The sequence below is a fragment of the Nitrosospira sp. NRS527 genome (assembly GCF_018406445.1).
GTDB lineage: Bacteria > Pseudomonadota > Gammaproteobacteria > Burkholderiales > Nitrosomonadaceae > Nitrosospira > Nitrosospira briensis.
On the sequence record NZ_AP024515.1, the window covers coordinates 3,055,760 to 3,276,625 of the forward strand.

Sequence of the window (220,866 nt, forward strand, 5' to 3'; positions counted from 1 at the left end):
GCTTGTCCCACGCATCCCTCAGCCCTTTGGGCGGATCAGGTTCCTTGAGATACGCCAGAAGTTTACCGACTTCCCGTAATGCCTCGACCGAATCCTGCCCCATGCCCATCGCTACGCGCCTTGGCGTACCGAACAGGTTACCCAGCACAGGAATGGTATGTCCCTTGGGCTTTTCAAACAGGATGGCGGGACCGCCGGCTTTCAATGCCCGGTCGCAGATTTCGGTCATTTCCAGATACGGATCGATTTCGACCGTTACGCGCTTCAGTTCCCCCTGCTTCTCCAATTGGGCGATGAAATCGCGCAGGTCCTTGTATTTCATACGGATGAGGCCTCATTTATCAGGTAATCAAACGCGATACCAACGAAAATCGCCGCGCCGACCCAGTTGTTGTGCAAAAAGGCTTTGAAGCAGCGGGCGCGGTCGCGATCGTGAATCAGGCGGTACTGGTAAAACACCAATCCCAGCGCGACGATGAGACTCGCGTAATAAATAACGCCGAGTTTCTGGATCAGTCCCACGACGATCATGGTACTCAGAAACAGGATATGGCATAGCATCACGCCCACTACGTCGAAACGGCCGAAAGTAATGGCGGACGTCCTGATCCCGATCTTGAGATCGTCAACTTTATCCACAATGGCATATTCGGTATCATAAGCGATCACCCAAAGCAGGTTCGCCACCATCAATAGCCAGGCAATATAGGGCACTTCTCCGGTCTGCGCGGCAAAAGCCATCGGAATTCCAAAACTGAAAGCGATACCGAGATAGGCTTGCGGCATCGCGAAGAAACGTTTGGTGAATGGATAGCTCGCGGCCAGAAATAGCGCCAGCACCGATAGCGCAAGCGTAAGGCGGTTCAGCGGCAGTATCAGCAAAAACGCACACAGACTTAATCCCGCTGCCAGCAGCAACGCTTCTTTGGAACTCAACTTGCCGGTCGCCAATGGCCGATTTTTGGTGCGCTCCACATGCGAATCGAAATTGCGGTCTGCATAGTCGTTGACGACGCAACCGGCGGAACGCATCAGTACGGTACCCAGTATAAATATCGCCAGGATATGCGTGCTGGGCATGCCGCCGGCGGCAAGCCATAAACCCCATAATGTCGGCCACAACAGCAGCAGGATACCGATGGGCTTGTCCAGGCGCATCAGTTTTTCATAATAGCCGAGACGTTGCGTGAGCGTCACTATGCCAACTCCAGAATGGAAGGAAGAAATACTTCGGTGACGAGTATGGATTGCCCTTGCAAACTGAACAGGGAGCGCCGCGCCCAAAGACCAGGCGGTTTTGCCTGTAAATGCCGGCAAGCACGGATGAAAAGTGGATGCGTTGAATTCAGCTTTTTGAAGCGAAGCGGTGTACGTTCGACCGCTGGATTGGTAAACAATACGGTACCCAGTGACCTGCTGCCCAAGCCACTCAACCCACGCCATGCGCCCCTCAGATCTTCCCTCGCCACTACCGAATGGGCAAATACCACCGGTGTATCACCACAATACAAGTACACCTCCCGTACCAATGCCAACTCGTTTCGACGCAGATTCATCATGGCAAGTTCATCGACGCACACCCCGGCCAGGCGCTGGAATACCGGCTTGACACGGAAATTGCCGCAACAATGCTGCTGGATGAGCTGAGTGAGTGAACCACGGTTCAGCAGCCACCCTCGGGCTTGGGGTGATATGGAAGACGGGGCAGGATGCCAGGCCGATAACTGGGCAGCGTTCATCGCAGCGAAACCAAAAAAGGGTGAATTATGCCGCATATTCCAGCGCGGCTGAATCCTATCCTCCCCACGGCGGACTGCTCGAGCATCAGTCGGGCTCTTTCCTATCAAGACCAGAACTCTCCAGGCTCATGTGTCGATAAAGGAGTATACAAGCGGTATGGAATGTATGAAATTGACATGAGTTTGAAAAAAGTGTCGATTGGGCTGAATTTATATTCTGGAAGGCTATAATTTCTTAACAGCAGTAGAGTTCAGGATGCGAATGCGCGCGTACCAAGGATACGCGAATAAGGAACTTATTCCCGTCGCCGGCATTATGCGTCGGGGAAATATCAAATCGCACCATCGTTTTGATTTTCGAGCAAAGTCATGCGCTACGCCGGATAATTCAAGCCGCCTTATTCTCTGCACAGTTCGTTCTATGGGGAGGCGAAGCAACACGATAGACGAGCAATTTGCTCGTGTTTCGAAAGGAGCAGCCATGATCGAAAAAGACGGACGATCGCTTTATGCCGTAAACCGCGAAGCGTTCCTCTTTCCTGCCTCCTTTGCGCAGCAAAGGCTGTGGTTTTTCGAGCAATTGCATCCGGGCAGTGCGGTTTATCACTTGAGCACCGTGCTGCCATTCGAGGGTCCGCTGGACCGGCAGGCGCTGGAAGACAGCCTGGCCGACCTGCTCGACCGCCACGAGGCGCTGCGCACCACCTTCGCCGCGGTGGACGGCGTGCCGGTACAGCTCATTGCCCCCAGCTTGCGCATCGACCTGCCGCTGGTGGATGTCAGCCAGCCTCCGGCTGACTGCCTGGCACGCGCCCGCGCCCATCACGCCGCAGCACTTGCCGCTCCTTTCGATCTTGTCCGCGGCCCGCTGCTGCGCGCCAGCCTGGTACGCCTCGAGAGCGACTATCACTGGCTGGTGCTGGTGCTGCATCATATCGTCGCCGACGGCTGGTCGCTGGAGATCCTGCACCGCGATCTGCGCGCGCTCTATGCCGGCAGGGTGAAAGGCGGACAGCCGGCAGTGCCGGCACTGCCGATCCAATATGCCGACTTCGCCTGCTGGCAGCGGCGCATTCTACAGGGCGAGCGGCTGGATGGACTGTTCGCCTATTGGCAGAGGCAGTTGGAAGATGCCCCCGCGCAGCTTGCCCTGCCTGCCGACCGGCCACGTCCGGCGCAGTCGAGCTATCGCGGCGGGCGCTGCGGTGTATGCCTCAACGCATCTCTTACGGCGCGCTTGCGTACACTGGGACAAAACCGGGGCGCCACCTTGTTCATGACGCTCCTGGCCGCCTTTGGCGTGCTCTTGTCGCGCTACAGCGGACAGTCCGATCTGGTGATCGGCACGCCCATCGCCAATCGCACCCGCAGCGAACTGGAAGGACTGATCGGATTCTTTGTCAATACGCTCGCCTTGCGCCTCGATCTGTCGGGCGATCCGTCATTTACCGCGCTGCTCGAGCGCGTGCGCACGGTGGCAACCGAGGCGTACGCACATCAGGATCTGCCCTTCGAGATGCTGGTGGCCAGGCTCGCCCCGGCACGACATCTGAGCCAGGCGCCGCTCTTCCAGGTGATGTTCGCACTACAAAACGTGCTTTCTCAGGGGCAGGAAGGAGAAGATGAGGAGGCGTTCGTATCCGCCGGCCAGGATCGGGACGAGTCGGGCACGGCCAAGTTCGACCTGCTGCTTTCCCTGGTCGACGACGGGCGCCAAGTAACCGGATATTTTGAATATAGCGCCGATCTTTTCGATGCACAAACTATCGGCCGAATGGCCAGGCATTTCGAGGTTTTACTGGCGGGCGCCGCCGCTGATCCGGAACGGCACTTTAGCGACCTATCCCTTCTCACCGAAGCCGAGCGGGAACAGCTTTTGGTCGAATGGAATGATACGCGTACCGAGTACCCTCGGGATGCGTGCATTCACGAGCTATTCGAAGAGCAGGCAAAAAAGCGTCCGAATGCGATTGCTCTTGTACTGGGGGAGCGCCATCTGACATATGGCGACCTCAATACGCGCGCCAACCAGCTCGCGCACCGCCTGCGCCGTCTCGGCGTCGTTCCGGAGATGGCGGTTGGGGTCTGCCTTGAGCGTTCTTTTGATCTGATCGCCGCCCTGCTCGGTATTCTCAAGGCGGGCGGAGCCTACCTGCCGCTCGACCCCGCCAGCCCTCGCACCAGGTTATCGGTCATGATGAATGATGCGAGAACAACGGTGGTGCTGACCCGCAGCCGGCTTCTCGATGTACTCCCCGGATTGCACGAGGAAGCCATGCGGTTGGTTTGCATCGATGATGAATGCGAGGAAATCGCGCGCGAATCTGCGGGTAATCCCATAAGCGGGGTGGTGGCCGACAATCTCGCCTACGTCTGTTATACGTCGGGCTCTACCGGTATACCCAAGGGTGTTGCGGTCACTCAACGTGCCGTCGTGCGGCTCGTAAAGAATACCGATTACGCTACATTTGCTTCCGATGACGTATTTCTTCAATTTGCGCCGATTGCGTTCGACGCTTCAACCTTTGAAATCTGGGGCTGCCTGCTTAACGGCGCGCGGTTGATAATCATGCCTGCGGCCGCGCCCTCGCTCGAAGCGCTTGCAGACGTGATCCAGCGCCACCGGGTTAGCACGCTCTGGCTGACATCAGGACTTTTTCACCAGATGGTCGATACCCATTGCAAATGTCTGAATAGAGTGCGCCAGCTCATCACCGGCGGCGATGTATTGTCGCCAAACCATGTCGGCAGGATACGCGAGCAACACCCACAGTGCGTGTTGATCAATGCGTATGGCCCTACTGAAAACACTACATTCACTACGTGCTATCCGGTGCCCCCGGCAGGGAAGATCCACAGCCCCATCCCCATAGGCCGGCCGATTGCCAACACCGAAATCTATGTGCTGGACGACCGGCTTCAACCGGTACCCATCGGCGTGCCGGGCGAGCTCTATATCGGCGGCGAAGGCCTGGCCCGCGGCTATCTCCACCAACCGGCTCTCACCGCCGAGCGGTTCATCTCCCATCCGTTCCGTTCAGGTGCGCGCCTATACCGGACCGGAGACTGGGTGCGCTATCTTCCCGATGCAAACCTGGAGTTTCTCGGACGGCGCGATCAGCAGGTCAAGGTGCGCGGATTCCGCGTCGAACTGGGTGAAGTGGAAGCAGCGCTGCGCGGATACCCGGACGTTCGCGAGGCGGTGGCGACGATGCGTGAAGATACGCCCGGCGACAAGCGCCTGGTCGCTTATGTGGTGACGGATAAGCCACCCCCTGTGAGCGAATGGCGGCATTTTTTGCAAGCGCGGTTGCCCGACTATATGGTGCCTTCGGCATTTGTCGCGTTGGCGGCCTTGCCGCTGACCGCCAATGGCAAGGTCGACCGCTCGGCCCTGCCCATCCCTGCGGTAGCAAGAGAAACCGCGGCGGTGGCGCCGCGCACTGAAGACGAGCGCCGGCTGGCGGATATATTTGCCGAGGTGCTCCACCTTCCCCAGGTCGGTATCCACGATAATTTCTTCGAATTGGGGGGCCATTCGCTGCTCGCCACGCAGGCGGTCTCGCGTATCCGCGACGTTATGCATGCAGTGGTCCCACTGCATGTTTTTTTCGAAGCACCTGCCGTGGCCGAGCTTGCACTGCGACTAGGACCCCGTTCGGCGTCGCAACCAATCCCGCACCGCAATGGAAATGGCCCTTATCCCCTCTCCTTTGCCCAGCAGCGCCTGTGGTTTCTTGATCAGCTTTCTCCGCACAGTGCGGTATACAACCTTTGCACCACTCTCTCCTTTTACGAACCGCTGGATGCGGCAATCCTTCAAAAAAGCCTGGCTGAAATCGTACGACGGCATGAAATCCTGCGCACGACTTTCGACGCCATTGACGGGCAAGGTGTCCAGATCGTCGCACCGCCTTCAGTGCCCGCGCTGACAATCATTGATTTACGCCATTCACTAGGGAACGAGGCACGCAAGACAGCCGACGAGGCTTCCAACGAAGCTTCCAGCAAGTCAGCTGATGAGATAGCGAATGAAATAATCAGGACGGATGCCGAAACGCCGTTTGATCTCACGCGCGGACCGCTTCTTCGGACGACGCTGCTACGCATCAACGACTCGGACCAAATCCTGGTGATGACCATGCACCATATCGTTGCCGACGGATGGTCCATCTGCATACTCAAGCGGGAACTGCAAGCCCTTCTCGCAGCCTACGCGGATGGCCGGCCTTCGCCATTGCCGGAATTGCCGATCCAGTATGCCGACTTCGCCTGCTGGCAACGGAGTATCCTGCAAGGGGACCCGTTGAATGGGCTGTTCGCCTACTGGCAGAAGCATCTGGAGGATGCACCGAGGCAGCTTGTCCTGCCTTCCGACCGGCCGCGCCCGGCAGTACAGACTTTCCGCGGCGCTTCCCTGTCGGCATCCTTGCCCGCCGGGTTGACGGCAGGATTGCGAGCCCTTTCGCAACGGGAGGGCGCCACCTTGTTCATGACGCTCCTGGCTGCTTTCGGCGTGCTGCTGTCGCGCTACAGCGGACAGTCCGATCTGGTGATCGGCACGCCCATTGCCAATCGCACTCGCAGCGAACTGGAAGGGCTGATCGGATTCTTCGTCAATACGCTCGCCTTGCGCCTTGACCTGTCGGGCGATCCGTCATTTACCGCGTTGCTCGAGCGCGTGCGCACGGTGGCAACCGAGGCGTACGCACATCAGAATCTGCCCTTCGAGATGCTGGTGGCCAGGCTTGCCCCGGCACGACATCTGAACCAGGCGCCGCTGTTCCAGGTGATGTTCGCGCTGGAAAATCTTCCCCAGGAAACGGTGCCGTCCACCTCGAATATCGCTGCCGGCAGTATCGTCGAAGCACGCGGCGCGGCGAAGTTCGATCTTACCCTCGCCATTACCGAGTTCGATGATGGAATGACGGCCACTTTCGAATACGCGACAGATCTTTTTGACTCGATAACTATTCGGCGAATGCTCGGTCATTTCCTGGTACTGCTCGAAGGCGTCGTTGCCAAGGCGGAAGGACACCTATCCGAACTGCCCCTGCTTTCCTCAACCGAACGGCAACAGCTTCTGGTCGAATGGAATGCCACCGCTGTCGCGTTCCCGCGCGATGGCTGCATCCACACATTATTCGAGGTCCAGGCGGCGCGGACGCCAGACGCGGTAGCCCTTGAAGCGAGCAATGAACGACTCACCTATGCACAACTGAACCAGCAAGCCGACCGTCTCGCCGCGCACTTGCGTGGTGCCGATGCACAAGATGTGCAAGGGATCGATGCGGACACGCCAATAGGTCTGCTGACCGATCGCGGCATTAGGATGGCCGTTGGCGCTCTTGGCATCCTCAAGGCCGGGGCCGCGTATGTTCCCATCGATTCCACATTTCCCGAGGAGCGGATCGCTTTCATTCTTGCCGATACCGCCGCGCCCGCGGTGGTAACCCGGGAAGCATTCGGGGAGCGTCTTGCCGGCTACAACGGGCACATCATCACCATAGATTCCACCATTGATTCCGCCATCGGTCCCGGCAACCTCGGGAGGAAGAAGGGTGAAGGGGAAAATAAAGCGCTCGCATTGCGCGCAAATGTCGGGCCGGAGAATCTTGCATATATCGTCTACACTTCGGGATCTACCGGCACGCCGAAAGGCGTCATGGTGCCACACCGGGCGTTGGTCAACCATGCTGCCGCAGTCTCGGCGTCCTATATGCTTTGCGCAACCGATCGCGTGCTGCAGCTCGCCTCTCCCGCGTTCGATGTGGCGGCGGAGGAGATTTTCCCTGCCTGGCTGTGCGGAGCCACCGTTGTCGTATGGCCCGAGATTGGCCCTCCGGTGTTTTCGGACCTGCTGGACTTCGTTGAAAGCCGCCACCTCAGCGTTTTAAACCTGCCGGCCACCTACTGGCACGGATGGGTGGAAGAACTTGCGAACCTGCGAATGCCCGCAAGCCTGAGGCTCGTGATAGTCGGCAGCGAACCGATGATTCCGGCACGATTGGCCAAATGGCGACGGCAGACGGACGGAAGAGTCGCCCTGATCAATGCCTATGGCCCCTCCGAGACCACGATCACGGCCACGCTCTGCAAACTTTCTCCACTTGGAATCCCCATACTCCCGATGGTCCCCGCAAGCCGTACCATCTCCGGCGCAGACCGCCTGCCTCCTGCCAATCCGACCTTTGACACTTCCGCCCTCCCGGTCCCCATAGGCCGGCCGATTGCCAACACCGAAATCTATGTGCTGGACGACCGGCTTCAACCGGTACCCATCGGCGTGCCGGGCGAGCTCTATATCGGCGGCGAAGGCCTGGCCCGCGGCTATCTCCACCAACCGGCTCTCACCGCCGAGCGGTTCATCTCCCATCCGTTCCGTTCAGGTGCGCGCCTATACCGGACCGGAGACTGGGTGCGCTATCTTCCCGATGCAAACCTGGAGTTTCTCGGACGGCGCGATCAGCAGGTCAAGGTGCGCGGATTCCGCGTCGAACTGGGTGAAGTGGAAGCAGCGCTGCGCGGATACCCGGACGTTCGCGAGGCGGTGGCGACGATGCGTGAAGATACGCCCGGCGACAAGCGCCTGGTCGCTTATGTGGTGACGGATAAGCCACCCCCTGTGAGCGAATGGCGGCATTTTTTGCAAGCGCGGTTGCCCGACTATATGGTGCCTTCGGCATTTGTCGCGTTGGCGGCCTTGCCGTTGACTGCCAATGGCAAGATCGATCGCTCGGCCTTGCCCATACCTGTGATGGTCAGGGAAGCTACGGCGGTGGCGCCGCGCACCGAAGACGAGCGCCGACTGGCGGATATATTTGCGGAAGTGCTCCACCTTCCCCAGGTCGGTATCCACGATAATTTCTTCGAACTGGGGGGTGACTCGATCCTGGCAATCCAGATCGTTGCCCGGGCGCGCGCTCAAGGGCGGCGCTTCACCCCCCGTCAGCTTTTCGAGCAGCCGACCATTGCCGGATTGCTGACGATCACGGACGCCACCACAATCGCGGCTGAGCAGGGAACGGTAACTGGAACTGCGCCGCTTACGCCGATCCAGCACTGGTTTTTCGAGCAGAATCTGGTTGATCCGCAGCATTACAACCAGGCAGTACTGTTGCCGGTCTCGTCTGGCATCGACGATGACCGCTGGGTGAGCGTTTTCAACCAGCTCTTGAGCCATCACGACGCACTGCGGCTGCGCTTTTTCCGCACTGATGAAAGGTGGCTGCAGACACTCGCGAATCCGGATGGGGTGGCGCCATTTGCCCGCGTTGATCTATCCGGGGTTGAACCATCGCAACAGGCAGCCGAGGTAGCAAGATGGGCAGCGCAGGCACAGGCGAGCCTCGATCTTGCCCGCGGCCCGCTGCTACGCACCGTGCTGTTCGACTTCGGTTGCCGGGAAAATGCAAAATTACTGATCGTGATCCACCATCTGGTTATTGATGGCGTTTCCTGGCGCATCCTGCTGGAAGATCTCAATACCATTTGTGCCCAACTGGACGCACCAGGCCTGCCGGCCCACCTGCCGCCGAAAACTACCGCCTTCACATCCTGGGCGGAAAAACTGGCAGCCTATGCAAATTCGGCAAATCCGGCAAACTCGGCGATTCTGCGGGAAGAGGTGCAGTACTGGCTTGCTGCATTGCCGTCACAGGCACCGCCTCTGCCGACCGATTTGCCTGCACTTCCAGACGCCAACACCGCCGGATCGAGCCGCACGGTAGTGATGTCTCTCAGCACAGAAGAAACCACATACCTGCTGAGGGATATAGCACGGACTCATCAAGCGCGCATCGATGAAACGCTATTGACCGCCATGGCGCTTGCCTTCGCACGGTGGACAGGAATCGGCATGTTGCTGGTCGATCTGGAAGGCCACGGCAGGGAAGCGCTTTTTGACGACGTCGATTTGTCGAGGACAGTGGGCTGGTTTACAACGCTCTTTCCGGTAGCGCTTGACGTCAGCGATTACACCGATCCCGTCACGCCTGATTTAGCGCTGCGGCATGTCAAGGAACGGCTGCGTGCAATTCCCCGTCGTGGCATCGGTTATGGCCTCCTGCGGTATATAAGCAGGGGAGAAACCGGCGAATTGCTGCGGGCGCGTCCGCAGCCACAGATAAGCTTCAATTACCTCGGACAATTCGAGTATTCCGCCGACCCGGCTACCGGCGAGACAGACCTGCGCGGACCGGCTTTCAGCGAGCATAGCAGGCGACATTATCTTATCGATGTCAATGGAGGTGTCTTCGCGGGTCAGTTGCATTTATCCTGGATCTACAGTGAGGCAATCCACCGCCGCGCTACCATCGAATCACTGGCGTCGACGTTCATCGACGAGCTGCGCAAACTCATCAGGCATTGCCTGTCCTTCAGGCCAGAAGGACTGACGCCAGTGGATTTTTCCCTGATCAATATGGGTCAGACGCAGCTCGACGGACTCTTGCGCGACAACCCGGATCTCGAGGACATCTATCCCCTATCGCCGATGCAGGAGGGAATGCTGTTCCATACGCTTCTCGATCCGGATTCGGGCGTCTATGTCGAACAGCTCCATCACTCCTTTGCCAGCAGTGTGGATATCGAAGCATTCGAGGAAAGCTGGCGGCGCGTAGTGGCGCGCCATCCCGCGCTGCGGACGACATTTCACTGGCGGGGCCTCGACGCACCCGTGCAAGTCGTTCATCGCGAAGCGCGGCTGGACTGTACCCATCATGATTGGCGTGGATTACCGGAAATGGATAGTGAAACGGGTCGTCGCCTCGACGATTATCTCGACGCCGACAGGCAGCGAGGTTTCGATCTTTCGAAAGCGCCGCCGATGCGAATCGCGCTGATCCGCACCGGTGACGATCAGTTCGAGTTTATCTGGAGCCATCACCATGCTCTCCTCGACGGATGGAGCGTGCCGATCCTCTTCTCGGAGATTGGAAATTTTTATGAGGCTATCCGGCGCAACGTCCGATACGAACCGCCTCCACCGCGCCCTTACCGGGAGTATATCGCCTGGTTGCAGGAGCAGGACCGGGATGCCGCCCGCGCTTACTGGAAGCGAGTACTCCATGGCTTTATAGCCGCCACGCCGCTAACCGTAGACCGCCCCCGCAAAGGCGCCGAGGGGCATGCTGAAGGGCACATCCTGCTGTCAGCTGAATCGACCGCTGCACTTGAATCCTTCGCGCGAACGAACCGAGTGACGCTCAACACCCTGGTTCAGGCCGCCTGGGCGCTTCTCCTGAGCCGCTACAGCAGAGAGACCGATATTGTTTTCGGCATCATCGCCGCAGGCCGGCCTGAAGCGCTTCCTGGGGTCGAATCGATGCTGGGGCTTTTCATCAATGCATTGCCGCTGCGCGTCTCCCTCGCGGAAACGGATACCCTGACTGGCTGGTTACAGAAGCTGCAGGGCCGCCAGCTCGAAGACAGGGAATATGGGTATAGTTCGCTTGCTGAAATCCAGCACTTGAGCGAGGTCCCCGCAGGATTGCCCCTTTTTGAAAGCCTCCTGGTTTTTCAAAATTATCCTCAGCGGGAGTTGCCAACTGAGGAAAAGAGAAGCCATGCCCCCAGCTCGACCCGGGCCGTCGAGCGCACCAGCTATCCGTTGACGGCTATCGCTGCGCCCGGCGAAGAACTCCTGCTCAGGCTTCTGTATGACCGGGCGCGTTTCGACGACGCCACAGTCATGCGCATGCTCGATCATTGGCGCACGCTGCTGGAAGCGATGATCGCGCATCCGGCGGAGCCACACGTGAAGCTGGCTGACCTTTCGTTGCTCACGGCTGCGGAGCGCCAGCAACTTGCCGACTGGAACCACAATCAGACTGAATATCCTCGCGGCCACTGCATTCACGAACTTTTTCGGGAACAAGTGACGCGTACGCCCGATGCGATCGCTGTCGTATGTGGCGACACCCGGCTCACCTATCATGAGATCAATGATCGTGCCGATCTGCTTGCCTGCCATCTGAGCCGACTCGGCGTCGGTCCCGATACGCCGGTGGCGCTCTGCGTCGAACGCTCGCCGGAAATGGTGATCGGCATCCTTGGCATCCTTATTGCCGGTGGCGCCTGCCAGCCGCTCGATCCGGCATATCCGGATGAGCGGCTGGCATTCATGCTGCAAGACAGCGGCGCACTGCTCCTGCTCACGCGGCGCGGGCTGCTTGAGCGGCTGCCGGCCCGACGTGCCTTGTGCATCGAGGAACCTCTGGCACCGCTATCGAACAACGAACTGGACACTTCGCTGGATCTTCGTAAGCTGCCGACCTCGCAGAACCTCGCCTACGTCATCTATACTTCGGGGTCGACCGGCAAGCCAAAAGGCGTGGCGATGCCGCATCGCACGCTGGTCAACCTGATCAGCTGGCAGTATCGGGAACTGGGCCCCGGCGGTACGACGCTGCAATTTTCGCCATTGAGCTTCGATGTCTCGTTCCAGGAGATTTTCTCGACCCTTTGCGCAGGCACGATGCTGGTCCTGGTACCGGAAACGTTGCGGCAGGACCCGGCGGGATTATGGCGGTTCATCAGCCTACAGAAAATCCAGCGACTATATCTTCCCTTCGTTGCGCTACAGCAATTGGCGGAAGCCGCCTCGGGCATGCAGTCGTTTCCGGCGACCTTACGGGAAGTCATCACCGCTGGCGAGCAGTTGCAGGTCACCCCACAAATCCGCGCCCTGTTCAGAAATATTCCCGGCTGCCGGCTGCACAACCATTACGGCCCATCGGAAACTCATGTGGTTACCGCCTTTACCCTTCCGGATTTACCCGATGACTGGCCGCTTCTGCCCCCTATCGGCCGCCCGATCGCCAATACATTCATCCATCTGCTTGACCCCGGTCTACGCCCGGTGCCTATCGGCGTTCCCGGTGAGATGTATATCGGCGGGGATAACCTGGCGCGCGGCTATCTCAACCGCCCCGAACTCACTGCGGAAAAATTCGTCACCGGCTCAAGCTATCCAGAAGCGCGACTTTATAGAACAGGCGATCTTGCGCGCTATCTTCCCGATGGCAATATCGAGTTTCTCGGCCGCCTCGACAATCAGGTGAAAATCCGGGGTTTTCGGGTTGAGCCAGGGGAGGTAGAGGCGGTGCTCGCTGCGCATGCAGCCGTGCGCGAGGCCGCTGTCGTGGCACGGGAAGACGATCCCGGTGACCGCCGGCTGGTCGCCTACGTAGTGGCCCGAACGGAAACGCGGCCAGCAATCGGGGAGCTTCGCCGGTTTCTACAGGAACGTCTACCAGAGTACCTGGTGCCGGCAGCATTCATTTCTCTCGAGAGGTTGCCCACTACGCCGAGCGGCAAGATCGACCGGCGAGCGCTGCCCGCACCGGACCGTTCCCGCCCGGACCTCGAGCATGCGCCCACGATACCGCGCACGGAGGGAGAAGCGCGAGTTGCACGAATCTGGGCAGAGGTTCTCGGGATCGATACTGTCGGGATCGAGGATAATTTCTTTGAGCTGGGCGGTCACTCACTGCTGGCGACACGCGTGATCTCTCGAATCCGTGACGCCTTCGGAATTGAAGTGCCGTTGCGCAGCCTGTTCGAATCGCCCACAGTTGCCGGTCTTGCGCGAAAAATAAGCGAGGCGAGCCAAGAAGCAAGCCATGGGACAATCGGCACCGCCGAGCCTCCTATCCCCGCGGGGCCGAGGATGAACCCCTGTCCACTGTCCTTTGCGCAGCAAAGGCTGTGGTTTTTCGAGCAATTGCATCCGGGCAGTGCGGTTTATCACTTGAGCACCGTGCTGCCATTCGAGGGTCCGCTGGACCGGCAGGCGCTGGAAGACAGCCTGGCCGACCTGCTCGACCGCCACGAGGCGCTGCGCACCACCTTCGCCGCGGTGGACGGCGTGCCGGTACAGCTCATTGCCCCCAGCTTGCGCATCGACCTGCCGCTGGTGGATGTCAGCCAGCCTCCGGCTGACTGCCTGGCACGCGCCCGCGCCCATCACGCCGCAGCACTTGCCGCTCCTTTCGATCTTGTCCGCGGCCCGCTGCTGCGCGCCAGCCTGGTACGCCTCGAGAGCGACTATCACTGGCTGGTGCTGGTGCTGCATCATATCGTCGCCGACGGCTGGTCGCTGGAGATCCTGCACCGCGATCTGCGCGCGCTCTATGCCGGCAGGGTGAAAGGCGGACAGCCGGCAGTGCCGGCACTGCCGATCCAATATGCCGACTTCGCCTGCTGGCAGCGGCGCATTCTACAGGGCGAGCGGCTGGATGGACTGTTCGCCTATTGGCAGAGGCAGTTGGAAGATGCCCCCGCGCAGCTTGCCCTGCCTGCCGACCGGCCACGTCCGGCGCAGTCGAGCTATCGCGGCGGGCGCTGCGGTGTATGCCTCAACGCATCTCTTACGGCGCGCTTGCGTACACTGGGACAAAACCGGGGCGCCACCTTGTTCATGACGCTCCTGGCCGCCTTTGGCGTGCTCTTGTCGCGCTACAGCGGACAGTCCGATCTGGTGATCGGCACGCCCATCGCCAATCGCACCCGCAGCGAACTGGAAGGACTGATCGGATTCTTTGTCAATACGCTCGCCTTGCGCCTCGATCTGTCGGGCGATCCGTCATTTACCGCGCTGCTCGAGCGCGTGCGCACGGTGGCAACCGAGGCGTACGCGCATCAGGATCTGCCCTTCGAGATGCTGGTGGCCAGGCTCGCCCCGGCACGACATCTGAGCCAGGCACCGCTCTTCCAGGTGATGTTCAATCTGCTCAATATCGATGGGCGCATGCCTGACGAACCTGACGACAAGGCGGAATTGCCTGATGCCGAACTCGATGCCGACGCTGATTTCAACGCCGATGAGGAATCGGCAAAATTCGACCTCACCCTCTATGCCATCGAATACGACCGGAACATCCGGCTCCACGCGATATATGCACGCGATCTTTTTGAGCACGGCACCGTGAGATACATACTCGACCACTTCACCAATCTTCTGGAAGCGATCGCTGCCGACCCTGACGTACCGCTCGCGCAATTGCGCCTCACTCGTCAGATACCTTCAGGAAAAAACATCGTCACGCCCAAGAATCGATCTATAGCGTTCTCCGGGCAAGCGATCGAGCAATCGATAGGAAGCCGTTTCCGCGAGCAGGCAACGCGTTATCCTGATAACACCGCTGTCAAGACTAAAAATGAGCAGTGGACTTATACACAACTGGAAGCGCTTTCCAATCGGGTCGCCAACGCCATCCTCGCCCTGCGCGGAGATGGCGAGGAACGGGTCGCCCTTCTTTTCCGCCATGGCGCATCCATGATCGCGGCGATGCTTGGGGTGCTGAAGGCAGGCAAGACGTATGTCCCGCTCGAACCCGCTCATCCTCTGCCCCGGATTAACAGGCTCATAGCCGATTCCATGGCAGCCGCCGTCCTGACCGATATCGAAGATTTTTCCACGGAACAGGCACAGGTGATTCGATTTGCCGAGAACGAGCGCTTCGATGCGGATCCGCCGCCAGCCATCTCGCCGGATGCCATCGCCTATATTCTCTACACCTCAGGATCCACAGGAGAACCAAAAGGTGTCGTGCAGACTCACCGCAATGTCCTGGCCCAAGTCCGGAACTACAGTAACAATCTGCATTTGTGCGCCGATGACCGGCTGACCTTTGTCTCTTCATACGGCGTTGACGCTGCTGTTCAGGATATCTTCGGTGCCCTGCTCAACGGCGCTGCGGTTTACCCTGTTTCTGTGCGGGAGCATGGCATCGAGGCACTCGTCGATTGCCTCGTAGAGCAGGAGATTACGGTTTTTCATTCCGCCCCGACTATATTTCGCCATCTTGTCAATGCGCTGACGGGAATGGAGCATCTGGAGAAAATCCGCCTCGTCATTCTTGGCGGTGAAGCCGTGTACCGCCGCGATGTGGATTCTTTCCGTGCGCACTTCACTCCGGATTGCCTGCTGGTCAATGGCTACGGCCTCACGGAATCGACGATGGTGCTGCAATGCTTCATCGACAGTAAAACGATGGCTGTGCGCGACGCCGTGCCCGTCGGTTACCCGGTTGATGACATCGAGGTTCTGCTGCTGAATGATGACGGACAGCCTGCAGATGTCTACTGTCCAGGGGAAATTGTGCTGCGCGGTCTCTTCATCGCCATGGGTTATTGGCGGCAGGGTAGTATTGCAGCGTTTCCATCGGAGGACGGAGGACGGCGAATTTACTGCACTGGCGATCTCGGGCGCCGGCTTCCGGATGGCGGCATCGAGTTCATCGGGCGGCGGGATTTTCAGGTAAAAATTCGGGGTTATCGCATCGAACCGGGCGAGATCGAAAATCACCTCCTCCAATTCCCTGGTGTAAAACAAGCGGTGGTTATCGCGCAGGAATATGCTGGCGAATGGCGGCTGGTTGCCTATGTCTCGACGGGCTCGGCGGATTCAGGGCAACCACCCGCCAACGACGACTTGCGCCGGCATCTCGCCCAGCGGGTGCCGGATTACATGGTGCCGTCGGTGTTCGTTATACTTGAAGAGCTGCCCACAACACCCAGCGGCAAGATCAATCGGCTGGCGCTGCCGGTGCCGGAAATAAGGAACGAAGGCTTTGTTTTGCCTCACGCGCCTGCTGAGACAAAGCTTGTGGCGATTTGGGAGCAGATACTTGGAATCGGACACATCGGTATTCGGGACAATTTCTTCACCCTGGGAGGGCACTCCCTCCTGGCAACCCAGGTAATGTCGCGGTTACGCGACGAGTTCGGTGTAGAAGTTCCGCTGCAACAGATTTTTGAGACCCCCACTATCGCCGATCTGGCGTCAGTGGTGATGACAGCGCAGGCGGAGAATACACCTTTGCCAAAAATCGAGCCACTGCCGCGCTGGCGTCATCGGGCAAAAGTTTCCGCACTCGGGGAGCCCGTATTTTCCAAAGAACTGAAGGCGCTGCTGGACCGCTTTGTCGCCAATGACATGATTCTGAATCCGGCAACTGACCGCTCATTTATTAACTAAATACTATAACTGAAAAGGATTTTTCGTACCCCGTAAGCTTCACCTTTCTGGTGAGCTCGCTCCACGCCGTCCAACTGACGGATCTAGGATGATGATGCATTTTGAGGAGAAAGCACAATGAACGAGATACAGCAAATAGAAAACCCGGAGATAAAGCTCATAGAAGGGGATGGGGATGAAGTCACTCTCCTCATCGAAGACGGTCAGGCGATGCAAGGGTGGGAAACGGCGTTGATGTGGGAATCCGCGGACATTCTCTGCAAATATGGCTCGCAGTTCCTGGAGGTGGGCCTGGGACTGGGCATCTCGGCACTGCGCATCGCGAGCAACCCAGCCACCCTTCATCACACCGTAATCGAAAAATTTCCCCAGGTGATAGAACTCTTCCGCGAGCGAAATCCATCGCCGCCGCCGGCGCTGGAGATCGTTCACGCGGATTTTTTTGAATATATCCAGGAGATCGAACCGGAGAGCCTCGACGGCATTTTTTTCGATCCCTACCTTGTCCCCGTGACGTTATGGGACGATGAGGGGCTATGGGCGGAAGTCATGCCGGCGGTTACGCGCGCCCTGCGGCGAGGCGGCGTTTTCATCCCCTGCTTCTCCACACGACCGGTACTACGTTGGCAGTTCGTCCATCACTTCGATCGCATCGTCGTCGAGCGACGATCCTATGCATCATACGCGACCACCGATTATGTCAAGAACGACACCGGAGACGCCTATATTCAGTGCTTCGTGCGGACTCGTTGAAGTTCGCGATAGCCTGACGCAGGGCTTTCTCTTACACCAGGGATATCCGCCGCAACAATGTGCCGGAGCCGTATTCACGCAACTCGACTATTTTACAATCACGGTTAGCGGCGAGACAGCCCAGCACGTTCCGACCGGGCTCAAAAATCACCAGCCTCCATAAGCCTGGGGCAGCAGCATCACCGGAGTCGAAGAGAATTCTTGGTTCCACTCCCTCTTTTCCCATTGCGAAGCTAATTTCGAAGCTGTTCAAAGGCTTTGAAAACCCTCGGCCAAGCGCCTTTATGTAAGCCTCCTTGCAGACCCATAGTGTGAAGAACGCGCTATTCCACGCCTGAGAATCCGTTGCCGATAGCCAGCCTTGTTCGCCGGCAGAAAAATATGAAGCAATTGATGCAAGCCCAGCGGAATCGCGGATGACTTCAACGTCTACCCCGACCTCGGTTCCATGCGTGATCGCGTGGAAAATACAGTCGCCGGAATGCGTTACGTTGAACTGAACAGAACTGGCCGGATGTTGGAGAAACGGCTTACCGTAGCGGTTCTGCTTAAATCGGATGAGAGCAGGATCGGAATCCGTGTATCGCGCCAATAGGCAACGCAGGGAAGCACGACCCAGAACGAACCGGACCCGATCGTGATCGAAATGGAACCGATTTGCCTGGTGTCGCTCTTCCTCGTCGAGAATGGATAGATAATGATCGAACGGAATCTTCGTGTCCGCGATGGACATATACCAGAGGTGAACTGTCCCTGCAGGCAATTCAGTGGGTAGCCACTCAAGGGATCGTTCGGGGGTTGATGCTGAACTTACAGAATTCATCTCCTGGCCGGTAACGCGCGATACTGGAGCAGGTTCATCGAATGGCAACCTCCGTTTGAGACAGACTCGAAACGATCAATGCTTTCTCGACAGCAACATCAACAGCATCGGTACGCCCAGCAATGCCGTCAGCACGCCCACGGGCAATTGCTGCGGTGCCCACAACGTACGAGCCAGGGTATCGGCCAATGTGAGAAAACTGCCTCCGGAGAGCACCGACAAGGGCAGCAGCCAGCGAAAATCGTTAATGCCCAGCAAGCGCACGGCGTGCGGCACGATCAGGCCGACAAATCCGATGGCGCCCGCCAGCATCAGCGCGGATACGGTCGCCAATGAAGCGCAAAAGTAGATGCCGATCTGCAGTGGCAGTACCGCCACGCCAAGCGTTTTCGCCTTCATCTGGCCGAGGCTCAGAACGTTGAGGCTGCCGGAAAAAAGCATGCTCAAAGCCGTTACGATGATAAGCATCGCCCATGCGGGCGTCAGCTCTTCAGCGCGCGAAATATCGCCCATCAGCCAGAATAGCATGCCTTTTATATCGCGGGCGGGCGCCAGCGTCAGGATCAAGGTAGTCAGCGCCGTACAGCCAGCGGACAGTACCACGCCCGTCAGGAGCAACCGGTAAAGATTCCAGTCGCCGGCACGAAAGCTCAAGCCGAACACAATGGCAATTGCCGTCAGTGCGCCAGCCAACGACGTCAGATTGGTCAAGACGAGCCCCCATCCCAGCAGCATCGCAAGGAGCGCACCGACTGCCGCCCCGCCCGATACGCCCAGAATATAAGGGTCAGCCAGGGGATTACGCAGCAGAACCTGCAATAGCGCACCCGCCAAGGCCAGCAGGCCGCCACAGGCAAATGCGGCTGCCACGCGCGGCAAGCGCAACTGCCAGATGATCTGGTGCGTGATGCTATCGGTCGGCCACAACAGGATATCGATAATGCCGAGGATTGGGATATCCACGCTGCCGAACAGTAGTCCGGTAAACAGACTGCCAAGACCCAGCAGAAAGAAGAAAATCAGCAGCAATAAAGGATGTTTGGCGGAACTCACTCGGGCGCTCAGGCCAGTTTGCGAAGGATCAGCACGCCAGACCCCGAGCCAATAACAAAATCAACAAGAAAGCTTTGTCGTGTTTTCTGCTTTTGCTACTACCATCGCGGCCCGGGCCTAGCGTTCCTGAATCATTATCCAGGTTATCGCAGGCTGATGATGGGCCACCCTTTTTTTTCCGCATGAGCCTTGAGGGTTGCGTCGGGATCCACCGCGACCGGGTGGGTAACCTTGTTGAGTAGCGGAAGGTCGTTCAACGAATCGCTGTAGAACCAGCTTTCCAGAAACGATAGCCATGTCAGGTTATGCTCATCCAGCCAGTTTTCCAGTCGCGTTATCTTGCCTTCCCTGAAACAGGGCAGGCCCGAAACCCGGCCCGTGTATTCACCATCCCGCTGCTCCGCCTCGGTAGCGATCAGATTGCTTATTCCCAGTTCCCGTGCGATCGGCTCGGTTACAAATCGATTGGTAGCGGTGATGATGATGCATAGATCCCTGCCGAGCATATGCTGGTTAATCAACTCGCGCGCGTCCGGTGTTATCAATGGCAGAATTCTTTCCTTCATGAATTCGCTGTGCCAGGCATCAAGCTGGCTTCGGGGATGACGCGACAACGGCTTCAACTGAAAATCCAAAAACTCATGTATATCCAGCGTTCCGGATTTATATTGCTCGTAGAATTCGACATTCTGGGCTTCGTACACTTCACGGTCGAGCACGCGCTGCTCGATCAGGAATTGCGCCCACTGGAAATCGCTATCCCCGGCCAGAAGCGTATTGTCGAGGTCAAACAGCGCCAGATTCATGATGCTGCCCGCAATAATTCACGCACCAGCGGAACGGTGACCTTACGCTGACTAGCCAGCGAATAGCTGTCCAACGCATCAAGCGTAGCCATCAAAGACGGCAAGTCGCGGCGTTGGTGCCGGAGCAGGTAGTCGCATACCTCCTGCGATAAATCAAGCCCGCGGCGGGTTGCATGACTTTTCATGGCTTTTATTTTTTCCTCGTCGGTCAATTCATGAACTTGATACACCAAACCCCATCCCAGGCGCGTAACAAGGTCTTCGCGCAATTTCAATTGTGCCGGGGCGACCGTGCCACTCACCAGAAGTAACGCGTGAGCCTCGTCACGAATATGATTATAGAGATTAAACAAGCCGATTTGCGCCTTGGCGTTGAGCCGGTCCACGTCGTCTACGGTTACGCAATCGGCTTCGCTGCCTGCGGCGAAACTGGTGTTTGCGTCACACGCGAAATATGCTGTATTCATTTTATGGTGCATATGTATCCCCGCTATCGCCTGCAGCAAATGACTTTTGCCGCACCCGGCGCCACCCCACAAATAAATAAAACGCTCGCGCTCCGATCCGGCAAGTATATTATCCAGGGTCTGCAATAGCTCGGTATTGCGCCCCGGCACGAAATTAACCAGCGTGGGCGGCGGCGATGGGGCGATATCCAGCAGCAGTTGCTTCATTTACGGGGTATAAAGTTGTTGGGTTGTTGCCCATGAGTTGTCGATCGTGTATTGACGATGGCTGACCATGACATGTCGAAGTCATACACGAAGCAGCGACTCTCGTGGCCATTTACGGTAAAATTGCCGTTTTTGAAAATGGCACTCTATCTGCAATAAGGCGAGAACTCAACTTGACTTCATCCAAATCCGAGCATCCGAACCCTGACTCCATCCATTTGTCCTACCGCGACGCGGGCGTGGACATCAACGCGGGTGACCGCCTGGTGGAGAACATCAAGCCCTATGCCAAGTGTACCATGCGTCCGGAAGTACTCGCCGGCATAGGCGGCTTCGGAGCATTGTTCGAGATTTCGAAAAAATATCGTAATCCGGTGCTGGTAGCGGGCACCGATGGCGTGGGCACCAAATTGAAGCTTGCATTCCAGTCCGGCCAGCACGACAGTATCGGTATCGACCTGGTGGCAATGAGCGTCAACGACATCCTGGTGCAAGGCGCGGAACCGCTGTTCTTCCTGGACTATTTCGCGTGCGGGAAATTGGACGTGGAAACGGCCACCCGCGTTGTGAAAGGCATTGCAAAGGGCTGCGAACAGGCGGGATGCGCCTTGATCGGCGGCGAGACCGCCGAAATGCCGGGCATGTACCCGGAGGGGGAATACGATCTTGCCGGCTTTGCGGTAGGCGCCGTCGAGAAAGACCGGATTATCACCGGCTTGACCATTCGGGAAGGCGACGCGGTATTGGGACTTGCTTCCAGCGGCGCACATTCCAACGGCTATTCGCTGATCCGCAAGATCATCGAGAAAAATAATACGGATTTGTCAGCGGATTTCCACGGTAAAGCGTTAATTGATGTCATCATGGCGCCGACGCGCATTTATGTGAAACCGTTGCTCGAACTGATGAAGCATCTGCCGGTCAAAGGCATGGCACATATTACGGGCGGCGGCTTGACGGAAAATATCCCGCGTGTCCTGCCGGAAGGCGTCACAGCGATATTGAAACGCGATGCATGGGATATGCCTCCCCTTTTTCACTGGCTTCGGCAGCAAGGCAATGTGAACGAACAGGAAATGCAGCGTGTGTTCAACTGCGGCATTGGCATGGCGCTGGTAGTGGCGCCGGAACTTGCCGATACTGCAATGCGGCTTTTGCGGTCCGCTGGCGAGACCGTGTGGCATATAGGCATGATTCGGCAGCGCCATGCGGATGAAGCGCAAACAATCTTCGAGTAATCGGCAGTGCATGTAAATAATAAGCCGAGTCCCGCTACAGAAATAATGAAATCTCTCGTGATCCTCATCTCCGGTCGCGGCAGCAACATGCAAGCGCTGATCGAAGCAAAGCTCCCCGTCAGGATCGCTGCAGTCATCAGCAACAAGCCTGATGCACCAGGACTTGAGATTGCAAAAATGCATGGTTATGAAACCAGGGTGCTGGATCAACGGTCCTATTCCGAACGACGGGCGTTTGACGCCGCGCTGGCCGATGCAATCGATGCTTATGAGCCCGACCTGATTGTGCTCGCGGGCTTCATGCGGATTCTGGGAGATGATTTTGTCGACCGTTATCGGGGGAAGCTAATGAACGTTCATCCCTCATTGCTGCCCGCTTTTCCAGGCCTCCATAGTCACAGGCAGGCGTTGCAGGAAGGTGTAAAGATACATGGCTGTACGGTACATTTCGTTACCTCCCAGATGGATCGCGGCCCAATAATCGTCCAGGCCGCAGTCCAGATATTACCGGACGATACCGAGGAAACTCTCGCGGCACGGGTACTGCAACAGGAACACCGCATTTACCCCGCAGCCGTGCGGTGGTTTATGGAAGACCGGCTGAAGCTCTCCGATAATCATGTTGAAGTGAGCAACGCCGGAATCGACAACTCAGTTTTATACTCACCGGAATTATACAAATGAAATATTTATCCATTGCGTTGCTGTGGGGCTTAAGTTTTTCGGTTTTCTCCGCTGGTGCCGCTGATGTCCCCGCCCGGGTCGATATCAGCTATTCGATAACATCCGGCGCGCTCGAAGGCGAAGTGAACGATACGTTGAAAATCAGGCAGGAAAGTGGTAAACGTAGCTATGAGATCAATAGCGAATCCCGTGCCATAGGACTACTGGCGCTGACACAACCCGAAAGCGTGGTGCGTGACAGCCAGGGAACCATTACAGCACAAGGGGCATTGCGCCCCGGACGTTTTTCGGATCAGCATGGCAAAAAGATACCCAAGGTAGCTATTTTCGACTGGGACAAGAAGCTGTTGACGCTTCAACATAAGCGCGGAGAAGAGCAAAAGGCCTTGCCTGCCGACGTTCAGGACAAGCTGAGCCTGCCCTACAGCTTCATGTTCGCATCTGCCTCTGCTGTCTCAGGCAAGGTGATCGACCTCCATGAAACCGATGGCAAGCACCTCGAATTGGTCCACTATACAGTTGGAAAAGAAATGCTGGACACGCCCATGGGTAAACTCGAAACCATCGTGCTGACAAAGCGGCTGGAAGGTGAAGGCCAGCGCGACAAGAAAATCTGGCTTGCTGTTGACCATCACATGTTGCCGGTGCGCATCGTTGCAGCTGAGAAAATGGGCATTGTTACGGATCAGATGGTTACCAACATAAGCTACACGGACAAAATGGCCGGCAGTTTTAAACAGGGACGCCTGCGCTGATTGAAAAACGGCCGGTAATCGATATCAGCTGATACGGTCCTGCCAGCTTGTTGTTTTTACGAGCGCGCCCATGCGGGCCGCGCATCCCTCGCCCCTGCTTTCCCCAATAATCGACAATAGATGCGTCTCACTCCTGCTCATCTGGACATGGCTACCGCTGCATTACGTGCCGTGCTTCCACTGGAACATCCTGCAGATTCGATACTGCGGCATTTTTTCCGAGAGAACCCGACACTTGGAGTAAATGATCGCGCATTTGTCGCGGAAACCGTATTCGGCATTTTACGCCACCGGTTTTTTATCGAGAGCGCGGTTGATATTGCCACTCCCCGTTCGTTGCTGCTTGCTTATCTGGCCAGATTCCAGGGTTTGAATATGCGCGAGCTGATATCGCTCGTTAGCGAAACGGAAGCAAAGTCGCTCGCGGGAATCAAGTCGGTATCGCTGGAAGCGCAGCCACTTGACGTCCAGGCTGAGTTCCCGGTCTGGTTGGTGGAAAAGCTGCGCACTTTCATGAGCGACAGCGAGATACTCGATCTGGGACGGTCGCTGCAACAAGCGGCGCCGCTCGATCTACGTGTCAATACGCTGCTGGCGAATCGCGACGAAGTTCTTGCAGTACTGGGCAAAGACGGCATTGAAGGCAGCGCGACCCCTTATTCGCCCATCGGTATCCGCCTTGCGGGGAAGCCCGCTATCAATCGCCACGAACTATTCGTCACCGGCAAGGTGGAGATCCAGGACGAAGGCAGCCAGTTGCTGGGCTATCTGCTCGGACCGAAGCGCCGCGACATGGTGGTCGATTTCTGTGCGGGTGCTGGAGGAAAATCGCTGATGCTAGGCGCCCTGATGCGTTCGCAAGGGCGCATCTATGCGTTGGATAATTCTGAAAAGCGGCTGAACAACCTTAAACCGCGCCTCAAGCGTTCCGGCTTGTCCAATCTGTACCCCCAGCTCATCACTAATGAAAATGATATCAAGGTGAAACGCCTGACGGGAAAAATCGACCGCGTACTGGTGGATGCCCCATGCAGCGGCCTCGGGACGTTGCGGCGTAATCCGGATTTGAAGTGGCGACAATCCCCGCAAAGCATAGAAGAACTCAAGCGCAAGCAGACAGCCATTCTGGCGTCCGCCGCCAATCTGCTCAAGCCCGGCGGCAGGCTGGTCTATGCTACCTGCAGTTTCCTGCCGGAGGAGAACCAGGAAATCGTCGATCACTTTTTAAACAGCCACCCCCGCTTCATACAGTTGAATTGCGCCGAGCTATTGATACAGCAAAAAATCCCCCTGGACACCGGCGCATTCCTGCAACTGTCGCCCGGCCTGCACAGTACGGATGGTTTTTTTGCCGCTGCGCTGGAATTGGCGAAGAGTGAAGCATGATATCGCTACGCCGCTGCGCCACTCTTTCCGTCGCCGGCTATCTGGCGATTCTATTTGCGGCACCTCATGCAGCAGGGTTCGAACCCACTTCCAGTCGTGACCATAAACCTCCGCTTGTTCTTCCCGCCTCTGGCACGGTACAAGCGGCGTTTACGCCAGGAGATGATGCTGGCAAGCTTATCGCCGACACTATCGATAGTGCACACCATCAGGTGCTGGTGCAGACGTTCAGCTTTACCCACCGCAAAATCGCCGACGCGTTAATTGCAGCGAAGCGTCGCGGCGTGGACGTCAAGGTAATTGCCGATAAGGACCAAACCCATCGTATCCCCACCAGCCTGATTTCAAAGATCGCAGCTGAGGGCGTGCCGGTTTTCACGGACTCCGATCACACCAGCGCACATAACAAAGTCATGGTGATCGACGCGGGCAGTCCTGACGCAACCCTGATTACCGGCAGCTTCAATTTTACCCACGCGGCGCAGTACAGGAATGCGGAGAATGTGCTGGTGATACGCGGCAACGCGGCTCTCACTGATCTTTATCTCCAAAACTGGCATCGTCACTACAAGCACTCTCAGTCCTACCGGTAGAACCCGCTACCGCCCTGCCTCATGCAATCCAATAACGGGTTTCAGAATTTGTTACGCGATCTGATCACCGGCGCACAGGAAGTCAGCGTCCTGTGGCAGATTGCCGTGCTGACTGCAGGTCTGGGGCTCTCCTGGTGGTTGCGGCGGCAGGCGATGATCCGTATCGCTCCACAGGTAAGCGGCCGCACGCTGAATATCAGCGCGCGCAGCATGGGCCGCCTCCTGTTCCCTCTCTTCGCGCTTGTCCTGGTCGTTTTCGGCAGGTGGGCGTTGAGTCATTGGTATTTGACTCATCTACTCAACATCGTCGTCCCGTTGTTATTTGCGCTCGCGCTGATTCGCGCAGCCGTCTATATGCTGCGCAGGGTTTTTTCGGGTCAGGAATGGCTCCACCCGTGGGAGCGATTTATCGGCTGGACGGTGTGGATTGGACTGGCGCTGTATGTAACGGGTCTTCTGCCGGAGATCCTGATATTTCTCGATGATATTTCGTTCCACATCGGCAAACAGCGCCTTTCGGTATTGCTGATCGTACAAGGCATCCTCGCGTTCACAGTCAGCATGCTGGTAGCGCTCTGGCTCGCCAGTTCGCTTGAGGCACGCATCATGGATGCCAAAGCGCTGGATATCAATCAACGCGTGATTCTGTCGAAAATCAGCCGCACGGTACTGATACTTGTGGGCGTGCTGATCGCGCTGCCATTGGTCGGCGTAGATATCACCATTTTATCCGTGTTCGGGGGCGCGCTTGGCGTCGGGCTCGGATTGGGTTTACAGAAAATCGCCAGCAATTACATAAGCGGTTTCATCATTCTTCTGGATCATTCACTGCATATTGGCGATATCGTTACAGTGGACGGCCGCAAGGGTGAAGTCACCTCACTCACGACCCGGTATGTGGTACTCAAGAGCGACGATGGTACCGAAGCCCTTATTCCCAATGATACTTTCATTACTTCAACGGTTATTAGTCAGAATTTTTCGGACCACCGATTACGGCTGATCCTGCCATTCCAGATCAGTTACACCAGCTCCGTTGAGGTCGCGATGGACATCATGCTGGACGCCGCTAAAAAGCGGCAACAAATATTGGACAATCCGGAGCCGGCTGTATTTTTGAAGGACTTCGCCGCCGGCGGGATCAATCTGGAGCTGTTCGTGTGGGTAGAAGATCCCGAGGGTGGGGCGCTTCGGCTACGATCCGGCCTCAACATTGAAATCTGGTCTGAATTCCAAAAACACGGCATCGAGATTCCGGTCCCGCCACAGCAGCCTCTTCTCCTGAAAGAGCGATGAGGATGAACGTAGAGTGCCCTTTGGTAACAGCCAACTCAAGAGCATGTATGCCGCCCGGTTATAAATATAGTATTTGACAACCTGAAAGACCTTCCGTAAATTCAACACGTTTTAGTGGAAAAGGCCTTATTTTTCCTAGAACGTTTTCCTGTCGTTTTAGCTGGAAATTCGATGTTTCTATTTGGGTTTGGATGATAGTCAACTTCTTTATGGAGAGAGTATTATGAAACGATATAGTCGGATTGCAGTAGCAGCTTCTCTATTTTTACTTCCTGTTTCTGTTTTTGCGGCTGGCTATGGCGCAGCGGGTTGTGGACTAGGGTCGGAGCTCATGGGATCAAAACCAGGTGCGTCGCAGGTTTTCGCTTCAACAACCAATTCAACATTCGGAAATCAAACTTTCGGAATAACGTCCGGCACTTCAAATTGCGGTGATCATGGCCTGGTAAACATGAGTAAGGAGCGTGAAGTATTTGCACAGGAGAATTACACCAGCCTGATCAAGGAAATGGCGCAAGGTAAAGGTGAAAATCTGTATACCCTGGCCAGCTTGTATCAATGTCCCGCAGCAAGTCATCAAGAATTTGGCACGATGGTTCAGGAGAAATTCGACAATTTAGTAGCGAGTGATCAAGCAAACTCAACTGAATTACTGAGCCAGCTTGAAAATCAAATAACTCGCCATCCTACACTTGCAAAATCGTGTGATATCAAGCTATCCGCGTTGAACTAAAAAAATCAGAAACGGATACAGGTGAAAACCTGTGTCCGTTTCTATATTGTTATCACTCCAATGATTCCTTCGTGCAGCCTGTTTGCCTGGCAGCCTGTCGGACTTAAAGGAAATCGGCTGTAAAAGCGTCTGGCTGGTTCACATTTCGCCGCTTTTTCAGCCAATAGAATAACTATTGGTCTTCAAAATCCGCAAAATCTGCCCTCACCCAGTCACTTTTTCGCTGCGATTCTTCAAGTCCGACAGGCTGCTGGTAGCCGGAATATTTTTCTGGTTTTGCTTTCTTCCTGTAACGGCTCATTCCGAACAAAAAGTCACTGCTGATTATCTGGCTGAATTACAACACCAAGCCAAACAAAAAAAGCTTGCCGATGAACGTGTCTGGCACCTGCTTTTAAAGTACGACAAGAAACTTTTTCTCGGCATGACCAGTGAAGCCGATGGAATGGATTTTTTCAACTCTCCACAAGGAAAAACCGATCCGGAGTCAGAGTTATTAGCAACCCTCTCAAGCTTCTTTGTTCCAGCAGCCGAGATTGCGAAGGGCAAAGAGCATCCGCAGTGTAACTTTCCCGCCCGCTTCAAATGGTTGAATCAGCAACTGACATTAGACCTCAATCGCCTGGAAATACAAGCATGCGATCGACTCGACCGCTGGATGAAGACTTTGGATCCAGTCGGGGCGACGTTGGTGTTCGCGTCTTATTTCATGGACAATCCCGCCTCCATGTTTGGACATACCCTGCTACGCATTGATAGCCGGAGAACAGGCAGCGGTAATAACTTGATGAACTACGGTGCAAACTATGCCGCGGTTCCCGACACGGACAATGCGTTTCTATACGCGTTCAAAGGTTTGATAGGTGCGTTCCCAGGCCGCTTCGCGATTTTCCCTTATTACACGAAGGTGCAGGAATACAATAATCTGGAAAGCCGCGATCTTTGGGAGTATGAGCTCCAATTTACCGAAGATCAGCTGAACACGATGCTTCTGCACCTATGGGAATTAGGTGGAACATATTTTGATTATTTTTATTTTCAGGAAAACTGCTCATACCATGTGCTTTCCCTGCTGGAGGTTGCCAATCCTGATCTTCGATTAAAAGATCCGTTTTCTTTCAGTGTGATCCCGACCGATACGGTAAAAACTCTGATGGCGCAGGACGAACTGGTAAAACAGGTGGTATATCGACCCTCAGTGCTCAGTCAGATGAATCATAAGAGACTCAAGATGGTCGATGATGAGAAGCGGATATTGCAACGTATGGTCAAAGGAGAAATATTACCGGAAAGTGCTGCCTTCAAAGGCCTTTCCGCTCCATCGCAAGCACTTGTACTAAACGCTTATATGGACTACTTGCAGTATCAAAGCATGCAGGAAAAGAGTACCGGAGAAATAAAAATTCCGCGTTCCGTTTTGCTGGCGAGAAGCCGCCTGCCAGCTACTAATGATGGGCCTATAGATACTATCACACGCTTATCGAGCCGCCCAGACCAGGGTCACGGTACGGATCGCTTTAGATTGGGAATCGGGCACAATAAGTGGGAGCCTTTCCTGGAATTCGCTTATCGTCCGGTTTATCACGATTTGATGGCCAAGGATGTGGGGTACGATAAAAACTCGGAAATTATTTTTATGGACTTCAAGCTTCGGTATTACCTGGAGTCCGACCGGGTGAGACTGGATCAGGCAAAAATTCTTTCCATTACGGCGCTTAATCCCTACGATGCCTTATTTGCCAAACCTTCCTGGCGTGTAGACCTGGGGGTCGAGACGCTAAGAGACCGCAACTGTAACTACTGCAATTCCATCCAGGGCACATATGGGAGGGGTTTTTCCTATCGACCGGATTTTTTTTCACCCTTGCTGCTATATTCCTTTGCCGATCTGAAAACAGAGTTTTCCGAACATTTGAAACAAAATTTCCGTTTGGGTGGCGATGTGGAAATAGGTACGTATTACGACGTAACCGAAAATTGGAGGATCAAACTTGCAGGCAGTTATCAAATTTTTGTCCTTGGTGAAAGCAAACGTTTTTTCACTGCTCATTTCATTACCCGCTATGCACTCTCCCAGGATCTTGATATAAGGTTCGAATTGAATCGCTATGATCATAATAATGAAGGAATTTTTTCGGCCAATTATTTCTTCTAGCAGCCTGTGGGACTTTAAGAATCGCAGCGAAAAATTAGCCGGGAAACATGAACCGGACAGATCATTTGCTACAGACCAGGCCGTTTATTTACCCTCTACATCGGAGCCGCACCTCCTTGATATAGAAACAGATTTTAGATAACATAATGCGATATCAATGACTTGTTGATAAAGGAAGCTTGGAGCCACTGTAAAAAAGGCTTACCCAGTTACTTTCGCTCCAGCTGCTGCTGACGTACCAAAACAAGTTATTCCAGGACTTATTCTGTTTATTACACATTAGAACTCATGAAGACAACTACGCTAATCTTATTCTTTGCACTATTTTCCACGCAAGTTTTTGCGCAGAAGGAGGCTCAGGAATTCCCTTGGTCCAAGGCTGCAAAAATTATTTCAGCGGATGAGGCAAAAAGCCGCGACGGGAAAAAGGGGCAGCAACCCCAAGCCGATAGTAAAAAGACCGAGAAGAAAATGGATGCTGAAAATAAAAAGAGTGACCGGAATTACTCAGCCACGTCTGGAATCGCGGACGATGGAAAGTAGTTATTGCTGGTCACACTTTAAGCGCTGAAGACGGGCTAATGAAGGGAGTGAGGGACTTCAGGCAGGTTATGACTTGGTAAATTAAGAAATCCAGAGGCTCTCATGGGTGCTTTGATCTTCTATGTCGCGGTGTACTTCATTGGCTACTACGCTGCACACTTGCTTAACCGGATGGTTGGGCGGATCTTGATTCAGAACCGCCGCCTGGCGGGTCTTGTTTTGGTCCTCATGATCAGCCTGCTTCACGGCTACAAGATAATAAGCACATCACCCTCTCATGATCACGGCGAAGGTGCAGGTTTCGCGCTGGGCTTTTACGTTATCCTGCCCGTCGCGATCATCGCGATTGCCGTGTTATATCTCACATGGCAGGAAAAGCAGGATAATGACATTCTTTGACTGTGTCTAAATCTTGTATTAGGCGATAAGAGCCGGCCATTCATTCTTTCAAGCGCCGTTTCTCGCTGACATCAGGCAGGTGTCGCCAATAACGCGGCCTATGCCACCTTTTTCTGTATCAACTCGATCTTGTAACCGTCCGGATCTTCCACGAATGCAATCACCGTGGCGCCATGCTTCATCGGCCCGGCCTCACGTGTAATGTTACCGCCACGCTTTCTCACTTCTTCGCAAGCGTCATAAGCGTTATCCACTTCTATGGCGATATGGCCATAGCCAGTACCCAGATCGTATTTTTTCACATCCCAGTTATGGGTCAGCTCCAATACGGCGCCACCCGCCTCATCCTGATAGCCGACAAATGCCAGGGTAAATTTTCCCTCGGGATAATCCTTCCGGCGCAGCATCTTCATTCCCAGCACATCGGTGTAAAAAGCGATGGATTTTTCCAGGTCGCCCACACGCAGCATGGTATGAAGAATACGCATTTAAATTTCCACCATCTCAAAATCCTCTTTGCGCGCAGCGCATTCCGGACAGGTCCAATTCATCGGGACGTCTTCCCACCGAGTTCCCGGAGGAATGCCTTCTTGCGGCGAGCCCTCGGCTTCGTCGTATACGTATCCGCAAATGAGACACATGTAACAGCGGTAAACCCGAGTTTCGGTAGTAGGCATGATGAGTAAGAGTAATTTGAGTTAAAATGTCATTTTACGGTATTAGCCCATGTCTCAGCCACCCCCCATCGTACTTTCTTTCGCTGCCAGCGACTCTACCGGGGGCGCAGGTATCCAGGCCGACATCCTCACTCTTGCCAGCATGGGCTGTCATGCGCTGTCGGTGATCACGGCCATTACCGTGCAGGACACGGCCGGCGTGGACGATGTGATGGCACTGGATCCGGAATGGGTGGCGGATCAGGCACGCGCGGTGCTGGAAGACATGCCCGTTCATGTTTTCAAGATCGGGTTGCTCGGCAGTGTTGAAATTATCACGGCTATCGCCGAAGTGGTTTCCGATTATCCCAACATTCCGCTCGTGCTGGATCCTGTGCTTGCTTCCGGGCGCGGCGACGAACTCACCAGCGACGAAATGGTCGCTGCAATGCGCGAATTGCTGCTTCCCCAGGCGACCATCATTACGCCCAACAGCTTCGAAGCACGGCGACTCGCCCAGGATGACGATGACGACAGCGAAATGCCGCATTTGAGTCAGTGCGCTGCCCGCCTTTTACATATGGGTTGCGAATATGTGCTCATCACCGGCACCCATGAAAACACATCGCAGGTGATCAATAATTTATACGGGAGCGGTGGCGTCGTTCGTACCGATTCCTGGGATCGGCTACCAGGTTCATATCACGGTTCGGGCTGTACGCTTGCCTCGGCTATCGCCGCCTCTCTTGCCAATGGCTTGCCCCTCGCCGAGGGTGTATATGAAGCGCAAGAATATACCTGGCAATCGCTTAAGGCCGGGTTCCGCCCCGGAATGGGACAGTATTTGCCGGACAGATTATTCTGGGCCCGGGACGATACCGACGCCGAAGAGGGAAGCAAGATTAAATGACACGGCCCGAGATTCTCGGCTTATACGCAATTACACCGGAAGCCACCGATACTGCCAGCCTCCTGGCAATGACGCAGCAGGCGCTGGCAGGGGGAGCGCGGTTGATCCAATACCGCAGCAAAACGGACGATGTTGCGTTGCGCCTTGAACAGGCACAATCACTTGCCCGTCTTTGCGCTGAATTCGACGTACCTTTCATCATCAACGATTATCCTGATCTTGCTCTGGAAGTGGACGCCGACGGCGTGCATTTAGGAAAAGGGGATGCGCCCATCACCGAGGCGCGGCGCAAGCTGGGACCCGGCAAGATCATCGGGATTTCGTGTTACGAACGGCTGGAGTATGCTGTCGAGGCCGAGCGGCAAGGTGCCGATTATGTCGCATTCGGCGCTTTTTTTGCTTCCATCACCAAACCGGACGCTGTATCTGCGCCCGCAGACCTGTTGCGTCATGCAAAGCAAAAGCTACGGATTCCAATTGTCGCTATCGGGGGTATTATTCCGGAGAATGCCGGGGAACTGATACGCCAGGGCGCGGACGCGGTGGCTGTCAGCAACGCCCTGTTTAACGCCCGGCACATTCGATCCGCCGCTGAGAGGTTTTCTCTGTTATTCAAGCCAGACCAGCATTTCATTTCTCCTAATCACGGGTTAGCCAACAATGTCACGTAATCAGCAATTATTCGAACGTTCTCAGGAATATATTCCCGGCGGCGTTAATTCACCGGTCCGCGCCTTCAAGTCCGTAGGCGGTACGCCTGTATTTTTTCAGCGGGGACAAGGCGCCTGTGTTTGGGATGCGGACAATAAAACCTATATCGATTATGTCGGCTCCTGGGGCCCGCTGATTCTTGGCCATGCTCATCCCGAAGTGGTTGAAGCAGTACAGGCGGCGGCAGAAAAAGGACTGACCTTCGGTGCGCCCACCGAGGCGGAACTGGTAATAGCGGAACTGCTGTGCAAACTTGTCTCGTCAATTGAGCAGGTTCGCCTGGTGAGCTCGGGTACCGAAGCCACCATGAGCGCCATTCGCCTGGCGCGAGGCTATACCGGTAGAAGCCGCATCATCAAATTCGAGGGTTGTTATCATGGCCATGAGGATGCCTTGCTGGTAAAAGCCGGTTCAGGCGCCCTGACTTTCGGCCATCCAAGTTCCGCCGGGGTTCCGGCAGCAACCACTGCCAGCACCCTGGTGCTGGATTACAACGATCTCGCCGGTGTGGAACAGGCGTTCAGCCAGTTCGGTGAAGAAATTGCCGCAGTCATTGTTGAACCCGTGGCAGGCAATATGAATCTGGTAGCGCCAAAGCCCGGCTTCCTGCCGGGTTTGCGTGAGCTATGCACGCGGCACGGCAGCTTACTGATATTTGACGAGGTAATGACGGGCTTTCGCGTTGGGCTGAAATGCGCTCAAGGGCTTTACGGCATAACACCCGACTTGACCACACTCGGCAAAGTGATCGGCGGCGGCATGCCAATGGCGGCATTTGGCGGCAGGCGAGACATCATGCAGTGCCTGGCGCCAGTGGGGGCCGTGTATCAGGCAGGCACGCTTTCCGGTAATCCGGTTGCGGTGGCTGCCGGTCTCGCCACGCTGAAGCTGGTGCAAACACCGGACTTCTACGAAAAACTTGCCGCCAGCACCCTGCAACTGACCGAAGGTCTTACCGCAGCCGCGAAAAAACATGGTATTGCCTTTTGCGCGCAGACGGTGGGCGGCATGTTCGGCCTCTATTTCCGCGAAAACCTGCCGACGAGTTATGCTGAAGTGATGAGCTGCGACAGGGAAGCCTTTAACCGCTTTTTCCATGCCATGCTCAAGGAAGGCATTTACTTCGCACCCTCGGCATTCGAAGCCGGATTTGTTTCGGCATCGCACGGTGCCGCCGAAATCAGTAAAACCCTGGAGGCGGCCGATCGGGTATTCGGTACGACGAAAACAACGAAATAAAAAAACCGACCTGGTTCTCAGGTCGGTTTAGTATCGGTGCAGCTTCAGGCTCAGGCTTGCTTATTTTAGCGCAAGCCTGAAATAAACTCGGCCACTGCCTCCATTTCCTTCTCGCTCATGCGTGACGCGATCATATGCATCTCGTTGTTGACGTCTTTGGTGCGCTGATCAGTCCGAAATGCACGTAACTGGGTCAGGGTATATTCAGAATGCTGCCCGGAAAGGCGCGGATAGACCGGTGGAATGCCGACTCCATTGGGAGAATGGCAGCTGGCACAGGCAGGCACGCCAGAATCGAGATTACCGCCGCGATATATTTTTTCACCCCTTTCCGCCAGCGATTTATCCTGAGCCGCGCCGGGTTTTGGAGTCTGCTGGGCATAATAAGCGCCGAGATTCTTCATATCCTCTGCGGAGAGCGGCGCTACCATCGCGCCCATGATCGGGCTTTGCCGGGCTGCAGGTTTGCCATCCTCCGATTTGAAATTATTCAGTTGCTTGGTGATATACTCAGCATGCTGACCGGCCAGGCTTGGATTTGCGGGAATGATGCTATTGCCGTCGGCGCTGTGGCAAGCCGCGCAAACTTGAGTTGCTATTTGCTGACCCTTGGTTGCGTCTCCCTTGCTGTTACCGGTTTCCGCTGGAGTTGTTTCTGCGAAAATTTGACTGGATAGCGACAATGCAACACATGCCACAATCTTGGAAATTAGCTTCATGCCTTGCATTCCTGGAACTCCGAAAAGATGATGCTCTTGGGATTGAGGTTAACGCCGCATTTTAACAAGGCAGAGGCTGAATAACAATAATAAGTCATCAACAAATGAGAACATTATTTTTTCTACTGTTGTTTGTCAATCTGGCCTTTGCGACTTACGTTCAACTGGAGCCGGCTGGCGGAAGCGCCGCCCCGCCGGCATGGGAGCTTCAACCGGAAAAAATCAAGCTTTTGCAGGCGCTTCCCGCACCCGCAACCTGTCTGGAATGGGGAACGTTCGTTGAGGCAGATCTGGAACGGCTTGAGGCAGCGATTGCCAGCCATGAACTGGACGGCAAGGTAACTCGGCAAGAGTTGGGTACAGCCCCCGTCTATTGGGTGCATATTCCTCCGCTCAGAAGCAAACGCCACGCTGAACGAAAAATGGGCGAGCTCAGGAGATTGGGGGTCACCCATTTCACGCGCGTTGACGATACCAGTAAATGGAATAATGCCATCTCCATGGATTTTTTTGAAAACATAGGAGACGCCCAGACTTTTCTGGCAGCGCTCAGGAAAAAAGGCGTAAGGTCTGCAATTATCGGCGCGCGCAACTTGAAGCAAGTCAAATACGTCGCCCGCTCGCCAGAGGAAAACATGAGCGCAAAGATGATGCAGTTGAAGGAGGAATTTCCCGGCAGCGAGCTCAAGACTGCGAAGTGCGCGAATGCCTGAGGCACGACTTGACGATCTCATGAGGAACAATGATTTAACGCAACGTAAGAGTTGTTGTTCTTTGCAATTTTATCGCACGTAATAAACATCATATAAAGAAGACCGGGGACAAAACCTTAGCCAGATTTTCTTGCCTATAGAAAGCTGCGGGTGTTTGACGTCCTCATGCAAGCCTTCAGTTTTTGACCCTATTTTCTCGATCAATCAGGAATTTATTATGACGGTGTTTCTCAAATCCCAGCAGGAAATAGCAAAAATGCGGGTAGCGGGCATACTGGCCTCGGAGGTGCTGGATTACATCACGCCGTTTGTTAAACCCGGGGTCACCACTGATGAGCTGGATACGCTGTGCCACAATTACATGGTCGATGTGCAGCATACCATTCCTGCTCCGCTCAATTATGCTCCGCCGGGATATTCACCCTATCCTAAATCCATCTGCACCTCGGTCAATCATCAGGTTTGCCACGGCGTTCCAGGTCAAAAAATACTGAAATCGGGCGATATCGTAAATATTGACGTGACGGTCATCAAGGATGATTACCACGGCGATACCAGCCGCATGTACTACGTCGGCGAACCCGGTATCCAGGCCAGGCGGCTATGCGAAATCACGTATGAGGCCATGTGGCGAGGCATCGAGGAAATCAAACCGGAAAAACATCTGGGGGACGTCGGCCATGCCATCCAGCAGTTTGCCGAAAATCATGGATACAGCGTGGTGAGGGAATTCTGCGGCCACGGCATCGGCGCAAAATTCCATGAAGACCCGCAGGTGCTCCATTATGGCCGCGCCGGTACCGGGCTGAAACTTAAAGCCGGGATGATTTTTACGGTCGAGCCCATGATTAATGCGGGAAAAGCACCTATCCGCGCGCTGGCCGATGGGTGGACCATCGTTACCAAGGATCACAGCCTGTCAGCGCAATGGGAACACACCGTGCTGGTGACTGAAACCGGATATGAAGTGCTGACAGTGTCCGCCGGTGCGCCGCCGAAGCCGATATTCCGTTCCTGACTTATCATGATGCGCCTCGATAAAAGGCTCATGCCGTTGTCGAGTCCTTTTAACGCTGAGGCTGCCAAAGAGGCGCTGCTTCAGGGGCGTGAGCTGTTACACCAGCGCTATTGCAAGGATAAGAATGGCGCAGTGTTGCTGCGGGGCCACAGCCAGTTGGTGGATAAAATTTTGCAGCACGTCTGGCGCGAAATGGCGATGCCCGGTTCCATCGTGTTACTGGCCGTGGGCGGTTATGGCCGGCGCCAACTTTTTCCTCATTCCGACGTTGATCTCCTGGTGCTGGTTTCCGCAGAAGGAAGCGATGCCAACGTAATGGACGCCGATATCAAGGCGCGACTGGAATGCTGGGTAAGATTGCTGTGGGATATCGGGCTGGACGTCGGCCATAGCATCCGCACCCTGGCGGAGTGTACTGAAGAGGCCGCCAAAGACATCTCGGTGCAAACCAGTCTGCTGGAGGCTCGGCAGCTTGCTGGCTATCGTCAACCGTTCACTGAATTTTCACTGGCGATGCGGGCGATGCTCGAGCCGCGCTCGTTTTGCACCGCCAAGCAGCTTGAGCAACAGCAGCGCCACGGCCGATATCAGGACGCCATATACAATCTCGAGCCCAATATCAAGGAAAGTCCCGGCGGACTTCGGGATTTGCACAATATTCTGTGGGTTAGCCGTGCTGCGGGATTGGGAAACTCATGGAAGGATCTTGCCCGGGGAGGATTCATTACTCGCCGGGAAGCTCGCCTCGTGCAACATAATCAAACCATCCTTCAGGACCTTCGTATCCGGCTGCACTATCTCGCCGGAAGGCGTGAAGACCGCCTGTTATTCGATTACCAGAACCCTCTCGCCGATGCACTCGATATAAGCGGCAAACCGCCGCGCCGTGCAGGCGAAATGCTGATGCAGCGGTACTATCGTGCCGCCAGAACGGTAACGCAGATTAACACTATCCTGTTGCTCACCTTGCGCGCAGAGATTTTCCCCGATACGGATGCGCTTCCGGTCGTCATCAACGAGCGGTTTCAGAAGCGCGGTGAATTGCTGGAAATACGCGACGAGGACGTTTTCCAAAAAAACCCGCGGGCGATTCTTGAAAGCGTTTTGCTATTGCAAATGAATCCCGACGTGAAAGCGCGTAGCGCAGCAACACTACGCGCAATGTGGCGGGCTGCGCCATTGATCAATGCCGGTTTCCGGCGCGATCCGCGCAATCGTGCGCTATTCATGGAAATCCTGCGCCAACCGCGTGGGCTGACGCGTGAATTGCGCCTCATGAACCGCTACGGCATCCTGGGACGTTATATCCCGGCATTCGGGCGCATTGTCGGCCAGATGCAACACGACCTGTTTCACGTCTATACAGTGGATGAACATATCCTCATGGTCGTGAGAAACCTGCGCCGATTCAACGCACCGGAGTTCTCCTACGAATACCCGCTTTGCAGCCGACTCATCGGTGAATTCGAACGGCCTGAGGTGCTTTATCTCGCCGGGCTGTTCCACGATATTGCCAAAGGACGCCAGGGAAATCACTCGATGCTTGGCAAAACCGACGCCAGACGTTTCTGCCAGCAACATGAAATGTTGAAGGAAGACGTGGAAATGGTTGAGTGGCTTGTCGAAAATCATCTGGTCATGTCGATGACCGCGCAAAAAAAAGATATATCCGATATGGATGTGATCGCAGACTTTGCCAGGCGCATCGGGAACGAACGTCGCCTCGCCGCGCTCTATCTGCTCACCGTTGCGGATATTCGAGGCACCAGTCCGAAAGTATGGAATACCTGGAAAAGCAAGCTGCTGGAAGATCTGTTCAGGGCAACGCGGCGTCATCTGTGCGGTGAGCCCGCCCACGCGGAAGGCACGCTGAGAAATCGCAGGAACAAGGTGCTGGAATTGCTGCAGCGCGATAATATTTCCGCCCACGTGTATGAGCAGTTGTATTCGGCACTCGGCCCAACCTATCTGCTGCTGCATGATCCGCAGGAAATCGCCTGGCATGCGCTTCATCTGGGCCACCAGATGAAGCCGCCGATACCCGTGGTGAAGGCGCGTGTCGCCCCAACCGGGACGGGCATCGAGGTACTGGTCTATGCGGCGGATCAGAAGGATTTATTCGCGCGCATTTGCAATTTCTTCGATCACATCGATTTCAATATAGTCCAGGCAAAAATTCATACTACGCGCCACGGCTATGCCCTCGATAGCTTTCTTGTGCTCGACCCCTTCAACGTAGCGCAACACCACTGTGATGCACTCAGCTTCATAGAGCATGAATTGATACAGCAATTGGATCCGGTCGTTCCTCTGGAGGCACCGTTGCAGGGACGCCTGAGCCGCCATCTCAAGCATTTTCCGATTACGCCGGAAGTGGATATCGAGCCGGACGAAAAGGGTATGTATCATGTCCTGTCGATCGTTGCCGGCGACCAACCGGGGCTGCTGTCCCGTATCGCGCAGGTGCTGGTGCGTTTTGGCATAAATGTGCACAGCGCCAGGATAAATACCATGGGCGAGCGTGCCGAAGACACGTTTCTGGTTACGGGAAATATATTGAACGAATCGAGGATGCTGATCCAACTGGAAACCGAGCTGATAAAGACGCTGCAGATTTCGTGTGAAACAGTTGAAGCTGCTGAAGAATCATAGATTTTTGACTGTTCTACCTCCACTTGGAGAGGATGCAACGGCTCAATCCTCGTCCCGCCCCAAATACCCTGCTTCACGCTGATGACGGATCGCAAGAATCAGGACAGCATCCTGATCTTCCTCCAAGCTATAGAGGGCCACATAACCGGTACTTCCGCGAGATATGACCAACTCACGCAATTCATACTCTACGGACCGGCCGATAAATGGGTGGCGGATTAATAAACTTATAGCTTCCTCAATCAGTTCTAGCGTCTCTGCTGCCGACAAAGGATCGCTATCAATCAAAAAGTCGGTAAGTCTTTCGAGATCGGCAAGCGCTCCTTCCGAATAGCTCAGCTTTGCCAGGATTTGGCTTTTGGCCTTGCAGGATTATTGCCAGCAATGCGCGCCTTAAGATAGGAATGAACCTCACGGGCATCAAAGCCCTTGCCGGTCCTTAACATTTTTTCCCGTGCTGCTTGAGCCTCGCTTACGAAACTGGCACGCCATTCAGCTGCCGTCGCTGCTCTCTCTATCGCCTGGACCATGAATGCATGTGGCGACATCCCTTTTTTTTCAGCTGCAGCAACAGCACGTTGCTTGAGTTCATCTGAAAGCTTTAGTGATGTGGTGGTCATTGTGCCTTGCACCTTTCGGACTATCGGTGGCACCAGAGTAACACCACAGCGCCGTAAGGCGCAAGTCCGGGCGATCAAAGCTGCTATCAACGACGCCGGGAAAAAGTAAGTCATTTAATCGTAACCCCCAATACCCATTCCGTAAGTCACGTGTACTTAAGTCCAATAGGCTGAACTATAAGAGCCTGTAAAATATAGAGAGTCTTTGAAAGAGGAACGCCATCCTTCTGTTCATTGCTTCGAGAGCAGGAAGGTGTCCCGGAATTCTCATCAGGAAATACGAAGCGATGGCATAAAAAAGCCTTTTAATTTCCGCTGCAGGTAATACCAAGACATCAAGGACATACATGAAGCCCGACGTGGGAATCAATATTACTCCAGAGCCACGGATTTACCTGACTACCAACAATAGTTCAGGTATTTGGAAGCTGTCCTGTAGCGTGTTCTTGTGATAGACATAACCGCAAAAAATCTGAAGTCGATCTTGCACTCCAAGCGTGCCAACATTTACTACCTGGAGCACTGCCGGGTACTCGTCAATGGTGGACGGGTCGAGTATGTGACCGATGAAGGAAAGCGTTCCCTTTACTGGAACATACCGATTGCCAATACAACCACCATTCTCTTGGGCACAGGCACATCAGTTACCCAGGCTGCGATGCGTGAATTGGCCAAAGCTGGGGTACTGGTAGGATTTTGCGGGGGCGGTGGAACGCCATTGTTCAGTGCGAACGAAATTGATATCGAGGTGGCCTGGTTTTCCCCCCAGAGCGAGTACCGTCCCACAGAGTATTTACAGTATTGGGTCCGGTTCTGGTTTGACGATGCCTTACGCCTCGCTGCAGCCAGAGAGTTCCAGCAAATCCGCCTGGAGCGAATCAGTCAGAGCTGGTTCAAATTGAGCCGGTTAAAGAACAACCCGTTCCCGGTCGATATACGCTTGCTGGAAAATCCCAACGAATGGACCGCCGTGGTTCACTGCCGCATAGGCAGCTCAGAAAAATTTGCTACGTCCGCCCTTGTCAATTGGAGCGAATCCCTGGATCAATATATTGCCTGGTGAATTCACTTTCCAACCGCACATGCATAGGGCGGCTCTGCCACAATCAGCATCAGTTTTCCTTTCTTATCCATTTGCTTGATTTCGTACTCGCGTTTGCTTGCTGCCGAGCGCGTATCGCATTGTTCCTGGTACACAAGCATCACCGGACGCCGCGGGCGGGTGTATTTGGCGGCAAGCACATCATTCGTATTATGCTCAACCACTCGTCGCACCACATCCATGGCAATACCGGTATATAAGCTGCCGTCTGAACAGCGCACCATGTATACGTTCCATTTATCCATTAATTAGATTACATCATTTTGGGTCATGTTTCCGCCCCTTGAGATCGGGGAGATTTAACCGTATCCGTGGAACGAGCGCTACGGTACCTCTGCCCTCATGGCTGAAGATGAGAATCTCCGCAACTGACTCCGGAAAACGAGAACGCCTTGAAGAAGACAGCGATATTCAACAACAGCGAGTGGGTAGTAAAAAAGCTGCGGACGTCGATCCCGGAAGACCCATTCGAAGTCCTCATCGATAATAAATCGATGGGGATGACAAAGCTCCTGGCCTTTGCGAAGCGCGTACCAAATACAAACCGTTTCCCTCAGATCCTTGTTATCTACTCTTCCGGTTATCTGCGGCTTAAGGCCGGGGCTGATCCAGCGCCGCCGCTGCCGTTCGGCCAGAGCCTTATCCTCGGCCCGGCAATCTCCGGCACATCGTCTTCGTATCCAACGAGGACTTTATTCTTCCATCCCCAGTTACAGCGCGTCGCCATTGACACATCCCAGCTCAATCAGGATGGTATGGGCAGGATGCTGATCCGGATTACGAGCTCCCATTCAAATCTTTCCCCCAGCAGAGTCACGACTAATCAAATCATGAATCTTGCCTGGACGCTGACCCTGGAAGAGCCGTGTGCCCTGTCGACCACACTCCATGTGGCGGGAACGTTTGAATTCACAGAGGATGTGACCCCGGACCCCGTGCAGACAGAAAAGCTCGAGTCGATGCGGCTCCTCCAGATTTCCACCATGTTTATTGATCATGTCCGGCATGATGTTAACGCGCTTCGCTTTAAGACGGGGGGCGATATCGTGACGTTATCCTACGATCCTTCCTTGGCAAATCTGCTGCTGCCTGTTACTCCCAGCTCACTGAATTCAGCGATGCCGATGTTCGACTCTATCCATACAGATGATGTTGGGCGGCCCAATGGGAGGACACCAAGCTACAGAATCAGGATAAGCTCAACTACAGGCCCGACGACCGGCCCCATTATGGTTCGAGCATTTTTCAGCAGCAGCCAGAACCTGCACCATGACAACCTTGGATTATGGGCCTTTCAGCAAGCCCCGGCGTCTATAAAGAAGGGAGCAACCGGAAACATCAATTACACCGCTATCGCGAGTATAAATCCTCATTCCCTGTGAGAAGTTTGCGAGCCGCCAGAGTTAGAAGTGGTCCCAAGAATTCGAACCAGGGCGCGCTCAAAAACCACGTGCGACATTTTTGGGAGAAAATGCTGTATGGGAAAAATCTATCAGCAGTTGAGTATTGAAGAGCGAATGATGATCCAAACGCAACTGGAGAAGGGAATCAAACCGGCGGCGATTGCCTTGGGGTTGAATCGTTCAGCATCCGATTCCCATCCTGTAACCGGCACGGTATGATCCAGTTTCCCGAAATTCCCCACTTTATGGATTTACGATGAACCCGATCCAGTCTCCCGCGAGTGTAAAACGAGGCCTTCCCTACTGGGGGGTCGTCTGCTGTGCCCTGTTTGTCGCCGCGTCTCAGGTTTTCTTGAAAATGGGGGTGGACGACACGCAAACTTTTCATAGCGGGCTAAGCTGGCAGGAGATTCAGGGACTTGTGTCAGGGTGGATCCTCGCGGGAATTCTCTGTTACATCATCAGCTTTGTCTTCTGGTTAAAGGTACTCAAGGTCCTTCCCCTCAACATCGCTTTCAATCTGATTAATATCGAGCACATCTTCGTCCCCCTGGCCAGCTATCTTTTTCTAGGCGAAATGATCAGTCCGATGCGCGCTGCCGGAATAGCCGTAGTGCTCCTTGGGGTCTTGGTGATTGCGGAATCCTATTGCCGGGTCGAGGAGCGCGCATGAGCGGCTGGTTTCCGGTTCTCATCATTGTTTCCCAGGCTTTCATGGTAGGGGGACAGATTTTTCTCAAGCATGCAATGAATGGCACGGCAGGCGAATCGGAAGCCGCCAAGTGGAAGCAGGCTGTTCCATTCGCCTGCGGCATCGGCCTGCTGACGCTCTGGTTTTTCCTGTGGCTGGAGTTGCTGTCGCAGGTCGAGCTGAGTTATCTCTACCCGTTCGATGCCCTGAGTCCGCTTTTCATGGCGTTTGGGGCCAGCCTGGCGCTCAAGGAAAAGATGACGCCCCGACTGTGGTGCGGAGTCCTCCTGATTGTGGGGGGACTTATGATCGTGAGCACCAGCCAGTAACCAGCCCCAGCTTCAGCACAGCTTCAGAATCGCCCCTTGATTGTTCCGGACAGCCCCTGAAATTGGATTGGGAGGCAGATGAAGGGAATTTGCTGGTGCCCGAAAACGATTTGATCTTGAGGTTTTGCTTGATCCATTTAAAAAACAACTCCACTTGCCAGCGCTGCTTATAAATGGCAGCAATGGTTTTCGCGGACAGCTTGAAGTGGTTGGTGATAAAGATATATTCCCCGTTGTGTTTGCGCATCCTGGTAGACCACTTGGCGCACGTTGGGCAGATCCTTCCGGCGCGAGCGGTGCGAATTGAAGCGAATGACTGCATCACTGATGACGCCCGAATGAACAGGAACGGCACGCCGTTCAATAATTTCATAAGTGGCGTTGCCCCGTTGGCGGGTCACGTAAAAGACTCCCTGCTCGGTCAGTAACTTGTACCAGGAATAATCATTGTAGCCACGATCACATACCACAATACTGCCTTTGGGCAAGGCAAGCAGTTTGGCGCACTCGCTATCCGCCTTCCTGCTCTCCGTTACTGTGGCAAATGCGGGCAGATTGCCTCTTAAATCCAGTCCAATCTGTAACTTCATGGCGCCTTTTCCCAACGCGTAATGCGACCAGGGAAAAAGCTTGAGTGATAGATCAATGAGAGAAGCATCCAGCGCATAAAGCGGATTCTTGAAGCGAAAGCCGTGCTTGGGTGCCCGCTTGAGGCAGCGCTCATACAGGCGGTAGAACAGCGCTTCGTAACAACTGGCGGGCTGCTGACCCTACCCCAATAAACAGTACCGATTAAAAGTAGAATTTCCGGCATGATTTTAACCTTGATGAAAGGAGTCATGACGTGAAGAGAAGCAAGTATACGGAGCAGCAGATCGCGTTTGCCCTGAAGCAGGCAGAGCTTGGCACGCCGGTTGAAGAAGTCTGCAGGAAGATGGGCATCAGTGATGCGACGTTTTATAACTGGAAGAAGAAGTACGGTGGGCTGGGGCCGTCCGAGCTGAGACGGCTGAAGCAACTGGAAGAAGAAAATACCAAGCTCAAGCGGCTGGTCGCGGACTTGAGCCTGGACAAGGCCATGTTGCAGGATGTGTTGTCAAAAAAGCTCTGAAGCCTTCCTGCAAGCGCATCCTGATTGATGAATTGCGCAACCGTTACCGCGCCAGCTTGAGGCAGACCTGCGCATTGCTCAAGCTGTCGCGCACGGTGTACGTCTACAAGTCTCGCGCCCGTGATTCATCATTGCTGCTCATGCGCATCAAGGAAATTGCCGCCGCCCGCGTGCACTACGGTTACCGGCGCGTGCATGTCCTGTTACAGCGGGAAGGCTTTAGGGATAATCACAAGCGTGTTTACCGACTCTACCGGGAGGAAGGGCTGTCATTACGGCTCAAGCGTCCGAAACGTAACAAATCTGCGCGGCTGCGCCAGCCCAAGCACCACGTTACTGCCATTAATCAGATCTGGAGCATGGATTTCGTCGCAGATGCGTTGTTCGATGGCAGGCGGCTGCGAGCACTGACTGTAGTGGATAACTATACGAGAGAGAGTCTGGCCATCGAGGTAGGCCAGAGCCTGAAAGGAGAAGATGTCGTGAACACGCTCAACCGCATTGCAACGAGGCGGGGGTTGCCCAACATTATCAAAGTCGACAATGGCAGCGAATTCATTTCCAAGGTCATGGATAAGTGGGCCTATGAGCGCGGCATCGAACTCGACTTCAGCCGTCCCGGCAAGCCGACCGACAATGCCAAGGTGGAAAGCTTCAACGGACGATTGCGGCAGGAGTGCCTCAATGCGCATTGGTTCTTGTCTTTAGAAGACGCCAAGCGCAAGATTGACGAGTGGCGGCAGTACTATAATGAGACGCGCCCCCACTCTGCATTACAGTGGGCAACACCCGCTGAATTCGCCCGCCAGGCAAAGGAAAATGCCTTGCCCGGCAGGCCTACTGAGTCGGAAATTTCCACTTTAGACCGGTACTGATTTCGGGGTCAGGTCACTGCTGGTTATTCAGGCGTGCCAGATTGGAACGGGAAATGGGCGCACTGCCCAAGTGGTAGCTGTGCTGGCGTTGTGCTTGCAGGTTGGTTTCAATATCACGCAAGCTCTGCCGCCCGCTCAACTGTGCAAATGCCATGGCAACAAACTGTGCCCAGCGGCTGGTCTTGCGCAACCTCTGGCCTTGATGATGCAAAGAAGCGATCGCTTCAAATTCATGTCTGCCAACGATTTTAAGCAGTTGCGAGAAAACCGTATTACAATGCGCCATGGCCTGGATCCCTTTGTCTTTCAAAGAGTTGTCGAAACTCTCATTGTAAATCAACAAAGGGATATTCAGGCCTTTTTAGTAATTTTGTGGGACAGCAGTGAGTCTGACCCCAACGAAGTTCTCTTATTTTTAAGGGTTCTTTTGTTACTGTTACACAAGATCGGCGCCATATTTTTTATAGTCATAGGCACATATTAGTTTTCTAAAGTCTGTTGAAGCGCCTTGTTCATACTTACGCAGATACTGTTCAGCGTCCTCTAAAGAAACCTTGTCAGTCATAATTGACCACAGGATCGCATTCGCCTTGTTAGAACTACTGATGCCATCATCTTCAAGAATATGATCGATCATAGTGTGTTTTGTGCAGTTCGCTAAAGCTGCGCTATTAACTAGTGCCATGAGTTTAAATTTTTGTTGTGTCTTGAGTCTCTCAGCAGTTTCAAGATGAGGACAAATCGAACTAAATCCATAAATTGGAAAATACTGGGTTGATTGAATTTGATATTTGTCTATGAGCGCAAGCAATTGCGAATTTTCTTCATCAATTACTTTGAAGTAGTTAGTTATTGTTGCACGAGATGTTTGGTACTCATATTTAATAGTTTTGTGCGAGCCAATTGCTATGATTTTGTCGCTATTTTTTAGGTCATCAAGATTTTCAGTAATTTTCACCTCGATTTGACCACCGGTATAAAGTTCTTTGACAATACTTTGCACTTTTCTAATATCCATGGCGGATACAGGCAAGTTTAAGTTTGCAATTGATTGATAGATTGTTTTGTAATCATCAGTTTTTATTTTGTGAATTCCAATAGTCGAAAATCCATCAAGGTCTATATCATGGTCGGACGTTTCTTGACTTGCGGACCCAGGGTCATACTCTACTAACAAAAAATTATCTTTAATTTTTTTCGCTATTGGAGAGTTTGCCTCTACATAAGTGAATATTGTTTTTAAAATGCTTTTGATATTTTCATCACCAATATTGTAACCAAGGAAAATTATTGGATTATGAATAAACAAGGATAACAACTGAGCTCGAACCAATTCATATTTCTTATCAAAATTGTCGTAATCCTCTTCTGTGACGATAATTCTTACGGGATCAGAAATACAGCCATGGATTTTATAAACAGATCCATAAGGGTTGCTTAAGAGAATGTCATTCCCTATCAAAGGTTCAAAGTCTAAGACTGACTCGATAAACCGATCATAGTTAGTTGTTATTACAGATCCTACATTTTTACCAATTTTTTTAAATTCAGCTATTTCCTCCACCATATCATCTTGGCAAAGATTGTCTTGAAGCAGCAGAGAAATATAGATTTTCAAACGGCTAATGTTCTTGCCTTCTGCCATCCTAGAATAAAAAATATCATTTACAAGCTTGAATGGACCGTTACGATCCTCCTTCAAAATTTTCGTAAATTCAAGATCTAGTGCAGATGCAATTTTTTCATAACGGTATTTGTCGCCTACATGTGAAGCAGCTTTTAAATCAAGGTAATATTCAATGTTTCCTTTTAATTTCAATGCTATTTTTTGAAGAAGTGCATCCCAAGTGTAAGACTTTTTCAAATACCGAAGGCTAAGGCCTGTACCAACAAATAATATTGGATGATTTTTATAGTTGGATATGAATTCTGCGACTTTCATTATTTGGTTCTACTTAATCAGAATGGTTTCAACCCCTAATCATAAGCCTTTTGTCTAACCTGATATTCATTTGTAGGTAACAAATAATCTGTTTTGGGGCGACCAGCGGGGGGTGGATTCTAATTCCAACTGTACCGCTGCTTAAATCTTAAGCGGACATGAAGAGTAAGTCTGATAGTGTGAGAAGTGCGACCCACCCACACACCAGGAGAGACCCCTCATGCCCTACGTGCAGCTTACCTCAGAAGAACGTTACGTTATATACCATCTCAAGTTGTTCAAACTCAGCCTGCGAGAAATTGCACGCCGCCTGGGTCGGCATCACACCACCATCAGCCGTGAGATTCAACGCAATGGACCGTTATCTCAAGCTGGACATATTGGCATGAAGGCGCTCAGCAACAAGCGCTGCAACGTAGAAGGCAGCCACGTCATCATCGACGCCGCGCTTATACCCCGCTGGTGCACTATGTTGAGCAAAGTATGCGAGCAGAAAGATCACCGGATGTCATTGCCGCCCGGCTGAAGATGGAATATCCGGACGATATCAGGATGCGCGTTAGCATCGAGACGATCTATCGCTGGGTTTATCGCGATGCGCATCAAGGAGGGCCGCGGAATCTATGGGGTCGGATTCGATTGATGAGATTCGTTCCAATCGCCTGAACCATACGTACTTAAACTCCCGGAAGGAAATCAATATATTGCCTTTTATGGCGATTCAATAAAGTTTGACCTCGTCGAAACAGAGCCCCATTAAGTTCAGGTATTTCATATTTGTAATTTCCCGCTTTTAATATATAAATAATGAATAACTCCAGATAATAGTAGTCCTTTATGTTTCGATATCGAATCGGGGCTGGGCCTGAGCAAGAGGTGGTCAAGAGAGGTAGAGTCATTCGGTAAACCGGCTTTACAAGAATAACCAAAAACTTCCATGATAACAATCAGTTATACACTTTAACGAAAGCTGATTGGCATACTGGAGTGATGTCCACACATATGAAAAAGAGGGTTTATTTTTCCTGATACATATGGTCCTGCTTTTTCGGGGCATGAACATCAACGGAAGGAGTAGACAATGGGTTGGGCACCGAATTGGGTTGGCGTCAGCGGCGGTGTTGCGGCACCGTCGACTTCCATCACCTCGGTTGCGAGGTATCCGCAGCATCTCGATATCTTTTGCGTGGGCACCAACCACGGAATTTACAGCGCGTGGTGGGATATCTCCACGGGATGGTCGAACTGGTTCCAGGTTGCCGGCGGCATCGCGGCGCCGGGGACAACAGTCACCGTGGTCGCCCGCAATCCCGACCACCTCGATCTTTTCGTTGTGGGATCGGACCACAAGATCTACAGCATCTGGTGGGACGCGAACGGAGGGTGGGCCAATGGCTGGTTCCGTGTTTCCAACCTTACCGCGGCGCCGGGCACTTCTGTCGCGGCCATTGCACGCAACCCCAACCATCTGGATTTGTTCGTGGTGGGATCGGACCACAAAATCTGCAGCATCTGGTGGGACGCCAACGGCGGCTGGGCGGCGAACTGGTTCGTTGTCAGCGGCGGCGTCGCCGCAGCCGGAACGTCAATCACGGCGGTGACCCGCAACCCCAACCATATCGACCTTTTTGCAGTCGGGCCCAATCATGGCATCTTCAGCACCTGGTGGGACGCCAGCACCGGCTGGGTGAGCTGGTTCCAGGTCGCAGGCGGGTTCGCCGCCGCGAGCAGTTCGGTTGCGGCCGTGGCGCGTTATCCGACCCACCTGGACCTCTTCATCGTCGGCACAGACCATCGAATCTACAGCATCTGGTGGGACGCCAACGGTGGTTGGGCTCAGAACTGGTTTGTGGTGGCCAACGGCGCAGCCGCACCCGAGACGTCCATCAGCGTCGTGTCGCGCTATCCCGATCGCCTCGATGTCTTCGCCGTGGGCACGAACCACGGCGTCTTCAGCATCTGGTGGGACGCCAGCACCGGCTGGGGCTCATGGTTCCAGATCGCCGCAGGCGCCGTCGCACCGGAAACCCCGGTCAATGCGTTGAGCCCCTGGAACCGGCACGGTATGATTCGGGCTTTGCCGGTCGTCGCGCGGGGAGCCTCGATTAATGTATTGAGCCGCTATCCCGACATACTCGATGTCTTTGTCGTGGGAACCGATCAGCAAATCGACGAACAAAATGCACTTGTTGTGGGAATCGAGCACCACATCGATACGATCTGGTGGCTCGACGAAATGTACTTCTTCATGCAGCCCCAGCAGCAGTCGAACTGGTGCTGGGCGGCAACAGCGACCAGCGTTGCCCTGTTCTACCAGCCGGGGAGCGGCTGGCAGCAGTGCGGCGTGGCCAATGGCGAACTGGCACGCACCGACTGCTGCGGCGCAGGTGCATCCGGCCCCTGCAATGTCTACGGCTTTCTCGACCAGGCGCTCACGGTGGTGGGCCATTTCGACCACTGGGTGGGCGGCATCGCCACCACCGCGCAGATCGAGAACGAGGTAACCTTCGCCCGTCCGCTGGGCATCCGGGTGGCCTGGTCGGGCGGCGGTGCCCACTTCCTGGTCATCAAGGGGCAATATAGTGCGGGCGGTATCGACTATGTGTCGGTCGACGATCCGATCTATGGCCGCTCGGATGTCAATTACGCGACCCTGCAGACTGCCTATAAAGGGTCGGGAACGTGGACCCATACTTACTACACCAAATACTGAGGAGTTTACGATGGCCTTTATTGCTCCAAAACCTCCGCAACAGGCGCTGGATGCCATGCATTCCACTTTCCTGGATTTGAGCAGGAACCGCGCCTTCAGAACCCCCGCGTTGCGCAACGCTACCGGGCCGCTGCAGCTTACCGAGCCGCAGCAGGTATTCACGTTGGGCCTCTCCGACCTTGTGGCCGGAAAAGGCCTCGATGCGGCCAGACCGACCGGATGGCGCTATCTGGTGCAGGAGGGCGATAATGTCCTCGCCTCCGCCGAGACGGTTGCCGGACCCAGGGGAGAGCAGGTTTTCTCGGCTTTCAACGAAAGCCGCTTCGTCGACTCGAGCGCGAAGGCAATGCGCGCAGTGGGGGAGTCTCCGGAAGTGGCGCAGGGCGGCTTTGAACTGCGACTTCTCAATGTTCCCGGACTCTATGTTCAGGCTCTCTGGTTTCACGAAACGCAGGGAAAAGGCGATCTCCTGCAGCCGCTGGCACCTTCTCCGGTGGAAACGCCAGGAGATAGACCGGCTCCGGCTGCCGTGCTGCTCAAGGAGCTTGCCGCCAAGGCCCGCGTACCGATGGAGGCTGCCGACAGGACTGGCGGATAAGCCGCTGAGTCGGAGCGAGGATAGCTCGGTGCCGGCGTTGCCTCCGCCGCGACATTCCATCCAGTCTACCCAGGAGAACCTTGCCATGAACTCACCCCATTTCTACGAACGCCTCACCCGCGACAACGCCGTCCTGCTGCTGGTTGACCATCAGGTCGGCCTCTACACCGGCGTGCGCGACATCGACACACTGGAGCTCAAGCACAACGTTGTCGGCTTGGCCAAGGCGGCGCTAGTACTGAAGGTGCCGGTTATCGTCACCACGACAACCGAGAAGATGTGGGGGCCACTGATTCCCGAACTCGCCGAAGCGCTGCCGGGCGTGAAGCGCATCGAACGCACCACCGTCAATGCCTGGAACGAGCGCCGCGTCGTCGATGCGGTCAAGGCGACCGGCCGCAAGAATTTGATCGTCACGGGCATCTCGACCGACGTTTGCCTCGCCTTCCCGGCGATCTCGGCAATTGCCGACGGCTACAACAGTTATGCAGTGATCGATGCTTCCGGCGGCTTCACCAAGACCCAGGTCGCGATGGGCGTGATGCGCATGCAGCAGGCCGGCGTGATCCCCGTCGGCTACTCGAACGTTGCCGTCGAGATTTTGGCCGACAACGCCGCGCCGGAAGCCGATGCTGTTTACGCCGCGCTCGGCATGCCTTTCGCCAGCCTCGTGTATGGCCTGAAGCAGTCCTTCTCGCACAGCTGAGCCGGTGCTCGCCTCTGGAGTACGCACCTTGAATACGGCGTCGTGCTTGTGCACGGCGGATTTGTCGATGGCTCCGGCTGGCGGAAGGCGGCAGCATCCCCAGGAAACATGGCCATCCCCGGATATGACTTATGCATTATAATTATCGAGACTGGCACGTCCTGGGCTAAAATAGCCGCGATTTCCTTCTATTCGCAATACTTCTGGTCCTGGCGTTTCTGCAACTTTCGAGTGAAGTAGGTCGGGCTCCGCCCGACAATTGTAAAAACGATACCGGGCATAGCCCGGCCTACTTTTTCAAGTCTTCGTTTTACGATCAGCTCATGCTATGGCGCTTGCGGACTCGGCTTTTGGAGTTTCCAGACGGACGCGCAGCAGGCGCGCTGCTTCGACCATTCTTTCCAATGCCGTGGTAACTTCCGGCCAGTTTCGCGTCTTCAAGCCGCAGTCCGGGTTCACCCAAAGTTGTTCTGGATTGATCACCAGGCAGGCTTTTTCCAGCAGTTCCAGCATCTCGGCGGTTTGAGGAATCCGCGGTGAATGGATGTCGTAGACGCCGGGACCGATCTCATTGGGATACTTGAAATGGCCGAACCCATCGAGCAGCTCCATGCGTGAGCGGGAGGTTTCGATGGTAATCACGTCCGCATCCATGTCGGCAATGGCGGGCAGGATATCGTTGAACTCCGAATAGCACATATGGGTGTGTATCTGCGTATCGTCTCTTACACCCGAGCTGGCGACGCGGAATGCTTCCACTGCCCATTGAAAATATCCGTTCCAGTCGCGTTTTTTCAATGGCAACCCCTCACGAAAAGCGGGCTCGTCGATTTGAATGATACCTATGCCCCCCTGCTCCAGGTCGACAACTTCGTCCCGGATGGCGAGCGCGAGCTGGAGGGCCGTGAGCGAACGCGGTTGGTCGTCACGCACGAACGACCACATCAGCATCGTTATCGGGCCGGTCAACATGCCTTTGACGGGCTTTTCGGTCTGGCTCTGCGCGTATTGAATCCAGTCCAGCGTCATCGGCTCGGGTCGGTAGATATCGCCATATAGGACAGGTGGCTTCACGCAACGGGAACCGTAGCTTTGCACCCAGCCATTCTCGGTAAAAGCGTAGCCCCACAATTGCTCGCCGAAATACTCCACCATGTCGTTGCGCTCGGGCTCTCCATGCACGAGTACATCCAGTCCAATTTCCTCCTGTTTTTTTACCGCCAGCCGTATCTCATTACGCATCGCTTCCAGATACTGCAAATTGCCAAGTTCGCCTTTTTTAAACGCAGCACGAGCCTGGCGAATCTCCGTCGTCTGGGGAAACGAGCCAATGGTTGTAGTGGGTAGCGGAGGAAGCTGGAAACGTTGCCGTTGCAGCGCCTGCCGCACCGGGAATGGGCTCGCGCGCCCGATATCATCCCGCACCAGACGTTGAAGGCGCTCCTGCATTACCGGGCTATGTATGCGTGGCGATTCGGCACGCGCTTGTCTGGCCTTGGTAGAGGCATCCAATACATCGCGTATCGCGTTTTCCCCCTGATTCAGCCCTCGGCCGAGTATCGACACCTCGCTCAATTTCTGCGCGGAAAATGCCAGCCAGCTCTTGATTTCCTCATCCAATCGGGTTTCCAGCTCAAGATCCACCGGGCAATGCAGAAGGGAACAACTGGGTGCAACCCACAGCCTTTCACCCAAGACGGATTGTGCACGTGACAGAATCGAGAATGTCGGCGCAAGGTCCGCACGCCACACATTGCGGCCATCGATAATCCCCAGCGACAGTATCTTGTCGGCGGGGTAGCCCTCAAGAAAGGTATCGAGCTGACCCGGTGCACGGCACAAATCGATATGCAAGCCATCGACCGGCAGCTTTTTCAAGCGCGCAGCATGATTGTCCACGGCTTCAAAATACGTCGCCAGCAGTAGCTTGGGTAACTTCCGCGCGCTGCTTTCCGCTCCCTGCAAGGTGGCCAAGGTGACATAGGCCTGGTCCAGGCCACGCAGCCAATCGTCATCCAGATCGAGCGCCAGCAATGGCTCGTCGATTTGCACCCATTCCACGCCCAGGGAAGCAAGCTGGGCAAGAATGTCGCGATAAACCGGCAACAGATGAGGCAGCAGGTCCAGGCGATTGAATCCAGGCGTGATTTCCTTGCCAAGATACAGATAGGTTAGCGGCCCGATCAGCACCACTTTCGGTGAAATGCCGAGAGCCTTGGCTTCGGCCACTTCTCTGAAGAGTTGCGGCGAAGCGATACCGAATGTGGTCTGTGCATCGAATTCCGGGACAATGTAGTGATAGTTGGTATCGAACCACTTGGTCATCTCCATCGCCGGTTGATCCGCCGTACCTCGCGCCATTGCGAAATACAGGTCCAGGCCGATTTCGTTGCTGCCCGCGTTAAACCGGGCAGGTATCGCGCCAAGCAATGCCGTCATATTCAGCATTTGATCGTATAGTGCGAAATCACCGGCCGGGATGAGGTCGATGCCGGCTTCACGCTGCAGCAGCCAGTGCCGCTTCCTCATTTCGGCTGCCGTGGTTTTCAACTGTTCATCACTGATATCGCCGCGCCAGTAGGCTTCGAGTGCCTGCTTCAGCTCGCGCCGCGCGCCAATGCGCGGAAAACCCAGGTTATGTGTCAGTGCCATTGTTTATTCCCCCACGTAAGTTGCCGGTTGCAGTAAGGGATGATTGTGTGGCAGACTAAACTATGAATCAAATGAAATATAATTAAATATTAATGAATAATATTCATACCTATGTCACTTGTATCCATTCTTGAATTACGCCATCTTCGCACGCTCGCAGCGTTGCACGAGACGGGCAGCGTTTCACGCGCTGCCAAGCGCGTACACCTTACCCAATCTGCGTTGTCACATCAGATCAAGGCCTTGCAGACCCACTATGGACTGTCGATAGTACAGCGGCGTGGGCAAACCGTGGAACTCACCGATGCCGGCAAGCATCTGGTTTCACTTGCGGGAAAAGTATTGGAGGACATCCAGGCAACCGAACGGAGTCTCGCCACCATGTCGCAGCAGGCGACGGGCAGTTTGCGCATCGCGCTGGAATGCCATACCTGTTTCGATTGGTTGATGCCACTCATGGATGCCTTCCGCCAGCATTGGCCGGAGGTGGAGCTGGACCTGGTTTCCGGATTTCACAGCGATCCCGTCAAACTCCTGGAGGAAGGCGGCGCCGATGTGGTGATCGGATCCGAGCATAAGCGGCGGCGCGGCATTATTCATCATCCGCTATTCAGCTTCGAGATCCTGGCGGTACTGGCGCCGGAACACCCCTTACGGGCGAAACGGATATTGAACGCGGCGGACTTCGCCGACGAAACCCTTATTACCTATCCGGTACCGGAGGACCGTATCGACCTGATTCTCAACGTGCTGAAGCCCGCCGGCGTCCAGCCGCAGCGGCGTACCGCGGAACTGACCGTGGCTATCCTGCAACTGGTAGCCAGCCGGCGCGGTGTCGCAGCATTGCCCAGTTGGGGAATCAAGAACTACGTCGATCATGATTATGTTATCGCCCGCCGTATTGGCGCGCACGGATTATGGAGCGACCTATATGCATCCACGCTTACAGAAACCGCTTCCCGCCCCTATTTGCGGGATTTTCTGGTAACCGCGAAGAATACCTGTTTCGCTACGCTGGATGGAATTGTGCCGGTGGATTGAATACCGACCGGCGAAAGCAAGCAACAGTTATGAAACCCACTGGTGAGCAAACGTGCAGCAAACGATGTTGTCTGCTCACCAGCGCAGGAGTTAATGCAAAGTAACGGCAGTCCTGTCTTCGCAGGCCAGGTCCGAGCAGTAATTCTCATACACGCCATCGAGAAAACCCCAGAGCGCGTCACACGCCCGGATAGTTGCCGCCACTACCTCAGCCTGTTTCTCCGCCGTATCGGCAAAGCGTTCAATCAATGTCCATTCTGCTTGTGAGTGATATACGTCGGCTTCCTGGTGTACCGAAAAGAATTCATAACTGTCCGGGTCATCCATTCCGTAGAACTTGATCAGCCCGTCAATTTTTACGGCAGCGATTGACGGCACTTGGGATTCAAAAGCATGCATTGCGGCGAGGCCTGCATAAAACGGCTGGTTCAGGCAGATGTCGCGGAATGTCGATACCAGCCTGGCCGTGTCCGGCAAAGCTGCCGCACGAGCCAGATCCTTGTCGCTCGAACCCAGGGCCAGCGCAAAATTCTTCCATAAGGCGGGATGATTTTTTTCTCCGTGCTCTTCGCTGATCAGGTTTTTCAGTACTTCCTGGCGAACACTGATGTCGCCGCTATTTGCTTCACTGTGAAAATGCGGTGTATTGAAATGTACCGCGCTCAGATACGTCGGCTCGGCCAGTACGTTATGAAAATATTGTTCCGCGTACCCGCGCAATTGCTCCTTGGAGAGCTTGCCTTCCGTCCAGGCCACATAAAAAGGATGCTTGAGCAGGTGCTTGGCGTTAATGATGGAATCTATCTTTTGCTTGAGAGATACGGTGGTCGTCATGATTTTCCTCTTGAAAGGGGGTGGGTAATTAGTAGCCTATCATCACTCAGATAATACTGTTAAGTCAAATTTTAACGATTGGTTAGCGGACAATGTCAATTAGTTGCAAAAACTATCGGCACACGCCCTCCCGCACTACGTCAAGCAACACCAGAGGGCATTCGTAGAGACCTTATTTGGCAGCTAAGCTGTTAAAATCGGATTGATACAAACGAAAGGTGCCGCAGTGGACGGCGGAGATCGTTTGCGCCGCGCCGGGATAATGACGGCACTAACGCGCGCAGCAGCGCGGGGGCGTACTTTACCGCAACCCCAAGGGATGGGTAGGCACTGAAATGCCCCGACGCCGGCTTTGCGAGAGATTGATCAGACTCATGCCCGAGAAATCGCCCGGGTGCGTTACCGTCCCTGGTCCGTTGCGGTTTCCATCCCACCCATGTTACTGCCTGCGGCTTCCGCGCCTGCATGAGAATTGTTCACGGGTTTTATAGCTACCGGAGCTCTATTTTTTAGAAACTGTTATGGATGAGCAATCGAGTCTGTTCGCCTTATTCATCAGCAGTTTCCTTGCTGCCACTTTGCTCCCCGGCGGTTCGGAAGCGGTTTTGTTTGGCGTTTTAACTGGCTATCCCGAGCTATATTGGTCTGCCTTGAGCGTCGCCTCGCTGGGCAACACTTTGGGCGGCATGAGTTCCTACGCGATCGGGCTATTTTTACCCGATGAAAAAACACTCCTGAAAAATGCCGGCGGGAGTATGCGTGCCCTACAGTGGGTACGTACTCATGGCAGCCCGGTATTACTGCTGGCTTGGGTGCCGATAATTGGCGATCTGCTGTGTGTCGCCGCAGGTTGGCTTCGAGTTAACTGGATATTGGCCATGCTGTTCATGGCGGCCGGAAAGTTCGCGCGTTACTGGGCAATCGCGGCAGCGATTACCCCATGATCCGGTTACTCGCCCCATTGCGCAAGTCACTATACGAATACCCAACAAAAAGCCGGCTATCGTTTATCGCCGGCTCATTGTTCATTGAATCAAACCCTCCAATTTAATTCAATCTTTTTTACCCTGAAGCAACTTCTGCAATTCGCCGCTCTGATACATTTCGCCAACGATATCGGAACCGCCCACGAATTCGCCGTTTATGTAGAGTTGAGGAATGGTCGGCCAGTTTGAGTATTCCTTGATACCCTGCCTTATTTGGGGTTCGGCAAGCACATCCACGGCAAAAATATTATTGATGCCGCAGGTATGAAGAATCTTGACAGCGTGAGCGGAAAAACCGCATTGAGGGGCATCGGGCGTACCCTTCATATAGAGCACAACGGGGTGAGTGGTGACTTGCTGCTTGATGACTTCTTGTGTATTCATATCGACTCCTTCTTTTCCTTAAAAAAACAAACCGTAAATTAGCTTAGGGGAAACCCGGGTCCTTTACAAGCGATTTGATTCGTCCGGTCAATATTCCCCGCTTTCATATCAGCAGCATGCCACGTTATGCAATATCAAGGGCTCCGCCACTGACTCGCATAATGCCCGCGAGATCGGGGCGGGAAAACACCCTTTTGAAACCCGCTTCGCTCAATAATCGCCTGCACGCTTCCGCCTGATCATAGCCATGTTCCAGCAATAGCGCTCCATCTTCGACCAGGTGAGTGGGAGCGGCGGCGATGATCGAGCGGATGCAATCAAGAGCTTCGCCTTCCGCCGCAAGCGCCATGCGTGGTTCAAAGCGCAGATCGCCCCGAGTGAGATGTGGGTCACCATCTGCAATATAAGGGGGATTCGACACAATGAGGTTGAATATTTCACCATTAAAGCCATCGAACCAGTCGGCTTCAATGAAGCGCACATTCTTGACACCAAGCTCGCAGGCATTTGTTTTGGCGACAGTCAGGGCATTCGCGGAGAAATCCACCGCGGAGATGTCCGTCAGGGGGCGGTGTTTTGCTATGGCTAGCGCGATAGCGCCGCTGCCGGTTCCAAGATCAAGAATTTTCCAGGGAAGGTCCGGCGGAATTAGCGCCAGCGCCATATCCACCAGTAATTCCGTTTCAGGGCGAGGAATAAGAACTGCCGGGGTGACCGTAAACCCCAGGCTGTAAAACTCTCGTTTGCCTGTGAGATACGCAACAGGTTCGCCTCGAGCGCGCCGTGTCGTCAACAGCCGAAAGGATTGCGCCTGTTTCGAATCAAGCACCTGCTCGGCGTGAGCAATGAGGTGAGCGTGGCTGACATCGAGCGCGTACTGTAGCAAAATACGCGCGTCGATATCGTCAATATCACGGCTCGATTGCTGTAGCGCGTCCCGAATAGTGATCTGCTGCATGAGTGGAATCAACCTCAAACCGTGTCCTGGCCTTGCGATCCATCTGTCATGAAACCAGAGAGAGCCGCGAGGACATAAAGGGTAGCGACAGAAGAAATAAAAAAATGTGTCGCTCTATTCCCCCATCGCCGCCAGTTGCTCCGCCTGATGTTCGGACATTAGCGCAGAGCACAGGTCGCTCAAATCGCCATCCATGATCTGTTCGATCTTGTAGAGCGTGAGGTTGATACGGTGGTCGGTTATTCGTCCCTGGGGAAAATTATAGGTACGAATGCGCCCCGAACGATCACCGCTGCCGATCAGCGACTTGCGCGTGGCAGCCTGCTTGTCCTGTTGTTCCCGCATCTGCTTGTCGCGAATCCGCGCCGCAAGGACGCTCATTGCTTGCGCCTTGTTTTTGTGTTGCGAGCGGCCATCCTGGCATTCGACCACGATACCCGTCGGCAGATGCGTGACGCGCACCGCGGAGTCGGTCTTGTTGATATGCTGACCGCCCGCGCCGGAAGCGCGGTAAGTATCGATCCGTAATTCAGCCGGGTTGAGGGCTACCTCCATGACCTCGTCCGCCTCGGGCATGACCGCGACGGTACAGGCGGAAGTATGAATACGGCCCTGGGTCTCGGTGGCGGGAACACGCTGGACCCGGTGACCGCCTGATTCAAACTTGAGCTTGGAGTAGGCGCCATTACCGATGATCTTGGCAATGATCTCCTTATAACCGCCGGCCTCGGATGGGCTCTGCGAGATTATCTCTACCTGCCAGCGTTGGCGTTCCGCGAAGCGTGCATACATCCGGAACAGATCGCCGGCGAATAATGCGGATTCGTCCCCACCCGTTCCGGCACGGATTTCAAGAAAGATATTGCGCTCGTCGTTGGGGTCTTTAGGCAGCAATTGCTTCTGCAATTCCGCGCCAAATCGCACGAGCTTCTCTTTGCCGTCACGTATTTCGGCGTCGGCAAACTCGCGCATAGCGGCATCGCCGCACATTCCCTGCGCGGTGTGGATATCGCGCTCACTTTGCAGATATGCGTCATAAAGCTCGACCACCGGCGCAATCTCCGCACGTTCCCGCGTCAGCTTGCGATAGTTATCGAGATTGGAGACGATCGTTTCGCTGCTCAGCAGGCGATTCAGCTCCTCCAGGCGCACGCTGAGCTGCGTGAGCTTGGCAGTCATGCTTTTGTTCATTCTGGACGGTGGAGGTGGTACAGTCGGTTGATCAGATCGACCAGATCGTCACGCTCTTCTGCTGCGGCGTGATTGAGTGCATAGGAAGGCAGATGCAAGAATTTATTGGTCAGGCCATTACTCAAGGATTCCAATATTTTTTGCGGGTCTTCGCCCTTGGCCAGAAGCTTCGTCGCCCGCTCCATTTCATGGCGCCGGTACCGTTCGGCCTGGTCACGCAGCGCACGTATGGTGGGCACCATTTCGCGCGATTCCAGCCAGTGCATGAAGTTGACCACGTTTGAATCGATGATTGCCTCGGCCTGCGCTACCGCGCCCAGACGGGAATCCAGCCCTTCCTTGACGATATCGGCAAGATCGTCCACGGAGTAAAGAAATACGTCATCCAGTTCCGCCACCTCCGGCTCGACGTCTCGCGGCACAGCCAGATCCACCATGAAAATCGGACGATGCTTGCGGGCTTTTATCGCGCGCTCCAGCATGCCTTTGCCGAGTATGGGCAGGGTACTCGCGGTGCAGGTCACCACAATGTCGTGCAGCGCCAGTTGTTCAGGCAGCTCATTCAAGGCAATGACCTGCGCGTTGAAACGATGCGCCAGGGCCTGCGCGCGCTCGCTGGTGCGATTGGCGACGGTGATACGCTTCGGATGGCGCGCGGCAAAATGGCTGGCACATAACTCGATCATTTCGCCCGCGCCGATAAACAACACGCGCTGCTCGCTGATATCGCCAAAAATCCGCTCCGCCAACCGCGTGGCGGCCGCAGCCATGGAAACCGAGTTCGCACCGATCTCGGTGGAACTGCGAACCTCCTTGGCGACAAAAAACGTGCGCTGGAACAGCTTGTGCAACAACATGCCGAGCGTGCCGGCGTGTTCAGCGGATTTCACCGCATTTTTCAACTGTCCGAGTATCTGCGGCTCGCCCAGCACCATGGAATCCAGTCCGCTGGCGACGCGAAATGCGTGCTTCACAGCCTTTTCGCGAGGCAACTTGTAGAGATACGGCTCCAGTTCCCGCGTCTGCAAATGATGAAAATTCGCCAGCCAGTGCGTGGCTTCCTCCGGCTTTTCGGTGCTGCAATAAATCTCGGTACGATTGCAGGTCGAAACAATCGCCGCCTCGCCCACTGGATGATGCGCCACCAGGTCGTGCAAGGCATGCTCCATGGCATCTTCCGGAAAAGAGACCTGCTCGCGCACATCGAGCGGCGCGGTTTGATGGTTAATGCCGAAGGCAAATAACTGCATGGAGGACAATGTGAGTAACCGGTGACGAAATTGAAAATTTGCTGATTATAGTATTACAATCATTTGAATACCATCACTTAGAAGAGTTTCAGGTTTGCAGAAAAATAGCGGGGTTTCGTGAATGCTAAGGTTGAGTTTGATGTACTCATGGTCAAATGCATATTATCGCAGCTCTGGGGCGGATAACGAAACCAATCTGATCCAGTACGCGGACCATGAGCGATGGGAGGCAGTCCGGGGGTAATTTCGATAAAACTGCGAAGCTTAGAAGATATGTGTATAAATCCTGTAACAAGTCTTCAGTACAATCGGACTGTGAATCATTATCACTGGAGATTGGCAAATGGTTAAATATGTTCCCTATGTGCGAACCAAGGAAGGCTATATAGAGCGGAAATCTTATGCGATCTTCAACGCGTCCGAGAATTGCCCGGATCCTTACGTGCATGAAGAATCACTCGTCGGGTGGCCTGAATCCAAGGTGTATTGGGCAAGCCAGGCTGGGCCGAGCGTGGGCCTCGCTCCCCTGAACTGCCATTCCTATCGCATTTCTGCTACCAAAAAAGAACCTGCTGAATTATCGGTGAGTTGATATTTCTCTGTCATCTTGCCGAAATTAAATGACCTACTCGGGTCAGGCTGCGCGCTACCGCAGGGTTGCCAAACGAGATATCAGCTGTAGTCGTTCCGGGAACAGCAGGTTCTTCAAGCGGACAACAACATGCAATGTAGCGTTCAAGGTGGAGGATAGTTGTTCATGAACTTGTTGAGAGTTTTTCGTGAAGCTCATCAAGGAAGCCGCGCTGTCCCGGAAGAATGCGCCGTGTTGCTTCCGATATTTCGAACCACTCAGCGCGATCCACCTCCGGAAACGCCTGCATTCGCCCAGACCCTTTTGGCCACTCCATGCTGAAGGTATTCGAGACGAGCCTGGAAGAATCCCAATCACTCTCGGTAGCCCAGGCATCAATAAGTTTCCCACCAGGTTGCTTCCGCTGTGCAAGCGGCAAAAACGGCCCGGCTGGCTGGTGCCCGGTTTCTTCAAAAAATTCCCGTAACGCAGCCTGAAGGGGGTCTTCGCCTTTCTCATACTCGCCCTTTGCTATCGACCAGGATCCGAGATCCTTCTTCGCCCAGAAGGGTCCCCCGGGATGGACAAGCAAAACCTCCCACCGGCCGTCTCGGCTGCGATAGGGCAAGATGCCGGCGCTTGTTTTAGGCATATGTGCCTACTGTCAGTTTTCGGGGAAAACAACGGCTGATTCTGACACCTTTATTCCTTGGCGAAGTCGTAAATCGACACTGGGCAGACGTTTACACATACTCAGCCATGACCCTACCCCAATAAACAGTACCGATTAAAAGTAGAATTTCCGGCATGATTTTAACCTTGATGAAAGGAGTCATGACGTGAAGAGAAGCAAGTATACGGAGCAGCAGATCGCGTTTGCCCTGAAGCAGGCAGAGCTTGGCACGCCGGTTGAAGAAGTCTGCAGGAAGATGGGCATCAGTGATGCGACGTTTTATAACTGGAAGAAGAAGTACGGTGGGCTGGGGCCGTCCGAGCTGAGACGGCTGAAGCAACTGGAAGAAGAAAATACCAAGCTCAAGCGGCTGGTCGCGGACTTGAGCCTGGACAAGGCCATGTTGCAGGATGTGTTGTCAAAAAAGCTCTGAAGCCTTCCTGCAAGCGCATCCTGATTGATGAATTGCGCAACCGTTACCGCGCCAGCTTGAGGCAGACCTGCGCATTGCTCAAGCTGTCGCGCACGGTGTACGTCTACAAGTCTCGCGCCCGTGATTCATCATTGCTGCTCATGCGCATCAAGGAAATTGCCGCCGCCCGCGTGCACTACGGTTACCGGCGCGTGCATGTCCTGTTACAGCGGGAAGGCTTTAGGGATAATCACAAGCGTGTTTACCGACTCTACCGGGAGGAAGGGCTGTCATTACGGCTCAAGCGTCCGAAACGTAACAAATCTGCGCGGCTGCGCCAGCCCAAGCACCACGTTACTGCCATTAATCAGATCTGGAGCATGGATTTCGTCGCAGATGCGTTGTTCGATGGCAGGCGGCTGCGAGCACTGACTGTAGTGGATAACTATACGAGAGAGAGTCTGGCCATCGAGGTAGGCCAGAGCCTGAAAGGAGAAGATGTCGTGAACACGCTCAACCGCATTGCAACGAGGCGGGGGTTGCCCAACATTATCAAAGTCGACAATGGCAGCGAATTCATTTCCAAGGTCATGGATAAGTGGGCCTATGAGCGCGGCATCGAACTCGACTTCAGCCGTCCCGGCAAGCCGACCGACAATGCCAAGGTGGAAAGCTTCAACGGACGATTGCGGCAGGAGTGCCTCAATGCGCATTGGTTCTTGTCTTTAGAAGACGCCAAGCGCAAGATTGACGAGTGGCGGCAGTACTATAATGAGACGCGCCCCCACTCTGCATTACAGTGGGCAACACCCGCTGAATTCGCCCGCCAGGCAAAGGAAAATGCCTTGCCCGGCAGGCCTACTGAGTCGGAAATTTCCACTTTAGACCGGTACTGATTTCGGGGTCAGGTCAGCCAACAGATCAGAATACCTCTTGATGCGTAAAAAAGCGGGGGCAGGTCTAGAGCCTACTGTAACTTCCTCTGATTCGACCAGCTAGCTGGAACGAGCTATAGCCCGGACTCCGCCACGCTTCATCCGGACTGTTGAATCCAATTTTCAGTTAGATAGTTTGGCAGCAAGCACATCCACATGCTCGATCTGCGGCGGTTCCGATAGCAATTCGGCGGCATTAGCCATCAGCGCCGCTGCAATCGGACCCGCCAAATGTGCTGAGCGCCCTGTTTCGTCAGCGAAGGCGTCGAAGATCCCGAAAGTAGATTGTCCCAACCGTAGCGCAAACCAGACCGGGGTGGTGGTTTCCTGATTCGCCAGAGCGAGGGCGCTTTCAAGAAAACTGGCGACGGCAGCTTCTTTACCGGGTTTGGCTTGCAAACGTACAAACAGGGCAACTTTTACCATAATGATTTCTCCTTCCTGAAGTTGAATTACGAGAGGCAGACTTTAATGAAGATACAGATTCCTGCTAAGTGGCAATATTGACAATTATGGTATTATTTCTGCCATGCGCATCTATATCCTTGCCCTCGATGAGGTTTTTGATACAGGTCTAGCTACCCTTCTCGATACCTTCAGCATCGCGAACGATCTGGCAAAGTCTGCCGGCACACCTTCGATTCATTTCGAGGTAACTGTCGTCGGTGTCCGCCGCCGGGTACACACCAGTCAGGGACTGTTAGTACCAGTAGTATTGGCGACACAACTGGCTCGCCCCGACATTGTGCTGATTCCTGCGCTTGGGGCAAAAATGCCCGCAACACTGCAGTTGGCGCTTGAACGGCGGGATGTAGGGGATATAGAGGAACTATTGCGGGAGTGGTCTGACGGCGGAACCCTGGTGAGTGCCGCCTGCACCGGAACCTTTGTCCTTGCAAACACATCGCTGCTTGATGGGCAGAGCGCCACCACCTCATGGTGGCTGGCGCCGCTGTTCCGCGAGCGCTATCCTCTTGTCATCTTAGAAGAATCGCGCATGATTGTGGATTCATCCCGTTTCGTCACCGCAGGGGCGGCACTGGCACATATTGATCTGGCGCTATGGCTGGTAAGGCGCAGCAGTCCGGCGCTGGCATCATTGACTGCGCGTTTTCTCGTAATCGATCCGCGCCCTTCGCAGGCGGTTTTCATGATTCCAGACCACCTCATGCATACGGATCCATTGATTGAGCGATTTGAACAGTGGGCGCGGAACCGGCTAACCCATGGTTTCTCGCTCAGCGCAGCAGCAAATGCAGCCGGAACCAGCGAGAGAACCCTCGCACGTCGTCTAAAGACTGTACTGGGCAAGACACCCCTCTCCTATTTTCAGGATCTGCGCGTCGAGCGCGCGGTACACCTGCTGCAAACGAGCAATGACAGCATTGATCTGATTGCCGCCCAGGTTGGCTATGAAAATGGGGTGACGTTACGCACCCTCCTCCGCCGTAGGATTGGTCGGTCTGTGAGTGAGCTACGTGCAGGTAAGTGACAGGTTCGAGAGCCTCTGGTAAGTATGTTAATTGCCTGCCCAGGTTGGGGTTTCATGAATTGAACAGGGAAATCCATGCTGGGCGCACATGAAAAGAGCGTCCACTTGGGACGCTCTAATGTGTGAAGTGTAAAGGCTTTACGCTATCACTTCGTAGAATTGAAATTACCCAGCAGGATCAGGTCGCCCGGCACCCCGCAGCTACTGAATGTGATGTAATTATTCGCGGGAAACAGCAGGTTCTTCAACGCAAACACTGAAACCGCCTCAAACTGGATCGACAGTTTTTGCACGATCTGCTGCGGCACCTGACTCTGGATCTGCTGATTGACTTGCGCCGCCAGGTCGTCGGAACCACTGGGACCCCCTCCGGAGAGGTGACCGCTGACAACGACACCCTGACTGGCAGTCTTGATCTGAATAGTCTGGTCGCGCCCGCTGCCATCAACACCCAATGGCAGTGAAGCCCTCACCTCGATCGTTACGTCGGTCGCAAGCATGGAGTCTCTGCAACGGGTGCAACTCCAAAAGCAGGGATAGACCGTTGTGCAGGAATGCTGATTATATTGAAGAGATTGCCCGCGGCTGCCGCTGTAATACATTTGCCCGTTAGCCTGCGCCGTGATGGTGGTATCCACCAGTGACCACGACACATCTTTGCCTCCAGGGATCGAATAAGTGTACTCGGTAAATGAGCCGCCGCCTTGTCCGCCACCGTTCGATGAGGTGTGATTGAGCTTGCTCAAATCTACGGTGCCAATGACACTCGCACCGGTGAACTTGCCCGACCAGGCTTTGGTGGTACTGCCCGGGTTCACGCCCTGCAGCGCCCAACCGTTGTTCCTCAAGCTTTGCGGCAGGACCTCCTTGAATATCAACTCGGAGCGCACCATCATGCTGTTGCTCTGGCCTTGCGGCAGCGGTTCCGGAATATTGTTCAGGAACGCCTGCGAATAATTTGGCATCGCCCGGCCCCCGGTCATGATGAACAGTTGCAGCATCTGGTTGCTGGCCGGCGTCTGGAGCGGTTTGAAAATGAAATCGCTGGGCTTTAGCGCATCCAATGTCGGAATTGCGGTCAGGTCGAGCTGATTGATCAGGTAGATGACGGGGTTGCTGACGAAATACTCCTTGACCGCCTTGTTGAATTCCACCTTGGTGGCATCGCTCAGGTCGATGTTGCTGATGGAGAACGCCCCTTCCCTCATATCCAATTGCACTTTCAGAACGTTGTGATTAACGTTGTCGATCTTGACCGTACCTGCAACCTTTGCCAGCTGAATCACTGCCGTGAGGGTTTCGCCGCTGATGGATTGCGGCACATCGCATTGTTCCGGAAACGAACCCACCTGAGAGCAGCGCTCTACCGAGCCGCTCAGTATTTCCATTTTCAGTGTGGCTGAATTGTTGTTGTTGATGCTGAAGCTCAACAGTGGATAACCGTAATCGATTGTGAAGCGGTTGATCACGGTAACGCCGCCGGGATATTTTTCCGAAGTGTTGACGGTAATACGGTTCTTGTAGACGGTATCTTTTTTCAGGGTTTCGTATTGATCCAGCAGCGCACTGTTGATTCCTTTCAGATCCATGTTGAACACCACGTCCCAGCCATTGGTGCAACTGCCCTGCGCATTCATCTGGGCCAGCAGCGTCTCGGTGGACGGCAAGTTCACAGCAGCAGCCAAAACCATATCGCTTGCAGTCAGTAATCCTGGCAATTGGCGCGGCTGAGCAGATGCGAGCAGCCGGTTGGCGGCCCGCTGCTGCATGATCTTCAGCGGGTCGGCAATTCTTGCTTCCAGCACGAAGGACAACCGTACTGTCAGGCTGTCCCGCTCAAAGCTCATGCCCTTGTTCGTGCTCGTGTTCGGCAGCGAGATTTCCCAGGTAGAAAAAGGGGTGACGCGGCTGACGCCTTCGGACCAGGATTCGCCGCCATCGGAGAAGTTCGGCGAGTTGTCGTGCGCGTTGTAGCTGTATATCCGCTCGCGCCAGGGGGTGCGAAACGCCAGGGGATCGCGATGAAGGTTACGGTCGTGGAACGGCGTGCCGTTATAGGCAAGACGAAGCAGGTAGGTCCCGCTGGTGGTGGATTTAATGCCTTCCACCACCGCAACCACGGAAATTATCCTTGCGTTGACATATTGATAGAATTCCGGCGCATCCAGAAAAATCGTACTGGAAAAAACGTTGCCGCCGGTCAGCTCTTCCGGCTTGACGCCTTCGATGACATATTCGATCGGCCTCGTCCTGCCGGCCTGATAATGGGCCAGCAAGGATTTGGCTTCCAGCGTAGTGGCTTGCTGCTGAACCACCGCAGCACTGAATTTCAGCAGGCTGAACGCCAGCACCGGCGTGGCCGGCTGGAGATTGGCGTATTGAAGCGCCAGATCCTGCATCAGGAACGCCTTGGCGAGGATGGTGAGCATCTGGTTCTGGATGAACGTCAGATAGCCGGTCAGCGCCACCAGATCAATAGCCGACCGGTCGAGATCCTCGACCCTGGCGGGATGCAGCTTCTGTTGCAACGCCTCCAGCCGCGCTGCCTGGCGGCTGTTGATTTCTTTTTGTTTCTGGTTGGTGTAAATATCCCGCTGCAGCGCGTGCAGCGAGGACTCCGCGCCCGCCACGGCTTTGCCGCGCAGCACCATGGTCGCAAAAGCCGCTTGCAAACTTGCTTTTTCCGGCTTGATATCCGGGCCGGACGCCATGATCTGGTTGAACTGGATCGACATTTCATCCCAGGATAGCGTCGAGGGATTACCAAATTGTGCGCCATCCAGATCGTCGAGTGCGCGCTGCGCGTTTTCCAATCCTTTGGCACCGGTACTGATGCCGGTATACAGTTTGGACATCGCGTTCAGGACATTGAAGGTCTTCTGGATCCTTTGTACGGCAAGGCCAAGGTCTTTGACGGCAGAGATGGATGAAGCAGGAATTGCGATACTGGTGCCGAGGCTGAACAGGTTGGTGGCGACTTCCAGCCCGAACTTGATCGCTTCCATGGTCTCCCATTGCTGCACGGCGGATTTGTATTTCTGCACAGCCAAATCCACGTCTCCCCGGGCTTCAAACAGCGATGCGTTCAGATTGTTGATCTTGGCCTGCTGCTGCACTGCTTCCGCCTTACCCTGGACGATCATCGAATCGTAAAATCCTTCCAGGTCTTTTTGCTGCGCTGCATTGGCCTCGATTACCCCACCGATCAGTTCGCCTGACGCGATGATGTTCTGGTTGAGTGTCTTGGCCACGTCGATCACCAGTTCCTGCTGGCGCCGATTGGCCATGCGCTGTTCGTTCTGTGCAACCTGCAGCTGTATCCTGTCCAGATAACTCAGGATACTTTGCACATACTGCTCGTAATCGCCATATGGCAGGATCGGGACAAGACTCCCGTATTCCGGGTTGGTCGCATAGTTGGCCAAGTCCATCGCACGCACGCGCAACGCAATCAATTCTTCACTCCCGACTGGGCTCCCACCTGCGGGCAGCATTTCCGTTACCCATGTCAGGTAATTGCGCACAAATTGCTGGATATGGCCATTTGCATGAGTAGATTGATCGCTGATCACCGCTTCAGCGAATGTCATTGAAAACTGCAGGCTGTCTATCAGTAGCGGGATCGCGTCTGGCGGCGGTACCCTACGAACATCGTCTGCGATAAATGGCATGGCCGCTGGCCCGCTTCCATCCAGGTCGAACCTGAGTCCATCCACAATCACGCTATAGCGGGAGCCGGAGCGACTCTGGATTGCCAGCGCGCCAAGGAATTCATCGCACCCCAACTGCAGCGAGTCGAACGCCTCGTCAGCCAGGCTGATCGATCTGGGTTGGCCCTGCACGCGCATGTCCAGCACCTGGCCGAACAGATGCACCTTTTTTCCAGGAACCTGTATGGTTGTGTTGGTGCCGGCGGATAGCACATTAGTTAACAGGACGAAATCCTGCACTTCCCCGGCTGCGACAAGCTGCACATCCGCAAGGTCCAGCCGCGCCTTATAGACGTTGACCGTGGGCGTAGCGATAAAAGAGGTGATGCCGGCAGTATCCTGCGGCAGCATGCGCACGAAATCGCGCTGATCGTAAATGGAAAAGTTCGGCTGGATCGTGGTACGGTATTTCTGCGCCATCGCACCCTTGAAGATTCGCTGCCAGATCAGTCCCCGTTTCTGCTCTATCATCACGCTCAGGCTGGCGAGGTGAACAGCTACCACCGCCTGTTCGGTAAATGCCTGCTGCAGGTTGACAAGCGATAACCGGGCGTTGACGTTGAAGAGGGAAAACACGCTGTTCTTGTGCGACCACAGCGTATCCCGCCAGTCGCCGTCGTGCAGCGTTGAGTTGAAGATGGTCGAATTGCTCAGGCAGATGACGCTGCCATACTGTTCCACATAGCCGTAGATGCCGGTAGCCCGGTCGGTAGTGAATTGGACGAAATTTTGCGATCCCTGTCCCGACAGCGGATTGCTGCCATCCGCGTAGGCCAGCTTGAGTTTGGCAAACTGTTCCGGCAGATAGGCAAATACCTGCAGAATGGTGTCGCCCAGTTCCACGGCAGAAACATAATGGGTGCCGAATTCGCGGAAAGAATCCAGCACCTTGTTGGCATCCTCCTTGTTCAACTGATCACCATAGTCCTGGAGACGACTGCGACCCGCATGGCGCAATTTTGTCGAAGCCGAAGTGAACTCGGTACTCAGCCCATATTCCGGATCCGGCTGCCGGGGCCGCGCATGCACCAGGATGCCTCCCACCGCCGAAGCGTGATTATCGGCACCATCCACTCTCTCCAGTTTAACCAGTGCATAGCGTAGATCCGTTCGGGCCAGGTCGACACCTATGGTTTTCGACAGCATCTCCAATGACGGGAGGCTGCCTGTAGCGCCACCCAGTAAGGCACCTGCGCCGAACGATGGAGCGTCGATGTCGCTGGAAGGGTTTATGATCTGGTATGGGATCAATTCATCCAGCAGGTCCAGTGCGTTTTCATGCAGCGTGATGACCGGATGCGTCCAGTTGCCGAGCTGCGCTATCGGCGGGACCGGCCTCAAAGTCATCGCCTGTTGTTCGGCGGGGTAGAGAATGTTCAGCAGGCCCGCCTGCGGCCGCCAATTAGGGTTGAGGCCGTTGACCAGATTGGTGGAGAAGCCGATGCTGAAGTCTATCATTTATGTATCCTTGGTTGACTGTTGAGCTAGCCCAAGGATATACGCGCCGCTCGCGCTTCTAAACTGAGAAATACGGGTAAATTTGGCCGGTGTTCGACGTTTCGCTGACCTGCCGTTGAGCGGCTGACCTTTTTCCAGAGGGTTAGGTGAGCAGGATCAAAATAGAAAGAAACGATGCTCAGCATCCACGAGACAGCAACCTTCGGGTGGTTTTTTCTTGTGCGTCGGGATCGCATGCCTGATCATTCTCGGTAGCGCCGACCCCAGCACGCACCTTATTTTAATTCCCGAAATGGGAAAATTATTCCCGTGTTGGGAATTTTGTGTTAAACTACTTTCCATGATCTTGATTGGCCGTGAGCACATCACCTTTCACAGCAGGCAGTTTCCTTCTGCCAGAACGGCGCTGGCCATGTGGCAAGCGATCAGCCAGAGGGTTGTATGGACTGATCAAGCGGCGGTGGCTTCCTGCTTCCCAGCAGTCAAATTCCTGACGCCGAAGATGGCTCGCTTCTTCCCCGCAGGAGTCAATTGCGTCATAACAACACAAATCGCATTTAATACCGGAATTCTAATCGTGCTTGCAGTAAACGAAGCCGAAGCAACGCAGTTCCAGAGGTCCTAATATGGAACTCCGCGTTATTCGAAATGAACTTCAATATGCCGAACTCCTTGAGCAAGCTAAGGAGTTGGCGTTTTCCGATCCCATGCCGGGTAGCGGTGACGCTGAACGATTGGCCGTTATTTCTGTTCTGCTTGAAAAATTTGAGGAAACACGGTTCAAATTTGAAGCACCCGATCCAATTGAGGCGATTGTTTATCGTCTTGCTGAACTGGGAATGAAGCAGAAGGATTTGGCCAGAATCGTTGGCAGTCCTAGTCGTGCTTCTGAGGTTCTAGCGCGCAAGCGTAAATTGACCATTGAAATGATTCGGGCAATCCATGAGCAATTACGGATTCCTGCTGAGGTTTTGATCGGTCATCCAAATCAGGAGGACTCTGAAGGCGCTGATGTTGATTGGAAGAAATTTCCAGTCAAGGAAATGCAAGAACGAGGATGGTTTGACGTTGATCTAGCTGAGGGGAAAGGCGGTGAGCAACTTATCCGCTCGTTTTTTGCGCGCACGGCTATTCAAAGTGCTCCGGTGTTGTTGCGCAAGACTCTTACTGGTGTGACCAAGGAGGAAAACAAATATGCGATTTATGCTTGGGTTGCTCGTGTATTAATTCGAGCGCGCGATCAGAAAAAAACAGAAGTGCGTTATGTGCCCGGCTCAATTACAGACGAGTTTTTGAAGCAATTGGCGAAGTTGAGTCGGTCAGTTGATGGGCCGAAAATTGCTGCTGAATTCTTGGCAATGAAAGGTGTGGTTTTGGTGATAGAGCCCCACCTGCCAAAAACTAAGCTGGATGGGGCAGCAATGTTGGACCAGGATGGAACACCTGTGATTGGCCTGACCCTGCGTTATAGCAGGGTAGATTATTTTTGGTTCACACTAATGCATGAACTGATCCATGTCCAACGTCACTTGACCCGTCAAAGCCCAGCTTTTGTGGATGAAGACGATCTTGATAATGAAGATGAGCGTGAGGCAGAGGCAAATTTTCTAGCGGCGGAGGCTTTTATTCCTCGCCACATTTGGCAGGCAAGCGAGGCGCTCAAAACAAAAAGAGGTGAGGCAGTGGTGAAGTTGGCCGATTCGCTGATGATTCATCCATCTATCGTTGCTGGAAGAATCCAACGGGAAACTAATAATTACAAGATTCTAAAAGAATTCGGTGCAAGACAGAATATCAAAAAAGTTTTCGAAATTTCTCCTTTGGAAGATGAAGAATGACTGATCCTATCTATACCCCGATGCTGAAGTCAAAACAGGGCGAAGCAAAAGCACTGATGCGCCTTGATCGGGAAGTCAAATCAAGCATCATTCCATTTTTTGATGTGCTGGCTTTGAAATCAGGTTTAACCAATGGCGGTGATGTTCATCTGTTCCTAAAGAAGCAGGCAATCAATATTGCTGCTGCATGGAATGGACATGGACGCTGCTATGTTGATCTGTTTGACATTGATCCATCTGCACGAGGTTATGACGGCGCGCACCCAGTCGCCATCGTGCATGAACAAATCGCCTTTGACCGCATTGATGCAATCCCTGTTGTTGGTGTTGAGCGAGACACTGCATATAAGCTAGCCGTTCGGCATGTAGTAAGTGCCGGCGTTGATGCCATTGCTATCCGTCTCGGCAATGAAGACATTCAGTTACCTAGTATGCTCGTGGAGCGAGTCTCACGGTTGATTTCCGAGATCGGCGCATCTGATCTACCTCTGCATGTGTTCATGGATTTCAGGTCTATTGAACACATGGATTCCGATGTGATCCAAATACGATTCGTTCGGGCACTGGCAGAAGTTCGGAAACTGAATCCTTCCCGGATTGTCTTTGCGGCATCCGCTATCGTCAGCGATATGGGTAAGGTAAAAAGGGAGACGCTGAAATCAGTTGCTCGGCGGGACTTCTTGGTGTGGGAAATGCTGGCAAAGATTAATCCAGATGTTAACTATGCAGACTATGGAATTATCCATCCTGGTTACTTTGACTTTGACCCGAAAACCATCAAGCCTGCGGCAAAAATCCGCTATACCTCGGATAAAGAATGGCTTATTGTGAAGGGAAGTCGCTGGGTAAGTGATACGTCCCAGCATCGGAATTTATCGAAATTGCTTTACAAGAGTCATCAGTTTCGGGGCCCAGATTGCTGGGGTGGTGAGAACATAGTTTCTGCTGCTCTCGGTGGTCATGCTTTCAAGCGTCTTGAGGATTGGGTGACAATTGATCAAAACAACCACATTACGCATACAGTTAGGCAGTTATCTAGAATTTCCGCTGTCTCCAGGTTGCCTGTTTAATTTTCCATTCTAAGGTTTAAACCGCCGGCTTTAGCCGGTCAGCTTTAGCTGCGACAATATGCTGCACGGAAGGAGGGTGCGGCATGGAGTATAGATACGGTAGTCATACAGTTTTCCAAATTGAGTACCATTTTGTATGGGCGCAATCAATAGGTCGGACTTGATTGATCCTCTGCAGTGTGATGACTGGATGCATCCAGCTCCCGAGCTGCGCTATCGGCTGGACCGGTCTCAAAGTCATCGCCTGTTGTTCGGCGGGGTAGTGAATGTTCAGCAGGCCCGCCTGCGGCCGCCAATTAGGGTTGAGGCCGTTGACGAGATTGGTGGAGAAGCCGATGCTGAAGTCTGAATCGATCATTTATGTATCCTTGGTTGACTGTTGAGCTAGCCCAAGGATATACGCGCCGTTCGCGCTTCTAAACCGAGAAATACGGGCACATTTGGCTGGTGTTCGAGGTTTAGCTGACTTAGCGTTACGCGGCTGACTTTTTGCGGACAACCCTATGCCACTGCCTAAGCGGTCGACAATAGCGCTGCTTGCTCCAGAACCATCTTGATGGCTTCGTCCTGGAGATCAGGCGGGTAGCCATATTTCTTGAGGATGCGCTTTACCATCACTCTGATTCTGGCGCGCGCGCTTTCGCGGACCACCCAGTCGATGGTTACGCTCTTGCGAACTTTCGTGACAAGCTCGGCTGCAATGACTTTAAGTTCGTCGTTGCCCATCGCTTGCGCTGCGCTTTCGTTTGCGGCCAGCGCATCGTAGAAAGCAATCTCGTCTTCGTTCAAACCGAGCTCTTCGCCACGCTTCGTTGCAGCATCCATCTCTCTCGCCAGCTTGATAAGCTCTTCGATAACCTCTTGCGTGGCGATGGCGCGATTACGAAGCCAAGGACCAAACAAGCGCGACCACTTCTATGTGTCAAGCCTGGAATGGATTACAGATATGTAGCTGATGTTCGATCAGTAGTCCGTCCTGCATGTCCTCTGAATATAATGTCTTGCATCCTGCGAGAAGTGCAGCCGCCACGATCATTGCATCGTATACGCTTAGCCCATATCGCTCAGCGACAAGCCTGCCTCGATCATGGGTCTCGATAGTCAACGGCTCGGTTGGACATATCGACCGGATCAGGCCTAACACTTCATTGATTTCCACCCACGACATGGCGAGCTTGCGACGTGCTACATTCGTTATCTCGTTTAACACCTGTACGCTGATTAGCCCGCCTGCCCGCACAATTTCCTCGGCCCGATTGGCCTTATCAGCATCAGCCGATAAAAGGTACAGCAAAATATTGCTGTCAATAAAGGCTTTAGGAGCGGGCATTTGCTTCGTCGCGGTCAAACTTGAAATCAACAGGGAGCTTCCCCCTGAATTCTCGTAATCGCATCAGGAAGGCATCGTTGCCCGGTTTCTTTTTCACTTGGAAAACCCGTTCATCAGCAATCACCACCTCAATGTCGTCGCCTTCGTGTAGTTCCAGTGCTTCAACCACGGAGGCAGGCAATCGAATTGCCAAGCTATTACCCCACTTTGAGACTTGCATGATCGACTCCTTATAGATATACATGTTGTAAAGTATATCATACGATTCTGTTGATAAACACATGCTTATCTCCCGGCGACGGATGATCTTGTCCATGGCTAGCAGCTCAATTGGGAGAGTGCTTTGCATACCATTGGCGACCGACTGCCTCGAAACTATTACCCGCGATTTTCCTGGTTGTTCGCTTTGCTTCTTGCTTGAATAGCTTGCGGGCATCGTCGCACGCTGCCTGGCTTGAGCCAGTGATACATCGGAATAGATACCCAGGGAGAGCAATTTTTCCTTTCCGCCGAAACGATACTTGAACCGCCAGCAGTACTTAGAGCCGTTGGAATGGATCAACAGGAACAGCCCTTTTCATCGGCGCGGTTTGCTCGACTTGGCATTGCGAACTGGTGTATCGATCAATGGCATTTTGGGGGTATAAGGTGCGGGGGTACACCGATGTACGCTATTTATGCCCCCGATACAGGATGCAATAGAACCTAGCGGGATGTAACAGGACAGAGAACCAATGAAAAAGCCCGCGAGGAGCGGGCTTTCGGGACTTCTTGGGACAGGATGAAACAATCATTTGGTGGCCAAGGGCGGAATCGAACCACCGACACAAGGATTTTCAGTCCTCTGCTCTACCGACTGAGCTACTTGGCCTTTCTTTGAAACGCCGACCTCATACACGCTGAAGCGCTATCCATACAGCGAGCACAGCGCGCAGTATTTTTGGTCGCGCAATTTTAGCACAGCGTCAAACTCATTGGAACAAAAGACCTTATTCGTATTGTTCACGGAATGATGAGGTCGAGCTGTTTTACCTCGATTGGGCGAAGCTGGCGCTGAGTTCGCATACCATGAGAAAATCCATATTTAGCACTATGATATCTTCGATATACCGAATAAACCAGCCTGAAACAGATATAATTCAGCGTTTTAGCAATCGCAAGTCATGCGTGTTTCTCGCGGTATTCCCGCTCAGGCAGAAGCGCCCGTTGCGCTCACCATAGGCAATTTTGATGGGGTGCATCTGGGCCACCAGGCTATGCTTGCCCGTCTGAAAGACGCTGCCACTAGGCTTGGCCTGACGTCTTGCGTGATGATCTTCGAGCCGCACCCGCGCGAATTTTTTGCGCCGGACAAGGCGCCTACCCGGCTCACCAGCCTGCGGGAAAAGCTGGAATTGCTAGCGGCGGCAGGCGTGGAACGGGTGCAGGTGTGCCGCTTTGATTTCGATTTTGCGAGAATCAGTGCGGAAGAATTTATTGTCGGCATTTTGCAACAAAGCCTTGCCGTGCGCTGGATGCTGGTAGGTGACGATTTTCGCTTTGGCGCCCGCCGGGCCGGGGATTTTGCCATGCTTAAGGCATTTTCCGCGCAGTGCGGCTTTGAAGTGGAAGAAATGCCGGGCTACATTGTGGATGGTGTAAGGGTTTCGAGCACGGCGGTTCGTAAAGCGTTGGCTGCGGGCGACCTAGACCTTGTGAAGCGCCTGCTGGGGCGGCCCTATAGCATCAGCGGTCGGGTGGTGAGTGGCGCCAAGCTCGGCAGGCAAATCGGGTTCCCCACTGCCAACATCGAGTTCAAGCATAACCGGCCGCCGCTGTCGGGAATTTTCGCGGTCGAAGTCGAGATGAAATCCAGGAGAACGGTGGGTTTATTCTCCCCAGATTCGATTCGGGGGGTAGCCAGCCTGGGCGTGCGCCCGACGGTGCATGAGCATGGCAAGCCGGTGCTGGAAGTTCACCTTTTCGATTTCAATCGTGAAATATACGGCAACCACTTGCGCGTACATTTTCTTCATAAGCTCCGGGATGAAGAAAAATATCCCGACCTTATTACGCTTACCACGCAGATTGGACGAGATGTGGAGAATGCCAGAGACTACTTTAGCTCGGCGCCCCTGGTATCTTCTACTGACGCCGCAAAAAGCCTTCTGCACAGATCGAACTGATGTCCGCTATATATTGCAGATGATATGACCGACTATAAAAAAACACTGAACCTGCCGGATACGCCCTTCCCCATGCGCGGTGACCTTGCCAAGCGCGAGCCTGTGATGCTCAAGGCATGGCAGGAAAAGAATCTCTACCAGAAGATTCGGACGGTTTCAAAAGGGCGCCCCAAATTCTTGCTGCACGACGGCCCGCCGTATGCCAATGGCGATATACATATTGGCCATGCGGTGAACAAGATCCTTAAAGATATTATTATCAAGTCAAAGACTCTCGCTGGCTTTGATGCGCCCTATGTGCCGGGCTGGGATTGCCATGGCTTGCCGATCGAGCATCAGGTGGAAAAAAAATACGGCAAGAATTTACCTGCGGATAAGGTGCGTGAGCTATGCCGCGATTTTGCAGCACAGCAGGTTGCACGGCAGAAAGCAGATTTTATCCGGCTAGGTGTGCTGGCGGATTGGGATCATCCTTATCTCACTATGAATTACAGCACCGAGGCGGGCATTATCCGTGCATTCGGAAAAGTCCATCGCAGAGGGTATGTCTATCAGGGACAAAAACCGGTTAACTGGTGCATAGACTGCGGCTCCGCGCTGGCGGAAGCGGAAGTGGAATATGAAGACAAGACATCTTCGGCGATCGATGTGAAATTCAGGGTCATCGATACCGAACGGTTCTGGAAAAAGGTTCGTGGTTCGCGGGATTCTGCCCCGGCGAATTTAGCTGCTAAACAGGTGTATGTAGTGATATGGACGACAACGCCCTGGACGCTGCCCGCTAATCAGGCAGTTAGCCTGAACCCTGAAGAATATTACGTTGTGGCAGATGTCGGTAGTGAGTATTTACTTATTGCCGAGGCTCTGATGGATAGCGCGCTCGAACGCTATGGCATTGATAGAGCTGAGGTCAGCATTGCCGGGAAGTGTACCGGGGCTGAACTTGAAAACATGCTATTACAGCATCCATTTTATGAGCGGCAGATCCCGATAATCCTGGGGGAGCATGTCACCATGGAAGCCGGTACAGGAGCGGTGCACACGGCTCCGGCGCATGGCGTCGATGATTATGTCGTGGGTCAGAAATACGGTTTGCCGGTTGAGAACCCGGTTGGCGGTGATGGCCGGTTTTTCGAGAATGTTCCGCTTGTCGGCGGTCTTTCCGTATGGAAAGCCAATGATGTGGTAATCGAGGCGCTGGAGAAAAACGGTCTTTTATTGAAGGCCGATAAGCTTCAGCACAGTTACCCGCACTGCTGGCGGCACAGGACCCCTATTATCTTCCGCGCTACGCCTCAGTGGTTTATTGCCATGGACAAGCAGGTGAGCGATACGGATCAGGATGGGGCTGGCCGGACGTATCGGACGTTGCGGGAATCGGCCATGACTGCGGTGGAGGCGACGGCATTTTACCCTTCCTGGGGCCGTGCTCGTCTGGATGCGATGGTGAAGAATCGGCCCGACTGGTGTGTTTCGCGCCAGCGCACCTGGGGCGTGCCGATGGCGCTCTTCGTGAATAAGGAAACCGATGAACTGCATCCCCGCACGGATGAGCTATTGGAACAGGTGGCGCAGCGCGTGGAGCGAGAGGGAATCGAAGCATGGTTTAGCCTGGATGCGGCGGAACTGCTGGGCGATGAGGCGCAAAAATACAGGAAACTCACGGATACGCTGGACGTGTGGTTCGATTCGGGCACGACGCATGAAACTGTACTCAAGCAAAATTCTCAACTTGGGTACCCTGCCGATCTTTATCTGGAGGGCTCCGACCAGCACCGCGGGTGGTTTCAGTCTTCGCTGCTGACCGGTTGTGCTATCAACGGTCGCGCGCCTTACGACGCATTGCTCACGCATGGTTTTGTGGTAGATGGCCATGGCCGCAAGATGAGCAAGTCGAAAGGAAATGTCATTGCGCCGCAGAAGATAATGGATACATCGGGCGCGGATATTCTTCGCCTTTGGGTGGCTTCTACCGACTATTCCGGCGAGCTGTCGATATCCGATGAGATTTTGAAGCGGGTGGTGGAAAGCTATCGGCGCATACGCAATACGTTGCGTTTTCTGCTTGCGAACCTGGCTGATTTCGATCCGGTCGTAGATACGGTAGCGGTAGAGGAATGGCTGGAGATAGACCGCTATATGCTGGCGTTTAGCCGCAAACTTCAGGATGACCTGACCGAAAGCTACCGGAACTACGATTTTCACCTGATCGTACATCGTCTGCATAATTTCTGTTCGGAAGATTTGGGTGGTTTCTACCTGGACATACTCAAGGATCGGCTTTATACCGCAGCCGCCATGGGCATCCCGCGCCGTTCTGCGCAAAGCGCGCTCCACCAGATTGCGCATAGCCTGGTGCGCTTGTTTGCGCCTGTTCTCAGCTTTACCGCGGAAGAGGTATGGAACCATCTGACAGGCAATATGGAGAACAGCGAGGACAGCGTGCTGCTGCATACATGGCATGAATTTCCTTTGCAGCCGGATGAAGGTGCATTGATGCAACGCTGGGCGAGAATTCGTGAACTGCGCTCTCAGGTGCAAGGGCGGCTGGAAGATTCGCGAGGCCAGGGGAAAATCGGCTCGTCGCTTGCTGCCGAGGTGGAAATTCACGCTGGGGGGACGGATTTCGCGTTGCTTGATTCGCTGGGTGACGATATGCGACTGATATTCGTCACATCCGCAGCGCGGGTAGTGCGTGTAGAGGATGCGGGGAAAGAGGAAATTTCGGTCACCCCATGCGTCCACCCGAAATGCGAACGCTGCTGGCATTATCGTGCGGATGTTGGCGCCGATGTCGATCATCCGACGATATGCGGTCGATGTGTATCAAATCTGTATGGCTCAGGGGAGATACGGCATCATGCCTGAGCATGCTGCGCTCATGATGGCGCGCCGGGTACGATGAAGCTGCAGCTTAGCTTGATCCTGGCGTTGATCGTGCTGGTGCTGGATCTGGCGACCAAGCATTGGGTGGAGTCCGCGCTGGTTCACGGTCAGCAGATTCCGCTGACGGGCTTTTTTAACCTGGTGCTAACCTATAATGCGGGCGCGGCGTTCAGTTTTCTCAGTGATGCCGGCGGTTGGCAGCGCTGGTTTTTTACCGGAATTTCGGCGGTCGCTTCGCTACTGATCACTTATCTGCTGCACAAACACGCTGCGGACAGACTTTTCTGTATTGCGCTAAGCCTGATACTCGGCGGCGCACTCGGTAATTTGTGGGATCGGATTACCTTGGGCCATGTGGTCGATTTCCTCGATTTTCATGTGGCCGGCAACCATTGGCCCGCGTTTAATGTGGCGGATTCCGCAATTTTTATCGGCGCGGTATTAATGGTGGTCGAAAGCTTCCGCCATAAGGAACTGGGCGCGGGAAAGCGCCGAGGATAATGCCAGCAGCCTGTCGGGCTTGAAGAATCGCAGCGAAAAAGTGACCGGGTGTGGGAGGATTTTGAAGGCCAATAGTTATTCTATTAGCCGAAAAAGCGGCGAAATATGAACCAGCCAGACGCTTTTGCAACTGATTTCCTTTAAGTCCAGCAGGCTGCTAGAGCGTATTAGAACCGAAGTTTTTCCGCGGCTGCCACATCACATCTTCCACGCCGTTCTGGCGGTTCAATACGCGGCATAGGACAAATAGAAAATCGGATAGGCGGTTGAGGTACCGGACATGGTATGGCACCGCTGTTTCGGCTCGATATAGCCTTACCACGCATCTCTCGGCGCGGCGGCAGACAGCGCGGGCGACGTGGCATACAGAAGCGGCCCGGGTTCCACCGGGAAGTATGAATTCCTTCAGCGCCGCCAACGGGGCGTTGTAGTCATCGAGTTGTTTTTCCAGACGGCTGACTTGCGCTTCGCTCATCGTCACGCGTCCGGGAATACTCAGGTCGCCGCCCAGATCGAACAGGTCATGCTGGATATCTTCCAGGTTGTTGCGCACTTCCTTTTTGAGATTTTCTGCAAGCAAAACACCCATGAAGCTGTTGAGTTCATCGACGGTGCCGATAGCTTCGATGCGCAAACCATCCTTGACAGATCGCGCGCCGTTACCGAGTCCGGTTGTGCCGTCGTCGCCGGTGCGGGTATAGATTTTTGTCAGGCGTTTTGCCATGCTTCAGGTTATCCGCTTATAGACATTGAGGGCGTCCGCGGATCGGAACGGTTGGGTCGATATGGAGGCCCTGGACGTGACTGCTAGTGATCTTGCTCGGACTTGCTTGGCGATCTCGGCATAAATAGTGCGGCCAAGCGCTTACCCTGCTGCCTATGTGGCGAATGATCTGGTTGGTTGTTCCGCGAGGACGCCGCTTCAGGATTATCGGCGTGCTGGGTCACAGGCGTGCGAGGTATATAAGGTTGGCTGAATAATGGATCCTCGGGCACCGTGGAGCCCCGCCGCTGCGGGCTCGCGTGGTCTCTGGGGCGCTTAGCATCTTTGCCATTTCTGGGATGCAATGCGGAGTGCGCGTCATCGGGCCGATCAGCGTGTTTGATAGTATTTCGCTGTTCTGGCCGCACTGATTTGTTGCGATCGAATGTGCGATGTTTACCTTCAGATTCTGTGGATTCCGCAGGATGGCCGTGGGCTTCTGGTTCGAATCCCGCTATGACTGTGGAATTGAGCTTGAATTTCAGGAGCTTTTCGATACCTTGGACCAACTCGGCCTCATCCTCGCATACCAGTGAAATTGCGTCTCCTTTTGTGCCCGCGCGGCCGGTGCGGCCAATCCGATGGATATAGTCCTCGGGCGTGGTGGGCAATTCGAAGTTGACCACATGCGGCAGATCCTCGATGTCCAACCCCCGCGCAGCAACGTCGGTCGCCACCAATACGCGAACTATGCCTTCCTTGAATTCCGCCAGCGCCTGGGTGCGTTGAGGCTGAGTCTTGTCGCCGTGAATTGCCGTCGCAGTGATTCCATCCCGTTCCAACTGCTCAGCCAACCGGCTGGCGCCATGCTTGGTGCGAACGAATACCAGAACCTGTTTCAAGTCCGCCGATTTGATAAGGTGAGCCAGCAACTCACGCTTGCGCGTTCTGGACACTGGGTGCACCACGTGAGTGATCAGTTCCGCGATGGAATTACGCCTTGCTACCTCGATCAATTCCGGATCTCTTAAAAGCGTGTTTGCAAGCTTCTTGATCTCTTCAGAGAAAGTTGCCGAGAACATCAGACTTTGGCGCTGCTGCGGCAACAACGCCAGAATACGCTTGATATCGGGTAGGAAACCCATATCCAGCATGCGGTCGGCTTCATCCAGTATCAGGATCTCGACCTTCGACAGGCTCATTGTCTTCTGCTGGATATGATCCAGCAGGCGGCCGGGCGTCGCAACGAGGATTTCCACTCCGGCGCGTAAATCCTTCGTCTGGGGCTGCATATCCATACCCCCGTAAACGACGGCACACCTCAGGGGCAGATATTTACCATAGGTTTTTACGCTTTCATATACCTGGACGGCCAGTTCACGCGTGGGTACCAGGATCAGCGAACGAATCGGATGTCTTGCGGGCGAGGCGCTGGTGCTGGCCCCGGGTTGCAACCGGCTCAGCATGGGCAATGTAAAGCCTGCGGTTTTGCCAGTGCCTGTCTGGGCCGCTCCCATGATATCTTTTCCCTCGAGTATGAGCGGAATTGCCTGGGCTTGAATCGGTGTAGGTTCGGTGTAGCCTTGATCGGCTATGGCGCGTAGAATTTCGGACGAAAGATTGAGTTGAGTGAACGACATATCCATTATTGCTTGCCCATCCGGCAATCGCTACTAGGATAGTTCAGATGGAGTAGTTTAAAAAAGAAGATTGAAAACAAGAAAAAGTGATAACAAAAGATTTTTGTGGTGCCCAGAGTCCCCGGAATCCCGGCTTTACCAACTGCTTCACCGAGTAAGCATAAATTAGACCTGTCGAAACTTGAAAAATTCATCTAATCATTTCTCGCACCCTGTCGGATATTTTTGGGCTTCTCCGCCTTAAACCATTCGCCGCTCTTTTTGAATCCGTTCAATAACGCGGGTGCGGCCCCGATGGCCACGGCATCGACCAGGCAATACCAGGCTGCAACGCCGCTAGGCGGATTTCCCTGCGATAACCCGAGAACAGGTTCTATCGTTGCCCATCTCCAGGTTCCCACTGCCGTACCGATCAGTTCCAGCCAGGTGGTGATAAAGAAGGCCGCCAGATAAACCATTGGCGAGCGACCTTTGAACAGGTAGATCAGAAAAACGCAAAATAGTAGTGCACCGACTTGATCCCCCTGCGAGGGATAACCACTGATTCCCCAGACTGACCATGCGCCACAGGTCAATACGACAAACATCGCTATTTTGCGCGCGTGGGCCAGAAAGAAACCGGAGCGGGCAAGTGCGACAGCCGTCAGGTATACCATGCCGTGACCCGGCGGAACATAGGCCGGCACGTTGCCAAACCGATAAGTGTAGCCTTGCATATAGATGGAGGCGAAGTGCTCGCCAAGCGTAGCGAACGCGACCGCAATGATGACCTGCATCCGTACTTCCTTATTCTCTCCCAATAGCAAGCCGAACAGGAATGTCCAGGCGAGAAGGCCCATGTTTCTTTGTTGTTCCAGGCTCCCGCTGGCGTCCAGGTTCAAGCTGATCGCCACGCACACGAATGTTAGGGTCGCGATGAAATAATCGCGTATCCGGTGGGAACAGTTCGTATTCGGGGGGGGGAAATTACGTAGCATTCTTTTCTTACTCAGATAGATGTCCCGGCGTTAAATTGATTTGGTGCAGGACGCGGGATTACTTTTGAAGTTTTTAAATCAGGGACAAGTGATCAGACTATCGCACATCCAGCCCGGAAATCCAATCGGGCTCTTTTATCGAATTCCGTCTGGGAAATCGGCATTATTGCTTGATGCAAGTAAAACCGCTGCTTCCTCGCGCGGACGCGGGAAGCAGCGGTTCGGGTGAATGGATGAGGTGTGCCAGATGCTGTAGCGGTAGCCGGTGTGATCCGGCTCACTCCTCCTCATCCTCCTCGTCATCATCCTTCTTTTCGGGTTTGAGGACCAGTTTGCCCTGTTTCTTGCTCTCGTTCAAGTCGGTCTCGGGGGCCTCCTTGTGCACCAGGTTCTGATGGCAGTCGATGCAGGTCGCCCCTTCCGTCTCCATCTTCTTGTGTGCAGCCTTGGCGTCAGCACCGGGCGGTTGCGGATTCTTGTGGCATTCACGACAGGTGCGGCTGTCCCACTTCTTCAGGTTCATGCGCGCATCGTGCGCCATAATCAGCCGGCGCTCGTTGAACTTCTCCAGAGTGGAGTAATCCTCGGCAAACTCCATGTACAGCTCGCGCGCCCCATCCACCACGTGGGTGGCCACTGCCAGGTGGAAGTTCTTGAAGCCCTGCGGGATATGGCAATCCTTGCAGCCGGGGTTGGCCCCCAGCGCACCATAGTGCGAGGAGGTCTTGAGCTCCTCCGCGGGATAACTCATGGAATGGCAACTGGTGCAGAATTCGGTGGTGGAGACGGCGGCCTCGCCGCCGAATACCACCGCCACCATCACGATCCCCAGTACGGCACCTGTGAGCAGGGTGCCGCCTGCTTTCATTCCCGCCATCAGTCCTCCGAACCTTTCACACCCACCTTGGCCTTGGCCTGGAAGTCGTCATGGTACTTGAACTTCGGCTCTCCAGTGAAGGTGCCGTCCAGCTTGTAGTGCTCATGCATGGCCTTGGTGTCCTTGACGTACTTGTCAAAGTCGAAGGTGTACTTCTTGTCCACCGCGGGGGTGAAGGGAGTGTAGGGCTTCTTGGCGCCCTTCCACGGGCTGCCTTCGTAGTTCAGGTGGCAGGCGTTGCAGCTTTCTTCAAAGCTGAAGTCCTGTCCGGCATCGGCCAGGGTCTGGCGCGGAGCGGTCTTCTTCGATTTTTCATAAGCAGCACCAGCCTTGCGGTGGGTGCCGCGATACTTGGAGCCGGGACCATGGCACGATTCGCAACCGACGCCGGTGGTGAACTTGCTCGGGTCTTCGACGGTGTAGCCGCCTTCCTTGCCCCAGCCGTCGACGTGACAGCCTACGCAGTCTTTGTCCTTGGTGTAGTCCTTGGTCGGGTCGAGCTTGGCTTTCTTCTTGGCCTCGGCCTTGGTGTTGGGCTTCAGGGAGTCCATGGCCTTGGCGTGCGCGGTGTCGCCCCACGATTCGGCCTGGCTCTTGTGACAGGAACTGCACTTCTTGCGGCCTTCATACGATTGCGCGGTAGCACTGCCTGCAACTACCGCCAGCATGGCGGCTGCGGCGAGGACTAATGTCATGCGATGGCTCATGGTTTCTCCTTTTTTTCTGGCGAGACAAAATTATCCGGGTGTTATTAAAACCTTTTTTTATCCTGAATCCGACGCTTGCAGCGTGCCCCTGAAAGCGAAGCTCACGGGAAACGTAAAATCCTTTGTATTATAACGCTTAAGCGACAAATGCGCGGTCTACTACCGGATTCCGGATTTTGCCCATACTGTATCTCCGGTTTCTGTAAACGGGTAGCACCAGTACCATGACTCTTTCTGGTACCACTGGTACCGCCAGCCCGCCGCAGGCGGGTGGGCCGGGGCGGTGGTCTGATGGAGCTGGCGGGTCTGGGGTCTGCTCGGTGGGTCTGTCGCTGTGTCTGCGTTATATCGCCGGAATCAGGTGCCTTCCGGGAGGTCGGCGCCGCTTGCGCTTGCGCTGTCGCCGGGGGCGGGGATCTTGTAGACCCAGTAGCCGCCTTGCTGGTAGATGAGCTGGAGGGCTTGCAGTTCCAGGGGCTGGGATTCGGTGAAGGGCAGCATCTGGGCGATGAGGCTCTCGCTGTTGGGCCCTTTGTGCAGGAAGTAGGCACGCACCATTTTGTCGGAGATGGATTGCAGGGTGTAGGTGTCGAACTGGTTGCTCTGCATCCAGGTCTTGAGGTAGCCGATCAGGCCGTGCATGTTGCCTTCCATGGGGAAGTTCTTGTAGGTGACGTCAAACTGTTTGGGACGCATGAGCCCCAGTTTGTAGAGGTCGTTGACGTGGATGGCGATGTAGGCTTCGCGGTTGCCGGCCAGTTCGCGCAGCAGGGCGGCGCCGGTCTCGGGCGGGGCCAGGAGGGCGTCGGCGAAGCGCTGGAAGGTGGCGCGTTCCTGCTCGCCGGCGGGCGCGCCCCAGAATTCGTTCTCGTAGCGTTTGATGGCGTCGGTGCGCTCAAGCCACGGGGTGGGGACGATCAGGGGTTCGCCGATGCGGGTGGTGAACAGGGTGTCGCGTCCGGCCAGGAGGTTGACCTGGCGCGAGGTGTCCCACCAGGCGAGGATGAGTGCGTCTTTGGGCGCATGCTTGGCGATGGCCACCGACAGGGCGGCAAGTTCGCTGAGTTTGTTGTCGACGGTGACGAGCAGTTCGCTGGTGTGGTTTTCCCAGTCGAGCCGCACGGGGGGCTCGGTGCCCAGCCTTGCGGTGTGGGTGAGTGCCAGGGGCTGGTCGACGCCTTCGGCATAGACTTCATATTGGGCCAGCTTGAGGGCGGGGTCGATGCCTGCCGGCAGGCCCAGTTGCGGAAACTGGTCGATGCCGCCTTCGGTGACGAGTTGGTAGCGATAGGGGGCGGGGCCGGGGTTGAACCAGAGCCAGCCAAACCAGAGGAGTAAAAGAATTCCTCCCGCCACCAGAAGGATGCCCAGTGAGGGGAGGAGTTTGGTGTTGCGCCGCGCCACGGGGGCGCGGGTTGAAGTTGAGGTGCTCAAATGTTAGCGTTCGCTTTTTTCACGGCGGCGCCAGCCAGCTAAGGCTAAGGTGCCGGCCAGGAGCATGCCGCCGCCCAAGCCGCCCAGGGAGAGCTTGTCATCGGTGCTCTGGATGTCAAGCAGGCTGGAGCGTCGACTGGATTCCATCTTGGCGACCCGTGCCTGCAAGGCGGCCATTTCGCGAATCTTGGTGTTTTCGTCCATGACTTCGACGTAGTCGCGGTTCATGGGTCCCCAGCCTTCGGTGTAGGTCCAGCCGCCCGGGTTGACGTGGGCCAGGCCTACGTGCAGTTTGGGCAGGTTGTTCTCGCCCATTTCCAGGACTTTGAGCTCGATGGCGGCAGGGTTGTTGTCCTTGGACCAGTAGAGCTGGGTGAAGCCGGCAAACATTTCTTTGTCGGGTGCCATGGGGGCGGGACGGTTGGTCTTCTGGCCGGTGAGCAGGCCATCCTTGTAGAGTTTCTCGGCTACGCCGTGGGCTTCCTTGAATTTGGCCAGGCCATGCAGGGTGCCTTTGTCCATGAATTCGAGGTAGGAGCGGGCGAAGCGTTCGGAGTGGCACTGGGTGCAGGTCTTGACCCAGGAGTCAAGCCGCTCTTCGGACCATTCGCTGGTGATGTTCTCGGCTATGCCGGGAACGGCGGGGTAGTTGGCCCAGCGTATCTTCCGTACGACGTTGTGGGCGTATTTGCCTTCATACTCGAAGTGGCAGCCGGCACAGGTGGGGGCGGTCTGCCCGCCTTTGGCGTAGGCGTCCTTCAGGGGGACTTCCCAGTTCCATTTGTCACCCATGAGGGACACGATCTTGCCGTGCTTGCTCATGGAGTAGGCTTCCCAGTTGTTGTGGTCTACGCCGCTGTGGCAGGTGGCGCACGCTTCGGGCTGACGCGATTCGGCCGCGGAGAATTCGTGCCGGGTGTGGCACATGTCGCATTTGTTCTGGTTGGTGTGGCACATGCTGCAGCCTTCGGCGATTTCGCGCTGGGGCATGGCGGCAAATACGGCAACTTCGACGTTGGCTTTCCAGTCAAGGGCGTGCGAGGGGCGTCCCTGCGGCCATTGTTTGTTGGGCCAGATGAGGGTGTCGCGCTCGGATTCGCGTTCGGCAAATTCCTGCAGGTGGCAGGTGCCGCAGACGTCTGCGGTGGGCATGCGCAGGTCTTTCATGTGGTCGGCTTTGCCTTTGGCGTTGATGTCGACGTGGCAGTCGATGCAACCAACTTCCTTGAGCTTTTCGTTGGCGCCGAGCCGGTTCATGGAGCGAAGGTTCTTCTCGACGTCTTCCAGTTTGGCTTTCTTGTAGTAAATGGGGTCGTCAGGCTTTAAGTTGCGGATCTTGTCCAGGTTGGCGTGGGTGCTCTTTTTCCAGGCGTTGACCCAGACCGGCGATTCGTCGGTGTGGCATTTGACGCATTCGTCGCGCGCTGCCACTTCTTTCATGGAGGTGGGCGGTTTGTAGAAGGAGGCAGGGTCAAAGTACATGCTCATGGGAATCGGTTCCCAGTATTTGGCCAGGGTGCCACGGCCCGCACCTTGTGCCGGGTCTTTGTAGCGCTTGACCAGCGCCTGGTGCAATTCTTTCGGTGAGGCCGATTGCTGCAGGTTCAGCGCTTTGTACGTTTCTTTGGGGACGCTGGGAAAGTCCGCGTAGGCAGACGCCGCCAATAAGGCGCCGCATGCGAGCGTGACCAGCCTCAGCCAAGGCTTGACAACCATTTTTCTCTCCTTACTCCGTGTTGATTTGTTGTGTCCGATATCCAGACTCGAAACCTAAATCGCTAAGCAATCAGGGCCTCTCCCTAGTCCGATATCTGTCTTTTCTGTAAAACCCCCAGGGCTATCCCCAAGGCCTCCCTAAAACACCGCGTAGCCTAAACGTACAACTACTTCGTGTCAAGAAAATTGAGCTGTGCAGTAAAAATTGAAACAAGCCGATCCGACAAGGGTAGTGGCTTATACAAGGACAAGGGAACTATTGGCAGGTGCGGCAGTTCAACTGCCCCATCGGGCCAAGCGATGCCAAACTTGAATTGATGAGCGTGACAGGTAAGCCAGGTGGGGAGGTGAAGGCAATACTGAGCAAGCGGGTATAAGTCGCCCCGCCTGCTCAGGTATTGCTATATTGCAAAATGGCCGATTTTATCTGCGGCAAAACGATTGACTATAACCGGGTTGACCATAACCATCGAATGGCTCCATCGCGAAATGCATCATGGTTTCTTTATGGGGCAGTCCGGGTTACGTTATGCACGGATTTCTCCTCGGTAACCGGTGGAGACGGTTTGTAGCAATAATGCAGCAATAGACCCGTGAATACGGCGCCTCCGACTATGTTACCCAACGTGACCGGAATCTGGTTCCAGAACAGCCATTGCCCGATGGTAATGTCAGCACCGAGAAGCATAGCGGTCGGCATAACGAACATATTGACTATCGAGTGCTCGAACGCCAAGGCGAAAAATGTGGATACCGGTAACCAGATGGAGGCTATTTTGCCGAATGCGGATGTTGACACCATACCCAGAATGGTTCCAAGCGCGACCATCCAATTGCAAAGTATACCTTTGACGAACGCGGTCAACCAACCATTCGCCCCGGCATGTTCATAGACGAGCGTTTTGGAGATCGCCACCGCGATGATTTTCTCGCCGAGCGCCCCGTGAGGTTCGATAAAAGCCTCGGTCAGGGCGATGGCAATTAAAAAACCCACAAAAACGCAGCCAAAGAAATTCCCCAGATATACCCAGCCCCAATTGCGAAACATCTGGTTGACCGTTACCTTGCCGCGTACAACGCCAACCGGCAGCACGGCAAAGTTGCCGGTCGCAAGTTCCATACCGAGCAATATGATCATGGCGAAGCCTACCGGAAAAACTGCGCCCGAGACGAGGGCGGCGGCGCCTTCGGAAAAGCCGGTAGAACACTTGAAAGCAAGCGCGGTTCCATACGCGAGAAGCGCGCCAGACAGGAAGCCTTTAACCAGCATTCCGCCAGCGGGCAGACCCGCTTTCTTTTTGCTGGCAGCTTCAACCTCTTCCATGAGTTTATACGGCGGATGATAGTCCATGCTTTTTCCTATTCCCCTAATACAATGTCTCTCGATCTTATGCGAGCGTCGTACCCGAACCGTTACCACCTGGCTTATTCGGGCCAACCCCGCTACCAATAAATAAGGTGGCGAGCCACCACACGAAAAGCAGAATCGAACCTATGACCATATACCAGCCGGCGTGCTCCTGGTCATTCACCAGATAGCTGTTGCAAACCCGAACGGGCGCAACGATATATAACCAGCCAAGCACTGCCAGCATACTGATAAAATTTGTCCAGACAAAGCCCCGGCCAATCAGGGTTAGCCGCCTCCAGGCGAGGACTAGAGGAAACCCGACGAGCAGCGGCAGGCTGAGGAATTTTCCAACCTCGGCCAGAGGATCCGTCAGCGCCGCATCCAGTGCGCGAGGCAGCATCCAGTAGCTTGAGGCAAATAATGCAACCATTACACAGGGAATCGAGCCGCCTACTCTCGCCAGAACGGCGTTCTGCCAGTGCACCGGAAGCAATCGGCACGCGATAATTCCCAATATTACAAGTAACGGCATTTGCACCAGCATGTGACGGCTCATGGTTGCTTCCAGCCAATCGCGCGCCACGGGTGTTCCGAGGAGCAAATATAATGTGCCCAAGCCAAGCCCGTATTTAATATTACGGGGTAAAGCGGGATTACTCATAGCAACGACACCACTTGTTCAGCAAATGGTGCCGCTTTATCAATATCGGTAATCAGCCTCAGGCGCCCATCACGGCCCACGAGATGAAGGGCTGTATTATGCTCATATCCGCCGAATTCATCAGGGATCACAACGATACCGAACGCGTCGAGCAGGGATTTGAGCTCCGCCTTGTCAGGAACCCTCGCAATACGCCAGATTTTCCCGTCAGCGCCGTAAGCCTGGCCATATTTCTTCAAGCTTGCCGTATCATCATGATCCGGGTCGAAACTGATACTGATCAGTGCAAAATCGCGTCCCAGGGATTTCTGCGGTATGAGGTCGCGAATCTGCTTGAAGATCATGCCCATGCTTTGGCACAGCGTGGTGCAACTTGTGTAGATGAAGTCTACGGCGAGTAGTCGCCCTTCATAATCCTGCAGGCTGATTTTGTTCCCATCCTGGTCCTCGAGCGTAACCATCGGCAACGGACGAGGCGAGCGCAGAATTTCCACCCGCCGCGCCGTTTCAGCGGTGAACGCGGTAAATCCGTCCGTAGCCCACCAAAAAAACCACGAACCCAGTGAAATCACCAGCGTTGTTGTCACTACGCTGCGTTTCACCGGGTTCATGGATTATATGGACTGCATCATGTAGCGGCCAGACTTTGCGCCTGAGATGCGCGCTGGTAATCGCGACCAGCGAAACCCAACCGTGAGAGGAAGCGGAATATGAACACCAGCACGGCAGCAAGTAACAACATTACGAAATACGAGGCAAGACGATCGTAGGGCACCCATTCCGGAAGATGCTCTGCGTAACGGCGCGGTACACTTATTTTCCCGGAGTAGAGAAACGACATGGTGAAACCCATGGTGCCGATAACGAATGCCCAGAAGGCCGCGACATCGATAGGGCTGTCTTTGGCATTTTCATTCGGCTTCCCGAGGTAATACATGAACCCGAATACCATTGCGACCATGCCAAGCAGCAGATAGGTATGAAAATGCCCCGGTACCCATAGCGTGTTATGCATTACATAATTGACCGTGATTGTGCCGTCGATAAATGCCGGCATGGCGCCCACGGCCCAACCAAACAATGACACAAACAGCAGTCTTGAGCACATGTCCCAGCGAATGCCCGAACGGTACACGATCATCATGGCACCGTAGCCGGTCACTATTAAAATGGGAAAGGTGTTGAGATAACCAATTATATGACCAACGATCAGAAACCACTTGGGATAGGCATAGTCCATCAGCAAATGATGCGGAAAGATGAACATGACCATGAAGGTGGAGGCCGTCCAGGAAGCAAGAAACACCTTGTTCGATTTCCACGGACGCTGCGTGTATCGCGGCAGAATCTCGTAGACGGCGATCACCGCCATGTAGATAACCGCGTTGATGAACACATGGCCAAAGAAATAAATCATGCCCTTGGCAAGCAGCGGATCAATTTCAAAACTCGGCACATAGAGATTCACCAGCATCATCACCAGGATACTGGCGCCGACTACCAAACCGATAAGGTTAACGATCGTCACCATTGTGCTGGCGACAACGGTCGGTGGCGGCGCGTTACCATCATCATGACCAAAAAGTTGTGGCCAGCCAAGCCCGCGGCCGAGACCGCCGTAACGAACGATGATGGCGCGCGCGATATCCAGATGCAGCAGCACGAAACCCACGCCGATTACCAGCAGGCCGCCCATGAACAGGGCAGCGGCGCCCGTGCTCCACAAGCCCATCGAGTTTCCAGGCAAAGGAAACAGAAACGTCCAGCCAGCATGAAAATCACCCAGCAGGACGCTGGCCAGGATCATCACCACGCCAATCAGGAATAGCGCCAGATTGGCCATGAATATGCCATTGGAGAGATCCACGTACAGCCGCAGAAAATGCCACATGATAGCCGCGCCGGCCAGCGCGACGATACCTACCATACCGGCGCCATGCAATGTCATGATCTTGTAAAACCAGAGCCCCCCGATGGAGGTGATTTGCGCTTGCTCCAGTCTCATGAGCAGACCGAAAACCATCATCAGCAGTAGTACAACAGCTGAGACGACTAAATAGGCCAGTACGCCGGCCTTTGCCCCTGTATCAGGAACTGGGGTATAGGTATAGCTTGCCATGCTTATTCCTCTCTAAGATTTGCCAACTTTGATTTCAGTCATCATATTGTGATGCGCAACCCCGCAATACTCCATACACAGCACTTTGTATGTGCCTTCCTTTTTGAAAGTGTGATAGATTACATTGGTGTAGTGGGGCATGGCCTGTGCCTGTGCCACCAGACGCAAATCAGTGTCATAAATGCCGAAGCCATGATTAACATCCGCGCTGGTAATACGGATTTCAACCGGCTGTCCCACTTCGACCTGGTCGCGATCCATTTCCCAGTACCACATGTGCCCGATTACATTGATGACCTGCGCCGGACCAATTTTGGTGTCGGCGCGACTTTCGCCATATGGCAAAGGCAGACCAACCAGGTTATAAATCATTGCCGGGAAAAATAGCAATGCCACCGTCCAGAATAACTTCGTGCGAAAACCATATGCACTCTTTACCAACGGCCCGTAGTCCTCTTCCCGCTTGCCGGAATTGATGGCAACGTAAATAACGCCGAATGCAATCAGCGACATCAATACAAGGGAAACCTGCCACGCGGTTTCTTGCATTTATACTCTCCTTCTTTCTATGTATTTCATCGGTAGTGCCCGGTAAATTACAACGGTGCCGGGCGATAACTCTAGCGGGGTTTGAAAAGTCTCTAAATGCCGATTTGAAATGGTTGCCTATATTCAGGTGAATTTTCCAGGTCTGCGAGACTGGAAATCCACCAGATATGCAAACAACCGGGAGAAAATATTGTTCATGGCGGATCTACAACGCATCCGAGAACTGCTTATATTCAACGGTCATTTTGAGCGGTTATTTCGAACCGCTTTTTATCCATCATGCCGGAAACAATCTTTTTCAATCCCACTAGTAATACCCACACTTTCCACGCAGGTATGCATTTTGATTACTGTGTGAGGGCTGGATTATGCTTTATGAGGACCTTGGTGTCAAGCGCGGACTGTGCGGATTCAACACGAAAACCGGCTTGTCAATACCCGTTCGTTATCCCCTCGCGCCCTTCACGTAAGCGGCGGTAAGCTCGTGTGCGGGAGATTCGAATATTTGCCGGCAATGGCCAAATTCAACCAAGCTGCCGGCCTGGCCTCTGATCCAGAAAAACGCGGCGTAGTTGGCGATACGCCGCGCCTGTGCCAGATTATGGGTGACAATGACGATCGTGTAGCGACCGCGCAGACGGCTGATCAGGTCTTCGACTATACCCGAGGCGATGGGATCGAGCGCGCTGCAGGGCTCGTCCATCAGCAGTATCCGTGGATTCAAGGCCAGCGCGCGAGCAATGCAGAGGCGCTGCTGCTGCCCGCCAGAGAGATTTAGCGCAGATGAATGCAGCCGATCATGCACTTCGTCCCACAGCCCGACATCCCGCAATACCTGCTCGATTATGGCTGCGGTGTCGCGCCGCTTGACGCCATGCTCATGCAAAGGCAGCTCGATATTACGGTAGATCGAGAGCGGAAATGGCGTTGGCTTCTGGAATACCATGCCGATCTGCCGCCGCAATGCTTGTACATCGCGGGCAGGGTCATGGATGTCACCACCATCGATGCGAATGCGGCCACTTACTCCGCAACCGGGAATCAGGTCGGTAAGCCGATTGATGGAAGAGAGAAAACTTGTTTTTCCGCATCCCGAAGGCCCGATCAGCGCCGTAATGCAGCCGCGGTAAATATCCAGTGTAACGTTAGCCAAGGCGGGCTTGGGGCCATAACGAAGGGAAAAATTTTCAACCTGGATCAAGGGTTGAGGGTCGCAACACGCTGGGCCCGCCTGCATGGGCCCCAGCGTATAGCCATTATCGGCCTTGCCCAGCGGGTCATCAGCGGCTTTGGCGGATTTTGTGGGTGGGGGTTCAGGCTCGCGGTGCATCGATATTGGAGTATCCGTTTGAGTTCTGAGACATTATCTTCCGGCGCTGCCAGCCGGCAGTCAGGCGCATGGCTATCATATTGATGAGTAGCAGCGCTGTTATCAGCACCAGTGCGGACGCATAAGCTGCGGCATCGCCGCCGGGTACATTCATGGATAGATCAAAAATATGTACTGCCAGAGTCCGCCCTGAATCGAGCAGCGAACCCGGCGTGCGATCGACATAGCCGCTGGTAAACAGTAGCGCCGCGGTTTCGGCAATGGCGCGGCCGACCCCCAGCAGCAGCCCTGCAGCCAGCGATGGCGCAGCAATTGGCAATAACAAACGAAACAACGTCGAAGTGCGCGACATGCCCAACGCAGCGGCAGACAGGCGATATGCATCGGGTATTGCGCGTAAGCCCGACTCTGCGGTACTGACGAGGATGGGTAACAGCATGCAAGCCAGGGTCAGGCCGCCCGAGAGGATGGAAAATCCCATGCCCAGATAAATGCTGAAAAATGCATTGCCGAATAGGCCGAAAACGATGGAGGGAACTGCGGTGAGCACCTGCAGGCTATAGCGTACCGCACCGCCAAAGCCGCTGCCGGCGGAAACATGATTGGCGAGTAACGCAGCCGTCGTCCATCCCAGCGGCAGGGCTGCCATCAGAGCAATGGCAAGCACAAGCGCAGTGGAAACGAGGATAGAGCCGATGCCTCCGGCACGGCCAGCCTCCCGCGGCGAACCTATGACAAAGTCCAGGGAAAGATGCGCCATGCCACCGCGCACGATATCGCTCAATATCCACGTAAACGCAGCACAGATCAGTAACGCGGCACAGTAAACCGCTAATTGCGCGAACCAATCGCGAAGGGTTCGCGTCGATTTGGTGGAAACCATTTCAGCCATCGCCATTTCTCGCCAGCCGGGCTGCAACACCCCAGAGCGACATCACGAGCACCATGAGCGTCAAGCCCGACACGAACAGAGCAGCCCGATGGTCGTCCATGGCATAGGGCATCTCCAGCGCAATATTGGCGGCCAGAGTACGTATCGGCTCGAACAGGCTGGAGGCGTTCTGCACGACGTTACCCGTGACCATCAATAAAGCCATGGTTTCGCCGATAGCGCGACCGGCCGCGAGAATGATGCCTGCGGCGATACCCGTTTTCGCCGCCGGTAGCGCGACGCCCCGGATCGTCCCCCAGCGGGACAGGCCCAGCGCTGTTGCGCCCACCATATATTCGCCGGGCACGGCCAATAGCGCGGCGTACGCCGTGAGCGCGACGGTAGGCAGAATCATCAGCGTCAGCACCAGAATCCCGGCCAGCAAGCTGGCGCCGGGTGGATGCAACTGGTTGATCAGGGGCACCAGGGTGGTCAGCCCCCAGAAGCCGTAGACCACGGAAGGAATACCTGCCAGCAACTCGACCAGGCGCCGGTAGATGCTCGCCGCATGCGGAGATGCATAATAGGCGATAAACAGCGCCGAGGCGATGCCCAGCAGTGCTGCCAGTAATAGTGCCCCGGCTGCGGCGTAGAGGGTACCTGACAGCATGGGCGCCAGATTGTACAAATTTTCTTCGGGATTCCAGGAGGGATCGGTGAGAAAACGCTCGATCGATATATGCCGCAGCGCTGGCCAGGATTCCATCGCAAGGAATAACAGGATCAACAGCACCACGCCCATCGCGGCGCCTGCTGCACCGCGCAGCACCCAGAGCGTCAGCGTATCAACGGAAACCGATGGGGACAAAATATTGTGCCTCGACCAGATCATGTACCTGCTCCGAACGGGCAAACGCGATGAAATCCCGGGCCAGCCCTTCAGGTTCAGCCCGCGTTACCAGGTTGAGCGGCCGCGATAGCGGAAAAGTGCCGTTACGTACATTCGCTACGGTAGCCGCGATGCCATCGAGGGGCAGTAATTTGATCGGGGTACCGTGCCGTGCTTCGTATTCCGCCGCGCCTATCGATACATAACCGATGGCGTTCGGGTTACCGGCTACCGTCTTGATTCCCTGCGCGTTGTCGCCGATGATCACGTGCGGCTTGATATCGCTGTTCTTCAGCTTTAAATAGCCCAGAAACAGCTCAAGTGTCGATCGGCCTTCAGCCTTGTTAATGGCGGTGATAGGTGCGTCTCGCCCGCCTAGTGTCTTCCAGTTGACGATTTTGCCGGTATAGATATCGATAACCTGCTGCCGGCTTAGCGCGGAGACCGGGTTACTCGCGTGCAGAATAAGCCCAACACCATCCAAGGCAATGGTATGTGCTTGTAAATCCTGCTCGGCCGGTTTCAAGGCGCGAGATACCATGCCGATCCCGGCCGTTCCGTTGCGCGTATCGTTAATGCCGCGCGAAGAACCGCCAGTCTGCACATCTATCCGCGTACCGGGGTGTCGCGACTCGAAGCGCCGGGCGATTTCCGCTGCCAGCGGGGCGATGGTGCTGGCGCCGGTTAAAACCAGCTTCTCCGCAGCAGCGTTGCCAGGTTGAGCCCAGCTATATCCCGACAATAGTGCCGCAATAAATATGGCATATTTCTTTATCGAAAATATCCTCATTCTCTTAGCCCGGATGTTTCATAAATTCGCGTGATGATTGCGCAGTATTTTGTTTTGTAGGGATATTTTGTGAAAGAGTGGCGTAGTTATTCATACGCCCGACTGAACAAAATTTTCATACGAAACAAAAGACCAGCAAGGGCGCGCGTCAATTTATGAAACATCCGGGTTAGCCTCGCCGCCAGGCATGGTATTTTTCCACCCAATCCAGCAGGCGATACGGTATGTGTGCACGCCTCCACTCCCCCGCCGCATATTTGTTGGCCTCCGACCAGGTTGGATAAGTGTGAATGGTACCAAGTATCTTTTTGAGACCGAGGTTATGTTTCATCGCCAGCACAAATTCCGCCAGCAAGTCGCTGGCATGGTCACTCACAATAGTCGCACCCAGGATACGATCGCTGTCCGGTGGACTGAGCACCTTGATAAACCCGTGCGCTGCTTCATCCGTAATAGCGCGATCCAGGTCTTTCAGGTAATAGCGGGTCATCTCGAATTTAATGCCGCGCTTGTTTGCTTCGGCCTCCGATAAACCGACGCGGGCAACCTCCGGATGGGTGAATGTGGTCCATGGTATCACCGAGTAATCCACCTTGAAACGTTTGAGACCGCCAAACAATGCATTGACGGATGCATACCACGCCTGGTGGGCGGCGACGTGCGTAAACTGATATGGCCCGGCCACATCGCCGCACGCATAGATGTTGGGATAGAGCGTCTGCAACCACGCATCCGTTTCAATCGTTCCCTTTGGCGAATTCGGAATTCCCAGTTCCTCGAGACCGAACCCTTCGGTATTAGCCGTTCTTCCCACCGCGCACAGTATCGCGTCAAATGGAATTGTTTCCTCCTTTCCGTTATGGCGCACAATCAATCGTTGCTCACCGATTCCGCTTTCGCAACGAATAGCATCGGTTTGGGTCAGCAGGCGCACGCCATCGGCGCGCAACGCAGACTCGATCAGCACAACGGCATCCGTATCCTCCCTTTCCAGTAGCCCTGATCTCACGACCTGCGTGACTTGGCAATCCAGGAGCGCAAACGCTTGCGCCAACTCGCAGCCTATAGGTCCGCCACCTAGAACGACGAGCCGCCCGGGTCGCTCGGTAAGCGACCAGATGGTGTCGGAAGTATAGTAGCGCACCTGCTCCAGACCCGGAATCGGGGGAATAGCGGGACGGGAACCTGTAGCGATGACAACCGCACGCGTACTTATGATCTGCCCGTTGACCTCCACCGTCCACGGCGAGGTAATGCGCGCTTTGCCATGGATGACCTCCACCCCCAGCTTTGTATAGCGTTCTACCGAATCATGCGGCTCGATCGTTGTGATGATGCGATGTACACGCGCCATTACCTCACCAAAACTATAATCGACAGTTGCGCCCCGGAAGCCCAGGTCTTTCGCGTATCGCGCCTCCCGCAGGAAAGTGGCCGAACGGATCAGCGTCTTGGAGGGCACACAGCCAAAATTAAGGCAATCCCCACCCATCCTGTTCGCTTCAATCAGCGTAACTCTGGCGCGGGTGGCGGCGGCAAGGTAGGACGTCACAAGACCTGCCGAGCCTGCGCCGATAACCACCAGATTACGATCGAACCGGATGGGCTTGGTCCAATGCCCATGTATATTTCCTGCCCGCCTCATCCTCACACGCGCCACTGCCCATCGTGCCAGCCAGGGGAATATGGCGAGCAAGGCGAAAGATCCTATCAGCGCAGGCGAGAGAATATCGGAAAGACGGGCGATCGAGGCTAACTGCGTGCCGGCGTTGACATAAATTGCCGTCCCGGGCAGCATGCCCAGCAGGCTGATCCAGAAAAAGGTGCCGGTTGGTATGGCCGTCAGCCCCATCAGTAGATTGATTATGAAGAAAGGAAATACCGGCACCAGGCGCAAAGTGAAAAGATAAAATGCGCCGTCACGCTGGATGCCTGCGTCGATCGCCGTCATGCGGTCGCCGAAACGTTGCTGCACGAACTCCCGAAAGACGTAGCGCGCCATCCATAATGCGACCGTCGCGCCAATGCCGGCGGAAATGACAGCCAGCGGAATGCCGACCCAGACCCCAAAAATGGCGCCACCCGCCAACGTCATCACAGCGGCGCCGGGTAGGGAGAGCGCGGCTATGACAATATAGATACCAACATACAGGCCTATCGTTTGCAGCGGCCGTGCCTGATAAGCCTGTTGCAGCCCATCACGGCCGCTCTTGAGCGTTTCCAGGCTGAGGAAGCGCCCGAGATCAAACGCCAGGAACAAAATAATCAACAATACCAGCAATACGAGCAGCCACCAATGCTTCATCCCGGGCGCCTCTAATCTGATTTGCAAGTACTGTTTAAGGGTGGGGCTACCTGAGTGCTTGCCTTGGTACCCCATGAGTCCATGAAATTGTTTCTCAGCTACCGTTCAAGGTGAAGGCTGGCGCTGCCTTGATAAACGGACTGCGGGATACGTTGCATTTTTTCGGAACACCATTTTATCTCCAAGCCACTTCATTTCCATGCGCTTCATTTATTTGAAAGATCATTCCTGAAAACGATCATTCAGATGCCTCGTTTCATTTCGCTGCATGAGGCGCCGTACTTGAAACAACTGTAACAGCGGTGGTGTTTCATGCTAACGGGCGTTTGCATGGCTTCCGTCAGCGTTTCCCCCAGAATATAGTCTGGATCGTCATCCACCAGAGTACAGGCATAAACCTGTAATCGTCCGTTGCTTTTCGCAATCATCTTGCTGAACGCACACATGAACGAGCGACGAGCCTCTTCGGTATGGAACCCTGTCATGCAACGTTCCGTGATATGCGGCGATTTCACCTGCGCACCCGGCGGGTGAAATTCGCGAAATTCGATACGCGGCAAATCCTCAGGTAAGCCTGCGGTACGGAAAACCTCGCTGAAGCGCGCCGAAACCACTTCCGGTGTGAGCGTAGGCAAAAGCTGATTCGCCACCGAAACATTGAATTCCAGTTCATGGAGTGCTCGCAATCCTTCCAGCGCACGAGCGAACATGCCTTCACCACGCCCGGCGTCATGCCGGGCGGCATCGGAATAATCCAGGCTCACACGGAAACCGAGCGCATACGGCTGGTCGCGCAGCGGTTCGAGTTGCTTCAGGCGCTTGATCAACGGTTCGGTTGCGTTGGTCAGCACCAGGCAGGGCCTATACTGCAACGCATAATCAAGTATACGAACGATATCCTTATTGATGAATGGTTCGCCCCCGGTGAAGGAAAACTGTTTGACGCCGAGATCGAGCGCCTCATCCACAAACGGAACGACTTCCTCAAAACGCAACAACTGTAAGCGATCGTCTCCCGGTTTCGAGCCCTCGAGGCAAAAGGGACAGGCAAGATTACACGCGGTGCCGGTATGAAACCACAATTCATCCAGCGCGTGCGGCCGAATAAAGCCGCGTGGCTGATCGTCAGGCGTGCGCCGCCAGTTTTCGGAACGGCTGGATCGCTCGCTACCGATGGGGATGATCTCTCCGCCGCCGATGCCCATGGGCTAGCAACATCCGCCCGAATGGTTGTCCGCGCCGCCGCGGATTGTGTCGTCGAAAGGCAGTCCCGTGCCGCAACCGGGGAAAATACCGTAGTGCCGCTCAAAGTTACCGTAGAAGTCAAAATGCGCGGCGAACCGGGTATCATGCAGCATGCGCCAGGAGTTGCCGCAGATAAGGAAGAACTTGCCGGTTTCGATACGGTGGTGCTTGTCGAGCTCGAACACATGGGGATGATGCGGTATCGTGCCGCGATAAACTACCGCCTGACCATAGTCTTCACAGGCGGACTCCAGGTTGCCCAACTTGAATAATCGATAAGTGGCAGAGTAAAAACGGATGTTCCCGGTGCGTGCAACCAACTCCGCGTTGCCAATAGTAATGCCGCGATCGTCAACCAGTCGCGGATCGGCAAAGCCATGCGTGCGGGCCAGGCCGAGAAAATCGTTCCAGTACAACGCCCCGCTCAGGCATTCGCCATATAATACCGGGTCGGCGGTAAGTTCCGCGGGCACCCTCCGATCAGCATACACATCTGAAAAATACAGCTCCCCTCCGGGCTTGAGTACCCGCCACGCTTCACTCAATACCGCCGCCTTGTCGGGGGCAAGATTGAGCACGCAATTGGATACGATGACATCCACGCTGGCATCCGCCAGTTGGAGTTCGGATAAGCGCTCGATATAACCATGCAGGAAACGCACGTTGCTCTCCGCATGTCCAAATTCCTTACGGTGATATTCCTCATGCCTGGACGCAACTGCAAGTTGCTCTTCCGTCATATCCACCCCAATCACCCGGCCGTGCTCTCCCACGAGCTTCGATAGTACGTAAACATCGCGTCCAGCACCGCACCCAAGGTCGAGTACGGTCAAGCCATCGAGTGATTCGGGCAGTACCAGGCCACAACCGTAGTAGCGAGTCAGCACCTCGTCGTGTACCTTCGCCAATATGGGCTTTACATATTCGGGCAAGCCTGCATCCGTTCGGCACGCGTTGGTCTGAAGATCGAGTGAAGAGCCCAGAGTTTCTCCATAGTATTGCTGGATAGTGTCATGCATGGCATTTACCTCATGATCGGAATGATAGGAATTAAATCGTTTTGGAACGATAGCGAGCCGCCAGCCTTTCGGGCGCAACGCCGCGTGCAAAAGCCAGCGCCAGATTGCGATTTGCCCATGTACGCCGCCACCACCCGTCGCGATGCCAGCGGCGCGGATCGATAAAGACCGGTTCGCGCAAAGGTAAAAAGCGTCCTATCCGGCGTAACCCTCGAACCAGAGACACTTCCTCGAACAGGGGCCAGGGAGAGTGGCCGCCCGCCTCCACATAGGCCTGCCGCGTCATGAAAAGACCCTGGTCACCATATGGAATGCCGAAACGGCAACGAAAGGCAATAGCCGGCTCCAGCAGTAGTGCTGGCCAGGCACGCGGCGCATCGAAACGAAAGCGAAAATAACCTCCTACCGCACCTTGCGCCAATGCGCGACCCATCGCCTTCAAGGGATCGAACGGCAACCGGGTGTCGGCATGCAGAAACCATAAGGTGTCACCTTGCGCCAGCGCGGCGCCCGAGAGTAATTGCCCTCCCCTGCAGGGTTCGCCGGCTATCCAGCGTGCGTCGTATTGATGGCAGATGCTGCGGCATGACGGGCTGTCGGCACCATCCACCACGATGATCTCCAGCGCCCCTTGAAACAGGTTATGCGGCAAATTTCGCAACTGGCCGAGCAGATCGGCCAGCTTGTCTTCGTCATGATAGCAAGGAATAATCGCACTAAAACTGGACATGACTTCGTTCCCTCCAACGGGCCAGATCGCAAGCCAACCCATGCAGCGCGCGCCGCGCCGGTCGCTGATCCGTATTCAACGCTTCGATCAGCCGAATGACATCATCTTCTTCATCCACGTCGAAACTTTGTGTCAGGTTAACGACTGATTGTCCCGCAGATCGGCAACAGTTGGCCAGTGCCGCGCCGAGGCGCGCCGTGCTCCACGGCAAGCTGCTCAGCGCCGGCCATCGCTGCCGATTCGCCATCAACACCACACCGCCATCCGCTGCCGGCTTCAACACGGTATCATAATTCATCAAGGCTTCGTAAACCGCTGCATAATCGGGTGCCGCAAGCAGCGGAGCATCACTGCCGATATATACCAGCTGTTCCAGCCCGCCGGCGCGCAGTTTATGATCCAGTGTGTTAAGCCTCTGTCCGAGATTACCTTCTGCCTGGGCCTCTACACGTATTTCCAGCTGTGCCTGCGCTTGCGGCAATAGCGCGGATGCCCAGGCGTGATCCGCCGGATCCGCTGGAGCGATTACCACCTGGCCGGGCCAGGCACGCGCATCTTCCAGCGCGCAGGCGAGCAGTGCCTCGGCGATGCGGCTCGCCGCATCCCCACCTACGCTTGCAGCCAACCGTTGCTTGCCGATTCCCGATGCCGGCCGTTTGCATACCAACACCAGCGCGGCTTCGGTCATGGGCGGCCGCTTGCCGGAGACGCTAATACAAATCGCATGATCGATGTTGGCATGAGTTGCTCATCAGCTTCTTTTATCGATATGTTGATGATGCAGCGGCCATAAGATGCAGCCAGACTGATCAGGCTACCTGGAGGCCGGGTTTCTTACATCATAGCGAGCATTTGGCGATGGGGCATGGAAATTTTCAAAGGTATTGGCTTCGTCCGCTCCGGTAGCCGAACGCCATACTCAACAGGAAACTGGCACTTTACCTATGACGAATGCTAAAAACTTGTATCCGCAAACCTTACCGCTGCCTGTACCATTGTTCCAGCATCATCAGTACCCAAACCATGGTGCCATGATATCCCGCGTGCTCATTCAGATGCTGTCCCACCAGCTTATCGATGAAATCAGAGCGAACGATGCGCCGGGACTTGAGATCGCTCAGGCTATCCGAAGCCAGGGCCTGCAGTGGCTTGTGCTGTTGGAGCCACACACCGAAAGGTAAACCGAACCCGTGTTTTTGCTTGGTGATGATATCGTCGGGCAAGAATCCCCGTAGCGCTTCCTTGAAGAAGTAGCGTAATTTTGTACCCTTGAGCTTCAGGTGGGGCTCAAGTTGCAGGGAGAAAGCCACAATTTCATCGCTAATCAGGGGAAACGCCACTTCCATTGCGGCTAATTCGCAAGCCATGGCGACTTTGGGCAGGTCGTTATCGGCGAGCGTAAACTTTCGATCAAAAGCAAGCATGCGATTTATCAGGCTCGCGGCGTTGCTGTCATGATAGATTTCATTGAGAAGGTTAGCCGGATTGCCCGGATTAACCGTGCTGAGAAATTCCGGCGTAAAAACTTCTTTGGATCCATAGCGCTCCAGCAGATTATAGGTCTCTGTCCGCGCCGGCATCGGGATCGAGGCCTGTTCGATATAACTGCGCGCCTTCCGTACCAGCGGCAATGCAGCTCCGCCGGGAATGCCAAAAACCAGCGGTTCGATGATTCCCTTGCGCACGACGGAAGGCGTTTGCCCATAGAGGGAGAAGAGATGTTGCTTTGCATAGCGGACATTGCCGCCGAAGAGTTCGTCCCCTCCGTCTCCTCCCAATATCCTGCTCAGGCCGTCAGCTTTAGCCATGCGCGCGCAATAGTATGCGGGGATGGCGGACGCGTTGCCAAAAGGCTGATCGAAAATCGCTGCGACCTGGGGAATGGCGCTTACTATGTCATCCGGAGTGACGTAGTACTCATGATGCCGCGTGGAAAAATGTTTCGCGGCAATGCGCGCATATTCCATTTCATCATAGCCGGAAGCATCGAAGCCAATGGAATAGGTGTGGGCCGGCTGGCCGGATACCTCACCCAATAATCCCGCGATGGTCGAGCTGTCAGTTCCTCCGCTCAGGAAAGCGCCAACCTGCTGATCCCCGACCGCTTCGCGGACGCTTGATCGCAATACCTCCATGAAATCCTGCTTGAGCTCCTGGAAGGGGCGTTTCTCGTTCTCCTGAAATCGCATTTCCCAGTACTTGCGCGTCTCGACGTTTCCCTTTCGATAAATCAGGTATTCGCCGGGCAAGAGACGTTTCTGTCCCTGGTAAATCGTATCCGGCCCGGGCACCATGTGGAAATAGAGATAGTTGTACAGACCCTGCGGCGCGATATCCGGCTTGGCCTGTGAATGCAGGTTTATGGCATCTGCCGATGAACCAAAAACCAGCCGTCCTCTATCATTGCGGTAGACGAGCGGGTATATGCCCATACGATCGATTGCCAGAATCGCCTCGCCGGTATTTTCATCCAGGATGCAAAAAGAAAACGCTCCTGTCAGGTTTTCGAGTGCCTTTTCTCCTCTTTCCCGCCAATCATCCGCCAGCGTTTTTGCCACGCCCTCGGAGCGCGCAAACTGGCTCAAGCGCGGCTCAAGAAAATTCGCCCGTCCCCATAATGCCAGGAGAAACCCATTCTTTTGATAAATGTGCTTGTTATCACCGCTTGCAGCAATGGCAAGACCGCTGTTTCGTCCCGCAACCGCCTCGACGACACTGCCATCGAAACGGGCAAGCGGTCCAGCCATTCGCCTGGCAAGCTGGAGATTCTCGGTAACCGATCCATCCTGGCCTATCCAGCCGCACAACCCGCTCATGGTAGATCTCCGGTTTTCTTGAACATCATCTTTCCATTGTTTCGTTTAGTGATTGCTTACTGGGATAGGGCATTGCTGTTGCGGTAGTTTTTAAACCAGCACTTCGGCAGGTGGCGGATGGCTGAGAAATGCCGTCGGGCTTGCGGTCAAGCCGTAAGCACCGGATTGCAGAACGACAATCAAATCCCCAGCTTCCGCCTTGCTCATTTCCATGTGGTCCGCCAGCAGATCCAGGGGCGTACAGAGCGGTCCCACTACCGAGACAACCTCCCTTTCGGCATTATTCATCTTGTTGCCGACGATCACGGGATAATTCTTGCGGATAACCTGGCCGAAATTTCCGGAAGCCGCAAGATGGTGGTGCAATCCACCATCCGTTACCAGAAATATTTGTCCTCTCGATTCTTTTCGCTCCAGTACACGGCACACATAAATGCCTGCCTCCGCTATCAGATAGCGTCCAAGTTCGATCACCACCTGCGCATCGGGAAGTTGCCGTCTCGCCTCAGGCATCAGGTGCCGTAAATTTTCACCGACTGCCGCCACATCCAATGGCGCGTCGCCAGGAAAATAAGGCACACCGAAGCCGCCGCCTATATTCAGTAAACGAACCGGGCCGGGTGCATGCCTGGCAAGGGCGATCCCCAGTTGCAAGGTTTTTTCGTGGGATTCCTGGATTGCCGCCACTTTCAGATTTTGCGAACCGCTAAAAATATGGAACCCTTCGAAATCGAGTTCAAGCTTAGCCATTCGGGCCAGCATCGCCGGAACGCGTTCTGCATCGACACCAAACGGCTTTGGTCCTCCGCCCATTTTCATGCTGGAGGATTTGAGTTCAAAATCCGGGTTGACACGAACCGCTACTTTCGGACGGATGCCAAGGTGATTGCTCAGATTGGCGATACGCTCCATTTCCTGCTCGGATTCCATATTCACGATAATGCCTGCGGCGATCGCGCAGGAAAGTTCCTGGTCAGCCTTCCCTGGCCCGGCAAAACTGATCTGACAGGGCGACATGGGAGTATCCAGAGCGATTTTCATTTCGCCCGCCGACGCCACATCCAACCCATCCACCAGACCAGCCATATGCTGCACAACCGCAGGCATTGGGTTAGCCTTCATCGCGTAGTGGAGGTGAACCTCGGCAGGCAGGTGTTGGCGCAGAAGGGCAACCCTATCCGTAATGCGCTGCCGGTCATAAGCATAGAACGGGGTTCTGCCTACCCGCTGCACCAACCGCGTGAGGGACATGCCTCCAATCTGGAGGCAGTCGTCGCGACTCGAGAATTGAACCATGGACGCATGTTTGGGCCGAACATTATTCACGCACCGGTCTCCATGAAAGTATTCTGCAATTCCTGGGCGAGGAATTTCCGGTCAATTTTGCCGTTGGGGTTCCGCGGTAAATTGCCTTCCTTGCACTCGATCGAGCTCGGCAGCATGAAAGTGGGAAGATGAAGCTTACACGCGGCAAGCAACGCGTCCTGGTCAATCCTCGAGCCTGCTCGAGGCGTAACGATCAAAATAATGGCCTGCCCCAATACGGGGTGAGGAGCACCAACGGCAGCGGCTTCTCCCACAAGTTCCGTGCCATAGATCACCTCTTCGATCTCGCTGGGGCTGACGCGATAGCCGGACGTCTTGATCATTTCATCGCGGCGGCCAATGAAATACAGAAAACCTTCCTCATCCATGCGCACGGTATCACCCGACCACACCGCCAATTCCGGAATAGTCAACCCCGACTGGCGAGACGGAACGGGTTTGAACCGCTCGGCGGTTTTTTCCTGGTCGTTCCAGTATCCCATGGAAACGAGCGCGCCACGATGCACCAACTCTCCCGGCTCCCCGGCCGCACAGAGCGATCCATCCTCCCGTACCACCAGCACTTCCGCATTCGGGATGGCTTTACCTATGGAGTCGGGGCGTGCGACCACTTCCTCGGGTGGAAGAAAGGTCGAACGGAACGCCTCGGTGAGGCCATACATGAGAAATACTTCTGTATGAGGGAGAATGTTGCGCAGCAAATCGAGCGTCGCTCGCGGCATTGCCCCCCCGGAATTGGTGATATAACGCAATGAATTATCCGCTGGCCAGTTCAATTGGGCCAGTTGAATCCACAATGGCGGCACTGCGGCAAGACCCGTGATTTTTTCGCTCTCAACCGTGTGGATGATATCCCGCGGCAGCAAATAATTCATCAGTACAGCGGTAGCGCCGACTTGAAATGCGGTGGTGAGCTGGTTGAGCCCATAATCGAAACTCAACGGCAGTACCGACAGAATGCGGTCATCCGGCGTATTCTTCAGGTACTGAACTACGCTCGTTGCCCCCGCTACCAGGTTTCGGTGGGAAAGGACTACGCCCTTTGGCTTGCCGGTACTTCCGGACGTGTAAAGAATCGCGGCCATATCGCCATCGATACTATGGTGCGCTTTGGCATGGCCGGGTGCCGCCAGCGCATCATTCCATGAGATGACACCAATGCCGGAAACGACGGGTGGAAGCTCGGCCGAACCCACTACCATGATGGCGTGCAGATCATGGCATTGCGGCAAAACGGCGGCAAGCAGCTTCAACCGGTCGGCTGAGGTGACGAGGACTCTAACATTGCAGTCGCGAAGAATATAAGCCACCTGCTCCGGCTTCAGAAGCGGATTGACGGGTACGAATACGCCCCCCGCGGCTGCGGCGCCGTATATGGCAGTAACAGTTTCCAGGCGTTTTTCGAGATAGACAGCGACACGTTCGCCTCGCCCAAGCCCCAAGGCGAGCATGGCCGCCCGGGCTGAGCCGATATCCTCGGCCAAAGTGGCATAGCTTGTTCGATTTCTCTGATGAACCAGCGCTTCTTTATCGGAAACGTGCTCAGCGGTCTTGAAAATAAGCTCGTGGAGGAGATCTGCCATCTAAAATATCCTGTATGTAAAAAGGAAAGGGCGACGAATGTTATAAGACGTGGCTATTTCAGCCGGTGGCGGTTCATTAAATCGTAAATGGTGGGACGGCTGACGCCTAGTAGCTCCGCCGCCTTGACAACGTTCCCATCCACTCTCGACAGTGCTTTCATCAAGGCATCACGTTCCGCCCTATCACGCACCTGGCGGAGGTTGACCGGTTCCGCCAGGCTGGTTGAAACCTGCAGCCCGAGATCGTCGATGCTGATTATGGGACCGTCGGCCATGATAACCACGCGTTTAATGCAGTTCTCCATTTCTCGCACGTTGCCGGGCCAAGGGTAGTTTTCAATCGCAGCGAGCGCCTCCTGGCTGAAATTGAGGGAAGATCGCTTCTCCTGTGCACAGAACTTATTCTTGAAGTGATGTGCAAGCAACGCCGGGTCTCCCATCCGCTCTCGCAGCGGGGGAATTGTGATGACAATCTCGCTCAGGCGATAATACAGGTCTTCCCGAAAACGGCCTTCCTCGATCAGTTTCTTTAAATTCTGATGCGTTGCGCAGACAACGCGGACGTCAACGGGGATTTCCTTACGCCCTCCCACTCTTTCGATCACCCTTTCCTGCAGAAAACGGAGAAGCTTTGCCTGTAACGGCATGGGCAGATCACCGACCTCATCAAGAAAAAAAGTACCTTCATTAGCCAGCTCGATTTTACCGGGGGTCTGTTTGACCGCCCCAGTATATGCGCCTTTTTCGTAGCCGAATAATTCACTTTCCAGAAGCGTTTCCGGAATCGCGGCGCAATTGATTGCCATGAATCGCTTTTCTCTTCTGGCACTTGCCTGATGCAGCGCTCTTGCCAGGATTTCCTTACCTGTACCGCTATCACCCAGCAGTATAACCGTGGCATCGGATGGGGCCACTTTCTCCACATTGCGGCATACCTTGATCAGCGCGGGATCGCGAGTAATAATGCCCGCTATGACGGGGGATGCCTGGGATTGCGATAACCTGCGGTTCTCCTGCTGCAATGCGTGCAGGTAATATGCTCTTTCTACCACCAACCCCAGCATCTCCGGATCGAAAGGTTTTTGATGAAAATCGTAAGCGCCGGCCGCGATAGCCTTTAGCGCGTTCCCATGATCCTGGTTGCCGGTTAGAACGATCACCTTGATGTCCGGCGCAAGTTCAAGTATCTGTGCCAGCGTGGCGAGACCTTCCGAGGCCCCATCCGGATCGGGCGGAAGCCCCAGATCCATCGTGACGACAGCAGGCTCATGTCGCCGGACCAAGGCAAGCGCGCTTTCACGATCACCCGCCACCGATACTTCATAAGCGTCGAAACTCCAGCGCAACTGCTTCTGCAGGCCTGGATCATCCTCGATTACCAATAAACTTTTTTTATCCTGACTCACTGATGTCCTCTTACCTTGACTCGAACTGGATCAATCTAACTCTTGTATCGTTACTTTTGGTGAAACATCTAGCAGCCTGTCGGACTTAAAGGAAATCGGCTCCAAAAGCGTCTGGCTGGTTCACATTTCACTGCTTTTTCGGCCAATAGAATAACTATTGGCCTTCAAAATCCTCAAAATCTGTCCTCACCCAGTCACTTTTTCGCTGCGATTCTTTAAATCCGACAGGCTGCTAGTGAAACATTTTTCATTTGCATGAGGTATCGGGTCTTTCCAATCTGCCGCGCGTATTATCCACCGAAGCTTTCGACCATTTGTCTGCCTTGTACTGCAAGGAAAAACGCATTTTCGACCGTCTGCCAAATCTCCGGAATGAATCCTGCACTTCACGCTACTACTTTAACGATGGAAGCGCCTTGATGAAGCGGCAGGATGATGCGGAAAACCGTGCCATTCGATTCGCTGCTGGTAACCTCCAGTTCCCCACCCAGTTCAGACACATATTCCTTGCTTTCAAACACACCTATGCCCATACCTGCGGATTTGGTGGATTCGAAAGGTTTAAAAAGTTTTTCACGAATGAATTCTTCGCTCATACCATGGCCGGTATCCTTTATTTCAACTATCGCGCAATTCTGCTCTCTTCTCAGCCGAACCCGAACCTGCCCGTTCTTTGAGGTCGCCTCGATCGCGTTCTGGATGAGATGTCCCATGACTCTTTCGAGGCGGGACGAGTTTGCGCACACCGCAAGGCTCGTATCCTGTATTTCAAGAATCGGCGCCGGTTCAGCAATGGATTTGCTTTTTACCGCCTCTTGCAACAATGGTGCAATAAAAAGGGGAGCCGAATTCTCAGGCGCATCGACACTGCTTAGCTTTTCCAGCAGCCGCTTCATTTTTTGAACGGAGAGATATACCGTTTCGATCATGTCTATCTGGAATTTCGGGTTATTTTTATGCTTCTCAGCATTGGAAAGCAAAAGCGATAACTGTGAAACGAGATTTTTCAAGTCATGCACTACGAACGTCGACATACGATTAAAGGATTCAAACTGACGCGCCACCATAAGCGCGTTGGCCGCCTCTTGCTGTGCCAGGTAACTTGCAGCCTGATTGCCGGCAACCTTGAGCAGATCACTCACCTCCCAATTCAGCTTGACCCTGCTTCTTGGCTGCGCCAGCACTACAAAACCAAACAATTTCCGATGTTGAATCAGCGGTACCACAAGCCATGCCCTGGCTATGGTTTGCAACCATTGTGGCAGAGCGAGTGCTGAGTATTTTTCAGGATTTACGGCGTATTCCTGTAAATCGATCACCCACTCCTTGTTTCCCAAAAACTGACAGAAAGGGCTGGTCAGAGGCTCGAACCCACCAGTCGGCGGCATATTCCAGTGCGTTACAGGCTCGCAATTACCGGATTCCCGGCATATCCACAGACTCCCGGCCGGGCTTTCCACCAATTGTGCCAAAGCCTGGATCACGCGCTCTCCCAGCACGTGCCCACCGTCGGAGAGCGTGCGCGTAAAACGTAGCCATTCTTCCCGGTAGTCGTAGTTGTAGCTGAAAAAGTGCTTACTGATGAAGACTCTGAGCCAGGAACGCAAAGTGCCCGAAAACAGCACGGCCAATAGCAGAACCACCGCGCCGAATAAAAAACTCACTTGCATGACGATGCCCCAGCTTCCCCCAAAAAAACGGAGGTAGTAGCCGGCAGCAGCCATTGCCAATAGATATGCAGCGGTGCCGAACAATGCTGCCGAATAAAAAAGAATACGACGCGATACCGTGATGCCGACTGACCATTGGGGGTTGCGTGCAGCCGAAACGGCGACAAGCGGAACAACGAACGCATTGACTATCCCGCGTGCCGCCCATATTTCCGGGTTCACGTGCCTAAGCAGCAACGCATCGCTATATAAGTAAAAATCATAGGCAAAGATCCCGCCGATGCCGAGGCATGCGAATTTTATTCCCCAACGCTGCCTGACCGGCGTATTTCTGTAAAGCTGCTCCACCAGGATCATGCCGAGTATTGCCATTGCCAGGCTTCCAGCGATGTTATTGATGAAGTCGATCGTTTTATCCGATGAAAAATCAAAGTTGCCATTAGAGTACAGCGCAACGAAGAAGCATCCGATATACATCATCATTATCGCCACCAGGGCCGGACTGATCTTCATGATGGATGAATCATCTTTCCGGTACAGCCCCAGCGACATGATGAGAAAGGCAGTCCAGCCTCCGTTTCTGGCAATTTCGAGTACATCCGTCAGGAGCGAGAGGGGGAGATTCTGGTTAGCGTGATAAGCGAGCAACGACGCCCAGAATGCGGAAAGGAGGCAAGCTATCGGTAACACGATCCCGTGCAGACGACCTCGCCAGCTTGTTACCAAAAGTAAAGCCAGGAAAAAATGCGCAGCTGCCGCTATTGTGTAGCTGGCCGTCGCTATATTCGTCAACATGCTATATTGGCGCGCCTTAGGGAACCTTCAAACAGGTCCTCAGTGGGGTGCGCTGCAGCAAAAATTGGGGTGATTACAAGATGCACAGCGAAGGCCGTGGTTTGCCTGACATGCCAAGATGGGCAACGGCGTGAGTGCCCAATTTTGCCATTCATTTTCCAGTGGAGGGAAGGGATGGCGGCTTTGCAGGTAACCCGCTTTGTCGAGGGGAGATCCCCTGAAGCGTTGCCTGAGAGATAGCGCGAAGCGGCGATCCGGCAGCGCCGGGAATGTCGCGGTCGCGCTTGTGGCGCCGGTATCCCGCTCTGGCGTCGCGCCTTCCCGAGGAAGGCGTCGCCCCGCCCTGAGCAGTTGCACCATTCACGTCGCCGCCTTTCGCGCATTCCATCCCGCAACGCCGCCGTCGCGCTCGCGCTTGCCTTGCTCAGGGCGCTCCACATCATCTTCCACCCTTCCCCAGCACGACAACTTCAACGGTATCTATCAGGATAATTACATCAAGAAACAGGCTGTGGTTCTTCACATAATAAAGATCGTACTGCAGCTTTTCGATGGCGTCCTCTACCGACGCGCCATACTGGTAGCGCACCTGGGCCCATCCGGTTATACCCGGTTTGATGCTGTGCCTTACATTGTAATAGGGCACTTCCATGCAAAGCTGGTGTACAAAATAAGGCCTTTCCGGACGGGGGCCGACAAAACTCATGTCACCATTCAAGACATTCAATATCTGGGGAAGCTCATCGATTCTCAGTTTACGAATAATCCTGCCTACCCGTGTTATCCGCGGATCATCCGTTGCCGCCCATTGCGGCGTCCCTCCCTTCTCCGCATCAGCCCGCATGCTGCGGAATTTCAGAACCATAAATATTTTCCCGCCCTTTCCAACCCTTTCCTGCCGGTAAAAAACGGGGCCGCCGTCCTCGAACAGAATGCATAGAGCGGTGATCAACATTACAGGTAGCGTAACAGCCAGAAGGACGCCGCTCGCAGCCAAGTCGAAAACGCGTTTAATACCGGATCTGAGCAGGCTTTGGTCGAACCCGCCGCCAAAAACCAGCCAGCTTGGGTAAAGGGTATTCACTCGAATTTGCCCTCGCTCACGCTCAAAAAATGCGGCTGAGTCGGTCACTTTTATCCCGTTCAGCTTGCATTCCAGCAGGTCCTGAATAGGAAAACACCCTCCCCGACGTTCCTGGATCGCGATAATGATCTCCCCTGCCCCGTAGCGATTAGCGAGAGATGTCAAAGAATCCACATTCGGCAGAACGGCGGAGGCTGGCACATGAAGTTCTTCATCCGGCAGCGGAACAAAACCGACAATCTTGAGTCCCCTGGATCCCGACTCGCTTTTTTTAGTCTCTGCGACGAACTCCTTTGCTTTGCCGCCTGTGCCTAATACGATGGCCCGGGCCTCCAGAATTCCCAGGCTGGACCATTTAAGAAAAGCCGCTCGTGTCAGTAGAATCCCGGACAGAGCAAAAAGCATTACCAGCCCCAATATGCCGCGGCCAAGATAGAGATCGGGCAGCAAATAAAAAATCAGCGTCGTTATTCCGAATCCCAGCATCATGGAAGGCATGAGCCGGAATAAGGTGTCCTTGATATCCAGGCGGGCATCCAGTTGATATAGCCCCATAGCGGACATGCAGAGGATCATGACAAAGGTGAAAGTTGCCGCCTCGGGAAACAAGGATGAGAAAGAGGGGAAAGGATCAGTATGATCAAAAAAACGAATGGTTGCGCCGAGATATACCATGAACATCAGCACGAAAATTTCAGCACTGATAAGCAGGATCACGGTTCTGGAAATGAAGTGGTTATAAATCCGAAACAATTTTCATCCCTTGTCGGTGTCTTGTGAGCTCATAGGCACTCTCGCTCAGCTGAAGGTCAGCGCAGGCCGCTCTCAAGCGACACTGGTTAAAGTTTACTTCCAGTTAATGTTGCAGGCCCCCGATCAAATGTCCACGCCGTGCCTTTGATATTATTGTGCTGCACCGTAAATGTTGAAAAGATTATTAACGGTGTTTGGCTCACCGATCACCTGAGCAGTTTCTTGCCTCCACGGGATAAGGCAGGAGCCCTTTTTTACAGGATGAGTTCTTTAAACTATCGCAAACGATCAAGCACGCCTTCAGTTCCGGGCACCGCCGATAACGGCAAAATCGATGCGGATAAGCCTTGAACCTAAATCCGGTAGTTGACCGCTTATTTAATAGACCAGTGTTATGATTAATAACAATATTTCATATTATGTGACGCTCACCTTCCGGGTGAGGCCGCTATGGGGTGAATTGCACAGTTTTGCGGCACATGGCTGCGTTGCAACTCCTTGGAATGGAACGACCATTCCGCGTCGTTGCGCCTTGCACTACACCACAAAAACCGTACACTCCTCCCCGTCCAACCACCGGATTTAGGTTGAATTTACAAAAGTATTATATAGCCAGCTAAACTCAAGTCCTATATGCATCATATCAAGTTCACCGACAAGAACAATTGGACTTTGGTACGCTAACGAGCAATTGGAGTTCTTTGCGGTTTTAAAACAGATTAATGCTTCCCCGGAACTGAAGAGGCTTGGGCACCGTATAGATGTGTACGAACTAGACGCAATTCACCTCGTCAATTACGCGTTTGCGCAGCGAAAAGTGAATGGAGAACTATAAAAAGGAACAATGCTTTGAACCCAGGCTCGGCGATGCAAGTACAAGCGTAACACTTATTATTTATTGAATCCCCGTGAATTTGTTGCGCTGTAGCAGTGACCTGATCAGGATGAAACAGCAAACGCGAAAGCGAGAATATCTGGCTGCTAGTGGCCGATTCGGGTCGAGTCATGTGACGACATGGAGCCCTTCACAATCAACGCCAGTTTGAGCCGATCGGCAATGTCCAGCTTGCGGAAGACCTCGGTCAAATGAGCCTTCACTGTACGCTCCGTGATAGCCAGCCGACGCGCGATTTGTTTATTGGTTTCACCATTTCCGACAAGCGTGGCAATTTCATATTCGCGGCGGGTTAAATTCGCGAGTAATTCCCCAACGGCCTCTTTGATTTTGTTCTTTTCCCGCGTGATCGTGACAAGTTCATTCAGCAGATGCCAGCTATGTGATCTTCGAATCCACAGCTCGCCTTGCTGAACAGCCACAACGGCACTTTTGAGCTGCTCAGGTTTCACGTCGCGCTGGCAACATCCCCTTACTCCCGTTCTGAATAATGCCCACTCGATCTCGTCGGCAATCGGGTAGCTCAAAATAATGACTTTGGTCTCCGGGTTCAATTTCATGAGCGCCGCGATTCCGTTTGGCCCATCCAGTTTTGGTAAATCATGATCGAGCAAGAGGATCTGCGGTTTCAGGCGTACCAATTCATCTCTGAGCGAATCCAGATTGGTTGAACAGAAAACTGGAGCAATGCCCCGCACCCCCTGCTCCCATCGATACAGGTCGTCTTGAAACTGACTAGCAAGCAAAATCAAGAATGTCTCCCCTCAAAACCTGGATTAATGCAATACCTTGTCCATAATTTTACCGAGCATTTTACGTGTTACCCAGATCTCGCCACGATCAACGACATGCACAGCCTTTAAAAAATAAAGTGGGTCTGCCTCATGGCTCAAATACCCGCGCGCACCATTCGCCAACGCTTGTATTATCTGCTCCTCCCGGACCGATTTATCGGTTAATAACAATACGAGCGTCTCGGGGCATTCGCGATGCAAAGCCTCCAGTAAAGCAAAATCTCCACCGATAGACTGATCCAGGTTGACAAAAACGATGCGGGGCTTCAGCTGGCTGATCCTGGCAACGACGTCGTCAATGGGTATAACGGCAGTATCGGGCTCGAGTTGATGCTTTATATCATTTTTAGCTGGCATGATATTTGCAAGCACCTTAATGCCCGGTCCGCCTTGCAAATATTGTTCTAATTTAATGCGCCGCCCGGGATCCGTATCGGCTATTGCCACGGTGACCATTTGCATCGTTCCTCCTTACAGCTCAGTCATCAGGTATTAAAGGTAATGTAGCCGCAGCTTCATTTGCGGTCAGCTTCCAGCGATATTGCATTATGCTCAAACTCTAAAGTTTTTCTCAACGTCTCCGCATGATATCCAGCTTATGCTCTGGCTTTTGATGACAAACGGACCAGGCTGTGCCGAGGAACAGATTCGAACGCGTTTTCTGAACAGGATCTTGCTTATCTTTGTTATTTGCGCTGCTTCAGCAACTCGCGAATATAATTGCCGGGGATGGCATACGTGATGCCGCTCGGATTGCTGAGCGCGGCCTCCTTTTTACCCTTTACAAATACCATATTGATCACGCCATATACCAGTCCGGTTTCGGGATCGTAGAGAGGGCTGCCGCTGCTACCGGGATAGGCGGTGCCGTCAAGCTGAAATACTGCATAAGCAGATTTCTGCAACTGGCCGATCATCTTCGCATTAAGCTGCCTCGAATTGTGTGCGGGCAAAATGATGGGCGTTATTGAAGAAACCATGGCACGATGAGTAACCGGATAAAATCCCAGGACCATACCAATCGGGAATCCCGTAAAAATCAGATCCTGCCCTTCCCGAACTTTTTCTGCGTCTCCAAGCTTCATAGTGGGTAAAGCGACGCCGCTGATTTTCAGCAGTGCCAGATCATGATCTTTGTCGATGGCAACGATAGTGGCAACCCGAAGTTCCGGCTGCTTGCCCTTACCTGTAATCACGACGTAGGACTCCTTATTCGCAATATCCAGGACTTCTGGAACAACATGGGCATTGGTAACCACGTGAAGGCCATCGTCCAGCACAAAGCCGGTCCCCAAGAAATTGACGGGGGGGGACCGGGTCATCTGAACAGTTCCGATTCCAACTATCGAGGGCTTGACCTGTTCGATAGTTTTGACGAGCTCGCTACCCCATAGCGGGGAACCAAACAAAAGCCCGAAAATACCCAGGCTTTTCATACAGCCAGTGATGAAGGCCAGTAAAGCGCGCCGGGTATTCATCGTCTTTGAAATTCATCGACGGCTTTCACCGGCATGCTTCCTTGATGCTCATTCCATTTCTTCTCAGGTGCGAAATGCTCACCCGCACCCTTCCATCTTGTAAATGAAATACCCATCCTTGTTGATTGCGTCGGTGACATTTGGCGGCGCGCTTTGGCTGTGGCAAAAGCTACACTCTTTACTGGTAACCGTCGCGTCGCCTTCGCCGATCGAGGTTAACCACTGTTTCGCATACTCGATTGCTTTTTTGTCGTCTTTTACGCCGGTAAATACGTCGAAGTGCATGGTGTGACCGTCTTTCGCCTTGACGTAGGTGTCGTATACATGAATTTCCATTGTTTTCCTCTCTAATGTTTAACGGATCTTAAGGGAAGTTTGAGGCGGTTTACCTGATAGTTCAAGTAACTCAGCACATAGACTATCACGGCAACAAGAAAAGTGGAACGCAGGGTGGTCTGCCGGAATAAAGCGTTGCGGTCCTCCATCCATTTAATAGGCCATGGACTCGCTTATCTCAAGTCATTTCCCCTCCTCTCTCCAAACGCATCATCTTTGTCATGAAATTGTTACAAAACTGCAATTAAACGGACATTTTCCTGCAGTACTCTCGCAACCGGTTTTGATAAATAACCGGGATGAGAAAAAACAAATGAAATTATCCAGACTTACGCTGGCAATCACAGCCATTTTAGGCTCAAGCCTATCCACCGCCGCACTTGCCATTGATCTCTATGTCGATACCAAGACCGAGCAGCTTTACGCCAAACCTGGACCTGGTCGCGTCCATATAGGTTCTTTCGTGAAAGAAGACACGCCTAAAACAGCAGATAAAACTCCGAATAACACGACTAACAGGACAGCAGATAATACCAGCGCCATAGCAGCGGAAAAAACGGAAACAGCTGATTTAACCGCGGTCCGCAGAGATATAGAATTAAAATCAAAGATGATGGGAGCGCGTCTTGCCAGTGATATCGCGTCGCTCGAAGAACGCGTCAAGGAAACAGAAAATGCTCACATCGAATTTATTGATAGTGCGCCGCACTTTGCAAGTAAAGACGGCAATTTTACATTTGCGATCAATGGGCGGATGCAGGTAGCTTCACAATACAATTTCATCAACGATGTTTTGCCCGCTACCGGCAGCAACCTGCCAAACGAATTGAATAGCGGCGCAACGCTCCGCCGTGCTCGCCTTGGCGTTGAAGGTACTTTTTTCAAGATGTGGGATTACAAATTCGAGTATGACTTCAGTCGAGGTAACGGCTCTGTGGCGTCGGGCATTACTGACGCTTACACGCGGCTGAACGTGACCAAGCCGTTTTCAATCAAGGTTGGTTCATTTAAAGAACCCTTCAGCCTGGAAGAAGCGGCCAGTAACCGCTATCTTACGTTCATCGAACGTCATATGTCCGTCAACTCGTTTGTCGATAACCCAAATACCTACAAAACCGGTCTAGGGATCAATTATGCGGTACCGCGTTTTCAGTTTGGGGTCGCTTTTCAGACCGAACCCATCGGCGCCTGGTCCGCCGCTTCCACCTCGGTTAATACCGCAGGCAACGTTAGCCGCAACAATGGTTCAGGCGATTCCGGCTGGGAAGGCATCGGCCGGATAACAGGCCGGCCGTGGATGGAAGATGAAACCAGATTCCTGCATGTGGGAATTTCAGCTGGGCACACCGCTGTCAACACCCAATACCAGGCGAATGGCACAATTAATGTCGGCCCGAATCAAACTGGGGGAGGGGGCGGGATGGCATTCTTTGCCTTTCCGGGAACCAACGTAGATCGCACCAATATGCTGAATACCGGCAACTTGAGCGTAGGAAACAAGGGTGCACCCGGTTCGCGCCGAATAGACAGTTACGACCGCTTTGGCGCGGAGGGCTGGCTGGTACATGGTCCATTCTCGGCTCAAGGAGAATATTTGCGAACGAATATAAATGGGCTCGGTTATGACAACGAGCATTTTACCGGCTATTATGGTTTTGCCAGTTACTTTTTAACCGGCGAATCCAAAGCCTACCATGTCAAAAATGGTGCGGCGAACCGAATAAAACCCAGGCAGAATTTTCAATGGAACGGTTCAGGCTGGGGAGCTTGGGAAGTCGCCGCCGGTTATGATTATATCAACTTGAACAGCGGAGTAATCAAGGGGGGGCAAGCCGACATGGTGCGGTTCGCCCTGAACTGGTACCCTCACCCCAATATTAAAATACAGAACAACATTGTTCACGTTCTAAATGTGAACACGGCAGGATCCGCCATTCCTCGTACCGCCGGTTTTAACAAGGCTGACTTAAGTTCTTTCTTGACACAGGTTCAAGTCGAGTTTTAAGGCAGCAGGGTATAGGTCGAAGACAACATGGCCGCGAAGATTTCCGGGTAATTTTCGGGAATCTTCGCGGCCATGGCTGGGCAGCATTTACTTGAGCGAGAATTCTGCCCGGCTTCCCGATTTCTGGCTACTGGCTTCCGGCTCGACTTTCGGCGCAAGCACAAATACTCGCTCGTTTGGAACACCGCCTTGCCCAACGAGCCAGTCCCGCGCGGCTTCGGCCCGAAGCTCGGCAAGTTCGCGCATTTCGCTATCTCCAGCATCGATATTTGCCAGCATCAACTGCTCCATTTCCGGTACTGGCAGGCTCTTCGAAAGACCAATCATATTTTTCGGCTTCGCGAATTTTGAATCCTTATAGATCACCGTCAGGTATTTTTCATACTCATCGGGCTTGAGCTCAACGTCATCGAGCGATGCGACCGTTTCTCCTTTTTTGACGCTTTCTGATAGCTTCTGCGCTTTTACGGTACGCTCAAGTATCATACGCTTCAAGGCATCCGGATCATGTGCTGGATCGGCTCGGCCTGTAATCTCGAGTTTGAGTGCGGGCCGGTCTATCAACGCCTTGGATAATAATTCAAGACGTTTTTCGGCTTCAGGCGTAACCTGCGCATAACCCGGCGAAAAATCTATCTCCGATAACTCTTCGCCACCGAAGAGCGAACCCAGCATAGCAAAAGGCGCGGTCGCAGCTTTTGTAATCAAATTAATGAAGACCTTGATGATCAACCCGCCTATGCTGAATTCCGGATCATTGATGGAGCCGCTTATCGGCAGGTGAACATCGATTTCTCCTCGCTGGTTTTTCAATAACGCCAGCGCCAGGCTCACCGGGATCGACAGCGCATCCGGGCTTTCAACTTTTTCGCCAAGGGTTAATTGATCGAGGAAAACGTTGTTTTCGGCTGTCAACTCCCCTTTTTCAACGTGATAATGTATATCAACCGAAAGCTTGCCTTTTTCGATTGCGTAACCGATGTACTTACCGGAATAGGGACTGAAGGTCGGCATATCGATCCCCTTCGCGCTCGCCATGATGTCGAGGAAAAGTTCGCTGCCAAGGGTATTGACCTTGCCCACGATTTTTAGCGGTGCGGTTTTGTCCACCGCTCCGCGGATATCGATTTCACCCGGCTTTTTCGGATCAAGGGGGCCAACGCGGCCGGTAAGTCCCGTCAGCTTGGCGCGGTAGTTGGGCTTGATGAACTGGTCATGGAAATTAACGTTGCCTCCGGTCATCACAATACGACCGACACGAACAGGCAGGGGCTTCTTTGACGATGGTTTGGAAGAATTCTCCGCAACGGTCTTTGCGGCGACATCGGGAGTTGCTTGCTGTTGCGCTACAGGCTGCGCAGCCGGGGTTGTTTGCCCGGACGGTTCTCTATTATCACTTTGAGCGGCGATATGTTTGAAATTGAGTTCTCCTTGCGGAGTAAGCAATACGTGAGCGAGGAAGTCGGCAATCGCAATCGACTTGATATCGACACGAAGCGGATCACTGGCAAACTGTATGCCGCTGACATCGAGGCTCCGCCATCGCAAAAGGTCCGCCATGTTCGTCTTTTGCAGAACGTTAAAATCGGTGAAACGGCTTTCGCCGTTCAGTGCCACTTTCAGTGGTGACCCATCGGCCTTGACGTTGCCATTGAAGGATATCGAACCACTCGTCAGCAAGGCATTCCACTGGTCGCCAGCCCAGCCTTGCAGCGCGACAAGATCAATATTCTTGGCATTTATAGCAAGATCAGCCATCAACGGCGCCCATGCCAAGGACCCATTTGTCTCGAGGCTCCCGTTTTTATTTACCTCGGCCTTCAATGCCAACTTGAGCGGTGTTGCACCGTTCAAGTCGATATTGGATAGGGTTAAATCCAGAGGATTGACGATTATCGGCACCACATTTGGCAGCGTGCGATCTTCAAAGCGCAGTGCCGCGGCTATCAATTGCAAGCTGCCCAGCTGAGCCGTCCATGGCTTGCTTTTCTTCGTGGTGGCAGGGGTCGCCTCCGGTTTCGGCTCCGCTTTGCCCGACGGTGCGGAAAAAAACTTGACGAGATCGAGCCGGCCATCCGCTTCACGACGCATAGAACCCTTGAAGTGATCGAGCGTCAACGCACCCAACGCGACACTCTGGCGCCCGGTATCGATCGCGACCTTATCCAGGTTTAGCTTGGGCAGGCTCAGGACTGGTTCCGGGTCTCCCTTGCGAATTAACGCGACTTCAGCCAACGTCAGTGCAATATGTGAAGGCTTCAGCCCGTTCAGATTGATCTCGGTCAATTTAAGGTCGAGCTGCTCGAGTTTCGCGGCATAGGGCACTTCCACCGCGCGATTCTCTATCTCAAACTTCCGCAGCGCGGCTTGGCCCGTCAATACCATATTTGGCGCTTGTCCATCGACCTGGGTAAACGTCAGCAATAAGTCGCTATCAAAATAGCCGGACAGGAGGCTGATGCCGAGCGGGACGGGCGAATATTCGTCTATTCGCGTCAAATCGACGTCTTTGAGCTTGAGTTCGAGTGTGGCTTCCCGATTTTGCGTGAAGGGGCGCAGCTTTCCTCCCAGCGTGAGCGGAGCGCCATTAATCTTGGCGCTGAAGTGCGGTTCCACCCAGCTTTCCTCGTCATTTTCAAAATTCGCAATGAAGGGTATCCCAACAGTAATCTCGGATATGTCCTGATGGCTTTTCTTGAGCCGATCGACGAATTCGAAGCGACCGCCCTCGATGACGATATTACTCACCGAAAACATGGTTTTACCGCCCTCCTCCGGCTTATTCATGAAGTCTTCTATCAGGTCCGTGATATTGAAGCGGTTTTCGTCTTCGCGAACCAGACGCAGCGCTGGCGCTTTTATTGATACGGAACTGATCACCGGCGCACGCCGCGCAATCGAAGCAGCGCTAAGATTGACGTACAGTTCGTCAACGGAAAAAAGTGCCTTCTCCGCATCGCTATCCGTCTCCTTTTCACCCACGCGAAAACCGCGCACGGTCAATTCCAGAGTATAGGGTTGAATGTCGATTGACTGCACTGTCACAGGACGATGCACGGCTTCTGTCAACAAGGTTTCAAGCTTGGTCTTGGCATACCCCGGCAGCCAGAAATAACCGAGCAACCCGAATAGCACAATGATGGCAACTAAGCTGCCCAGACCGATAACCAGGCGTCGGTGGCTTTTGAAACGGTGCAGCAGCGTTATCGGGGTCATGGTGGCGCGTTTATCCTGAAAGGCAATCTGGGCAACAATTGCGCGGATTTTAAGAGTTGGATCAATCTTCCTCGCCAACTTTACCCTGCACGTAAAGTCCGGTCAATTATTGCAGTAAACCTGGACGCTCATGGGGGACGTTTGCGAGGACGTGGCGGAAGCACCTTGAAAGTAATGATGACCAGAATCGCAAAAAGTATATAAATCATTGTCAGTATCCATTCCGGCACATCATAGAAAAGTATGCGGTGCAGCCAGCGCTGGATAAAATTACCGCCGCTTTCCCCTCCACGCAACCTATCTTCCAATAACGTAAGTGGACATACCATGCCGACGAAAGCCTCGACTACCACGAACAGGATGGCGGCCATGTGCGCAAGCCGAAACCGGAGATTTCGCACAAAATCCAGTCTCATCCATTCCCCTATCCATATCAACGGCAGGCTGCCGACAACAAACAACACGAATAGGAAATGAACGATAAGAACGATATCGGCTAACACGCACTATTCCATATACTCGTGGCTCGGTATTTTCAAGGCTCGGCGCTTATTTTCGGTCATACCCGTAAAAACAAAAGCATAACCATATTCCATTAGGTTATTTCTGCATATTTGCTCATGTCGGTATAGTGCGCAAATTGAAGAGGCAGAGGCACCGGACTTATGAAGATTCGCAACCTGGATCTGACGCGAAATCCAATAAACGCGGAACACCAGCAATTTGGGCTTCCTCCTGTCGAGGAACCCATCTCTCATCCTGGCGCCCATCCTCTCCTCAAAGCCGGTGTATGGTTTATTGTTGCCGTGTTGATTGCGTTGGTCCTGTTTTTGACAGGCCGCTTTTTTATTTCCAATAACTGGTTTGGCGGTTGGCAAATCATTGGCGAGACAGTCAGCGGCAGGCTTTTCTGGACTGCGGTGATGGTCGGGTTTCTCGCACAGGTGGTGGATGGCGCGTTGGGCATGGCTTATGGCGTGACCGCCACTACATTTCTGTTGGCTACAGGAGCGACGCCGGGAGCGGCCAGCGCCAGCGTTCATATCGCGGAGATTTTCACCACTGGGGTTTCGGGTATCTCCCACGTCAAATTCGGCAATGTAAATAAGGAATTATTTGTACGCTTGTTGGTGCCTGGCATTCTCGGCGGCATATTAGGCGCGGTACTGGTTACCCAGGTCGACGGCGCCATATTCAAGCCGTATATTTCCACTTATTTGCTGCTGCTGGGGTTATACATACTCAGTAAAGCGTTTCGCCCGCTGCGTTTGCGCAAGGACTCCCCGAGGCATGTCGGAAAATTGGCATTGTTTGGGGGATTCGTCGATGCGGCGGGTGGAGGCGGATGGGGACCGGTGGTGACATCCACTTTGGTCAGCTCAGGAAACGATCCCCGTACGACCATCGGTTCGGTCAATTTCGCTGAATTTTTTCTGACGCTGACGGGTGCCGCGGTTTTTACATTGCTGATGGAAACCAATACGTGGTCCATCATTGTAGGGCTGGTATTCGGCGGCTTGTTTGCCGCCCCGTTTGCGGCAGTGCTGTGCAAGAAACTCCATGCACGAACTTTACTGATACTGGTGGGAACGTTGATTGTCATCATGAGCTCTTATAATCTCTACCGGGCGCTAGGATAAAGCTCAGAATCAGGACGTCTCGCTTCCCGCAGTAAATGGAAACGTTATCATTTCGCTAAAACTCGATAGCTTCGGCGAATAGAGGAAGCTGCCGTTCTACAGCAAGGGCTTGAACATGGATTCAAGTTTTTCCTGACTGAGACGGCCCAATTTCGTACCGATAATTTTTCCGTTACGATCGATAACGACCGTAAAAGGCAGCGCTCCCTGGCGATTTCCTGCCGCCTCCGCCAGCGCCATCGCTTTCATATCCCCCACTAGCACAGGATAATTTATACCGATCTCTTTGCTGAATGCGGCCGCTCTTTCTTTCTGATCCACTGCGATGCCGATAAAAACCAGGCCGTTTTCCCTGAATTTTTCCTGGAGCTCAATGAACTCCGGAATTTCCTGGCGACAGGGTTCGCACCAGCTTGCCCAGAAATTAACTACCATCACTTTGCCGCGCCACTGCGATATTGCCTGGCTTTCGTCCTGCAAATCGGGCAAGCTTGCGGCAAATATTGCCTCGGCTCCTCTACTCGCCACCGCAGCGTCAGTTGCTCCAGACTGAGCATCACTGCTCATCAACTGACCACGCAGCAGAAATCCGGCAGTCACTGCAAGTACTGCGACACCTGTATACAATAATACCTGTTGCAATTTCGTCATTTAATCGTTAATCCAAAATATACCGCTTGCCGGCAATTGGCGAACGCCTCCTTCCTCGAACTCGAAGCGATGGCATTCAAATGAGTTGAACCGTTTCTGGAACGGCTAGACCAGGATTGCGTTGAGTATCTTCAGGAAGCTTTCCTTGTCCTGATATCCTATGAGCCTTATACCCGGAACCTCGCGCCCTTCCCGATCAAGGAACAGAATGCCGGGAGGGCCGAAAAGCTTGAAGCGTTTGAGCAACGCCATGTCATCTGGCGTCCCGTCGGTAACATCGACCTGCAACAGTACCACATCTTTCAGGCGGGACTGTACCTGTGAATCGGAAAACGTGAAGCGCTCCATTTCCTTGCAGGAAATGCACCAGTCCGCGGAAAAATCCACCATCACGTATTTGTTCCTGGACTGAAGGACATGCTGCTCAAATTCGGCGACCGACTTCACTCTCTGAAAGGGCAAATGATCCGTTTGCGCGACATCCTGTTTTTTCCCGGATGCATCAACCGCAGCAATACTTATCTTTGAGAGGGGCTGCAAAATATCGCGGCTGCCGGACAAAACACCGACCAGCAATGCAATCCCGGTCAGCAATGCAATCATGCCCAGTCCCTTCAGAAGCTTCTGGAGACCGGAAGCACCTGGACGCAATGGATCAACCGCGTGCAGATAGATGGCCGAGATGATCAATAAGGCCGCCCACAGCAGCATATGCACAACTGCGGAAATGACCGGCGATATCAGCCATATTGCAACCCCCAGCAGCAATACGCCAAAAAATTGCTTGATCGATTCCATCCATGGGCCCGCTTTTGGCAAAATTGCCCCTGCGGAGGCACCCAATATCAACAGCGGAACCCCCATGCCCAAGGCCATGACGAACAGCGCCGATCCACCCAGCACGATGTCGCGGGTCTGGCTGATATAAAGCAGTGCCCCAGCCAGCGGAGCAGCCACACACGGCCCGACGATCAATGCCGATAATGCCCCCATGCCAAATACACTGGTCAGATGCCCGCCTTTTAAATGCCCCGCTTCCTCGGAAAGCTTACTCTGGAGAAAGGAAGGTAATTGCAGCTCATAGAAACCGAACATGGACAGAGCAAGCGTTATAAAGACCAGTGCGAACGTGCCCAGCACCCAGGCATTTTGTAAAGCCGCGGAGAGCATTGCGCCCGAAAGCCCCGCCGCCACGCCGGCGATGGCGTATGTAATCGCCATCCCCATGACGTAGGCAAGCGACAAGAGAAATCCGTGAGTCTTGGTGACATTTGCACCGCCCCTGGCGATGATGCCGGACAGAATCGGGAACATCGGAAATACGCAGGGAGTAAACGAGAGCAGCAGGCCGATACCAAAGAAACCGGTCAGGATCAGCCAAAAATTACCGCTTTCGAACATTCGCTCTATTCGGTTCGATTCCGTCTCGATGGCAGGTGATCCTGCGGACGGGAACGGCTCTGCAGCTGCATCCGGCTTCAAAGCGGCCGATGGTGCCGCCACTGCGGGACTACTCATGGCATCGGCCACTGCGCCGGCGGCAGCTTTCGCCGCCGGCAGCGTCAGTTCGATTACCTTATTGATAGGTGCATAGCAAACGCCTACCGGCTCATTGCAGCCCTGGTAGGTAGCGACGAGAGTCAGTTTACCGGTTGACGATGCGTCGCGTTTCAGGGAAATCAATGCTTCGAATGGCTGGTGAAAAACTTCTACCTGCCCGAAAGTAACATCGCTTTTTATTGATCCCGGCGGCAGCGAGATTTTTTCGATCGACGTCCCGGCATCCTGCGGCTTGAACGCAACCTTGTCTTTATAAAGATAATAGTTTTTTGCCGGTTCGAATTGGGCTACCAGCGTATTTGCATCCCGGACCTTGATCGTCAATTTGAAAGCCTGATCCGGCGGAAGCAATTCCTGTTCACTCTGCTCAAAACCCGAGCCAAGCTGCTGCAAGCCTGAAAGAAAACCAAAAGGCTTCCTCTCCTCTGCGAAGCTATTGATACTGCATAAACACAGCAATAACAAAAAATATTGACTCAGGCGCATGGCAATCCGTTCTAATCAATTGTGTCCGAGACCGAGGTTTCGTCCGCGATCCACTTCAAATAAGCAGGCAATCCGTTGCTTATTGGGACAGCAATGATTTCGGGTAGTTCGTAAGGGTGCATGGCGTTTATCACCTGCTCCAGCCGCGCATAATGCTGCGCAAGGGTTTTAATGAAGATCGGCACCTCGCGGGTACTTTCGTTTTTCCCCTGCCAGCGGTAGACAGAAGTGCATCCATCAAGCACATTAACGCAGGCCGCCAACCGTTCATCGACCAGTTGGCGGGCAAGGGCCATGGCGCTCGCCTGATCGGGCAAATTGGTAACGACGAGTATGGGCTCCATTGCGATTGTGCTGATTGTGCTGGTGGCACTAAAATCATCCGTAGACCGGATTTTACCCATTTTCCGAAGTACTTGCTGCGCTCGGCGCAAAACACTCGACCACGGTGGGATAGCGAAGGTTTACGCGCAACTCGTGCTTTATACGGACATTTGCCAGTCGCCGCGATTCTTGCATGAACGATAGCATACCTGGGGATATAAAACTTTCCGCTTCGGCCCGGGAGATACGCGGCGGCCGCGGCAGATCGAACTGGTCCGCCACGAGATCGAAGTATTCGCCCATCTTCAGTCTCGAGTCGTCACAGGCATGGTAAATCCTGCCTGGTTTTGCGTAGTGCAACGCTGCAGAGATAATGCGGGCGAGGTCGTCGGCGTGTATGTGGTTCGTATAGCTATCCTCTTCCGGCAATAACGCTGGCGCGCGCTCATGCAACCGGGCCAGCGGCAAGCGATCGCCGGCATAAATCCCAGGCACGCGAAGGATTGAAACACTCACGCCATTGCGCAGTCCCCAATAGCGCACCTGCGTCTCTGCATCGGCACGACGCACCGCGCGCGCGGTTTGAGGATTTATCAAACGGGTTTCATCCACCAGCGCGCCGTTGCAATCACCGTACACACCGCTGGTACTGATGTAGACAAGACGTTGTGGTAACATTGCCCCCTTCATCTTTGGCCGCTTTGTCAGCGCTGCCAGGAGGTTTGCGGTGCGGGTATCTCGTTGGCCACGGCTCGGTGGCGGGGCTAGGTGAACAACTGCATGAGCCATTCCCGCCAGTTTGGCAAGGCTGCCCGGTATATCGAGATTCCCGGACACCGGCGTAATCCCATGCAAACGTAATGCGGCGCGGCTCTCAGGTCTCCGATGCAGGCCCAGTAGCCGGTAGTGCGCCTGTAACAGGGGCGCTGTGCGCAAGGCAATATCGCCGCAACCAATAAATAAAAGCGTCCGTTTTGTCATGTTCATCTTCTTTGCCGTCAGTTAATCTGTCTTTATCGACTCATTTGTAACCAGATGCCGCATCAAATCACTATCAAGCCGAGCGGACACGTCTTTTTCGCTCAACCCGGCGAAACCGTGCTGCAAGCTGCGCTTCGTGAAGGTTTTCCGCTTCCTTATGGCTGCCGAAACGGTGCCTGTGGCACTTGCAAGGGCAAAATCATACAGGGAAAGGTGGATTTCGGCAGTTATAACGAAAGTGCGTTAACCGAAATGGAGAAACAGTCTGGAATGGCATTGTTTTGTTGTGCCGTGCCGCTATCGGAACTTATAATTGAATGTCGGGAAATTGGGGCGATAAAGGATATCAAAGTCAAAATACTGCCGTGCCGTGTCCAGCAACTGGCGCGAGTCGCACCTGATGTAATGGTTATTTCGCTGAAGCTGCCAACTAACGAGCGGTTGCAATTTCTTGCTGGGCAATATATTGATATTCTCATGAAAGATGGCAAGCGCCGGAGTTTTTCGCTGGCCAACGCGCCTCATGACGACGAATTGCTCCAATTGCACGTGCGCAACTATCGGGGGGGTACGTTCGCCGAGCACGTGTTCACCAAGATGAAAGAAAAGGATATTTTGCGCTTTGAGGGGCCGCTCGGCACATTCTTTCTGCGCGAAGATTCAGATAAGCCGATCCTATTCGTTGCCAGCGGCACGGGTTTCGCCCCGGTTAAAAGCATACTCGAGCATATCTTCCACGTACAATATCTGCGCGCCAATGAACGGCAGATCGTGCTTTATTGGGGTAACCGTACGAAGGCCGATCTATATATGGCGGACATGGCGGGAAACTGGCAGCGGGAGCATGACAACTTTACGTTTATTCCGGTACTGTCGGAGGCACTGCCTTCCGATAACTGGAGCGGAAGGACCGGCCTGGTGCATCAGGCCGTGCTGCAGGATTTTGACAACCTCGCCGGATATCAGGTATACGCTTGCGGAACACCAGCAATGGTTGAAGCCGCTCACAAGGATTTCACGACGCTGCGCAGTCTTCCGGAAGAGGAATTCTTTTCCGACGCATTCACTGTTTCGCCGCGCGAACCCCGATCCTGAACTTTTTACCCCCGGCAATCCGCCGTTGTACGGCATAAGACAATCATCTTTTTGGCATACAGCGGGCTGGAATGAAACCAATCGGACCCTGCCCCGATCCATTTCCGAGTTACTCCTGCTCTAGCGCGTCCAGTCGCCACAATGCAAGTTCCAATCCCTTGCTGTAGTGGTCCCTTGCCAGTTCGAGCCGTCCGAGTTTCTCGTTCAACTGCGCCAATGCAAGATGAGCGGGATAATCCGGGTCCACCGACAGGCTTGCCTCCAGATAGCTTTGCGCTTTGCCCCAAAGCTCGCAATAAACGCAAAGCTTGCCCAGCGCCAGCAGCAGGCAGGCGTCATTTGGATGAGATTCGAGCCACGCTTCGGCGTGCTCGATTTGGCTGATTGCGTCGCTTCCCAGACATTTCGCATATAATCCGGCTAATTCGGAATCCCACTGGGCATTTAAACTCTCCTCGATAATCTGATGAGCTGTGACACAATCGCCCATCGCTGCATGGGCCCGCGCTGCGGCAGCAGCCAATTTGCTGTCTTTCTTGTCGGCCGAAGATATATTCTGCCAATATTCCTTCAGCGCCTGCGGATTCAGCATCCTGCTTTTAAGACTTTCCATACGCGCCTGCAGCCGTAGTTGCCTCATCACGGTCTTGTCAACGGCATTACGCTGGTCCAGTTGCCCGAGCAGATCCAGTACGGCGTCCCAATTTTTTGATCGCTGCTGCGCTCTCAGTTCCAGCCGCAACGCCGCAGTATGCTTCCCCGCCCCGGTATGAGGAAGAGAATGCAATATTTTTAGCGCTTCTTCGGGTCGATGTTCATCCAGCAGCAATTCGGCTTGCGTCATTAGCAGCAAGGTTATTTCTTTCGGTGCGCTCGTTTTTGCCATTGCAATGAGCTCATCACGACGAGAATACTTTCTCAACTCGTGCGCGGAACGGGCCGCAACCATTGCGTTAAGCGCGCTGACGGCGGGAGGTTCTTTCAGTTCCAGAACGGCCGCTGAAGCTTTCTCGGCCTTGGCATAACGGCCTTCGAAGAAGGCTCGGAGCCCATCCAACATCATCATTCGTGCTTTTTCGCGACGCCGGCGGAGACGAAATCCGCTCACTTCCGCCGGCAACCTGAAAGTAACGACAGCCAACCGCACTACGAAATAGGCGATAAAAAATATTACCAGCAGCAACGCTGCCAGTAAATTGAGCGATAGCTCGATGCGATAAGGCTGAGCCACTACCAGTACATAACCGCTGTTGTATCTGGCCGCAAGTGTTACCGCTACCGCAATCAGGAACAACGCCAGAAGCCAGAGCGCTCCCTTCATCTATTTCCCCGATCACGGGCGAGACGATAGTTGCGCACTGCGTCGAGACTCGCGGAAATACGAGGCAGCTCAATACCAATTTCACTTTCTCGCAACTGGCGCAGGGTTTCAAGCATATTGACGACAGACCTCGAGCTGTTGTCGTAATACCGGCCTATCCAGTCCATGGATGCATCGATATCAGCCTTGAAGCTCGTTCCATCGCGAGCGAGGAGCGCATGCCGCGCCGACAAAAGACGCAGCTTCAGGTTTTCCCTCAAAAAATAAGCTTGTGATGGCGATAGCAGGGCAATATCCGGCTTATCCATGTGCTGGATCCGCACCAGGCGCTTGATGTCCTCCCATGCTTCGTGCAGGAACCGGAGCCACATATTCTCGGTTACTGGAATCCGTGGCTGGGAAGTGCCGGGTTCGGGTGGGCGAAGTTCCATTGCCAATGGCAATGCATCGACCGAAGCGGCGAGATTGTCCAGGCGTATACTGACGCCTACCGTATCCACATATGGCGCAGCTTTGAGCAGATCCATGTCCGTTGACAGAACCTTACGCAGGGGAGACAACTGCGGACGGTCAAGACGCTGCAACCGGGCGTCGGCCTCTTGCATCGCGATCAGGGCTGCTTTTACGTTACTTGCAAGCTGAAGCTGCTGATTGGCGATGAGCAGCAGTTGTTCCACTTCTTCCAGCGTTGCCTCATCGCGATTACGCGTGAGTTCCTGGTACAGCGCCTCGAGCGCCAACTGCTGGTTTTGCGATTCCGCGAGCCTTGATTCGAGCAAGCCGAGCTTTGTTTCTGTCCGGCGTCCTGCCTCGGCCGCCTCTACTACAATATTGCGCGACTCTTTTCCCGAAGCATCGGCTTCGGCCAGCCGCTTCGCCAGCTCATGCTGCAATCCTCCGATCTGACTACGAGTGTCATACCATTGCAGCGCGATAATGGGCACAAGGATTATGACAAAAATCAGGAGCGGGGGAATGCGCAAGGCCAACCTCTTGCGCACTTCCCGAGGTTTTTCGGTCTTGCCGGGTTGCTTTTCCGCGTTCATGGTTTTTCCAGGTCACGAATCTCTCTGGTGGTTTCCGGCTGAAAATAATTCAGCAAACCCTCCAGTAATCCATCATCTCCAGCAGAGGTCAGAATGACATGGGCAAACCCGAGATTTCCCGCGACTTGGGCTATACGCACATGAGAAACGAATAACGGCGTTTTCTTGAGCCATGCTCCGCCCGTCTCGCCCACCATTTCACATAGATTGCGCAGCCCTTCGCTGCTGGTTATGGTAATCGCCTTCATCCCGGCGTTTGCCCAAGCGCTCAGCGACAGGGCAGTATCCGGTTTCGGCATGACACGACGGTAGCATTCCGCGTATTCGAGGATAGCGCCCCGCTTCAACAAACTTTCCGCAAGCAATTCACGCCCCTTGTCGCCGCGAAAAATTACGATACGCTTGCCTTTCACCTGCCTCAAGAGCGGCAGATCAAGCATAGCCTCGCTATCGAAGCGCAAAGCCGGCGCGATTACCCCGGTGACGCCGAAGTTTCCCAGCTCCTTCGTGGTGCCCTGGCCAACAGCGACTATTTTTAACTTGCCGGGCAGTGTCCGCTTCGCGCTGATGAGGCTCATCGCCTTGGCAACGGCGTTGGGGCTGATAAAAACTGCAATATCGAATTCATCGAGCCGATCGATCAAGTCCAGCAATGGATTCGGATTCGGGATATCGAGGATCTCGAGCACCGGAAACAAAACAGGATTACCGCCCGCCAGGCGTATCCTGTCAGCAAGCTCGCCAGCCTGATGCGCCGGACGCGTAACCAGGATATCGATCCCGGCCAGCGGTTTGGTCACGGGTGACTCACGGGTTCAGTCGTTTGCGATGCGAGTGCCGTCAGGATTTCTTGCGCGCCACGTGCCTTCAGATTCTGTGCCAGTTGTGCGCCCATTATGGCACCCGTCCCTGGATTACCGCTCAGTTCATCGCTTATCACGCGCAATCCATCTTGGCTGGCGACGAAACCGCGCAACCGCAGGACGCCTCCATTTATTTCGGCAAAACCACCCAGCGGAACCTCGCAGCTTCCTCCCAAAGCACGGCTCATGGCACGTTCCGCTTCAACGCACTGAGCGGTCGGAAGATGATGCAGAGGTTCCATCAATTTGATCAAGTCGATTCGATCCGACCGGCATTCGATCCCCAAGGCGCCCTGCCCCACCGCCGGCAAACTCACTTCCGGACTTAGCAATGCAGTAATGCGGTCAGTCAGCCCCAGCCGTTTTAAACCTGCAGCTGCGAGAATAATCGCCGCAAACTGTCCCTCATCGAGCTTGCGCAAGCGGGTCTGAACGTTACCCCGCAACGGCTGCACCTGCAAATGCGGAAAGCGCGCGCGCAACTGGCTTTCGCGCCGCAGGCTCGAAGTTCCCACCACGCTGCCCGGCGGAAGTGAGTCGAGACCGGCGTATTGATTGGAAACGAAAGCGTCGCGCGGATCTTCGCGTTCGGCAATAGCTGCCAGCGCATATCCGGCCGGCATGTCCATCGGCACATCTTTCATCGAATGCACGGCGATGTCTGCCCGGCGGTCCTCCAGCGCCTGTTCCAGCTCTTTTATGAACAACCCCTTGCCGCCGATCTTCGAAAGGGATATGTCGAGTATCTGATCCCCTCTGGTGGTCATCCCAAGTATCTCGCATTCTATTTGCGGGTATAATTTCGCCAGCCGTGCTTGAATAAAATGCGCCTGCCACAAGGCGAGAGCACTTTCACGGGTCGCGATAATGATTTGTGAGGGTATGGATGATGAATTAAGCATTATTATAACGGTGAGAAAATTAGGGAATTACTGCCAGCGTTTATTTTAGCATGCCGTGCTCCAAGCCGGATTGAAGTGCACCCGCCATCAGCTCGTATCTGCGTTCAAGAAGAGGTAGCGTTATGACATCCCTTGCTTCCCCGAACGGAAGCCTTGAAAAAAATGACATCATCGATAACGACAGGCCCAAGGATGATCCCCTTCGCATGGATATCCGCCTGCTCGGCCGTATGTTGGGCGATACCCTGCGTGAGCAGGAAGGCGAGCCCACTTTTGATCTGGTCGAGAATATTCGCCAGACTGCGATTCGATTCCGGCGGGAGCAGGACCTGGAGGCACGGCACGAACTGGACGTGATGCTCAATCAGTTGAGCAACAAGGCGACGGAAGCGGTGGTTCGCGCATTCAGCCAATTCTCGCAGCTTTCGAACATTGCCGAGGATATGCATCACAACCGCCGCCGCCGCAGCTATCTTCTCGACGGATCGCCGCCACAGGCAGGCAGCGTGGCACTCGCGCTGAAGAGGGTCATCTCCAGCGAAACGAATGGCATGGCCCTGGCCCGATTCTTCGATAAGGCACTGATTTCCCCGGTTTTGACTGCGCATCCGACTGAAGTGCAACGCCGAAGCATACTGGACTGTCACCTGGCCATTGCGCATCTTTTAAACGAGCGTGATCGTATGCAGCTTACGCCGGATGAACTACGCCATAACGAAGAGGAGTTGCGCTGTGCCATCCAGATATTATGGCAGACCCGTATCCTGCGTTCGGCGCGTCTCTCCGTTTATGACGAAATCAATAATGGTCTCGCCTATTATCACTATACTTTTCTCACCGAGGTACCGCGCCTGTATGCGGAAATGGAGGATTTGCTGGAAAGTGGAATGGGTGCGGATGCGCCCCGTATTCCCCCATTTCTTCGCATCGGTAGCTGGATAGGCGGCGATCGCGACGGCAATCCTTTCGTCACCCATGAAGTCATGCTCCACGCGTCTGAGAGACAGTCGGCGCTGGCACTGGATTTTTATATGGGTGAAGTCCATCGGATAGGCCGCAGGTTAAGCCTGACCGAGCGCCTCGTGGATGTGGATGACGCCTTGGCGGCATTGGCCGAGGCGTCGCCTGACCGCGCTCCCAGCCGTGCGGATGAGCCTTACCGCCGCGCATTGATCGGTATTTATGCGCGGCTCGCTGCTACCAGCCAGGGCCTTGGTCACGTAATCAGGCAGCGGCGACCGGTTGGACCTGCTGCACCCTACGCAAAAAGCACGGAATTCATCAAGGATCTCGATATCGTCATTCAGTCGCTCAAGCAGCACAAATCCGGATTATTGGCGCGCGGCGATCTGCGTCATCTGCGGCGCGCGGCCGAGGTGTTCGGCTTTCATCTCGCGTCACTGGACATGCGCCAGCATAGTGGCATACATGAGCAGGTCGTTGCGGAATTGCTCGGACATTGTGCACGTGACCGGAATTATTCCGAATTGACCGAGACGGAACGGGTGCAGTGGCTGCTGACCGAAATCAGCAGTCCTCGTCTCTTGCGCTCACCTTATCTGGAATACTCCGAACTTGCCCAGAGCGAGCTGTGCATGGCACAAACGGCAACGGAAATTCACCGGCGCTTTGGTCGTGCCGCGTTGCCAAATTATGTCATTTCCAAGACCGACGGCGTTTCCGACATACTGGAGGTCGCACTGCTACTCAAGGAAGCAGGTCTTTTGCAACCCGGCGAAAAGCCGCGCCTGCATCTCAATATCGTTCCGTTGTTCGAAACTATCGCGGACTTGCGCGGCTGTGGCGCCGTTATGGACGAGTTATTTTCGCTGCCATACTACCGCAAGCTCCTGGATTCGCGCGGCAATGTACAAGAGGTGATGCTGGGTTATTCCGACAGCAACAAGGATGGTGGTTTTCTCGCGGCCAACTGGGAGCTTTACAAGGCTGAAACCGAGTTGACGAAAATTTTTGCCAGGCACAAGGTTGAACTGCGCCTTTTTCATGGGCGTGGCGGCACGGTTGGACGCGGCGGCGGCCCGAGCTATCAGGCAATACTAGCCCAGCCACCGGCGAGCGTGAATGGTCAGATACGCATCACCGAGCAAGGCGAAGTCATCGGCAGCAAATATGCCGACCCGGAAATCGGGCGGCGAAATCTTGAAACGCTGGTTGCCGCGACGCTTGAGGCTACATTGCTGAGCCGCGATCCGCTTGGTGAACGCGCCGCCGAATATCACAATACCATGGAAATACTCGCGCACGATGCACTCACCGCTTATCGCAACCTTGTATACGAAACTCCGGGGTTCAAGCGCTATTTCCAGGAATCGACGCCGATCAGGGAAATCGCCGGACTTAATATTGGCAGCCGTCCGCCATCACGCACCCAATCCGATCGTATAGAAGATTTGCGCGCGATACCCTGGACGTTCAGCTGGGGTGTCAATCGCGCCATGATTACGGGTTGGTACGGTTTTGGCACGGCAGTGGAAATGTTTGTCCAGCGTCAGGGCCGAGGTAAAAAAGGGCTGGGTTTTCTGCAGGAAATGCATAGCACCTGGCCATTTCTGCAAACCATGTTATCCAATATGGATATGGTGCTCGCCAAAACCGATATGGGCATTGCATCGCGTTATGCTGAGCTGGTTACCGATATCAACTTGCGTGAAGAAGTTTTTGGGCGCATACAGAAAGAATGGGATCTCAGCGTGAAGTGGCTTTTCGCAGTCACCGGCCGCACCGAGTTGCTGCAGGATAACCCTACACTTGCTCGCAGTATTCGTAATCGCACACCGTATATCGATCCGCTCAATCATCTGCAGGTAGAACTGTTGCGGCGTTATCGTTCGGGCGATGCGACCGATGCCGTGAAGCGTGCAATACAACTCACTATCAATGGCGTGGCCGCAGGGCTGAGAAACAGCGGATAAGCTCATTTACGGCATTACCGGACTCCGGCAAATTATGTCTCGTGATGAAAACAGTGGTTGCCGCGCCGTATAAGCCTCACCCCGGCTTTGACGTGCTGAAACCCGTGCATTCGTTACGACTTCCGAACGGTCACTGTACTGGATAGTTCGAACAATATTTCGGTAAGGTTGGAGATAGATGTGGCTAAAAAACTTTATATTAAAACATTTGGCTGCCAAATGAACGAGTATGACTCGGACAAGATGGCGGACGTGCTGCATGACGCGCAAGGCATGGAAAAAACAGATGATCCCGCTGAGGCCGATGTAATCTTGTTCAATACCTGCTCGGTGCGGGAGAAAGCCCAGGAAAAGGTATTTCATGATCTGGGGCGCGTCAGGCATCTTAAAACCGCCAACCCGAATCTTCTCATCGGTGTGGGAGGATGTGTCGCCAGCCAGGAAGGTGCGGAAATAGTGAAGCGCGCGCCATATGTGGATCTGGTATTTGGTCCGCAAACCCTGCATCGGTTGCCGCAGTTGATTTCTGCGCGTCAAGCCACGGGTCGCCCGCAGGTGGATATTTCTTTCCCCGAAATCGAAAAATTCGACCATCTGCCGCCAGCACGTACTGAAGGTGCGACCGCTTTCGTTTCTATTATGGAAGGCTGCAGCAAATATTGCAGTTTTTGCGTGGTGCCCTATACACGTGGCGAGGAAATCTCCCGTCCCCTGAGCAGCGTGCTGGCGGAAATTGCAGGGGTGGCAAGTCGAGGCGTCAAGGAAGTGACGCTGCTCGGGCAGAACGTAAATGCTTACCGGGGCATCATCGAAGATGGGGAAGACCGGCAGATGGCCGATTTCGCGCTATTGCTTGAATATATCCATGACATTCCCGGCATCGAGCGCATCCGGTACACCACCTCTCATCCTAAAGAATTCACTGAACGGTTGATCCAGGCTTACGAAACATTGCCGAAATTGGTCAGTCACGTGCATCTGCCGGTTCAGTCCGGGTCAGACCGGATACTGGCGGCAATGAAGCGCGGCTATACTACGCTGGAATACAAATCCATCATCCGCCGCTTGCGTAGCGCCCGCCCCGATATTTCGCTTACCTCCGACTTCATCATAGGTTTTCCGGATGAAACCGAGGCGGATTTCGAAGCAACCATGAAGCTGATAGAAGAGACCCGCTTCGATGGTTCATTCAGCTTCATTTATAGTCCGCGCCCCGGCACTCCTGCGGCGTCCTTGCCGGACACTACGCCTTATGAGATCAAGCTTGAGCGATTGCAACGCTTGCAGGAAAAAGTCGAACAACAGGCGCGAACCATCAGCCAAAGCATGGTTGGCACGACTCAACGTATTCTGGTAGAAGGGCAATCCAAAAAAAATGCCGACGAGCTTTGCGGGCGCACCGATAATAACCGCACGGTAAATTTTGCCGGTGACGCGGCAAAGATCGGGCATTTCTTAAACGTCAAAATCTCTGCGGCCTTAGCGCATTCGTTGCGCGGCGAAATCGTGCAGCAAGCCTACGAAATGTGAGTAAGATTTTCACGCGATGTCGACTTTGTGAGGCCCTGCAAGCCCCCGCCACCTTCACTCCTTGCAAAGTACGGCTGTCGCTGCCAGAATTAAGGCCTCGCTATCGCGTTTTAGAGTCTTTTTGAAACCCCAACCTGTCGAAATTTCTTTTTCCCCCGCTGATAACCAGCGTCTCGCCAACTTATGCGGTGCGCTGGATGAGAATCTCAGGCAGATCGAAACGGTACTCGATGTCACCATTGCACGCCGAGGGGAACACTTCAGCTTACGCGGCAAATCCGCCCAGACTTTGCTTGCCGCAGAAGCATTGCAAAATTTTTACAGCCATGCGCAACATCATCTGAGCATCGAGCAAATCCAGTTGGGCCTGATCGAAGCGATGAATCCTCATCATTCGAAAAAACTCGCCGCGGCTACTGCTACGAAAGAACCGATGGAACCCGCGCTGGTTACCCGCCGCAGCGATTTGCGCGGCCGGACGCCTCGCCAGGTTGAATATCTGCAGCAAATCCAGACGCATGACATCACATTCTCTATCGGCCCAGCCGGAACGGGCAAGACCTATCTGGCCGTGGCAAGCGCGGTGGACGCGCTGGAGCGCGATATCGTAGCGCGTATCGTGCTGGTGCGGCCCGCGGTGGAAGCCGGCGAGCGCCTGGGTTTTCTGCCAGGCGACATGGCGCAGAAAGTGGATCCTTACCTACGGCCTCTCTATGATGCACTCTACGATCTGATGGGGTTTGATAAAACCAGCAAGCAGTTCGAGCGGAGTGCAATTGAAGTTGCGCCGCTGGCTTTCATGCGCGGGCGCACGTTGAATCAATCTTTTATCATACTTGACGAAGCGCAAAACACGACGCCCGAACAGATGAAGATGTTCCTGACTCGTATCGGCTTCGGCTCCAAGGCTGTGGTGACAGGCGATATTACTCAGATCGATCTGGCAAAACATCAGAAAAGTGGCCTGGTAGAGGCCCAGCAGGTCCTGAAAAAAGTGCGTGGTATCGCTTTTACGCATTTTGGCGCAGAGGATGTAGTGCGGCATCCGTTGGTACAAAGAATTGTCAATGCCTATGAAAAATATGAAAAGGACAAGTAACCTTTCCCCGGCTCCCGCAACAGTCTCGCCCCGCGCAGTAAAGCTGAAATTGGCGACGCAATACGCCGCCCGTGCTGCGGACGTACCCTCTCGATCGGCGTTTCGCAAATGGATCAAAGCCGCATTGAAACACGATGCGGAGATCGGACTGCGCGTCGTTGATGAAGCGGAGGGCCTTAGCCTCAACCGGAATTTTCGGGACAGGGATTATCCGACCAATGTCCTGACTTTTATTTACGATAATACCGGGCCGGGCGCGCAATCCCTGGCCGGAGATATCGTGCTGTGCGCGCCGGTAATCGAAAGAGAAGCGCGTGAGCAACATAAAAATCTGACAGCGCATTACGCACACCTCACCGTGCACGGCGTCTTGCATCTTCAGGGCTACGATCATGAAAGCGATGTTGAAGCAGCGGCAATGGAGCAGATGGAGGCCGAAATTATCGAAAGACTGGGATATGAAAATCCTTACAGGGAATCTTCGGGCACCGCTGAAGAACGTTGATTATGAGTGACCGTATGTTCTTGTCGGCATCTTCCACAGTTTATTTATTTCTTGTAAACGAGCTGGCAAACGCATATGGATGATCCCCCCAAAACGGCCTTACTTGAGCGCGTCAGCGCCTGGCTTTTGCGCAAGCCGGGGGATCGCGAGCAACTGATTGCGTTATTGCATTCTGCTTATGAACGCAACTTATTCGATTCGGATGCCCTGAGCATGATCGAAGGGGTGATACAGGTATCCGAAATGCAGGCCCGCGATATCATGGTTCCGCGTTCGCAAATGAGTGTGATCGATATCAGTGAAACGCCGGACAAGTTCATCCCGCTGGTTATCGAGACTGCGCACTCGCGCTTTCCCGTCACCGAAAACGATAAAAATAATGTCATCGGTATATTACTGGCGAAAGATCTATTGCGTTATTTTGCCGGAGAAGAAGAATTTGATGTACGCGATATGCTGCGGCCGGTCGTTTTTATCCCTGAATCCAAACGGCTCAATGTGTTGCTCAAGGATTTCCGGAGTAACCGTAATCATATAGCCATCGTAGTGGATGAGTATGGCGGCGTCGCGGGGTTGGTGACTATCGAAGACGTGCTGGAGCAAATCGTTGGTGACATCGAGGATGAGCATGATTTCGACGAGGCCGAAGACAACATCGTGCAGGATCCGGGCGGCCATTACCGGGTCAAGGCTATTACCGAAATCGGCGATTTTAATGAAAGGCTCGGGGCCGAGTTGAGTGATGTGGATTACGACACCATCGGGGGTCTGGTGCTGCATAAATTTGGCCGGTTGCCGAAACGAGGTGAAGAGGTGTCTGTTGGCGCTTTCAGGTTTATCGTATTGCGCGCCGATAGCCGCCGGTTGTATACGCTGCTGGTCGAAAAGGATGAGACCGGGCAGTGAGACCCTGCAAAAGAATCGAGGAGGGGCTGGATCAAAAGCGGACTTCAAGATGATGGATAAATAATGTCCACCCTGGACAGAGCAGGAGTTCGAAGCATTCCGGCGCTGACTGAACCGCCCGTGGTGGAAGTGGTGATTGAAGTTCCGCGAGGCAGCTTCCTTAAACGCGGATCCAATGGTAGAGTCGACTTTATCTCGCCCGTGCCGTGTCCGTTCAACTATGGCTCCGTGCCAGGTTACATCGGCCTCGACGGCGACCTTCTGGATGCGCTGGTACTCGGCCCGCGCCTGTCGTTGGGTACGAGGATACGCGTCAAAGCCTGGGGAGCCGTGATCATGACTGATGGCGGATTCATCGATGACAAGCTTGTCTGTGGCGATGTCTGTCCGGATGCGGTGCAACGTCAGGAAATACTGAAATTTTTCTACTTCTACGCAAAATGCAAGGGTGTGCTGAATATCTGGCGGGGCCGGACAGGGCGCAACGCATGTGAGGGTTGGTGCGAAGCGATTCAGGCGCTCGGACGCGCGCGGCCCCGGGATGATTTATCACACGAGCCGCCGTTCGATTGATCACTCGTATCGTTCTCGCGCCCGGCAAATCCGCATTGATCAGAATGGCGGATTCTTTGCCAAACTTCACCAAGCGTGCCAGAATTGCGCCCCTTATCAATCAAGCTGAAGTCACTTTCCCTGCCCATGCCTCTCCTCACTCTTGAAAGAGCCTGCCTCGCCTTTGGCCATCACACGTTGCTTGATCAAGTAGACTTGCAGCTTGATACCGGCGAGCGTATCGGGCTGATCGGCAGAAATGGCGGCGGGAAGTCGAGTTTACTGCGCATCATCGCAGGCGAAATCAAGCCGGACGACGGCAGGATCTGGCGCACCCCCGGATTGAAATTGGCCTATGTACCGCAGGAACCGGAACTGGACCCCGCCCTTACGGTATTCGAGGAAGTATCGAAGGGATTGGGGAAGGTCAGCCAGGTACTGCTTCATTATCATGAAGCGTCCCATCTCCTGAGCGACGGCACGGGAGACACCGAGGCACTTCTTTCTCGCCTGCAGGACTTGCAAGCCGAAGTGGAAGCTCAGGATGGATGGCGCATCCAGGCCAGGGTGGAAACCGCTATCGACAAGCTTGATCTTCCCCCCGATGCCTTGGTGGGACAACTCTCCGGCGGACAAAAAAAGCGGGTCGCGCTGGCTCGCGCGCTGGTGGTATCTCCGGACGTGCTGCTATTGGATGAGCCGACCAACCACCTGGATTTTTCCTCTATCGAGTGGCTGGAAGGTTTGCTGAAGGACTTTGCGGGAAGCGTGCTGTTCATTACACACGACCGCCGCTTTCTGAATAATGTGGCGACGAGGATTGTCGAGCTCGACCGTGGGAAGTTGGCAAGTTTCCCCGGCGATTTTGCCGAGTACCAGCGCAAAAAATTGGAGATGCTGGAAGTTGAAGCCGTTCACAATCAAAAATTCGATAAAGTGCTGGCGCAGGAAGAGGTCTGGATACGAAAGGGGATTCAGGCACGCCGTACGCGTAACGAAGGCAGGGTGAGACGGTTGGAAGCGCTAAGAATAGAGCGTGCCGACCGGCGTGAAAAGATGGGAACGGTTAATCTCAACGTCGATGAAGGCGCCAAGTCCGGACGTATGGTGGCTGAGTTGGAACATGTCAGCAAAAGATATGGCGACAAGACCATCATAGACAATTTTTCCTGCCGGATCATGCGCGGCGATCGCGTGGGGTTGCTGGGACCCAATGGCGCGGGCAAGTCTACCTTGTTAAAGCTGATACTGGGCGAATTACCACCGGATAGCGGCGATATCCGACTGGGTACCAAGCTTGAGGTAGCCTACTTTGACCAGTTGCGCGAACAACTGGATGAGGAGGCAACCCTGATAGACACGATTAGCCAGGGTTCGGATTTTATCGATATTGGCGAGACGCGCAAGCACGTCATCAGCTATCTGGAAGATTTCCTGTTTGCGCCACAGCGGGCGCGTTCGCCTGTAAAGTCCCTTTCGGGCGGTGAGCGCAACCGGCTATTGCTGGCGCGTTTGTTCACCCGCCCTGCCAACGTCCTGGTCCTTGACGAACCTACCAACGATCTGGATATCGAAACGCTGGAACTACTGGAGGCGCTGCTGCAAAACTATTCGGGCACGCTGTTTCTCGTCAGCCATGACCGGGAATTTCTCGACAACGTCGTTACCCAGGTTATCGCCTTCGAAGGTAATGGCATCCTGCGGGAATATGTCGGAGGCTATGAAGATTGGGTACGGGCAAGGGGGTATCGGAAAGCGGCGGAAAAGGAACAGGCGGCAAAATCACAACAGACGGCTCCGCTCAAGGCGCGCGAGGTTCGCGAATCGCCTACCCGGATTAAACTGGATTACAAGGAAATCCGCGAACTCGATGAGCTGCCTCAAAAAATCGAGCTGCTGGAGCGGGAACAGGCTGTCATCACCCGCCAACTGGGTACTGCGGATTTTTATCTCAATCAACCGGAAAAAGCGCGGGCCTTGCATGAACGTTTTGTTGGGATTGAAGAAGAGCTTATGAGTTGTCTCGCCCGATGGGAGGAACTTGATGCAAAACGCCGGATAAACGGTCAGAAATCATAACGATAATTTCATAACATATATCCCTATTCGATATATGTTATTGTTTTATAGATTTATTGATTGACCAGGAATGACACATCGTTTAGAGTCGCTCTTTTTGTAAAGAGGGGGCACTGATAATGAAAAGACCAGCAATAATAAGTTTATTTGCGTGGGGCTTGCTTCTGGCAGTCACCGGTACGGCTCAGGCAGCGGGTGATCCGGCTGCAGGCAAGCAGAAGAATACCATGTGTATCGGCTGTCATGGAATAGAAGGATACCGGACATCTTACCCGACGGTATATAACGTCCCGAGAATTGGCGGCCAGCATGCCGAGTACCTGATCAAAGCGCTGCAGGCGTATAAAACGGATGCCCGCAACCACCCCAGCATGAAGGCGATTGCCGCCCAGCTATCCGAACAGGATATGGAAGATCTGGCGGCCTATTACGCTGGTGCCAGCGGAAAATAATTACTCATCACGCAAGGAAAGCCTCATGAAAAATTTCGTTATTGCCGCGGCGAGCGGCGCGCTGCTGCTGATTTCCAGCCAGGGAATGGCGGCCAATATTGAAGCTGGCAAGAAAAAAGCGGCAGAAGTTTGCGCTGCGTGCCACGGTCCGGACGGCAATAGTCCCGCACCTGCTTTTCCGAAACTGAACGGACAGCATGCAAGTTATCTGGAAAAAACGCTGACCGAATATAAGTCGGGCGCGCGCCAGGACCCCATCATGGCTGGCATGGCTGCCGCCCTGAGCAAGGAAGACATTGAAAATGTGTCAGCTTATTTTGCAAGTCAATCCGGTCTGAAAACCAAATATTGATTCAGGAATTTCTGGATAAGCCCTACGCCGGCATGATTGTGGTCCAATGGATGTAGGGATGGGCTGGGGGAAACGAGATCGGATAGCGCGCGAACGCAGCGCAGAATAGTACTTTCCCGTAGAAGGTGCACGGCCTCGGCGTAGGGAGCAGGCGCGAGGGGCGGTCGTGGACCTCGGTACTGTCCCGATGCTCCCTTCGGGGCACCCTTTGCGCAACGCTAGGGCGCCGTCCCCATCGGTTTTTAACCCAGTAGCGCCGGTCCTTCCTCGGAGGACATACGCAGCACTCACCCCCCAGGGGCTTGTTCAGAAGGCGCAGGCGGGCTGGAAGCCAGCGGCCTGCTACTCAAAGTCCAGTAGCGTCACCTCGAATAAAGATCAATTCTGCCACCGATCCAGGCATTCAAAGTAAATCGAGGCGTCAAACGCCGATTGGTTGCGCTGTGCCTGCCAAATCATTTCCGCAAGACATTCCATGACTTGGTGCGCGGCATCGTGCTCGTTGCCGGTCAGCTTCAGTAGACGTTCAAATCGCTTGCGAATACCGGCGGGCTGGTCTATCGAGAGCTGCTCCCCGACGGCAATATGCATGCCCATATGCAAAAATGGATTGGTATCGCCCATTTCGGGCAGATAATCCTTGTCCTGGTAGCGTCCCGGATCATCAAGCATGGCGTGGTACTCCGGATGCAGCAGGATCACCTCAATCGCCATATTTTCCATGTCGGAAAGTATCTCTCTCTGCCGATACTTGCGCCAGGTGTCAAAGAAAAACTGGCGCGCCTCTTCCCTCGAAGGATTAAACATCCAGGCTGTAACTGAGCGGACTCATTTTTCTCAAAGCTGTTTTCCTTAAACCTAAATCCGGTAGTTGGACGGGGTGAAGTGTACGGTTTTTGGGGTGCAGGGCAAGGCGCAACGACGCGGAATGATCGTTCCATTCCAAGGAGTTGCAACGCAGCCATGTGCCGCAAAAACCGTGCACTTCACCCCGTAGCGACCTCACCCGGAAAGTAAGCGTCAAATAATATGAAATATTGTTATTAATCATAACACTGATCTATTAAATGAGCGGTCAACTACCGGATTTAGGTTAAAGATTTTTTTCCTTGAACTCGCACAAATCATTAATGATACAAATCGCACATTTCGGCTTTCTCGCGATGCATACATACCGCCCATGTAAAATGAGCCAGTGATGCGCATCGTGGCTGAATTCCTTCGGTATGCACTTCAGTAGTTTCAGCTCCACCTCCAGCACGGTTTTGCCGCGTGCAAGCCCGGTACGGTTTGCGACCCGGAAAATATGCGTATCCACCGCCATAGTGGGTTGGCCGAAAGCGGTATTCAATATTACGTTGGCGGTCTTGCGCCCCACGCCCGGCAGTTTTTCCAGCGCTTCCCGTGTCTGCGGCACCTCGCTGTCGTGATGCTGGATGAGCAGATTGCAAGTAGCGATAATATTCCTGGCCTTGGTTTTATATAACCCGATGCTCTTGATGTAATCCCGCAGCCCGGCTTCCCCCAGGGCGAGAATTTTCTCAGGTGTATTTGCCGCGGGAAACAGTTTCCGGGTAGCCAAGTTCACGCCCTTGTCGGTAGCCTGAGCCGAAAGGATCACTGCGATGAGCAATTCAAAGGTCGAACCATACTCCAGTTCGGTGGTGGGGTGCGGGTTAACCGACTTGAAGCGCCTGAATATTTCGCGGCGTATACTTGAATTCATGTATTAATACTATGGTGGGATGTTACCGACGGATCCGCAGCGCTATTTTTCTTCGATGCCTGCGCTTGAGCGGCCATGGCACGCTCCAGAGCAGCCTGGATAGTTGCTTTCTTGAGATCGGGGGCGGGTGATGAAATACCACTCATGCCTTCGGCTTTTTGTTTAAGCCTTTCTTCGTTCTCCTGTTTTTCACGCTCGAGCCTCTGCAGCCTGAATTGATAGCGCGCGCGCGCGCGATCGGCAACTTGCTTGTCGTCTTCAAGTATCAAGGGGTCATCAATTTTGGCGTCGTCCTTACCCGCAGAACCGGCAGTTCGTACCCTGGATGGAATCATGCTTATACAATCGACCGGGCACGGCGCAACACACAACTCGCAACCGGTACATTCGGCCGCAATGACAGTATGCGCGTGGCCGGCCGCGCCTGCGATGGCATCCACCGGACACGCCTGGATACAAAGCGTGCAACCTATGCAGGGCTGCTCGTCAATGAGTGCCACTGTCCTGGGTTTGGGGGTACCGTGCAGGGGGTTCAGCGCCATCGGCCTTATCCCCAGCAATTCCGCCAGCTTGCGAATGCCCTCGTCGCCACCGGGAGGACACTGGTTGATGTTGGCATGCCCTTCTGCAATGGCCCTGGCGTAGGGCTCGCAGCCGGAGAATCCGCACCGGCGGCATTGGGTTTGCGGCAGGATTCCGTCGATTTCCGCTACCAGCAAACTTTCTTTCATCCCAAACCCGCTCGCGAAGGACGCTGCGTGTCCGAGGCGCACAACGCATGCGCAATCTCCCGTATCAGGCCAGGGCCGCGATAGATCAGGCCGCTGTATATCTGGACCAGGCTCGCCCCAGCCTCGACTTTTTCCTCTGCGTCCGCTGCGCATATGATGCCGCCTACCCCAATGATGGGCAGCGCGCCTTGCAGCATTCTATGCAAACGCCTGATGACAGCGGTGGCGCGTTTAGCCAGCGGTACACCGCTCAATCCGCCAGACTCGAATGCATAAGGCAGTGTCTCTATTCCAGTGCGGGAAATAGTGGTATTCGTCGCGATAACCCCGTCTATACGATGTTTCATCAAAAGCGCCGAAATGGAGTCGATTTGCTGCAGATCGAGATCGGGAGCGATTTTCACGGCAAGCGGCGTATATTTTCCGTACTCGTCGGTGAGTTTTTGCTGGTTCAGCTTCAGCGCACCCAGCAGATGATCCAGTTCGTCGGCGTTTTGTAGTTGCCGAAGGGAAGGCGTATTAGGCGATGAAATGTTGATGGCGATATAATCGGCGTAGCGATAGGCTTTGCGCAGGCAAGTCAAGTAATCGTCAACCGCCTTTTCCATCGAGGTATCGAAATTCTTTCCGATATTGATGCCGAGTATGCCGCGGTAATTTGCACGCCTGACATTCGCTATCAGTTTATCGATACCGTCATTGTTGAAGCCCATGCGATTGACTATGGCTTGTGCCCGAGGAATACGAAACAACCGAGGCTTGGGGTTCCCCGGTTGTGGACGGGGCGTTACCGTGCCAATTTCGATAAAACCAAACCCGAGCGCCGCCAGTGCGTCAATGTGTTCACCGTTCTTGTCCAGCCCGGCAGCCATGCCGACAGGATTGGAAAAGTCGAGACCCATGACATGGCGGGGCCGGCATGCTATCGGGGCGCGATTGATCAGTCCGAAACGATAAGCTTTCTCGATTGCATCAAACGTAACGCGGTGAGCTGTTTCAGGTTCGAGACTGAATAATAGCGGACGAAGTAAGGAATAGAACATGGATTCATTTTAACCCGGATATTTCATAAATTCGCGTGATGATTGCGCCGGATTTTGTTTTGTAGGGAGATTTTGTGAAGGAGTGGCGTAGTTATTCATACGCCCGACTGAACGAAATTTTCATACGAAACAAAAGACCAGCAAGGGCGCGCGTCAATTTATGAAACATCCGGGTTTAACACCCGGAAAGTGCCGAGTCTGTAAAGGAACTTGCGACCGTTAATCATCGTCATAGGGAGGCTGGTCGTTGGAACAGGCGCCGTTGATTGAGGCACCGCCCAACCGCGGGAGTTTTTTTCATCGTGTTTGATACCTGGTAAAACGTATCCATTCAATCTAAAACTCGCATTGGATGGAGTGGAGCGAGTTCACCGAAAAATAAAGCTCACGGGGCACAAAAAATCTTTCTCCGTTATAGTGATTACTCGGTTGGCAAATGAGCCGAAAATAAGCGGTCAACCGGGGATTCAGGTTCAAGGGTTCCTTCAGTATTCGGCAATAAATTACTATGGTTTATCAGTAGTGTCCGGTTAAAAGTCGAACAAATTTAGTTGGTTATTGAGGTCAGTCTGTTCGGAAATGTTGTCGATGCCTGCGAAGGCTTGCTGTAGCTGGGTTTTCTCGAATACTGAGACCGACAGAATCTGTAGCAAAGTGTAGAGCGAGGCATCAATTTGCAGCTCCTTTTTGACGATGGCAATCAGCACATAGGTGGCGATGGCGCACCAGATCTGCGTCTTCACTGCGTTCTCGCTGTTGCCGATAAAGTGCTTGATGCGCAGATGCTGTTTGATCCACTTGAAGAACAGTTCCACCTGCCAGCGACTCTTGTACAGTGCGGCGATGGTCGAAGCCGGCAATGCCGTGTTGTTGCTCAGGAACATCAGCGTCTTGCCGGACTCCGGATCTTTGAACCGGATGCGCCGCAACTGTTCGGGATAGGCTTTGGCAGAATAGTGGCCGTTGAGCGTGATGCGTTGATCGCAAATCATGCCTGTGCCCCGGTCGGTGGACATCGAATACACCCGGCGCGCATTCATGCCCCGCTTGGCGCGGGTCACGAAGAAAGCGCCAGCCTGATGCAAAACGTACAGCCTGGAGAAGTCCAGATAGCCCCGGTCCATCAAGTAGAACGCACCGGCTTCCACGGGCAGCATGTCCAGCACACTGACCTCGTGGGTCTTGCCGTCGCTGATATGGATGAAGGCAGGAATGCTGCCGCGCAAATCCAGCAGCGTATGCAGCTTGACCGCTGCTTTGGTGGAACGAAACGGCGCCCAGGGAAACAGCGACAGGCACAGGTCGATAGTAGTGGCGTCCAGCGCATAGACAGTGTTGGCAAGCTCGACACCGAAGCTGTCGTTGCAATAGAGCTTGCGCGCGCGGCGAATGAGCACTGCCGCCAGATCGGCCCAGATGCGCCAATCGCGCCCTTCGTTGGCGTCGGCCAGCGTGGAACGCCTGACCAGCGTGCGAAAGCCCATGCCGTACAGCTTGGACTGATTGACCAAAAGACAGGCTTCGATGTCGCGCAGACTCTCGCGATAAGTCAGTTGCGCAAACGCCATCACGCGGAACTGTTCGGTGCAACTCAGGCGCCGCACCCCCGAATCGCCGCCGTGACGCGCCACAATGCGGGTAAAGCTCGTCCATGGCACAAACTCCATGATCTGCGCGAACATCGTCTTGCCCGAATTCATAAGCTACCTCCCGAGGAATCAATCTCGGAAAGCTACTCGAATATGAACCAGTTGATTTCAAATCGGCACCAAAGTAATTTGCTTGAAAAGCCGCGCCAGAGCTCGATCTCTGCGCACTCATTACTGATTTAACCGGACACTACTGATGGTTTATTACTTCTCATAAGCGTAAATGATTACATTCGCCAAGCTGACTCGCCAGTGCCTGATCCTGGTTTTCATGGCCTCTTCGGGATTGGCTCATGCCATCACTGATTGGGATACGCTCAACCAGGAGTGGGAATTGCTTTATGAGCAAGGGGACTATAACCGCGCGACCGTGGTCGCGGCCAAGGCGCTGCAGATAGCCGAACAAACGAGAGAACCGGACCATTCCGACATTGCCTCGAGCCTGAACAGCCTGGCATTTCTATATAGCGTCCGGGATCAGTATAAACAGGCGGAACCTCTCCTCATACGCGCCCTGGCTATTTTTGAAAAGTCTGTCGGGGAAGGCCCCGAGATGGCAGCGACATTGAACAATCTCGCTATGCTTTACAGGAAACAAGAGCAATATGCGCAGGCTGAACCGCTGTACAAGCGTGCGTTGGCAATCGATGAGAAGGCGCTCGGGCCGGATCATCCCAATGTAGCCATGAGCCTGAATAACCTGGCGCAGCTATATCAAGCCCAGGAACAGTATGCGCAGGCTGAGCCTCTTCTCAAGCGTGCACTGCAAATATTGGAAAAAACACTTGGCCCGAACCATGCAAACGTGGCCATGAGCCTGAACAACCTTGCGCTGCTGTATACAGCCGAACAACAATATGCGCAGGCTGAACCGCTTTTTAAACGGGTACTGGCAATGTCGCAAAAGGCGCTGGGTCCGGATCATCCAAACGTTGCCTTGAGCTTGAATAATTTGGCGGGCCTGTATAACGAACAGGGCAAGTACCCTTATGCCGAGCCGCTGTTCAGGCGCGCATTGGCTATCTCGGAAAAATCACTGGGTCGAAATCATCCTAATGTCGCAACAAGCCTTGAAAACCTGGCGCAACTCTATCGGGAAATTGGCCATGCGGATAAGGCAAAACCGCTGGCTACACGCGCAGCCGCGATAAGGGCGGCACAACGCTAACTTCATAGCGATAACTTCATAGCTTGATGTTCAAGCCATTCCTGAGAACTGGTCTCAGTCTTCGGGAATCCTGGAATGGCTCAGCGGTTCCCATTGCCCCCCGACCAAACCTTGCAGCGGCCTGAAACCTGCCTTATATGCCATTTTTCGGCTTTCCTTTATCCAGTAACCAAGATAAAGATAGGGCAATTTCAATAGCCGGCACAGTTGTACCTGCCATAAAATATTATAGGTACCGAAGCTGGCCCCCGGCACATCGGGATCGAAGAAGGTATATACAGATGATATGCCGTCGTGCAGCTCATCAATAATACTGATCATGCGCAGCTTGCCATTTTCATGAAATTCGACAAGGCTGGAATTGACATTGCTTGGCAGCAGGAAGTGGCGGTATTGCTCTCGGCTGTCTCGATCCATGCCGCCCCCGCTATGGCGGCGCGCCTGATAGCGCAGGTATAGCGCATAGTGATCCGGATGATAATAAAGACCGTGTTGAGTGGCGACCAGGTTCTGATGACGTTTCCAGGAACGACGTTGGGCGCGCCTCGAAATCAATTCGTCAACCACGATCCGTACCGGCATGCAAGCACTGCAATTGTCGCAGTATGGACGGTAGGTAAAGGCGCCACTACGGCGAAAGCCGGCCTGTACCAATGCGCCATAGACACCGGTATCGATCAGGTGGCTGGGTGTTGCCACCTGAGACCGCGCCAACTGCTCCGGCAGGTAGCTGCATGGATAAGATGCGGTAGTGTAAAACTGTAGCGTTGAAGACGGAAGATCATTCAAGTGACTCATAATCCACACACCATTTGTCGACTCGTTCCGGGTAGTTTATCAATTCTTTTAATTTTAGACTAAATTCCTTGCGGGAAATTTCCCGGGCGCCGAAAGAAGCGAGATGAGCGGTTTTCATCTGGCAGTCGATCATTTTGAAGCCTCGGCGCTCCAGGTGTCTTACCAGGTGCACGAATGCAACTTTGGACGCATCGGTAGTGCGGGAAAACATGGATTCGCCAAAAAACATCCTTCCCTGCGCAACACCGTACAATCCACCCACCAGCTCACCCTCTATCCATGTTTCGATGGAATGGGCCCAGCCCATCTCGTGCAGCGCAGTGTAAGCTGCGATCATCTCATCGTGGATCCATGTGCCTGCCCGCTCCTTGCGGGGCGCGGCGCACGCCTGCATGACCTGGTTGAAAGCACTGTCGATCCTGATCGTATAATTAGCCTTCTTCAGCGTTTTTCTTAGCGACCGGGATATTTTAAGCTCAGCAGGGAAAAGTACCATGCGTGGATCCGGGCTCCACCACAAAAGGGGGTCGCCCTCGTTGAACCACGGAAAAATCCCGCAGCGGTAGGCTTCGATCAGCCGTTGCGGCGAGAGATCGCCGCCGGCCGCGAGCAAGCCGTTAGGCTCGGCGAGCGCAGTATCTAACGGGGGAAAAGGGGTTTCGGGCGTGAGCCAGGGGATCATGAAGAGAGGGTGGCTGAATACGTTTTCCCGCTATGGAATCGGGGAATCAGGCGCAACCGCCAGTTTTGATAATGCGTTGATAGCGCGTCACATCGGCCACGCCGGCTGATTCAAACCCTGCCCGCCGTAGCCGGCAGGAATCGCATACGCCGCAGGCGCGCCCATCTCCATCTGCCTGATAGCACGACACGGTCGAACTGTAATCGAGCCCCAGTAAGATCCCCTGCTGAATAATCTGCGCTTTCGACAATGCCATCAGGGGCGCGTGAATGTTTAGCCTGCCGCCTTCAGTCGCGGCTTTGGTAGCAAGATTTGCCATCTCCTCAAATGCCTGGATGTACGCGGGGCGGCAATCCGGATAACCGGAGTAGTCTACTGCGTTGACCCCAATGAAAATATCCCGGCTCTTGAGTACTTCGGCCCAGGCGAGCGCGAGAGACAGCATAATGGTGTTACGGGCAGGCACATACGTGGCTGGAATACCGGCGGTGGGACCTTCCGTCGGTATAGCGCTCGATTTATCCGTTAATGCCGAACCGCCGAATACGGACAGGTCGAGCTTGATTACCTTATGTTCGCGCGCGCCGATCGAATGCACCAGTTCTTCCGCCGCTGCAAGTTCAGACGCATGGCGCTGACCGTAATCCACGCTCAAAGCGTAGCATTCATACCCGCTGCTACGGGCAATGGCAAGCGTGGTAGCGGAGTCCAGCCCACCTGACAAAAGAACTACAGCCCTGGCCATGAAGTCAAAATGGGAAATTGGCGAGGTATTTTTGCTCGCTCTTCACCGTCCCGCGCCCTCTCCCCACAATAATTTGTGAAGCTGGATCTGCACCCGAACCATTATGCGGTCGCGTAGCACCCATGCAGCCAACATCGCGGGATCGAGCTGGCCGTAGACCGGCGAAAATAAAACCGGACAGATGAGATTCAATTGACGCTCATGCATTACCTCCAGCGCCCATTGATAGTCGGCTTCATCGCACAACACGAACTTCACTTCATCATGTGACGTGAGATGCTGAAGGTTTGGCCAATAATTTTTTGCCGCTTCGCCCGAACCCGGCGTTTTGATATCAAGAATTCTCGAAACGCGATCATCCACCCCGGATATATCCAGTGCGCCGCTGGTTTCGAGCGATACCGAATAGCCTGCATCACACAATAAGGTAAGCAATAGCGGGCATTCCTTCTGTGCCAGGGGCTCTCCTCCGGTCACCGTCACGTAGCAGGCGCCGTAGCTGGCAACCTCCGCCAGAATATCAGCGATCGATTGACGCTTTCCTCCGTAGAAAGCGTAGTCGGTATCGCAATAAGCGCAGCGCAGGGGACAACCAGTCAAACGTACGAATACGGTCGGCAATCCTGAGCGGCTGGTTTCCCCCTGTAGAGAGAAAAATATCTCGCTGACACGCAGACTCTCCGCTTCTCGGGATTGTGTGACCTTGGATATAGGAGGGGAGATGGTTTGAACCATATCGTAGATGTACGGGACAATACCCCATGACGGGTTAAATTACTTTTTACTGATCAGCCGGCGCTTGGCCTTGTCGGCGGCCTCGCTACCCGGATACCTGGCCACAAGCGTTTCCAGGGTTTTCCTTGCAGCGGGTTTTTTATTCATTTCCTGCTGGCTGCTGGCGATGTTGAGCATCGCATCGGGTGCCTTTGCACTGTCCGGATAAGTCTTGATCAGCTTCTCCTGAGCACTGATGGCGCTCTTGAAATCACGCAGCGCGTAATAAGAATTACCAATCCAGTAATGGGCACTCGGTGCAAAACCGGAGCCTGGATAGCTCCGGAGAAACTTGTTAAACCGGGAAATGGCGTCTTGATAACTGCCGGCCTTGAATAAGCTATAGGCGGCCTCATAGGCCTCACTCTCGGCATTCTTCGTCGATGCGGAACTCACCCCCTTGGCAGGTGTGCTCGCAGCGGACGAAACGACAGCAGCAGCCGTAGCTGGAACCGCGGCTGCCGGTTCGGGTTCCATATCGGGTGCGCCGGGCTCTGCGGCTGCCTCTGCAGATCCGGATACCGCAGATCCAGATGCGGCAGTCTCGTCAGGTTGCTCAATCCGCCTCAGCCGGCTATCCAGATCAATATAAAAATCCCTCTGACGCTTCTGCGAAGACTCGTTCTCATTGACCAGTACTTCGATCTGGCCCTGCAACTTGTTCAGGTCAAGCCTCAGGGCTTCGATCTGGCTATGGAGTTCGAGTAGCGGTTGATTGTTAAGCAGGTCCTCAAGCTTTACGACGCGGGATTCCAGCGCCTGCCCCTGATTGCGCACTTCCCCGATAGCTGTCTTTTGCACGGCAATCTGCCGGCGCGCCTCCTCGTCGTCGAACACACCGGCGTAGCTTGAATTACAGCCGATCACGAACACCAACAAGAAAGCGCGCAACGGCACGATTACTCCCCTTGATAACGGATGTCGGCGCGGCGGTTCTCGGCCCAGGAGGCTTCGTCATGACCTGTAGCGCGAGGTTTCTCTTCGCCCAGGCTGACAGATTCGACCTGCGATTCCCTTGCCCCCGATAAAGTCATCACCGACTTGACCGCATCAGCCCGGCGCTGCCCCAGCGCAAGGTTGTATTCCCTGCTTCCGCGCTCATCGGTGTTGCCCTGCACCAGCACCCTGGCATTGGAGTTGTCGCGTAGATACTGGGCGTGAGCTACTACCAGGGATTTATATTCATCCTTCACCACATAACGGTCGAAATCGAAATAAACGCTGCGCCGGGAAAGAATATTATTGGGGTCCGTAAGCGGGTTGAGGCTCGGTTCACCGTAGCCAGACGTTTCCGCCGGCGCCCTGGTGGTCGCGGACCGGTCTTCCACATTGGCGGAAGGCTGGGGGGTTTTACTCGCACACGCAGATAAGACACTGATCAATAACACACATAAAATCTTTTTCATTTTATTTCCTTTAAAGTTAGCAAAAAAATACAGAACCCGAACTACTGGAGCCTTCGCAAAGGCCCCCAGGCCGGCTCTCTTATGTCACCAGCCTGCGTCGAAAGCTGTTGTCTTGTTTTGCCGTCGTTCGACACGGCGGATAATATACCACGCCCCCTTACCTCGGTTGCATAGAGGATGATCTTGCCGTTGGGAGCGAAGCTGGGGGACTCGTCAAATTGAGAATTGGTGAGCAATTGCACCTGGCGGGTCATCAGATCCTGTGTGGCGACATTGAATCTGTCTCCGTTGCGGTGAATGAAGACGAAGCTTTTTCCATCCGGACTGTAATGTGGGCTCACGTTGTAACTGCCCTCGAATGTAAGACGCTCCGCCGTTCCGGATGCACGCCCTGTGACTGCCATGCGATAAATCTGCGGACTGCCGCCACGGTCGGAAGTAAATATGATGGACTGCCCGTCGGGTGAAAAACTGGGCTCGGTATCGATTCCGGCGCTTTGGCTGAGCCGCTGCAATCCGCTGCCGTCCGCATTCACCAGGAAGATCTGCGAGCCCCCCATCAGTGATAGCACTACCGCAAGTTTTTTTCCATCCGGAGACCAAGCCGGCGCGCTATTGCTGCCCCTGAAATTGGCCGCCGCCACGCGCACGCGCGTGGCGAGCGTCTGCACGTAAACGACCGGTTTCTTGTTCTCGAAGGATACATATGCCAACCGGGCGCCATCAGGTGACCATGCAGGCGATATGATAGGTTCCGTGTACTCGACTACCGGCTGCGCATTAAAGCCGTCCGCATCCGCCACCCGTAACGAATATTTTTTTCCCTGTTTCTCCACGTAGGCAATACGGGTACTGAACACCCCCACATCGCCGGTCAGCTTCTCGTAAATCAGATCGGCTATCCGATGTGCGGCAGCACGCAATTGTTCCGCAGGCACGGTCTCGGTATAAACCGCCAACTCCGTTTGTTTCGCGACATCCATCAACCGGAAGCGGACTGCAACCTGTCCCCCGGCCAAGGCTGTGGTGCTGCCGATAACCAGCGCACTGGCGCCGCGATTCATCCAGTCAGGATAACTCACTTCGATGGGCTCATGCGGTCTCAGACCGCCCGGGTCAACCAGCCTGAACAGTCCGCTGCGTTGCAGGTCGGCGGATACTACCGGGGTGATACTCTGACTGAGCCTTTCCTCCGCGGCAAAGGGCACGATGGCAATCGGAATCTGCGCCGCGCCCCCGCCGAAAATTTCGATGTCGAGAGCGGCATGCAGCGGCGCACTGATCAGCGCCAGCAACAAGACAAAAACATAACCGGGAAATCTGTGCAAGCAAATCTGCATGAAAATAACCCTTTAAAGAATAATGGAAATTATACCAGTCATTCGTGATAGTGCACCTTGACGCTCAGATTGCGGAATTTCGGAAAAAGCGCGGGATCAGGCGGCAGCGGAAGCGGTTTGGATAGAAAAATACCGCGTTCCACCGCGCTGTCGAAAGCGGCGAATCCGCTGCTTGCGCGTAACCTGACATCGAGAATATCGCCACCCGGAAGCAGCGTAACGTCGAATTCCACCACCGGATTGCCAGGCAGATCGGGTGGCATGACAATATTTCTCCTGATTTTTGCAAGTATTTTTGCCTTATATTCGGCCATTTCGTTTGCCAGGCGGGACTGCGCCGCCGTCTGTGCCGCCTTAGCCTGTGCCTTGGCATTCGCTTCCTGCTGTTCCCGTTGAAGCTGTGCTATTTCGGCCGCCACTCGTGCTTTCTGCTCTTTCAGCTCCTGCTCTTTCTGCTCCTTTTCTTTTCGCTCTTTCTCTTTTTGCTCTTTCTGTTCCTGTTCTTTTTTGACCAGCTCTTTTTTTTCCACCGGCTTTTTTTCAACCGGTTTAGGCTTCTCGGTTTTCTCCTTGAGGGCAATATCCGGTTTTGGGGGCGGCGGCGGCGTTTCAATCCTGGGCGGCACCGGCGCTGCTTCGGGCGGCGGCTGGACCGGCTTGGGCTCGGGTGGAGGCGGCGCGGCCTTGGTAGCCGGCTGAACCGCCGGAGGCAAACTGCTCCACAGATCCACCATCACCGGTTCTGTCGGATATGTTTTCCAATTGAGTCCGAAAATCATGAAAGCGAAAAAAATGACGTGGACCAGTACCGCCAGCAGGCCCGCCCGCATCGCGCCCGGTTCAATTTCCGAGGGCTTCCTCAACGCCATTCCGCTCACCGTCTGTTCATATGAGATGGCCGCCCACTGCTCACTTCGGTCTGGCCAGCAGCCCCACCTTTTTCACCTGCTGCTGTTGAAGAATGTCCATCACATTCATTACTTCTTCGTAACGTACATTTTTATCGCCGGCAATTACCACCGGCTGCTCAATATTTGCGGCCTGCTTCTGTTTGATCGCATTGATCAATTCTGCTCGATTGATCTTTTGTTCGCCTCCCGGCATGGAACGGTCATGCAATCCCAGACTGCCGTCGGCCTTGACAATCACTTCCAGCGGCGCAACCGGCGGCGCCAGCGATTTGCCGATCTGGGGCAACTCAATCTGACCGGGCGTGATGAGCGGCGCGGTAATCATGAAAATCACCAGCAGCACCAACATTACGTCAATGTATGGCACCACATTTATTTCATTCATCAGTCGACGTTTGGCGCGGCGCTCATTCATGGCGCTTACCCCATGAAAATGATCTCATCCGCTCGCTTGACGCTGCAGGACGTTGGATAATTCTTCCATGAAGCTCTCAAAACGGGTTGCCAGCCGATCAATGCGACTCGAATAACGGTTATAGGCGATAACCGCGGGGATAGCTGCAAACAATCCCATCGCCGTCGCTATCAGCGCCTCCGCAATGCCTGGCGCAACATGCGCGATGGTGGCCTGGGTGACGTTGGATAAGCCCCGGAAGGAATTCATGATTCCCCAAACGGTACCGAACAGGCCGACGTAGGGACTTACCGAACCTACTGTCGCGAGAAACGAAAGGTGCGATTCAAGATTATCCATTTCGCGCTGGTAGGTAGCCCGCATCGCCCGGCGCGTACTATCCATCACCGTGGTGATGTCTGTTCCCGGCTGGCGCTTGTGTTTCATGAATTCGCGAAAACCAGCTTCGAAAATTCGTTCCATGCTGCCCGCCGTATGGCGTGAACCGGCCGCGCTTTGAAAAAGTGCATTGAGATCAGTTCCCTTCCAGAAAACATTCTCGAACTCATCGCTTTGCCTTACCGCCTCGCGGATGACGAACAGCTTGCGAAAGATGTACCACCACGACAGGAACGAAGCCAGCAGCAACAGCAACATTACCAGTTGCACCGGCAAGCTGGCGCTGCCGATGAGATGGAAAAGAGACATATCCTGGGTAACTGTCGGGCTCATGAGCGTTTTCCAAACTTGTGGCGCAAAGGCGCGGGTAAGCGTACGGGCTTGAGGCTGTCGGCTCCCACGCATACTGCCTGGACGGTTGCATTAACCAGCGCAGCAGGACCACGTAGCACCTGTTGCGAGATCGCGATGCGGCAGCTGCCTATTTCAACCGCTTCCGCCGTGACATGCAGCAAATCATCCAGAAGCGCCGGCTTGAGGTATTCAATATTGAGTGAACGCACCATGAAAATTACCTTGTGAAGCTGGATCAATGAGTGAATATCGAATCCGAGCTGCCGCAGCCATTCGTAGCGGGCACGCTCCATGAAATCGAGATAAGTCGAATGATAAACTACTCCGCCCGCATCGGTATCCTGATAATAGACGCGAATGGGCAATGAAAAAGCGAGCTCGTCCGGATTAACGGTAAATTTATCAACTTCTGTTGCTTTCATGTTTTTGAACTAAAAAATATCCGGTATTCGATAGCTGGACTTCCCAATACAGGCACAAGCCAAATCTCCTGCGCGCCTGGCTTCCATCGGTCAACCATCGGGCGTCGCAGTTTCTGTGCATTCAGGTTATCCAGCACTTCAAGCGAATTGCCGAGACCGATTGCGATTCATGTTACCGCGTGCTCATGGATGGTCATCTATCCACAACTCTCCGCTCAACCCGACCAATCCGTTCTTCGGCAAGGCCATGCCGAAATGCTGATAGGCGATAGCCGTGGCCATGCGGCCGCGCGGCGTACGCTTCATGTAGCCCTGCTGTATCAGGTACGGTTCCAGCACATCTTCAATGGTGCCACGCTCTTCGCTGATGGCCGCGGCGAGATTATCCACACCCACCGGGCCACCGCCGAATTTTTCCATGACGGCAAGCAGCAGTTTTCTGTCCATCACGTCGAGACCGATGAGGTCCACATCGAGCATGATCAATGCGGCATCCGCCACCGGGCGGGTAATGTAACCATCGGCTTTGACTTCAGCGAAATCGCGCACCCGCCGCAGCAGGCGGTTTACGATACGTGGCGTGCCGCGCGAGCGGCGCGCGATTTCCACTGCTCCATCGGAAGAAATTTCCACGTTCAGCAATCCCGCCGATCGCGTCACGATTTTGGTCAGCTCTTCCACCGAATAAAATTCAAGGCGTGAAATAATGCCAAAACGATCGCGCAACGGGTTCGTCAGCATACCGGCGCGAGTAGTGGCACCGACCAGGGTGAACGGCGGCAGATCGAGCTTGACCGACCGTGCCGCAGGACCTTCGCCTATCATGATATCAAGCTGATAGTCTTCCAGCGCGGGATAAAGAATCTCCTCCACGATAGGCGAAAGCCGATGAATTTCATCGATGAACAATACATCGTTGGGTTCGAGATTGGTCAACAGCGCCGCCAGATCACCGGGGCGTTCCAGCACCGGGCCGGAAGTCTGGCGCAGGCTCACGCCCATCTCTCTGGCAATGATGTGCGCAAGCGTTGTCTTGCCCAGACCGGGCGGTCCGTACAGCAGCACGTGGTCGAGGGCCTCGCCGCGGCGCCGTGCCGCCTCGATGAATATCTGCAACTGTCCACGAATTTTTTCCTGGCCGACGTACTCGGTCAGGTGCTTGGGGCGCAGCGCCCGCTCCAGTTCCTCTTCCTTGAGAGAGACGGGCGCGGCGGTAATCAATCGATCGGTTTCAATCATAATCAAACATTGAACCTAGCAGCCTGTTGGCCTCGTAGCAAGCTCGCCAAGAAGGTGAAGCGCATGGAGCACGAAAAATCCTTTTCGATTATAGCGTTAAACCCGAAAATAAGCAGTCGACCGCCGGCTTCAGGTTGAAGCAGCGCCTCTTGCCCGAGCTTACCGGAGTTGCAGCTGGAATTGCGCCATAGCAGTAAACGCACGCTGATGCGAGCACGGCCTTTGTGTTTCTTTTATTTGTCTTTCGATAGGAACTTCAACGCCTGACGTATGCCATCGGATACGTTAACGTTCGCGGATAACTGCTTGACTGCCCAATTGGCTTCCCGGTCATTATACCCCAGAGACAGCAGGGCATTGAGAACGTCATTCGCGCTCGTCGATGTGAGCCTGATGCCCGTGGCATCTGTTGCGCCAGCCATGCCAAGGTCGAGCTTGTCGCGTAATTCAAGCAGCAAACGCTCGGCGGTTTTTTTGCCGATGCCGGGGATCTTGATCAACCGCCCGCTATCCTGGGCTGCTACCGCCTGATGCAAATCAGCTACGCTCAGGCCAGACAGCAACGCAAGGGCTGTTCTTGCCCCGACGCCGGAAATCTTCACGAGCTGACGAAAAGCTTGCCGCTCTGCTTCGGTGGCGAAACCGAAAAGCAGGTGCGCGTCTTCACGCACGACGAGGTGGGTGTGAAGCGTGATTCGCGCCCCGATTGCCGGCAGGTTATAGAACGTGCTCATGGGCACATCAATCTCGTACCCGAGGCCTTGTATGTCAACCAGCACCAGGGGGGGAGATTTTTCCAGCAGTACGCCGGTTATCCGACCGATCATTCTAAATCCGGTAGTTGAACGGGGAGAAGTGTGCGGTTTTTGGAGCGCAGGGCAAGGCGCAACGACGCGGAATGCGACCGTGCAGGGCGGAGCAGTGCCTTCCGCAGGAAAGTGCGACCCCGAAGCGGGATGCTGGCGTCCCCTTGCGTATGGAACGCGATCGCAGCATCCCCTGCGCTGCCCGATCCCCGCTTCGCGGGGCCCCTCGGGCGACGCTTCGGGGCGCCGTTCCATTCCAAGAAGTTGCAACGCAGCCATGTGCCGCAAAAACCGTACACTTCACCCCGTAGCGACCTCACCCGGAAAGCAAGCGTCAAATAATAAGAAATATTGTTATTAATCATTACACTGATAATTTATCAGATTATGCCGAGGTAGGTCGGGCGCAGTCCGACCTACTAGCGGAGCGTAACCATCATCGAGCCTTTTCTTGAATGAGCGGTCAACTACGGGATTTAGGATTAGACCAGACGCCCCCGTTTCATGCGGTAGCCCGCTGTCGAAATTCCGCCCAACCCCTGCCCCCCATGAGCATGGCAGATCGCGCAAGCAAGCGCATCCGCCGCATCGGCGCTGGGACTACCGCCAAGTTGCAACAGGCGCTTCACCATTTCCTGCACTTGCTCTTTTTTGGCATGCCCTTTGCCGACCACTGCCTGCTTGATCTGTAGTGCGGTGTACTCGGCGACGGCCAGATTATTCAGCACGGCCGTGCAAATCGCCGCCCCCCGAGCCTGCCCGAGCATCAGTGTGGATTTTGGATTGACGTTGACGAATACCTGTTCCACCGCGACTTGATCAGGCTGATGCTGCGCGATCACCTCGTTAAGATGATCCATGATCGTCTTGAGGCGCAACGGTAGCTCGCCCTCTACCGTTTTGATACAACCGCTACTGACATAGGCCAGCTTGCTGCCGAATTTATCGATAACACCAAAGCCCGTTATGCGCAAGCCGGGGTCTATGCCGAGAATACGGATTTTTTTTCCTTCTGAATAAACACGACTATAAATTCATATGCCGGAAAAAGCCTGCTTTCGGTCAAGTTGAAAAATAACCGCGTAAACGGGAGCAGCACAAACGCGCTCCTCGCTGCATCGATGTTTCCAGTATATCTAGAGTAAAAATGCTATTCATCCAGCACTGCGGTGGTGTAAGCCTCTTGCACATCGTCTATATTTTCCAGCGCATCCAGCAATTTTTGCATTTTGACCGAATCATCACCGCTCAGCACGGTTTCACTGACGGGCTTCATCGTCACTTCGGCGATCTCCGCCTTGAACCCGGCTTTCTCCAGCCCCGTCCTGACAATCATAAATTCATACGGCGCAGTAATAACTTCCATGCTACCGTCATCATTGGTGACTACATCCTCCGCACCGGCCTCGAGAGCGGCTTCCATCAGCTTTTCTTCATCGGTGCCGGGTGCAAAAAGCATTTGCCCGCAATGCTTGAACAGGAATGCGACCGAGCCGTCCGTACCGAGATTGCCGCCATACTTGGTAAAAGCATGCCGCACATCCGCGACGGTACGCACCCGGTTATCCGTCATGCAATCCACCAATACGGCTGCGCCAGCGATGCCGTAGCCTTCATAACGCACTTCTTCATAGTTCACGCCCTCCAGATCGCCACTGCCGCGCTTGATCGCACGCTCGACGTTGTCCTTGGGCATGTTCTGCTCGTAAGCCTTGTCGACAGCCAGGCGCAACCGTGGGTTGCTGTTGGGATCCCCACCGCCAAGCCGCGCCGCAACGGTAATTTCTTTAATGAGCCGGGTAAAAATCTTGCCGCGCTTGGCGTCCTGCGCGGCTTTCTTGTGCTTGATATTAGCCCACTTGCTGTGACCGGCCATGCGTATGCCCTATCCCTGTTATTGAAGTGGTGCAATGTTATCACTCCGCCTCGTGCCGATAAAGCGCAGCGCGGGCAAGGCTTTATTGGAAACGGCGCGGAAACAGTGCGGAGACAACGCGGAGACAACGTCACCGGCGAAAATATGTTCTTCCCACGGGCTAAGATGGCCACTTATAAGGCGCGATATCCAGCGGTTGTGGTTTGTTCAGGATCATATTGGATATAAGCTGAGCGCTGCCCGGCGCCATGGTGATACCGTAGCGGTAATGGCCGCTGTTAAGATAAAGGTTCGGGATGTGAGGGTGACGACTAACGACCGGGATATTATCAGGCGACCCCGGGCGCAATCCCGCCCAATGACCGGAAAGCGTTGCTTCGGTCAATGCTGGCACGAGCGCATGCGCTTTTTCGAGCAATAGTTTTCCCGCCTGGGCGGTCGTGCGTCTGTCGAAGCCGGTTTCCTCCAAGGTGCTGCCTGCAAGAATGTGCCCATCGCGGCGCGGTATCAAATAAAAATTGTCCTGCTCCTGTAGCACGATTGCGGGAATCAGACCCGATTGTGCCTGGAATAGCAGAATCTGTCCTCGTACTGGCCAGATATCGAGCTTTAATGCATGCTCACGTAAAAGCCCGCCGCTCCATGCCCCAGCGGTGACGATGTAATTCGATGCAGTGAATTTCTCACCTCTGCTCGTACTGACCGATTGGACCCGTCCATGCTCAACCTGCCAATCGGTAATCTCGACATGCTCCTTAAGGACGCCCCCACGCTGTCCCACGGCCTTCACCAACGCCTGCAATAAACGGGGGTTACGCACCTGGCAAACGTCCGGCAGCCAAAGCGCTGCTTCATCGCTGGCGAGCAGCGGTGCAATTTCATGAGAGCGAACCTTGCTCAGCCGAAAATCGTGGCGAGCGCACCAAGCCTCCGCATTATGCTTGCGGACCTCCCGCAATGCTTCGTCGTGGCCTTCGCTGTCCGGTTCGCCGGTGACGCCGCTCAGGACCAGCATACCGCTGGCCTGGTACTCCGGATCAATACCTGTATCGCGCCGCAGCGCTTCGATAAACTTCGGAAATAGCGCATTGCTCAATTGAGTCAACCGCGTTACCGGGCAGGAATAATTCCACGGCAACAGTGGCGAAAGTATGCCGCCCCCCGCCCAGGATGCCTCCCGCGCGCAGTGCTGACGCTCCAGTATGGTCACCGTCGCGCCAAGCCGCAGCAATTCATGCGCTACGGTCAGCCCGGCTATTCCGCCGCCGATAACAATAATGTCACTACTCAAGGATCAACTCTTCACAGGATGGGCGCGTTAAACCCGATTCTGCGCTGAAATGGGATGGGCAGGCAATCGCATTTGGACGAACTTGATCCAAAAAACTTTATATCGGAGAGGTGAGCCGTTATAATGCACGACCTTGGTAATTGGGTCGTTAGCTCAGCCGGTAGAGCAGCGGACTTTTAATCCGTTGGTCGCCAGTTCGAATCTGGCACGGCCTACCAATAAATCAAAAAGTTAGATTAAAACGACACTCCCACCGACTAATTTCCGTCGATGGTCACCATGACAATGGATTCGCCCAAAGAGAATCACCCTTGAAGGGTGACACCCTCTAATTGCTGTCCACGAAAAACAAAGGTCGCTGATTTGCCCTGTGGGTTTCAGCGGCTGAAATCTCAATTGTCTCGAAGCCGACAGGCGATGAACTCAGCTTGGCGTTTTACCTTGGGCAACTGGATACGGAGCCGATTGATGATCTCCTCTGGCTGGAATGAAACCGCCACGCACACCGAATTGATCGACACTCAGCTCATGACAAATAGCAAGACCTGACCCTTTGATCTAGTATGACCCTTAATCTAGTAATCTAGTACATCCTACAAATTATCTAACACATCCTGGAACCCTAGACTAGGGGCTGATCCTATGACTTGGCCAACACCTAAGTTTTCCAAAACCCAAGTAAATAAAGCGGGGGCCTTCTTAGCAGTCCAAAACCACCATATCATGGCATTCATGAGGCGATAGAGATTCTATCGAATTGGCGCGCGTGTCATGGTTATCCGATAAATACCTTCCAATCGACCCTTCGGGATAAGTTAAGGAAGATTGATGCAGAAGCTATAGTGGCCCAACGGCTTAAGAGGATGCCGTCTATTATTATGAAACTTCGACGGAACTCCAGTATGAATCTAGCGAGAATGCAAGATATAGGGGGACTACGGGCGGTTGTAACTACGGTCAATCAACTGAACAAACTCCACGAAAACTACAAAAACAGCAACTTTACCCATTCTCTTGTTTCCGAACACAACTACATCGATTTTCCTAAAATTTCTGGTTATAGGAGCATCCATCTTGTTTATCGCTACAAGCATAAAAACTCTTCTTTGTACGACGGCCTTCAGCTGGAATTACAACTGAGGACTAAGCTACAACACGTTTGGGCAACGACGGTCGAGACTGTCGGCACGTTCATTGAGCACTCTTTAAAGTCTAGTGAAGGTCCTGACGAGTGGTTAAAATTTTTTGCATTAGTTGGATCTGCATTCTCCCATCTCGAAGACTCTCCTCAGGTTCCTGGCTTCGAATCTCTATCCAAAAAGGACACGTTTCTTACCCTAACTAATGAAGTAAATCGCCTCGGCATCCGTGATAAATTAAGTAGCTACAGTTCTGCAGTGAAAGCAATTCCGGCTGAAACATCGCGCTCGGCTGCTTACTATCTCATCCAGCTGAATCTGCGGGAAGCGCAGAAAAGCGTTTCCATCACCCCTTTCAGCCGGGATCAGCTAGAGCAAGCAAATATCGAATACTCGAAGGCCGAGCAGCACGCTGAGGGAAAAGAGGAAGCTCAAGTAGTCCTTGTTTCAGCGGGTTCTGTGGAGTCGCTCCGACGGGCCTATCCCAACTATTTTCTAGATACCCACGATTTCTTAAAGCAATTGAACCGCATCCAAAAAAGTTTGCGATGATTATAATCGTTCAATAAAACGCAAAGAGGGGGTCACAAAGATGCATGAAGATGGATGAGAGATGGGTAGAGTAGAGAACGGACTTTCGCCTGCCCTCCCTCATCAAACCGTGCATGCGGCTTTCCCGCACACGGCTGGGAAACCGCCCTAAGCCGGTTTCCCGATCCCGGATCTTGTGTCGCTTCATCAGGTGCGTTCGCAGGTGTTCTTCGGCGTGCGCCTTTACCTTGTCCAATATCCTGCTGGAATTGCGATAATAAAAACGATTGGGTCAAGTCTTGTTTCTTGTCAATCGCTGCTGTTTCACAATGCGGCTCACCCGGGAGTAATGCAATCTGAAGTGATCCCCGATCTCCTTTAAGCTGTAACCACCGCTGGCATAGGCATCGAAGATCGCTTCGGCGATCTGAGCTAACGGTTTCGGCGGTGGCCGTCGTTGGGCAGCAGGGATTTCCTGATAGGAAGCATCTGAATCAAGCATGCGCTGCAGGCTCACCACAAATTCATCAGAACCCAGAAAAATCCGGTTCTTCAATTTCTCCCACGGCGACGGCTGATTTCTCCATGGCCATTGGTCCGGCGTGTGCACCATATGGACCCTGACCGGATTGAGGACAACATAGCGGGCCAATTCCAAGAGGTACGACTCCTTCTACACGATGATTGCCTTGTAACAGCCCTGGAATACATGCCCCACTCACCCATGCCGGCGATTAAACCGCTGGGTGTAAACTCCGTTCAAATGCCGCATGCCCTTGGACAGATTACCTTCCGGGGTTTCAATCAGCAGATGATAGTGGTTGTCCATCAAACAATAGGCATGAACAGCCCAGTTGAAGTCATGCACGAGTTCTGACAGCACATCCAGAAACCGGTGTCTTTCCTCATCGCCCAGAAAAATGACCTCCTGCCCATCTCCGCGGGAGGTCACGTGATACAGCGCACCGGCAAACTCGATTCGCAAGGGTCTTGACATGTCGAAAGGCGATCACAGCCTATGGCAAATGACATGACCTGATGCCGGACGCGCGTGCGGTAAATTATTCTGGCCCCGTCTGGCGGCTCTGGAAGTCGTCCTTTGTGGGCACCACATTATTAATGGGGAAAAGTTATGAGCAAGCAATTACCACATGCACTGCCCTTCGGATAGCTGTAACTGCAAAGAAAAATAGTTTTGCGCACGAGATTGAAGGCAATTTTCAAACTGTGCTTGGAAAACAGGCATAGCCCCTGCGGGGGACGCAACGATAGCTGTTATTCCTGCTGCTGCGGCGCCTTGCACCGCGCATTGCTGAATATCATTTTGTATACCAGCAACAGTTGGCGCGTCTACGATAGCATAAGCATCGACTCGTTGATCGGCTGTTTCTAAAGTATCTGGAATCGAATCACCGAATATGCTAGATCCGCTATTCGTAAGTCTTGAACAAGGTGTGATATTTCCCCAGCCAAGTGGAACTGTTATTGATTCGGCATTTGCCTCCTCTGATACAGATAAAGTCGCTGTAATTATCATGGGTAGCGCCGCTAGGATTCTCATGTTGCCTCCCTAATGTAATGGATACCAGCTATGATGGGTTCATGAATCCTCTTTTTCTATAACCTTTAATTACGACTGAACTGCTACGCTCTATTTTTCGCTTCACTCCCAAGTCTTTAGAAAATTTTCTATTGCAATTTTAGAGTAGCAGACAAACTATAAAAACCAAGGCCGCCGGGGCGAATTGCGCCACATTAAATGTAACCGAAAAGTATTTTAAGAAATAACGTTGCGCCATATTACAGGTTACCGAAAAGGAGACCGGGGGTCACAACGATGTTGGATAGATTCCCTTCCGGGGTTTCGATCTGCAGATGATAGTGGCTGTGCATCAAACAATAGGCATGAACGGTCCAGCTGAAGTCATGCACGAGTTCTGATAGCACGTCCAGAAATCGGCGTCTATCATCGGGCGGATTCTAATTCCAACCGCACCACAGTTAATCTCCACCGGGTTACGGACCAATGTCGCGCGGCGCGATTCCCTCAATTCTTTGTGCCAGCGTAGCGGCTGATAACTCGCCAATACGACGATCAACCAGCGCACCCTTTGCATCAAAGAACAAGGTTGTTGGCAGTCCTTGAGACTGGGTCTGGTTACTGAGTTCGGTACGGGAATCGAGCAATACGTTATCAAGGTTGAGCCCTTCCCGATCCAGAAACTTCTGAATCGCATCGGCCGATTCACCCTGGTTGGCAAAGACGAAGATCACTTCTGGATTGTTCTTTTGTGCATCCCGCAGTACCGGCATTTCCCGTATACAAGGCGGGCACCATGTCGCCCACAGGTTGACCACCATCGGCTTGCCGGCCAGTGAACCAAACTGGACGGGACTGCCATCAAGGCGAACCAGCTCAGCTTGTGGCATCTGCACTGGGACGGCAAAGATTGCCGTTGCGGCTACCGCGCCGACTGCCCAGGCGGCTCCTCCGGCCAATGCCGCTAGCAGCAGAGGGCGTCGCCCTTCTCGCATGCGCCATGCATACCAGATGACGCCGGCCGCAGCAGCCAGAATACCTGCTGCCGGTGAAAACCCGCCATCAAGAATATTCAGAATACTCAACGGCGCGCTTTGGTACATATCAAAATAGGCAATCACGAAGACAAGTCTCGCCGCTATCAGGGAGGCAATGAAAACTCTCCAGAGAAGCGGCTCGACATCAACATTTCGCGGTCGTCCCATCCGCTTGGCGACGAACGAGCCGATCAGCATTGCACCCAGCAACAGCAAAAAATTGATGGGAAACGCAATCAGTCCGATGTTGACTGAACCCATTACGTGAAAGCTATATTTGCGGCTTTAACGGCATACACCCTGACCGGCGAACAATATGGGGTCAAGTCTTTGTTTCTTGTCCAATGCAGCTCATCCGGGAGTAATGCAATCTGATCCCCGATCTCCTTCAGACTGTAACCACCGCTGACATAGGCATCGAAGATCGCCTTACCTGGCCCTACGTCTGTTACGAATCGCCAGGTCAGAAATTTTTCGTCGTTGATACATGACTCAAACCGACACATTTGAAATATTTGATTTTTCTTCTGGGGAGACATGCAGGCAACCTTCGAATGTTTCGAGGTTAAGCTCATAAGTCTTTGGCTTGTATTTCTGGCCGTACTTGGCTAGATATACGATTCCCACGTCCGCCTCGAGAATGGCTTTTATTTGCGCCAAGCAAGTTAGCTGTGCGGGCGAAACTCTATCGCCGCCCTTCTTGACTTCCAGGAACAGTGTCGGGCCGGATTCCATGTAGAGGAACAAGTCGGGTTCGCCTTGGCCAGCGGCGTGTCCGGATAGAACACGTTGCCTCCTGAATTCTTCGAGCTTCTGAATCGTGAACATTTCTTTTATCTTTTCGCGTCCTTCCAGAACCTTTGGATTGTTTGGCTCCCATTCGCCAAGCGCATAGAAGCGATAGCCAGACCACTGCGCCTTCTTAAAGTAGTTCAACACGAAGTACTCACCAAAGTGGTACGTGGGCTGATTGAAGACATCTTGCGGTGGGCTGTACCCTTCAAGCAGTTTCATTTTCTCCTCTATATTCTTCCAGGCAGTGAGATCCTCCTCGCGGTATTTGATGACCGTCTCGGTAATCCGTATCTTCATCGCGAAGCACCGAGTCGCCCAACTTTTTTCAGGACGGCAGTTTTGCGCCCTGACTCGGTTAGTTGCCTCTCTAACTCCAGGTTATCATAGGCCTGGGACGTCACCTTATTCTTGGATATGATGGCTGTGATAGACACGATCATTCTCTACTCAAACATATTAAAAAAAGATTCAAACCCCATAAAACTTGTTATTCAGAACTCTTAATCCTCAGAACTCTTAATCCGTTGGGTCGCAAGTTCGAATCTGGCACAGCCTACCAATATCAGGGACTTATAATCAGTCTGCATTATCTTGAAGTGGAACCGCTTAGAGCGATCGATCCAGGTTTCTGACCTGTCTAGAATTTGATCCCGGCACTGACCGCCTCATATACCTTTTCACTGAATGCGGCAGCCTGATGCGTGATCTCCTCCTCCGCCTGTTCTTTGACTCTTCTGGTTTCTGATAATTTTTCGCCTATTCGGGATGCATTTTTCCATAGGGCAGTGCATATGGGGTCGTCGAGAACATGCTTCTTCTGTGCGATGTGGGCTGCCAACCCACTCAGGAACTTGTCGTTCGTCCCTGAAAAGAAGCCGCCTACGTTACATATCTTGTAGTCCTTCTCAACCGCAAAACTCGGGCTTGAAAAGATGAAGAAAAGCATAATTGAAAACCACTTTAGTCTCATGATAGCCCCTTAGAATAAACATTTATTTAGCTCAGCCGCAGCTGCAAACGCCCGCGAATGGACCGCATTTACATATATGAAGCGTAACCATAATATGAGATCCGATATCGAAAGTATGACTTATATCAAGATTTGATCGGCCTGCTTCGTCTTCCATCGGCCCTGCTCATCTTTTTGGGCACATTGAGATGAAAAACAGGGGCTTCCGTAATCCTAACGAAAAGACAAGGCTGTTTGAAGCGATTAATGAAATCCAAAAGCGCTGACCTTCGATTGGTGGCGGTATTCGAAGCCACTAAAGGTATCCTGGTATTCGCTACGGCCTGTGCAATTTTCAAATTCATCCATGCCGATGTGCAGAAGGCTGCAGAGCAGTTGGTCAGCCATTTCCATCTGAACCCTGCCAGTCATTATCCCCGCATTTTTCTGGAGATTGCTTCCAATCTTGATGATACCCGCCTGCTTGCATTGGGCTTCGGCGCGCTGGCGTATGCTGTGGTGAGACTGGTTGAAGCCTATGGGCTGTGGTATGGCAAACGATGGGCCTGGATATTTGGCCTGATAAGTGCGGGGCTATATATTCCAATCGAGATTTTCGAGTTGGCCAAGCGGGTTAATTGGGCAGAAGCTGTTCTTTTTCTTGCCAACGTTATGATCCTGGTTGTTTTATTGCGCGGTCGACCCCGTTAGTATTGCACTGGTTTGAGAAATTCTGAATTCGCTGTTGCTTATGTCAGCAGGACTATCCTTGCGAGCGAGGGCGGGTTAACTATGCGAGTCAAGTGCTCTATAATAGCTGAACAGGTTACGCTTGCGCACGAGTTAGACCATAAAATAGTCGGCAATAGTTGCGGTTACCTTATATTGATTGATCGCATGAATTGGCGTTATACGGTAGCACCGGTTGGTCCAGTGGTCACCCATCTGAATCTGATATTGCCTGCCAGGACCTGGATGTGAAAGCCCCTTTACCTACTTTACCTATATTGCGCGCCAGACCCTACGTTGCCCCCGCATGGCTGCGAGGGGGAAATGCGCAAACGATTTACCCCTATCTGCTTTCCCGCCCTTCGATCGCTTACCGGCGTGAGCGTTGCGAACTGGACGACGGCGATTTCATTGATATCGATTGGCTGGACAATCAATACGATGCGCCGCTGGTCGTTATATTTCACGGGCTCGAGGGGGGCTCATGCAGTCATTATGTCCTGAGTATCATAATGACGCTGCAAAGACTGGGCTGGCGCGGGGCAGTAGTACACTTTCGCGGTTGTTCGGGAACGCCCAACCGGTTGCCACGCGCGTATCACGCCGGTGATTCAGCGGAGGTTGATTGGGTGCTACGCCGAATAAGCGGGCAAAATAAAGCGCGCTCCTCTCCATTGCCTGTTTTTGCGGTCGGGGTATCGCTGGGTGGCAATGCCCTGCTGAAATGGCTGGGTGAACAGGGCAAACAAGCACGTCAATTACTCGACGGTGTTGTCACGGTTTCCGTACCGCTGGATTTGGCAGCCGCAGGCAGGACGCTGGCTTCGGGTTTCAATCTGCTTTATACCCGCCATTTTCTCGATACACTGAAGCGCAAGGCGCTGGATAAGCTGGAGCGTTATCCCGGTCTGTTCGATTCAGCCGCGTTGGCCGCGTGCACTACGCTATATGAGTTCGACAATATCGTGACTGCGCCACTGCACGGCTTCCGCGACGCCGAGGATTACTGGAACCTATCCAGCAGCAAGCCGTGGCTCAAGCACATCGCCGTGCCGACACTTGTGATTAATGCGCGTAACGACCCGTTTATGCCGGCTTCTGCGCTGCCCCGGCCGGAAGACACTTCATCCGCGGTCATTCTGGAATTTCCTGAAGAGGGAGGGCATGCCGGATTCCTAGATTCGCCATTTCCCGGCAGGCTGACGTGGTTGCCGGAACGAATTATAAGTTTTTTCAGGGAGCAGGAGGTTGGGCTGCACTACGGTTCGCAAACGGGCCTATCCGAACTCCGGGCTTCTTAGCAGTTCGATAAAGTAACGCAACGCCACCCACTGTAATCAATACTTTCCTTGCCGTTACCGGCTACAGTTGTTCCCGATGATGGGATTTCTTCTGTCGGCAGATAGCTGGCGATGATTGCCGATCAGCTTTCCAGCCTCAACCCGTATTGGCATTTTGGGTTGCTTGCTTTCCGTGACTCGTGCATCTCCCGTTTCCAGAAGTCAGGGTTAGCCAGCTTCAAGGCAGGTTGGGCAATGGAAGGCTCGGCCGGTGTAAAATTGAGATCCAGTTTTTAACGCTATTTTGATTGCTTGATTCAAGAATTACGCGCTTGACCGCAATCCCCTATTAATTCCGAATATCGAGCACCCTTGAGCAACATGCCTACATCTCCATCTTTCGTTCATTTGCGTTTGCACAGCGAGTTTTCCGTGGTGGATGGTATCGTGCGAATCGACGAGGCAGTGGCAAAAGCGGTAGCAGACGATATGCCGTCACTGGCGCTGACCGATCTTTCCAATCTGTTCGGCCTGGTCAAGTTTTACCAGGAGGCGCGCAAGAAGGGAATAAAGCCGATCATCGGCTGCGACGTCTGGATCAGTAATGAATCCGATCGGGACAAGCCCGGGCGCATCTTGCTCTTGTGCCAGACTTACCAAGGCTATCTGCTGTTGTGCCGCCTTCTGTCGCGCGCCTACCGCGAAAACCAGCACCGTGGACGCCCGGAAATCAGGAAATCCTGGCTCAAGCGAGCTGATGCGGGAAGTGGAGCGGAAGGACTGATCGCATTGTCGGGCGCAGGCTCCGGCGAAATCGGCCTGATGCTGATGCAGAACGATCCTGACCAGGCGGAGCAACTGGCTCGAGAATGGGCTGGCCTTTTTCCCGGCCGTTTTTATATCGAAGTGCAGCGGGCAGGCCATCCCAATGCAGAGGCCCTGGTGCAACGCTCACTGATGTTGGCGTCCGCCTTGCGTTTGCCCGTGGTGGCGACACACCCAGTTCAGTTCTTGAACCCCGAAGACTACCGGGCACACGAGGCGCGGGTCTGTATCGCAGAAGGCTATGTGCTTGGCGATCGCCGGCGCCCGAAGAATTGCACCGAGGAGCAATACTTCAAAACCCAGGCTGAAATGGTCGAATTGTTCGCCGATATCCCATCGGCGCTGGCCAACACGGTGGCACTTGCCAAGCGCTGCAATCTCGCGCTGGAATTAGGCGTCAATCGCCTTCCGTTGTTTCCCACCCCCAATAACGAGAGCCTGGAACTGTATCTGCGCACACAGGCAGCGGCGGGTCTGGAAGTGCGCCTGAACGCGCTTTTTCCGGATGCCGCCCAGCGAGACGCGGAGATGCCCAAGTATTACGCCCGGCTTGATTTCGAAGCTGATGTCATCATACAGATGGGTTTCGCCGGTTATTTTCTGATCGTCGCCGACTTCATCAATTGGGCCAAGCACAATGGCGTGCCGGTAGGGCCGGGCCGGGGCTCCGGAGCAGGTTCGTTAGTGGCCTATTCGCTGGGCATTACCGACCTCGACCCGCTTCGCTATGACCTGCTATTCGAGCGTTTTCTCAATCCGGAACGTGTTTCCATGCCTGACTTCGATATCGATTTCTGCCAGGACGGACGCGAATATGTCATCGAATACGTGAAACAGAAATATGGCGCCGAGAGCGTTTCCCAGATTGCCACTTTCGGGACCATGGCGGCAAAGGCGGTGGTGCGCGATGTTGGACGCGTGCTGGATCTGCCGTACAGCTTTGTCGATCAGTTGGCGAAGCTGGTGCCGTTTGAAATCGGTATGACCTTGAAAAAAGCACGTGAAGAGGAGCCGCAACTGAATGAGCGGGCGCAGGCAGAAGAAGAGGTGCGTAATCTGCTGGAACTGGCTGAACGGCTTGAAGGGCTCACCCGTAATGTGGGCATGCACGCCGGCGGTGTACTGATCGCATCGGGGAAGATCACCGACTTTTGCCCCGTCTATTGCACAGATTCGGGTGAGTCGGTAATAAGCCAGCTCGACAAGGACGATGTGGAGAAAATCGGACTGGTGAAGTTCGACTTCCTGGGATTGCGGACCCTGACCATACTCGACTGGACCGTCAGATACATCAGGCAGCGTAATCGGGACGCTGCGGAAGAAGAATCCGCATCCATCGCAACCGATGCGAGCAAGCCTGCTGCCGAGTCGGATATCCGGCATTCCGACTCCTTTTCCCTGGAAAATCTGCCCTTGGACGATGCGGCCACCTACGCGCTGTTGCGGCAGGGCAATGCCGTAGGCGTGTTCCAGTTCGAGTCGCGCGGCATGAAGGATTTGCTGCAGAAGGCCAGGCCCGACCGTTTCGAGGACATTATCGCATTAGTGGCATTGTACCGTCCGGGACCGATGGCGCTGATTCCCGAATTTACGGAACGCAAGCATGGCAAGCGCGTGGAATATCTCGATCCACGGCTGAAGCCCATACTTGAACCCACTTATGGGGTGATGGTTTACCAGGAACAGGTGATGCAAATCGCCCAGGTGATAGGCGGATATAGCCTCGGCGCCGCTGACCTGCTACGACGGGCAATGGGTAAGAAACAGGTTGAGGAAATGGCGTTGCATCGCGATATTTTCGTTGCGGGAGCGACCAAGAACGGCTTGACCCAAGGTGATGCGGCCGAACTCTTCGATTTGATGGAGAAATTCGCGGGTTACGGATTCAATAAGTCGCATGCGGCGGCTTATGCTTTGATCGCCTTCCAGACCGCCTACCTCAAGGCGCATTATCCGGCGGAGTTCATGGCTGCCACCTTGTCCGCCGACATGGACGATACCGACAAGGTGAATTCGTTCTTCGAGGATAGCGTGGCCAACGGGCTTATCATGCTGCCGCCCGACATTAACCTTTCTGACTATCGCTTTGTTCCTGTGGACAAAAAGACCGTTCGCTATGGTCTTGGCGCGATAAAAGGAACGGGGGGATCGGCGATTGCGGCGATTATCAAGGTGCGCGATACGGGCGGGCCCTTTAGCGATTTGTTCGATTTCTGCCAACGGGTCGACAAGCGAATCGTCAATCGCCGCGTGATGGAATCGCTCATCCGTGCCGGCGCCTTTGATTCTGTCAATACGCATCGGGCCGGCCTGCTGGCCTCGGTCGGTATCGCACTTGAATCCGCCGAGCAGGCGGATCGCGCGGTCAATCAGGTGAGTCTGTTTGGCGAAGCCGATAGTCACACCGGGCAATTGAGCTTGATCAACGTGCCGCCATGGCCGGAAAAGGAGAAGTTGAAAAATGAGAAGGTGGCATTAGGCCTCTATTTGAGCGGGCACCCTTTTCACGCGTATGCGGAAGAACTGAAACCATTTGTACGCACCCGCCTGGATCGATTGAACTCCCAGCGGGAGCCACAGCTATTGGCGGGAATCGTCTACGCTATACGCACACAGGTGACCCGCCGGGGCAGAATGGGCGTGATTGTATTGGACGACGGCAGCACGCGGTTAGAGTTGGTCGTGTACAACGAATTATTCGAGTCTGTGCGGGCATGGCTGAAAGAGGATCAACTGCTGATCGTTGAGGCCAGAGTGAACGGCAGAGGCGGCGATGACGAATATGGCAGCACACTGCGCATTACCGCCGACCAGTTGTATGACCTGAACAGCGCTCGCACTCGCTTCGCCAAGCGTATGGAGCTTCATTGCAACGGACTCTCGAATGCCATAAGACTAAAAGAATTGCTTGCGCCCCATCGTCACAGCACAAATAACGGCAAATCCGGTCATGCGAAAGACGATGATAAATTATCCTGCCCCGTGCGAGTCGTTTATCGCAGCCAGGACGCCATTTGCGAACTTGAACTGGACGATGCCTGGCGGGTACGCCTTCAGGATGATCTCCTGCAGTCTCTATCAACGCATTTCAATGCGGAGAATGTCAGAATCATTTACTGACGTGCGAGGGAGTGTCGCCCTCGGATCTGAATCGCAGCAAACAGAGCATAGCGGAAAAACTATTAACGCACCTCGCTCCGGCCATGCTTTTCTATACGGTCACGGTCGAGTACGGCATCTCGTGGTCTGTTCTTTTTCGTCAAGCTCTCCCACCCTGCTCTATGCTGTACAACCCCATATGACACAAGGTATCCCCCGTAATTCTCACTTTACGTCCGTTTGAGCGTTAGCAAAAGGAGGCTCTTTTCGCGAAGTATTGCGCTGATGCGATCATTGTAGTAACGTAGATACATTAAGAGATTAATGAGGTGTGAAATGACCATCACGACATTATCCAGTCGAGAGTTCAACCAGGACGCCGGCAAAGCGAAGAAAGCCAGCTTGAGTGGCCCGGTTTTCATCACGGATCGCGGCCGGCCCGCGCATGTGCTGCTCAGCATCGAGGATTATCGTAGGATTATCGGGGGACACAAGAAAATTGCCGACCTTCTGGCAATGCCCGGTATTGAAGACATGACACTGGAGATTCCGCGACTCGGTGACCTTGCTCAAGCTGCGGACTTTTCCTGATGTTTGTTCTTGATACCAACGTTGTTTCCGAGCTGAGGAAAGTTCGACTCGGCAAAGCTGATGGGCGGGTGGCAAGCTGGGCGGAAAGTGTCGATGTGGCTGATTTGTATCTGTCGGTGATTACCGTTCAGGAACTGGAAATCGGCATATTACTGGCTGAGCGGCGCGACCCCGCTCAAGGTGCTGTCTTCAAGGTATGGCTGGATAGCCACGTCATGCCGGCATTTGCAGGCCGCATCCTGCCTATCGATATGGCCGTAGCGCAGCGTAGCGCAAAGCTCCATGTTCCCGATCCCCGGCCAGCCCGAGACGGACTGATAGCGGCGACTGCGCTGGTGCATGGGATGACTGTTGTCACGCGAAACCTGGCCGATTTTGAGGCGAGCGGGGTTCGATTGCTCAACCCGTGGACGTGGAATGCTGAAGGCGAATAGCGAGCGGATCTGGGCGAATATCAAACCTTCCTTGATGGCTCATGCAAAAATCCCGCATGGGAATTTTTTGATAGCTTGACGGTGGCTGTTACCTGTTTCCATGCCGGAGTCTTCCGCGGTAAAGCTATAAAAAGACGTCAACAGCTTATTCACGGGCTCAGTTGAACAGCGATTTCCCAAACGCCGAGATCGGCCTGGTTCAGCACCTCGCCGGTGAACCGAGTGCAATGCCTCTTGCCTGGCAAGCACGGTGCCTCTGAAAACCCGTGGCTCTTGCGCGCCTGGCGGCTTGACCGTAAAGATGAGTAGTTCTACTATGCTCGTGCTTTCTCAAATCATTTTTTAAATTCTCATGGGTCAATCACCCAGAGCAACCGGTAAATAAAAAGTCAGAATGGAACCAAATACCACAACCATCGCCTTGGGCTTGCATAAAATAAGAGCTCACATCGCGGATATCGCGGGCAAGGCAGGGCGTCAACCCGAAGCTATTACGCTGTTAGCCGCAAGCAAAACCAATCCTCCCGAATGTCTGCGTGAAGCCTTTGTCGCCGGACAGACTATTTTCGGAGAAAACTACCTTCAGGAAGCGCTGGTAAAAATCGAGGCGCTCGCCGATCTGCCGATCGAGTGGCATTTCATCGGCCCGATACAGAGCAATAAAACAAAACGCATAGCGGAAAATTTTGCCTGGGTGCATAGCGTAGACCGGAAAAAGATTGCCGACCGCTTGTCGAAAGACCGGCCTGAGTCGTTGCCTCCCCTTCAGATATGCCTGCAAGTGAATGTGAGCGGAGAAGATAGCAAGAGCGGTATAGCGCCCGGGGAGATCCTTGACTTGGCGGCGCATGTTGTCGAGTTGCCCAACCTGAAACTACGGGGCGTAATGGCCATTCCCGAGCTCACTAAAGCCACCGCACTGCAACGCAGCCAGTTTCGCATGGTGAGGGAAGCCTACGATCAACTGAAGCAGGCTGGCTATGATGTCGATACGATCTCGATGGGTATGTCCGAGGATCTTGATATCGCCATTGAAGAAGGCGCGACCATGGTCCGCGTAGGCACCGCAATCTTCGGGCCGAGACGCTACCCTATCCCTGAGGAACTTGCTGCGCGCGCCCGGTAAGCGCAAGGTACTTTCCGTACAGCTGTTCCTTTGTCTCAGTAGTGTCCGGGTCGAGGATGATGCAATCCACCGGACATACCTCCACACACTGTGAGACTTCGTGGTGCCCGATGCACTCGGTGCACAGGGCGGGATCTATCACATAGATTTCCTCTCCCTGGGAAATAGCATCATTGGGACATTCCGGCTCGCAAACGTCGCAATTGATACATTCATCAGTGATCATTAAAGCCATGCCGACCTCAAAGATTAGGTTTTGATTCTGATCCGCAACTGCTCGGCAATCAACGGGTGCACAAACTTGTCCACGCTTCCACCCAGTTGCGCGATCTCCCGCACAATCGTGGCGGAGATAAACATGTATTGCTCCGATGGCGTCAAAAACATGGTCTCGACACCGGGATAGATACTGCGGTTCATCCCTGCCATCTGAAATTCGTATTCGAAATCGGATACGGCGCGCAAGCCCCGCAAGATGACTCTCGCATTCTGCTGTTGCGCAAATTCCATCAACAGGCCGGAGAATGCGGTCACCTCGACGTTGTGGCAGTCCGCCAGTACCGCGCGCGCCATTTCCACCCGCTCATGCTGGGTAAAGAAGGGTTTTTTTCCACTGCTCACCGCCACCGCGACCACTACCCGATCGAACAGGCCCGACGCACGCCGAATCAGATCCTCATGACCTCGTGTAATGGGATCAAACGTACCGGGGTATAGCGCTTTATCCATTCTTTTTTGATTTTAATAGTTGGTAACGAACCTTGCCAGCCTGTCCCTGGCGCCACACCAGCCAATCTGCGTCGACCTCCGGGAGGCTGTCATTCTCTATATAGACAAGCCCGCTGCCGGCGAGATGCGAATGCAGGCTCGATAATAGCTTGGGTAGCAGACCCAACCGATAGGGAGGATCAAGAAAAACCAGGTCGAACTGGTGTCTATCGGAATCGAGGAATTTTAACGCATCCATCGACATCAGCTCGATTCGTTCTGCTCCCAGCTTCTGCACGTTGATTTTCAGCGTCTTCATTACACCGGGGTCGGACTCTACCATTACTACGCGCGCTGCCCCCCGCGATGCAGCCTCGAAACTCATTGCCCCGCTGCCTGCAAACAGATCAAGGCAGCGTTTCCCACTCATATCCTGCCCCAACCAGTTGAATACGGTCTCGCGTACCCGGTCAGGGGTCGGCCTGAGATCTGCGCAGCTATCAAAGGTAATTATGCGGCTGCGCCATTCGCCGCCTATGATGCGAACTTTGTTTCTTATCATCCGGTTCTGAAAAATAGCCAAACCGTCGCAAGAGCAAATTACCGGTTTCCTATAGAAATTTTCCTATTTTTTATCCTCGGCCCCCACCACCACGGTTACCATTCCCGCTGGATTGATGCGGCGCTGAAAGGCTTCCTTGATCCGGGGAACGGTTACTTTTTCCACTGATTTAACGTAATCATCCAGATAGGTTAGCGGCAGATTATAGAAACCGATCATTGCCAGGTAACCGATGATTTTCTTGTTGCTGTCTATGCGTAACGGAAAACTGCCGATAATGTTCTGCTTGGCTGCGGTAAGCTCTTTTTCCGTCGGCCCGCCAGCGACAAAATCCGCCAGAACTTTGCGCGTCAGCGCGAGCGCTTCCTCCGACTGATCTTTCCTGGTTTGCAAGCCGATTTCGAATGGTCCCTTTTTTCTCAGCGGTGAAAATTGGCTATGAACACTGTAAGCCAACCCACGCTTTTGGCGAATTTCTTCCATCAGGCGCGAGGTGAATGCGCCGCCGCCAAGGATGTGGTTACCCACGAGCAGTGGAAAATAATCGGGATCATCGCGGCGGAGTCCCGGATAGGCGATAAGGATATGGCTTTGAGTGGCGGGGTGAGCAATTCTCTTGGTATCTGCAACCGGCGCTACCACGTCCGGCAGGCTATACGCGGACTTTTCTTGCGTAAGCGCTTTCGTCAGCGATTCAGCAATGGCTTCCGCTTCCGCGCGGCTCACGTCTCCCATGATGGACACCACGGCGTCTGGAGCGGAATAGAGAGACCGGTATAGATTCACCAGATCTTCGCGCTGCAGCGCGCTCACGCTATCGATTTCACCCGAACCGCGCAGTCCGTATGGGTGGCTGCCGTAGAGCATTTTCATCAACGTGCGATCGGCGATATTTCCCGGTTTGGTGTCCGCTTCACTCAATCCCGCAGTCGCCCGGGCTTTTTCCCTTTCCATCACTTTCGCGTCGAATTCGGGATGCTGTATGACCCGACGGAATATATCCAGCGCCTGCTCGCGCTCACGCGTACTGCTTAGCGTGCGTAATGCAATGCCCGCACGATCCTGATCAAAATGACTATTGAGCTGAGCGCCGATATCGGCCAACGCTTTTGCGATCTGATCTTCGCTCAACCCGCCTGCGCCAAGATCCAGCAGATGCAGAGTCATGGCAGCGCGGCCGGATTTTTCGCGGGTATCGGTACTGCTGCCCGCGCTGAAATCGATGCTGATGTCGAGTATCGGTAAATCACGGCTTTCAATGAAATATACCCGCGCACCGGAAGGAGTCTGCCAGTGCTCTATCGGCAGAGCGGCAAAAGCCCATTGGGAAAATGCACCCAAAAACAGGAAAAATATCAAGCGCATCACATGCATCGCGGCCTCTCTAAAAAAGCGCTTTTTGAATTCAAGGCAAGAAATGGACAGATCAAGGTTATAGCATCAATGCCGCAACCCCGCGGGTGCGGCAGAGGGAGCTTTCTGTTCCAGTGGCTGGGGGTCGAGTACGGCAACTGTCAGACTGTCATCCACCAAATATTTTTTTGCCACTTCACGCACCTGCTCGGCGGTAACGGCTTGCAGCTTTTTCAACATCGTATCCACATCACGATAAGACAACCCGATGCTTTCCAGCTGACCGATCTGCATCGCCTGAGCAAACATCGAATCGAGCTGAAAGACGTGGCTGGCAACGACCTGCGCCTTGACCCGCGCGAGTTCCTCGGCGGTTACGCCGTCGCGCACAAGTTTTTCCATTTCTCCGCGCAAGGCCGCTTCCAGGTCGGCCACTGTTTTACCTTCACTCGGTGTGCCATCGATATAAAACATGCCGGGACCGCGCCCGGTTGAGTCGTAGCCTGCACCAGCCGAACTCGCAATGCGCTGTTCGCGCACCAGTTCCTTGTTGAGCCGCGCCGATTCGTTGCCATCCAGCACGCCGGCCAGCATTTCCAGCGCATAAGGCTCCCAATCGGTGGCGGGATTGCGTAATACCGGCGCGTGATAACTCATCGCGAGGTATGGCAGCCGTGCCGGCGCTTTTACCGTGAGCCGCTTGGTGCCTAGCTGCTTCGGCTCGATCTGGGGCTTGCGTTTATCCAGCGGCAATAGCGTGCGCGACTTGATCTGTCCATAATACTTTTGTGCCAAAGCAAAGACTTCTCCCGGATTTACGTCACCCACCACGACCAGGATGGCATTGTTGGGTGCATACCAGCGGTCGTACCACTCCTGCGCGTCGCCGACATTCATGTTCTCCAGGTCGTTCATCCAGCCTATTACGGGACGCCGGTACGGATGCGACTGAATAGCGGTCGCAGTCATTTTCTCATGCACCAGCGCGCGCGGTTGATCATCGGTGCGGAGTCGCCGCTCCTCCATCACCACTTCGATTTCCTTGGCGAACTCCTCTTTTGTCAGCACTAGGTTACGCATCCGGTCGGACTCCAGTTGCATTGCCAGCGGCAGCCTGGACTTATGCAATTGCTGGAAATAGGCGGTGTAATCGCGGCTGGTGAAAGCATTCTCGCGTCCACCGGCCGCTGCGATAAGCGTCGAAAATTCGCTACCGGGAAATTTCTTCGTACCCTTGAACATCATATGTTCCAACACATGGGCCACGCCGGTAACGCCATTCACTTCATCAATGCTTCCCGCCTTGTACCAGATTTGCGAGATTACCACCGGTGAGCGATGATCTTCCTTGACGACCAGCTTGAGGCCATTGGCGAGCTTGTACTCATGCGTAGTGGCCGCATGCGTAGCAGCCATGGCGCTTGCTGAAACCAGCGAAACGAATACCATCGCAATAGCCCGCAAAGCGGAAGAAAGAACAGTAACACGACGATAAAGCATCATTTTTTTAATAACCTAAGTCCGGGTAAACGGAATAAAATCGGGAACAGGATTCTCCTGCCATTTCCACACATTAATTTCGACTCATACTGACAGCCTACCAGAATGCCAGGTTTCTTTAAATCCAAAAATAGCGCTGCCCCTGCGGAACCCGCGTCCACGAATTGGTCAGCGCGGGTCAGGCAGGGGCTCTCCCGTACCCGGGATAACCTGGGTAGGCGCCTGTCCGGCCTGTTCGGCGGTGGTAAAATAGACGAAGCGCTCTATGAGGAATTGGAAACGATCCTGCTCACCGCGGATGCCGGCGTAAATGCGACGACGTGGCTGCTTGGCGAACTGCGAAGCGAAGTCAGACGCAAAGGCCTTACCGATGCGGCGCAACTCAAGGGCGCGTTGCAGGAAGCCCTCGCTGCTTTACTTGAGCCACTGGTGCAGCCTCTCGACACGGATACGAGCAAGCCCTTTATCATTATGCTGGCCGGCGTGAACGGCGCGGGGAAAACCACCTCTATCGGAAAACTTGCCCATTATTTTCAGTTACAGCGAAAGACCGTTCTGCTTGCCGCCGGCGATACGTTTCGTGCCGCCGCACGTGAACAACTGATGGCCTGGGGCGAGCGCAACAATGTCGCCGTCATCGCCCAGGAGAATAGCGGCCAGCAAAAGGGCGATCCTGCGGCGGTAATATTCGATGCGGTTAATGCCGCGAAAGCACGTGGCATCGATATCGTACTCGCGGATACCGCCGGACGGCTCGCCACGCAACTGCATCTCATGGAGGAAATCAAGAAAGTCAAACGCGTCATCGCCAAAGCCGAGCCGGGCGCACCCCATGAAACGCTGCTGGTGCTCGACGCCAACACCGGCCAGAATGCGGTTGCTCAGGTGCAAGCCTTTGACGACGCGCTGGGTCTCACCGGACTTATCGTCACCAAGCTCGATGGTACGGCAAAAGGTGGGGTAATCGCTGCTATCGCCAGACAACGCCAGAAGAAAACGCCGCTACCTATTCGTTTTATCGGCGTGGGTGAGGGCCTCGATGATTTGAGGCCGTTCGTCGCAAGTGAATTTGTCGAGGCACTTTTTGATTGAGAGAATCAAGCGAGTGGAAATTCGGAATCAATGGCATAACCCCAGTAATCGATGATTAGCTTCAGCCAGGTCTATAAACGTTATCCGAACGGCTACGAAGCACTCAGGAATATCAGTTTTAGCCTCGAAGCGGGCGAAATGGCCCTGATTACCGGCCATTCGGGCGCGGGCAAGACGACGCTGCTGAGGCTTATTGCCGCCATCGAGCGCCCTACCTCGGGCAGCATAATCGTCAATGGCCAGAATGTCAGCACGCTCAAGAGCGGTGCAATTCCTTTTTTGCGGCGCAATCTCGGATTGGTGTTCCAGGATCAAAAAATCCTGTTCGACCGCAATGTCTTCCAGAATGTACTGCTGCCCCTGCAAATAAGCGGGTTTGGTTCCAAGGCGGCGACCCGGCGGGTACGCGCGGCGCTCGACAAGGTAGGCCTGCTGAACAGGGAAAAAGCCTGGCCCATTACGCTTTCAGGGGGTGAGCAACAACGCCTGTGCATTGCCCGCGCCATAGTCAACAGGCCCTCCATCCTTATCGCGGATGAGCCAACCAGCAACCTTGACGCCGATTACGCAAGAGATATCATGGACATGTTCGTGTCGTTCAATCAGGTGGGCGTGGCGATACTGATCGCTACCCATGACGTCGAGTTGCTGGGCAGCATGCAGCAGCGCATTTTGACACTCAATCATGGCGAGCTGGCCGCATGAACGTTTGGCTTTCCCATCACTTGCATGCTCTTGCTCTGGCATTCAAACGGCTGGGGCGTGCGCCACTTGGAAGCCTGCTCAGCATTGCCGTGATCGGAATCGCTTTCAGTCTCCCCGCCGGCATTTACGTGCTGCTGGAAAACCTCCAGGTTCTCTCCGGTCAATTTTCGGGGGCGCCGCAATTGAGCCTGTTCCTGAGGCTGGATGCAGACAAGGATGACGTGGCGAAAATCGAATCGTTTCTGGAACAGCATCCTCCGGTGGCGAGCTTCAGGTTCGTTTCCAAAGATAGCGCCCTTGATCAATTCAAGCAGGACAGTGGATTGTCCGATGTAATGAGCGGCCTCGAGCGGAATCCGCTCCCGGACGCTTTCGTCATCAGCACCAGAGCGCTTACGCCTGAAAGGCTGGAAGCATTGCGCACGGAACTGGGGCAGTTGCCGCAAGTCGAACATGCACAGGTTGACTCGGCCTGGGCCAAACGGCTTGATGCCTTGCTCAAGCTGGGCCATCTGGCGGTGTTAATGCTTGGTGCGCTACTGAGCTTTTCGCTGATAGCCGTAGCATTCAATACGATACGTTTGCAAATCCTGACGATGCGAGATGAAATAGAGGTTGCAAAGCTAATCGGCGCAACCACAGGTTTCGTTCGGCGCCCTTTTCTGTATTTTGGGGCCTTGCAAGGGTTGGTAGGCGGTGCCGCAGCATGGCTTATCATTTCTGCGGGAATTTATCTCACGGATGGACAACTGAAGGATTTGTTGCAACTGTATGAGGTGAATTTTCGTCTCTATCATCTCTCGTTGGAGGATAGCCTGAGCCTGTTGCTTTTCTCGGCAGGGCTCGGGTGGGCGGGGGCGTGGTTGTCGGTCGCGAATCATCTCTCGCAAGTAGAACCGAGATAATTCATGGGCTTAAGCGGGTCCACAATGGAACTTTCCAAACTGTTGACGCTCTTATAGGAATAGGGTAACTTTGACGAAAACGGGGGATACATGAATTTCGCTTTAGCCATACCTTCAACCGGCAGCATCGAAAGCTACATCCAGTCTGCCAATCGCTTCGGAATTCTTTCTCAGGAAGAAGAGATTCGCTTGGCGCGATCCCTGAGGGATGAAGATAACATCGACGCTGCCCGCCAACTGGTGTTGTCGCACTTGCGCGTAGTGGTCGCCATCGCTCGCGGCTATAAAGGGTATGGTCTGCCCCAGGCCGACCTGATTCAAGAAGGCAACATTGGCCTCATGAAAGCGGTAAAACGCTATGATCCCGAACGCGGCGTGAGACTGGTATCGTTTGCGGTGCACTGGATCAAGGCTGAAATCCACGAATTCATACTGCGTAACTGGCGGTTGGTGAGAATTGCCACCACGAAAGCGCAGCGTAAGCTGTTCTTTAACCTGCGCAGCATGAAGTCGGTGCTGGACACCATGAATCCGGAAGAGGTCAATGCAATGGCCAAGCAGTTGGGGGTCAAGGTCGAGGAAGTGGTGGAAATGGAGACCCGCTTCAGCGGAAGAGATATTTCGCTCGAGCCTTTATCCGATGACGATGACGATGAAGCATTCAGCCCCATCGCTTATCTTACCGATGGCTCAGAACCTCGGCAGTTGCTGGAAGCTGAAGAGAACACGCGCCTGCGCGGGGAAGGCCTGGAGCAGGCGCTATCCGGCCTGGACGCTCGCAGCCGACGCATCATTGAAGCCCGCTGGCTGCGGGAAAAAGATCCCGCGACCCTGCATGATCTTGCTGGCGAATTGGGCGTGTCTGCGGAGCGAATCCGCCAGATTGAAGCCAAAGCCATGCAGAAAATGCGTACCGCCTTGGCCCCTGGCGCGTAATTGCAGGGACTAAGCCTCAACATCCTGCAAAAGACATCACTGTTTTATAAACGCGGCGCTTCTGTTTAGGGATTCTTTCCGCTTCTCGCTTTGTGTTGACGCACCCGCGGTTGACACGCACTGCGCAACCCCTCTAGATCCAGATATTGATGGGGCTTGGCAGTCTGTCGGATTTAAAGAAAATCGACTCGCCCGTTCATATCTCGCTGTTTTCGGCCCTTTCAGGCCAATAGAATAACTATTGGCCTTCAAAATCCTCAAAATCCACCCTCACCCAGCCACTTTTTCGCTGCGATTCTTCAAGCCCGACAGGCTGCTAGCTCGGGTTTATTTCCGCCCATTGTTCGGGTGTGTGGGTTTTCATGGATAGCGCATGGATTTCCTGCTTCATCCTGTCGCCGAGCGCGCGGTAAACAAGCTGATGCTGCTGCACCATATTTTTCCCCCGGAATTCAGCACTCACAATGATGGCGCTGAAATGATGTCCGTCATCCCCTTCCACATGCACCAGTTCGCACGGCAGGGAGCTTTCGATGTGATTTTTGATGCTTTCTGGTGTAACCATCCTTCTCTTCCTTATATAAATGATTCTCTTGAGATTCCTGATAGATAAACGCCTGGATTTACCATGCAGATCCCTACCGCAGAACCTTGGACAGAGCTACTGCCGGATCTTGTAACCCGTCCTCAACATCTGCAATGTCAACCATGATACCGCCAGGAAGCATGTTGCTACAATCCCAAGGCTGACATAGGGCGAAATATCCGACGTACCGAAGAAGCCGTAGCGAAAACCATCGATTATGTAGAAAAACGGATTCAAATGGGAGAGTCCTCGCCAGAAAGGCGGTAGCGAGTGGATTGTGTAGAATACCCCCGATAAGAAAGTCAGCGGCAGAATGACGAAGTTTTGAAATGTGGCAAGCTGATCAAATTTTTCCGCCCAGATACCGGCAATGAGACCTAGCGCACCCAGCAATGCGCTACCCGTCAAAGCAAATATGAATATCCATGGAAAGGAGGATAAGGATACATCGAAAAACCCGTAGGTTATCAGATAAACGCCCAGTCCCACCGCCAAGCCACGCACTACCGATGCCAGCACATAGGCAAAGAATATTTCCCGGTAGGATAGCGGCGATAACAGCACAAATACCAGATTTCCGGTGATCTTGGATTGGATCAGGCTAGACGACGAGTTGGCGAAAGCATTTTGGAGCACCGCCATCATTATCAAACCCGGAATCATAAAAACAGTGTAGGCGACACCTGGATAAGCCTGCACATGGGCGTCCAGGACATGAGAAAAAATCATGAGATAAAGCAGGGTGGACACCATAGGCGCAAATACGGTTTGAAATCCAACCTTCCAGAATCGAAGCAATTCCTTATGGAACAGCGTCAAAAATCCGGTCATGTGATGGGAACGGCTACCGCTTCCCTGATTTCGACATCCCCCATGATTTTTACGAATACCTCTTCGAGGTCGGGCTGAAATACCTGCATCTCCAGCACCTGCAATCCTGCCGTACGCAACACCGCCATAACATGCTCAAGCTGGGAATATTCGTCAAGCGCCAGAATGTAATATTCCTCTTCACAGCGGCTCAGCAACGGCTGCAGCGCTGGAGGCAGCGTATCGGGCGATAACCGCAGCCGCACAGAGCATCCGGAAATTCCATTAATGAGGTTTCTGATGCTATCGAGCGCCACGATATTGCCTTGCTTCAGCATTGCGACACGGCTGCATAAGGCTTCTGCTTCGTCAAGGTAATGGGTGGTGAGCACGATGGTATGACCATCACGATTCAATTCTTTGATAAAACGCCAAAGGCCTTGGCGCAACTCGACGTCAACCCCCGCGGTAGGCTCGTCCAGTACGATGACCGGTGGCTTATGCACCAATGCCTGAGCCACCAGCACACGTCGCTTCATGCCGCCGGAAAGCGTGCGCATGTTGGCATCCGCCTTGTCCGTGAGATCCAGATGGTGAATTATTTCGTCTATCCAGGATTTATTGTTTTTTAAGCCGTAATATCCGGATTGAATTGCGAGCGTTTCACGAACGGTAAAAAAGGGATCGAACACCAGTTCTTGTGGCACCACGCCCAGCATGCGCCGAGCTTCGCGGTAGTCCGCAACGACATCGTGACCCATTACCCTGGCGCTGCCGCTAGTGGCGCGGGTGAGTCCGGCAATGATGTTGATAAGCGTTGTCTTGCCTGCACCGTTGGGGCCGAGCAAGGCAAAAAATTCCCCGATTCTTATTTCAAGGTCAATACCCGCCAACGCTTGCAGCCGGCCGAAGCGTTTGTACATCTGTTTGACTTCGATTGCCGGGGTCATCGAGAAGTTGAATAAGGTAATGGCCCGACACATGGGCCGGATATGGGATACGGATTGCCGGTTGGCGACGGGTAAGCATCTATTTATAAGATACTTGAGTCCGACAGGGATCGGTTACCGGTCAGGCCACGTGCATCAATTCGGACAGGCCATATAACTGCACGAGGCTTCGCAGATTAAGCGGTATATTGGCAAAGCGCACAGGGCGATTGCGACGACCCGCCTCGCGCTGCCACTCCAGCAACATGCTGACGGCGGAAGAATCCACCTCAGTTACACGCGCCAGGTCGATTACCATATCATCGCGATCAAACAAAGCGATGCCTTGCCCAACCATCGCCACAACATTATTGATGGTTATCGAGCCTTCAACGCTCAGTTCGCCGCCCTCGCGCAAAACCAATTTAGCCGCATCTTCAGTCATCGATTATTTCGCTGACCTATTTCGCTGACGCTGCCTTATTATCGGCAGCAACCAGGGCACGGTTTTTGTCCACGAGCGTTTGGATCAATTTTTCTACGCCACCGTCACGTACCTGATTATTGAAGGTGCTGCGATAATTGGTTACCAGGCTTACCCCGGCCACTGTCACATCGTAGACTTTCCAGTCGTCACCGGTTTTTTCCATACTGTAGTCGATGGGGATCGGCTGCTGACCCTGATTTATCACTTTTGTCTTGACCGTGGTATCGGTATCACCTGCCTTATCTTTCATCGGCTCAACCGTAATGGTATGGTCGCTGTAGCTGCTCAGTGCGTTGGAATAGGTGCGTACCAGCAACGTACGAAATTCCTTTACCAATACCTGCTGTTGTTCGGGCGTCGCCTTGGACCAATTCTTGCCCATCGCCAACCGGGTCATCCGGGTAAAGTCGAAATGAGGCAATATCTTGGCTTCCACCAGATCCAGAATCTTGGTGGTATTGCCTGCACGCAAGTCCTTATCTTGCCGAACGATTGCGAGCACCTCCTGGGCCGTATTATCCACCAGGGTATCGGGGCTGGTCGCCATGGCCCATGCGGGGAGCGTAACCAGCCAGGTCGCCAATAACAAAGACGTATTAAAGTATTTCTTCATGATTTCCTCGCAAGAATTTATTTAACCACAATGCCGGACGCATCGTGAAATTACGACTATTTTCAATCACCCTTATTGCTCTCGTCTTCCTCCGGCGTCTTATTCTCTGATGCTTTGTCGAACAGGAAGCGGCCGATCATTTCTTCCAGGACCATGGCGGAATTGGTTTTCATGATTTTATCTCCATTCTTCAGCATTGTCTCGTCGCCGCCCGCCGCCATACCGATATACTGCTCCCCTAAAAGACCTGATGTGAGAATGCTGGCGAAAGTGTCCTTGGGAAATTGATAGCGGTTGTCAATGCTAAGGGTTACTACGGCATCATAAGTCTTCGTATTGAACTGAATATTCGTTACACGCCCCACTACCACGCCAGCGCCTTTTACCGGCGCCTTGACTTTCAAACCGCCGATATTCTCGAAACTTCCGGTCAATGTATAACTCTCTGCCGAGCTATAAGTGCCGAGGTTCCCAACCTTCAATGCCAGCAGCAGCAATGCGCCTATTCCGGCCAATACAAATACGCCTACCCACAGATCCATCGTCGTCCGCTGCATCAGCTCATTCCCCTGAACATGACCGAGGTTAAAACAAAATCCAGTCCCAGTATCGCCAGCGCGGAAGTCACCACGGTGCGGGTGGTCGCGCCGGACACTCCCTCAGCCGTCGGCGCCGCATCGTAACCCTCGAACACGGCAATTGCTGTCACAGCCACACCAAAAACACAGGTCTTGATGATACCGTTGACGATGTCGTATCTGAAATCCACCGCATCCTGCATTTGTGACCAGAACGATCCTTCATCCACACCGATAAGCACTACGGCCACCAAATAACCGCCAAAGATCCCGACGATGGAAAACATTGCCGCAAGTAACGGCATTGAAATCACGCCTGCCCAGAACCGGGGAGCGACCACCCGTGCGATCGGATCCACCGCCATCATTTCCATCGCTGCCAGCTGATCGGTGGCTTTCATCAAGCCGATTTCAGCAGTGATGGCGGAGCCGGCGCGACTGGCAAACAGCAACGCCGCCACCACGGGTCCCAGTTCTCGAACGAGCGACAGTGCAACCATTGTACCCACGGCAGATTCGGCCCCGAACCGCTGTAATGTCTCATAGCCCTGCAAACCCAGCACCATGCCGACAAACAACCCCGATACGACGATAATGATGAGCGACAATACGCCCGTAAAATAAAGCTCCCGGATAATCAGGCCGAAGCGCCGAAAGCTGGTACCCGACTTCAGCAGGGTCAGCAAGAAAAAGCGGCTGGCGTTGCCCAGCCGCCAGACGCTATCTATCACGCGGTGACCCACGCCCCGGATGCCGATAACGATGCGCCTAGGCAAAACTGCCCTCCAGTTTCAGATCGCGCGCATAGGCTTGAGACGGGTAGTGAAACGAGACGGGACCGTCCTCTTCGCCATGCACGAACTGATGCACGAAAGGAGCGATCGATCCGCGCACTTCATCCGGGGTGCCATGTGCTGCAATCACCCCGTCTGCGACAAAGTATACGTAGTCCACGATTTTCAGCGACTCCTGCACGTCGTGCGTCACGACGATTGAAGTCATGCCTAACGCGTCAGTCAAACGACGGATCAGATTACCGATGACGGTTAGCGAAATGGGGTCAAGACCTGTAAATGGCTCATCATACATGATGAGTACCGGATCAAGCGCAATCGAACGGGCCAACGCCACGCGGCGGGCCATTCCTCCCGAAAGCTCCGCCGGCATCAGATCGTGCGCACCGCGCAGGCCGACAGCCTGAAGTTTCATCAACACCAGGTCGCGGATCATGGATTCCGGTAAATCAGTATGCTCCCGCATCTGGAAAGCTACATTATCGAATACCGACAAATCGGTAAACAGAGCGCCGAACTGAAATAACATGCTCATCTTCCGGCGCATCTGGAAAAGCTCATCTCTTTTTAGCTCATGCACTATCTTGCCGGCAAACTTGACATAACCGGCAGACGGACGGATCGCACCGCCGATAAGGCGCAACAGGGTAGTCTTGCCGCTACCGCTGCCTCCCATGATGGCGATGACTTTGCCGCGCGACATGGTTATGTCGATCCCTTTGAGAATGGAACGATCCCCATAGGAAAAACTCAGGTCCTTGGTTTCGATCAAAGCTTCAGATGCCATTCTGCCAGGGGATGGAGATTGATTTGACGGGATTCTGATTTTAACCTAAATCCGGCAGTTGGACAGGGTGGAGTGTTCGGTCAGGGTACGGTGAAAAGCGGTGACATGAAATGGCGGATCGTTCTGGACTAAGCAGTATCTTCGGGAGTTCTGCCCCGCAGCAGCCGAAAATGGCATGAAACGGGCTCGTCGTCCACGTCGCCTAAGCCGCTTTTCGCGAGACCTCTTCGTGCGATGTTCCTAACCCGGATGTTTCATAAATTCGCGTGATGATTGCACAGGATTTTGTTTTGTAGGGAGATTTTGTGAAGGAGTGGCGTAGTTATTCAACGCCCGACTGAACGAAATTTTCATACGAAACAAAAGACCAGCAAGGGCGCGCGTCAATTTATGAAACATCCGGGCTAAGAACGAGGATTAAGTAACAACAGCCGATATCCGGCCACGTTCAATGTTCCGCTATCGAGGTGAAGCCTGACGTTGAATTCGGCATTGGGCGCAATGACCTTCCCGCGGCTGGCGGCGTCTTCAAGATAGGCTTCGGGAGGAAAGTTACGGCTGGCGAGAGGTCGATCCTGGTGGTCGATCAGGGTTAATTGAAACGACGGAAATGCCTGGGGATTGGGCGCATGATTGCGTATCGTTGCGCTCAGGGTGACGACGCCGGATTGCTGGGTATCCGGTTGCATATCGGACGATTCGATATTCAGCAACTTCGCGTATTGTGGCGAGGGAATAGTGCATCCCAACAACTCGCAATATCGTTGAAGATAAGGCCTGGTGGCAGGCGCATTGACAGATAGCTCGGCACGATAAATATAAATGGCCTGGGCCACCAGCATGGCAATCAAAAAAAGACTGCCGACACCCCATGCCAGGGATGCCTTGGGCAACCGAACCTCATCGAAAGCATGGTTGTTCCATGCATAATTTTCCGGCGGCGGAATGGCCACGTCCGGCCTGTGCGGGAATCGTGTTTCCCCATCTGCGCTGCTGGCCGCAGTACTGCTGCCCGTCTCGCCTTCTCTCTGCGGCGCCGATTCTTCCGCAATCGGTGGCGCGCTCGAAGCGGGCACTGCCCGCGCTGTCATGCCTGAACCGAATTGATCCCGAGTTGTTTCTTGAGCTGGCGCTGAAGGTGAATTCTCTTCATTCGATACCGTCAGGATATCCCGATCATTTTGAGGCGGAATTCCCGATTCGCCTTCTGATGCTGCTTCCGTTTCCGGCATTTCCTTGGCTTCTGGCCCGGCTTCATCCTGGTCTTCCGGTTCGTGCACCGTTGCCAAGGTGGCAAAGCCGTTGAATACCTGCGCACATTGTCCACAGCGCACGTCACCACCATGCGCCTGCAGATGCAAAGGGGTTACGCGGAAAGCAGCCGCGCAGTTAGGACAGCGGGTTACAAGCGCCATAGCCGTAGGTTTTATAACAAATTCACTTTCTCGTCCCGGTGAGCAGAGCCCATCCCGCCTGCTCGCGTGTAATACGAATATCAAACCATTGCCGATAGATCTGCATCACATCTTCCGCCTGTTCCATGAGGATGCCGGAAAGTGCTATTTGTCCACCCTTGCGCGTCGCGCGCATCAATAATGGAGCCAGTACGATTAGCGGGTTGGCAAGGATATTGGCAACGACCACATCCACCCAGGCGCCATTTCCGGGCCCTGCCCGATCCGCCACGTGCGTCTCAAAAAATTCCGCTTTTGTTTCATCGCACTGGTTGAGTGCTGCATTTGCGCGGCTTGCGGCAACGGCTTGCGGGTCGATATCTATTCCCACTACGTGACCCGCACCCAGTTTCAAAGCGGCAATGGCAAGTATGCCTGAGCCGCAACCATAATCTAAAACATCTTCACCCCCTCGCAGCGTTTCGTCAAGCCAGCCAAGGCACAGTTGCGTAGAGGGGTGGCTACCCGTACCGAAAGCCAAGCCGGGATCGAGTATCAGGTTGACCGCCGTGGTATCGGGTATTTGATGCCAACTGGGAACGATCCACAGGCGGGACGATATCCGGATCGGGGCGAATTGCGATTGTGTCATCCGAACCCAGTCCTGCTCCTCCACATGCGTAACGCGGTAGCTGGGCTGACAAGGGAGCTGGGCCGCACTCGCCGCAGCCTGCACAGTGGAAGTGATGTCGACGTCCTCGTTGAATAGGGCGGTAAGCTCGGATGCGAACCAGATTTTCTCGGAAAGCTCACCCGGCTCATCGAACAAGCATTGCTCCCGGTCCGTACCGCTGCCCGCGTCATGTATGTCTGTTGATAGCGCGCCCAGTTCAAGCAACGCGTCACCCAGGGCTTCGGCGTGCGCGCTATCGGTTTCTATAGCGAGCGAAATCCAGGCCATATCAAGAAATGGGTAACTGCGAACTGGCTACCCGGTCGAATGCCGACTCACCCGCCGTGAAATAGCTCGGGCAGCGCGAAATGGGTCGCGTTTTAGCCTGGCTTATTATAATTGGCAAGCTTTTGCTCCAGATAATGGATGCTGGTGCCGCCATTCAGAAAAGCGGCGTCGGATAACAGGTCGAGGTGTAACGGCATGTTCGTTTTAATGCCTTCTATCACCATTTCGGACAACGCGATGCGCATCCGTGCAATTGCCTGGTCGCGGTTGTCGCCATAGGCAATGACTTTACCGATCATGGAATCGTAATAAGGCGGCACCAGATAGTTATGATATATATGAGAGTCCACGCGAATGCCGGGGCCACCCGGAGCGTGGTATTGCGTAATACGCCCGGCGGAGGGGGTGAGTTTATAAGGGTCTTCGGCGTTAATGCGACACTCGATGGCATGCCCTTTCAATACGACATCGCGCTGGCGAATGTTGAGTTTTTCACCTGCGGCAACACGAATTTGCGCTTGTACCAGATCGATCCCGGTAATCGCTTCGGTAACCGGATGTTCCACTTGCAGGCGCGTATTCATTTCGATGAAATAAAATTCATTCTTCTCATACAGGAACTCGAACGTGCCTACGCCGCGATAACCGATACGGCGGCATGCATCCGCGCAGCGCGCGCCCATCTTGTCGCGCAACCTGGGGGGGATGCCCAGGGCGGGCGCTTCCTCGAGAATTTTCTGATGGCGGCGCTGCATTGAACATTCCCGTTCGCCAAGAAAGATGGCATTCCCGTGTTCGTCAGCCAGAACCTGGAACTCGATATGACGCGGATTCTCAAGATATCTTTCCGCATAGACCGTCGGGTTGCCGAACGCCGCCTGCGCTTCGTTGCGAGTTATTATAACGGCGTTCGACAAAGCGGCTTCGGTATGCACCACCCGCATTCCACGGCCGCCGCCGCCAGCTGCCGCCTTGATGATTATCGGATACCCTATGGCGCGAACAATGGCACGGATCTCTTCAGGTGACTCCGGGAGCCCGCCGTTAGATCCGGGAACACAAGGCACGCCTGCTTTTCTCATGGCGTTCTTGGCACTGATCTTGTCGCCCATCAGGCGAATGGTTTCGGGGCGAGGGCCGATAAAGACGAAACCACTGCTTTCGACACGCTCGGCGAAATCGGCGTTTTCAGAAAGAAACCCATAGCCCGGATGAATAGCCTCCGCGTCGGTTACCTCCGCTGCGCTGATGATGGCAGGAATATTAAGATAACTTTGGGCCGATGGGGCTGGGCCGATACACACCGACTCATCGGAGAGCTTCACATATTTGGCGTCGGCATCCGCCTGGGAATGCACTGCGACTGTTTTGATGCCCATCTCACGGCATGCACGCTGTATTCGCAGGGCGATCTCGCCACGGTTGGCTATAAGAATTTTTTCGAACATGTTTACTGGAGAATGTTTCCCGAAAATGGGGGCTGTTAGCCGTCTTTTCCGCGCGTTATACGCACGTTTGGCACAGAATCACTCGATCACGAATAGCGGCTCGCCATACTCTACTGGTTGGCCATTTTCCACCAGGACTGCCTTTATCACGCCACTCTTGTCGGATTCTATTTCGTTGAGCAGCTTCATCGCCTCGATGATGCAAAGCGTTTCCCCCTCCTTGACTGTCTGTCCTACTTCTACGAATGGGTTGGAACCGGGAGTGGAGCTACGATAGAACGTTCCTACCATGGGTGATTTCACCACATGACCCTCCGGCAGGATTTCGGCCACCGCGTTAGCGGTGGTGAGTGCCGCCGATGGGGAAACAGCGCCAGGCATCGCCACCTGTGGGGGTGATACTCCGATTGGGGCTACCTGGGTTTGCACGGATGAGGTCGATCTGCTGATGCGTACCTTCTCCTCACCTTCGGTAATTTCCAGTTCGGCAATGCCCGACTCCTCGACCAGATCAATCAGTTTCTTCAGTTTTCTCAAATCCATATAGGCCTCCGGGGCGGTTCCCCTTTACGTCTTTAACTACACGCCGCCATTGCTGCGCCATCTTTCAGCGCGCTGACGCATGTCTGCTTTCTATTCCGTGAAAGTGCCTCTTTCATGTCCTGCTCCCCGCTCCAGGCCTTATAAATATCAACAAGGTCAGGTGGGGCGATCGAACTTCCCGCCTGCCAATATCTCTAAAGCGTATTCCAAGGCAAGTTCGTATCCTTTAGGTCCCAAGCCGCTGATCACGCCCACCGCCAGATCGGAGAAATATGACCTCCTGCGGAAAGACTCACGAGCGAAAACATTGGAGAGATGCACTTCGATGAACGGTATTCTGGTTGCGGCAAGGGCATCACGTAAAGCAATGCTGGTATGCGTATAGGCTGCGGGATTGATGATGATAAATCCTATCCCTTCACTCATCGCTTGCTGAACTCGATCTATCAGCTCACCCTCGGCGTTACTTTGAAAGTGAATTAATCCGACGCCCGCGTGATCCGCTAAAATCGCTAATTTGATGTTAATTTCGCCTAACGTGAGTGTTCCGTAGAGCTCCGGCTCGCGTGTTCCCAGAAGATTTAGGTTAGGCCCATGAAGAACGAGGACTTTTTTTATTTTGGACGCGTCATTTTCCATGCACGCAAGTTTGACGCATACTTGCAAAAAAGTCTAGTTATTGGAGGACATCGACGAAAATAAGGGAAATTAGAGATAGTTTTATCGGATACGGTAGAGCAAACATCATTGACGATTTTTAGCAGCTGCAATTATAAGCTTTCAGTCTGCCAACAGTTTATTCCGAACATTTTTGACGTTTCCCCTGGAAAAAGCCACCCTTTACGCTCGACCCTTGCATTGCTCGCCGTTTACCAAACCTCTATAATCCACAATGCTGTATTTCCCTTCGCGCTGTTGTAGCTCAGTTGGTAGAGCAACTGATTCGTAATCAGTAGGTCGGAGGTTCGACTCCTCTCAACAGCACCAAGTTTTCAGCTAGTTATCTATACAATGGTATTAGGAGTTTTCGGGGTGTAGACAGATCAATTGGCAACTTGCAAAGTTAGCGCAATAACCAATGCACGCTTAAAGCTTTAAATAGTAAAACGTCCTTCGTGTTAGCCTCATAAGCCCCTATCTTGCGGTCTATTTCCCTGTCATCGCCGCCACCGATTTTTGTCGGATTGACGAAAGCTCTCCGACTGGCGCAGGAGCTTTCAGGATGTTGTATCTATCTACTGAATATCCGCTAGTGCATATTTGTTCGGATGGACAGAGCAAGCTTGGATTGGGGGATGAGGGGACTACTTCCACTTATTCGTACTTATAGACACCAAAATATCTCAAAGTTCTAGACCACTTTCTCAGAACACTTACCGAACCTTTTTATATACGTCCCCGTAAAAAAATAACGAATGGGAACGAAAATGGCGCAAATACGCTTCAAAAGCAATATAGGTGCCCTCTGTTTATTGCTGGGATTGACTCTTTGGGAGGGCCTAAGCCATGCGCAGGCAAATACCGATCTGTCCGGAAGCGGTGAAAGAACTGCTACCATTTCCAGAGCCATTCCTGACAATATTTACATCGACCATATTGTAATAAAACCCCAAGAGGAGAAATCGCTGCTTTCAGAAGAAGATCGGGAAAGATTCAGCTATAAAATCCTTCGCGATGCCCAAGACCAATTTATGAGTTGGCTGCGTTGGCAAGTATTGTTCCTTGTATTTTTTGCAATAATTGGGGCAGCGGCGCTGGTTCCAGTAATGATCAGGTCAATGGTTGCGCATCAAATCACTCGTGAGAGGGAAAAATTAGAAGCTGAAAAGGATAAAACAATTAAAGCAACAATGGAGGCAAACTATCAGAGTGCCCAGACCCAAGAACAACTAAAAGAATTGTTGATCTTGGAACAGAAAATAAAGAGTCAGCTAGGAGATTATCAAACACAACTGGGAACTCTACATAATGAGATTTATTTGGCAAAAGCGAATTTAAAAGCTACTACCGAAGACTTTGACGCCGAAATGGAAGATACCTTTGAGGAAATAAACAATGAGATTTATACACAAAATTTGGTACTAAGATCACTTGATATAAATGGTGAGGCGAGAAAACTTGTCTTTGATAGCTTGATAAAGGATTTAAAAAGTAATGATCTAGAAAAGCAAAAACGTGCGGCTGAAATACTTCCCCAATTTAAGGAGGAGGTAGTTGCTATAGGGTCCGCATTTATAGAGGTGTTAGAGAAGGAGAAGTACTCTCCCTTAGGAGCGTTAATTTTAAATGGATTAGGAGAACTTGGAAGAGATGGTGACGTACTAACGTACCTGCTTGACCTGACCAAAGATACAAGCAACCCCAATATTCTTGCTGTCATTGGGGCTCTTGGGTCTATTGGAGAGTTTGCAGCTATCGGAACCGGTGGCGTGGAAGCTGTTGTAGAACAACTATTGTCAATATTGGAAGGTATAGATGACTCACGGTTAGCTTTAGGAGTAAAGGTAACGGAGGTTAAAAGCGCGATAGCACTTGCGTTATCGTGCTACGGCCCAGCTGCATCACATGCAATTGCATCGTTAATCGCAACGCTTACAGACTCAGAGTGGAATGTTCGTAATGCTTCGGCAATTGCTTTAGGAAACATGGGCGAGAATGCCAGTATTGCTATCCCGGCATTGGAACAATTGAAGAATGATAAATATCTTGAAGTAAGTAGCGCAGCCGCTGAGGCTATAAATAAAATACAAGGAAAGACGTAGAGTGGTGAGTAGCTAACGAGCAAGCAATCTGTTTGCTAAAAGTCTACCTGACTCAGTTAGCTTGCAGCCAGCAGTAAAGTTATTTACCCCCGATATTTGGCTTAATATGGCTTTCTTTCGGGAGCTTATGTATTCAAATTTGGTAATAGAACAATCCTGCGTTATTAAACACTCAAAGAACAAATTTATTACTGTAAAAACATATAGCGCGTGAAGTATGCCTCGTGGATGCCTAACTTCATTTTTCCAAGGGGAAAAATACGTTTCATCTGTCTCCTCCACCATCGGAGTGATTCTTTCAATTAATGTTAGTTGCAAATGCATTGCTTCATGCAAGATCGCCTCTGCAACTCTAATTGCATCGTTTGCCATCCGCTTACTCGGCACTGAAATAAATATCGAGAATGGGATATTAGGCAGGCTGTAGCTGACATCAAAATGGTCATCTTCGGGCCGAAGAATGTGCACGCACCTTACGAGATTCGCCACAGTTTCATATAACGTCGGTACTGACGCTAAAAGGTCCACGGACTCCTTCAAACATTGCAAAATTGATGAGTCTTGCAATACTCCAGGAGAATAAGGTATGGCCCCAACGGTGGAATATGTTGCGGCTATCTCATTGGGCACTACGTAAATTTTTAATGGCTGTAGTGATTCTCTGACTGGGGTGGTTGGATTCAAGCAAGCAATGACTTCTACGAATTGATCAGGCTCATTGCGTGACATTCCATCAGTGGAGTAGTTGCTTTTCTTAATCCCATATGTTTCGGACAAATTTTCCCAACGTTTTTCAGTTAAACTTTTAGTCAATTCAGGAAACCAAACTGGAACGTTCAGGGCCTGAATTGTGGAAAGAATTGAACTATGAAGGTCTTTCATCTAGTTGCTGGTAGAAAGAATAAACTAAAGTAAAACGCTCGCCCCCATAGATTGTGGAAACAGCATGGAGAGAATGAGGAGAAATAGAAAATCCCACAGCACTGTTATGAAGAGGACGAAAAATCTTATGAATATCGTTCATATCTTGGCTGTTAAAAAAGATCAGCATTCCACCATTCTCATCCTTCCAACCTCTGTTCAGTTGAATTAATAAACGATGAGTTTCATGTCCGGGAATGTGATCGTTATGAATGCGGATGCGCTGGCCTGAAATGAGCTTATGCGCAGTAAAGTCTACTTTTTCAGTAAGTTTTACTGAAAAAGCCGCTTCAACTTGACGTGCTACGCAGCGAAGATGATCGCGCGAATTTAGAAAGGCTAGCTCTGACGGGAGCTTAGCATCCAAGAAGCTGAACTCATACTGTTCATAAAAATTCGTTTCAACAAGCTTCCATCCAGCGTAATTTTCAAGCCATGAGAGAAGTGTATCGCCTAATTGTGAATTAAGTGCTTGGGAAGATTCTACATAATGAAAAGGCAAAAAAAATTTCCTTACATTTGAAAGGTCAATTAGTTGCTGGTTACGCATGTATTTTCTTTCCCGAGACTCCCAACTTTGTTCGTAGATGATTTATAAGATGAAGCTGGTCCTTGCAATAAACAGAAGGATTTTCGTATCCCTCACCTTCCTTCCACCTGTGTAAAGGCATTCCTCCTCCACAAACTCCAAGCTCTGGACAAGCGAGGCAAGCTGCGCTGTTCGCACGTTGTAATAAATGAGCATCAGCAAACTCATTTGAAGAGAAAATATCTACTAGACTATGTGAGCAAATGTTCCATTTTTCCGAGAAGCGATCCGCACCTTTAAAAGAGCTTTTCAAAGTATCATTCTTTGTTACTGTGCCATCCGTATCGATAACTGCAATACCAAAATCAGTAATTCCCATACCTTCTTTCACCCCATATCCGCCTAAAGCAAGACGGATGACGTCATCAAGAATTCTTATCTTAATTGGGGTCTGATCTGCTAGATAAACGTCAAGTAGAGACGTCAACCAGTATCCATATTCAACGCTATGAAACGAAGCCTTGCCGTAGGGAAGCTTGTCGTGATTACCATCTCTATATAGAAAATCTACGTTAGGGGAACCGACATCTTTAAAAAAATTATATATTTCCTCAGGGTTAGAATTCGGGTCAATAACAGCAAGAAGCCCTGCAAAGAGAAACGAGCAGTCAGCATGGTGTTTTAATTTTTCGATACCTTTTAATACCCGGCTGTATGTCGCTTCTCCACGGTGACCAACCCGATTCGCATCATTAATTTTCTCAGGCCCATCTAAGCTTACAGAAAGAGAAGTTTTAAAGTTAGAACAAATATCGAGAATATTGTCAGTTATAAGGATTCCATTTGTTTGAATACTTATGCAGTGTTCTTCAGGAAGAACCGATCTTAAAGACAAAAGCATATTTTCTAAACGGCGCGAACCAATCAAGAGAGGCTCTCCGCCATGGAGAACTAACGCAAAAAGACGTTCCGGATTGTTCTCAAGATATTCCTTAAGTCTTTCGGTAAGAATTTTAATTGTGTGGGAAGGCATGAATTTGGGCATCTCCGTCCAGCCATCATCACCCATGTTATATACATAACAATAACTGCAATTGATATTGCATCTGCTGGCAACCTTTACCAAAAGCGTATCAATTTCAATCACAATGACAGATTTTAACGGTTGTGACGGTTGTGAACCCGATCATAAGCCTGAGTAGTGGACCGTTCCTCATTTTTAACTTCCTGGATAAGTCTTGCCAGTACAGGGCTTGAAATATTTTTCAGGAGGAATTCCATTTGATCAATTTTGTCAATCGCTTCTGCGCGTCCTGGCTGAGCTAGCTCTGGCATAATGCCCTCTTATGATGAAATGTAAAGCTTCTATTTTACAGATTAAAAGCTATAGTTCAAATTTGAATTATTATTATTTTATCATGAAAAATCAATCGCTTATGTTAAGTGCTTACGACCCTAAATTTCGTCCATTTATTTTATCTTTTTTTTATATCTTATTGTCCTGATTAATAAGCAAAAAAAATACAATAAATCTTCTATTTTCTATTTTCCAGCAAAGTTAAGGGGGGGTGTTGAGGATTGCACAAATCGATACAGTTCGACCAATTGCTCATGCTCTGCGTATGCTCTATCCATTCACTCGGCCCCGCCTTTTTCCTGCTTAACTTCAGATTAATTTCAACCGTACAGTTATTGACAATACTCCAAGGATTCAGGACCAGTGGTATAGCAGAATTGTTGCCGCGCTCTCGCTCGGCAACCCTTTTAACTCAATCGGCCTTTTTAACTTATTCGGCTCGTACTTGTGCTGAACAGTCCATTGACGAATTCGGGTAGCAAATACACCCCTTTCCCGAAAGACGCGCCAATCTATTGAGCGGTCAATATTTTAAACTCGGTAGCATTGACGATTGGGCGCACATGCCGGTTTTCGCGCCGCATTTCCACAATCCCATAATGAGACATGGTTTTCAGAGTGCGTGAGAGATTGCTGGGCTTTCGTCCGGTAATTGCTGCAAGACCGGTAATTGATTCAGGCTGTGATTCATGGATAGTTGTGAGCAAGGCACGGTTATCGTCACTCAGAACCTCAGCAAGGGATTTCATCGAGGTAAACCATACCTTCGGTTCTCCAGGTTTGGGCTTGTACGCGCCTTTTGCTATTGCCAGCATACGTTCACGGATTTTCTCTTGTGGCATGATGCCGATCACAATTCTTTTCATAGCTCCATTTCCTTCAATACACGATCCACTTCTTCAAAGAAATCAGCAAGCAACTGGTAGGCATCCTTGAATTCATAAGGGACTCCCTTATCTGCAATGTGACGATGCCTATGGTCATACGCTAGCCGCTGACCCGCATGCTTGAACTTCTTCGGCGGCTTTATGGCATGGCTGTTGTTGATTCCATGATCCGTTTTCCATAGGGTTCATGCAGCGTAAGCGAATAGCGGATGCCATGCGGAATTTTCGGGGTTGCTACGACCCGCCATACCGCGACCTTGACCCAGCATCCTAAATCCTGAGTAATAATATAGCCGTCGAGATCGAACAGAGTTTCAAGTCCATTATCAGACCGCATGACCTAATAATATCATCTGGTGATATTCACTGTAGGTTATATCGTTATCGATTGCGCCAGTGTGGGTTCGATATCTGATCATTTTTAAGGTTGCGGCTTCCTGATGTTGTAACCCGGTAAATTGAGGAAAAAACAGATAATCCGCGACTAGCGTGGATTGTTGAGTAGTTTTGTCATTCTTGAAGCTTTGCCCTGATACCACGGCGCAAGCTCGTGAGACTTAATGACGGTTCGGCGGTACTTCAAAGCCGCCGCAACTTACCCATATTCTGGATTGGTGGGCATGTGTACTTAAGTCCAATTGCAATGCCCGACAATACGGTTATTATGCGAACAATCAGCTTTCCTGTTGGGAATAGCGTTAAGTTCTGCCAACCCTAAGGAATAATGAAACCGACGCCGGGATACTCAGAGAGCTAAATGCTTGTGGCTTATCCGGTGTGCGATTGCAGAAGAATAAAGGCTAATAAAATTATAATAGGCATATATCGTGACTCAACTATTAACCTTTGATCAGACATATGACTTGGCGAATATGCTGATCAAGAAGGCAACAAAGGATCAACTGGCGGAATGCGCGCGCCTGCTTGCCCTGAGTCTTGCGCATCAGCAGATAAATCATGAAGAGATCCCTGTTGACCAAACCCTGGCATCATTGCGTTCGTTCGAGTGGAGCGAGGAGCATTTGAATTTATTGATGGAAGGTATGTTAAACCTGATAGGGGTGCTGGTGAATGTCTGCGGCGACGTAAGACATGTGAAGCATTGATATCAGGATTGCAGTTTTTCCTGAGACAGAGTGCAGCTAGTCCATAATCACGCTGCAATCACGTGTATTTTTCGGTTGTGATCATCAGAGGCCGAGGCCGGAAATTTCGGACAAGCCCTTTGGATGACTGGGGAATAGCCGGAGTGGCACTGACCTATTGTAATTACCCGGATTCTATAAACGCCTCTTATGGAGTGAGTACTTACAGCCGAAGTCGAGGCGACAGGATCTGTTTGTCGTAATAAATGATCTCATCGACCTGTTACCTGTTACGGCCTTTATGGCCGCGGAACAGCCCCAAGTTAATCATAAGTGTTGTTAGCATTAATCAGGATATCGCTGCATTCCATGCAAATACAGGATAAGCCACAATATCTGGCGACAGGGGTAAGTCGGCGGGAGGTGTGGTCTTGGGCGATGTTTGATTTCGCCAATTCGGGCTATACCACCGTTGTAATTACTGCAATTTTCAACGCTTATTTCGTTGCGGTCGTGGCGGGGAATGCGGAATGGGCGACGTTTGCATGGACAGCAGCGCTGGCGGTTTCCTATGCGCTCATCATCCTGACCGCGCCTGCGCTAGGCGCATATGCTGATGCGTATGCTGCGAAGAAGCGTCTATTATTCCTGAGTGCGGTGGGCTGTGTCTTGTTCACGGGATTGCTCTACTTTGTCGGCCCAGGCGATCTGTGGCTGGCGGTTGTGCTGATAATCCTCACCAATTTCTTCTTTGGATGCGGCGAAAATCTGATTGCCGCGTTTTTACCGGAGCTGGCGCAAGGCAAGGCGTTGGGAAAGGTTTCGGGCTGGGGCTGGAGCCTGGGTTATATCGGCGGCCTGGTCAGTCTGGGCTTATCGCTGGCGTATGTCACCTGGGCGCAGGAACAAGGCAAGCCGGCTGAGCACTTTGTTCCCGTTACGATGTTGATAACGGCTGGTTTCTTTGCGCTGTCGAGTATCCCCACCTTTCTTTTCCTGAAGGAACGTGCTGTACCTCAATTGCATCTTGCTGGACATACCGTGGTAAGCGAGGCATTTTCGCGGTTGGGCGAGACGTTTCATCGCGTGCGGGATTACCGCGACCTGGTGCGTTTTCTTGTCTGCATCGTATTTTACCAGGCGGGTATCCAGACTGTAATTACATTGGCTGCAATATACGCGCAGCAGGTAATGGGCTTTAACACCAGCGACACCATGTTTCTGGTCCTGGTGGTTAACATCACTGCATCAGCGGGTGCGTTCGCTTTCGGCAGCATACAGGACAGGATCGGGCATATTCCCACCATAGCGCTGACGCTTGTTGGCTGGATTGTCATGATATTGCTGGCCTGGATGGCCGAAACCCGGGCGATGTTCTGGCTGGCTGCCAACGTTGCCGGTCTGTGTCTGGGGGCTTCTCAGTCAGCAGGCCGGGCGTTGGTGGGATATTTCAGTCCTGACGCCAGACGTGCTGAATTTTTCGGACTGTGGGGGCTGGCAGTCAAGCTGTCATCCATATTGGGCCCGGTGACGTATGGATTGGTAAGCTGGATGTCTCGAGGCGATCATCGGCTTGCCATGCTGATTACCGGGGTTTATTTTGTTATTGGTTTACTGATACTGCTGAACATCGATATCAAGAGAGGGCGGCAGGCTGCGCTGCAAACTTGAAAACCGCGGTGAATTGCTAAATATGGCAAGACGTCGTGGTACTTCAGTTGGCGCTGTCCAGTGAGAGTATTGATAGTTGCTGCCACCCCACGGTTTTGTAACATCCGTCCTATCGGTTACAGGCTCTTTTTCTCATGGCGTTCAATGGTGCATATGATGATGCTCATGTCCACTGGTAGATCCCGCAGGCTTTTTTTCCTGGGGTTTTTCGGACGCTTTCGCCTTAGGCTTGAGAGGGGTAAAACGGGTTGATTGTGGCTCCTGGTCCGGTAATTTGACAAACACGACGATCGTGGTTTCAGGCGTGAGCTTGAAATCTCCAGTGCCCTTGAGGATGTTATCCCCCGCAGGTTCCAGTTTTATCGAATCCTTGGGCTTGGCCTTGCCTACCTGAAAACTTGCTTTACCCACCCCGCCGTCAGTGCTGACTTTATTATCCCCGTGGTCCGTTACGTAGAGGACGATGTCTTTCTCTTGCGCAACAAGCTCCAGATGATAGGGACCTGCCATACGCATCTGGCCCCCGTGTGGCGTATCAATGGCGTCGAAATGCTCTTCGGTATGCGCTGACGCGGGCGCTGACACGACCAACGCAGCACTAATCAAGACCGTAGCCATCGATTTAATCATATTTATCTCCTTGAACGATTATTAAAAAAACTTTGATGGAAAGCCTCATACGGGGCTCTATGTTTCTCGGTTGCTCCCTCTTGCGGTTGACTACTCAACTCAATGCACATGATCCCCCGGCGGAGGCAATATCTCCTTTTCCCGATTAAGCTGAGCGACCTGTTGCATCAGCATATCGGTATTTGACCAGCCCGGGCCATCCGCATCCGGAATCCAGCGCGCGCGCAGATAACCGAAGCGGTCCACCAGGAACTCCATGTGCGGCGGCAAGGTGCCCTCCCCCAGCAGATCGGCCTTGTTCAGCGTCCGCCGAAACAGCTTATAGCTCTGCACAATCTCGTGCGCGCCGTCGACCACCAGCGGTAAGGGTACATTGGCCTGGATCTGCTCCAGCTCGTGCGAATCCGGATCGTCCTCCGGCACCGCCAGCAACACCGTATTGGCCGCGGCCAGCCTGGCATCGAGATCACGCAGCTGCGCCAGCCGCTCACGCGACTGCGGCCACGAGAACAGCACCAGCAGCACATTCTTCTTGCCGCGGAAATCCTTCAGGGTGCCGCTTGCGCCATCCTGCGCGGTATAGGAGAAATTGGGCGGACCCATGCCAGGCTGCGGCTGTTCCGGCTTGACCTGCGGGCTCATCAGGCGTGCCTGGTAACCGCGCGACATGGCATGCAGGAAATTGACCACGTCCCAGCGGTCCTCCTCCGAGAGCCTGTCGGCAAATTCGGGCATGCCGGTGCCGGGAATGCCGAAGGAGAGCCAGTGGAAGAAGTCGCCGGCGGTATGCTTGGCGGTGTGCGGCTCGGTGAGCATGTCCACCGGCGGCTTGGCGAAGCTCTTGGCCATCACGCCGTTGCCCTTGCCCTGGGCGCCGTGGCAGGGCACGCAGTTCTCGGCAAAGTGGGCCGAGCCGTTGGCGATGGAAATGGTATCGAACGGCACCGGCGTCTTGCGGTAGGTTTCCGGGTAGGCGTCCACCGCCAGGGGCGGCAGGCCCACGCCCAGGGCCACGGCGGCCAGCAGGAGCGGAATGCCCAGGCGGCGCTTCATGTCCCATTTTTTGGTGCGCCCGAACGCGATCGCCGCGCCGGCGGCGGCCAGCAGCGCCAGGCCGCTCCAGACGCGCAGCATCACGCTCGGGTCGCCCCAGGTGGCGGCCAGGGAGAAGCGGAAGGAGTAGGGCCAGTTCTGGATGATGGCGTGCTTGGCCGGGACGGTATTGGCGACGATGGTGGCCAGCAACACGATGCCCAGCGCGATGACGAATTCGAAGCTGACCCACTTGCGCAGCCGGTGCCCACCGGCCGCGGCCAGGCCATCGGCGTGCTGGGCCAGCAGCGGCAACCAGCTGCGCGCGCGCGCAGCGATGACGAGCACCACCAGCAGCAGGGCGATCTTGCCGTTGAGCAGCCAGCCGTATTCGGTGGCGACCAGGGCGCTGTAGCTGCTGTCGACCATGCGGTAGGTGATGAAGATGCCGGTGGCGATCACCGTCAGCATGACCGGCAGGGCCATGGTGGAGAAGCGCTTCAAGGCGAGCGCGTCGGCTGTGGCCGACGCTTCGCGCGCGTGGAACACGGCATGGATGCGCTGGATGGCGGGCGTCCGGATGCCGGAGCGCGTGTCGCCGGGACGCGCGTCGTTTGCCTGCGGCACGTCGCAGCTGAAACAGACCACCAGGAAGGCCGGCAAGGCGCCGAACCAGACGCTGGCCATGATGATGTGCAAGGCGTAGGGCAGTACGGACAGGAAGGACAGGTCTTCGGCGGCGGCGTGGCTGGCGAGCGCGCCCACGGTCAAGGTGGCGGAAGCGACGGTGGCGCACAGGATGTATTGCCATCTTGCCGGGGGGGAGACGCGGATATAGAGGGCGATGGCGCAGACGAGCGCGGCGCAGGCGGCGCGCCCTGCCCAGACGTGTCCCATGTGGGTATTCTGCACGAGCGCGAGCCAGGCCTGCGGATGCCAGGCGTTGGCGTCGATGCCGGTGGCCTGGGCCGTGGTGGTGGCGAGGATGCCCATCAACCCGGCCAGGAGGATGAGCGCGAGCCAAGGCAGCGCCCGCTCCAGGCGGCCCACCCAGGGGGAGTGGATGGAGCCGGCAATGGCCAGGAAGACGCAGCTTCCGACCAGGATCATGTTGGACGCAAGCTGTGACCAGCGCAGCAGCGTCGCGATGACCTCGATCATTTGGCGGGTGTTTTGCTCTTTACGGTGAAGTCGTAGGACGAGTCAACCACGTGGCCGTCCACCGACAGCACCCGGAACTTTACCGTGTATTTGCCGGGCGCCAGTTGCGACAGGGGCAATACGATGGCTTTGCGGTCGTCCTCGGCGATGTGCGGCCGGATGTCGGTGACCGGTGCCTTGGCGGCGTCCAGCACGGTCAGCGAGGCATAGTCCTTTTCGATTTCTTCGTTGAACCAGAGCCGTACTTGCGTGGGGGTCTGGGTGAGCTGCGCCCGGCGCGGCGGTTCGGCCTTGACCAGCATGGCGTGCGCCAGGACGGGGGTGCTGTGCAGCCCTGCCCCCAGTGCCATGAGCAGGATACTGCCCATCATGACCTGTTTGAGGGAGGGAATCATGATCGATTGCATTCTTGGCTCCTCTTCGTGTGCCACGCCACGAGGGTGGGTGGGCAGATTGATCTTTTCTGTCTTTTTTGGCTTTTTATCCGGACCATATTATTGTTATCTGAACCTGTTACTTAGACTGTATGGCTCCGGTTTGGTTCGGGCGCTGCCCCGGCGGCAATCGCCGCCGGCTTATTCCATTATGCTGCCGGGTTGGCTACTTTGGTTGGCTACTGCTCAGGCGGCACCGGCAGTGGTGGATTTGCGCCCGCGCAGGAAGAAGACGCCGGCACCGACCACAATGACGGCGATGGCGCCGATGAGATAGGGCGAGGTGCCTTTGGGTTCGCCCACGGAGAAGGGGAAGCGCGAGATGTACTCCTCCTTGCCGGCGACGGTGACCAGGCCTACGAATTTGCCGGGCTGGGTGAAGTCGTATTCGAAGTTGATGGAGCCGTTGGGGTAGACCTTGGCCGGGATATGCAGCAGGGTGATGGCGTCCAGGTTTCCCTCCGCGCCGGCGGCCGCGCCGGTGTCGCGGATGATGCGCACTTCGGTGGGCAGGGGTCGCAACGCTTCTTCAATGTAGTCGAGGGCGACGACGGTGCGGCCGACGGCCGGGATGTCTTCGCAGAATTCTTTCTCCTGGGTGCTTTCCGGCTGGTAGCCGGTAAAGTGCATGGTATAGGGGCCGATGGTGAGTTTGCAGATGTCGTCGGCCAGGGAGAGTCCGCCGTGGGCGTGCACTTGGGTGGACAACGGCAGGGCCAGGCCCAGCATCAGGCCCAGGAGGGCGGGTTTGAGAGAGGGTAAGGACATTATCAAGGTCACCTATAAGAAATGATGAATCGTCGATCCTACGGCCCGATACTCAGGTTGCCGCCGGGGCTGTCCGGGTTGTCCGGGTTGTCTTTGTTTCGTCGTTTTCGTGGTCTACGGGCGGCGCGAGGCACGCCAGCGCTGCATGCGCTTGGATTTCATGAGCTTGTATCCCAGCAGGATCAAAAGCAGCAGGGCGATCAGCGGCCCGACCGCGGTGCGGAATATGTTCGCGTAGTTGATCATCTGTACCCGCAAGGGGTACTGGTAGCGCAGGGGCGGCAGGCCTTCGGCGGTGATGATGACGGTGTACAAGCCCTGGTCCAGGCTGGTCTCGCCCTTGATCACGCCGTCGGGGTGGTAGCTTGGCCGCAGGTAGCTTACGGTCTCGTCGTCGGTTTCGCTGGTACCTCTGACGACGCGCATGCCGATGGGCATTTCGCGCAGGGCCGGGTCGATCAGGTCGACCACCAGGTAGGTGTCTCCGCTCTTGGGGATTTCGGTGCAGTATTGGGCGCTGGGCTCAAATTGCGGCTGGTAGGCGCTTAAGTGCACCATGTTCTCGCCAATGCGGCGCACGCAGCTGTCTTCTTCCAGCGAGACTTTTCCGTGCGCGCCTGCCGCGCCGGCATAGAGCGCCGCGGTCAGGATGAGCATTGCCTGTGTTACTTGCCTAATCACAAACGGGTTCTCTCCGCGTTGTTCGTTGTTACGAAGTTACAAGATTCACTGTTTCAGCTAATCGCCACTTGGGCGGGCCTGCCGTTCGTCCGCGGGCGGGAGGCCTGCGGGCTGTCGTCATGCCGATGCTGCTTTGCTAATTCTACTATTTTTATGCTGCATAAAAAACACCGATCCACCTTTCCGTCTGGCGACGGCGGCGGACCGGTGTCAATGCCTTGCGGGACGGGGCTAGGCCTTGCGTCCCATGCGGCTTAGAGCTTGGTGAAGACCGGTATGACGGCGCCCGCTATGCTGTTGATGTTGCGATCGCCACTATCGCTCCATGTCATGAGCAATCCGCCAAAACGGCTTTCCGGGTCGCCCAGCAAGGCCATGAGCCGCTGTACTTCCCACAGTGCGTCTTTCGCTTCCATCTTCACTTCACGGGTCTCGCCCGGCTGTATCGGGGTCTCGTTGTCAAACGATAAGCCGGTGGCCACGAGTTCCTTCGGATAGTTGCGGTCCATGTGCTTCAAGCCCACTTTGTTGATGAACCGGATGCCGGCCGTGGTGAATTCGCCAATGCGGTAGGCTGAATCGCCGCTGTTGGTGACGCTCATGGTAACCCGCAGTGCCCGCCCCGGTACGTCGTAGTTGGCGTGGGTCACTTTGATGGAGATGGGGTTGGGTTTCACCGGCAACGGGGCAACCTTGGATTCACCCGCCTGGATGGGCACGGTGTAGGGATGCTTGTTTTCGGTGTAACGGTAGCCGCCCCATACGAGCCCAATGGTGGCAAGCAGTACGATCCAGGCCACTTTGGTGTCCATCGGGTCCAGCAGCAGTTCGTCGCCGTAGGCCAGCAGTACGCGGCTGCGCGGCAGGAACATGGGCCGGGCAACGTAGTAGCCGATCCAGAAGATGCCCAATCCCATCCACAGGGCGTGCCAGAAGAGGCCGTTGCCCAGGTTGAAGGTTTCGGTATCGATGGTCTCGCCTGTCAGCAGTTTGACGGGGTTGGTGAAGTCATCCCAGCTGCCGGTGATGTTCATCCAGGCGGCGGGGCCGGCAATCGGGCCTGCATCCTTGATGTTCAGCATGGCGTGCATGTGATGGCGACCCGGGATGCGGGCTTTGAGCCTGACTTCGAAGGCGTAGTCGCGTCCGATTTCGAGCGGGCCGGCAATCATGGTCGGTTCGCCGTTCAGCTTGGTGGAGAGGCGTACGAACACGGGGCTGGGGCTGCCGACGTTGAAGAAGGCGCGGCCCGGTTTGCCAACAGCGCGCGGCCAGTCTTCGGCCAGGTGAAATTTGCCGGTCATGCTGGCCAGGTCGTTCACTTTGGTGGTCTCAGGTCCCCATTTCATGTCGTACCACTGGATGGTACGCATGCGCAGGAAGGGTTCCTGGGAGCGTTCGCCGTGGGCCTGGGCCGGGGTGACGTCGAGCATGAAGGTCATGCCCAGGGCTGCCATGCCGCACAGGCCGGTCAGGCTGCGCTTGATGAGGTTGTTGAATTCCATTATTTGATCCCCTCGGGAAAGCCTTCTTCGCCAAATGCAGTGACGTCGTTTTTCATGGTGACGCGGCCACGGGCCCCTTTGACGTAGAAGAATGCGGTGCAGTAAAGTTTGCCGAAGTACCACCAGAGGCAGAACATGAGCATGGAGACGAAGGCGGCAAAGAATGAGGCGATGACGGTGGTGTGGCCGCCAAAGGTTCTGAGTGAGCCTTGTTCGATGTTGCGTACGTACTCGGGGGTGCCGGTGCGAACGTACAGGAAGCCGGTGTAGTCAGCAACGGACAACAGTACGCCTTCCGCTACCAGCGGCAGGTGGGTCGGGCCAAAGATGGGCCAGTTACCCGGGTAGAACAGGAGTCCGAATGCGCCTCCGCCGACTAAGGCTGTGATCATCCAGTTGCGGGTGAGCAGCATGACGGTGTCCATGACCAGTGCGCCCGGTATCATGGTGGAGGGGAAGACGAAGCTGATGGGGTAGTGCGACCACCAGTAGAAGCCCCAGTAGCGGGTCAGCCATTCGCCGGTCAGCAGGCAGACGACGCAGAGGGTGGCGCCAAAGGGCAGCCGGTAGTTGACCCACAGGTAGTACATGATGGCGGCGCAATAGGTGATGCCCACGATGGGGGTCACTACCGGCCACCATTGGCGGTCTTTCCAGTCCAGCCAGAAGTCCCAGTCGCCTGCCAGCAGCATGAAGTGCATGTGGTAGGTTCCAACCAGAAGGATACATAGAATCGGGAAATATACCGCGTCTATCATCCTGGACATCTTTACTGCTTCCGGCGGCATCTTGGCCGCCTTCAGTATTTCATCGGTTCTGCTCATCGCACCCTCCCCTCAAATGTCTACGATCTTAATACGTGAATGATGTGTTGCTGTTGCGTGTTGCTTGGTGCTGCTTGTCCTCTTTCCGCCCCAGCTTGTTTTTTTTGGGCTGGGTCTTTGTTCGCCGCAGCGGCGGTAGCGGCGGGCCGCTCTGCCGTCGGGTTGCGGCGGCAGAGCGGCCCAAGGTTCCTCAGGGTTCCTCGAGTCCGGGTGGTGCCAAATCAAAAAGACCGGCTGAACTTGGGTTCAGCCGGTCTTTCAGGTTACGGTACGATCCGGTTGTTGAGGATGACTTTGCTTTGGCCATTCCAGACGACGTCGGTCAGGTTGGAGTAGCGGGTGATGATCTGTGCTGCGATCCCGCCTGCAAACAGTCCCGACCAGCCCAGGATGACGAAGCCCCAGTGCAGCGGTGCGCTGAAGAGTTCTTCCATGAACCAGAAGGCATGACCCCATTCGTTCAGGCCTACGTTCGGCAGGATCATGAGCGGTCCGGCAATGGCCATGACGAGCGGGAACGAGGTGCCACGGGAGTACAGCGGCAGGCGGGTCATGGCGTACAGGTAGCTTGCCACGCCGCAGACGATGTACATGGGGAAGGAGCCGTAGAACACGACGACGTGGCTGGGGGTGAAGCTGGTGTCGCGGATGATGACCTGGTGCCAGGAGGCGTCCTGCTCGGTGAAGAAACTGCCGCCCCAGTATACGCCAAACAGGTAGACGCCCAGCCACATCATCCAGTAGAAGTAACGCTTGACTTCCAGTTTGGGGTCAAGGTTGTCCAGGTTGGTGTCGCGGGTCTTCCAGATCCAGCCCCAGGTGATGAGGGCAAAGATCGGCATGACGATCATGTGGACGCGCCACAGTCCCATCCATACTTTTTCAAACTCGGGTTCCATGGAGTCCATGCCGTGCGAGTAGGCGAAGGTCCGTTGATACCAGACCCAGAATATCGCTACCAGCAGCATGGTGATGAGCCCGAATTTGTACCACCTCGAGTCATACCACTCCGACATGTCGTAGTCGCGGCCGCTTGCCTTGGCGTGACCCGACGTTCCTAGTGTTGTTGCCATGTTGTTTCCTCCTGTTGCCTTGTTTCGTTGATCAAGTGCTGCGCGCTCTACCGGCTTGTCCTGCCCCTCTGTTCCTGAACTTGCCTCTGTTCCTGAACTACTCTACGCCGGTAGAAACTTCGATAATTTGTTGCTGCGCAATTCAATTAATTACTACTTGTACTATCTAATACGGTCTAACTGGTACTTTACATACCCACAACCCGGCAAAGACTATCCTCGAAAATGGCCTAAGTCAAGCAGTTTGGGGAACTATGAGCGCTTCCCCTCTTTAAAAACCTTGAAAAGCCCCCATGTAGCGCGAGGAAAATTTTTTCAATGTTCTTTTTAAAACCCTGAGCTTGGAAACAATGCGATGGTTTAAATTCCGGATCACCACCGAGACAATATTCCGTCCAATTGCTCAAGGCTGTCGTAATGAATCACCACGCTTCCCTTGCCGTTTTTTCTGGAATTGATGACGACTTGCGCGCCGAGTTTCAAAGAGATATTTTCCTGCAAGCGCAACAAATCGCGGTCACGTTTAGGGTGTTTTTTTTCTACCGGATGCTCTATCCGATGCACCAGTCTTTCGGTCTCGCGTACCGAAAGCTGTTTATGCACCACCAGATTCGCGGTTTCTATCTGCTTCGACGCGGGAAGCGAGAGCAGCGCGCGGCTGTGCCCCATGTCGATCTTTCCCTGCATCAGCAATTCCTGCACGGCAGGCGGCAGATTAAGCAATCGGAGGAGGTTGGAAACGGCGCTGCGCGAACTGCCCAAAGCCTGGCTGGCAGCCTGATGAGTCATTCCGAATTCTCTGATAAGCCTTTGAATTCCCATAGCTTCTTCTAGAGGATTCAAGTTCTCGCGCTGAATGTTCTCGATCAACGACATGGCCAGCGCTGCCTCATCCGGTACTTCACGGATGAGCGCAGGCACTTCAGCGAGCCCCGCCAGTTGTGCTGCTCGCCAGCGCCGCTCGCCGGCTATGATTTCGTAGCTTCCCGGCGAAACAGGCCGAACCAGGATCGGCTGCATTACCCCCTGGGCCTTGATGGATTCCGCCAACTCCGCCAAAGATACTTTATCCATGTGGGTGCGCGGCTGATACTTGCCCGGCTGTAGCAGTGAAGTTTTCAGGTTCTGTAGCGATTCCTCTGTCCTGCGGCCATCGCTGTCACCTGCCAACAACGCATCCAATCCCCTCCCCAACCCCTTCAATTTCATCTACTTTTTCCCTTCCTGGTCTTTATCCCGTTACGCTTCAAGCTTCTGTTCGTGATCCTGTTGGACCGGCGCGACGGATGAGTCTCTGTTCAACATTTCCCCCGCCAGCGCCAGATAGGCCTGGGTGCCTTTGGATAATTTGTCGTGATACAACGCCGGTATACCGAAGCTCGGCGCTTCGGCCAGTCGCACGTTACGTGGGATTACAGTGCGGTAAACCTTGTCCCCGAAGTGCTGCTGCAATTGTTCGGATACCTGTTGCGCCAGTATATTGCGGGGGTCGAACATGGTACGCAGCAATCCTTCGATCTCGAGCACCGGGTTGAGATTTGCCCGTACCTTTTTTACGGTATTGACAAGATCGCTTAACCCCTCCAAGGCGTAATACTCGCACTGCATCGGAATCATCACCGCATGGGCAGCACATAAACCGTTGAGTGTCAGCAGGTTAAGTGCGGGCGGACAATCGATGAGAATAAAATCGTATTCCTTTTCCACCGCTTGCAGCGCGGCCTTCAGTCGTGTTTCCCGCTGGGGCAGATCTACCATTTCTATTTCAGCACCGGCCAAGTCACGGTTGGCGGGGACGAGGTCATACTTGCCGCTGGTAGAGGTTACACGTACATCCGCAATACTTCGGCTACCCAACAATACCTGATATACCGTATGCCGCAAGACACGTTTGTCCACACCACTTCCCATCGTGGCATTACCCTGGGGATCGAGATCGATCAATAAGACACGACGTCCGGCGGCTTCGAGACTCGCCGCCAGATTAACACTCGTGGTGGTTTTTCCTACCCCGCCTTTTTGATTGGTTATTGCCAGAATTTTCGCCATCTAGTCCTCTCCGAGCCGGCCATCTCCGGCTAACCCGGCTGTCAAATCGCGGGCCATCCGCTAAAACCACCGTGGTCGCCAAACCGTCACCCGCTATGCCTGCTTGATCCAGACAAGATGTCGCTCCGCCTCAAGGCCGGGGACTGTAACCGGTAATATTTTTTCGACCATGAACTGTGCTGGGAGCTGTGCCAGTTCTTCGTGAGGATACACTCCTTTCATCGCCACAAGTCTGCCGCCAACGTTTCCTGGCGCACACAAATGCCCCGCCAGGCTGGCAAAATCAGTCAGATCGGAAAAAGCACGTGAAATGACGATATCAAACCCATCTGCCGGTCGAAAATTTTCGACGCGCTCTACCATCACCTCGATATTTTTTAAATTCAGCTCGATTCGCGCCTGTTGCAGAAATGCGGCTTTTTTGTGATTGATTTCGACCAGGGTCACATGCCACTCGGGCCGCGTCAAAGCCAGGGGAATCCCCGGCAAGCCAGCGCCACTGCCGACGTCGGCAATACGCGATCCGGTGACGTGCGGTAAAACCGCCAGGCTATCGAGCAAATGACGAACCAGCATTGCTTCCGGCTCACGCACCGCGGTCAGGTTATGCACCTGGTTCCACTTCCGGATCAGCGCGAGGTATTGCAGCAAGCGCGTTTGGGTTTCGTGCGGGAGCGTCAATCCCAGGGCTTCGATTCCGCCAGCGAGTTGCGCCGTGAGACTCATGCGCTCTTCTTTTTTTTCTGGCCGGAAAATCCACGTTTCACGTGTACCAGCAATAATGAAATTGCCGCCGGCGTTATGCCGGAAATCCTGGCTGCCTGCCCTGCTGTTTCCGGCTTGAATTGATTCAGTTTTTGCTGTGCCTCGGCGGAGAGGCCGCGCACGGTGGTGTAATCAAGATCGAGCGGCAGGCGAATGTCCTCATAGCCGGCATTACGCGCCACTTCATCCTTCTGACGTTCAATGTAACCGTGATATTTCGCTTGGATTTCAACTTGCTCCGCAACCACGGGATCAGTGACACACTCCCCTGCACCGGGCAGCGTCATCAGAGCGGCATAGGATACGTCCGGGCGCCGCAACAATTCGTATAGCGAATAATCATGCCCAATGGTCTTGCCCAGCACTCGTAACACGTCCGCTTCGGGTAACGCATTCAAACTGGTATTTGGACTGAGCCATGTCGCTTTTAATCTGCCTTGCTCTCGAACAATCGCTTCGCGCTTGGCTTCGAATGAAGCCCAGCGTACATCATCGACCACCCCGAGCTCCCGGCCCATCCCGGTCAGACGCAAATCAGCGTTGTCTTCCCGAAGTTGCAGGCGATATTCGGCACGGCTGGTAAACATGCGGTAGGGTTCGGTAACGCCTCGGGTGACAAGATCGTCTACCAAAACGCCCAGGTAAGCTTCGTCGCGGCGCGGGCACCACGCTTCCCGGTCTTGTATCTTGCGCGCCGCATTAATCCCCGCCAACAATCCCTGGGCCGCAGCCTCTTCATAACCCGTCGTCCCATTGATCTGTCCGGCAAAAAACAGGCCTTCGATTGCTTTTGTTTCAAGCGAGCTTTTTAATGCCCGTGGATCGAAAAAGTCGTATTCGATAGCGTAGCCGGGACGGGTAATATGTGCGTTTTCAAGCCCCTTGATGGATTGCACCAGCTTGACCTGCATGTCGAATGGCAGGCTGGTCGAGATTCCGTTGGGGTATACCTCATGAGTGCCGAGACCTTCCGGTTCCAGAAAGATCTGGTGCGATTCCTTCGCTGAAAATCGCACGACCTTGTCCTCGATGGAAGGACAATATCGTGGCCCTGTTCCCTCGATTACGCCGGTAAACAGTGGAGATCGATCCAGGCCGCCGCGAATGATGTCATGAGTCCGCCTATTGGTATGCGTCATCCAGCAGGGTAACTGCCGTGGGTGCCGGGCGGCGTCACCCATAAAGGAGAAGACCGGCACAGGGTTGTCGCCCGGCTGCTCGATAACCGCCGAGTAATCGATGCTACGGCCGTCTATGCGCGGCGGGGTACCGGTTTTCAATCGACCCACGGGCAGCTTCATCTCCCGCAGGCGGGCAGCCAGGCTGATGGAGGGTGGGTCGCCGGCCCGGCCGGCCTGGAAATTGGCTGAACCGACATGTGCAAGCCCCCCAAGAAACGTTCCTGCCGTCAGGACCACCGCTCGGGCGGTAAACCTGATTCCCAATTGGGTTACGACGCCTGTGACGCACTCCCCCTCGAGCGTGAGATCGTCCACTCCTTGCTGGAACAGCCACAGGTTGGGCTGATTCTCGAGACGACGCCGGATTGCCTGACGATAGAGCATCCTGTCCGCCTGGGCACGCGTTGCCCGTACCGCCGGTCCCTTGCTCGAATTGAGTATGCGAAACTGGATGCCGGCTTCATCAGCGGCGGCAGCCATTGCCCCGCCAAGCGCATCAACCTCTTTTACCAGGTGCCCCTTGCCGATACCTCCAATGGAGGGGTTACAGGACATCTGCCCCAGGGTTTCGATATTGTGCGATAACAGGAGTGTTTTTTTGCCCATCCGTGCGGCCGCCAGGGCTGCCTCGGTACCGGCATGTCCACCGCCAATAACTATTACATCGAAATTTTCAGAGCAGTTCACTACGCTACCGTCGCATTCGCTAAAGAGGTGGCATTCTACGGTAAAACGGGGGGCTATGTAAGGCGGGGTCCTTCGGAGGGGCAAAACACGATTATCCACGCGCATGTTTCACGTGAAACATTTTCCTGAAATTCCTGGGAGCCGATAAGTGGTTTGAAGCCGGATTGGCCGGAAGGCGCTTACTTGCCAATACAGAATCGCGAAAATATCTTCCCCAGCAAATCGTCAGATCCGAACTCGCCGGTGATGGATGATAACGCTTGCTGAGCAAGCCGTAACTCTTCGGCGAGCAGCTCGGGTTGAAACTCTCCCCTGTCCAGTTCGGCCGCGTTTTCCAGGTATTCGCGAGCAGCCGTCAGCGCCTGTAGATGGCGCTGACGCGCCATGAATACACCCTCACCCATCGAGCGTGGCTCCCAACCGGCCATTTTCAGCAGCCTCTGGCGAAGTGTTTCGATCCCCGCGCCTGTTATCGCGGAAACGTAAACTTCCGACCTGTCTTTTCCCACTTCCGCAAGGGAGCGCTCGTCCAGCAGATCGATCTTGTTATACACGTATATTACCGGCAATCCCGCGGGAAGGCTGTCGAGTATCGCCTGATCCGCCGGGGTGATACCCCACCGGCTATCCAGTACGAGCAGCACGAAATTCGCTTTTTCGAGGGTAGAGCGCGTGCGGGCGATACCCATTTTTTCGACAGCGTCGTCCGTTTCCCGCAGCCCGGCGGTATCCAGCAAATGTAGCGGAACACCTTCAATTTCAATGGTCCGGCGAATCGTGTCACGCGTAGTGCCCGGTATCTCCGTGACAATGGCCGCCTCTTCTCCCGCCAGCAGGTTCAGCAGGCTTGATTTTCCGACGTTAGGCTGTCCAATCAGAACGATCCATATCCCTTCCCGTAGTATGCTGCCCTGCCGCGCTGATGCAAGCACATGCTCCAGGTGCGCCTGGACGCCCTTCAGCCTGTGGCTGACATCAGCATGATGGGCATGGTCTATTTCTTCCTCGGAAAAATCCAGCGATGCTTCAACCGATATGCGGAGATCAGTGAGCGCGTCCACAACGATATGTACGGCATTGGAAAACTCCCCTTGCAGAGAGCGCACGGCACAACGTGCGGCTTCGCCCGTACTGGCGTCTATGATATCCGCTACGCTTTCAGCCTGAGCGAGGTCCAGCTTGTTGTTAAGATAGGCGCGAAGGGTAAATTCTCCGGGCTGCGCCATTCGGGCACCCGCCGAGAGACAACTGGATAATAGTAGATTCATTACCGCCGGGCCGCCGTGACCCTGCAGTTCGAGAACGTCTTCGCCGGTATAGGAATGGGGCGCGGGGAAAAAAAGAGCAATTCCTTGATCGATGACCTGCCCATCTTCATCGAAAAATTTGCTCAGCCTGGCATAGCGCGGTTCAGGCACATAACCGATAACCTTCAGCGCCAAGGATTTCATGCCTTTGCCGGAAACACGCACTACACCGATGCCGCCTCGTCCGGGCGGCGTAGCAACCGCGGCAATAGTGTCAGCATTTTCCATCAGGTAATGGGCCGAAGTGAATCAGCCAACCAGTGGCCCCTCACCTCACCCGAATATTTCCAGCAGAGCCCGCTCGATTTCGAATAGAAAGTGCTCGTCGATATCAGCCGTTCTGCTTTTTCTGTTTTCCCGCAGCAGTAGCGGCGGCGGAACCCTCGATCATGCGCGTGATTTGCCATTGCTGGAGGATAGAAAGCACGTTATTGACCAACGAATATAGCACCAGTCCAGCAGGAAAGAAGAAGAAGAAGATGCTGAAAGCGAAAGGCATGATCTGCATCACTTTCGCCTGGATCGGATCCGCGGACGGCGGGCTTAGTTTTGATTGTACGAACATCGAAATACCCATGAGTATGGGCAGTACATAATAAGGGTCGGGAGAGGACATATCCTCTATCCACAATGCAAAGGGCGCGTAACGCAACTCCACGCTCGCAAGCAATACCCAGTACAACGAGATAAACACCGGGATCTGAACCAGGATGGGAAAACAGCCTCCCATCGGGTTGATTTTTTCGGCCTTGTAAAAATCCATCATCGCCTGATGCATGCGCTGACGATCGTTCCCGTGCTGTTCACGCAAACGCTGCAGCTTGGGCGTAACCAGCCGCATCTTCGCCATCGACCGATAGCCCGCCGCGGATAACGGGAAAAACACCAGCTTGACCGACATGGTCAAAAGGATAATGGCGACCCCCCAATTTCCCGTCCATGAATGATAGAACGACAACAACCAGAACAGCGGTGCTCCGATCACTGTCAGCCAGCCATAGTCCACCGTAAGGTCAAGCCCGGGCGCAACCGCTGCGAGCTTGCTTTGTTCCTCTGGACCCGCGTAGAGCGGCACCGTAACGGTAGCCGTAGCGCCGGGCTCGATCATGCCCACCGGCACAATGACACCGGCCGTATATTCGTTGTCGCCCAAAGGCTTCGCGTAATACTCGCGGGGGGTTTTGTCCTTCGGTAACCAAGCGGTGAGAAAATAATGCTCCAGCATGGCAATCCAGCCATTGTCAGCTGTTTTAGGATAGGTTGCCTTGCCTTTATCCAGAGCCGAAAACTCGATTTTCTTGAACTTATCCTGCTCCGTGTAAAGCGCGGCGCCCGTATAAGTGGGAATCATGAATACCGAACCCACTGGAGGCTGGCTGTCGCGCAACATCTGGAAATAAGAGAAGGGCTGGATCGCGGCGGTTCCCTGATTGGTAACCTCGAAACTGACATCGATGAGATAAGTTCCACGATGGAATGTGTATATCTTGACTACGCGCACACCATCGGCTTCGGGTGCCAGGAGACGTACCTCGATTTTATCCGCCCCGGCTACCAGCTCATACGTACTCTGGTCCGCTGTATAAGTTGTCTTGTGGCTGGGCAGGCCTTCTCCAATCAGCCCCGACTGGGCTACATAAACGTGCTCGTCTTGACTTTGCAACAGCGCGAAGGATTTGTGTTTATCTGCGGTATCAGGGTATTGGAGTAACTCGAGGCGTCGTAAATCGCCTCCTGCAGTATCGATTTCCGCAACGACCATATCGGTCTTGACGACAATTTTTTCGCCTATTCCCAGCTTGCCAGTGACCTTGACCGGAACAGAGTTTTCAACGGCGGCTCCATCCTTGCCCGGTTGTGCCGAGACAAGTTTATCTCCGGGTATGGGGGTCTCGTTCTGGCTGTTTTTTTCAGTCTGATTTGCCCCACCTTGGGTTGCAGACACAGATGCGGCTGAGGGTGGCGGAAGTTGTTCCTTCTGCCACGCCTCCCAAAGAAACAGCATTGACGTGGCAAAAATCAGGAAGAGTACTAGTTTTTGTGTATCCATCTTGCTTCGCGATTTTATATTTTACGATATGGATAATCGAGGCATGAATTATTCAAACCTTGATAAGCCCTATGTGATAAGTCCTACGGGACGGGGTCATGTCCGCCACGGGCCCAGGGATTGCAGCGCATTATTCGCCAGACACTCAGAAATATTCCCCGAAGCACCCCATGCTTGGTGAGCGCCTCGCATGCATAGTTTGAGCAGGATGGACTGAACCGGCACGAGGGTCCAAAAAAGGGGCTCAGGCAATATTGGTAGATCTTGATAAAACCGATGATTATCCGCGACATCGCTGCAGTTGAATCATGAGCTTTTCCGCTTCCCCCGCTATCCGTGATGAATTGTCGTGGCTAACTCTACATCGTAAACGCACCACGAGATCAAGGCCGGCCAGATCTTGCTGCCGCGCTCGAAACGCCTCGCGCAGCACGCGTTTGACCCTGTTTCGATTTACGGCCAACCGCTCGATTTTACCAGCGATGATCAACCCCAGTCTTGGGTGCAATAAGCCATTGGGCTTAGCGAAAACTTGAAGAAATTCGCTGCGTGCAGAACACTTGCACCGGATAACTGAGGAAAATTCTTCTGCTTTATGCAACCGCTTATTTTTTTGAAAGCGAATAATACAATCCCTCAATTTTGAATCTGGCGCCAGCAGCTATACTGCCAGGCGGACTCGTCCCTTGGCGCGGCGAGCTCTGATAACAGCCGCACCCCCCGTGGTTTTCATGCGAACTCGAAAACCATGGGTTCGTTTCCTCCGTGTCACGGACGGTTGATAAGTGCGTTTCATGATGTCCCCTGAGCCTGATAATCAATAAAACTCGGCATTACAACTCTTTACGTACATTGGTGTCAACCAATATTTTTTCCTCACCCTGTGGATAAGTCGGGAGGAACGGTCTAAAATGGACTCCTCACCTGCGCTTTCGCTTTAGACTCCCGATTTCCGCTTCTTCCCCAATCAGCAATGACAATC

The 220,866-nt window shown here is 53.8% G+C and carries 204 protein-coding genes, 3 tRNA genes and 1 pseudogene (1 of these 208 running past the window's edge); 68 read left to right on the top strand and 140 right to left on the bottom strand.

Going from position 1 to position 220,866, the window contains the following annotated elements:
* The 3 genes in view from ubiD to KJS40_RS13600 are tightly spaced (each overlapping or abutting the next) and all read right to left on the bottom strand, a layout consistent with a single transcriptional unit that may run on beyond the window.
* Window positions 1-322: the beginning of a 4-hydroxy-3-polyprenylbenzoate decarboxylase gene (gene ubiD, locus KJS40_RS13590; protein WP_213538402.1), read on the bottom strand. It extends 1,142 nt beyond the left edge of the window; 322 of the gene's 1,464 nt are visible here — the first part of the coding sequence; the start codon lies at window positions 320-322; its stop codon lies off the left edge, out of view.
* Window positions 319-1,197, bottom strand: a complete 879-nt coding sequence (gene ubiA / locus KJS40_RS13595; protein WP_213538403.1) for a 4-hydroxybenzoate octaprenyltransferase — start codon at window positions 1,195-1,197, stop codon at window positions 319-321. Before ubiA ends, ubiD begins: the two co-directional genes overlap by 4 nt.
* On the bottom strand, window positions 1,197-1,739 hold the full coding sequence (locus KJS40_RS13600; RefSeq protein ID WP_213538404.1) for a chorismate lyase: 543 nt from the start codon (window positions 1,737-1,739) through the stop codon (window positions 1,197-1,199). Before KJS40_RS13600 ends, ubiA begins: the two co-directional genes overlap by 1 nt.
* A gap of 481 nt (window positions 1,740-2,220) precedes the next feature.
* On the opposite strand from KJS40_RS13600, the gene KJS40_RS13605 reads away from it, so the two are divergent.
* Both KJS40_RS13605 and KJS40_RS13610 read left to right on the top strand, forming a co-directional pair.
* Window positions 2,221-16,722, top strand: coding sequence for a non-ribosomal peptide synthetase (locus KJS40_RS13605; protein WP_213538405.1), 14,502 nt, complete (start codon window positions 2,221-2,223; stop codon window positions 16,720-16,722).
* Window positions 16,723-16,839: 117 nt separating this feature from the next.
* Window positions 16,840-17,475 carry a class I SAM-dependent methyltransferase gene (locus KJS40_RS13610; RefSeq protein WP_213538406.1) on the top strand — a complete coding sequence of 212 codons (636 nt, stop codon included), beginning with the start codon at window positions 16,840-16,842 and terminating at the stop codon, window positions 17,473-17,475.
* A gap of 31 nt (window positions 17,476-17,506) precedes the next feature.
* On the opposite strand, the gene KJS40_RS13615 is transcribed toward KJS40_RS13610, so the two are convergent.
* The 4 genes from KJS40_RS13615 to hda all read right to left on the bottom strand — a co-directional run bounded on the left by KJS40_RS13615 (window position 17,507) and on the right by hda (window position 20,831).
* On the bottom strand, window positions 17,507-18,208 hold the full coding sequence (locus KJS40_RS13615; protein ID WP_213538407.1) for a 4'-phosphopantetheinyl transferase superfamily protein: 702 nt from the start codon (window positions 18,206-18,208) through the stop codon (window positions 17,507-17,509).
* A gap of 165 nt (window positions 18,209-18,373) precedes the next feature.
* The gene (locus KJS40_RS13620; RefSeq protein WP_244859613.1) at window positions 18,374-19,351 is read right to left on the bottom strand and encodes an iron ABC transporter permease; all 978 of its coding nucleotides are present in this window, start codon (window positions 19,349-19,351) and stop codon (window positions 18,374-18,376) included.
* A 143-nt stretch (window positions 19,352-19,494) separates the two neighbouring features.
* A complete protein-coding gene (locus tag KJS40_RS13625) occupies window positions 19,495-20,157 on the bottom strand; it encodes an HAD family hydrolase (RefSeq protein WP_213538408.1) in 663 nt (220 codons plus the stop codon).
* The gene (hda, locus tag KJS40_RS13630; RefSeq protein ID WP_213538409.1) at window positions 20,154-20,831 is read right to left on the bottom strand and encodes a DnaA regulatory inactivator Hda; all 678 of its coding nucleotides are present in this window, start codon (window positions 20,829-20,831) and stop codon (window positions 20,154-20,156) included. Before hda ends, KJS40_RS13625 begins: the two co-directional genes overlap by 4 nt.
* Before the next feature lie 173 nt (window positions 20,832-21,004).
* Here hda and purM point away from each other — a divergent pair, with 173 nt between their 5' ends.
* The 10 genes from purM (at window position 21,005) to KJS40_RS13680 (ending at window position 30,613) form a co-directional block, all read left to right on the top strand.
* Window positions 21,005-22,069, top strand: a complete 1,065-nt coding sequence (purM, locus tag KJS40_RS13635; RefSeq protein ID WP_213538410.1) for a phosphoribosylformylglycinamidine cyclo-ligase — start codon at window positions 21,005-21,007, stop codon at window positions 22,067-22,069.
* A gap of 45 nt (window positions 22,070-22,114) precedes the next feature.
* On the top strand, window positions 22,115-22,753 hold the full coding sequence (gene purN / locus KJS40_RS13640) for a phosphoribosylglycinamide formyltransferase (RefSeq protein ID WP_213538411.1): 639 nt from the start codon (window positions 22,115-22,117) through the stop codon (window positions 22,751-22,753).
* Entirely contained in the window at window positions 22,750-23,508 is a 759-nt protein-coding gene (locus KJS40_RS13645; protein ID WP_213538412.1) for a DUF3108 domain-containing protein, read from the top strand. The genes purN and KJS40_RS13645 overlap by 4 nt, the downstream gene beginning before the upstream one ends.
* A gap of 120 nt (window positions 23,509-23,628) precedes the next feature.
* On the top strand, window positions 23,629-24,894 hold the full coding sequence (locus KJS40_RS13650) for an RsmB/NOP family class I SAM-dependent RNA methyltransferase (protein ID WP_213538413.1): 1,266 nt from the start codon (window positions 23,629-23,631) through the stop codon (window positions 24,892-24,894).
* On the top strand, window positions 24,891-25,487 hold the full coding sequence (locus tag KJS40_RS13655; RefSeq protein WP_213538414.1) for a phospholipase D family protein: 597 nt from the start codon (window positions 24,891-24,893) through the stop codon (window positions 25,485-25,487). Before KJS40_RS13650 ends, KJS40_RS13655 begins: the two co-directional genes overlap by 4 nt.
* A 21-nt stretch (window positions 25,488-25,508) precedes the next feature.
* Window positions 25,509-26,783: a mechanosensitive ion channel domain-containing protein gene (locus KJS40_RS13660; RefSeq protein ID WP_213538415.1), complete on the top strand. Its 1,275-nt coding sequence runs from the start codon at window positions 25,509-25,511 to the stop codon at window positions 26,781-26,783.
* 223 nt (window positions 26,784-27,006) lie between these two features.
* Window positions 27,007-27,516: a DUF3015 domain-containing protein gene (locus tag KJS40_RS13665; protein ID WP_213538416.1), complete on the top strand. Its 510-nt coding sequence runs from the start codon at window positions 27,007-27,009 to the stop codon at window positions 27,514-27,516.
* 175 nt (window positions 27,517-27,691) lie between these two features.
* Window positions 27,692-29,671, top strand: a complete 1,980-nt coding sequence (locus tag KJS40_RS13670; RefSeq protein WP_244859614.1) for a DUF4105 domain-containing protein — start codon at window positions 27,692-27,694, stop codon at window positions 29,669-29,671.
* Between the two features lie 288 nt (window positions 29,672-29,959).
* Window positions 29,960-30,214, top strand: coding sequence for a hypothetical protein (locus tag KJS40_RS13675; protein WP_213538417.1), 255 nt, complete (start codon window positions 29,960-29,962; stop codon window positions 30,212-30,214).
* A 102-nt stretch (window positions 30,215-30,316) separates the two neighbouring features.
* Complete coding sequence (locus KJS40_RS13680; RefSeq protein WP_213538418.1) at window positions 30,317-30,613, top strand: hypothetical protein; 297 nt, start codon at window positions 30,317-30,319, stop codon at window positions 30,611-30,613.
* 98 nt (window positions 30,614-30,711) lie between these two features.
* Here the strand turns inward: KJS40_RS13680 and gloA are convergent, their stop codons facing one another.
* On the bottom strand, window positions 30,712-31,101 hold the full coding sequence (gloA, locus tag KJS40_RS13685; RefSeq protein ID WP_213538419.1) for a lactoylglutathione lyase: 390 nt from the start codon (window positions 31,099-31,101) through the stop codon (window positions 30,712-30,714).
* Entirely contained in the window at window positions 31,102-31,290 is a 189-nt protein-coding gene (locus KJS40_RS13690) for a rubredoxin (protein ID WP_025042099.1), read from the bottom strand.
* 49 nt (window positions 31,291-31,339) lie between these two features.
* On the opposite strand from KJS40_RS13690, the gene thiD reads away from it, so the two are divergent.
* From thiD to hemL, 3 genes are read left to right on the top strand one after another with little or no spacing between them, the layout of a single operon-like run.
* Window positions 31,340-32,179, top strand: a complete 840-nt coding sequence (thiD, locus tag KJS40_RS13695) for a bifunctional hydroxymethylpyrimidine kinase/phosphomethylpyrimidine kinase (RefSeq protein WP_213538420.1) — start codon at window positions 31,340-31,342, stop codon at window positions 32,177-32,179.
* Window positions 32,176-32,850 (top strand): thiamine phosphate synthase, encoded by a 675-nt coding sequence (gene thiE, locus KJS40_RS13700; protein WP_213538421.1) that lies wholly within the window; start codon window positions 32,176-32,178, stop codon window positions 32,848-32,850. The genes thiD and thiE overlap by 4 nt, the downstream gene beginning before the upstream one ends.
* Window positions 32,840-34,129 carry a glutamate-1-semialdehyde 2,1-aminomutase gene (gene hemL / locus KJS40_RS13705; protein ID WP_213538422.1) on the top strand — a complete coding sequence of 430 codons (1,290 nt, stop codon included), beginning with the start codon at window positions 32,840-32,842 and terminating at the stop codon, window positions 34,127-34,129. The genes thiE and hemL overlap by 11 nt, the downstream gene beginning before the upstream one ends.
* A gap of 65 nt (window positions 34,130-34,194) precedes the next feature.
* Here the strand turns inward: hemL and KJS40_RS13710 are convergent, their stop codons facing one another.
* Window positions 34,195-34,857: a c-type cytochrome gene (locus KJS40_RS13710; RefSeq protein WP_213538423.1), complete on the bottom strand. Its 663-nt coding sequence runs from the start codon at window positions 34,855-34,857 to the stop codon at window positions 34,195-34,197.
* Between the two features lie 95 nt (window positions 34,858-34,952).
* Here KJS40_RS13710 and KJS40_RS13715 point away from each other — a divergent pair, with 95 nt between their 5' ends.
* From KJS40_RS13715 to KJS40_RS13725, 3 genes are all read left to right on the top strand, one after another.
* The gene (locus KJS40_RS13715; protein WP_213538424.1) at window positions 34,953-35,561 is read left to right on the top strand and encodes a hypothetical protein; all 609 of its coding nucleotides are present in this window, start codon (window positions 34,953-34,955) and stop codon (window positions 35,559-35,561) included.
* Window positions 35,562-35,778: 217 nt separating this feature from the next.
* Window positions 35,779-36,579, top strand: coding sequence for a type I methionyl aminopeptidase (gene map, locus KJS40_RS13720; RefSeq protein ID WP_213538425.1), 801 nt, complete (start codon window positions 35,779-35,781; stop codon window positions 36,577-36,579).
* A gap of 6 nt (window positions 36,580-36,585) precedes the next feature.
* Window positions 36,586-39,231 (top strand): [protein-PII] uridylyltransferase, encoded by a 2,646-nt coding sequence (locus KJS40_RS13725; RefSeq protein ID WP_244859615.1) that lies wholly within the window; start codon window positions 36,586-36,588, stop codon window positions 39,229-39,231.
* Window positions 39,232-39,273: 42 nt separating this feature from the next.
* On the opposite strand, the gene KJS40_RS13730 is transcribed toward KJS40_RS13725, so the two are convergent.
* The gene (locus KJS40_RS13730; RefSeq protein WP_244859616.1) at window positions 39,274-39,519 is read right to left on the bottom strand and encodes a type II toxin-antitoxin system RelE/ParE family toxin; all 246 of its coding nucleotides are present in this window, start codon (window positions 39,517-39,519) and stop codon (window positions 39,274-39,276) included.
* Between the two features lie 47 nt (window positions 39,520-39,566).
* Window positions 39,567-39,851: a hypothetical protein gene (locus KJS40_RS13735; protein WP_025042090.1), complete on the bottom strand. Its 285-nt coding sequence runs from the start codon at window positions 39,849-39,851 to the stop codon at window positions 39,567-39,569.
* Between the two features lie 448 nt (window positions 39,852-40,299).
* Between KJS40_RS13735 and cas1f the strand changes: the two genes are divergently transcribed.
* Window positions 40,300-40,914, top strand: a complete 615-nt coding sequence (gene cas1f / locus KJS40_RS13740; protein ID WP_213538426.1) for a type I-F CRISPR-associated endonuclease Cas1f — start codon at window positions 40,300-40,302, stop codon at window positions 40,912-40,914.
* A gap of 2 nt (window positions 40,915-40,916) precedes the next feature.
* On the opposite strand, the gene KJS40_RS13745 is transcribed toward cas1f, so the two are convergent.
* Window positions 40,917-41,198: a GIY-YIG nuclease family protein gene (locus KJS40_RS13745; RefSeq protein WP_213538427.1), complete on the bottom strand. Its 282-nt coding sequence runs from the start codon at window positions 41,196-41,198 to the stop codon at window positions 40,917-40,919.
* Between the two features lie 147 nt (window positions 41,199-41,345).
* On the opposite strand from KJS40_RS13745, the gene KJS40_RS13750 reads away from it, so the two are divergent.
* The 4 genes from KJS40_RS13750 to KJS40_RS13765 all read left to right on the top strand — a co-directional run bounded on the left by KJS40_RS13750 (window position 41,346) and on the right by KJS40_RS13765 (window position 43,376).
* Window positions 41,346-42,335 carry a hypothetical protein gene (locus KJS40_RS13750; RefSeq protein WP_213538428.1) on the top strand — a complete coding sequence of 330 codons (990 nt, stop codon included), beginning with the start codon at window positions 41,346-41,348 and terminating at the stop codon, window positions 42,333-42,335.
* Between the two features lie 96 nt (window positions 42,336-42,431).
* Window positions 42,432-42,575, top strand: coding sequence for a helix-turn-helix domain-containing protein (locus KJS40_RS13755; RefSeq protein ID WP_213538429.1), 144 nt, complete (start codon window positions 42,432-42,434; stop codon window positions 42,573-42,575).
* 37 nt (window positions 42,576-42,612) lie between these two features.
* On the top strand, window positions 42,613-43,029 hold the full coding sequence (locus KJS40_RS13760) for an EamA family transporter (RefSeq protein ID WP_213538430.1): 417 nt from the start codon (window positions 42,613-42,615) through the stop codon (window positions 43,027-43,029).
* Window positions 43,026-43,376: an EamA family transporter gene (locus KJS40_RS13765; protein ID WP_213538431.1), complete on the top strand. Its 351-nt coding sequence runs from the start codon at window positions 43,026-43,028 to the stop codon at window positions 43,374-43,376. Before KJS40_RS13760 ends, KJS40_RS13765 begins: the two co-directional genes overlap by 4 nt.
* A gap of 167 nt (window positions 43,377-43,543) precedes the next feature.
* Here the strand turns inward: KJS40_RS13765 and KJS40_RS13775 are convergent, their stop codons facing one another.
* A complete protein-coding gene (locus KJS40_RS13775; protein WP_348529559.1) occupies window positions 43,544-44,116 on the bottom strand; it encodes a transposase in 573 nt (190 codons plus the stop codon).
* Window positions 44,117-44,220: 104 nt separating this feature from the next.
* Here KJS40_RS13775 and KJS40_RS13780 point away from each other — a divergent pair.
* Window positions 44,221-45,362 (top strand): IS3 family transposase gene (locus tag KJS40_RS13780; RefSeq protein WP_213537444.1). Its coding sequence is split into 2 segments (ribosomal slippage): window positions 44,221-44,473 and window positions 44,473-45,362, totalling 1,143 coding nucleotides; the frame shifts between segments, so codons are not numbered across the junction.
* A 16-nt stretch (window positions 45,363-45,378) separates the two neighbouring features.
* Here the strand turns inward: KJS40_RS13780 and KJS40_RS13785 are convergent.
* Window positions 45,379-45,648: pseudogene (locus KJS40_RS13785) on the bottom strand (DUF4372 domain-containing protein); the annotation flags it as partial.
* 150 nt (window positions 45,649-45,798) lie between these two features.
* Window positions 45,799-47,304, bottom strand: a complete 1,506-nt coding sequence (locus KJS40_RS13790; protein WP_213538433.1) for an SIR2 family protein — start codon at window positions 47,302-47,304, stop codon at window positions 45,799-45,801.
* 220 nt (window positions 47,305-47,524) lie between these two features.
* On the opposite strand from KJS40_RS13790, the gene KJS40_RS13795 reads away from it, so the two are divergent.
* The 4 genes from KJS40_RS13795 to KJS40_RS13810 all read left to right on the top strand — a co-directional run bounded on the left by KJS40_RS13795 (window position 47,525) and on the right by KJS40_RS13810 (window position 51,321).
* On the top strand, window positions 47,525-47,830 hold the full coding sequence (locus KJS40_RS13795; RefSeq protein WP_213538434.1) for a helix-turn-helix domain-containing protein: 306 nt from the start codon (window positions 47,525-47,527) through the stop codon (window positions 47,828-47,830).
* 555 nt (window positions 47,831-48,385) lie between these two features.
* The gene (locus tag KJS40_RS13800) at window positions 48,386-50,017 is read left to right on the top strand and encodes a papain-like cysteine protease family protein (protein ID WP_213538435.1); all 1,632 of its coding nucleotides are present in this window, start codon (window positions 48,386-48,388) and stop codon (window positions 50,015-50,017) included.
* 10 nt (window positions 50,018-50,027) lie between these two features.
* The gene (locus KJS40_RS13805) at window positions 50,028-50,615 is read left to right on the top strand and encodes a hypothetical protein (RefSeq protein WP_213538436.1); all 588 of its coding nucleotides are present in this window, start codon (window positions 50,028-50,030) and stop codon (window positions 50,613-50,615) included.
* 85 nt (window positions 50,616-50,700) lie between these two features.
* The gene (locus KJS40_RS13810; protein WP_213538437.1) at window positions 50,701-51,321 is read left to right on the top strand and encodes an isochorismatase family protein; all 621 of its coding nucleotides are present in this window, start codon (window positions 50,701-50,703) and stop codon (window positions 51,319-51,321) included.
* A 321-nt stretch (window positions 51,322-51,642) separates the two neighbouring features.
* Here KJS40_RS13810 and metE read toward each other — a convergent pair whose 3' ends face one another.
* Window positions 51,643-53,973, bottom strand: coding sequence for a 5-methyltetrahydropteroyltriglutamate--homocysteine S-methyltransferase (gene metE / locus KJS40_RS13815; protein WP_213538438.1), 2,331 nt, complete (start codon window positions 53,971-53,973; stop codon window positions 51,643-51,645).
* 111 nt (window positions 53,974-54,084) lie between these two features.
* On the opposite strand from metE, the gene KJS40_RS13820 reads away from it, so the two are divergent.
* Window positions 54,085-55,014, top strand: coding sequence for a LysR family transcriptional regulator (locus KJS40_RS13820; RefSeq protein WP_197272802.1), 930 nt, complete (start codon window positions 54,085-54,087; stop codon window positions 55,012-55,014).
* A 90-nt stretch (window positions 55,015-55,104) separates the two neighbouring features.
* On the opposite strand, the gene KJS40_RS13825 is transcribed toward KJS40_RS13820, so the two are convergent.
* Entirely contained in the window at window positions 55,105-55,848 is a 744-nt protein-coding gene (locus tag KJS40_RS13825) for a CADD family putative folate metabolism protein (RefSeq protein ID WP_025042162.1), read from the bottom strand.
* A gap of 521 nt (window positions 55,849-56,369) precedes the next feature.
* On the opposite strand from KJS40_RS13825, the gene KJS40_RS13830 reads away from it, so the two are divergent.
* Complete coding sequence (locus KJS40_RS13830) at window positions 56,370-56,792, top strand: YqaA family protein (RefSeq protein ID WP_090458990.1); 423 nt, start codon at window positions 56,370-56,372, stop codon at window positions 56,790-56,792.
* Between the two features lie 108 nt (window positions 56,793-56,900).
* On the opposite strand, the gene grxD is transcribed toward KJS40_RS13830, so the two are convergent.
* The 4 genes from grxD to hemA form a co-directional block, all read right to left on the bottom strand.
* Window positions 56,901-57,218, bottom strand: a complete 318-nt coding sequence (gene grxD / locus KJS40_RS13835; RefSeq protein ID WP_213538439.1) for a Grx4 family monothiol glutaredoxin — start codon at window positions 57,216-57,218, stop codon at window positions 56,901-56,903.
* A 124-nt stretch (window positions 57,219-57,342) separates the two neighbouring features.
* Complete coding sequence (gene prmC / locus KJS40_RS13840) at window positions 57,343-58,176, bottom strand: peptide chain release factor N(5)-glutamine methyltransferase (protein ID WP_213538440.1); 834 nt, start codon at window positions 58,174-58,176, stop codon at window positions 57,343-57,345.
* A gap of 114 nt (window positions 58,177-58,290) precedes the next feature.
* Window positions 58,291-59,367: a peptide chain release factor 1 gene (prfA, locus tag KJS40_RS13845; RefSeq protein WP_213538441.1), complete on the bottom strand. Its 1,077-nt coding sequence runs from the start codon at window positions 59,365-59,367 to the stop codon at window positions 58,291-58,293.
* On the bottom strand, window positions 59,364-60,617 hold the full coding sequence (gene hemA, locus KJS40_RS13850; protein WP_213538442.1) for a glutamyl-tRNA reductase: 1,254 nt from the start codon (window positions 60,615-60,617) through the stop codon (window positions 59,364-59,366). Before hemA ends, prfA begins: the two co-directional genes overlap by 4 nt.
* Before the next feature lie 343 nt (window positions 60,618-60,960).
* Between hemA and KJS40_RS13855 the strand changes: the two genes are divergently transcribed.
* Entirely contained in the window at window positions 60,961-61,209 is a 249-nt protein-coding gene (locus KJS40_RS13855) for a hypothetical protein (RefSeq protein WP_213538443.1), read from the top strand.
* Between the two features lie 163 nt (window positions 61,210-61,372).
* Here KJS40_RS13855 and KJS40_RS13860 read toward each other — a convergent pair whose 3' ends face one another.
* Window positions 61,373-61,840, bottom strand: coding sequence for an NUDIX domain-containing protein (locus KJS40_RS13860; RefSeq protein ID WP_213538444.1), 468 nt, complete (start codon window positions 61,838-61,840; stop codon window positions 61,373-61,375).
* 187 nt (window positions 61,841-62,027) lie between these two features.
* On the opposite strand from KJS40_RS13860, the gene KJS40_RS13865 reads away from it, so the two are divergent.
* Window positions 62,028-63,169, top strand: a protein-coding gene (locus tag KJS40_RS13865; protein ID WP_213537444.1) for an IS3 family transposase whose coding sequence is annotated in 2 segments (ribosomal slippage) — window positions 62,028-62,280 and window positions 62,280-63,169 — 1,143 coding nt in all. Because the reading frame shifts where the segments join, the coding sequence is not laid out codon by codon here.
* A gap of 162 nt (window positions 63,170-63,331) precedes the next feature.
* Here KJS40_RS13865 and KJS40_RS13870 read toward each other — a convergent pair.
* The gene (locus tag KJS40_RS13870) at window positions 63,332-63,634 is read right to left on the bottom strand and encodes an antibiotic biosynthesis monooxygenase (RefSeq protein WP_213538445.1); all 303 of its coding nucleotides are present in this window, start codon (window positions 63,632-63,634) and stop codon (window positions 63,332-63,334) included.
* A gap of 103 nt (window positions 63,635-63,737) precedes the next feature.
* On the opposite strand from KJS40_RS13870, the gene KJS40_RS13875 reads away from it, so the two are divergent.
* Entirely contained in the window at window positions 63,738-64,700 is a 963-nt protein-coding gene (locus KJS40_RS13875) for a helix-turn-helix domain-containing protein (RefSeq protein ID WP_213538446.1), read from the top strand.
* Between the two features lie 146 nt (window positions 64,701-64,846).
* Here the strand turns inward: KJS40_RS13875 and KJS40_RS13880 are convergent, their stop codons facing one another.
* On the bottom strand, window positions 64,847-69,868 hold the full coding sequence (locus KJS40_RS13880; protein ID WP_213538447.1) for a hypothetical protein: 5,022 nt from the start codon (window positions 69,866-69,868) through the stop codon (window positions 64,847-64,849).
* 292 nt (window positions 69,869-70,160) lie between these two features.
* Here KJS40_RS13880 and KJS40_RS13885 point away from each other — a divergent pair, with 292 nt between their 5' ends.
* From KJS40_RS13885 to KJS40_RS13895, 3 genes are read left to right on the top strand one after another with little or no spacing between them, the layout of a single operon-like run.
* On the top strand, window positions 70,161-70,493 hold the full coding sequence (locus KJS40_RS13885; protein WP_213538448.1) for a hypothetical protein: 333 nt from the start codon (window positions 70,161-70,163) through the stop codon (window positions 70,491-70,493).
* Window position 70,494: 1 nt separating this feature from the next.
* Window positions 70,495-71,706: an ImmA/IrrE family metallo-endopeptidase gene (locus KJS40_RS13890; protein ID WP_213538449.1), complete on the top strand. Its 1,212-nt coding sequence runs from the start codon at window positions 70,495-70,497 to the stop codon at window positions 71,704-71,706.
* Window positions 71,703-72,776, top strand: coding sequence for a hypothetical protein (locus KJS40_RS13895; protein ID WP_213538450.1), 1,074 nt, complete (start codon window positions 71,703-71,705; stop codon window positions 72,774-72,776). Before KJS40_RS13890 ends, KJS40_RS13895 begins: the two co-directional genes overlap by 4 nt.
* 103 nt (window positions 72,777-72,879) lie before the next feature.
* On the opposite strand, the gene KJS40_RS13900 is transcribed toward KJS40_RS13895, so the two are convergent.
* From KJS40_RS13900 to KJS40_RS13920, 5 genes are all read right to left on the bottom strand, one after another.
* A complete protein-coding gene (locus KJS40_RS13900; RefSeq protein WP_213538451.1) occupies window positions 72,880-73,134 on the bottom strand; it encodes a hypothetical protein in 255 nt (84 codons plus the stop codon).
* A gap of 155 nt (window positions 73,135-73,289) precedes the next feature.
* Entirely contained in the window at window positions 73,290-73,679 is a 390-nt protein-coding gene (locus tag KJS40_RS13905) for a type I restriction enzyme endonuclease domain-containing protein (RefSeq protein ID WP_244859618.1), read from the bottom strand.
* Window positions 73,680-73,698: 19 nt separating this feature from the next.
* The gene (locus tag KJS40_RS13910) at window positions 73,699-74,106 is read right to left on the bottom strand and encodes a PIN domain-containing protein (RefSeq protein WP_213538452.1); all 408 of its coding nucleotides are present in this window, start codon (window positions 74,104-74,106) and stop codon (window positions 73,699-73,701) included.
* Complete coding sequence (locus tag KJS40_RS13915; RefSeq protein ID WP_213538453.1) at window positions 74,093-74,668, bottom strand: AbrB/MazE/SpoVT family DNA-binding domain-containing protein; 576 nt, start codon at window positions 74,666-74,668, stop codon at window positions 74,093-74,095. Before KJS40_RS13915 ends, KJS40_RS13910 begins: the two co-directional genes overlap by 14 nt.
* Before the next feature lie 233 nt (window positions 74,669-74,901).
* Window positions 74,902-74,977: transfer RNA gene (locus KJS40_RS13920), tRNA-Phe, on the bottom strand.
* 292 nt (window positions 74,978-75,269) lie between these two features.
* On the opposite strand from KJS40_RS13920, the gene KJS40_RS13925 reads away from it, so the two are divergent.
* From KJS40_RS13925 to lspA, 3 genes are read left to right on the top strand one after another with little or no spacing between them, the layout of a single operon-like run.
* The gene (locus KJS40_RS13925; protein ID WP_213538454.1) at window positions 75,270-76,271 is read left to right on the top strand and encodes a bifunctional riboflavin kinase/FAD synthetase; all 1,002 of its coding nucleotides are present in this window, start codon (window positions 75,270-75,272) and stop codon (window positions 76,269-76,271) included.
* 24 nt (window positions 76,272-76,295) lie between these two features.
* Window positions 76,296-79,139, top strand: coding sequence for an isoleucine--tRNA ligase (gene ileS, locus KJS40_RS13930; RefSeq protein WP_213538455.1), 2,844 nt, complete (start codon window positions 76,296-76,298; stop codon window positions 79,137-79,139).
* A 33-nt stretch (window positions 79,140-79,172) separates the two neighbouring features.
* Window positions 79,173-79,658, top strand: a complete 486-nt coding sequence (lspA, locus tag KJS40_RS13935; protein WP_213538456.1) for a signal peptidase II — start codon at window positions 79,173-79,175, stop codon at window positions 79,656-79,658.
* A gap of 157 nt (window positions 79,659-79,815) precedes the next feature.
* Here lspA and KJS40_RS13940 read toward each other — a convergent pair whose 3' ends face one another.
* The 32 genes from KJS40_RS13940 to KJS40_RS14095 form a co-directional block, all read right to left on the bottom strand.
* Window positions 79,816-80,382 (bottom strand): cob(I)yrinic acid a,c-diamide adenosyltransferase, encoded by a 567-nt coding sequence (locus KJS40_RS13940; RefSeq protein ID WP_213538457.1) that lies wholly within the window; start codon window positions 80,380-80,382, stop codon window positions 79,816-79,818.
* Between the two features lie 83 nt (window positions 80,383-80,465).
* A complete protein-coding gene (locus tag KJS40_RS13945; RefSeq protein WP_213538458.1) occupies window positions 80,466-82,001 on the bottom strand; it encodes a DEAD/DEAH box helicase in 1,536 nt (511 codons plus the stop codon).
* A gap of 194 nt (window positions 82,002-82,195) precedes the next feature.
* Window positions 82,196-82,978 (bottom strand): hypothetical protein, encoded by a 783-nt coding sequence (locus KJS40_RS13950; RefSeq protein WP_213538459.1) that lies wholly within the window; start codon window positions 82,976-82,978, stop codon window positions 82,196-82,198.
* 277 nt (window positions 82,979-83,255) lie between these two features.
* A complete protein-coding gene (locus KJS40_RS13955) occupies window positions 83,256-83,855 on the bottom strand; it encodes a NapC/NirT family cytochrome c (RefSeq protein ID WP_053111332.1) in 600 nt (199 codons plus the stop codon).
* Window positions 83,855-84,562, bottom strand: a complete 708-nt coding sequence (cycA, locus tag KJS40_RS13960; protein WP_213538460.1) for a cytochrome c-550 CycA — start codon at window positions 84,560-84,562, stop codon at window positions 83,855-83,857. Before cycA ends, KJS40_RS13955 begins: the two co-directional genes overlap by 1 nt.
* A 357-nt stretch (window positions 84,563-84,919) precedes the next feature.
* Window positions 84,920-85,966, bottom strand: coding sequence for a hydroxylamine oxidation protein HaoB (haoB, locus tag KJS40_RS13965; RefSeq protein ID WP_244859619.1), 1,047 nt, complete (start codon window positions 85,964-85,966; stop codon window positions 84,920-84,922).
* A gap of 33 nt (window positions 85,967-85,999) precedes the next feature.
* Window positions 86,000-87,712, bottom strand: a complete 1,713-nt coding sequence (locus KJS40_RS13970) for a multiheme c-type cytochrome (protein ID WP_213538462.1) — start codon at window positions 87,710-87,712, stop codon at window positions 86,000-86,002.
* Between the two features lie 505 nt (window positions 87,713-88,217).
* Window positions 88,218-89,063 (bottom strand): formate/nitrite transporter family protein, encoded by an 846-nt coding sequence (locus tag KJS40_RS13975; RefSeq protein WP_213538463.1) that lies wholly within the window; start codon window positions 89,061-89,063, stop codon window positions 88,218-88,220.
* A gap of 37 nt (window positions 89,064-89,100) precedes the next feature.
* Window positions 89,101-89,724, bottom strand: a complete 624-nt coding sequence (locus KJS40_RS13980) for a hypothetical protein (protein WP_213538464.1) — start codon at window positions 89,722-89,724, stop codon at window positions 89,101-89,103.
* A complete protein-coding gene (locus KJS40_RS13985) occupies window positions 89,721-90,335 on the bottom strand; it encodes an SCO family protein (protein ID WP_213538465.1) in 615 nt (204 codons plus the stop codon). Before KJS40_RS13985 ends, KJS40_RS13980 begins: the two co-directional genes overlap by 4 nt.
* Before the next feature lie 17 nt (window positions 90,336-90,352).
* The gene (locus KJS40_RS13990; RefSeq protein WP_213538466.1) at window positions 90,353-91,843 is read right to left on the bottom strand and encodes a cbb3-type cytochrome c oxidase subunit I; all 1,491 of its coding nucleotides are present in this window, start codon (window positions 91,841-91,843) and stop codon (window positions 90,353-90,355) included.
* A gap of 12 nt (window positions 91,844-91,855) precedes the next feature.
* Window positions 91,856-92,392, bottom strand: a complete 537-nt coding sequence (locus KJS40_RS13995; protein ID WP_213538467.1) for a cytochrome C oxidase subunit II — start codon at window positions 92,390-92,392, stop codon at window positions 91,856-91,858.
* A gap of 445 nt (window positions 92,393-92,837) precedes the next feature.
* A complete protein-coding gene (locus KJS40_RS14000; protein ID WP_244859620.1) occupies window positions 92,838-93,722 on the bottom strand; it encodes a phosphate ABC transporter ATP-binding protein in 885 nt (294 codons plus the stop codon).
* Complete coding sequence (gene pstA / locus KJS40_RS14005; protein WP_213538468.1) at window positions 93,706-94,614, bottom strand: phosphate ABC transporter permease PstA; 909 nt, start codon at window positions 94,612-94,614, stop codon at window positions 93,706-93,708. Before pstA ends, KJS40_RS14000 begins: the two co-directional genes overlap by 17 nt.
* Window positions 94,607-95,485 carry a phosphate ABC transporter permease subunit PstC gene (gene pstC, locus KJS40_RS14010; protein ID WP_213538469.1) on the bottom strand — a complete coding sequence of 293 codons (879 nt, stop codon included), beginning with the start codon at window positions 95,483-95,485 and terminating at the stop codon, window positions 94,607-94,609. Before pstC ends, pstA begins: the two co-directional genes overlap by 8 nt.
* Window positions 95,439-96,272, bottom strand: coding sequence for a phosphate ABC transporter substrate-binding protein (locus KJS40_RS14015; protein ID WP_213538470.1), 834 nt, complete (start codon window positions 96,270-96,272; stop codon window positions 95,439-95,441). The genes pstC and KJS40_RS14015 overlap by 47 nt, the downstream gene beginning before the upstream one ends.
* A 169-nt stretch (window positions 96,273-96,441) precedes the next feature.
* Entirely contained in the window at window positions 96,442-98,577 is a 2,136-nt protein-coding gene (locus KJS40_RS14020) for a bifunctional TVP38/TMEM64 family protein/FAD-dependent oxidoreductase (RefSeq protein WP_213538471.1), read from the bottom strand.
* Between the two features lie 242 nt (window positions 98,578-98,819).
* Window positions 98,820-99,782 (bottom strand): radical SAM protein, encoded by a 963-nt coding sequence (locus KJS40_RS14025; RefSeq protein WP_213538472.1) that lies wholly within the window; start codon window positions 99,780-99,782, stop codon window positions 98,820-98,822.
* 3 nt (window positions 99,783-99,785) lie between these two features.
* A complete protein-coding gene (locus KJS40_RS14030; protein WP_213538473.1) occupies window positions 99,786-100,841 on the bottom strand; it encodes a methyltransferase domain-containing protein in 1,056 nt (351 codons plus the stop codon).
* A gap of 31 nt (window positions 100,842-100,872) precedes the next feature.
* Window positions 100,873-101,571 (bottom strand): TIGR04283 family arsenosugar biosynthesis glycosyltransferase, encoded by a 699-nt coding sequence (locus KJS40_RS14035; protein ID WP_213538474.1) that lies wholly within the window; start codon window positions 101,569-101,571, stop codon window positions 100,873-100,875.
* On the bottom strand, window positions 101,558-102,259 hold the full coding sequence (locus KJS40_RS14040; protein WP_213538475.1) for a DUF2064 domain-containing protein: 702 nt from the start codon (window positions 102,257-102,259) through the stop codon (window positions 101,558-101,560). The genes KJS40_RS14035 and KJS40_RS14040 overlap by 14 nt, the downstream gene beginning before the upstream one ends.
* Window positions 102,260-102,548: 289 nt before the next feature.
* On the bottom strand, window positions 102,549-104,387 hold the full coding sequence (locus KJS40_RS14045) for an asparagine synthase-related protein (RefSeq protein WP_213538476.1): 1,839 nt from the start codon (window positions 104,385-104,387) through the stop codon (window positions 102,549-102,551).
* A gap of 90 nt (window positions 104,388-104,477) precedes the next feature.
* Entirely contained in the window at window positions 104,478-105,713 is a 1,236-nt protein-coding gene (locus KJS40_RS14050; RefSeq protein WP_213538477.1) for a pyridoxal-dependent decarboxylase, exosortase A system-associated, read from the bottom strand.
* Complete coding sequence (locus KJS40_RS14055; RefSeq protein WP_213538478.1) at window positions 105,710-107,296, bottom strand: acyl-CoA ligase (AMP-forming), exosortase A system-associated; 1,587 nt, start codon at window positions 107,294-107,296, stop codon at window positions 105,710-105,712. The genes KJS40_RS14050 and KJS40_RS14055 overlap by 4 nt, the downstream gene beginning before the upstream one ends.
* A 53-nt stretch (window positions 107,297-107,349) precedes the next feature.
* Window positions 107,350-108,702 (bottom strand): PEP-CTERM-box response regulator transcription factor, encoded by a 1,353-nt coding sequence (gene prsR / locus KJS40_RS14060; protein ID WP_213538479.1) that lies wholly within the window; start codon window positions 108,700-108,702, stop codon window positions 107,350-107,352.
* A 386-nt stretch (window positions 108,703-109,088) separates the two neighbouring features.
* Complete coding sequence (gene prsK, locus KJS40_RS14065) at window positions 109,089-111,167, bottom strand: XrtA/PEP-CTERM system histidine kinase PrsK (protein WP_213538480.1); 2,079 nt, start codon at window positions 111,165-111,167, stop codon at window positions 109,089-109,091.
* Window positions 111,168-111,318: 151 nt separating this feature from the next.
* The gene (locus tag KJS40_RS14070) at window positions 111,319-111,555 is read right to left on the bottom strand and encodes a hypothetical protein (protein WP_213538481.1); all 237 of its coding nucleotides are present in this window, start codon (window positions 111,553-111,555) and stop codon (window positions 111,319-111,321) included.
* A gap of 51 nt (window positions 111,556-111,606) precedes the next feature.
* Window positions 111,607-113,004, bottom strand: a complete 1,398-nt coding sequence (locus KJS40_RS14075; RefSeq protein WP_213538482.1) for a TIGR03013 family XrtA/PEP-CTERM system glycosyltransferase — start codon at window positions 113,002-113,004, stop codon at window positions 111,607-111,609.
* 981 nt (window positions 113,005-113,985) lie between these two features.
* On the bottom strand, window positions 113,986-114,651 hold the full coding sequence (locus KJS40_RS14080) for a response regulator transcription factor (protein ID WP_025041780.1): 666 nt from the start codon (window positions 114,649-114,651) through the stop codon (window positions 113,986-113,988).
* Window positions 114,652-114,675: 24 nt separating this feature from the next.
* Window positions 114,676-115,155: a DNA-binding response regulator gene (locus KJS40_RS14085; RefSeq protein ID WP_213538483.1), complete on the bottom strand. Its 480-nt coding sequence runs from the start codon at window positions 115,153-115,155 to the stop codon at window positions 114,676-114,678.
* A 224-nt stretch (window positions 115,156-115,379) separates the two neighbouring features.
* Window positions 115,380-116,171, bottom strand: a complete 792-nt coding sequence (locus KJS40_RS14090; RefSeq protein WP_213538484.1) for a serine protease — start codon at window positions 116,169-116,171, stop codon at window positions 115,380-115,382.
* Between the two features lie 78 nt (window positions 116,172-116,249).
* A complete protein-coding gene (locus KJS40_RS14095) occupies window positions 116,250-116,507 on the bottom strand; it encodes a DUF2024 family protein (protein WP_025041783.1) in 258 nt (85 codons plus the stop codon).
* Between the two features lie 163 nt (window positions 116,508-116,670).
* Here KJS40_RS14095 and KJS40_RS14100 point away from each other — a divergent pair, with 163 nt between their 5' ends.
* On the top strand, window positions 116,671-118,512 hold the full coding sequence (locus KJS40_RS14100) for a porin (protein ID WP_244859621.1): 1,842 nt from the start codon (window positions 116,671-116,673) through the stop codon (window positions 118,510-118,512).
* A gap of 87 nt (window positions 118,513-118,599) precedes the next feature.
* On the opposite strand, the gene KJS40_RS14105 is transcribed toward KJS40_RS14100, so the two are convergent.
* Window positions 118,600-121,728: a DUF748 domain-containing protein gene (locus KJS40_RS14105; RefSeq protein ID WP_213538485.1), complete on the bottom strand. Its 3,129-nt coding sequence runs from the start codon at window positions 121,726-121,728 to the stop codon at window positions 118,600-118,602.
* Window positions 121,729-121,856: 128 nt separating this feature from the next.
* Entirely contained in the window at window positions 121,857-122,231 is a 375-nt protein-coding gene (locus KJS40_RS14110; RefSeq protein WP_213538486.1) for a DUF2784 domain-containing protein, read from the bottom strand.
* 162 nt (window positions 122,232-122,393) lie between these two features.
* Between KJS40_RS14110 and KJS40_RS14115 the strand changes: the two genes are divergently transcribed.
* Window positions 122,394-123,368 (top strand): sulfite exporter TauE/SafE family protein, encoded by a 975-nt coding sequence (locus KJS40_RS14115; protein ID WP_213538487.1) that lies wholly within the window; start codon window positions 122,394-122,396, stop codon window positions 123,366-123,368.
* Window positions 123,369-123,464: 96 nt separating this feature from the next.
* On the opposite strand, the gene KJS40_RS14120 is transcribed toward KJS40_RS14115, so the two are convergent.
* The 4 genes from KJS40_RS14120 to KJS40_RS14135 form a co-directional block, all read right to left on the bottom strand.
* On the bottom strand, window positions 123,465-124,019 hold the full coding sequence (locus tag KJS40_RS14120) for a TlpA disulfide reductase family protein (RefSeq protein WP_090459097.1): 555 nt from the start codon (window positions 124,017-124,019) through the stop codon (window positions 123,465-123,467).
* Window positions 124,020-124,124: 105 nt separating this feature from the next.
* Window positions 124,125-126,065: a protein-disulfide reductase DsbD gene (gene dsbD / locus KJS40_RS14125; protein ID WP_213538488.1), complete on the bottom strand. Its 1,941-nt coding sequence runs from the start codon at window positions 126,063-126,065 to the stop codon at window positions 124,125-124,127.
* A gap of 11 nt (window positions 126,066-126,076) precedes the next feature.
* Window positions 126,077-126,409 carry a divalent-cation tolerance protein CutA gene (gene cutA, locus KJS40_RS14130; RefSeq protein ID WP_025041790.1) on the bottom strand — a complete coding sequence of 111 codons (333 nt, stop codon included), beginning with the start codon at window positions 126,407-126,409 and terminating at the stop codon, window positions 126,077-126,079.
* 52 nt (window positions 126,410-126,461) lie between these two features.
* Window positions 126,462-127,370, bottom strand: coding sequence for an SDR family oxidoreductase (locus tag KJS40_RS14135; RefSeq protein ID WP_213538489.1), 909 nt, complete (start codon window positions 127,368-127,370; stop codon window positions 126,462-126,464).
* Between the two features lie 54 nt (window positions 127,371-127,424).
* On the opposite strand from KJS40_RS14135, the gene KJS40_RS14140 reads away from it, so the two are divergent.
* Window positions 127,425-128,465 (top strand): CDP-6-deoxy-delta-3,4-glucoseen reductase, encoded by a 1,041-nt coding sequence (locus tag KJS40_RS14140; protein WP_025041792.1) that lies wholly within the window; start codon window positions 127,425-127,427, stop codon window positions 128,463-128,465.
* A gap of 109 nt (window positions 128,466-128,574) precedes the next feature.
* On the opposite strand, the gene KJS40_RS14145 is transcribed toward KJS40_RS14140, so the two are convergent.
* From KJS40_RS14145 to hemC, 4 genes are read right to left on the bottom strand one after another with little or no spacing between them, the layout of a single operon-like run.
* Window positions 128,575-129,786 carry a heme biosynthesis HemY N-terminal domain-containing protein gene (locus KJS40_RS14145; protein ID WP_213538490.1) on the bottom strand — a complete coding sequence of 404 codons (1,212 nt, stop codon included), beginning with the start codon at window positions 129,784-129,786 and terminating at the stop codon, window positions 128,575-128,577.
* Window positions 129,783-130,832, bottom strand: a complete 1,050-nt coding sequence (locus KJS40_RS14150; RefSeq protein ID WP_213538491.1) for a uroporphyrinogen-III C-methyltransferase — start codon at window positions 130,830-130,832, stop codon at window positions 129,783-129,785. The genes KJS40_RS14145 and KJS40_RS14150 overlap by 4 nt, the downstream gene beginning before the upstream one ends.
* Window positions 130,829-131,632 carry a uroporphyrinogen-III synthase gene (locus KJS40_RS14155; RefSeq protein ID WP_213538492.1) on the bottom strand — a complete coding sequence of 268 codons (804 nt, stop codon included), beginning with the start codon at window positions 131,630-131,632 and terminating at the stop codon, window positions 130,829-130,831. Before KJS40_RS14155 ends, KJS40_RS14150 begins: the two co-directional genes overlap by 4 nt.
* Window positions 131,629-132,597, bottom strand: a complete 969-nt coding sequence (hemC, locus tag KJS40_RS14160) for a hydroxymethylbilane synthase (protein ID WP_213538493.1) — start codon at window positions 132,595-132,597, stop codon at window positions 131,629-131,631. The genes KJS40_RS14155 and hemC overlap by 4 nt, the downstream gene beginning before the upstream one ends.
* 206 nt (window positions 132,598-132,803) lie before the next feature.
* Between hemC and ppc the strand changes: the two genes are divergently transcribed.
* The 9 genes from ppc (at window position 132,804) to KJS40_RS14205 (ending at window position 143,005) form a co-directional block, all read left to right on the top strand.
* Window positions 132,804-135,530, top strand: coding sequence for a phosphoenolpyruvate carboxylase (ppc, locus tag KJS40_RS14165; RefSeq protein ID WP_244859786.1), 2,727 nt, complete (start codon window positions 132,804-132,806; stop codon window positions 135,528-135,530).
* 180 nt (window positions 135,531-135,710) lie between these two features.
* The gene (gene miaB, locus KJS40_RS14170) at window positions 135,711-137,060 is read left to right on the top strand and encodes a tRNA (N6-isopentenyl adenosine(37)-C2)-methylthiotransferase MiaB (RefSeq protein WP_213538495.1); all 1,350 of its coding nucleotides are present in this window, start codon (window positions 135,711-135,713) and stop codon (window positions 137,058-137,060) included.
* Window positions 137,061-137,181: 121 nt separating this feature from the next.
* On the top strand, window positions 137,182-138,159 hold the full coding sequence (locus KJS40_RS14175; RefSeq protein ID WP_213538496.1) for a PhoH family protein: 978 nt from the start codon (window positions 137,182-137,184) through the stop codon (window positions 138,157-138,159).
* A complete protein-coding gene (ybeY, locus tag KJS40_RS14180) occupies window positions 138,143-138,664 on the top strand; it encodes an rRNA maturation RNase YbeY (RefSeq protein WP_213539869.1) in 522 nt (173 codons plus the stop codon). The genes KJS40_RS14175 and ybeY overlap by 17 nt, the downstream gene beginning before the upstream one ends.
* Before the next feature lie 75 nt (window positions 138,665-138,739).
* Complete coding sequence (locus KJS40_RS14185; protein ID WP_025041801.1) at window positions 138,740-139,570, top strand: transporter associated domain-containing protein; 831 nt, start codon at window positions 138,740-138,742, stop codon at window positions 139,568-139,570.
* 63 nt (window positions 139,571-139,633) lie between these two features.
* The gene (locus KJS40_RS14190) at window positions 139,634-140,143 is read left to right on the top strand and encodes an inorganic diphosphatase (protein ID WP_213538497.1); all 510 of its coding nucleotides are present in this window, start codon (window positions 139,634-139,636) and stop codon (window positions 140,141-140,143) included.
* A gap of 126 nt (window positions 140,144-140,269) precedes the next feature.
* Window positions 140,270-142,201: an ATP-binding cassette domain-containing protein gene (locus KJS40_RS14195; protein WP_213538498.1), complete on the top strand. Its 1,932-nt coding sequence runs from the start codon at window positions 140,270-140,272 to the stop codon at window positions 142,199-142,201.
* Between the two features lie 119 nt (window positions 142,202-142,320).
* Window positions 142,321-142,653 (top strand): cytochrome c, encoded by a 333-nt coding sequence (locus KJS40_RS14200; RefSeq protein WP_213538499.1) that lies wholly within the window; start codon window positions 142,321-142,323, stop codon window positions 142,651-142,653.
* Window positions 142,654-142,678: 25 nt separating this feature from the next.
* Entirely contained in the window at window positions 142,679-143,005 is a 327-nt protein-coding gene (locus KJS40_RS14205) for a cytochrome c (protein ID WP_090459069.1), read from the top strand.
* Between the two features lie 378 nt (window positions 143,006-143,383).
* On the opposite strand, the gene KJS40_RS14210 is transcribed toward KJS40_RS14205, so the two are convergent.
* The 5 genes from KJS40_RS14210 to KJS40_RS14230 all read right to left on the bottom strand — a co-directional run bounded on the left by KJS40_RS14210 (window position 143,384) and on the right by KJS40_RS14230 (window position 148,205).
* On the bottom strand, window positions 143,384-143,812 hold the full coding sequence (locus tag KJS40_RS14210; RefSeq protein ID WP_213538500.1) for a DUF1841 family protein: 429 nt from the start codon (window positions 143,810-143,812) through the stop codon (window positions 143,384-143,386).
* A 286-nt stretch (window positions 143,813-144,098) separates the two neighbouring features.
* The gene (gene nth, locus KJS40_RS14215; RefSeq protein WP_213538501.1) at window positions 144,099-144,731 is read right to left on the bottom strand and encodes an endonuclease III; all 633 of its coding nucleotides are present in this window, start codon (window positions 144,729-144,731) and stop codon (window positions 144,099-144,101) included.
* Window positions 144,728-145,462 carry an RnfABCDGE type electron transport complex subunit B gene (locus tag KJS40_RS14220; RefSeq protein ID WP_213538502.1) on the bottom strand — a complete coding sequence of 245 codons (735 nt, stop codon included), beginning with the start codon at window positions 145,460-145,462 and terminating at the stop codon, window positions 144,728-144,730. Before KJS40_RS14220 ends, nth begins: the two co-directional genes overlap by 4 nt.
* A complete protein-coding gene (locus KJS40_RS14225; RefSeq protein ID WP_213538503.1) occupies window positions 145,459-146,505 on the bottom strand; it encodes a quinone-dependent dihydroorotate dehydrogenase in 1,047 nt (348 codons plus the stop codon). Before KJS40_RS14225 ends, KJS40_RS14220 begins: the two co-directional genes overlap by 4 nt.
* Before the next feature lie 530 nt (window positions 146,506-147,035).
* A complete protein-coding gene (locus KJS40_RS14230; RefSeq protein WP_213538168.1) occupies window positions 147,036-148,205 on the bottom strand; it encodes an IS4 family transposase in 1,170 nt (389 codons plus the stop codon).
* A gap of 172 nt (window positions 148,206-148,377) precedes the next feature.
* Here KJS40_RS14230 and KJS40_RS14235 point away from each other — a divergent pair, with 172 nt between their 5' ends.
* Window positions 148,378-149,322: a tetratricopeptide repeat protein gene (locus KJS40_RS14235; protein WP_213538504.1), complete on the top strand. Its 945-nt coding sequence runs from the start codon at window positions 148,378-148,380 to the stop codon at window positions 149,320-149,322.
* Between the two features lie 54 nt (window positions 149,323-149,376).
* On the opposite strand, the gene KJS40_RS14240 is transcribed toward KJS40_RS14235, so the two are convergent.
* The 16 genes from KJS40_RS14240 to thiO form a co-directional block, all read right to left on the bottom strand.
* Entirely contained in the window at window positions 149,377-150,120 is a 744-nt protein-coding gene (locus KJS40_RS14240; RefSeq protein WP_025041811.1) for an arginyltransferase, read from the bottom strand.
* A complete protein-coding gene (gene aat, locus KJS40_RS14245; RefSeq protein WP_213538505.1) occupies window positions 150,104-150,802 on the bottom strand; it encodes a leucyl/phenylalanyl-tRNA--protein transferase in 699 nt (232 codons plus the stop codon). The genes KJS40_RS14240 and aat overlap by 17 nt, the downstream gene beginning before the upstream one ends.
* Before the next feature lie 46 nt (window positions 150,803-150,848).
* The gene (queC, locus tag KJS40_RS14250) at window positions 150,849-151,547 is read right to left on the bottom strand and encodes a 7-cyano-7-deazaguanine synthase QueC (RefSeq protein WP_213538506.1); all 699 of its coding nucleotides are present in this window, start codon (window positions 151,545-151,547) and stop codon (window positions 150,849-150,851) included.
* Window positions 151,548-151,589: 42 nt separating this feature from the next.
* Window positions 151,590-152,282 (bottom strand): 7-carboxy-7-deazaguanine synthase QueE, encoded by a 693-nt coding sequence (gene queE / locus KJS40_RS14255; protein WP_213538507.1) that lies wholly within the window; start codon window positions 152,280-152,282, stop codon window positions 151,590-151,592.
* 39 nt (window positions 152,283-152,321) lie between these two features.
* The gene (gene ybgF / locus KJS40_RS14260) at window positions 152,322-153,218 is read right to left on the bottom strand and encodes a tol-pal system protein YbgF (RefSeq protein ID WP_213538508.1); all 897 of its coding nucleotides are present in this window, start codon (window positions 153,216-153,218) and stop codon (window positions 152,322-152,324) included.
* A gap of 2 nt (window positions 153,219-153,220) precedes the next feature.
* Entirely contained in the window at window positions 153,221-153,727 is a 507-nt protein-coding gene (gene pal / locus KJS40_RS14265) for a peptidoglycan-associated lipoprotein Pal (RefSeq protein ID WP_213538509.1), read from the bottom strand.
* 41 nt (window positions 153,728-153,768) lie between these two features.
* Window positions 153,769-155,055: a Tol-Pal system beta propeller repeat protein TolB gene (gene tolB, locus KJS40_RS14270; protein ID WP_244859622.1), complete on the bottom strand. Its 1,287-nt coding sequence runs from the start codon at window positions 155,053-155,055 to the stop codon at window positions 153,769-153,771.
* A 50-nt stretch (window positions 155,056-155,105) separates the two neighbouring features.
* Window positions 155,106-155,936, bottom strand: coding sequence for an energy transducer TonB (locus KJS40_RS14275; RefSeq protein ID WP_213538511.1), 831 nt, complete (start codon window positions 155,934-155,936; stop codon window positions 155,106-155,108).
* A gap of 40 nt (window positions 155,937-155,976) precedes the next feature.
* Complete coding sequence (gene tolR, locus KJS40_RS14280; protein WP_213538512.1) at window positions 155,977-156,393, bottom strand: protein TolR; 417 nt, start codon at window positions 156,391-156,393, stop codon at window positions 155,977-155,979.
* Between the two features lie 24 nt (window positions 156,394-156,417).
* A complete protein-coding gene (gene tolQ, locus KJS40_RS14285; RefSeq protein ID WP_213538513.1) occupies window positions 156,418-157,104 on the bottom strand; it encodes a protein TolQ in 687 nt (228 codons plus the stop codon).
* The gene (gene ybgC, locus KJS40_RS14290) at window positions 157,101-157,547 is read right to left on the bottom strand and encodes a tol-pal system-associated acyl-CoA thioesterase (protein ID WP_213538514.1); all 447 of its coding nucleotides are present in this window, start codon (window positions 157,545-157,547) and stop codon (window positions 157,101-157,103) included. The genes tolQ and ybgC overlap by 4 nt, the downstream gene beginning before the upstream one ends.
* Before the next feature lie 183 nt (window positions 157,548-157,730).
* Complete coding sequence (ruvB, locus tag KJS40_RS14295) at window positions 157,731-158,786, bottom strand: Holliday junction branch migration DNA helicase RuvB (protein WP_213538515.1); 1,056 nt, start codon at window positions 158,784-158,786, stop codon at window positions 157,731-157,733.
* Window positions 158,787-159,019: 233 nt separating this feature from the next.
* Complete coding sequence (ruvA, locus tag KJS40_RS14300; RefSeq protein ID WP_213538516.1) at window positions 159,020-159,613, bottom strand: Holliday junction branch migration protein RuvA; 594 nt, start codon at window positions 159,611-159,613, stop codon at window positions 159,020-159,022.
* Between the two features lie 461 nt (window positions 159,614-160,074).
* Window positions 160,075-160,566 (bottom strand): crossover junction endodeoxyribonuclease RuvC, encoded by a 492-nt coding sequence (gene ruvC / locus KJS40_RS14305; protein ID WP_231623418.1) that lies wholly within the window; start codon window positions 160,564-160,566, stop codon window positions 160,075-160,077.
* A 176-nt stretch (window positions 160,567-160,742) separates the two neighbouring features.
* Complete coding sequence (locus KJS40_RS14310; protein ID WP_213538517.1) at window positions 160,743-161,468, bottom strand: YebC/PmpR family DNA-binding transcriptional regulator; 726 nt, start codon at window positions 161,466-161,468, stop codon at window positions 160,743-160,745.
* 160 nt (window positions 161,469-161,628) lie between these two features.
* Window positions 161,629-162,759 (bottom strand): glycine oxidase ThiO, encoded by a 1,131-nt coding sequence (gene thiO / locus KJS40_RS14315; protein ID WP_213538518.1) that lies wholly within the window; start codon window positions 162,757-162,759, stop codon window positions 161,629-161,631.
* A gap of 142 nt (window positions 162,760-162,901) precedes the next feature.
* Here thiO and KJS40_RS14320 point away from each other — a divergent pair.
* Both KJS40_RS14320 and KJS40_RS14325 read left to right on the top strand, forming a co-directional pair.
* Window positions 162,902-162,977 (top strand) — tRNA-Lys (locus tag KJS40_RS14320).
* A gap of 684 nt (window positions 162,978-163,661) precedes the next feature.
* The gene (locus KJS40_RS14325) at window positions 163,662-164,450 is read left to right on the top strand and encodes a RelA/SpoT domain-containing protein (protein WP_244859623.1); all 789 of its coding nucleotides are present in this window, start codon (window positions 163,662-163,664) and stop codon (window positions 164,448-164,450) included.
* Between the two features lie 271 nt (window positions 164,451-164,721).
* Here the strand turns inward: KJS40_RS14325 and KJS40_RS15415 are convergent, their stop codons facing one another.
* The 6 genes from KJS40_RS15415 to KJS40_RS14350 all read right to left on the bottom strand — a co-directional run bounded on the left by KJS40_RS15415 (window position 164,722) and on the right by KJS40_RS14350 (window position 168,771).
* Window positions 164,722-165,087: a hypothetical protein gene (locus KJS40_RS15415; RefSeq protein WP_244859624.1), complete on the bottom strand. Its 366-nt coding sequence runs from the start codon at window positions 165,085-165,087 to the stop codon at window positions 164,722-164,724.
* A gap of 60 nt (window positions 165,088-165,147) precedes the next feature.
* Window positions 165,148-165,426, bottom strand: coding sequence for a transposase (locus tag KJS40_RS15420; RefSeq protein ID WP_244859625.1), 279 nt, complete (start codon window positions 165,424-165,426; stop codon window positions 165,148-165,150).
* A gap of 147 nt (window positions 165,427-165,573) precedes the next feature.
* Window positions 165,574-165,966, bottom strand: a complete 393-nt coding sequence (locus KJS40_RS14335; protein WP_213538520.1) for a hypothetical protein — start codon at window positions 165,964-165,966, stop codon at window positions 165,574-165,576.
* Window positions 165,967-166,445: 479 nt separating this feature from the next.
* Window positions 166,446-167,267 (bottom strand): TlpA disulfide reductase family protein, encoded by an 822-nt coding sequence (locus tag KJS40_RS14340; protein ID WP_213538521.1) that lies wholly within the window; start codon window positions 167,265-167,267, stop codon window positions 166,446-166,448.
* Window positions 167,268-167,498: 231 nt separating this feature from the next.
* A complete protein-coding gene (locus tag KJS40_RS14345) occupies window positions 167,499-168,020 on the bottom strand; it encodes a VRR-NUC domain-containing protein (RefSeq protein ID WP_213538522.1) in 522 nt (173 codons plus the stop codon).
* Window positions 168,021-168,438: 418 nt separating this feature from the next.
* Window positions 168,439-168,771, bottom strand: a complete 333-nt coding sequence (locus KJS40_RS14350) for a hypothetical protein (RefSeq protein WP_231623414.1) — start codon at window positions 168,769-168,771, stop codon at window positions 168,439-168,441.
* A 246-nt stretch (window positions 168,772-169,017) separates the two neighbouring features.
* Here KJS40_RS14350 and KJS40_RS14355 point away from each other — a divergent pair, with 246 nt between their 5' ends.
* From KJS40_RS14355 to KJS40_RS14380, 6 genes are all read left to right on the top strand, one after another.
* Complete coding sequence (locus KJS40_RS14355) at window positions 169,018-169,461, top strand: DUF2127 domain-containing protein (RefSeq protein WP_025041837.1); 444 nt, start codon at window positions 169,018-169,020, stop codon at window positions 169,459-169,461.
* A gap of 266 nt (window positions 169,462-169,727) precedes the next feature.
* The gene (locus KJS40_RS14360) at window positions 169,728-170,780 is read left to right on the top strand and encodes an alpha/beta fold hydrolase (RefSeq protein WP_244859626.1); all 1,053 of its coding nucleotides are present in this window, start codon (window positions 169,728-169,730) and stop codon (window positions 170,778-170,780) included.
* A gap of 360 nt (window positions 170,781-171,140) precedes the next feature.
* Entirely contained in the window at window positions 171,141-174,704 is a 3,564-nt protein-coding gene (dnaE, locus tag KJS40_RS14365) for a DNA polymerase III subunit alpha (protein WP_213538523.1), read from the top strand.
* A gap of 315 nt (window positions 174,705-175,019) precedes the next feature.
* Entirely contained in the window at window positions 175,020-175,274 is a 255-nt protein-coding gene (locus KJS40_RS14370; RefSeq protein ID WP_213538524.1) for a type II toxin-antitoxin system Phd/YefM family antitoxin, read from the top strand.
* A complete protein-coding gene (locus KJS40_RS14375; protein ID WP_213538525.1) occupies window positions 175,274-175,708 on the top strand; it encodes a type II toxin-antitoxin system VapC family toxin in 435 nt (144 codons plus the stop codon). Before KJS40_RS14370 ends, KJS40_RS14375 begins: the two co-directional genes overlap by 1 nt.
* 394 nt (window positions 175,709-176,102) lie before the next feature.
* Complete coding sequence (locus KJS40_RS14380) at window positions 176,103-176,834, top strand: YggS family pyridoxal phosphate-dependent enzyme (RefSeq protein WP_213538526.1); 732 nt, start codon at window positions 176,103-176,105, stop codon at window positions 176,832-176,834.
* On the opposite strand, the gene KJS40_RS14385 is transcribed toward KJS40_RS14380, so the two are convergent.
* The 5 genes from KJS40_RS14385 to KJS40_RS14405 form a co-directional block, all read right to left on the bottom strand.
* On the bottom strand, window positions 176,800-177,069 hold the full coding sequence (locus KJS40_RS14385; protein ID WP_213538527.1) for a YfhL family 4Fe-4S dicluster ferredoxin: 270 nt from the start codon (window positions 177,067-177,069) through the stop codon (window positions 176,800-176,802). The genes KJS40_RS14380 and KJS40_RS14385 overlap by 35 nt on opposite strands.
* A gap of 14 nt (window positions 177,070-177,083) precedes the next feature.
* Complete coding sequence (coaD, locus tag KJS40_RS14390) at window positions 177,084-177,563, bottom strand: pantetheine-phosphate adenylyltransferase (protein WP_213538528.1); 480 nt, start codon at window positions 177,561-177,563, stop codon at window positions 177,084-177,086.
* Window positions 177,556-178,104 carry a 16S rRNA (guanine(966)-N(2))-methyltransferase RsmD gene (rsmD, locus tag KJS40_RS14395; RefSeq protein WP_213538529.1) on the bottom strand — a complete coding sequence of 183 codons (549 nt, stop codon included), beginning with the start codon at window positions 178,102-178,104 and terminating at the stop codon, window positions 177,556-177,558. The genes coaD and rsmD overlap by 8 nt, the downstream gene beginning before the upstream one ends.
* Before the next feature lie 63 nt (window positions 178,105-178,167).
* Window positions 178,168-179,478 (bottom strand): pitrilysin family protein, encoded by a 1,311-nt coding sequence (locus KJS40_RS14400; protein WP_213538530.1) that lies wholly within the window; start codon window positions 179,476-179,478, stop codon window positions 178,168-178,170.
* A 66-nt stretch (window positions 179,479-179,544) separates the two neighbouring features.
* Entirely contained in the window at window positions 179,545-180,873 is a 1,329-nt protein-coding gene (locus tag KJS40_RS14405; RefSeq protein ID WP_244859787.1) for a pitrilysin family protein, read from the bottom strand.
* Window positions 180,874-181,062: 189 nt separating this feature from the next.
* Here KJS40_RS14405 and ftsY point away from each other — a divergent pair, with 189 nt between their 5' ends.
* The 4 genes from ftsY (at window position 181,063) to rpoH (ending at window position 184,595) form a co-directional block, all read left to right on the top strand.
* On the top strand, window positions 181,063-182,049 hold the full coding sequence (ftsY, locus tag KJS40_RS14410) for a signal recognition particle-docking protein FtsY (protein ID WP_213538531.1): 987 nt from the start codon (window positions 181,063-181,065) through the stop codon (window positions 182,047-182,049).
* Between the two features lie 51 nt (window positions 182,050-182,100).
* Entirely contained in the window at window positions 182,101-182,754 is a 654-nt protein-coding gene (ftsE, locus tag KJS40_RS14415; protein ID WP_025041850.1) for a cell division ATP-binding protein FtsE, read from the top strand.
* Window positions 182,751-183,659 carry a permease-like cell division protein FtsX gene (ftsX, locus tag KJS40_RS14420; protein ID WP_213538532.1) on the top strand — a complete coding sequence of 303 codons (909 nt, stop codon included), beginning with the start codon at window positions 182,751-182,753 and terminating at the stop codon, window positions 183,657-183,659. Before ftsE ends, ftsX begins: the two co-directional genes overlap by 4 nt.
* Window positions 183,660-183,749: 90 nt before the next feature.
* A complete protein-coding gene (gene rpoH / locus KJS40_RS14425; protein ID WP_213538533.1) occupies window positions 183,750-184,595 on the top strand; it encodes an RNA polymerase sigma factor RpoH in 846 nt (281 codons plus the stop codon).
* A gap of 316 nt (window positions 184,596-184,911) precedes the next feature.
* Here the strand turns inward: rpoH and KJS40_RS14430 are convergent, their stop codons facing one another.
* The 13 genes from KJS40_RS14430 to aroQ form a co-directional block, all read right to left on the bottom strand.
* Window positions 184,912-185,160 (bottom strand): BolA/IbaG family iron-sulfur metabolism protein, encoded by a 249-nt coding sequence (locus tag KJS40_RS14430; RefSeq protein ID WP_072768148.1) that lies wholly within the window; start codon window positions 185,158-185,160, stop codon window positions 184,912-184,914.
* Between the two features lie 96 nt (window positions 185,161-185,256).
* Entirely contained in the window at window positions 185,257-186,012 is a 756-nt protein-coding gene (locus tag KJS40_RS14435) for an ABC transporter permease (RefSeq protein ID WP_213538534.1), read from the bottom strand.
* Window positions 186,009-186,941: an ABC transporter ATP-binding protein gene (locus tag KJS40_RS14440; protein WP_213539872.1), complete on the bottom strand. Its 933-nt coding sequence runs from the start codon at window positions 186,939-186,941 to the stop codon at window positions 186,009-186,011. The genes KJS40_RS14435 and KJS40_RS14440 overlap by 4 nt, the downstream gene beginning before the upstream one ends.
* Window positions 186,942-187,062: 121 nt before the next feature.
* Window positions 187,063-187,365, bottom strand: coding sequence for an STAS domain-containing protein (locus KJS40_RS14445; protein ID WP_213538535.1), 303 nt, complete (start codon window positions 187,363-187,365; stop codon window positions 187,063-187,065).
* A 16-nt stretch (window positions 187,366-187,381) separates the two neighbouring features.
* Window positions 187,382-188,020 (bottom strand): ABC transporter substrate-binding protein, encoded by a 639-nt coding sequence (locus KJS40_RS14450; protein WP_025041857.1) that lies wholly within the window; start codon window positions 188,018-188,020, stop codon window positions 187,382-187,384.
* 62 nt (window positions 188,021-188,082) lie between these two features.
* Window positions 188,083-188,577 (bottom strand): outer membrane lipid asymmetry maintenance protein MlaD, encoded by a 495-nt coding sequence (mlaD, locus tag KJS40_RS14455; protein WP_025041858.1) that lies wholly within the window; start codon window positions 188,575-188,577, stop codon window positions 188,083-188,085.
* Window positions 188,577-189,374, bottom strand: a complete 798-nt coding sequence (mlaE, locus tag KJS40_RS14460; RefSeq protein ID WP_213538536.1) for a lipid asymmetry maintenance ABC transporter permease subunit MlaE — start codon at window positions 189,372-189,374, stop codon at window positions 188,577-188,579. The genes mlaD and mlaE overlap by 1 nt, the downstream gene beginning before the upstream one ends.
* A complete protein-coding gene (locus tag KJS40_RS14465; protein ID WP_213538537.1) occupies window positions 189,367-190,179 on the bottom strand; it encodes an ABC transporter ATP-binding protein in 813 nt (270 codons plus the stop codon). Before KJS40_RS14465 ends, mlaE begins: the two co-directional genes overlap by 8 nt.
* 404 nt (window positions 190,180-190,583) lie before the next feature.
* Window positions 190,584-191,594: a zinc-ribbon and DUF3426 domain-containing protein gene (locus KJS40_RS14470; protein ID WP_213538538.1), complete on the bottom strand. Its 1,011-nt coding sequence runs from the start codon at window positions 191,592-191,594 to the stop codon at window positions 190,584-190,586.
* A 22-nt stretch (window positions 191,595-191,616) separates the two neighbouring features.
* Window positions 191,617-192,534, bottom strand: a complete 918-nt coding sequence (gene prmA, locus KJS40_RS14475) for a 50S ribosomal protein L11 methyltransferase (RefSeq protein ID WP_213538539.1) — start codon at window positions 192,532-192,534, stop codon at window positions 191,617-191,619.
* A gap of 92 nt (window positions 192,535-192,626) precedes the next feature.
* On the bottom strand, window positions 192,627-193,982 hold the full coding sequence (gene accC, locus KJS40_RS14480; protein WP_213538540.1) for an acetyl-CoA carboxylase biotin carboxylase subunit: 1,356 nt from the start codon (window positions 193,980-193,982) through the stop codon (window positions 192,627-192,629).
* 78 nt (window positions 193,983-194,060) lie between these two features.
* A complete protein-coding gene (gene accB, locus KJS40_RS14485) occupies window positions 194,061-194,525 on the bottom strand; it encodes an acetyl-CoA carboxylase biotin carboxyl carrier protein (RefSeq protein WP_213538541.1) in 465 nt (154 codons plus the stop codon).
* A gap of 156 nt (window positions 194,526-194,681) precedes the next feature.
* Window positions 194,682-195,164, bottom strand: coding sequence for a type II 3-dehydroquinate dehydratase (gene aroQ, locus KJS40_RS14490; protein ID WP_213538542.1), 483 nt, complete (start codon window positions 195,162-195,164; stop codon window positions 194,682-194,684).
* A 272-nt stretch (window positions 195,165-195,436) separates the two neighbouring features.
* On the opposite strand from aroQ, the gene KJS40_RS14495 reads away from it, so the two are divergent.
* Together KJS40_RS14495 and KJS40_RS14500 are read left to right on the top strand one after the other, a co-directional pair.
* A tRNA-Thr gene (locus KJS40_RS14495) sits at window positions 195,437-195,512 on the top strand.
* A 440-nt stretch (window positions 195,513-195,952) separates the two neighbouring features.
* The gene (locus KJS40_RS14500; protein ID WP_213538543.1) at window positions 195,953-197,287 is read left to right on the top strand and encodes a HEAT repeat domain-containing protein; all 1,335 of its coding nucleotides are present in this window, start codon (window positions 195,953-195,955) and stop codon (window positions 197,285-197,287) included.
* A 12-nt stretch (window positions 197,288-197,299) separates the two neighbouring features.
* Here KJS40_RS14500 and KJS40_RS14505 read toward each other — a convergent pair whose 3' ends face one another.
* From KJS40_RS14505 to KJS40_RS14530, 6 genes are all read right to left on the bottom strand, one after another.
* The gene (locus tag KJS40_RS14505; RefSeq protein ID WP_213538544.1) at window positions 197,300-198,169 is read right to left on the bottom strand and encodes an HEXXH motif-containing putative peptide modification protein; all 870 of its coding nucleotides are present in this window, start codon (window positions 198,167-198,169) and stop codon (window positions 197,300-197,302) included.
* Entirely contained in the window at window positions 198,153-198,758 is a 606-nt protein-coding gene (yhhC, locus tag KJS40_RS14510) for a cyclophane-containing peptide 2OG-Fe(II) oxygenase YhhC (protein ID WP_213538545.1), read from the bottom strand. The genes KJS40_RS14505 and yhhC overlap by 17 nt, the downstream gene beginning before the upstream one ends.
* Window positions 198,751-199,884, bottom strand: a complete 1,134-nt coding sequence (gene yhhB, locus KJS40_RS14515; protein ID WP_213538546.1) for a cyclophane-forming radical SAM/SPASM peptide maturase YhhB — start codon at window positions 199,882-199,884, stop codon at window positions 198,751-198,753. The genes yhhC and yhhB overlap by 8 nt, the downstream gene beginning before the upstream one ends.
* A gap of 11 nt (window positions 199,885-199,895) precedes the next feature.
* A complete protein-coding gene (yhhA, locus tag KJS40_RS14520; protein WP_213538547.1) occupies window positions 199,896-200,072 on the bottom strand; it encodes a YhhA family cyclophane-containing RiPP in 177 nt (58 codons plus the stop codon).
* A gap of 534 nt (window positions 200,073-200,606) precedes the next feature.
* Window positions 200,607-200,960 (bottom strand): transcriptional regulator, encoded by a 354-nt coding sequence (locus KJS40_RS14525; RefSeq protein ID WP_213538548.1) that lies wholly within the window; start codon window positions 200,958-200,960, stop codon window positions 200,607-200,609.
* A gap of 160 nt (window positions 200,961-201,120) precedes the next feature.
* On the bottom strand, window positions 201,121-201,318 hold the full coding sequence (locus tag KJS40_RS14530) for a hypothetical protein (RefSeq protein WP_213538549.1): 198 nt from the start codon (window positions 201,316-201,318) through the stop codon (window positions 201,121-201,123).
* A gap of 490 nt (window positions 201,319-201,808) precedes the next feature.
* Between KJS40_RS14530 and KJS40_RS14535 the strand changes: the two genes are divergently transcribed.
* Both KJS40_RS14535 and KJS40_RS14540 read left to right on the top strand, forming a co-directional pair.
* Window positions 201,809-202,087: a hypothetical protein gene (locus tag KJS40_RS14535; RefSeq protein WP_025042249.1), complete on the top strand. Its 279-nt coding sequence runs from the start codon at window positions 201,809-201,811 to the stop codon at window positions 202,085-202,087.
* A 348-nt stretch (window positions 202,088-202,435) separates the two neighbouring features.
* Complete coding sequence (locus KJS40_RS14540) at window positions 202,436-203,737, top strand: MFS transporter (protein ID WP_244859627.1); 1,302 nt, start codon at window positions 202,436-202,438, stop codon at window positions 203,735-203,737.
* A gap of 141 nt (window positions 203,738-203,878) precedes the next feature.
* On the opposite strand, the gene KJS40_RS14545 is transcribed toward KJS40_RS14540, so the two are convergent.
* The 17 genes from KJS40_RS14545 to rpmH all read right to left on the bottom strand — a co-directional run bounded on the left by KJS40_RS14545 (window position 203,879) and on the right by rpmH (window position 220,680).
* The gene (locus tag KJS40_RS14545) at window positions 203,879-204,367 is read right to left on the bottom strand and encodes a hypothetical protein (protein ID WP_213538550.1); all 489 of its coding nucleotides are present in this window, start codon (window positions 204,365-204,367) and stop codon (window positions 203,879-203,881) included.
* Window positions 204,368-204,466: 99 nt separating this feature from the next.
* Entirely contained in the window at window positions 204,467-206,560 is a 2,094-nt protein-coding gene (locus KJS40_RS14550; RefSeq protein ID WP_213537964.1) for a CopD family protein, read from the bottom strand.
* Entirely contained in the window at window positions 206,557-206,967 is a 411-nt protein-coding gene (locus tag KJS40_RS14555; protein ID WP_244859582.1) for a copper resistance CopC family protein, read from the bottom strand. The genes KJS40_RS14550 and KJS40_RS14555 overlap by 4 nt, the downstream gene beginning before the upstream one ends.
* Before the next feature lie 213 nt (window positions 206,968-207,180).
* A complete protein-coding gene (locus KJS40_RS14560) occupies window positions 207,181-207,762 on the bottom strand; it encodes a hypothetical protein (protein WP_244859584.1) in 582 nt (193 codons plus the stop codon).
* Window positions 207,763-207,876: 114 nt separating this feature from the next.
* On the bottom strand, window positions 207,877-208,419 hold the full coding sequence (locus KJS40_RS14565) for a hypothetical protein (RefSeq protein WP_244859586.1): 543 nt from the start codon (window positions 208,417-208,419) through the stop codon (window positions 207,877-207,879).
* Window positions 208,420-208,697: 278 nt separating this feature from the next.
* Window positions 208,698-209,948, bottom strand: a complete 1,251-nt coding sequence (locus KJS40_RS14570) for a methane monooxygenase/ammonia monooxygenase subunit B (protein ID WP_213537966.1) — start codon at window positions 209,946-209,948, stop codon at window positions 208,698-208,700.
* Window positions 209,948-210,772: a methane monooxygenase/ammonia monooxygenase subunit A gene (locus KJS40_RS14575; protein WP_025042266.1), complete on the bottom strand. Its 825-nt coding sequence runs from the start codon at window positions 210,770-210,772 to the stop codon at window positions 209,948-209,950. The genes KJS40_RS14570 and KJS40_RS14575 overlap by 1 nt, the downstream gene beginning before the upstream one ends.
* Before the next feature lie 263 nt (window positions 210,773-211,035).
* A complete protein-coding gene (locus KJS40_RS14580) occupies window positions 211,036-211,845 on the bottom strand; it encodes a methane monooxygenase/ammonia monooxygenase subunit C (RefSeq protein ID WP_053111335.1) in 810 nt (269 codons plus the stop codon).
* 372 nt (window positions 211,846-212,217) lie between these two features.
* Entirely contained in the window at window positions 212,218-213,054 is an 837-nt protein-coding gene (locus KJS40_RS14585) for a ParB/RepB/Spo0J family partition protein (RefSeq protein WP_213538551.1), read from the bottom strand.
* 30 nt (window positions 213,055-213,084) lie between these two features.
* Entirely contained in the window at window positions 213,085-213,894 is an 810-nt protein-coding gene (locus KJS40_RS14590) for a ParA family protein (protein WP_213538552.1), read from the bottom strand.
* A 93-nt stretch (window positions 213,895-213,987) separates the two neighbouring features.
* Window positions 213,988-214,620 carry a 16S rRNA (guanine(527)-N(7))-methyltransferase RsmG gene (gene rsmG, locus KJS40_RS14595; protein ID WP_213538553.1) on the bottom strand — a complete coding sequence of 211 codons (633 nt, stop codon included), beginning with the start codon at window positions 214,618-214,620 and terminating at the stop codon, window positions 213,988-213,990.
* Window positions 214,617-216,527 carry a tRNA uridine-5-carboxymethylaminomethyl(34) synthesis enzyme MnmG gene (gene mnmG, locus KJS40_RS14600; RefSeq protein WP_213538554.1) on the bottom strand — a complete coding sequence of 637 codons (1,911 nt, stop codon included), beginning with the start codon at window positions 216,525-216,527 and terminating at the stop codon, window positions 214,617-214,619. The genes rsmG and mnmG overlap by 4 nt, the downstream gene beginning before the upstream one ends.
* A gap of 179 nt (window positions 216,528-216,706) precedes the next feature.
* Window positions 216,707-218,062, bottom strand: a complete 1,356-nt coding sequence (gene mnmE / locus KJS40_RS14605; RefSeq protein WP_213538555.1) for a tRNA uridine-5-carboxymethylaminomethyl(34) synthesis GTPase MnmE — start codon at window positions 218,060-218,062, stop codon at window positions 216,707-216,709.
* A 103-nt stretch (window positions 218,063-218,165) separates the two neighbouring features.
* Window positions 218,166-219,884: a membrane protein insertase YidC gene (gene yidC, locus KJS40_RS14610; protein ID WP_213538556.1), complete on the bottom strand. Its 1,719-nt coding sequence runs from the start codon at window positions 219,882-219,884 to the stop codon at window positions 218,166-218,168.
* An 83-nt stretch (window positions 219,885-219,967) separates the two neighbouring features.
* On the bottom strand, window positions 219,968-220,177 hold the full coding sequence (gene yidD / locus KJS40_RS14615; RefSeq protein ID WP_082204619.1) for a membrane protein insertion efficiency factor YidD: 210 nt from the start codon (window positions 220,175-220,177) through the stop codon (window positions 219,968-219,970).
* A complete protein-coding gene (rnpA, locus tag KJS40_RS14620; RefSeq protein WP_256330299.1) occupies window positions 220,165-220,524 on the bottom strand; it encodes a ribonuclease P protein component in 360 nt (119 codons plus the stop codon). Before rnpA ends, yidD begins: the two co-directional genes overlap by 13 nt.
* 21 nt (window positions 220,525-220,545) lie before the next feature.
* Window positions 220,546-220,680 (bottom strand): 50S ribosomal protein L34, encoded by a 135-nt coding sequence (rpmH, locus tag KJS40_RS14625; RefSeq protein WP_090460225.1) that lies wholly within the window; start codon window positions 220,678-220,680, stop codon window positions 220,546-220,548.
* Window positions 220,681-220,866 lie beyond the last annotated feature (186 nt).

Coding starts and splice junctions, on each gene's coding strand:
- KJS40_RS13600 (WP_213538404.1), bottom strand. CDS start 1,739: ATGAACGCTGCCCAGTTATCGGCCTGGCATCCTGCCCCGTCTTCCATA.
- KJS40_RS13605 (WP_213538405.1), top strand. CDS start 2,221: ATGATCGAAAAAGACGGACGATCGCTTTATGCCGTAAACCGCGAAGCG.
- KJS40_RS13610 (WP_213538406.1), top strand. CDS start 16,840: ATGAACGAGATACAGCAAATAGAAAACCCGGAGATAAAGCTCATAGAA.
- KJS40_RS13615 (WP_213538407.1), bottom strand. CDS start 18,208: ATGTCCATCGCGGACACGAAGATTCCGTTCGATCATTATCTATCCATT.
- KJS40_RS13625 (WP_213538408.1), bottom strand. CDS start 20,157: ATGAATCTGGCGCTGTTTGACCTCGACAATACGCTTCTGGCCGGGGAT.
- hda (WP_213538409.1), bottom strand. CDS start 20,831: ATGAAGCAACTGCTGCTGGATATCGCCCCATCGCCGCCGCCCACGCTG.
- purN (WP_213538411.1), top strand. CDS start 22,115: ATGAAATCTCTCGTGATCCTCATCTCCGGTCGCGGCAGCAACATGCAA.
- KJS40_RS13645 (WP_213538412.1), top strand. CDS start 22,750: ATGAAATATTTATCCATTGCGTTGCTGTGGGGCTTAAGTTTTTCGGTT.
- KJS40_RS13650 (WP_213538413.1), top strand. CDS start 23,629: ATGCGTCTCACTCCTGCTCATCTGGACATGGCTACCGCTGCATTACGT.
- KJS40_RS13655 (WP_213538414.1), top strand. CDS start 24,891: ATGATATCGCTACGCCGCTGCGCCACTCTTTCCGTCGCCGGCTATCTG.
- KJS40_RS13660 (WP_213538415.1), top strand. CDS start 25,509: ATGCAATCCAATAACGGGTTTCAGAATTTGTTACGCGATCTGATCACC.
- KJS40_RS13665 (WP_213538416.1), top strand. CDS start 27,007: ATGAAACGATATAGTCGGATTGCAGTAGCAGCTTCTCTATTTTTACTT.
- KJS40_RS13675 (WP_213538417.1), top strand. CDS start 29,960: ATGAAGACAACTACGCTAATCTTATTCTTTGCACTATTTTCCACGCAA.
- KJS40_RS13680 (WP_213538418.1), top strand. CDS start 30,317: ATGGGTGCTTTGATCTTCTATGTCGCGGTGTACTTCATTGGCTACTAC.
- gloA (WP_213538419.1), bottom strand. CDS start 31,101: ATGCGTATTCTTCATACCATGCTGCGTGTGGGCGACCTGGAAAAATCC.
- KJS40_RS13690 (WP_025042099.1), bottom strand. CDS start 31,290: ATGCCTACTACCGAAACTCGGGTTTACCGCTGTTACATGTGTCTCATT.
- thiD (WP_213538420.1), top strand. CDS start 31,340: ATGTCTCAGCCACCCCCCATCGTACTTTCTTTCGCTGCCAGCGACTCT.
- thiE (WP_213538421.1), top strand. CDS start 32,176: ATGACACGGCCCGAGATTCTCGGCTTATACGCAATTACACCGGAAGCC.
- hemL (WP_213538422.1), top strand. CDS start 32,840: ATGTCACGTAATCAGCAATTATTCGAACGTTCTCAGGAATATATTCCC.
- KJS40_RS13710 (WP_213538423.1), bottom strand. CDS start 34,857: ATGCAAGGCATGAAGCTAATTTCCAAGATTGTGGCATGTGTTGCATTG.
- KJS40_RS13715 (WP_213538424.1), top strand. CDS start 34,953: ATGAGAACATTATTTTTTCTACTGTTGTTTGTCAATCTGGCCTTTGCG.
- map (WP_213538425.1), top strand. CDS start 35,779: ATGACGGTGTTTCTCAAATCCCAGCAGGAAATAGCAAAAATGCGGGTA.
- KJS40_RS13725 (WP_244859615.1), top strand. CDS start 36,586: ATGATGCGCCTCGATAAAAGGCTCATGCCGTTGTCGAGTCCTTTTAAC.
- KJS40_RS13735 (WP_025042090.1), bottom strand. CDS start 39,851: ATGACCACCACATCACTAAAGCTTTCAGATGAACTCAAGCAACGTGCT.
- KJS40_RS13745 (WP_213538427.1), bottom strand. CDS start 41,198: ATGGATAAATGGAACGTATACATGGTGCGCTGTTCAGACGGCAGCTTA.
- KJS40_RS13755 (WP_213538429.1), top strand. CDS start 42,432: ATGGGAAAAATCTATCAGCAGTTGAGTATTGAAGAGCGAATGATGATC.
- KJS40_RS13760 (WP_213538430.1), top strand. CDS start 42,613: ATGAACCCGATCCAGTCTCCCGCGAGTGTAAAACGAGGCCTTCCCTAC.
- KJS40_RS13765 (WP_213538431.1), top strand. CDS start 43,026: ATGAGCGGCTGGTTTCCGGTTCTCATCATTGTTTCCCAGGCTTTCATG.
- KJS40_RS13790 (WP_213538433.1), bottom strand. CDS start 47,304: ATGAAAGTCGCAGAATTCATATCCAACTATAAAAATCATCCAATATTA.
- KJS40_RS13795 (WP_213538434.1), top strand. CDS start 47,525: ATGCCCTACGTGCAGCTTACCTCAGAAGAACGTTACGTTATATACCAT.
- KJS40_RS13800 (WP_213538435.1), top strand. CDS start 48,386: ATGGGTTGGGCACCGAATTGGGTTGGCGTCAGCGGCGGTGTTGCGGCA.
- KJS40_RS13805 (WP_213538436.1), top strand. CDS start 50,028: ATGGCCTTTATTGCTCCAAAACCTCCGCAACAGGCGCTGGATGCCATG.
- KJS40_RS13810 (WP_213538437.1), top strand. CDS start 50,701: ATGAACTCACCCCATTTCTACGAACGCCTCACCCGCGACAACGCCGTC.
- metE (WP_213538438.1), bottom strand. CDS start 53,973: ATGGCACTGACACATAACCTGGGTTTTCCGCGCATTGGCGCGCGGCGC.
- KJS40_RS13820 (WP_197272802.1), top strand. CDS start 54,085: ATGTCACTTGTATCCATTCTTGAATTACGCCATCTTCGCACGCTCGCA.
- KJS40_RS13825 (WP_025042162.1), bottom strand. CDS start 55,848: ATGACGACCACCGTATCTCTCAAGCAAAAGATAGATTCCATCATTAAC.
- KJS40_RS13830 (WP_090458990.1), top strand. CDS start 56,370: ATGGATGAGCAATCGAGTCTGTTCGCCTTATTCATCAGCAGTTTCCTT.
- grxD (WP_213538439.1), bottom strand. CDS start 57,218: ATGAATACACAAGAAGTCATCAAGCAGCAAGTCACCACTCACCCCGTT.
- prmC (WP_213538440.1), bottom strand. CDS start 58,176: ATGCAGCAGATCACTATTCGGGACGCGCTACAGCAATCGAGCCGTGAT.
- prfA (WP_213538441.1), bottom strand. CDS start 59,367: ATGAACAAAAGCATGACTGCCAAGCTCACGCAGCTCAGCGTGCGCCTG.
- hemA (WP_213538442.1), bottom strand. CDS start 60,617: ATGCAGTTATTTGCCTTCGGCATTAACCATCAAACCGCGCCGCTCGAT.
- KJS40_RS13855 (WP_213538443.1), top strand. CDS start 60,961: ATGGTTAAATATGTTCCCTATGTGCGAACCAAGGAAGGCTATATAGAG.
- KJS40_RS13860 (WP_213538444.1), bottom strand. CDS start 61,840: ATGCCTAAAACAAGCGCCGGCATCTTGCCCTATCGCAGCCGAGACGGC.
- KJS40_RS13870 (WP_213538445.1), bottom strand. CDS start 63,634: ATGGTAAAAGTTGCCCTGTTTGTACGTTTGCAAGCCAAACCCGGTAAA.
- KJS40_RS13875 (WP_213538446.1), top strand. CDS start 63,738: ATGCGCATCTATATCCTTGCCCTCGATGAGGTTTTTGATACAGGTCTA.
- KJS40_RS13880 (WP_213538447.1), bottom strand. CDS start 69,868: ATGATAGACTTCAGCATCGGCTTCTCCACCAATCTGGTCAACGGCCTC.
- KJS40_RS13885 (WP_213538448.1), top strand. CDS start 70,161: ATGGGAAAATTATTCCCGTGTTGGGAATTTTGTGTTAAACTACTTTCC.
- KJS40_RS13890 (WP_213538449.1), top strand. CDS start 70,495: ATGGAACTCCGCGTTATTCGAAATGAACTTCAATATGCCGAACTCCTT.
- KJS40_RS13895 (WP_213538450.1), top strand. CDS start 71,703: ATGACTGATCCTATCTATACCCCGATGCTGAAGTCAAAACAGGGCGAA.
- KJS40_RS13900 (WP_213538451.1), bottom strand. CDS start 73,134: ATGATCGATTCAGACTTCAGCATCGGCTTCTCCACCAATCTCGTCAAC.
- KJS40_RS13910 (WP_213538452.1), bottom strand. CDS start 74,106: ATGCCCGCTCCTAAAGCCTTTATTGACAGCAATATTTTGCTGTACCTT.
- KJS40_RS13925 (WP_213538454.1), top strand. CDS start 75,270: ATGCGTGTTTCTCGCGGTATTCCCGCTCAGGCAGAAGCGCCCGTTGCG.
- ileS (WP_213538455.1), top strand. CDS start 76,296: ATGACCGACTATAAAAAAACACTGAACCTGCCGGATACGCCCTTCCCC.
- lspA (WP_213538456.1), top strand. CDS start 79,173: ATGAAGCTGCAGCTTAGCTTGATCCTGGCGTTGATCGTGCTGGTGCTG.
- KJS40_RS13940 (WP_213538457.1), bottom strand. CDS start 80,382: ATGGCAAAACGCCTGACAAAAATCTATACCCGCACCGGCGACGACGGC.
- KJS40_RS13945 (WP_213538458.1), bottom strand. CDS start 82,001: ATGTCGTTCACTCAACTCAATCTTTCGTCCGAAATTCTACGCGCCATA.
- KJS40_RS13950 (WP_213538459.1), bottom strand. CDS start 82,978: ATGCTACGTAATTTCCCCCCCCCGAATACGAACTGTTCCCACCGGATA.
- KJS40_RS13955 (WP_053111332.1), bottom strand. CDS start 83,855: ATGGCGGGAATGAAAGCAGGCGGCACCCTGCTCACAGGTGCCGTACTG.
- cycA (WP_213538460.1), bottom strand. CDS start 84,562: ATGAGCCATCGCATGACATTAGTCCTCGCCGCAGCCGCCATGCTGGCG.
- KJS40_RS13970 (WP_213538462.1), bottom strand. CDS start 87,712: ATGGTTGTCAAGCCTTGGCTGAGGCTGGTCACGCTCGCATGCGGCGCC.
- KJS40_RS13975 (WP_213538463.1), bottom strand. CDS start 89,063: ATGGACTATCATCCGCCGTATAAACTCATGGAAGAGGTTGAAGCTGCC.
- KJS40_RS13980 (WP_213538464.1), bottom strand. CDS start 89,724: ATGAGTAATCCCGCTTTACCCCGTAATATTAAATACGGGCTTGGCTTG.
- KJS40_RS13985 (WP_213538465.1), bottom strand. CDS start 90,335: ATGAACCCGGTGAAACGCAGCGTAGTGACAACAACGCTGGTGATTTCA.
- KJS40_RS13990 (WP_213538466.1), bottom strand. CDS start 91,843: ATGGCAAGCTATACCTATACCCCAGTTCCTGATACAGGGGCAAAGGCC.
- KJS40_RS13995 (WP_213538467.1), bottom strand. CDS start 92,392: ATGCAAGAAACCGCGTGGCAGGTTTCCCTTGTATTGATGTCGCTGATT.
- KJS40_RS14000 (WP_244859620.1), bottom strand. CDS start 93,722: ATGCACCGCGAGCCTGAACCCCCACCCACAAAATCCGCCAAAGCCGCT.
- pstA (WP_213538468.1), bottom strand. CDS start 94,614: ATGGCTGAAATGGTTTCCACCAAATCGACGCGAACCCTTCGCGATTGG.
- pstC (WP_213538469.1), bottom strand. CDS start 95,485: ATGATCTGGTCGAGGCACAATATTTTGTCCCCATCGGTTTCCGTTGAT.
- KJS40_RS14015 (WP_213538470.1), bottom strand. CDS start 96,272: ATGAGGATATTTTCGATAAAGAAATATGCCATATTTATTGCGGCACTA.
- KJS40_RS14020 (WP_213538471.1), bottom strand. CDS start 98,577: ATGAAGCATTGGTGGCTGCTCGTATTGCTGGTATTGTTGATTATTTTG.
- KJS40_RS14025 (WP_213538472.1), bottom strand. CDS start 99,782: ATGGGCATCGGCGGCGGAGAGATCATCCCCATCGGTAGCGAGCGATCC.
- KJS40_RS14030 (WP_213538473.1), bottom strand. CDS start 100,841: ATGCATGACACTATCCAGCAATACTATGGAGAAACTCTGGGCTCTTCA.
- KJS40_RS14035 (WP_213538474.1), bottom strand. CDS start 101,571: ATGTCCAGTTTTAGTGCGATTATTCCTTGCTATCATGACGAAGACAAG.
- KJS40_RS14040 (WP_213538475.1), bottom strand. CDS start 102,259: ATGACCGAAGCCGCGCTGGTGTTGGTATGCAAACGGCCGGCATCGGGA.
- KJS40_RS14045 (WP_213538476.1), bottom strand. CDS start 104,387: ATGAGCGGGTTGTGCGGCTGGATAGGCCAGGATGGATCGGTTACCGAG.
- KJS40_RS14055 (WP_213538478.1), bottom strand. CDS start 107,296: ATGGCAGATCTCCTCCACGAGCTTATTTTCAAGACCGCTGAGCACGTT.
- prsK (WP_213538480.1), bottom strand. CDS start 111,167: ATGTTGACGAATATAGCGACGGCCAGCTACACAATAGCGGCAGCTGCG.
- KJS40_RS14070 (WP_213538481.1), bottom strand. CDS start 111,555: ATGGAATGCGCGAAAGGCGGCGACGTGAATGGTGCAACTGCTCAGGGC.
- KJS40_RS14085 (WP_213538483.1), bottom strand. CDS start 115,155: ATGCAAATGGTCACCGTGGCAATAGCCGATACGGATCCCGGGCGGCGC.
- KJS40_RS14090 (WP_213538484.1), bottom strand. CDS start 116,171: ATGAATACCCGGCGCGCTTTACTGGCCTTCATCACTGGCTGTATGAAA.
- KJS40_RS14095 (WP_025041783.1), bottom strand. CDS start 116,507: ATGGAAATTCATGTATACGACACCTACGTCAAGGCGAAAGACGGTCAC.
- KJS40_RS14100 (WP_244859621.1), top strand. CDS start 116,671: ATGGACTCGCTTATCTCAAGTCATTTCCCCTCCTCTCTCCAAACGCAT.
- KJS40_RS14105 (WP_213538485.1), bottom strand. CDS start 121,728: ATGACCCCGATAACGCTGCTGCACCGTTTCAAAAGCCACCGACGCCTG.
- KJS40_RS14115 (WP_213538487.1), top strand. CDS start 122,394: ATGAAGATTCGCAACCTGGATCTGACGCGAAATCCAATAAACGCGGAA.
- KJS40_RS14120 (WP_090459097.1), bottom strand. CDS start 124,019: ATGACGAAATTGCAACAGGTATTATTGTATACAGGTGTCGCAGTACTT.
- dsbD (WP_213538488.1), bottom strand. CDS start 126,065: ATGCGCCTGAGTCAATATTTTTTGTTATTGCTGTGTTTATGCAGTATC.
- cutA (WP_025041790.1), bottom strand. CDS start 126,409: ATGGAGCCCATACTCGTCGTTACCAATTTGCCCGATCAGGCGAGCGCC.
- KJS40_RS14135 (WP_213538489.1), bottom strand. CDS start 127,370: ATGACAAAACGGACGCTTTTATTTATTGGTTGCGGCGATATTGCCTTG.
- KJS40_RS14140 (WP_025041792.1), top strand. CDS start 127,425: ATGCCGCATCAAATCACTATCAAGCCGAGCGGACACGTCTTTTTCGCT.
- KJS40_RS14145 (WP_213538490.1), bottom strand. CDS start 129,786: ATGAAGGGAGCGCTCTGGCTTCTGGCGTTGTTCCTGATTGCGGTAGCG.
- KJS40_RS14150 (WP_213538491.1), bottom strand. CDS start 130,832: ATGAACGCGGAAAAGCAACCCGGCAAGACCGAAAAACCTCGGGAAGTG.
- hemC (WP_213538493.1), bottom strand. CDS start 132,597: ATGCTTAATTCATCATCCATACCCTCACAAATCATTATCGCGACCCGT.
- ppc (WP_244859786.1), top strand. CDS start 132,804: ATGGATATCCGCCTGCTCGGCCGTATGTTGGGCGATACCCTGCGTGAG.
- ybeY (WP_213539869.1), top strand. CDS start 138,143: ATGAAAAGGACAAGTAACCTTTCCCCGGCTCCCGCAACAGTCTCGCCC.
- KJS40_RS14185 (WP_025041801.1), top strand. CDS start 138,740: ATGGATGATCCCCCCAAAACGGCCTTACTTGAGCGCGTCAGCGCCTGG.
- KJS40_RS14190 (WP_213538497.1), top strand. CDS start 139,634: ATGTCCACCCTGGACAGAGCAGGAGTTCGAAGCATTCCGGCGCTGACT.
- KJS40_RS14195 (WP_213538498.1), top strand. CDS start 140,270: ATGCCTCTCCTCACTCTTGAAAGAGCCTGCCTCGCCTTTGGCCATCAC.
- KJS40_RS14200 (WP_213538499.1), top strand. CDS start 142,321: ATGAAAAGACCAGCAATAATAAGTTTATTTGCGTGGGGCTTGCTTCTG.
- KJS40_RS14205 (WP_090459069.1), top strand. CDS start 142,679: ATGAAAAATTTCGTTATTGCCGCGGCGAGCGGCGCGCTGCTGCTGATT.
- KJS40_RS14210 (WP_213538500.1), bottom strand. CDS start 143,812: ATGTTTAATCCTTCGAGGGAAGAGGCGCGCCAGTTTTTCTTTGACACC.
- nth (WP_213538501.1), bottom strand. CDS start 144,731: ATGAATTCAAGTATACGCCGCGAAATATTCAGGCGCTTCAAGTCGGTT.
- KJS40_RS14220 (WP_213538502.1), bottom strand. CDS start 145,462: ATGAAAGAAAGTTTGCTGGTAGCGGAAATCGACGGAATCCTGCCGCAA.
- KJS40_RS14225 (WP_213538503.1), bottom strand. CDS start 146,505: ATGTTCTATTCCTTACTTCGTCCGCTATTATTCAGTCTCGAACCTGAA.
- KJS40_RS14230 (WP_213538168.1), bottom strand. CDS start 148,205: ATGAATTCGGGCAAGACGATGTTCGCGCAGATCATGGAGTTTGTGCCA.
- KJS40_RS14235 (WP_213538504.1), top strand. CDS start 148,378: ATGATTACATTCGCCAAGCTGACTCGCCAGTGCCTGATCCTGGTTTTC.
- KJS40_RS14240 (WP_025041811.1), bottom strand. CDS start 150,120: ATGAGTCACTTGAATGATCTTCCGTCTTCAACGCTACAGTTTTACACT.
- aat (WP_213538505.1), bottom strand. CDS start 150,802: ATGATCCCCTGGCTCACGCCCGAAACCCCTTTTCCCCCGTTAGATACT.
- queC (WP_213538506.1), bottom strand. CDS start 151,547: ATGGCCAGGGCTGTAGTTCTTTTGTCAGGTGGGCTGGACTCCGCTACC.
- queE (WP_213538507.1), bottom strand. CDS start 152,282: ATGGTTCAAACCATCTCCCCTCCTATATCCAAGGTCACACAATCCCGA.
- pal (WP_213538509.1), bottom strand. CDS start 153,727: ATGAAAAAGATTTTATGTGTGTTATTGATCAGTGTCTTATCTGCGTGT.
- KJS40_RS14275 (WP_213538511.1), bottom strand. CDS start 155,936: ATGGCGTTGAGGAAGCCCTCGGAAATTGAACCGGGCGCGATGCGGGCG.
- tolR (WP_213538512.1), bottom strand. CDS start 156,393: ATGAATGAGCGCCGCGCCAAACGTCGACTGATGAATGAAATAAATGTG.
- tolQ (WP_213538513.1), bottom strand. CDS start 157,104: ATGAGCCCGACAGTTACCCAGGATATGTCTCTTTTCCATCTCATCGGC.
- ybgC (WP_213538514.1), bottom strand. CDS start 157,547: ATGAAAGCAACAGAAGTTGATAAATTTACCGTTAATCCGGACGAGCTC.
- ruvB (WP_213538515.1), bottom strand. CDS start 158,786: ATGATTGAAACCGATCGATTGATTACCGCCGCGCCCGTCTCTCTCAAG.
- ruvA (WP_213538516.1), bottom strand. CDS start 159,613: ATGATCGGTCGGATAACCGGCGTACTGCTGGAAAAATCTCCCCCCCTG.
- KJS40_RS14310 (WP_213538517.1), bottom strand. CDS start 161,468: ATGGCCGGTCACAGCAAGTGGGCTAATATCAAGCACAAGAAAGCCGCG.
- KJS40_RS14325 (WP_244859623.1), top strand. CDS start 163,662: ATGAATCTAGCGAGAATGCAAGATATAGGGGGACTACGGGCGGTTGTA.
- KJS40_RS15420 (WP_244859625.1), bottom strand. CDS start 165,426: ATGTCAAGACCCTTGCGAATCGAGTTTGCCGGTGCGCTGTATCACGTG.
- KJS40_RS14335 (WP_213538520.1), bottom strand. CDS start 165,966: ATGATAATTACAGCGACTTTATCTGTATCAGAGGAGGCAAATGCCGAA.
- KJS40_RS14340 (WP_213538521.1), bottom strand. CDS start 167,267: ATGGGTTCAGTCAACATCGGACTGATTGCGTTTCCCATCAATTTTTTG.
- KJS40_RS14345 (WP_213538522.1), bottom strand. CDS start 168,020: ATGAAACTGCTTGAAGGGTACAGCCCACCGCAAGATGTCTTCAATCAG.
- KJS40_RS14350 (WP_231623414.1), bottom strand. CDS start 168,771: ATGAGACTAAAGTGGTTTTCAATTATGCTTTTCTTCATCTTTTCAAGC.
- KJS40_RS14355 (WP_025041837.1), top strand. CDS start 169,018: ATGAAATCCAAAAGCGCTGACCTTCGATTGGTGGCGGTATTCGAAGCC.
- dnaE (WP_213538523.1), top strand. CDS start 171,141: ATGCCTACATCTCCATCTTTCGTTCATTTGCGTTTGCACAGCGAGTTT.
- KJS40_RS14370 (WP_213538524.1), top strand. CDS start 175,020: ATGACCATCACGACATTATCCAGTCGAGAGTTCAACCAGGACGCCGGC.
- KJS40_RS14375 (WP_213538525.1), top strand. CDS start 175,274: ATGTTTGTTCTTGATACCAACGTTGTTTCCGAGCTGAGGAAAGTTCGA.
- KJS40_RS14380 (WP_213538526.1), top strand. CDS start 176,103: ATGGAACCAAATACCACAACCATCGCCTTGGGCTTGCATAAAATAAGA.
- KJS40_RS14385 (WP_213538527.1), bottom strand. CDS start 177,069: ATGGCTTTAATGATCACTGATGAATGTATCAATTGCGACGTTTGCGAG.
- coaD (WP_213538528.1), bottom strand. CDS start 177,563: ATGGATAAAGCGCTATACCCCGGTACGTTTGATCCCATTACACGAGGT.
- rsmD (WP_213538529.1), bottom strand. CDS start 178,104: ATGATAAGAAACAAAGTTCGCATCATAGGCGGCGAATGGCGCAGCCGC.
- KJS40_RS14400 (WP_213538530.1), bottom strand. CDS start 179,478: ATGCATGTGATGCGCTTGATATTTTTCCTGTTTTTGGGTGCATTTTCC.
- KJS40_RS14405 (WP_244859787.1), bottom strand. CDS start 180,873: ATGGCTGCTACGCATGCGGCCACTACGCATGAGTACAAGCTCGCCAAT.
- ftsY (WP_213538531.1), top strand. CDS start 181,063: ATGCCAGGTTTCTTTAAATCCAAAAATAGCGCTGCCCCTGCGGAACCC.
- ftsE (WP_025041850.1), top strand. CDS start 182,101: ATGATTAGCTTCAGCCAGGTCTATAAACGTTATCCGAACGGCTACGAA.
- ftsX (WP_213538532.1), top strand. CDS start 182,751: ATGAACGTTTGGCTTTCCCATCACTTGCATGCTCTTGCTCTGGCATTC.
- rpoH (WP_213538533.1), top strand. CDS start 183,750: ATGAATTTCGCTTTAGCCATACCTTCAACCGGCAGCATCGAAAGCTAC.
- KJS40_RS14430 (WP_072768148.1), bottom strand. CDS start 185,160: ATGGTTACACCAGAAAGCATCAAAAATCACATCGAAAGCTCCCTGCCG.
- KJS40_RS14435 (WP_213538534.1), bottom strand. CDS start 186,012: ATGACCGGATTTTTGACGCTGTTCCATAAGGAATTGCTTCGATTCTGG.
- KJS40_RS14440 (WP_213539872.1), bottom strand. CDS start 186,941: ATGACCCCGGCAATCGAAGTCAAACAGATGTACAAACGCTTCGGCCGG.
- KJS40_RS14445 (WP_213538535.1), bottom strand. CDS start 187,365: ATGACTGAAGATGCGGCTAAATTGGTTTTGCGCGAGGGCGGCGAACTG.
- KJS40_RS14450 (WP_025041857.1), bottom strand. CDS start 188,020: ATGAAGAAATACTTTAATACGTCTTTGTTATTGGCGACCTGGCTGGTT.
- mlaD (WP_025041858.1), bottom strand. CDS start 188,577: ATGCAGCGGACGACGATGGATCTGTGGGTAGGCGTATTTGTATTGGCC.
- KJS40_RS14465 (WP_213538537.1), bottom strand. CDS start 190,179: ATGGCATCTGAAGCTTTGATCGAAACCAAGGACCTGAGTTTTTCCTAT.
- KJS40_RS14470 (WP_213538538.1), bottom strand. CDS start 191,594: ATGGCGCTTGTAACCCGCTGTCCTAACTGCGCGGCTGCTTTCCGCGTA.
- prmA (WP_213538539.1), bottom strand. CDS start 192,534: ATGGCCTGGATTTCGCTCGCTATAGAAACCGATAGCGCGCACGCCGAA.
- accC (WP_213538540.1), bottom strand. CDS start 193,982: ATGTTCGAAAAAATTCTTATAGCCAACCGTGGCGAGATCGCCCTGCGA.
- accB (WP_213538541.1), bottom strand. CDS start 194,525: ATGGATTTGAGAAAACTGAAGAAACTGATTGATCTGGTCGAGGAGTCG.
- aroQ (WP_213538542.1), bottom strand. CDS start 195,164: ATGGAAAATGACGCGTCCAAAATAAAAAAAGTCCTCGTTCTTCATGGG.
- KJS40_RS14500 (WP_213538543.1), top strand. CDS start 195,953: ATGGCGCAAATACGCTTCAAAAGCAATATAGGTGCCCTCTGTTTATTG.
- KJS40_RS14505 (WP_213538544.1), bottom strand. CDS start 198,169: ATGAAAGACCTTCATAGTTCAATTCTTTCCACAATTCAGGCCCTGAAC.
- yhhC (WP_213538545.1), bottom strand. CDS start 198,758: ATGCGTAACCAGCAACTAATTGACCTTTCAAATGTAAGGAAATTTTTT.
- yhhA (WP_213538547.1), bottom strand. CDS start 200,072: ATGCCAGAGCTAGCTCAGCCAGGACGCGCAGAAGCGATTGACAAAATT.
- KJS40_RS14525 (WP_213538548.1), bottom strand. CDS start 200,960: ATGAAAAGAATTGTGATCGGCATCATGCCACAAGAGAAAATCCGTGAA.
- KJS40_RS14530 (WP_213538549.1), bottom strand. CDS start 201,318: ATGCGGTCTGATAATGGACTTGAAACTCTGTTCGATCTCGACGGCTAT.
- KJS40_RS14540 (WP_244859627.1), top strand. CDS start 202,436: ATGCAAATACAGGATAAGCCACAATATCTGGCGACAGGGGTAAGTCGG.
- KJS40_RS14545 (WP_213538550.1), bottom strand. CDS start 204,367: ATGATTAAATCGATGGCTACGGTCTTGATTAGTGCTGCGTTGGTCGTG.
- KJS40_RS14550 (WP_213537964.1), bottom strand. CDS start 206,560: ATGATCGAGGTCATCGCGACGCTGCTGCGCTGGTCACAGCTTGCGTCC.
- KJS40_RS14555 (WP_244859582.1), bottom strand. CDS start 206,967: ATGCAATCGATCATGATTCCCTCCCTCAAACAGGTCATGATGGGCAGT.
- KJS40_RS14560 (WP_244859584.1), bottom strand. CDS start 207,762: ATGTCCTTACCCTCTCTCAAACCCGCCCTCCTGGGCCTGATGCTGGGC.
- KJS40_RS14565 (WP_244859586.1), bottom strand. CDS start 208,419: ATGCTCATCCTGACCGCGGCGCTCTATGCCGGCGCGGCAGGCGCGCAC.
- KJS40_RS14570 (WP_213537966.1), bottom strand. CDS start 209,948: ATGGAATTCAACAACCTCATCAAGCGCAGCCTGACCGGCCTGTGCGGC.
- KJS40_RS14575 (WP_025042266.1), bottom strand. CDS start 210,772: ATGAGCAGAACCGATGAAATACTGAAGGCGGCCAAGATGCCGCCGGAA.
- KJS40_RS14580 (WP_053111335.1), bottom strand. CDS start 211,845: ATGGCAACAACACTAGGAACGTCGGGTCACGCCAAGGCAAGCGGCCGC.
- KJS40_RS14585 (WP_213538551.1), bottom strand. CDS start 213,054: ATGAAATTGAAGGGGTTGGGGAGGGGATTGGATGCGTTGTTGGCAGGT.
- KJS40_RS14590 (WP_213538552.1), bottom strand. CDS start 213,894: ATGGCGAAAATTCTGGCAATAACCAATCAAAAAGGCGGGGTAGGAAAA.
- rsmG (WP_213538553.1), bottom strand. CDS start 214,620: ATGAGTCTCACGGCGCAACTCGCTGGCGGAATCGAAGCCCTGGGATTG.
- mnmE (WP_213538555.1), bottom strand. CDS start 218,062: ATGGAAAATGCTGACACTATTGCCGCGGTTGCTACGCCGCCCGGACGA.
- yidC (WP_213538556.1), bottom strand. CDS start 219,884: ATGGATACACAAAAACTAGTACTCTTCCTGATTTTTGCCACGTCAATG.
- yidD (WP_082204619.1), bottom strand. CDS start 220,177: ATGTCGCGGATAATCATCGGTTTTATCAAGATCTACCAATATTGCCTG.
- rpmH (WP_090460225.1), bottom strand. CDS start 220,680: ATGAAACGCACTTATCAACCGTCCGTGACACGGAGGAAACGAACCCAT.